Raw genomic sequence first — 219,561 nt, forward strand, 5'->3', positions numbered from 1 at the left:
TTTGTACGAAGGCAGTTACTCGTCAAATGATGAAGCAGCGTAGCGGTCGTATTATTAATATCGCTTCAATTGTTGGAGTTAGTGGAAATGCGGGTCAAGCTAACTACGTGGCTGCGAAAGCCGGAGTCATCGGCTTAACGAAAACAGCTGCAAAAGAGCTTGCTTCAAGAGGAATTACTGTAAATGCTGTTGCTCCAGGGTTTATCAGTACTGATATGACGGATAAACTAACAGAAGAGGTAAAAGAAGCAATGCTTGGACAAATTCCACTTGCTCGCTTTGGCGAACCAGGCGATATTGCTAAAGTAGTAACTTTCCTTGCTTCTGATGACAGTCGTTATATGACGGGGCAAACTCTTCATGTAGATGGCGGAATGGTGATGTAATCTCTGAAATTTTTAAGAGAGTTCAGTGATACCGTTTATCATTCCTTAACGGGTAGTAAACTCCCCCTTAGGATTCAAAGTTTATTAAGAAGAGTGGTAGGGGGATCAACTACCCGTAAAGGCGATTTAGTTTCAACTAACCATCAGTGTGGGTGAAGAACCCCCACTGATGGAAGTTTCACTTTATTATTAAAACAAAATACTCTATAATTGCTTGAGGGGAGGTGAAAGCAATGGCAGATGTATTAGAACGTGTAACGAAAATCATCGTTGATCGTTTAGGTGTTGAAGAATCTCAAGTAAAATTAGAAGCTTCTTTCAAAGAAGATCTTGGCGCTGATTCCTTAGACGTAGTAGAACTAGTTATGGAATTAGAAGATGAATTTGATATGGAAATTTCTGACGATGATGCTGAGAAAATTGCCACAGTTGGTGACGCTGTGAATTACATAAAAAGCACACTTTAATCGTTAGATGTCTTTTTAAAGCTCCGTTTTTACAACGGGGCTTTATTCTGTAATTTTTGTACACATTTTAACTTGGGCTGTCGTACTGACATTCCAAGTTTCTTTGCGTAAAGAGTTCTTTTTTTTGTAAGATAGTTAAGTGAGACGTTTGGAATTAATTATCGTGTTTCATTCCAAAGTTAAATTTCTTGGGGTGGACATGTTGAATATATTATCAAGGTGGAGACTAGTATGCGCAAAAATGGAAATGATCGAGAAATAAAACTTAGTCGCGCAAAAGAAAACCAATTTAAGGACTTTCAAAAACGGATTGGTTTTGATTATATGAATATCAATTTATTAAAGCAAGCCTTCACACATTCATCCTATGTGAATGAGCATCGTAAAAAGCCTTATGAAGATAATGAAAGGCTAGAATTTTTGGGGGATGCCGTTTTAGAACTGACAGTATCACAATTCCTTTACAAGAAATATCCAATGATGAGCGAGGGTGAACTGACAAAGCTTCGTGCAGCTGTTGTATGTGAACCTTCACTTGTTTATTTTGCCAATGAGCTGCAGTTTGGACAGTTAGTCCTCCTTGGCAAAGGCGAAGAAATGACCGGTGGCAGAGAAAGACCGGCATTATTGGCCGATGTATTTGAAGCTTTCATTGGTGCCCTTTATTTAGATAAAGGTATCGATAGCGTGATTCAGTTTTTAGAAAAGGTTGTTTTCCCAAAAATAGACTCTGGTGCTTTTTCTCATGTGATGGATTTTAAAAGCCAATTGCAGGAATTGGTCCAACGTGATGGCGTTGGTTCGCTTGAGTATAAAATACTTCAAGAAAAAGGTCCGGCTCATAATCGTGAATTTTGTTCCCGTGTTTCATTAAATGGGAAGGAATTAGGAACTGGAACAGGAAGATCGAAAAAGGAAGCTGAGCAGCATGCTGCCCAAATGGCGCTTGAACAGCTTAAAGCATTTATCCAAAAAGAACAGAAACTAGAACAGTAGACACATTAGGGGCATTTGACAAATTGGAGGTAGCAGCATGTTTTTGAAGCGTTTAGATGTCGTTGGTTTTAAATCATTTGCCGAACGAATCTCCGTCGATTTTGTTCCAGGTGTCACTGCTGTCGTTGGTCCTAACGGTAGTGGAAAGAGCAATGTTACCGACGCGATTCGCTGGGTATTAGGAGAACAATCGGCTAAATCTCTCCGTGGTACAAAAATGGAGGATATCATATTTGCCGGCAGTGATACGAGGCGAGCGTTAAATTTTGCGGAAGTAACCTTGACGCTCGATAATGAGGATCAATTCCTACCTGTAGACTACAATGAAGTGAGTGTAACGAGACGTGTTTATCGCTCAGGTGACAGCGAATTTTTGATTAACAAACAAGCTTGTCGACTGAAGGATATTATTGATTTGTTTATGGATTCAGGATTAGGTCGTGAAGCTTTCTCGATTATCAGTCAGGGAAAGGTTGAGGAAATCCTCAACAGTAAAGCCGAGGATCGCCGAACCATTTTTGAAGAGGCAGCGGGTGTCTTAAAATATAAAAATCGAAAGAAAAAAGCGGAGTACAAGCTTGCAGAAACCCAGGAAAACCTAAATCGGGTCAGCGATATTCTTCATGAGCTAGAAGCGCAGGTAGAACCGTTAAAAATCCAGGCCTCACTGGCAAAGGATTATTTGGAAAATAAACGGGATCTAGAGCATTTTGAAGTCGCTTTAACGGTTTATGAAATTGAAGATTTTCATGCGAAATGGGAAAAGCTTTCCAATGATTTGGAGAAGCATCAGGAGGATGAACTTAAGCTTTCCAATCAGCTGCAAATTAAAGAGGCAAAAATAGAAGAAAAGCGTGATAAGATTTTCGCCATCGATGAATCTATCAATGATTTGCAGGCTGTTTTGCTCAAGGTTACAGAGGAGCTAGAGAAGCTTGAGGGGCGCAAGGAAGTTTTGAAGGAACGGAAGAAAAATGCATCACAAAATAAGCAGTTGCTTGAAAAGACAGTTGCTGAGCTAAATGCGAAGGTTGAGGAGCTCGCAAGCGATAAAGAGCTGCAAACTGAGAATGTAGATAAGCTTAAGGCTGCTGCAAGTGCCTTAACAAAGGATTTAAATGAAAAGCTTAGTCAGCTTGAGGCTTTTAGTGAAAATATTGAACAGACGATTGAATCATTAAAAAGTGATTATATTGAATTGCTAAATGACCAGGCAAGTAGCAAAAATGAGCTTCGCAATATTGAGCAGCAACTAGAGCAGCAAAATTTTAGAAATAGTCGATTAGATGAAAATAATGAGACGTTTCTGCAGCAACGCGAGGAAATCAAACAAAACAAAGAAGGAGCTTTAGCCAAACTCTCAGAGGCAAGTAAAAAGCTTGAGGGACAGGTTCAGCTCTATTATCAGGAGCAGCGGAAGCTTGAAACATTAAAAAATCAATACGAAAAGCAGGAAAAGCTACTATATCAAGCCTATCAATATTTGCAGCAATCGAAATCACGGAAGGAAATGCTCGAAGAAATGGAAGAGGATTTCTCGGGGTTCTTCCAAGGCGTAAAGGAAGTACTTAAGGCCCGTAATGGAGCTTTGCAGGGGATTGAAGGGGCAGTAGCAGAATTGATTACTGTGCCGAAGCAATTTGAGACTGCAATGGAAATAGCGCTAGGTGCTGCTATGCAGCATATTGTTGTTGACACAGAACAAAATGCCCGCAGTGCAATTGCGTTCTTAAAGAAGCACTCCTATGGTCGAGCTACCTTTTTACCATTATCCGTGATAAAAGCGAAAAGCCTGGCGGCCTATCAAATCGATGCCATTAAGCAACATCCATCTTTTATTGGCGTGGCTTCATCATTAATTAGTGTTGATGCTAAATATCAGGAAATCATCCAAAACCTGTTGGGCAATGTAGTCATTACAAAGGATTTACAAGGAGCGAACGAATTAGCAAAGCTGCTTCAATATCGCTGTCGTCTGGTGACCCTTGACGGAGATGTTGTCAATCCAGGAGGCTCAATGACAGGTGGAGCAATCAAGCAGAAAAACAATTCGTTGTTGAGTCGTAAAAGTGAGCTTGAAGAGCTAAAGGTAAAAATCGCTGAAATGGACCAGAAAACATCTCAGCTCGAACAGCAAGTTAAGCAGCTAAAGGCCGATAATCAAGCTCAGGAAGTAGAATTGGAGCAACTTCGTAAACAAGGTGAAGAGCTTCGGATTCATGAACAAGCCTTAAAGGGTGATTTGCGAGAAATTGAACTGGCCGAAAAAAATGTTAATGAACGATTGGCACTATATGATATGGAGCGAAACCAATCTGACCAAGACAAGAATGCCCTCAATGCCCGAAAGACAGAGCTAACTGAGAAGCTTGACGAGCTAAATGATGCGATCCAAGCGTTAGATCAACAGATTAAGCAGCTGTCACAGCAAAAAAGTGATGAGTCAACTTCAAAGGATGCGCTTCTGTCAGAAATTAATGATTTGAAAGTCGAACTGGCCTCCCAAAAGGAACAGCTAACCTTTGCGAATGAAACCCTTAATCGAACTTCGCTGGAATTAACAGAAAATCAAGAGAAGTTAATGACGATTCAAGACGATTTACAGCTTCTATCTTCTGAGATGACAAATAACTCTTCAGGTGAGGAACAGCTTGAGATAGCGGCGAAGAAAATGTTCGACGATAAAACTGAAACGATTAAATTTATTGCCGCAAGACGCGACGAGCGAGTGAAGCTGCAGTTAGAGCTTGAAGATGAGGAGCTTGAGGTAAAAGAGCTAAAACGGCAGCATAAAGGCTTAGTCGAGGTGTTAAAGGATGAAGAAGTAAAGCTGAACCGCTTTGATGTTGAGCTGGAAACGCGCCTTTCACACTTGCGTGAGGAGTACATGCTCACATTTGACGCTGCTAAGGCTGATTATCCGTTGACCATGTCCATTGAAGAGGCTCGGAAAAAAGTGAAGCTAATTAAAAAGTCTATCGAAGAATTGGGAACAGTAAATCTAGGTGCAATCGATGAATACGAGCGTGTCTCAGAGCGTTATGAATTTTTATTAGAACAAAAAACGGATTTGCAGAATGCTAAGGATACCCTATATCAAGTAATCAGTGAGATGGATGATGAAATGAAAAAGCGGTTTGAGCAAACGTTTACGGGAATCCGCTCACACTTTGAACCAACCTTCAAAGCTCTATTTGGAGGCGGGAGGGCTGACTTGCGCTTAACCGATCCGAATGATTTATTAAACACAGGGGTTGAAATTGTTGCCCAGCCTCCAGGAAAGAAGCTACAAAACCTTGGCCTACTTTCCGGTGGAGAACGCGCCTTAACGGCGATTGCCCTACTGTTCTCTATTTTAAAAGTACGACCAGTGCCGTTCTGTGTGCTAGATGAGGTGGAAGCAGCACTTGATGAAGCGAATGTTAGCCGCTTTAGTGCTTACTTAAAACGATATAGCAGTGAAACGCAATTTATTGTTATTACCCACCGTAAAGGAACGATGGAAGAAGCAGATGTACTATATGGAATTACGATGCAAGAATCAGGAGTATCAAAACTGGTGTCTGTAAGATTAGAAGAAACACAGGATTTAGTTCAATCATAACGATTCATTTGGCGAGGAAGTGAAAACATGAGTTTTTTTAAAAAGTTAAAAGAGAAAATTTCTAAGCAAACGGATACAGTCACTGAAAAATTTAAACAAGGCTTAACGAAAACCCGTGATAATTTTTCCGGAAAGGTCAATGATCTTGTTGCCCGCTATCGAAAAGTCGATGAGGATTTCTTCGAAGAGCTCGAAGAAATTCTTATCGGTGCTGATGTTGGCTTTGATACCGTCATGGAGTTAATCGATGAATTGAAAATGGAAGTAAAGCGGAAAAACATTCAAGACCCACAAGAGGTTCAGGCTGTCATTTCCGAGAAATTAGTAGATATCTATCAAGGTGGAACAACAGAGGCTACTTCTGAATTAAACATTCAGGAGTCAGGCTTAACCGTCATTCTGTTCGTAGGTGTAAATGGTGTAGGTAAAACGACGACAATTGGGAAGCTTGGTCATAAATTTAAGTCAGAAGGCAAGACCGTCTTAATGGCTGCCGGAGATACTTTCCGTGCTGGTGCGATTGAGCAGCTTGAAGTATGGGGAGAGCGTGTAGGTGTCGAGGTAATTAAGCAAGGTGCAGGTTCTGACCCAGCTGCAGTTATGTACGACGCGATTCAGGCTGCCAAAGCTCGTAAAGCTGACATTCTACTTTGTGACACAGCTGGCCGACTTCAAAATAAAGTCAATCTCATGAAAGAGCTAGAAAAGGTTAAACGTGTAATTGAACGAGAAATCCCGGGTGCTCCTCATGAAGTGTTGTTAGTACTGGATGCGACAACAGGTCAAAATGCGATGATACAGGCTAAGACATTTAAAGAAGCAACCGATGTAAGTGGAATCGTGCTGACTAAGCTTGATGGTACGGCAAAAGGTGGAATCGTTTTGGCGATCCGAAATGAGCTAAACATTCCGGTTAAATTTGTTGGACTCGGTGAAAAAATGGATGACCTTCAGAAATTTGATGCAGAACAATATGTTTATGGATTATTCGCCAATCAGGTTGAAGAGGAAGAATAGACAAGATTTTCTATGTAAATAAATTAATGAGGCTGGGACATAAGTTTTTCAGCTAAACAAAATACCGAACTATTAGGAAATTCTAACTTAGAATTTCCTAATAGTTCGATTTTTTAATTCCTTTTTCTATAGAGCTACCCTGAAATAAATGTGGATTGGATCACACATTAAGTGCAGTTTTTTTGCTTGAGGGTTTGTTAACCCGAATGTTGATTTCCTTGTGTTTGAAAATAAGTGGAAGAATTACGCTTATTTTGGAAAAGACGCATATTTCCATTATAATAACGGGAGTTTTTTCGCTTATTTCATAAAAATCAGTTGATTTTGTCTTTTGGGGAGTAGTTAAGCGGAAAATCTACTCTTATTTCAGCTCATTTAGCCCCCCTTACATACAATAAGAGGAAATTCTACTCTTATTTAGATTCTCATACCTACATGAAAATCAACACTGAACTTTAATATAGTCCCTCATAAAAATCATTCGGTTTTAATAGCGAATGATTTAGTTCTGTCCCAGTTTCTTTTTTTTTGTTAATTTTTAGTAATCAAAGGAAAATTTTCATGATAAAATAATGAAGGATATTTTTAGTGTCTAGCGCAAGCGCCTAGCGACTAGTGGACTTCACCCTTCCTCCCTGCGATAAGTCAACATCGATTTGCTACTCACGTGCTCATCGTGTTTCCTTTATCTCGGTCGGAAGGGCTTCAGTCCTGTCGTGCGCTGAGTAAGGCGCTTGCGCTTTTCTTTCAGAGGGGAGGATTTGTATGAATAAGACTAATAAAATTATTGCCGGAATCTCATCAACTGCATTAGTAATTGGACTAGCAGGCTGTGGAGACAGTGATTTACCGCCGGAGCCAGATGATTACGATTGCGACGAATGGGAATGGGATTACGATGATGGTGTTTGGGAATGTGACGATGAATATTCTGGTTACTACGGACACTACTACTATGGCGGAAGCTACTATAGTTCCAAATCATCATTGTATAACAATAAAGCTTATGCCAAATACAAGAAAAGTAGTTCTTTCAAAGGTGGAAAAGCTAGTAAAGGTTTTGGCAGCGGTTCAAAAAGCTTTGGAGGATAAACTTCAGGAAAAGAGGATTGAAAATGGACTTATATATAAATTTTGGATTGTACTTACTAGTCTCACTAGGATTATTGTTGGTCGGAGTATTTCTTTTTGAAATTTCAACAACAAAGGTTAGAGAATTTCAACTTATTGCCCAGAAGAATGTAACAGCAGCCCTTTCGCTAGGTGGAAAAGTGGTTGGATTAGCAATCGTGCTTGGTTCTGCTGCAGAAAACTCATTGGACCTGCTTGATATGGCGGTTTGGGGCGCAGTTGGGATTATTGCCCAAATCATCTGCTTTATTTTAGCCGAAGTGTTAACGATTCGTTTTAGCATTGAAAATGCGATAAAAGAAGATAACCGCGCTGTCGGTGTCATGCTTTTCTCCCTTTCGCTAGCTGTAGGTTGGGTTGTAGCAAAGTGCTTAACATACTAAGAATACCGTTCGGAGGTGAATGCGGTGCGTAAGCTTACCTATTTTATTGATCGAGGTAACGAAGAATATGAACCATTTTATGAATATCAGGTCCCTCAGGTAGGCGTCGATGAAATTTACGCCCGCCAATTGTGCACCTATTTCATTTTGAAAGGGATTCAATATCAATTGATGTCTAACGAAATGCAAGGCAATGAAGAAATCCTTGTGCTTGAAGAAATGGGGCCAAATCATCAGTTACCAGATGAACAAAGCTATCGCGGTAAAGGTATGAATGTAGAGTTCCGTAGTTCACTGCCTGAAGAAAATTATCGATTGCTTCATGTCCGCCCATGTGATTCACATTTTGAAGTGATTCGCTTTTTATTAAAGGATGTCGTCGATATTCCATTTGTTGGTCAGATGTATACAACTTCAACGGAAATTGACGAAGATCGCGGTGTTTACGTCGTGTATGTGAAAGAAATTGAGGCCGAATAGAAGGAGTACTCACATGTTCCAATCTACCTATCACCAAAATCGAAAGCATTTTTACGAAAAAATGGAGAATTTTTGGCCTGATCTTTATGGGGAAGAATATGCGTTGTATGATGTGTATCGAGCGAATCATGAGTTTGTTGACCAAGTCCGCTTAGCAACGTTGCGAATTGGCAGGATTTATTTTAAAATAGCAAAATTACTGCGCAATGTTGAGGATGATATTTTAGTGGAGATGGGTTTCCCGCGTGAAACTCTCTCCTTTATTCGTTTAGCACCGCTCACGTCTGAAAGTGTGATTTCGAGGCTGGACCTTGTTTACACAGGTGGTTCCATCAAATGCATAGAAATCAATGCTGATACACCGACCTTTATTAAGGAAGTGTTCTCTGTAAATGGAATGCTGTGTAAGGAATTTGGTTTAGGCAATCCGAATACTGGAATGGAAATGTTGCTCGCTAAAGAAGTGCAAGCAAGTATTTCAGCTCATCTCGACACTAGTAAACCCTGTCATATTGTCTTTACTGCCCATGATGACCATGTGGAGGATTTTAATACAACGCGCTACCTTCAACAAATCTGTCATTTACCTTCTCGCTTTGTCCCGCTCCATCATCTTCAGATTATAAGAGGATCGGGCCTATACGATGATATGGGTAATAAAATCGATCTGTTATACCGTCAAACTTTCCCGATTGAAAATTTAATACAGGATCAAGATGATGAGGGAAATCCAATTGGTCTATGGCTATTGGAGTTAGTTCAGATGAACAAATTGAAAATGATTAATCCACCTTCCGCCTTTTTATTGCAAAATAAAGCAGTTCAAGCTGTCATTTGGGGGCTGCATCAAGAACGTAATTCTTTTTTTTCTGAAATAGAGCACGAATGGATTGAAGAGCATTTTCTTCCGACATATCTTGAACCTGATTACTTTCTTAGTAACGCTCAATCTTTCGTGAAAAAACCATCCTTTGGCCGCGAAGGTGATACTGTTGAAATTTATGATGGTAGCGGTCATTTACTTCTAGCTGATTCTCAAACAACATATACTGGCTTCACCCCAATCTATCAACGCTATATCGAGCTACCAACTACTCAGTTTTGTTCTGAAAAAGGTCAGCAAACTGGACATTGGATTATTGGTAGTTTTTTAATTAACGGACATCCTAGTGGAATGGGCTTAAGAATTGGGAATCGAATTACGGACAATCTATCTTATTTTTTACCGATTGGAATGAAGTAAAACTCGAGTAACGGAGGGTTACTATGTGGATTTTACATAAAATTTTTTCCAAGCTTAGTAAGGTTGCTTTAAAAAAGTTATTAGGCATTACATTTTTAATGATATTGGGCTGCAGTTTCATCATTAAATTGTTTGAACCTGAAACATTCCCGAGTTATTTTGATGCACTCTGGTGGACAATGACAACGATTGTAACAGTAGGCTATGGCGATTTTTATCCAACGAGTTTTTGGGGACGCTTATTTACGATGCTATTGATGTATACATTAGGAATTGGCGCAATGGGTTTAATAATTGGGAAGATTTTTGAAAGCTTTAGTTTGTATCGTAAACTCAAGGAGGAAGGGAAATTGAAATATTCCGGGTCCGATCATTACATTTTAATAGGCTCTTCTAAAGAGAAAATGACAAATGTACTTGAAGAAATCATCTGTACTGAAACCAAATCTGACATTGTCATAATCGATAATGCTAATAAATGCCCTATTGACCATGAACGTGTTCATTTTATCAGTGGCGACCCTGCCTCAGAAGAAGTGCTGCTAAAAGCAAATATTCTCGAGTCGAAATCTGTCTCGATTTTTACAGATGAACGGATTGAATTATCCGAATTCGCTGACGGAAAAACATTGCTAATTGCCTCAAGAGTGGAATCAATTTCAAAGCATTATAACAAGAATATTTATACAATTGTTGAAATTATGAAGGAGCACCATATTTCATTATTTGAATATGCAAAGGTCGATGAATTTGTATTATCCAAGGAATCCGTGTCAAAATTGATGGCCCAGGCTGCTATCTATCCAGGTTCCAGTCGTTTGTTTAAAAAGTTACTCAGTAATGCAGATGAAGAGAATTTATATGAAATCAATAAAAAGCCCCATTGGAAAACGTATAAAGAGGCGGCAATGGAGCTTTTTGAATTGGGAGCAACGTTAATATCAGATGGTAGCAATCTCGATATTGCCAGACGATCAAATGAACGAATTGCTGAAGGGGCAAAAATGTTTGTGATATGTAATAAAGAGACGTACGATAAAATAAAAGATTGCTAGTTTGTCACATGAAAAATCAGGCGTATCTTGACATCATACGCCTTTTTTGTGTAAACTACGTTGTAAAGGCTTTTCACTTAACAAGGGGGATCGGCGATGCTTGAAAAAACAACACGCATGAATTACCTGTATGATTTTTATCAATCGTTGTTAACACCAAAGCAGCGCAGCTATATGTCCCTATATTATTTAGATGATTTTTCCCTTGGAGAAATTGCTGAAGAGTATGACGTAAGCCGGCAGGCAGTGTATGATAATATTAAGCGAACAGAAGCAATGCTAGAGGAATATGAGGAGAAGCTATCATTATTCAATAAATTCCAAGAGCGTAAGACACTTCTAGCTCATATTAAAGAACTGCTGGCAACAGACACTCCGTCTAAACAGGAGTTGCTTTCAGCAATTGCCGAAATCGAAAAACTAGATTAGGGGGCGGCAAAGAAAATGGCATTTGAAGGATTAGCCGACCGACTGCAAAATACGATTCAAAAGATTCGTGGTAAAGGAAAAGTTTCCGAAGCTGATGTTAAGGAAATGATGCGCGAAGTCCGTCTTGCTCTCCTAGAAGCAGACGTTAACTTTAAAGTAGTAAAGGATTTTGTCAAAAAAGTTAGTGAGCGTGCACAAGGCCAGGAAGTACTGAAAAGCCTAACACCAGGTCAACAGGTCATTAAAGTCGTTAAAGAAGAATTAACCGAGCTAATGGGTGGAGAGCAAAGTAAAATTGCTGTATCAAACCGTCCACCAACCGTTATTTTAATGGTTGGTTTGCAAGGTGCAGGTAAAACGACAACCACTGGAAAACTTGCAAATTTATTGCGCAAAAAATACAATCGAAAACCGATGCTTGTCGCAGCAGATATTTATCGACCAGCAGCGATTAAACAGCTAGAAACGCTTGGGAAACAGCTAAACATGCCAGTGTTTTCTCTGGGAGACCAGGTTAGTCCTGTCGAAATCGCCAAGCAAGGGATTGCGAAAGCAAAGGAAGAGCATCATGATTATGTGCTCATCGATACAGCAGGTCGACTACATATTGATGAAAACCTGATGGATGAATTGAAGCAAATTAAAGAGCTTTCCAAACCGGATGAAATTTTCCTTGTCGTTGATGCGATGACTGGTCAGGATGCCGTTAATGTGGCTCAAAGCTTTAATGAAACACTTGGTCTAACTGGTGTAGTATTAACCAAACTTGATGGTGATACCCGTGGTGGTGCAGCCCTTTCAATCCGTTCGGTTACCAATACGCCAATTAAATTTGTCGGTCTTGGTGAAAAAATGGATGCCCTAGAGCCATTCCATCCTGAACGTATGGCATCAAGAATTCTTGGTATGGGTGACGTGCTGACGCTGATTGAAAAAGCGCAATCTAGCGTTGATGAAGAAAAAGCTAAAGAGCTTGAGCAAAAAATGCGCACAGCCTCTTTTACTTTAGATGATTTCCTTGATCAGCTTGGACAAGTCCGAAATCTAGGACCGCTTGAGGACATTTTAAAAATGTTGCCTGGCGCCAATAAGATTAAAGGCTTAAACAATGTTCAAATTGATGAAAAGCAAATTTCTCATGTCGAAGCGATTATCCAGTCAATGACTAAGGCAGAAAAAATCAATCCTGAAATCATTAATGCAAATCGCAAAAAACGGATTGCTAAAGGTAGCGGAACATCGGTTCCTGATGTAAATCGCCTCTTAAAGCAATTTGAAGACATGAAAAAAATGATGAAACAAATGACAAACATGCAACAAAAAGGGAAGAAAAAAGGCGGCTTCAAGCTACCATTTAACCCTTTCGGCTAATCTGTTTAGCCAATTTTTAGGTGTTAAGAAAAAACACTTTACAAACTTTTTATTCATTGGTAATATATTATCTTGTGTGATACTATTCGGAGGTGCTTATTTAAAATGGCAGTAAAAATTCGTTTAAAACGTATGGGAGCTAAAAAATCTCCTTTCTATCGTATTGTAGTAGCAGATTCTCGTTCACCACGTGATGGACGTTACATTGAAGTAGTTGGAACTTACAACCCAGTTGCAAATCCAGCGATCGTTGATATCAATGAAGAATTAGCTCTTAAATGGTTACAAACAGGTGCAAAACCTTCTGATACAGTTCGTAACCTTTTCTCTAACCAAGGCATTATGGAAAAATTCCATAATGTGAAAAACAGCAAGTAATTCGAGATTCTTATGAAACAACTAATTGAAACGATCGTTAAGCCCCTTGTTGATTTTCCGGACGACGTCAACGTTGACGTCATTGAAGAGGATCAGCGCGTAACCTATAAGCTTTCAGTTAACAAAACCGATATGGGAAAGGTAATTGGAAAGCAGGGGCGCGTTGCGAAGGCAATTAGAACCGTAGTTTATGCAGCAGGATCATCACAACAGAAAAAGATTTTTTTAGAAATCTCAGAATAAGGAGGGGCATTCCCTCCTTTTTTCGTATGGAAAAAAAGAAAAGCGGAAGCGGCTTGGTCAGGGGCGACAGGCACAAGACGAATCACGCAAGAGACGTTAGTCTCTGGAGGGATTTGGCTTGTGACCCCGAGCCCCTAGGCGCTGCAGCTAGACAAGAAAAGCGGAAGCGGCTTGGTCAGGGGCGACAGGCACAAGACGAATCACGCAAGAGACGTTAGTCTCTGGAGGGATTTGGCTTGTGACCCCGAGCCCCAAGGCGCTGCAGCTAGACAAGAAAAACTGGAGGCGAGGTATTGCAATGAAACTGCTGCAAACGGTTATTGTCAAACAGGTTTTAACAGAAAAAAGCAAAACAGAGTTATTCGAAAAATACCAATCCAAAAAACTGCAGTACCAAAAAGAATGCGACCAGCTCCGTTTTGAAATGAAAAAACTAGAAAAAACAAAAAAATTTCAGCCTACCAGCTTAATCACTCATTTTGACAAAGAAATCCAAGCCCGCCAAGAAAAAATCAAGTTGGCTGATTTTCAACTACAACAATTACATAACCTACCATTAGGAAGCGAACTAAAGGAACGAGAGGTACAAGCTCTTGTTGACATAAATGTCGGAGACAGGTGGGATGACCATCTTGCTGGTTCGACGATTATCGTAAAAGATGGCATTGTCACGGAAATAAGAGAGAGGTGAACAGAAAAGTGGAGAAATGGTTTAATGTAGGTAAAATCGTAAACACTCACGGTATCAAAGGCGAAGTCCGAATTATTTCAAAAACAGATTTTGCGGATGAGCGATATAAACCAGGGAATACACTGTTTTTATTTTTAGAAGGATCAAAAGAACCCCTAGAATTGCTTGTAAAAACACATCGTACTCATAAAAACTTTGATTTATTGACCTTCGATGGCTTTGAAAATGTCAATGAGGTTGAAAAATTTAAGAACGGAGTATTGAAGGTTCCCGAAAGTCAGCTAGGTGCGTTAGATGAAGGGGAATTTTATTTTCATGAAATCGTCGGCTGCGCAGTATTCACGGTAGATGGCGAAGAAATTGGTAAAATTACAGAAATATTAACACCTGGTGCAAATGATGTTTGGGTGATAAAACCAAAAAATGGCGGCCGGGATATATTAATTCCATATATTGAACAAATCGTAAAAAAGGTTGACGTAAAGGAGAAAATCATCTTAATCCAACCGATGGAAGGACTCCTGTCATGATGAAAATTGATGTTCTCACGCTTTTTCCAGAAATGTTCACAGGCGTGTTCTCACAATCGATATTAAAGAAAGCGGCTGATGCTGGGGCTGTGACCTATAATCCAATTAATTTTCGCCAGTTTTCCGATAATAAGCATCAAACCGTTGATGATTATCCATATGGTGGCGGTGCGGGTATGGTTTTAAAGCCCCAGCCGATTTTCGATGCAGTGAAAGAACTAACCAAGGCTGACCAGCAACAGGTTAAGCCACGGGTTATTTTGCTTTGTCCGCAAGGGAAACGCTTTGATCAACAAAAGGCAGAAGAGCTTGCAAAAGAAGAGCATTTGATTTTCATTTGCGGTCATTATGAGGGCTATGATGAAAGGATCCGGGAGCATTTGATCACAGATGAAATCTCGATAGGTGATTACGTGCTTACCGGTGGTGAACTTGGCGCAATGGTGATTATTGATAGTGTTGTCAGACTCCTTCCTGGTGTGCTAGGAAACGAAGAGTCGCATCAGCAGGATTCATTCAGTACCGGTTACTTGGAGCACCCTCATTACACGAGACCGGCAGATTTCCGCGGAATGAAGGTGCCTGATGTATTAGTTTCTGGAAATCATCGACTGATTGAAGAATGGCGCAGAAAGGAATCGTTGCGTCGAACCTATTTGCGTCGCCCTGATTTACTTGAAAAAGTAGAATTAACAGTGGAACAGCAAAAATGGCTGGATGAGTTTAAAAAACAACAGGAATAACTATTGCGATTGGGTACTATTTATGATAAGATATTTTTTGTGACTTGGACTGTAAAGTCTATTGTCTTGATAACGATGTTCCGCTGCATCATTTAGAAGGAGTGCAAGAGCATCTGTGGGAGGAGTTGAATACGATGCAAGCATTAATCAATGAAATTACTAAAGAACAACTTCGTTCTGATCTTCCTGCGTTCCGTCCTGGTGATACTGTACGTGTACACGTTAAAGTTATCGAGGGAACTCGTGAGCGTATTCAGATCTTTGAAGGTGTTGTAATTAAGCGTCGTGGTGGTGGAATCAGCGAAACTTTTACAGTTCGTAAGATTTCTTACGGTGTAGGCGTTGAGCGTACATTCCCTGTACACACACCTAAAATTGCGAAGCTTGAAGTTCTACGTCGCGGTAAAGTACGCCGTGCGAAACTTTACTACCTACGTGCACTACGTGGTAAAAAAGCTCGTATCAAAGAAATTCGATAATAGCAAGAATCGGGGGCTTGGGATATTCAAGCCCCTATTTTTGTAATAAAATTCTTAACCCTAGGAAAAATTTTCTTAAAAATATTAATCCATTTGTGTTAATTATTACTAACTTATGTAAAATAATGATGTACAGACATTCTTTAGTTGGAGATTGGTGGGGAAACAATGACTAGGAAGAAAAACGAACTTTGGGAATGGACAAAAGCATTAGTAATCGCAGTGATATTAGCAGCAATTATCCGTACATTTTTATTTGCACCTATAGTAGTTGATGGATTATCGATGATGCCAACGCTACATAATCAAGACCGGATGATCGTCAATAAATTTAGTTATAAAATTGGTGAACCTGATCGATTTGATATAATCGTATTCCACGCTCCTGAAGGCAAGGATTACATCAAGCGTGTAATCGGTCTACCTGGTGATGAAATTGAATATAGGGATGATACACTATACGTGAATGGTAAATCGTACGAAGAACCGTATCTTGCTGAGTACAAAAAGGCAGTAATCGATGGACCTCTTACAGAACCTTTCACTTTGCAAGAAAAAATCGGTAAAACAAAAGTGCCAGAAGGCGAGTTATTCGTAATGGGTGACAATCGCCGTTACAGTAAGGATTCACGTCATATCGGTACCATTCCAATGAAAAAGGTGCTTGGTAAAACAAACATCCTTTATTGGCCGATTAAGGATATGCAAATTGTAAAATAATAATGAAGCAAATGCCATCTTGCATAATGGTATTAATCGAAAACTAGAACTATTTTATCAAAAGGGGTGACAGATATGACGATTCAATGGTTCCCCGGACATATGGCGAAAGCACGCCGTGAAGTAACGGAAAAGCTAAAATTAGTTGATATAATCTTTGAGCTCGTTGATGCGCGGATTCCCTTTTCATCACGAAATCCAATGATTGACGAGATCATTCAGCATAAACCAAGATTAGTATTACTGAATAAAGCGGATATGGCAGACAAGGACGTCACTAATCAATGGATTCAGTATTTTAAGGCTCAGGGTGTTTCTGCCTTAGCGATAAACTCACAGGCAGGAGTAGGGATGAAGGAGATTGTGGCCGAAGCCAAAAAGATTCTCAGTGAGAAATTTGACCGCATGAAAGCAAAAGGGATTAGACCTCGTGCAATACGTGCCATGATTGTTGGTATTCCTAATGCGGGTAAATCAACGCTGATTAATCGCTTGGCAAAAAAGAACATCGCCAAAACCGGTAATACACCTGGTGTTACGAAGGCGCAGCAGTGGATTAAGGTCGGTAAAGAGCTTGAACTCCTTGACACTCCAGGAATTCTTTGGCCGAAATTCGATGATCAGGATGTTGGCTTAAAGCTAGCGGTTACTGGCGCAATTAAAGATACTCTATTAAATATGCATGACCTTGCCAATTACGCATTGCGTTATATGGAAAAAGAATACCCAGAGCGCCTCAAAGAACGTTTTAAACTCGAGGTGGTACCGGAAGAAACAATTGAACTTTTCGATGTGGTAGGTCGAAATCGTGGCTGTCTTGCGGGCCGTGGTGAAGTTGACTACGATAAAGTGGCCGAGCTGGTCATTCGTGAGCTTCGAACCGAAAAGCTAGGAAAGCTATCATTTGAAAAACCGAGCGACCTTAATAGCCCTTCGGAAGAGGCAGATCAAAACAGTGAATTAGAACCAAAACTCGATTAAAGTCGAGAATTGGTTCTTTTTTTTGAGCTGAAAGTTTGGTGGATTTGAGCTGCTGAAAATGTGTCGAATTGTGTCGAAAATCGGATAAATGGCCAAATTCGTCGGATAAACTTCAAAAAACGTCGGATAAACAGCAAGATTCGTCGGATAAACACCCCAAAACGGTGGATAAACACCAAAATTCGTCGGATAAAATTTTTCATTCCTGAAGAATGTCCCAACTAAGCTGATAGATTCTTGTCTTTTTTGGGCCAGTGCTAGGCAAATTCAAGGAAATCAGTTTTTTATAGGAAAGATCCATTGATGGGAATTGTAAAAACTCACAAAACTGTTGATTGGTAATCGAGGGGCCATACAACAAGTAATAATCACGCAGAGCTTTCAAATGAGCCCGGTCGGATTCGCAGCCACATTTTGGGCAAATCCATTTACCCCTTTTATAAATGCAACCTAGATGTTGACAGGTTGGAAAATGAACACCGGGTTTAATTTCTGACCGAGAAATATTGTGGATTTTTTCAATATCGTAAGTTGGATCAATATGCTTCTCCAAAAATAGCTCGATAAGTCGTTGGCACTGTTCAGAGGTAAACACAATAGGAGCATTGGCATATTGATTCGTCATTCCTTCAATGCGCCCGATGACACTTCGTCCGCGGCAGACACGAAATTGAGTAGCGGGATCATCAACTGACTGAATCAGGCAGTTTTTATTAGTTAAAACCACTAAGTATTCAATCGGAACCAAAGGAATCTGATGTGTCAAAAGCCATTGCTGCATATCGCGAGCATGAAGTTTACCTTGAAGAAGTGGGTTTTCATATGTAGTTTCATCATTTTGAATTAATTGATCGAACTGGTGGTCAAAGTTTAATTTCCCTGCAATGTTTTTGGAATCTACTAAAAGGATATATTTAAATGTTAACAGGACGGAATCAAGTTGAAAGAAAGTGTGACCATTATGTAGGCGGAGATCGTTAAGGATATTGTAGTAATGTTGAGGGAGTTGCTCCAGGTAATAATCAAGTTTTCGCTCTCCAGCATAACCTGCTTCATGCCTACTAATGCTGTCTAGAATGAATGGGATTTTGGGGTGATTTGGATGAATTCTACCTAGTATCGCTTCATTGAAGAGGAGAATTCGAGGTTTCGTTCTTTCTTTATGTATCATATCAGGCCTCCTTTTTCCTAATTTAACAAATTCAATAAAAACTAATATATCCCTTCTTTTTTTAGTATAATGAAATTTGAATTTTGATTTTTAAGGGTGTGACATGTGGTTTGGGGAAATTAACAATCAGTCAAATTGAAAAGCGATTAAAAAATATACAAGAAAATGAACTGAACGATTTTATAAAAATACTAAAAGAGGATGACCGCAAAGGGGTTCAACAACTTTTAGCAAGGTGGCAAAAACAACAGGATCATGCAAAAATGCTTCAGCAAAAGTTCCAAGAGATGAGCCAGTATGAACAGAAACTCCGGAAACAAGGATTTCAAAACATTGCTGGAATAGATGAAGTTGGACGAGGACCACTGGCTGGTCCAGTCGTGGCTGCAGCAGTCATTTTACCAGAAAATATTTATTTGCCAGGATTGGACGACTCTAAAAAGCTATCTGAGCAAAAACGTGAAGAATTATATGAGCAAATCATCACTGGAGCGGTTGCCTATCAAGTTGGGATTATTTCTGCTGAGGAAATTGACCAAATCAATATTTATGAAGCAACGAAAAAAGCGATGTTAACAAGTATTGCTGGGCTCTCAACGAAGCCAGATTACTTGCTAATCGATGCGATGAAATTAACGACCCCCTATCCATATGAAGCAATTATTAAGGGTGATGCTAAGAGTATTTCGATTGCCGCAGCTTCCATCGTTGCCAAGGTCACTCGAGATAGAATGATGAAGGAGCTTCATGAACAATACCCAGACTACGGATTTGCGAGTAATATGGGCTATGGCACAAAGGAACACATGGATGCGTTACAGGTAGTTGGAATCACTCCATATCACCGCAAAAGCTTTGCGCCGATTAAGGACTACATAAGCTAATTGTTCCCATTTTTTTAATAGAGTGAATGTTGCTGGAACGATAGAATCGCAATCGAACCCGCACATGGCGATTATGAGTTGAGTGGTAACCATACAGGAGCAATGGTTCCCATTGGAGCGGAAAATCGAGTTGAGTGGTAACCATACAAGAGCAATGGTTACCACTGGAGCAAATTTTTTAGGTGCACGGTAACCATACAAGAGCAATGGTTACCACTGGAGCAAATTTTTGAGGTGCACGGTAACCATACAAGAGCAATTGTTACCATGAGAGCAAATTTTTGAGGTGCGCGGTAACCATACAAGAGCAATGGTTACCATTAGAGCAAATTTTCGAGGTGCACGGTAACCATACAAGAGCAATGGTTACCATTAGAGCAAATTTTCGAGGTGCACGGTAACCATACAAGAGCTATAGTTACCGATGGAACAAAATATCGAGGTGCAAGGTAACCATACAAGAGCAATGGTTACCATTGGAGTAAATTTTCGCGTTAAACGGTAACAATACCAAATAGTATCGAATGCTCTAGAAACATCCCTAAGCAACAAAGCCACTATTAATAATTCCCACAGATTGTTATTGAAAATGTAGCAATGCCTCGTCTAAAATACTATTTTTAGAAGATAGAGTCAGGCCTCATTTATGTGGAAATTTCCTATTAACATATTTTTTCAATATTTAAAATATTAATATTATTAAAAATTTCAGAAAATTATAACAAATTTATGAACTTTTATGTTATATTGTTAGACATGGGAACACTATTTTAGATAAAATGGTTTCACGCAGTCTATTTTTTAAGAGTTTGATAGGAGGATGGGAAATGAATATCCATGAGTATCAAGGGAAAGAAATCCTCAGACAATACGGGGTATCCGTACCGAATGGGAAAGTGGCTTTTTCAGTTGAAGAAGCAGTAGAAGCAGCAAAAACATTAGAGACAAAAGTTTGTGTCGTAAAAGCACAAATCCATGCTGGCGGCCGCGGTAAAGCAGGTGGCGTTAAGGTAGCAAAGAACCTAGATGAAGTTCGTACATATGCAAACGAAATACTAGGCAAAACTTTAGTCACACACCAAACTGGACCAGAAGGAAAAGAAGTAAAACGTTTACTTATTGAAGAAGGCTGCGACATTAAGAAAGAATACTATGTAGGTTTAGTATTAGACCGTGCGACTTCACACGTAGTATTAATGGCATCAGAAGAAGGCGGAACAGAAATTGAAGAGGTTGCAGAAAAAACTCCTGAGAAAATCTTTAAGGAAGAAATTGATCCAATTGTCGGCTTAACAGCTTTCCAAGCGCGCCGCATTGCGTTCAACATTAATATTCCTAACCAACTCGTAAATCAAGCAGTGAAATTTATGCTTGGCTTGTACACAGCCTTTATAGAAAAGGATTGCTCTATTGCGGAAATCAATCCTTTAGTTGTGACAGGTGATGGCAAAGTAATGGCTTTGGATGCCAAATTAAACTTTGATGCAAACGCTTTATTCCGTCAAAAAGACGTATTAGAATATCGTGATCTTGATGAAGAAGATCCAAAAGAAATTGAAGCTTCTAAATATGACCTTAGCTATGTTTCCTTAGACGGAAATATCGGTTGTATGGTGAATGGAGCAGGTCTTGCGATGTCAACGATGGACATCATCAAATATTATGGCGGCGAACCCGCAAACTTCCTTGATGTTGGGGGCGGCGCAACTGCTGAGAAAGTAACAGAAGCGTTTAAAATCATCCTTTCTGATCCGAACGTTAAAGGTATTTTTGTTAATATCTTTGGTGGAATTATGAAATGTGATGTTATTGCTACAGGTGTCATTGAAGCGGCGAAACAGGTTGGACTTGAAGTACCGCTTGTTGTTCGCTTGGAAGGAACAAATGTTGACCTTGGCAAGAAAATCCTGAGTGAGTCAGGATTAAATATCATCGCAGCGGAATCGATGGCTGATGGAGCCCAAAAAATCGTTTCCTTAGTATCGAATTAGGATTAGGATTAGGAAGGGAGAATTCACGTGAGCGTATATATCAATAAAGATACAAAAGTCATTGTGCAAGGTATTACAGGTTCAACTGCATTATTCCATACGAAACAAATGCTTGAGTATGGTACAAAAATCGTTGGTGGAACAACACCTGGTAAAGGTGGTACAGAAGTAGAAGGAGTTCCTGTATTTAATACAGTGAAAGAAGCCGTTGAGGCGACTGGTGCAACCGCTTCCGTAATTTACGTTCCGGCACCATTTGCTGCGGATGCTATTTTAGAAGCTGTTGAAGCAGAGCTTGACCTTGCTATTTGTATTACTGAACACATTCCTGTATTGGATATGGTAAAAGTAAAACGCTATATGGAAGGCAAGAAAACTCGCCTAGTCGGTCCAAACTGTCCGGGTGTTATTACTCCAGATGAGTGTAAAATCGGTATCATGCCGGGCTATATCCACAAAAAAGGTCATGTAGGTGTAGTTTCACGCTCTGGTACACTAACATATGAAGCTGTACACCAATTAACTCAAGCTGGAATTGGTCAATCAACAGCGGTTGGAATTGGTGGAGACCCTGTAAACGGGACAAACTTCATCGATGTATTAAGCGCTTTCAATGAAGATTCTGAAACTTATGCGGTCATCATGATTGGTGAAATTGGCGGTACTGCTGAAGAAGAGGCTGCTGAGTGGATTAAAGCAAACATGACTAAGCCTGTTGTAGGATTCATTGGTGGACGTACAGCTCCTCCAGGTAAACGAATGGGACATGCTGGTGCGATTATTTCAGGCGGTAAAGGTACGGCTGATGAAAAAATTCGCGTCATGAATGAATGCGGAATTAAAGTAGCAGACACGCCATCTGTAATGGGTGAAACTTTAATTGAAGTGTTAAAAGAAAAGGATTTATACGAAAAGTGTCGAACTCATTAAAAGAGAGTTAGAGCTTTTAATGGTTTTGTAAGCAATTTGAACTTACAAGCTTCTATTAATAACAGTTGAGAGGATGACTTATTTGGCGAAGATTTCTTCTTCCCTAAGTAAGTCTCCTCTTATCCTCGTGTTAAAAATCCTCTACTCCTATCTTTTTTATTCCAGGTCACAATTATATTTTTGAATATTTTGTGAACATTTTCACTTGGAGGTCATGTTATGGATATGGATTTATTTAAACGAAAGCTCCTTTTGCTTCATCATTGGAAGGGAGTCGGCTGGAATACTCTATTCCACATATTACAATCAGACCCAACCTTATCAAATGTAAACGATTTCACCACCGCTGAATTAAAACAACATTATCATCTCCCAACCCGCTCTATACCCTACAGCAATCTTCAAATTAATCGCACTCTCTCGTTTATTGACAGCTATGAACAGAATAACATCTTTCCAATTACTATTTTTGACGAAGAATATCCTAAACTCCTTAAGGAAACCTACCAGCCGCCCTGGGTAATATATGCGAAAGGAAAAATAGATTTATTACATCATCCTAAAAAATTGGCGGTTGTCGGTTCGAGGCAAGCCACGGACTATGGAAGGATGGCAATCCAACTACTATTTCCTGATTTGATTCTGTCCGGCTTTGCGATTGTGAGTGGACTTGCCAAAGGAATTGACACGATTAGTCATAAAACGGCAATACACTGTGGAGGAAAAACGATCGCTGTTATTGCCGGTGGCTTCCATCATTTATATCCTAAGGAAAATCAAAAATTGGCTGAAACGATGATGAACAGTCATTTGATAATATCTGAGTACCCACCAGACACAAGACCAGAACGATGGCATTTTCCGTTAAGAAACCGGATTATTAGCGGAATCACTTGTGGAACATTAATTGTCGAAGCGGAAAAGAAGAGTGGCTCATTAATTACGGCAAATTATGCTCTCAACGAAGGTCGAGAGGTTTTCGCAATACCTGGTAGTATCTTAAATCCTGGATCCAATGGGACAAATGAATTGATTCAACAGGGTGCGAAGCTTGTCAAAACTGCTGTCGATATCACGGAGGAACTGTCGTTTTGATTTAATGGAATGATTTATTTTGAGTGATTGTATAATTCAAAAAAGTGACTTTTTTAAATTATTTTTATAAAAAAGGTTGAAATTATTGCCAATCTGTTATACATTTTGCAACAGATATTCCTCGTGTGTATCATTAATTTTTTTTCGTTCTTTACGTGAAAACGTTTTCTTTAATTAATTATACATTGACAAATTGATTTTATTTGTTCAATAATAGTGATTAATTTATTTAACCTATATCTCGAAATAAAGATTTACGAATAATCCCTCTAAGGAGGACTACTGGATGTCAGATTATCTTGTAATCGTTGAGTCACCAGCAAAGGCGAAAACGATTGAGCGGTATCTTGGAAAAAAATATAAAGTAAAAGCATCTATGGGCCATGTGCGTGATTTACCGAAGAGCCAAATGGGTGTAACGATAGACGAAAACTATAACTATGATTTAAAATACATTACCATCCGTGGAAAAGGACCGGTTTTGAAGGAATTAAAGACAGCAGCAAAAAAAGCTAAAAAAATCTATCTCGCAGCCGACCCCGACAGAGAAGGGGAAGCGATTGCTTGGCATTTAGCACATACGTTAAATGTTGATGTGAATTCTGAATGTCGCGTGGTTTTTAATGAAATCACCAAGGATGCCATTACAGAGTCCTTTAAGCACCCGCGTCCAATCAACATGGATTTGGTAGATGCTCAACAAGCGAGACGTGTTTTAGATCGACTTGTTGGTTATAACATCAGCCCATTACTTTGGAAAAAGGTCAAAAAAGGTTTAAGTGCTGGGCGGGTACAATCGGTCTCAGTAAAGTTAATTATTGATCGGGAAAAGGAAATCAAGGATTTTGTTCCTGAAGAATACTGGACCATTTCAGCTGAATTGTTAAAGGGTAAAGAAACTTTTGTTGCATCATTTTATGGCATTGAAAACGAAAAGGTTGATTTAAAAACCGAAGATGATGTTAAAGCTGTGCTCGCAAGACTAAAGGGCAATTCTTTCATCGTTGATTCTGTGACGAATAAGGAGCGAAGACGTAATCCTGCCTTGCCATTTACGACCTCTTCACTTCAACAGGAAGCGGCCAGAAAGTTAAATTTCCGTGCTAAGAAGACAATGATGCTAGCTCAACAGCTCTATGAAGGTATTGATCTTGGTGCTGAAGGTACCGTCGGTCTAATTACATATATGAGAACCGATTCAACTAGGGTTTCAGAAGTCGCTCAAACGGAAGCGATCGATTATATTAAAACAGCCTTTGGTGATGAGTATTTACAGGCAGAAAAGCGTAAGGAAAAGAAACAAACAAATGCACAAGATGCCCACGAAGCGATTCGCCCGACTAGTACATTACGTGAACCAAGTAGTCTGAAAGAGTTTTTATCCAGAGATCAACTTCGGTTATACAAATTAATTTGGGAACGTTTCTTAGCAAGTCAAATGGCATCGGCTGTTATGGACACGATGAGCGTTGATTTGAAGAATGGTGATGTGATTTTCAGAGCAACAGGCTCGAAAATTAAATTCCCAGGATTCATGAAGGTGTATGTTGAAGGAACAGATGATCAGACTGAAGAACGTGAAAAAATGCTGCCTGATCTAAACCCTAAAGATAAAGTATTAAAAAAGGAATTAGAACCAAAACAGCATTTTACGCAACCACCGCCGCGTTATACCGAAGCAAGATTAGTTAAAACACTTGAGGAATTAGGGATAGGACGACCATCAACCTATGCTCCAACCCTTGATACGATTCAGAAACGCGGCTATGTGGCGTTAGATAACAAGCGTTTTGTTCCGACCGAATTAGGAGAAATTGTAACGGAACTAATCAGTGAGTTTTTCCCTGATATTTTAAACGCTGAATTTACCGCGTCTATGGAACAAAACCTCGATAATATCGAAGAAGGAAAAGTAGATTGGGTTAAAATTATCGATGCATTTTATCGCAATTTCGAAAAGGATTTAGCAAAAGCTGAAGTGGAAATGCAGAAGGTTGAAATTAAAGATGAGCCTGCTGGCGAAGATTGTGAGCTTTGCAATAGCCCGATGGTATTTAAGATGGGACGTTACGGTAAGTTTATGGCATGTAGTAATTTTCCAGATTGTCGTAACACAAAGCCGATTGTTAAGGATATCGGGGTGAAATGTCCAACCTGTAAGGAAGGCAACATCATTGAACGAAAAAGTAAAAAACGCCGCATCTTCTATGGCTGTGATCAATACCCTGGATGCGAGTTTCTATCTTGGGATAAACCTTTACCACGAAATTGTCCAAAATGTGATAGTATTCTAGTGGAAAAGAAATTAAAAAAAGGTGTTCAAGTTCAGTGTACGAAATGTGATTACAAGGAAGAGCAACAAAAGTAAGGGTGAGCATCGTGCTCACTCTTTTTTATGGAAAAATCATTTTATTATTGCTTTTTTCTTAAATATTAAAGTTTTCATTAAAATTTCGTATGAAGAGATGTAAAATGGATAGGATTGTGGGTAAAGTAGTATTGGTTGAAATACCCTCACCTAAATACAAAAATAAGGGGAATAATATAATGGAAGTAATTGTTAATGTAATTGGTGCTGGATTAGCAGGTAGTGAAGCAGCATGGCAAATTGCCCAGCGTGGGATTAAAGTTCGTCTATATGAAATGCGACCAGTAAAACAAACACCGGCACACCACACGGATAAATTTGCAGAGCTTGTTTGCAGTAATTCATTACGTGCGAATACTTTGACTAATGCAGTCGGTGTATTAAAGGAAGAAATGCGGATATTGGATTCTGTTATTATTGGTTCTGCTGATGCATGTGCTGTTCCAGCTGGTGGAGCTTTAGCGGTAGACCGTCATGAATTTGCTTCTCGCGTAACAAACTTAGTAAAAGAACATCCGAATGTAACCGTAATTAACGAGGAAGTGACGGAAATTCCTGAGGGACCTACCGTGATAGCTACAGGACCATTAACTAGTGAGGCTTTATCACAAAAGCTTAAGGAATTGACAGGAGAAGAATATTTTTATTTTTATGATGCAGCTGCGCCTATTATTGATAAAGAGAGCATAAATATGGATAAGGTGTACTTGAAATCTCGATACGATAAGGGTGAAGCGGCCTATTTAAATTGCCCTATGAATGAGGAAGAATTCAATCGTTTTTACGAGGCATTAATTTCAGCTGAAACGGTTCCATTAAAGGAATTTGAAAAAGAAATCTTTTTTGAAGGCTGCATGCCGATTGAGGTAATGGCAAGTCGAGGCAAGAAAACGATGCTATTTGGACCAATGAAGCCGGTTGGATTAGAGGATCCTCGTACTGGGAAACGCCCTTTTGCTGTTGTGCAATTACGTCAAGACGACTCTGCAGGTACGCTTTATAATATCGTTGGTTTCCAAACACATTTAAAATGGGGTCCGCAAAAAGAGGTTATTCAACTGATTCCGGGACTTGAACAAGCAGAAATCGTCCGATATGGAGTGATGCATCGCAACACATTTATGAATTCTCCTAAAGTGCTTAAGGCGACCTATCAATTAAAAGCTAGAAATGATCTTTTCTTTGCTGGACAGATGACTGGAGTGGAAGGTTATGTTGAATCAGCGGCAAGTGGATTGATTGCTGGTTTGAACGCAGCGAGATTAGTTCAGGGGAAAGAGCCAGTTGAATTTCCGGCAGTTACGGCAATTGGAAGTATGGCGCATTATATTACAACAGCGAATCCAAAAAGATTCCAACCAATGAATGCGAACTTTGGTTTGCTACCGGAATTACCTGTGAAAATTAGAGGTAAAAAAGAAAGATATGAACAACTTGCGAACAGAGCCTTAGAAACAATTCAGAACTTTGTGAAAAGTTTGTAAAGTTTCTTGTAAACCCCTTTATATTATGATAATATTTAGAAGCCTTTGTGAGGTGACTAAAATGGCTGTAAATGTGAACGTTTCTTTAAAGTTATTTATTGAATATTTACAAATTGAAAAGAATTGTTCAGAATATACAATTGAACATTACCAACATGATATTAGAGATTTTGCTATGTTCATGGATGAGCAAGCGATAATCGGCTTGGAAAATGTAAAGTATTCTGATATCAGACTGTATTTAACAAAGCTATATGAAAAAAAGCTTGCGAGAAAAACAGTTGCTAGAAGAATATCATGCCTCCGAAGCTTTTATAAGTTTATGCTTAGAGAAGAGCTTGTTGATGATAATCCGTTTTCGCTAGTGTCGATTCCAAAAATAGAAAAGCATTTACCATCTTTTTTTTATGCCTCAGAACTGGACGAACTTTTTAAAGGGTGCGACATTTCGACTCCACTTGGACAAAGAAATAAAGCGCTATTAGAACTTTTGTATGCAACTGGAATCCGTGTAAGTGAATTATGTAAAATTACCTTAAACGATTTGGATATGTTTGTATCGACTGTTCTTGTCAATGGGAAAGGGAAAAAACAAAGATATGTTCCGTTTGGAAGCTTTGCATATGATGCATTAGAGTTATACATACAACATGGTCGACATAAACTCCTTACTAATACGAAAGAAGATCATGGTATTTTATTTGTGAATTTTCGTGGAGGACCACTAACACCACGGGGAGTTCGTAAAATATTGAATTCCATTATGGATAATTCAGCCTTAAACGGTAAAATTCATCCGCATATGCTCCGTCATACCTTTGCCACGCATCTATTAAATAATGGTGCAGACATGCGTACTGTCCAAGAACTTCTTGGCCATTCACAGTTGTCATCGACTCAGATATACACACATGTTACAAAGGAATTTCTAAAAGATACGTATATGTCTCATCATCCTAGGGCTTAAACAGGAAGAAAGGGGTTTAGTACATGTCTCAATTGCATGCAACGACGATATTTGCTGTTCACCATAATGGGAAATGTGCGATGGCTGGTGACGGTCAAGTTACATTTGGTAATGCCGTTGTGATGAAACACACAGCAAGAAAAGTTAGAAAATTGTTTAATGGAAAAGTAATTGCTGGTTTTGCTGGTTCAGTCGCAGATGCTTTTACATTGTTTGAAATGTTTGAAGGAAAGCTAGAAGAATATAATGGCAATCTTCAACGAGCTGCAGTAGAGCTTGCGAAACAATGGCGAAGTGATAAAGTTCTAAGGCGTCTTGAAGCCATGCTGATTGTCATGAATCAACAAGACCTGCTTTTAATATCAGGTACTGGTGAAGTGATTGAACCTGACGATGGAATTTTAGCAATTGGTTCAGGTGGAAATTATGCACTTGCTGCAGGACGCGCCTTGAAAAAATACTCTGGAGAGCATCTAGACGCTCGAGATATTGCCCGTTCAGCATTAGAAATTGCTTCGGAAATTTGTGTTTATACAAATGGCAATATTATTGTTGAAGAGCTTTAAACGAAAGGAGACTTAATTGTATGGGAAAGATGACTACGTTAACCCCTCGTCAAATCGTTGAAAGGCTCGATCAATATATTGTCGGCCAAAAAGACGCAAAAAAAGCAGTAGCTGTTGCGCTTCGGAATCGATATCGCAGAAATCTGTTAGCTGAAGAGCTTCGTGAGGAAATTGTACCGAAGAACATTTTAATGATTGGACCAACAGGGGTAGGTAAAACAGAAATTGCCCGCCGAATGGCTAAAATAGTTGGAGCTCCATTTATCAAAGTGGAGGCAACAAAGTTTACCGAGGTAGGTTATGTTGGACGTGACGTAGAATCGATGGTCCGTGATTTGGTTGAGACTTCGGTTCGTCTAGTCAAAGAGGAAAAAATGCTGAAGGTCAAAGACCGTGCTGAGGAAAATGCAAACCGCCGCTTAGTCGATTTGCTAGTACCGACAAAGAAAAAAACAAATAATTACAAAAATCCTCTCGAGATGCTTTTTGGAGGTAACACTACACAAAACGATCAAACAGACCAAGAGACTCAGGAAGAAGCATCCAATTACGAAAAGCGTAAAGTGGTCCAGGAGAAACTTGTAGCTGGAGCGTTAGAAAATGAAGTCGTTACGGTAGAGGTCGAGGAGCAGCAACCATCTATGTTTGATATGTTGCAAGGCTCCGGAATGGAACAAATGGGTATGAACATGCAAGATGCTTTGAGCAGCTTTATGCCAAAACGCCGTAAAAAACGGAAGCTGACTGTAAGCGAAGCAAGAAAAGTTCTGACCAATGAAGAAGCGCAAAAATTAATCGATATGGATGAAGTAACGAGTGATGCTGTAAGAAGAGCTGAGCAATCAGGAATCATCTTTATCGATGAAATTGATAAAATTGCGAGTAAGAATTCGGGTGGTTCATCTGCTGACGTTTCACGAGAAGGTGTTCAAAGAGACATCCTTCCAGTTGTAGAAGGGTCAACGGTTGTTACAAAATACGGCTCGGTAAAGACTGACTACATTCTGTTTATTGCTGCCGGAGCTTTCCATATGGCTAAGCCGTCTGATTTAATTCCGGAATTACAAGGTCGCTTCCCAATTCGTGTTGAATTAACGAAACTGACAGTTGATGACTTTGTGAAAATATTAATCGAGCCTGATAATGCTTTGATTAAACAGTATCAAGCATTATTGGAAACTGAAGGTATACAAATTGAATTTTCTGACGATGCTATTCGTAAGATTGCAGAAGTGGCATTTGAGGTAAATCAAGATACTGATAATATTGGTGCAAGACGATTGCATACCATTCTTGAAAAGCTTCTTGAGGATTTGTCCTTCGAGGCACCGGAAGTTACTTTGGAAAAAATAACGATAACACCTCAATATGTAGAAGAGAAACTTGGAGCCATTTCGAGAGATAAAGACTTAAGTCAATTTATCCTCTAATCATAGGTAATGAGATTTGGGTGAATAACCAATAGGTTTTTTAATAGAGAAAAAAACACAATAAAATATGATGTTTTGTTTGAAGCACATAGGAGGAAGAATTAATGGATTTATTAACTAAAACTAGAACGATCAACGCAATGCTGCAAAGAGCGGCAGGGAAACCTGTTAACTTCAAAGAAATGGCCGAAACTCTACGTAATGTAATTGAGGCAAATGTTTTCGTTGTTAGTCGCCGTGGTAAATTATTAGGATTTGCAATTAAGCAATCTATTGAAAATGAGCGCATGAAAAAAATGCTAGAAGATCGACAATTTCCTGAAGAGTATACTAAGAACCTTTTCAATGTACAAGAAACATCTTCAAATATAGATATCGAAAGCCAATACTCCGCTTTTCCATATGAAAATAAAGCGCTTTTCACTACTGGATTAACAACTATTGTTCCAATCATCGGTGGTGGAGAACGTTTAGGAACATTGATTCTATCTCGCATGGAAGATAAATTCGAAGATGATGATTTAATTTTAGCTGAGTACGGTGCAACAGTAGTAGGAATGGAAATTCTTCGCGAAAAATCTGAAGAGATTGAAGAAGAAGCACGTAGTAAGGCTGTTGTACAAATGGCCATCAGTTCACTTTCTTATAGCGAATTAGAAGCTATTGAACATATCTTCGAAGAGCTAAACGGTAATGAGGGCTTATTAGTTGCATCAAAAATCGCTGACCGCGTAGGTATCACTCGCTCGGTTATCGTAAATGCACTTCGTAAACTTGAAAGTGCTGGTGTAATTGAATCACGTTCATTAGGAATGAAAGGAACTTATATCAAAGTTCTAAATGACAAATTCCTTGTTGAACTAGATAAATTAAAATCAAACTAATACACAACCACCCAGGTAGCGAACACGTTACCTGGGTTTCTTTATCAAAAACATCAGGATTTTTTCTGGTTTAGAGTCAGGAATTGCTTGATTGTCTAAATGGTTTGTGCTATATTAGTTCATGGTGTTAATACACACGCTAATGGATTTAACTGGTAGGTGCTTAAAAATTAAGTTTCCAGTTAAAGATGATCTTAGCGGAGGAAAACAAAAACCTTTAGGAGGAAACAAAAACATGTCAGTAATTTCTATGAAACAATTACTTGAAGCTGGTGTACACTTCGGACACCAAACACGCCGTTGGAACCCAAAAATGAAGAAATATATCTTCACTGAGCGTAACGGCATCTATATCATCGACCTTCAAAAAACAGTTAAAAAGGTTGAAGAAGCTTACAACTTCGTTAAGGAGTTAGCTGGTAACGGCGGTAAAATCCTTTTCGTTGGTACTAAGAAACAAGCTCAAGATTCTGTTAAAGAAGAAGCAGCTCGTTCTGGTATGTACTTCGTTAACCAACGTTGGTTAGGTGGTACTTTAACTAACTTCGAAACAATCCAAAAGCGTATTGCTCGCTTAAAAGATATCGAAAGAATGTCTGAAGATGGAACATTTGATGTTCTTCCTAAAAAAGAAGTAGTTCAATTAAAGAAAGAACAAGAGCGTTTAGAAAAGTTCCTAGGCGGAATCAAGGATATGAAGAGTCTTCCAGATGCTTTATTTATCATTGACCCTCGTAAAGAACGTATTGCTGTAGCTGAAGCACATAAATTGAACATTCCTATCGTAGGTATTGTTGATACAAACTGCGATCCAGATGAAATCGATTATGTAATCCCAGCTAACGATGATGCAATCCGCGCTGTTAAACTTTTAACTGGTAAAATGGCAGATGCTATCCTTGAAGCTAAACAAGGTGAAGAAGTTACAGCTTAATTGATTTTAGGACGCTAAGCTTGACAGGAAAAGGTGATAAGAGGGAGCACCCTTTATCACCTTTTTTTAAAGAAAATCGTCATGTCTTGCTTAAACGTTTAGGTTTACTAAATTTTGTAAAAAATAATACATAGTTATAATAAGGAGGAATTTCATTATGGCAATTACCGCTCAAATGGTAAAAGAACTTCGCGAAAAAACTGGTGCCGGCATGATGGATTGTAAAAAGGCCCTTACTGAAACTAATGGTGATATGGAAAAAGCAATTGATTTCTTACGTGAAAAAGGGATCGCAAAAGCTGCTAAGAAATCTGATCGTATTGCTGCAGAAGGTATCACTTCTATTTTAGTTGGTGGCAACGATGCTGTCATTTTAGAAGTAAACTCTGAAACTGATTTCGTTGCTAAAAACGAAGGTTTCCAAACTCTTGTTAAAGAATTAGCTGAGCACTTACTAAAAAATAAACCAGCTACAGTTGAAGAAGCTGAAGCACAAAAAATGGAAAACGGTGCAACTGTTGCTGAGCACATCAATGCTGCAATCGCTAAAATCGGTGAGAAATTAAGCCTTCGCCGTTTTGCAGTTGTGACTAAAACTGATAACGATGCTTTCGGTGCATACTTACACATGGGTGGCCGTATCAGCGTATTAACAGTTCTTGAAGGTACTACTGATGCAGATGCTGCTAAGGATATTTCTATGCATATCGCTGCGTTAAATCCTAAGTATGTTTCTCGTGATGAAGTATCTGCTGAAGAAGTAGAACGTGAGCGCCAAGTATTAACTCAACAAGCTCTTAACGAAGGCAAACCAGCTAACATCGTTGAGAAAATGGTTGAAGGACGTCTTGGTAAATATTTCGAAGATGTTTGTGTACTTGATCAAACTTTCGTAAAAAATCCAGATCAAAAAGTTCGTCAATTTGTTCAATCAAAAGGTGCAACTGTTCGTGAATTCACTCGTTTCGAAGTAGGCGAAGGTTTAGAAAAACGTGAAGACAACTTCGCTGAAGAAGTAATGAATCAAGTTAAAAAATAATGATTAGCGAATTTACTAAGGAATTCTCCTAAGTAAATGAACATACGCTTTTAAAGATTGTTATAGGGGACACTTGGTGTTCCCTATTTTTAAGAAAACAAATTATTGCATTAGACCAAGTCAATAGAACGGTCTTGGTTTTTAAGAGAAAGCATACAATTGGAGGTTCTTAAGTTCTTATGAGCAGCCCTAAATATAAACGCGTCGTATTAAAATTAAGTGGTGAAGCATTAGCAGGTGAAGTTGGTTTTGGGATCAACCCTGCTGTGATTAAGTCAATTGCAAATCAAGTTAAAGAGATTGCAGAATTAGGTGTTGAAGTAGCAGTCGTCGTTGGTGGCGGTAACATTTGGCGCGGTAAAATCGGCAGTGAGATGGGGATGGACAGAGCAACAGCAGATTATATGGGAATGCTTGCAACAGTGATGAATTCGCTCGCACTCCAAGACAGCTTAGAACAAGGTGGAATTGAAACTCGCGTTCAAACTTCTATCGAAATGCGTCAGGTTGCTGAGCCATACATTCGTCGCCGCGCAATCCGTCATTTAGAGAAAAAGCGCGTTGTGATTTTTGCAGCTGGTACAGGAAATCCTTATTTCTCTACAGATACAACAGCAGCTTTACGTGCAGCTGAAATTGAAGCGGACGTAATCTTAATGGCGAAAAATAACGTTGACGGAGTATATTCCGCAGATCCACGTATTGATAAAAATGCCAAGAAATATGATACTCTTTCATATCTAGATGTAATTAAAGAAGGTCTGGCAGTAATGGATTCAACTGCTTCTTCACTTTGTATGGATAACGATATTCCGTTAATTGTCTTCTCCATCATGGAGAGCGGAAATATTAAACGAGTTGTTATGGGTGAAACTATCGGAACTATTGTAAGGGGGAAATAATCATGCCAAAACAAGTTCTTGCAACTGCAAAAGAAAAAATGACAAAAGCAATCTCCGCTTATACGCGTGAGCTTGCAAGTATTCGTGCCGGCAGAGCAAATGCAGCACTACTTGATCGTCTGTCAATTGATTATTATGGTGCGCCAACTCCTGTAAATCAGCTTGCTGGTATTTCTGTTCCTGAAGCACGTCTATTAGTGATTCAGCCCTATGATAAGTCAGTGCTTGGTGAAATTGAGAAAGCGATTTTAAAATCGGATCTTGGTTTAACTCCAACGAATGATGGTAGTATTATTCGCTTAACCATTCCTCAATTAACTGAGGAGCGCCGTAAGGAATTAGTTAAGCTTATTAAGAAGGATTCTGAAGAAGCCAAAGTTGCGGTTCGTAATATTCGTCGTGATGCAAATGATGATTTGAAGAAACTTGAAAAGAATGGTGAAATTACTGAAGATGAACTTCGTGGTTATGGCGAAGATATTCAAAAATTAACGGATGATCATATAAGTAAAATTGATCAAATCACAAAAGATAAAGAGAAAGAAGTAATGGAAGTTTAATTGAAAAATTTTCATTAACCCTCTTGTTATAGGGGGTTTTTTTTAATAGTTAAGGATTCAGGATTCTTGTTTAAACCGTTGCCAAAGGGTGAATATCGACTCTTTTTTGCAACTTAAATTCTGAAAGTTGGTCCATTTACATAATCTTTTTATAGAGATATCTTATTCCTTTTTTGGTATGATAAGAGCATGTGAATAATATGGTAAATAACTTCGACATAGACTATTTTCTGGAAAATGGTGTTTGAATATGTTCGAAGAAGAAGATTATCTTATTTTTAAGAGGAGCTAACTTATGTTAAATAAAATAAAGCTGTGGAAGAATCAGCAACAGTCTTCCAGTCTCCACGAGCGGATGCTACAAATTGAGGAGCAGCCGGTTCCTTCACATGTTGCTATTATTATGGATGGTAATGGAAGATGGGCCAAAAAACGGGCATTACCACGTGTCGCGGGGCATCATGAAGGAATGAAAGTGGTTCGGAAAATCACTCGGCTAGCAAGTAAAATGGGGATTAACACGCTGACATTATACGCTTTTTCTACAGAAAATTGGAAACGTCCTAAAACTGAGGTGGATTACTTATTAAAACTGCCTGAGGAGTTTTTAGGTACCTTTTTACCAGAATTGATTGAAGAAAATGTACGTGTAACGATGATGGGCTATAAGGAAAATTTGCCGAGCTATACGATTAATGCCATTGAAAAAGCCATTCAAGATACGAAAGATAATACGGGATTAGTATTAAATTTCGCATTAAATTATGGTTCTAGAGCAGAAATCGTGGATGCGGTTAAGCGTGTCTTAAACGATTGCCAGAAAGGTATACTAGAGAGTGATGAAGTGAATGAAGATTTATTCTCTTCGTATTTAATGACTTCGGATTTAACTGATCCAGATTTATTAATTCGCACAAGTGGAGAGATTCGACTAAGTAATTTCATGCTTTGGCAACTTGCCTATTCGGAATTTTGGTTTACAGAAGTACTTTGGCCGGATTTTTCTGAACAGCATTTTATTGAGGCAATTGAAGCATATCAAAATCGTCAAAGAAGATTTGGAGGAGTGTAGCTTCACTCCGAACATGAAAAGGTGTTGAAAAACTAAATGAAGCAACGAATCATTACAGCAGTGATTGCAGCAGCGGTTTTTTTACCGATTGTCATTTATGGTGGAACTCCGTTTATTTTACTAACATATTTACTAGCAACTGTTGCACTATACGAATTATTAAAAATGCGAAAGCTTAGCATCACTACGATACCTGGAATTATTTCAGTTATCTTGCTATGGATTTTTCTGCTACCTGACGAGTTCAATAGTACACTGGCAGACTTAGATTATTCAAAAATTGAATTAGCATTGTTTGCCGTTTTGTTGTTTATGACCTATACTGTCATCACTAAAAATCGATTTACATTTGATGATGTTGCATTTGCGATATTAGCCACATTATATATTGGGATTGGTTTTTATTATTTTATTGAAACTCGTGATGCACAATCAGGCTTAACGTATATCTTTTATGCCCTGTTTATTATTTGGGCAACTGATTCTGGCGCATATTTTATTGGAAGAGCGTTTGGTAAGAAGAAGCTCTGGCCGGAAATTAGTCCGAAAAAGACGGTGGAAGGCTTCTTTGGTGGAATTGCCTCCGCATTAGTTGTTGCACTTCTTTTTGTTATTTTTACCGATATTAGTTCTAGTACTGCAGTTTGGAAACTATTCCTCATTACAACAGTACTGTCTGTATCAGGCCAAATTGGCGATTTAGTTGAATCAGCGATTAAACGTCATTATCAAATTAAAGATTCCGGTCATATTTTACCAGGACATGGTGGGATTTTAGACCGTTTCGATAGCTTATTATTTGTTCTGCCATTTATGCATTTTCTCCATTTGTTGTAACTACAAGGATTGTTTATAGGAGTGGAACTTTGTGAAATATATTAGCTTATTAGGCGCAACAGGTTCGATTGGAATGCAAACTCTCGATGTAATAAAAGAACACTCAAACGAATTTACGTTGGTCGCATTTTCAGTTGGAAGGAATATTGATTCTGCTCGTGAAATCATTAACCAATTTAGCCCACAGCTAGTGTCGGTTCAAGAAAAGCCAGACTACGAAATGTTAAAACTGGAATTTCCTCATGTTGCTTTTACATACGGAAATGATGGTTTAACAGAGGTTGCGGTATTTGAAAAGGCAGATATTTTAGTTAATGCTGTTATTGGCAGTGTTGGACTACTACCAACGCTTCAAGCGATTGAGGCGAAAAAGACAATTGCCATTGCCAATAAAGAAACACTTGTGACAGCGGGACATTTAGTTATGGATGCGGTCAAAAAGCACGGGGTAGCCCTTTTGCCTGTTGACAGTGAGCACTCAGCTATCTACCAAGCATTACAAGGTGAGCAAACGAAAAATATCGAACGCTTAATTTTAACAGCATCTGGTGGAAGCTTCCGTGATCGCACGAGAGAAGAATTGGAGCATGTAACCCTAAAAGAAGCTTTAGCACATCCTAACTGGGCGATGGGGGCAAAAATAACGATTGATTCTGCGTCTATGATGAATAAGGGCTTGGAAGTAATTGAAGCCCATTGGTTATTCTCTATTGGCTACGAGCAAATCGATGTGTTACTTCATAAAGAAAGTATCATCCATTCAATGGTTGAATTTCATGACTCAAGTATCATAGCCCAATTGGGAACACCTGATATGCGGGTACCAATCCAATATGCATTAACGTATCCTGATCGTTTACCACTTGGTGGGGCTAAAAGACTTAATTTAGCAGAGATTGGGAAGCTCCATTTTAAGGAAATGGATTTGGAACGGTTTCGTTGTTTGAAATTTGCCTATGAGGCAGGTAAAATTGGCGGTACGATGCCAACCGTTTTAAATGCGGCGAATGAAGTTGCTGTTGCTGCATTTATTGAAGGACAAATTACGTTTTTACAAATTGAGGATTTAATCGAAAAGGCATTATCCGCACATCAAAGCATTAGCAATCCAAGCCTGGCCACAATCCAGGAGGTTGACAAAGAAACAAGACAGTTTGTACAAACGCTAGTATAAAAAGTATTAAACGTATGATAGACAAGCATTGTTAATCATGGGCTTGGCGCAATCAATAGATTGTTTTCCCTGGTCTCTTATCCAAAAAAAAAGGTGGTTGTAAAGTTTGAGCACAGTTATAGCCTTTATTGTTATTTTCGGCGCCCTCGTATTCTTTCATGAATTAGGTCATCTCATCTTTGCGAAACGAGCCGGAATTCTTTGTCGAGAATTTGCAATTGGCTTTGGTCCTAAAATTTTTTCCCACAAAAAGAATGAAACCGTCTATACGATTCGTCTCCTACCGATAGGTGGATTTGTAAGGATGGCTGGGGAAGATCCGGAAATGATCGAAATCAAGCCAGGACATAGAATAGGCCTAATGCTAGATGACCAATCAGGACAAGTCACAAAAATCATATTAAATAACAAGGATAAATACCCAAACGCTCGTGTGATGGAAGTTGAGAGTGCAGATATCGAATACGCTTTGGTCCTAAAAGGATATGTTGATGGAGAGGATGAGCAGCTTCAATCATTTTCGATTGCCCGAGATGCGGTAATGGTTGAGGATGGAATTGAAACGCAAATTGCTCCATATGACCGTCAGTTTGCTTCTAAAAAATTAGGACAAAGAACGATGGCGATTTTTGCCGGTCCAATGATGAATTTTGTGTTAGCTTTTTTCATTTTTCTAGTCATTGCCTTTTTACAGGGAGTTCCTTCTTCTGAGCCTATCCTTGGTAAGGTTACTCCAGATGGCACAGCTGTTAAAGCAGGCCTGAAGGAAGGCGATATCGTTCACACGATAGATGGAGATGAGATTACGAGCTGGAATGATGTCGTCGAAACGATTAGAAAAAATCCAAATAAAGAATTAGAATTTACGATTGAGCGTGATGGAAAAACTCAGGATGTTTCGGTAGTTCCGGAAGAGAAAGAGATTGAGGGAGAAACGATTGGATTAATTGGTGTATATAGTCCCGTTGAAAAATCACCATTAAAAGCGGTTGCTTATGGATTTGAAGAAACTTATTTTTGGACAAAAGAGATATTCTTCATGCTAGGAAAGCTAGTATCTGGTGATTTTACAATTGATGCATTATCAGGACCAGTCGGAATATATAAATCAACCGATACTGTTGCAAAATCTGGAATTTATTATTTAATGAAATGGGCCGGTATTTTAAGTATCAATCTGGGCATTATGAATCTTTTACCAATCCCAGCACTTGATGGAGGAAGGCTGATGTTTTTTGCTGTTGAATTTTTACGGGGCAAACCAGTCGATCGCCAAAAAGAAGGAATGGTTCACTTTATTGGATTCGCCTTACTGATGTTATTAATGCTCGTCGTAACGTGGAATGATATCCAAAGATTTTTCTTATAAATGATAGTTAAGGAGCAATTAAAGATGAAACAAAGTATGACGCTTATTCCTACTTTGCGCGAAGTACCAGCAGATGCTGAAATAAAAAGTCACCAATTATTATTGCGTGCTGGTTTCATGCGCCAAAATGCCAGCGGAATTTATAGCTATCTTCCATTGGCGAAAAAGGTATTACAAAAGGTTGAAACAATTGTTCGCGAAGAAATGGATGCTGCAGGGGCCGTTGAATTGTTAATGCCTGCCTTACAGCAAGCTGAATTATGGCAAGAGTCTGGTCGTTGGTACACATACGGTCCAGAGTTAATGCGAATGAAGGACCGTCATGATCGAGAATTTGCACTTGGGGCAACTCATGAAGAAGTCATTACAAGCCTTGTGCGTGATGAAGTGAAATCGTATAAACGATTACCACTCACTTTATATCAAATTCAAACGAAGTTCCGTGATGAAAAGAGACCTCGCTTTGGGCTCTTGCGCGGTCGTGAATTTATCATGAAGGATGCTTATTCCTTCCACGCTTCTCAAGACAGTCTGGATGAAGTGTATGATGCTTTATTTAAAGCGTACTCAAATATATTCTCGCGTTGTGGGTTAAATTTCCGTGCTGTTATTGCCGATTCAGGTGCAATGGGCGGAAAGGATACACATGAATTTATGGTATTGTCAGATGTTGGTGAAGATACGATTGCTTATTCCGATACTTCTGATTATGCTGCAAATATTGAAATGGCACCGGTTATTACAACTTATGAAAAATCATCAGAGGCTCTTGATGGTCTTGAAAAGGTTAGAACTGAAAATCAGCGTACGATTGAAGAAGTGGCATCATTTTTAAATGTGAAGCCTGAACAGTGCATTAAATCGTTAATGTTTAAAATTGATGATAAATATGTATTAGTACTAGCACGCGGTGACCACGAAATCAATGACATTAAACTTAAGAATCTTTTTGAAGCTGGTTCAGTTGAATTGGCGGATGCAGAGGAAACAGCAAAAATTCTTGGCTGCCCTGTCGGTTCGCTGGGACCAATCGGTGTAGATAATGTAGAAATCGTAGCTGACCATGCTGTTGAAGCCGTTGTTAACGGTGTTTGTGGTGCAAACGAAGAGCACTACCACTACATGAATGTGAATGCTGATCGCGATTTTAACGTATCACAATATGCTGACCTTCGCTTCATCCAAGTAGGTGACCCATCACCAGACGGTGAAGGTTCAATCCTTTTTGCAGAAGGAATTGAAGTTGGTCATGTCTTTAAGCTTGGTACACGTTACAGTGAAGCAATGAATGCGACCTATCTTGATGAAAACGGAAAATCACAGCCAATGATTATGGGCTGTTATGGAATCGGTGTTTCTCGGACGATGGCAGCTGTTGCTGAGCAATTTAATGATGAAAAAGGTTTAGTATGGCCAGTAAGTGTCGCACCTTTTGATGTTCACCTTATTCCTGTTAACGTCAAGGATGCCGAGCAAAACGGTTTAGCACAAGAATTATATACGTTATTAAAACAAAATCGCTTCGATGTTTTACTCGATGACCGTGCAGAACGTCCTGGTGTGAAATTTGCAGATTCCGATCTAATTGGTTTACCAATTCGTGTGACAGTTGGTAAAAAAGCAAACGAAGGAATCGTTGAAGTAAAAATTCGCAAAACGGGTGAAATGCTAGAAATTTCGAAGGATGAAATAGTAGAGCGCTTAACTCAATTGTTACAATCACTATAATTTGAGAAAACTCGTCAATTTTATTGGCGAGTTTTTTAAATGCTTTAATGTAAAAATATCCTACGTTTTTCCGTTAAGCTGATATGATATAATAGCTTTTGTTCTATGTTAATGAATTAGTGAAAAAAGAATAATAGATAAATTTTAAACATGAGAGGAGTGAAAGTGATTGATTGATTCAAGTGGGAAAAAAGAACGTTTCCAACTTTTGCTTCAGCAGCTCGAGATGACCGAGGATGCAATTGTTCGGTATTTTGAAAATGCCCAGCTGCAAAAGGTTGTTGTTGAACGTGACACAGGTAAATATCATTTCCATTTTTTATTAGAAAAAATATTACCGGCGACGATTTATCAACTATTGGCTGCGAGATTACAAAGTACTTTTTCGTATATTGCAAAGACATCAACATTCTCTTTGCAAGTATTAGACACACAATACCAACCTGAAATTGCTCAGGAATATTGGAAGTTGTGTGTTCAAGAAATCGACGGTATGTCTCCCCCGATTCAAAAGCTTCTGCATGAGCAAATGCCGAATGTCACCGGAAATAAGCTGACGATTAAAGTTCATAATGAGCCACAAGGACTTAGTATTAAGAATAAATATTCAAGTCTTATTTCTACCATCTATCAATCCTTTGGTTTCCCCCAGCTAATGCTCGATACTGAGGTATCAAATGATGCATCCAAAGTGGAACAGTTCATGAAGCAAAAAGAAAAGGAAGACCAAGAAAAAGCATTGCTCGCACTTGTAGAAATGCAGAAAAAGGATAATGACAAGGATAAAGGTGGAGATACAGATCATAGCGGACCGCTTGTGGTAGGTCTAACAATTAAACCTGATGCTGACTTCCGCAGGATTGAAGAAATTAACGAAGAAGAGCGCAGGATTGCGATTGAAGGATACGTATTTGCTGCAGAAACGAAGGAGTTACGCAGTGGAAGAACGCTGCTAACCTTTAAAATCACAGATTATTCTAGCTCGATAATGGTCAAAATGTTCTCCCGCGATAAGGAGGACGCTGCCCTGTTTGAACGTGTAAAAAAGGGAATGTGGTTAAAGGTACGAGGCAGTGTTCAAAATGATACATTTGTGCGTGACCTAGTCATGATTGGTAATGACCTAAATGAAATCAAGCCTGTTGAGCGAAAAGATACTTCTCCTGAGGATGAAAAACGGGTGGAGCTCCATCTTCATTCACCTATGAGTCAAATGGATGCCGTTACATCAGTAAGTGCGCTAGTTGCTCAGGCAAAAAAGTGGGGGCATAAGGCAATTGCTATAACAGACCATGCTGTTGCCCAATCGTTCCCGGAGGCATTCGGAGCTGGGAAGAAAAACGATGTCAAAATCTTGTATGGAGTTGAAGCGAATTTAGTCGATGATGGTGTACCGATTGCTTATAATCCGGCACATCGCCTGCTTGCTGAGGATACTTACGTTGTATTTGACGTAGAAACAACGGGACTTTCAGCGGTATATAATACAATTATTGAATTAGCAGCCGTGAAAATTCGGGGTGGAGAAATTGTTGATCGGTTCGAATCGTTCGCAAATCCACATCACCCGCTATCTGCTACGACAATTAATCTTACTGGAATTACCGATGATTTGGTCCAAAATGCCCCAGAGGTAGGAGAGGTCATTCGTGATTTCCATGCATGGACTGAGGATGCAGTTCTAGTTGCACACAATGCATCGTTTGACATGGGCTTTTTAAATGTTGGTTATAAAAAGATAGGATACGATAAAGCAACCAACCCTGTCATTGATACATTGGAGTTAGGACGATTCCTATATCCTGAGTTGAAAAACCATCGCTTAAACACGCTTGCGAAAAAGTTCGATATTGAACTGACTCAACATCACAGAGCAATTTATGATGCTGAAGCAACTGGATATTTGCTCATAAAAATGTTAAAGGATGCCGCTGAAAAGGGTATCGAGTATCATGATCAGTTTAACGACAATATGGGGAAAGGGAATGCCTATCAGCGTGCCCGACCTTATCATTGTATTTTACTAGCCCAGACAGAGCTTGGTTTGAAAAATTTATTTAAGCTTATTTCTATCGCTCATATTGAATACTTTTATCGAGTACCGCGAATCCCAAGATCTGTCCTACAAAAATATCGCGAAGGTATTTTAGTAGGGTCCGCTTGTGACAAAGGTGAGGTATTCGAAGGAATGATGCAAAAATCGCCTGACGAAGTGGAAGGAGTAGCAGCATTTTACGATTATTTAGAGGTAATGCCAAAACCTGTATACGCTCCATTAATAGAAATGGAATTGGTTCAGGATGAGAAAGCTCTTGAGCAAATTATCGGAAATATCGTTGCTTTAGGCGATAAGTTAGATATTCCTGTTGTTGCGACTGGAAATGTCCATTATCTAAATGAGAATGATAAAATTTACCGAAAAATCTTAATCAACTCTCAAGGTGGCGCCAATCCGTTAAATCGTCATGAGCTACCAGACGTTCATTTTAGAACGACTAACGAGATGCTTGATGCTTTTTCCTTCCTTGGAAAAGAGAAAGCAAAAGAAATCGTCGTAACGAATACCAATAAAATCGCCGATATGATTGACGTGATTAAGCCGATTAAAGATGACTTATATACACCGAAAATTGAAGGCGCCGATGAAGAAATGCGGGAAATGAGCTATGCGATGGCTCGCAAAATCTATGGTGATGAGCTTCCTGAAATTGTCGAAGCACGCTTAGAGAAAGAATTGAAAAGTATTATCGGACATGGATTTGCGGTTATTTATTTGATTTCCCATAAGCTTGTAAAGAAATCATTAGACGATGGTTATCTTGTTGGCTCGCGGGGATCTGTTGGTTCCTCCTTTGTCGCGACAATGACCGAAATTACCGAGGTAAACCCATTGCCGCCGCATTACGTTTGCCCATCATGTAAGCATTCTGAGTTTTTTAATGATGGTTCGGTTGGTTCTGGTTATGACCTACCAGATAAAGACTGCCCTAATTGTGGAGCAAAATATCGCAAGGATGGACAGGATATCCCGTTTGAAACCTTCCTAGGCTTCAAAGGAGACAAGGTACCCGATATTGATTTGAGTGTGACACGTTCTTAACTGAAAAGGTTAAGCACTAGTATTTGCTAGGAGAACTGCTATTTCGAAGTGTGGAATGATGGAGTAACGTCCAGAAACGCACTCACTGAAGCTACGGCAAGCGATGGAGATATTGCAAACATTAACATCGTTTGAAGCCCGTTAAAGTAGGCTGAAGTTCACCCTAACAGTACGGCTGAGGAAAGGGAGGTACAACCTTCTGTGAATGATAGGTCTGGTGTCTATAAAATTCCTATGGTTAGAATCAGTAGAATCACTGGGACGAACCCTCGACTGACTTTTCGTGAATGTCACGTAGCAGAAATGTTACGGGGTCCGTATTAGGACTTCTGAGTGTGGATGAGTAAGCGTTTGGTTATGAAAATCCATATTGTGTTACAGGCACAATCAAGCTCAGCGGAATTTAGGGGGAACCTAAGGGAATATGTACAGATAGAAATAGTGGAACGTGTGAAGCTCTCGACATAAGAGGATGTTGCAGTCTGAAGACGATGGTATGTGGAAAGGCAATTTGCTATAACACATTTTATGAGAGTGGCAGTAGTGCCGTAGTACCGATGAAGAAATGCCGCTGATGACTGAATACCCAATAGGTCGGAGGATAAAACATTTCAGAGGGAAGGGCACAAGTCGTTAACGTTGAAATCAAACCTACAATAAGTCAGATTCGTGTATGACTAAAGAGAACGAAAACTTCGTAAAGGAGTGATTAGTTGGCTGACTTAATGATTCAAAAGCTAAGAAATAACGAATATTTCGGCTTACAACCAATTTTCGATAATCTTTACGAACAGAGCAATAGTAGTCGCTATTTTACAGACATTTATAAGCTGATTATTTCCGAAGAAAATATTTTATTAGCCTTTCGAAACCTGAAAAGCAATACAGGCAGTAAAACGAAAGGTACAAACGGACATACGATTAAGCATTTAAATAAACTGGATGCCAATAAATTAGTTAGATTAACAAGGAAAAGACTTGAGAACTACTCACCACATACGGTTAGGAGATTATTCATTCCGAAGCCCAATGGCAAGATGAGACCACTTGGGATTCCAACGATTGAAGATAGATTAATACAACAAATGTTCTTACAAGTGCTTGAACCGATTGTGGAAGCGAGGTTTCATCCTCAAAGCTATGGATTCAGACCTAAAAGAAGCACACACGATGCATTAGCAAGATGCTATCACATGGTCAATCATAGTCATCAGCATTTCGTGGTTGATGTAGATATCAAGAGTTTTTTCGACAATGTGAATCACAAAAAACTAATAAGGCAGCTATGGACGATTGGAATAAGGGACAAGAGTGTTTTATCTATTATTAAAAAGATGCTTAAAGCTGAAATTACAGGTGAAGGCATTCCGAAAAAAGGGACTCCACAAGGCGGCATTTTATCTCCACTACTTGCCAATGTAGTGCTGAACGAATTAGATTGGTGGGTTTCTAATCAGTGGGAAACAAAGCCGACTAGAGTACCTTATAAGCTGAAACGAAATAAAACGGATGCACTAAAAAAGACAAGGCTAAAGCCAATGTATCTGGTTAGATACGCAGATGATTTTAAAATATTCACAAACTCCTATGATAACGCTAGGAAGATTAAAATAGCGGTGGAAAAATGGCTCAAAGAAAGATTAGGGCTTGAAATAAGTGAAGAAAAAAGTAAAATCACTAATTTGCGAAAAAACGGTACAGATTTTTTAGGTATTCGATTTAGAGCCGTTCAAAAAGGAAATGCCAAAACAGGTTACATTGTAAATTCAAAAATGGACCCGAAATCAAAACAAAAAGTTCAAGAGGTCATAAGGCATCAGTTAGTAAAACTTCGAAAATGTCCTACCCCAGAAAAAGTGATGAATTTCAATGCGAACATTCTTGGGTTGCATAACTATTACAAGATTGCGACAAGGATATCTCAAGACTTTAATGAGATAAGACACCAAGTTCATCCGAATATTAAATCGTTGATATTTAGAAATATATTCGTGAAAACGAAAGAAACAAACAATGTCATTGATAAATTTTATGGGGACTACAATTATCCAAGATTTAAAAGCAATGGATTGCTGGTATATCCTATCGAAGCGATTCGTCATGATATACGAGGACAGAGAAAACCTGATATTACGATTTACAACGAGAATGACAGGTCCTCAATTCATAAAGATTTAAAACAAATGTCTGTTCGTGAAATTGAAATGTTTCGTAAGGGAATATTTAAAGCGAAAAGTGTATTGTATGAAAACAACCGCTTAAGCAAGTATGTGGCTCAAAAAGGATGTTGCGGTATAACAGGTGAACGTTTGACACCGCATAATGCAGTCTGCCACCATATTAAGCCGACAGGACAAGGCGGAAGTGATGAGTATGACAACTTGCTTATTATTAACAAGAAATATCATATGCTCATTCACGGTAAAGACCCGATTGCGAATAAAGATTACGTAAAACTGTTAGCTAAATTGGAAAAGAAAGCAATAACAAAGCTAAACAGGCTAAGAACGGAAGTAGGAAATCCAAAGCTTAGCCTATAACCTTCAACAAAGTTAACGATGGAACGCCGTGTGAGTGTGAAAGCCTCATGCACGGTGTGGAGTGGGGGAAAAGCTCGAGATAGCATCAAAGGCTTACCTATCACTATACTTTTCCGGGGAGTACCAGCCGCGGGCTCACAATTATACAAAGGTTCTGTTTGGTGAAGAGTATGTATACCGTGCTGGTACGATTGGTACGGTCGCAGATAAAACGGCCTTTGGTTATGTGAAAGCTTATCAGCAGGATAATAATCTGCAAATTCGCGGTGCTGAAATTGAACGACTAGCTTCAGGCTGCACAGGTGTTAAACGAACGACAGGACAACACCCTGGCGGTATCATCGTAATTCCGGATTATATGGATGTTTATGATTTCACACCAATTCAATTCCCGGCCGATGATCGAAATTCCGAATGGAAAACAACCCATTTTGACTTCCATTCCATCCATGATAACGTGCTTAAGCTAGATATACTCGGGCACGATGATCCGACCGTCATTAGGATGCTTCAGGACTTGAGTGGCATCGATCCAAAGACGATACCGACTGACGATCCAGTCGTGATGAAAATCTTTAGCGGTACAGAATCCCTTGGTGTAACGGAAGATCAAATCATGTGTAAAACTGGAACACTAGGAATTCCTGAATTCGGAACGCGCTTTGTAAGGCAAATGCTCGAGGACACAAAGCCAACTACTTTTTCTGAATTAGTTCAAATTTCGGGATTGTCGCATGGTACGGACGTTTGGCTTGGCAATGCCCAGGAATTGATCCATCAAAAAATATGTAATCTGAGCGAAGTTATTGGTTGTCGTGATGACATCATGGTTTATTTAATCTATCAAGGCTTAGAACCATCCTTCGCGTTTAAAATTATGGAATCGGTTCGTAAAGGTAAAGGCCTTTCTGATGAAATGGAAGAAGAAATGCGGAAAAATGAAGTGCCGGAATGGTACATCGATTCCTGCAAAAAAATCAAGTATATGTTCCCTAAGGCCCATGCCTCTGCCTATGTATTAATGGCCGTCAGAATTGCCTATTTTAAAGTTCATCATCCGCTGTTATACTACGCAGCATATTTTACCGTTCGTGCTGAAGATTTTGATTTGGACGCAATGGTTCGTGGGTCACAATCAATCAAAGCCAAAATAGAAGAAATTAATAATAAAGGTTTAGAAGCTTCAACTAAAGAAAAGAACTTACTAACAGTAATGGAACTAGCACTTGAAATGTGTGAACGCGGATTCTCATTTGCTAAGGTTGACCTTTATCGTTCAAGCGCCAACGAATTTATCATTGATGGTAATAAGTTAATTCCACCATTTAATGCGATTCCAGGTCTTGGAACGAACGTGGCCTTCAATATTGTAAAAGCACGGGCAGATGGTGAATTTCTGTCCAAGGAAGACCTGCAACAAAGAGGTAAAGTATCAAAAACATTGATTGAATTCCTCGACAACCACGGTTGCTTAGAGGACTTACCTGACCAAAATCAGCTGTCGCTGTTTTAGAAATACAATGAAGATGCAATACATTTATTTAATCTGAATGTTTGGTTTGCAAAAAGCACCCTCTAACTTTGGGGTGCTTTTGTTTTTTATAAAAATAAAGACTGAAAAAAGTGCTGAATTTCTCGTTTATGCCTAGAATATGTCATCAATGATTGGAATTGAGTATTTATAAGGAGGGTAGCTCCGAAACCAAGCAATCAATGAGTGCGATTGAGTATTTAATTTCGAGAGTAGTGCGGAAACCAAGCAATCAATGAGTGCGATTGAGTACTTAATTTCGAGAGTAGTGCGGAAACCAAGCAATCAATGAGTGCGATTGAGTATTTAATTTCGAGAGTAGTACGAAAACCAAGCAATCAATGAGTGCGATTGAGTATTTAATTTCGAGCGTAGTGAGAAAACCAAAGCATCAATAAGTGCTATTGAGTACTTAATTTTGAGCGTAGTGCGGATACCAAAGCATCAATGAGTGCGATTGAGTACTTAATTTCGAGCGTAGTACGAAAACCAAGCAATCAATCAGAGCTATTGAGTACTTAATTACAAGTGAGGCACCAAAACCAAATCCTCAACAATGATTGCTCCTTTGGGAATTTGTCTCGCTCTTCGCGACTCAACAAACCCTGTTACAGATGTAATTATTAGCAATAATCAGCTCAAATACCTTGACAAATATGGATTTAGCAATCTTTCCATTTGCATAAAAAAATTGGTTATGGTATAGTTTTAGTGGAAATACTTTAGATATACTCTCGCAAACAAGAGTGGGGCAACCTACTCTTTTCTTGTGTCTATATGTTTATTGATGGAAATTTATAGTTATTTAGGATTTTAATTCAAGTCCTTTTAGCACTTTTTTTCAAAGGAGGGATCATATATTTTATGAGCAAAGTGGCTGAAGTTGTGGAAGCAATGGTTACCCCCATCTTAGCTGAAATCGGTTTAGAATTGGTTGATATTGAATACGTAAAAGAAGGAAGGGACTATTTCCTCCGCGTATTTATTGATAAAGAAAATGGTGTCGATATCGAGGAATGTGGGATTGTCAGTGAAAAATTAAGCGAAAAGCTCGATGAAGTTGATCCGATTCCACATAATTATTTTTTAGAGGTTTCTTCACCAGGAGCAGAAAGACCGCTTAAAAAAGATAAGGATTTTTCAAAGGCAATTGGCAAAAATGTGTTTATCAAAACCTATGAACCAATCAACGGTGAAAAAGCTTTCGAAGGGCAATTAACTCATTTTGATGGTGAAACGGTAATCGTAGAAGTTAAGATTAAAACTAGAAAGAAAAGTATTGAGATACCTTATGCAAAGATCGCAAATGCCCGTCTAGCTGTAACATTCTCCTAAGATGTCTAGCTCCGGCGGCTAGCCCCTCGAGGTCATAAGTCAATCCGTCAAGAAGGTAAAAGACAACCTTCTTGACGGCTCGTCTTATGCTTGTCGGGGCTGAGCGAGCCGCCTCCGCTTTTCTAAGAGAAAAAGGGTGCGAACGACCATTTAATTTATAATAGGGTAAAAATTTTAACCGGAAATCAGAGATATTTTTATTAGTTTAAAGGGGGATACGCTCAAATGAGCAGTGAATTGTTAGATGCTCTAACCTTGCTTGAAAAGGAGAAAGGCATTTCTCGGGATGTTTTGATTGATGCGATTGAAGCAGCCCTAGTATCCGCTTATCGCCGGAACTTTAATCAAGCACAAAACGTTCGGATTGATTTAAATCTTGAAACAGGCTCTATGCGGGTTTTTGCTCGTAAAGAAGTTGTTGAAGAAGTATTTGATCCACGCTTGGAAATTTCGATTGAGGAAGCACAACGGATTAATCCAAACTATCGCGAAGAAGACGTAGTTGAAATGGAAGTAACCCCGAAGGACTTTGGCCGAATTGCTGCCCAAACAGCGAAGCAAGTAGTAACACAACGCGTTCGTGAAGCAGAACGTGGAATTATTTATTCCGAGTTTATTGACCGTGAAGAAGACATTATGACAGGAATCGTTCAACGTCAAGATGCAAAGTTTATTTATGTTAGTCTTGGGAAAATCGAGGCGATTTTACCAGCCAATGAACAAATGCCAAATGAACGCTATAAGCCGCATGATCGCATTAAAGTATTCATTACAAAGGTTGAAAAGACAACAAAAGGTCCGCAAATTTTCGTGTCACGTACACATCCTGGTTTATTAAAGCGTCTATTTGAGATTGAAGTGCCAGAAATCTATGACGGAACAGTGGAAATTAAATCGGTTGCTCGTGAAGCAGGAGATCGCTCGAAAATCTCAGTTCATTCTGATAATACAGAGGTTGACCCAGTCGGTTCATGTGTTGGACCAAAGGGAACACGAGTTCAAGCTATTGTGAATGAGCTTAAGGGCGAAAAAATTGATATCGTAAAATGGTCCAATGATCCGGTTGTGTTTGTAGCAAATGCATTAAGCCCATCTAAAGTGCTTGACGTTATAGTTAATGAAGCAGACAAAGCAACTACAGTGGTCGTTCCAGATTATCAGCTTTCATTAGCGATTGGAAAAAGAGGCCAAAATGCTCGACTAGCTGCAAAATTAACCGGCTGGAAAATCGATATTAAATCCGAGACAGAAGCAAGAGAAAAAGGAATTTATCCGCGTGAAGAGGCGCTATTAACGTATACGCCAGACGACGATGATTCCGATTTTGATTTTGCGGATGATCTAGATTAATAAAGAGGTGAATGATCGTGAACAAACCGAAAAAAGTTCCGATGCGAAAATGCATTGCGACTGGTGAAATGAAACCAAAAAAAGAACTCGTTCGCATCGTTCGCTCAAAGGAAGGCGAAGTTTCAATTGACCCTACTGGCAAAAAATCAGGTCGGGGAGCTTATCTTTCAAAAGAAAAAGAAGCTGTATTATTAGCCAAGAAAAAAAATACTTTAGCCAATCATTTACAAGTTTCCATAGATGATTCTTTATATGATGAGTTACTAGATATGATCGAGAAGGAGAAACGACTTTCCTAATGAACTCAAATATGTGGATGTCATTACTTGGCTTAGCAAATCGAGCCCGGAAAATTACTTCAGGAGAAGAAATGTCCGTCAAAGAAATTCGTAGTGGTAAAGCAAAACTTGTCTTGTTATCTGCGGATTCGTCCGCGAATACAACTAAAAAAATCACTGATAAATGTAAATCCTATCACGTTCCTTTGAAATTGGTAGAAGATCGTTATTTACTGGGGAAAGCTATAGGAAAAGAGGCCCGCGTCGTGGTAACTGTATTAGACGAAGGATTTGCTAAAAAACTGCTTACATTGCTCGATTAATTTTAGCGGGGGTGAAAGAATGAGTAAAATACGCGTATACGAATATGCAAAAAAGCATAATGTTTCCAGCAAGGACATTATCGCAAAACTAAAAGAAATGAATATAGAGGTAACAAACCATATGGCCACAATTGAGGACGAAACCGTAAAAAAACTAGAGGGAATTTATAATTCCAACAAAGACACCAAACCAGCACAAAAAAGCTCGAAACCGCAAAGTTCACAGCAAGTGGGGAACAAACCATCTTCAAAACCACAAGGGAATAAACCACAGCCACAAGTAGTTTCTAAATCGAAGGCAAGTGCATTTGAAGATGATGATAAAAATGTGGCTCCTTCAAAAGTAGTCAAGGTCCAAAGTGGTCCACCAAAACGCGATAACAAGCCACAAGGCTTTCAAGCAAAAAATAAAAACAATAATCGAGGCAGATCAAACCAAAATAGAGGTAAGCAACAAACGCATCAAGCTTACCAGCAGCCTCCAAGAAAAGAACGTGAACTGCCAGCAAAGATTACTTTTACAGAATCTTTAACAGTAGCAGAGCTTGCTAAAAAGCTACACCGTGAACCATCTGAAATTATTAAAAAGCTATTTATGCTTGGTGTTATGGCTACCATCAATGTAGAACTTGATAAAGATTCCATTGAGCTAATTTGTACTGATTACGGGGTAGAAGTTGAAGAAGAAATTAAAATTGACACAACTGACCTCGAAGTCTATTTCACAGAGGACGAAACCGAGAACCTAGTTGAACGTCCATCAGTAGTAACCATCATGGGTCACGTAGACCATGGTAAAACAACACTTCTTGATTCGATTCGTCATACAAAGGTAACCGAAGGCGAAGCAGGTGGAATCACTCAGCATATCGGGGCCTATCAAGTTGTGGAAAATGGGAAGAAAATTACTTTCCTTGATACGCCTGGACATGCTGCCTTCACAACGATGCGTGCGCGTGGTGCGAAAATTACCGATATCACAATCCTTGTTGTTGCAGCTGATGATGGCGTAATGCCACAAACAGTTGAAGCGATTAATCACGCCAAAGCAGCAGAGGTACCAATCATTGTTGCTGTTAATAAAATGGATAAACCAGCTGCAAATCCTGACCGCGTTATGCAGGAATTAACTGAACACGGCTTAGTCCCAGAAGCATGGGGTGGAGATACGATTTTTGTTCAGTTATCTGCTAAAACTGGTGACGGGATCGACAACTTGCTTGAAATGATTCTACTAGTAAGTGAAGTGGAAGAATGGAAAGCAAACCCAAATCGTCTAGCAATTGGTACAGTAATCGAGGCACAGCTTGATAAAGGCCGTGGCTCAGTTGCGACATTATTAGTTCAAAACGGTACGTTAAAAATCGGAGATCCGATTGTAGTCGGAAACACATTTGGACGTGTACGTGCAATGGTGAATGATAAGGGCCGCCGCGTTAAAGAAGCTGGACCATCAACACCTGTTGAAATTACTGGTTTAAATGATGTTCCTCAAGCTGGTGATCGATTTGTTGTCTTCGAGGATGAAAAAACTGCCCGTCAAGTTGGGGAAGCTCGTGCATCATTAGCGTTGCAAGCTTCACGTGGTGAAAAGACTCGCGTTAGCCTTGACAATTTATTTGAACAAATGAAACAAGGTGAAATGAAAGATCTTAACGTAATCATTAAAGCTGACGTTCAAGGTTCAGCTGAAGCTCTTGCTGCATCATTAATGAAAATTGATGTAGAAGGCGTTAATATTAAAATCATCCACCAAGCTGTTGGTGCAATTAATGAATCGGATATTACATTAGCAGCTGCATCAAATGCGATTGTAATCGGCTTTAACGTTCGACCTGATGTTAACGCAAAGCGTGCAGCAGACGAAGAAAAAGTTGATGTTCGCTTACATCGCATCATTTATAAAGTAATTGAAGAAATTGAAGCAGCAATGAAGGGAATGCTTGATCCAGAATATCAAGAAAAAGTCATCGGACAAGCGACTGTACGTCAAACCTTTAAAGTATCAAAAATTGGTACAATTGCTGGTTCATATATAACTGATGGAAAAATCACTCGTGACAGCGGTGTTCGTGTTATCAGAAATGGCGTCGTTGTGTTCGAAGGTGAAATTGATGCTTTAAAACGCTTCAAAGATGATGTTAAAGAGGTAAGCGCCGGCTACGAATGTGGTATTACCATTAAAAACTATAACGATTTAAAAGAAGAAGACGTTATCGAAGCATACATTATGGAAGAAGTGGAACGTTAATGATAGTTGGCTTGGCCAATTGTGAATGTTTGATTTATGATGCTCATTCATTAAAGGATAAACGAGCTGTACTTCTTCGAATTCTTACAAGATTAAAACAAAAATACAATGTATCAGTTGCAGAGGTTGATTTTCAAGATGTATGGCAACGAACGAAAATTTCGATTGCTGTCGTCGCCTCTGCAAGGGTTGCAGCAGAAAGAGAACTGCAACATGCATTGAAGTTAATTGATTCGTTCCCAGAAATTGAACGGACAATAACGGATATAGAGTGGCTTTAATAACGGGGTGAAAAACATGAGCCTTAGAGCAAATCGTGTTGGAGAGCAAATGAAAAAGGAGCTTGGCGATATCATCGGTCGTAAAATCAAGGATCCACGAATTGGTTTTGTTACCGTAACAGATGTCGAGGTTTCTGGAGATCTTCAACAGGCAAAGGTATTTATTTCTGTTCTCGGAGATGAAACACAACGAGAAAATACGCTAAAAGGACTGGCGAAGGCAAAGGGATTTATCCGGACTGAAATCGGTCAACGTATTCGTTTGCGTAAAACTCCTGAGATTATTTTTGAATTTGATGAATCGATTGATTATGGTAATCGGATCGAAACATTATTACATGAAATCCATGAGGAAGAAAAACAAAAGACAACCGATGGTGAATAATTGTTTTTCTTCCTAGCAATTAGTAAGGGCTGACTTTGTTTAAGTCAGCCTTTTTTTGAGTGTCTAGCTCAAATGCCTAGTGACAAGGAGGTATGATGAATGGAAGGAATTTTACCGCTATATAAACCAAGAGGGTTAACGTCGCATGATTGTATTTTTAAGCTACGAAAGATTCTTCGGATGAAACGGATTGGTCATACGGGAACACTTGATCCAGAAGTAGATGGTGTACTACCAATTTGTCTTGGACGGGCTACAAAAGTAGCAGAGTATATCACGGATGCTGGGAAAACCTATGAGGGTGAAGTAACGATTGGTTTTTCAACGACCACAGAAGACGCAACGGGTGAAATAGTAACCGAAAAAAAGGTTGATCGCAATTTTAACCGTCAGGAAATTTTGGACGTTCTTAGTTCGTTAACTGGCGATATCATTCAAACTCCACCGATGTACTCAGCGGTTAAAGTTAATGGTAAAAGATTATATGAATATGCCCGTAAAGGAATTGAAGTGGAACGGCCATCTCGAAAGGTGTCAATCTATTCACTTGATTTACTCGATGATCGTCAGGAGTTTGTTGGAGATACAGTATCATTTCGCTTCCGTGTTGCATGTGGCAAAGGAACCTATGTCAGAACATTAGCTGTTATGATTGGTGAACGTTTAGGATTTCCAGCCCATATGTCCAAGCTTACGAGAACTCAATCTGCTTCTTTTTCACTTGAAGACTGCTACACCTTAACTCAGATTGAGGAAATGGCTAAAGAGGGGACCTTCACTGATATGTTGAGACCTTTGGAGGCAGGGATTTCTTATTTGCCGAAACTGGCTATAAATGATAAATTAGCAGAGAAAGTAAAAAATGGAGCTATTTTGCCGATCCCAGCAAATATGGAGGAAGTAACTGGTCCGATTGTTATTGAAACGGAGCAGGGAAGAGCATTGGCAATCTATAAACAACATCCGCTTAAAGTTGGAATGATGAAGCCAGAGAAGGTTCTTCGAAACGATGCTGAGATTTAGGAAAGTTGTAGAAAAGGTGAGTAATTCGTGAAGGTAATTAAGATTAATCATCCTCATCAGTATAATAAAACAAGTTTTCCAAAAATGGCCATGGCACTTGGTTATTTTGATGGGGTTCATTTAGGACATCAAAGTGTTATTAATGAAGCAAAGGCAATTGCTAATAATAAGGGATGGAAAAGTGCTGTTATGACCTTTGACCCACATCCATCCGTCGTGCTTGGAAAAAGTGATCAAAGAGTATCCTATTTAACACCGCTTGATGATAAGATACAATTAATTGAACAGCTTGGAATTGATTACTTGTTTATTGTTCATTTTACCCCAGAGTTTGCGAATCTTTTGCCACAGGAATTTATTGATCAATATATAATTGCCTTAAATGTTGGTCATGTTATTGCCGGGTTCGACTATGCATATGGTCGTATGGGTAAAGGGAATATGGAAACGATTCCGTTCCATTCGCGTGGTCAATTTGAGTCAAGTGTTGTTCCTAAATTTGCACTGGGCGATGAAAAAGTCAGCACAACACTTATTCGTGCAGAGCTTCAATCTGGTAGTGTAGATAGGCTTCCGGCATTACTAGGTCGCTTCTTTTCGACAACAGGTATTGTAGAACACGGAGAAAAAAGGGGAAGAACGATTGGGTTTCCAACTGCAAATATAGATGTTAGTGAAGACTATCTGCTTCCACCAACAGGCGTATATGCAGTGCGAATCAAGATTGGACAAGAGTGGTTTGATGGTGTGTGTAATCGTGGCTTTAAGCCAACCTTTCATCAAAAACTACAAAAGCAAACAATCGAAGTTCACATCTTTGATTTTGCGAGAGATATTTATGAGCAAATTGTTACAGTGGAATGGCATCTTCGCCTTCGAAATGAACAAAAATTCTCCGGTTTTGAGGAGCTCGTGACACAAATAGAAAAAGATAAGCAAAATGCCCTGTCATATTTTATGCACAATTCTATTTAAGACCTTGCTTTTTGTCAAAAAAAGATGTATTCTAATATTCGTATGACGAACCTTTGCTTGGCAATACGACTCACCGACGTTTGCTCAGTAATAGGGGATAATTAACTAGGAGGTGAACAGGATGGCAATCACACAAGAGCGCAAAAACGAACTTATCAATGAGTTCAAAACGCATGAATCTGATACTGGTTCTCCAGAGGTTCAAATCGCTGTCCTTACAGAATCGATTAACAATCTGAACGGTCATTTGCGTACGCACAAGAAAGACCACCACTCACGTCGCGGTCTTTTAAAAATGGTAGGTAAGCGTCGTAACCTACTAACATACCTACGTAACAAAGACGTTCAACGTTACCGTGTGTTAATCAACAAACTTGGTTTACGTCGATAGTCAGCAGAAGCGGGATTTTTTCCCGCTTTTTTGTTATGTAAGAACTATTTTTACATTTTTGGAAAATGTTATGAATTATACATATTTTTACGACTATTTTAAGGAACAATGATAATGGTCATAATAGTAGAAAGGCATAAGAGCTAAACTGAAGCTAATGAGTAGCTTTTTGATCTAGCTCTTAGTTGCATTTATAAACTCCATGCTCCGGGGCTAATACCTCGGTTCACATAAGCGAATTTGATATTCACCTTTGAAAAAGCAAAGGTTAATGATAAAAGAAAAGGATAGGTCCTTATCACCATTGGATTGGTGATATTGGTAGAGAGGGGTTAAAAAAGTATGGGTCAAGAAAAACATGTGTTTTCGATAAATTGGGCTGGCCGGACATTATCAGTTGAAATCGGACAACTAGCAAAACAGGCAAATGGTGCCGCATTAGTGCGTTATGGTGATACGGTGGTAATGAGTACAGCAACGGCATCTAAAGAGCCAAAACCATTGGATTTCTTTCCGCTGACAGTTAATTATGAAGAGAGATTGTATGCGGTTGGTAAAATTCCTGGTGGCTTCATTAAACGGGAAGGTCGTCCGAGTGAAAAGGCGATTTTAGCGAGCCGTTTAATTGACCGTCCAATTCGTCCGTTATTTGCAGATGGATTCCGTAATGAAGTTCAAGTCGTTAGCATTGTCATGAGCGTTGATCAGGATTGTTCCTCAGAAATGGCAGCTATGTTTGGATCTTCATTAGCATTAAGCGTTTCAGATATTCCGTTTGAAGGCCCGATTGCTGGTGTAGTTGTTGGTCGTGTTGATGGGAAATTCGTGATTAACCCAACTGTCGAAGAATCTGAAAAAAGTGATATGCACTTATCCGTAGCAGGTACTAAATATGCTATTAACATGGTTGAAGCAGGCGCTAAGGAAGTTCCTGAGCAAGTCATGCTTGAAGCAATTATGTTCGGCCATGAAGAAATTAAAAAATTAATCTCTTTCCAAGAGGAAATCGTTGCTCAAATCGGTAAAGAAAAAACAGAAATCACATTATTTGAAGTGGATAAAGAGCTTGAGACGGAAATTCGTGATGTATGTGAGCAAGAAATGATTGCTGCGATTCAAGTTCAAGAAAAGCATGCTCGCGAAGCTGCGATTAAAGCTGTAAAGGAAAAAGTCCTTGCAAAGTACGAAGAAGCCGAAGCAGAAGCTGATGTGCTGAAGCAAGTTAAGCAAATCCTTGATAAAATTGTTAAAGGTGAAGTACGCCGTTTAATTACTGTAGAAAAGGTTCGTCCAGACGGCCGTAAACCAGATGAGATTCGTCCGCTTTCATCTGAAGTAGGCTTATTACCACGTACACATGGGTCAGGTCTGTTTACCCGTGGACAAACACAAGCGTTAAGTATTTGTACACTTGGTGCTTTAGGTGATGTTCAAATCCTAGATGGACTTGGGATTGAAGAAGAAAAACGCTTTATGCATCACTACAATTTCCCTAATTTCAGCGTTGGGGAAACTGGTCCAATGCGCGGACCTGGTCGTCGTGAAATTGGTCACGGTGCTTTAGGTGAACGTGCGCTTGAACCAATTATTCCAGATGAAAAAGATTTCCCATATACTGTTCGTCTAGTATCAGAGGTGCTTGAATCAAATGGTTCAACATCACAAGCAAGTATTTGTGCTAGCACTTTGGCAATGATGGATGCTGGTGTTCCGATTAAAGCACCAGTTGCCGGAATCGCAATGGGACTTGTTAAATCAGGAGAACATTATACGATTTTAACTGATATCCAAGGTATGGAAGACCACTTAGGTGATATGGACTTTAAAGTAGCTGGAACAGCTAAAGGTGTTACGGCACTTCAAATGGATATTAAAATCGATGGACTTTCTCGTGAAATTTTAGAAGAGGCGCTTCAACAAGCCCAAATTGGTCGGATGCACATTTTAGAATCGATGCTTAGTACAATTGATCAGCCTAAGCAAGAGCTTTCAAAATATGCACCAAAAATCTTGACTATGCATATTAACCCAGACAAAATCCGAGATGTTATTGGACCAAGCGGAAAACAAATCAATAAGATTATTGAAGAAACTGGCGTAAAAATTGATATCGAGCAAGATGGTACAATCTTCATCTCGTCTACAAATGAAGAAATGAACCAAAAAGCGAAGAAGATTATCGAGGATATTGTGCGCGAGGTTGAAGTTGGTCAAATGTATCTAGGTAAAGTTAAACGAATTGAAAAATTTGGTTGCTTCGTTGAAATTTTTGCAGGTAAAGATGGCCTTGTTCACATTTCCGAACTTGCTGAAGAGCGCGTAGGAAAAGTAGAGGACGTCGTTTCAATTGGAGATGAGCTTCTTGTAAAAGTAACTGAAATTGACAAGCAAGGTCGTGTAAACCTATCTCGCAAGGCAGTTCTAAAAGAGCAACGCGAACAACGCGAACAAGCACAACAATAACTAAAAGCGGTAGCGGCTTGCCCAGGAGCGATATGCATAAGACGAATCACGCAAGAGACGTTAGTCTCTTACGTGAATTGGATTATGCCCCCGAGCTCCTAGCTGCTGGAGCTAGATATAAGTGTTATACAGTGAAAAGTCAGGGGGCTCCCTGACTTTTTCAAGTTGTATAAGTAAATACCTTTGTTCTACCTTGTCCAGCCCCCTCATATTTTAATGATGAAGGGGGCATGACAATGAGAAAAATGAATGTATTAATGATCGTTATTATCACGACATTATGTATTGTATACAATCCGATAGCGGATCAATATGTCGCCTTACTGAAAGGTGAGACAGTTCACGTTGATAAACATAGTAATCCACTATATGAGGAAATAATAAAGAAGAGTAAGCTTTATGAGGTTAAGGCAATCGATGCCAAAATTGATTCGGTTTGGAAAGCAACCCCAGGTTATAATGGGCGTGAAGTGGACATCGAAGCATCTTTTCAAAAAATGAAGAAACAAGGTAAATTTACTGAAGATATGCTAATCTTTAAACAAACTAAACCAAAGGTCCACCTCGATGATTTGCAAGCATCACCGATTTATCGGGGGAATCCAGAAAAACCTATGGTTGCTTTTATCATAAATGTTGCATGGGGAAATGAGTATTTGCCTGATATGTTAGCAACCTTAAAAAAGCATAATATAAAAACGAGCTTTTTTCTTGAAGGGCGCTGGGCAAAGGAAAATCCAGATTTAACAAAAATGATATATGAGGCAGGCCACGAAATTGGCAATCATTCCTATACTCATCCCGATATGAAAAATTTATCAGCGGCTGAAATAAAAAATCAATTGCAAAAAACAAATGATGTGATAGAAGCAACAACTGGCCAAGTACCGAGATGGTTTGGTCCTCCGAGTGGAAGCTACCGTGACGAAGTAGTAAAAATCGCTGACGTGCTAGGACTTGGGACAATCATTTGGAGCGTTGATACGATCGATTGGCAAAGACCAGCCCCGGAGACTATCATCCAACGCGTTGAAACTAAGGTTCACCCTGGGGCACTCATTCTCATGCACCCAACAGCTCCGACTGCCAAGGCACTCGACCGCCTTATTACCATCATGGATCGCAAGAATTTACGAATAGGAACGGTGTCGGAAACGCTAAGTGAAGAGCGAATCCAATCAAATTAACTAGAAAAATACATCATTTTGGAAAAAAAAATCATAATAAGTTATACTTATTAATTAGTTGGATCGGTTTTTATTTTTCTAACATCAACAATCCGCATCCGCTTTTCGACGACTGGGAGGAGTTTCTTTGATTACAAAATATACTTGTCAAAATGGAATAAGAGTGGTACTAGAAAATATTCCAACTGTACGATCTGTTGCGATTGGCATATGGATTGGCACAGGATCCAGAAATGAAACCCCCGAATTAAACGGGATCTCACATTTTTTAGAGCATATGTTTTTCAAAGGGACAAAAACAAGATCAGCTAGAGAAATAGCTGAGTCATTTGATAGCATCGGCGGTCAAGTAAATGCGTTTACTTCCAAAGAGTATACCTGCTATTATGCGAAGGTGTTGGATACCCATGCACCATTTGCTTTGGAAGTATTGGCAGATATGTTTTTCAATTCGACGTTTGATGAAGAGGAATTACTGAAAGAGAAAAATGTTGTTTACGAAGAAATTAAAATGTATGAGGATACACCGGATGATATCGTTCATGATTTGCTCAGTAAAGCTGTATATCAAAATCATCCGCTTGGCTATCCAATTCTAGGTACAGAGGATACTTTGCAAACTTTTTCTGGTGAAACATTAAAGCAATACATGAGGGATGCCTACACACCTGAAAATGTTGTCATTTCAATTGCTGGTAACATCTCTGATACCTTCATTAAAGAGGTTGAGTCTTACTTTGGTTCCTACGAAGGCCAAAGAGCTGTTCAGTCTGATGTAAAACCGGATTTTAACGTCAACCAAATTACACGTAAAAAGGAAACCGAACAAGCACATCTTTGCATTGGTTTCAATGGTTTACAAGTAGGGCATGACGATATTTATGAACTAATTGTTTTAAATAATATTTTAGGTGGCAGCATGAGCAGCCGTTTGTTCCAGGAAGTTCGCGAGCAGCGTGGTTTAGCTTATTCTGTATTTTCCTACCATTCCGCCTATCAGGATAGTGGGATTGTGACCATTTACGGTGGTACAGGAGCAAAACAGTTAGATGTATTATTTGAAACGATTCAAGAAACTTTAACGAAACTAAAAGAAACCGGTATTACCGAAAAAGAACTTAATAATAGTAAGGAACAGTTAAAGGGGAGCTTAATGCTTAGCCTTGAAAGCACGAATAGCCGTATGAGCCGCAACGGTAAAAATGAGCTATTGTTAAGCAGACACCGTTCCCTTGACGAAATCATCGAGCAAATCGATAAGGTCGAGAAAAACGCCGTAAATCAAATGGCTAACTCCATTTTTAACGACCAGTATTCCTTAGCATTAGTAAGTCCAGATGGGGAATTACCGAAAATCAAATAACTAGTTTTGATAAATGACGTGCCCAGTTTTTATGAGGGCGCGTCATTTTTTGATTTTGGCAAATAGCGTCTACCGTGCCCGATAAGCAGGAAAATCTCGATGATGGTAATCACCATAGGGCGTCAATAATGCCCGATAAGCCTGAAAAAACTTAATGGCGGTAACCATAGAGAGTCTATGGTGCCCAAGAAGCATGAAAAAAACCGATGACGGTAACCATAGAGAGTCTATGATGCCCGATAAGCCAGAAAAAACTCGATGACGGTAACCATAGGGCGTCAATGATGCCCGATAAGCCAGAAAAAACTCGATGACGGTAACCATAGAGCGTCAATGATGCCCGATAAGCCTGAAAAAACTTAATGGCGGTAACCATAGAGAGTCTATGGTGCCCAAGAAGCATGAAAAAAACCGATGACGGTAACCATAGAGAGTCTATGATGCCCGATAAGCCAGAAAAAACTCGATGACGGTAACCATAGGGCGTCAATGATGCCCGATAAGCCAGAAAAAACTCGATGACGGTAACCATAGAGCGTCAATGATGCCCGATAAGCCAGAAAAAACTCGATGACGGTAACCATAGGGCGTCAATGATGCCCGATAAGCCAGAAAAAACTCGATGACGGTAACCATAGGGCGTCAATAGTGCCCGATAAGCACGAAAAAAACCGATGATGGTAACGATAGCTCGTCTACCGTGCTTGATAGGTGCCAAAAAAACCAATGACGGTAACGATAGCTCGTCTACCGTGCCCATAATCCCGAAAAAACCTGATAGCGGTAACGATAGCTGGTCTATCGTGCCCGAGAGGCGCAAGAAAACCCGCTGAGAGTAACGATAGCTCGCCAATCATTCCCACCCATAAGGCTTTGAAAAACCCACCAAAGGTAACTATATGTAGGTCCTTCGAGATCATAGAGAGTTTTTCTAGTCTAAAACCCCACCTTGTTCGATACATATATAAAGAGGACATTGAAACGGAGGCAAAGACCATGAAGCTCAGTGATTTAAGCGGAAAAGAAATCGTTGATGTAAAAAGGGCTGAACGCTTGGGTGTTTTAGGCCAAACAGACCTAGAGATTAATGAGCAAACGGGGCAAATCGAAGCGCTGTTAATTCCAACCCTAAAATGGTTTGGCCTGAGGAAACAAGGTAACGAAGTTCGCGTCCCGTGGCGGCATATTAAAAAAATCGGCAATGATATGATCATCATTGATATTCCTGAAGAAGAAATTGAATAGTAAAAGGAACGGAAGACAGGGCGATCACGAGGCCTTGTCTTCTTTTTTTGACGATTAAAGGCGGTGAATAAAGGGGAATTTAGCTCGTCCACGCCCATTTACATAAAAGCACATGCTATTTATCCATGTCTTTCAATTAGGAACTCACCGATTCACCTTATCTTTCATAAAATACTGAAGTTAAACCAATTCCTGTTTGGATTTTTAGAAAAAGAAGGTGATTATTCTCATGCTGACAGGGTTGCAAATCGCAGTCATTGGCGGCGATGCAAGACAGCTCGAGATCATCAGGAAACTGACGGAAATGGATGCAAAGCTCTCGTTAATTGGTTTCGAACAGCTAGACCATGCCTTTACAGGAGCGATTAAAGAAAAAATCGATGATCTGGATTTCTCCACAATGGATGCAATCATTTTGCCTGTTCCAGGGACAACACAGGATGGACAAATAGAAACTATATTTTCAAATGAAAAGGTTGTGTTGACTGAAGAGATGCTTTCGGTGACCCCGGAGCATTGTACGATTTATTCCGGTATCAGCAATGGTTATTTGAATGGAATCGTCAAAGCAGCCGATCGCCGCTTAGTTCAATTGTTTGAACGGGATGATGTCGCAATCTACAATTCGATTCCAACCGTGGAAGGTACGATCATGCTTGCGATTCAACACACTGATTTTACGATTCACGGCTCAAATATTGCTGTATTGGGTTTAGGTAGAGTCGGAATGAGCGTTGCGAGAACATTTCATGCACTCGGAGCAAAAGTTAGTGTAGGAGCAAGAAAAAGTGAACATATTGCTCGAATCACAGAAATGGGCCTAACTCCATTTTTATTAAAGGATATTCAACAATATGTTAAAGATACAGATATTTGCATCAATACCATTCCTTATCAAATTGTCACTGCCTCTGTTATTTCAAAAATGCCGGCTCATACGTTGATTCTAGATTTAGCTTCAAAGCCTGGTGGGACAGATTTTCGCTATGCCGAAAAAAGAGGGATTAAAGCAATTCTAGCGCCAGGCTTACCTGGTATTGTTGCCCCGAAAACGGCTGGGCAAATCCTTGCAGGTGTTCTGATTCAACTGCTGATGGATGATCTTATGGAACGGAAGGGGAAAGAAAAATGAGTTTGAAAGGTAAGCGAATTGGTTTTGGGATTACTGGCTCCCATTGCACATATGAGGAAATTTATCCTGAAATAGAAAAACTGGTGAAAGCAGGTGCAGAAGTGATGCCTGTTGTCACGTTTACCGTTAAGAGTACAGACACACGTTTCGGTAAGGGTGAGGATTGGATTGCAAAAATTGAAGCTGTAACGGGGAACAAAGTCATTGATTCTATCGTTAAAGCAGAACCACTGGGACCTAGAACTCCGCTTGATTGCATGGTTATTGCTCCTTTAACAGGGAATTCAATGAGTAAATTCGCCAATGCCATGACGGATAGTCCAGTATTAATGGCTGCTAAAGCTACACTCAGAAATGGTAAGCCAGTTGTATTAGGTATTTCAACAAATGACGCTTTAGGTTTAAATGGAGTCAATTTGATGAGATTGATGACAACTAAAAATATTTATTTTATCCCATTTGGTCAAGATGACCCGGTAAAAAAACCAAATTCTATGGTGGCGAGAATGTCACTAACAGATCAAGCGATTTTAGCGGCAATGGAAGGTAGACAGCTCCAACCCGTTTTAGTTGAAAAATACCGTGACTAAACAGAATCTTCGTGCTTTTTCTAGTAATCATTCAAAAAGATGATACCTTAATGAACTCATTATGTTAAAATAAATGATAATATATTTGATGACGGCATCCCTTTAAAGAGTTAAAGGCGCCGTCTCACTATTAAACATATTTAATGCTAATGCTAGAAAAATCATACTTATTGACACGGGAAGGGGACTCTATCCATGAGCCAAACTAAAGGTTATAATGTCGCAGTTGTTGGTGCAACTGGGGCAGTTGGACAACAAATGATTAAAACTCTTGTAGACAGAAATTTTCCAATCGCAAATTTAACTCTACTTTCTTCAGCACGTTCTGCTGGGAAAACTGTTACTGTAAATGGTCAAGACATTACGGTTCAAGAAGCGAAGCCTGAGAGCTTTGAAGGTATCGACATTGCTTTATTCAGTGCAGGTGGTAGCGTTTCATTAGAATTAGCGCCAGAAGCTGCAAAACGTGGTGCTATTTGTGTGGATAATACAAGTGCATTCCGTATGGATCCAAACGTACCGCTAGTTGTACCTGAAGTAAATGAAGCCGATCTTCACAAGCATAACGGGATTATTGCGAATCCTAACTGCTCCACTATCCAAATGGTTGTTGCATTAGAGCCAGTTAGACAAAAATACGGCCTTAACAAAGTAATCGTTTCAACTTATCAGGCAGTATCAGGATCTGGTGCAGTTGCGATTGAAGAGTTAAATGATCAAACAAAAGCAATCATCAATGGCGAAGAATTTGAACCACAGGTTCTTCCAGTAAAATCTGACAAAAAACATTATCAAATTGCTTTCAATGCGATTCCGCAAATTGATAAGTTCCAAGACAACGGTTTTACTTATGAAGAAATGAAAATGATCAATGAAACTAAAAAAATCATGCACTTGCCAGAGCTTTCTGTAGCAGCAACATGCGTGCGTATTCCAGTTGCAGTTGGTCACTCTGAATCCGTTTATTTTGAAATTGGAGAGACAGGCGTAAAAGCATCAGACATCAAGGCGTTATTAGAAAACGCACCAGGTGTAGTGCTTCAAGATGATCCAAGTGCGCAAGTATATCCAATGCCTGCGGATTGCGTTGGTAAAAATGATGTATTCGTAGGTCGTATTCGCAACGATTTAGACGAAGAAAAAGGCTTCCATATGTGGGTCGTATCCGATAACCTTCTTAAAGGTGCAGCTTGGAACTCAGTTCAAATTGCTGAAAGCTTAATTAAATTAGGATTAGTGGCGGAAAAATAATCATTTTGTTAAACCAAACCAGCTGCACTGTCGTTTAAAAGTCGCGATAAATTCGATCGACTAAACTATCCGTGCATGTCGGTTTGGTCTAACTATTACAACTAGAAGGTGTTACGATGAAAATGATTGTACAAAAATTTGGCGGTACATCCGTACGAGACGAGAATGGCCGACAAAATGCAAAACGTCATATTGAAGCAGCACTAAAGGATGGCTATAAAGTCGTGGTAGTGGTATCAGCAATGGGACGCCTCGGCGATCCATACGCAACTGATACGCTTCTTTCTTTAATCGGAGGAAGTGAAAACAAAATTTCCAAACGGGAGCTAGACTTATTACTATCCTGCGGTGAAATGATTTCAAGTGTAGTGTTTACCAATATGCTTTTGGAAAATGGAATCAAAGCTGTTTCTCTTACTGGCGCACAAGCTGGATTCATCACAAACAACGAACATAATAATGCAAAAATCATTGAAATGAAATGTGACCGCCTCTTAAGAGAGCTTGAGGATGCAGAGGTAGTTGTTGTTGCAGGCTTCCAAGGGGCTGCTAAAAACGGTGATATTACGACAATTGGTCGTGGTGGCAGTGATACATCTGCTGCCGCTCTTGGTGCTGCGATTAAAGCTGAGGTAATCGATATTTTTACGGATGTTAATGGGATTATGACGGCAGACCCGCGTATAGCCAAAAATGCTCGGCCATTATCCGTTGTAACATATACGGAGGTGTGCAATATGGCGTATCAGGGTGCGAAGGTCATTCATCCACGTGCAGTAGAAATTGCGATGCAGGCGAAGGTTCCAATTCGGATTCGCTCAACTTACAGCGATAGCCCAGGTACACTTGTGACTACCGCAAATCGAGACAACCATGGTAGCGATTTACGAGAGCGACCGGTAACGGGGATTGCGCATGTGACGAATGTGACGCAAATCAAAGTCTTTGCTAAAAAGGACCAGTACAATCTTCAAGCTGAAGTTTTTAAGGCGATGGCCAATGAAAATATCAGTGTTGATTTTATCAATATTTCTCCAAACGGAGTGGTCTACACGGTTACAGACGAAATGGCGGACCGTGCCGTTTCTGTGTTAAAGGCGATGGGGCATGAGCCAACAGTTGAAAAAAACTGTGCGAAGGTTTCCGTGGTAGGTGCAGGGATGGCAGGCGTACCAGGGATTACCGCGAAAATCGTGACCGCGCTTTCTGAACAGGAAATAAGAATTTTGCAATCGGCAGACAGTCACACTACCATTTGGGTACTTGTGAAGCAAACTGACTTAGAGAAAGCCGTGAATGCATTGCATGATGCATTTGGTTTAGAAAATGAAGTTACAGAACATGAATAATTGTTATTTTTACGAGAGAAGGGGCAAAGCTCCGAAATAGATTGTTAAAGAGGAGTGGCAAGATGACTATTTTCGGTCGGGTTTCCACCGCAATGGTAACCCCATTTGATAAAAACGGGCATATTGACTTTACAAAAACGACGCAGCTAGTGAATTACTTAATTGAGAACGGAACTGATTCATTGGTTGTCGCTGGTACAACTGGGGAATCACCAACTCTTTCAAAGGAAGAGAAGGTAGCATTGTTTCAGCATGTTGTTCAGGTTGTTAACAAAAGAGTACCAGTAATAGCTGGAACAGGAAGCTATAATACACATGAATCAGTTGAGTTAACTAAAAAGGCAGAGCAAGTTGGTGTGGATGCGATCATGCTTGTTGGCCCATATTATAATAAGCCAAATCAAGAGGGCTTGTACCAACATTTTAAAACGATTGCTGAAAGTACGAACCTCCCTGTAATGGTATACAATATTCCTGGCCGCTCAGTTGTTAATATTTTACCCGAGACGATCATCCGCTTATCTGCCATTCCAAACATTGTTGCAGTAAAAGAAGCCAGTGGAGATTTAAATGCCATGACGAAAATTATTGCTGAAACAGCTGACGACTTTCACCTTTACAGTGGCGATGACGGCTTGACGATACCAGTCTTGTCCATTGGCGGAGCTGGTGTCATTTCAGTTGCATCCCATGTCATTGGCAAAGAGATGCAAGAGATGGTCCAAGCGTTTTTAAACGGTGAGCGTGAAAAAGCTGCCAAGCTGCATCAGCAATTATTGCCGGTTATGGTAGGATTGTTTAAGGCGCCAAACCCTGTCCCTGTGAAAACAGCGTTGCAATTAAAGGGGCTTGATGTTGGGTCTGTCCGCTTACCACTTGTTCCATTAACCGAACAAGAACGTCTAGCGGTAGCGAATTTATTGTCATAATTTTATCTCAAGCAAAGAGGCTGTCACCGTGCAGCCTCTTTTTTGTGTCGTAAACTAAATTGAAATCCTTTCCAAATGCCGAGTAATAAAGGTTGTAAAGGCTTTCTTCCTTCAAGTATAATAACGGTAATATATTATGGTCGGGCGATAGACTTTAGGAGGAAACAGACTTGAATAAAAGCAAAAATGAATTGATTAAGCTCATTGCTCTAGGGGGAGTAGGAGAAATCGGTAAAAATATGTATGTAGTCGAGATTGATGAGGATATTTTTATCGTTGATGCGGGGTTAATGTTCCCTGAGGATGAAATGCTTGGAATCGATATCGTAATACCGGAGATAAGCTATCTGATATCGAATAAAGAGCGAATTAAAGCTTGCTTTTTAACACATGGTCATGAAGATCATATTGGGGCTTTAGCCTATTTGTTGAATAGTATTTCTGTTCCTGTGTTTGGAACGAAGCTTACATTAGCTTTAGCGCAAGCAAAGTTAACTGAGCAAGAATATCGAGGTTCAATCGATTTCAATGAAATTACTTCTGAAACTGTTTTGAAGTTTGAGACGACTGAAGTTTCGTTTTTTAGGACAAATCATAGTATTCCTGACTCTGTTGGGATTTGCTTTCAGACCTCACAAGGGGCAATAGTCCATACTGGTGATTTTAAATTTGACCAAGCAGCTACTCAACTTTACAAGCCAGAGATTGGCAAAATGGCGAACATCGGTGAAAATGGCGTTCTTTGTCTTCTATCTGATAGCATGGGTGCAGAAAAGCCGGGCTATACTCCAACCGAGGCAAAGGTTGTTCGGGAAATGAATGATGCTTTTTATGCAGCACATGGAAGAATTATTGCGGCATGCTTTGCATCTGATTTGAATCGGATTCAACATTTATTTGATGCGGCGCATCTGACTAACCGCAAGGTAGCGGTTGTCGGTAAGAGCCTTAAGCGAGTTTTTGATATTGCCCTTAATCTTGGTTACATTCAAGTACCAGATGATATTATCATTCCGCTTGCCGAGGTAAAGAAGTATTCCGATGAAGAGATTATGGTCCTTACAACTGGAAGCCAGGGAGAACCGCTTGAGGTGCTTCAAAAAATGGCCAAGCAGGCCCATAAGCATGTAAATATCCAACAAGGTGACACCGTTTTATTTGCTGCATCTCCATTACGTGGTAGTGAATTATTGTTGTCCAAAACAATAGATATGTTGTATCGAGCAGGTGCAAACGTGATTTCTGGACGTGAAATTGTCCAGGTATCTAGCCATGGTAGCCAAGAGGAATTAAAGCTGATGATCAATTTAATGCAACCGAAGTTTTTCATTCCTATTCATGGTGAATATAAAATGCTTCATGCGCACACTAAGGTGGCAAAAGCGTGCGGAATTCCTGAGGAAAATATTTATATTCCAGAAAAAGGCGAAGTAATTGAGATAAAAAATGGTAAGTTACAGCCTGGTGCTAAAGTACCAGCTGGAAATGTTTTAATAGACGGGATTGGTGTTGGCGATGTTGGCAATATTGTTTTACGCGATCGTCGACTGCTTTCACAGGATGGAATACTCATTGTCGTTGTAACATTAAATAAAGGCGATAAAACGATTGCGGCAGGTCCTGAAATCATTTCAAGAGGCTTTGTCTATGTGCGTGAGTCGGAAAAGCTGATGGAAGAATCGACTGCTAGAGTTCGCGATGTTGTTGAGAAAACGATTTCTAAGGATTCCTTCGATTGGACGACATTAAAGCAAGAAATGCGTGATACGTTAAACCAATATTTATTTGAAAAAACGAAAAGAAGACCAATGATTCTGCCAATTATTATGGAAATCTAAACTTGAAGTGCCTGATTGCAAACGTCAATTGGGCACTTTTTTAATGCTGACAGAGAGAAAGTGCTAGAAGCGGGCAACTATAGCTATTTTTCATACTCTCAGAATGAAAAAATCTTCCGAGTTTATACTAACAGTATCACTGTGTGAAGGGAGACTTTTGGATATGAATCATTTCTTTAATCAATCAGACGATGTTAAGGACGAGCAAGACCAACCAAATGAAGAAAAGACATCAGGTCTTTTAGAAAAAATACAGCAGCTAGGTCAAACGAATGTACCACAGCTTTCACAAGATTCTACAATTCATTGCTTAACTATTGTCGGGCAAATTGAAGGACATTTGCAGCTGCCACCCCAAAATAAAACAACTAAATACGAGCATTTAATTCCTCAAATTGTCGCGATTGAACAAAATCCAAAAATTGAAGGACTGCTTGTCATTCTCAATACCGTGGGCGGTGACGTTGAAGCAGGTCTAGCTATATCGGAAATGCTAGCTTCCTTATCAAAGCCAACTGTTTCAATCGTATTAGGTGGAGGACATTCAATAGGTGTGCCAATTGCCGTATCATGCGATTATTCCTATATTGCAGAGACGGCGACGATGACCATTCATCCTATCCGCTTAACAGGATTGGTGATAGGTGTCCCAGCGACCTTTGAATATCTGGATAAAATGCAGGAACGAGTGGTGAATTTTGTTAAAAAACATTCGAAAATTACCGAAGAGAAGTTTAAAGATTTAATGTTTGCAAAGGGTAATTTGACAAGAGATATCGGCACCAATGTTATCGGCATTGACGCGGTGGAGTACGGATTAATCGATGAAGTCGGTGGGATTGGTCAGGCGATGAAGAAGCTAAATGAACTGATCGATTTGAAAAAGAAAGAGGATGAGGGGTTACTACAATGATTCTTTATACGATGATGCCTCATGAATTAGTGTTTCCGGAACAAGCACAAACCGAACCTGGTCAGATGCTTGTTACATATGAAGGGATTCCGGTAATGGTCGAAAAAACCGCAGAGCAGGATTTGCGAGTTGTTCGCATACTCAGCACAGATCCTCAACACTATTTAAATGATAAAATTACTCCTGGTGCAAAAATTTCTTTTTAATCCTTATTGCAAACACCAGTTTGGTTATAAAATATGGTATAATAAGGGTCAAATAAGCAGCCAAGACAAGGCTGCTTTCTTTCTTCCGATTTTAGAAATGGAAAAAATGAACATCAAGGTGATGAAATGGCCAAGACGAAACGGCGAACGAAGAAAAAAGTTGAAATAAAGAAAACGATGAAATATGAGCTTGTTGGATTAATCATTATTGCACTTTCGTTAATCACAATGGCAAAGCTGGGGAAAGCTGGAGCGGCATTTATTCTATTTTTCCGTTTTTTTATGGGGGAATGGTATATTTTAAGCGTCCTCGGATTGTTGGCCTTCAGTGTCTACATGATGATTAAACGGGATTTGCCCGATTTGCTAAATCTTAAACTAATCGGTGCTTATTTGATTACAGCTGCTATCCTTTTGTTCGACCACATTAATTTTATTGAGATATTGTCCAATAGCGGTCAATTTAAAAATCCAAGCGTTATTATGAAGACATTTGATATTTGGTGGAATGGGGAAGTTCAAAATCAGACTAGTACTCGTGAATTAGGCGGAGGAATGATTGGGGCAATTTTATTTGCATTATTTAATTTCCTCTTTGCAGAAGCTGGCTCAAAAATTGTTGCTTTTGTACTCATTTTAATTGGGGTTACTTTAATTACCGGAAAATCACTAAGTGCAGCACTTGAGAAAATGTTTATTAAGCTTGGACATTTTAGCGCTGGGCAATGGAATGCATTTGTACATGACATAAAAGAGTGGGGCGAAAACCGGAAGCAAAAGCTGGAAGAGAAAAAACAAAAGCCTGCTGAAACTCGAACGTCTAGGTCAAGAAAGAAAAGTAAAGCGAAGGAAGAAGATGAAATCACTGTCCCAATCGCCGATGGAGCTGAGCTTAGTGAAGAAATCATTCCAACTCCGGAGCCGATTATTTCGAGCTTTGCTGAACGTGCCTACCCTGTTAACGAAATGGAACAAGTGGTAAAGCCTACACCAACAACCAAAGCACCGCTTGAAAAGGATGATCATAGCCAGCAAGAAGAAGTTGTACCTAACATCACCTTTGTTGAAGTAGAGAATGAATCCTATGAATTGCCACCTCTTGATTTATTAAACTTTCCGCGCCATACAGACCAAAGTGGCGAATATGAATTAATCCATGCCAATGCAGCGAAGCTTGAGAGGACGTTTCATAGTTTCGGTGTGAAAGCTCGTGTGACTCAGGTTCATTTAGGACCAGCTGTTACTAAGTATGAAGTTCATCCTGATGTAGGGGTGAAAGTGAGTAAAATTGTGAGCCTTAGTGATGACCTAGCGTTAGCACTAGCTGCAAAAGATATCAGGATTGAAGCTCCAATTCCAGGTAAATCAGCGATTGGAATAGAAGTACCTAATTCAGAAATTGCCATTGTCTCCTTAAGAGAGGTACTGGAATCGAAACAAAATAATCGCCCAGACTCGAAGCTGTTGATCGGACTTGGTCGTGATATTACCGGCGAAGCAAAACTAGCCGAACTAAATAAAATGCCGCATTTACTAGTTGCTGGTTCAACCGGTAGCGGTAAAAGTGTTTGTATCAATGGGATTATTACAAGCATTTTAATGCGCGCTAAACCGCATGAAGTCAAAATGATGATGATTGACCCTAAGATGGTTGAACTAAATGTATACAACGGTATCCCCCATTTACTTGCACCTGTTGTTACGGATGCTAAAAAAGCATCACAGGCATTGAAAAAGGTCGTTAGCGAAATGGAACGTCGCTATGAATTATTTTCTCATACTGGAACGAGAAATATTGAAGGCTATAACGAGCACGTAAAAAGACACAATGCAGAGGAAGAAGCAAAACAGCCATTGCTACCTTATATTGTCGTCATTGTCGATGAATTAGCAGACTTAATGATGGTCGCATCTTCTGATGTAGAGGATTCGATAACCCGATTGGCGCAAATGGCTCGTGCTGCGGGAATTCATTTGATTATTGCGACACAGCGACCATCAGTTGATGTTATTACCGGGGTAATAAAAGCCAATATTCCATCACGGATTGCCTTTGCGGTTTCATCAGCGACAGACTCGCGAACCATTCTCGATATGGGCGGTGCTGAAAAGTTACTAGGGCGAGGAGATATGCTATTTTTACCAGTAGGCTCATCTAAGCCGGTACGGGTTCAAGGAGCATTTCTTTCTGACCAAGAGGTGGAGGATGTGGTTGATTTTGTTATTACACAGCAAAAGGCGCAGTATCAGGAAGAAATGATTCCTGACGACACTCCTTCAAACTTTTCAAAGGTAGAAGATGATTTATACGATGAGGCTGTAGAGCTAATTATCGATATGCAGACCGCATCGGTGTCGATGCTGCAACGACGATTTAGAATTGGTTATACGAGAGCAGCTCGTTTAATTGATGAAATGGAGCTTCGTGGTGTTGTCGGTCCTTACGAGGGTAGTAAACCGCGCGCAGTCTTAATTGGAAAAAATAAAGAAGATGTAGATAAAGAAGCATGATGAAAGAGGCTTGTCTAAACTAAGACAGGCCTCTTTTTTTCGTATATTAAATTCAAGACACTTGAGCAATACTAAGCATTGCATGGTAAAAATAATCAATAAATATTTTTTATATTAATATATCGAGATAACTTGAAAATGATTTTGTCAAGTGATTCAATCCAATTAAAAGTTGGTATATTGCTTTTTTTTCTAAAATGAAAATCATTGTTTATTTATAGTAGAAAAGTATGTTATATTATTTTCGATTAGTAGGAATGTAATACATCAGAGGTCTGATGTCTGAATGAAGAATTGTCGGAGGAAACAGCATGTCAATTAAATCTGATAGTCGACACTTGTATTTACAGGTTATCGATCGGCTTAAGCAGGATATCGAAAAAGGTATCTATCGAGAGAAAGAAAAACTACCTTCTGAATTCGAGCTTGCGAAAAAGCTTGGTGTGAGCAGGGCAACACTTCGTGAAGCGTTACGTATTCTTGAAGAAGAAAGCGTTATCATTCGGCGTCATGGCGTTGGTACTTTCGTTAGCGCAAAACCGTTGTTCACGTCAGGAATCGAACAGCTCAAGAGTGTCACCAGTATGATTGAGGATGCAGGAATGACTCCTGGAACCATATTCTTGCACTCGCAGACGTTTGATCCTACTGAAGCTGATTTGCGTCGATTCTCTTGCTCTCTGGATGAAAAGATTGTGGTTAGTGAGCGAGTAAGGACCGCTAATGAACAACCGGTTGTATATTGTATCGATAAGATACCGGAAAAAATACTTCCTGAATCCTATACAACTGGTCAGGAATCTATCTTTTCAGTTTTAGAAGCTGTTTCAAATCGGAGGATCACCTATGCGGTTGCTCAAATTGAACCGCTCGGGTATCATGAAAAAATTTCGCCGATTTTGAAATGTGACCCTGAAACTGCATTGCTAGTATTAACACAAATGCATTATGACGAATCAGACGAGCCAATCCTATTTTCTGTCAATTATTTCAAGGCGGATAAGTTTGAATTTAACGTCCTAAGAAAACGAATTTAATCCGTTAACTTGACACAAACTAGTGCTAGTACGCTTAAACATTCTTACTAAATCAAACAATTTAGGGGGTACAAGCCTTGAAAAAGCGAAAGTTTAGTATTGTTTTGTCTTTGCTCTTAGTTATTAGCATGATTCTAGCTGCTTGCGGCGGTGGTGACGAAGGTGGAGACGATAAAGACGACAAGGGCGGTAAAAAATCCGACCTTAAAGTAGGTATGGTAACTGATGCAGGAACAATCGATGATAAATCGTTTAATCAAGGTACATGGGAAGGTATTAAGCAAGCACAAGACGAGCTTGGTGTTGAAGCAAAATATTTAAAGCCAGCTGGTACTACAGAAGCTGAATACTTAAAAGAAATGGGTAACTTGTATGATGCAGGTTATAAATTTATCGTAACTCCTGGATTTAAATTTGAAACTGCTGTATATCAAGCACAGGACAAGTATAAAGATGCTAAATTTGTCATTATCGATGGTAACCCGCACAAAGGTGACTTTAAGCCAGTCGTAAACGATAATACTGTAGCAGTTTTCTTTGCGGAGCATGAATCAGGTTTCTTAGCCGGTGTTGCAACAGCACTTCAATTAAAAGAGGGCGAAGCAGGATTTATCGGTGGTATGGAAATTCCAGCTGTGCAAAAGTTTAACTGGGGCTTCCAACAAGGTTTAAAATATGCAAATGAAAATTTAGGCACAAATATTACTATCAAAGCAGATAACGTAGTTTACCAAGGGTCATTTGATAACGCAGCAGCTGGTGGACAAATTGCAGCTCAAATGTATGACCGTGGGGTAGATGTTATTTTCGCAGCAGCTGGCGGAGTAGGCGTTGGTGCAATCAATGAAGCAAAACAACGTGTTAAAGCTGGTGAAAAGGTTTGGATGGTCGGAGTTGACGTTGACCAATATGACGATGGTAAATACGAAGGTGATAAATCAGTTGTATTAACATCAGCAATCAAGAAGATTGACAAAGTAGCTTTCGACATGGTTCAAGCTGAGTTAGACGGAAAATTCCCTGGTGGCGAAACCTTAACATTTGATGCAACAAATGATGGTATTGGCTTACCTGAGAAAAATCCTAACTTAAGTGATGATACTGTTAAAACAGTTGAGGATATTTTCCAAAAGGTTAAAGCTGGTGAAATCAAGGTTGCTGGGGAACAAGGCGACCTGTTGAAGTAAGTTAGAAAACAAAAGAGACGGGTTCGCACCGTCTCTTTTGAAATTATGATGATATTGGAAAAGAATAGCATTCGAAAAGCATCGAGTAATGGAACTTATCGGTGTCAGGATAGGGGATTCCTGTTGTTAATCTAGATAAAAAGGTGAGTGCTACCATGGAATATGTTGTAGAAATGCTGAATATTCGGAAGGAATTTCCGGGTATTGTTGCAAATGATAATATTACCTTGACGCTCCGAAAAGGGGAAATTCATGCCCTATTAGGTGAAAATGGTGCAGGTAAATCAACGTTAATGGGTGTATTGTTCGGAATGTATCAGCCTGAAAAGGGCCAGGTGAAAATCAGAGGGAAAGAAGTTAAAATCGCTAATCCAAACGTAGCGAATCGCTTAGGGATTGGAATGGTGCATCAGCATTTTAAGCTTGTTGATAACTTTACTGTAACTGAAAATATTATTTTAGGCAGTGAGCCCCTAAAAGGTATCACGTTAGATATTGATAAAGCAGCTAAGAGAATTGCAGAGCTTTCAAAACATTATGGTCTAAACGTAGACCCTCATGCGAAAATTGAAGATATTTCTGTTGGTATGCAACAACGGGTTGAAATTATGAAAATGCTTTATCGTGAAGCGGAAGTATTGATTTTTGATGAACCAACTGCGGTGTTAACACCTAGCGAGATTGAAGAATTAATGAAAATTATGCGTAACCTTATTAAAGAAGGTAAATCGATTATTATTATTACTCATAAATTAAAGGAAATTAAAGCGGTAGCTGACCGTTGTACGGTCATTAGACGAGGTAAAGGTATTGGAACCGTGAATGTTGCGGAATCGAGTGAAGCGAGCCTTGCAGAAATGATGGTAGGGCGCCATGTTTCATTCAAAGTGGATAAGAAAGAAAGTACACCTGGTGAAGTCGTACTTAAAATAGATTCTGTTTCTGCCAAAAATAATCGTAAAGTAATGGGCCTTAAAAATTTCTCCTTAGAAGTCAAAGCAGGAGAAATTGTAGGAATTGCTGGAGTAGAGGGGAATGGTCAATCAGAATTAGTAGAAACCATTACCGGGCTTCGTAAGATGGAATCAGGAAAAATTTTCTTAAAAGGTGATGATATTTCCAATATTCCAATTTATCAAAGAATCGAAAAGGGGATTGGGCACATCCCTGAAGATCGTCAAAAACGCGGATTAGTATTAGACTATACGCTCGAATCGAATATGGTGCTTGAGGTATATAAAAAACCACCATTTGCGAAATATGGTTTATTAAATGGTGCAGCGATTCGAAACTATGCAAAGAAAATTCTTGATAACTTTGATGTGCGTTCTGGTGAGGGGGCAGCTTCGATTGCTCGAACCCTGTCAGGAGGAAATCAACAAAAGGCCATTATCGGTCGGGAAATTGAGTTAAATCCTAAGCTCCTAATCGCTGTCCAACCAACCCGAGGTTTAGACGTTGGATCTATAGAGTATATTCATAAAAGATTAATTGAGCATCGGGATAAAGGAAATGCAGTTTTGCTTGTTTCCCTAGAACTCGATGAAGTGCTGCAGCTATCCGATCGCATTGCGATTGTAAACAATGGGGAACTTATTGGAGTCGTTAATGCAAAAGAAACCAATGAAAATGAAGTAGGTTTAATGATGGCTGGCGTTAGTAAGGAGAGTAGCGTATGAGAAATTTCATCGTATCATTAATTGCCATTATATTAGGTCTTTTAGCTGGCGGTATTCTAATGCTATTTATCGGAAGCAATCCGATTGAAGGCTATACGTATTTGTTCCAAGGGGCATTAAAAAACGTACCCCGTATTGGTGACACATTAGCAACTGCGACGCCGTTAGTGTTTACAGGATTGTCAGTCGCATTTGCCTTTCGAACAGGTCTATTTAATATCGGTGCATCAGGTCAAATGCTCATCGGAGGACTTTGTGCATCGGCGATTGGCTTAACTTTTGACTTTTCAAGACCCATTTTATTAACTGTAATGATTCTTGCTGGATTTTTAGGTGGTGCTCTATTTGCATTTATTCCTGGCTTATTAAAGGCAAGATTCAATGTTCACGAGGTTGTTTCGACAATCATGATGAACTGGATTGCATATTGGACAGTTTATTATGTTGTTCCAAGTTATTTCAAAGGAGAATTCCTAGAAACAGAATCACGTAAATTACCTGATGAAGCTACATTGAGAACACCATTCTTAACTGATTTGTTCCAAGGATCTTATATTAACATGGGGATCTTTTTGGCAGTCATTGCGGTCATTATTATTGCTTTTATCATTAATAAAACAACTTTAGGATTTGAGTTAAAGGCAGTTGGATTTAACCGCCACGCCGCAGAGTATGCGGGTATGCATGTGAATCGGAATATTATACTATCGATGCTCATCTCAGGAGGACTGGCTGGTCTTGCTGGAGTGGCGTTATATACAGGGAACGCATCGACTATTCAAATTGGAATCCTGCCGACTGCTGGCTATGATGGAATTGCCGTATCATTATTAGGGGCAAACTCTCCAGTAGGCGTATTTTTTGCCGCGATTCTGTTTGGAGTTTTATATTCAGGAACTGGTTTTATGAACGCCATGACGGAAATACCGCCTGAGCTTGCGAATACTATTATCGCGATTATCATTTATTTTGCGGCAACAAGTATTCTGATTGAACGAGTGATTAAAAGATTTTGGAAAACTCGTTCCAGTAAAGAAGTCGTTGTCCCTGATGTAAAGAAGGGAGAATCATAAAATGTGGACAATCATTGAACAAATTTTCCCATATGCGATAGTATTTACAATTCCACTACTCATTACTGCTTTAGGTGGTTTGTTTAGTGAACGAAGTGGGGTTGTTAATATTGGTTTAGAAGGCTTAATGGTCATCGGTGCATTTTCAGGTGCGTTAGCCATTTATTATATGCAACAAACATGGCCTAATGAAACCTGGGTACTTTGGGTGGGCTTACTGGCTGCGACAGCTGCAGGGATATTGTTTTCTTTGCTACATGCATTTGCCAGTATTAACTTAAGTGCAAATCAAATCATTAGTGGTACAGCGATCAACTTAATCGCTTCAGCCTTAACGGTCTTTTTAGCAAGAAATATTACTGGTAGTGGTAACATTCGTTTAACGAGCGGATTTTCGCCAATGGATATCCCACTACTTTCAAAAATACCGATTATCGGAGATTTGTTTTTTACAAAAACCTATCCGACAACCTGGTTCATTTTGGTTGTTCTAGTCGTAAGTACGTTTATCTTGTATAAAACGAAATATGGTTTGCGTTTGCGTTCTTGCGGTGAATTCCCACAAGCGGCAGAAGCAGCTGGCGTAAACGTCCGGGCAATTCGTTATAGTGGTGTCATCATTTCCGGAGCATTTTCTGGCTTAGGTGGAGCATTAATTATTGTTACGTATGCTGGTGAATTCACTGGAACGGTTTCTGGTCTAGGTTTCTTGGCATTAGCGGCATTAATTTTCGGGCAATGGCGTCCTTATGGTGTGCTTGGGGCAACCTTCTTCTTTGGCTTTGCAAGTACAATTGCCAACGTATCACAAGTAATCCCGGAGTTTGCTGTTATCCCACCGATTATTCTTAAGACATTCCCGTATGTGGTAACCCTGTTAGCTTTAGTTGTTTTCTCAAAATCGACACAAGCACCAAAAGCGGCTGGCGAGCCATTTGATTCTGGTAAAAGATAATGAAATAAACCCCTGGCTTAGTTTTAAGCTAGGGGTTTTTGCGTAATACTTGTAAAAAAAAGGCACTGAAAGGTATAGTAGAAATTAACTACTATTGATTCTCGCGAAAATGCTTGAATTATTCCTAATTGGGAAAAATAACACAACATGCAGTTACATAAGATAAGACATATGCATTCCGTCAGGAGGATGAAAATGACTGTAATCAGTGAAGCCATTACAGAAATGAAGGGCTATAACCTTCATATTGTAAAAACAGAAAAATACAAAACAAACACCTTTATTTGGAAAATGAAAGCCCCATTAAATAAAGATGAAGTTACGTTAAGAGCGTTATTACCCTACGTCCTGCAAAGCAACTCAAAAAAATTCCCAACGACAACCGCATTACGTTCCTTCTTGGATGATTTATACGGCGCTTCCCTCTATGTCGATTTATCCAAGAAAGGTGAATATCATATTATAAGCTTCTCTCTAGAGGTGGCAAATGAAAAATTCTTAACGGACCCAACCCCTTTATTAAGAAAAGCGATAGAATTTTTCTCTGAAATTTTGACTAAACCAAATGCATCAGAATCCGCATTTGACGCCACCACGGTCGAAAGCGAGAAAAGGACATTAAAGCAACGGATTCAATCTGTTTATGATGATAAAATGCGCTATTCCAATTTCCGTTTAGTGGAAGAAATGTGTAAGGATGAGCCTTATGCGCTTCATGTTCATGGACAAATGGAGCAGGTGGATAAGATCACGTCTGAAAGCCTATTTCAGTACTTTAAACAAGCATTTGCAGAGGATGAATTGGACTTTTATGTAATCGGTGACGTGGATGAAGCAGAAGTTCAAGCAGTAGCTAATGAACTCTTGCAGTTTACGCCGCGCACACGTATGCAGCAAGAAGTGACCGATACAAAAAAAGTAATCGAGGCAAAAGAAGTAAAAGAGGTGCAGGACGTCAAGCAAGGAAAGCTAAATATCGGCTTTCGCACCCATGTGCAATATGGTGACGCCGATTACTTCGCGCTTCAGTTGTTCAATGGTATTTATGGTGGTTTTTCACACTCTAAGCTATTTATTAATGTCCGCGAAAAAGCAAGCTTAGCTTATTATTGCGCAAGTAGGCTTGAGAGCCATAAAGGGCTGATGATGGTCATGTCCGGTATTGATAATAAAAATTTCGAACAAGCTGTCACCATCATTAAGGAACAAATGCAAGCGATGAAAAATGGAGATTTCAGTGATTCGGAGCTTGAACAGACGAAAGCCGTGATTAAAAATCAATTGTTGGAAACGGTTGATACCTCAAGAGGAATGGTCGAAATTCTTTATCATAATGTAGTTGCAGGTACAAACATAAGCCTGGATGATTGGCTTGAAAAAATGGAACAAACTTCTCGTGAGGAAATTGTTAAGGTTGCTGAAAAAATTGAACTAGATACCATCTACTTTCTTACAGGAACGGAGGCGGGCGAATGATGGAGAAAATTACTTTTGACCAGCTCCAAGAAGAATTATTTTATCAAAAATTGGATAACGGTTTAGATGTTTATATTTTGCCGAAAAAAGGATTTAATAAGACGTTCGCAACTTTTACAACGAAGTATGGATCCATTGACAATCATTTTGTTCCGCTTGATAAATCTGATTATGTAAAGGTTCCAGATGGTATCGCCCATTTTCTTGAGCATAAGCTTTTTGAGAAAGAAGATGGTGATGTGTTCCAACAATTTAGTCGCCAAGGCGCATCCGCAAATGCGTTTACTTCCTTTACAAGAACTGCTTATTTATTTTCAAGTACATCCGATGTTGAAAAGAACTTAGAAACGTTAATTGATTTCGTGCAAGATCCCTATTTTTCTGAGCAGACAGTTGAGAAGGAAAAAGGAATCATTGGACAGGAAATCACGATGTATGATGATAATCCAGATTGGCGCCTTTATTTTGGATTAATTGAAAATATGTACCAAAATCATCCTGTTAAAATTGATATAGCTGGGACGATTGCTTCGATTACTGATATAACGAAGGATATGCTATATGAATGCTACCATACCTTCTATCATCCGAGTAATATGCTGCTATTTGTAGTCGGTCAAGTGAATCCTGATGAAATCATGAAGCAGATTGTCGATAACCAAGCGAAAAAGGAATATAAAGATCAACCTGAAATAAAGCGGCAGTTTGCCAAGGAGCCTCAAAGTGTGGCTGAAGCAAGCAAGATTTTACAAATGAATGTGCAAACTTCGAAGTGTCTAGTTGGTTTAAAGGCTTTAAACACTGAATTACAAGGAGAGAAAATGCTTAAAGCAGAATTAACAGTGAATGTATTGCTCGATTTGTTATTCGGAAAAAGCAGTGAAAACTATCATAAGCTCTATAGTGCCGGTTTAATTGATGATACTTTCTCATTCGATTATACGCTTGAAAAGGGCTTTGGCTTTGCGATGGCTGGAGGCGATACCAATGATCCGGATAAGCTTGCTGCAACGCTAAAACAGATGTTTTTTGAAGTGAAGGATAGTCATACTTTTAGCGAAGAAGCATTAAGTCGTTCGAAAAAGAAAAAAATTGGTGCGTTTTTACGAGCAGTCAACTCTCCTGAATATATCGCTAATCAATTCACCCGTTATGCTTTTAATGAGATGGACTTGTTCGCGGTTGTTCCTACCTTGGAGAAGATTACGCTTGAGGATGTGAAGCAGGCAGCGGCTGAATTAGTCGCCGAGGAGCGCTTCACAGTGTGCAAAGTAATCCCTAAATAAAATGGATGAAAAGCGTCGCTAGTCGACGCTTTTTCCAATCCGAACATAGTTGTTGGAGGAGAAATATAATGAAAAAATTTGTATTGATTACCGGAGCTAGCGGTGGTATTGGTCAGGCAATTGCCTTGAAGTTAGCAAATGAGGGATTTTCCTTGTATTTGCATTATCATACTAATGAAAAAGCAATTGAAAAGCTGTTGTTTCAATTGGAGCCCTTTGGTGGAGAATATATTCCAATTAAAGCCAATTTGGCAGAATCAAATGGAATCGACCATGTTGCAGCTAGTGTTTTTTCAATTGATGGAATTGTGCACAATAGTGGAACGAGCCATTATGGGCTGTTAGTTGACTTGGCTGAAGACGATTTAAATCATTTAATAAATTTGCATTTAAAAGCCCCATTGCTGTTAACAAAGATACTATTACCTAAAATGCTTAATAAAAGAAGTGGAAGTATCATTGTGATTTCCTCGATATGGGGACAAACAGGGTCTGCGTGTGAAGTGGCTTATTCAACCGTTAAAGGTGGTCAAATTTCCTTTGTAAAAGCATTAAGTAAAGAGGTTGCTTTAAACGGTATACGTGTGAACGGGATTGCACCTGGGGCCATTGCGACAGAAATGCTGAGCGATTTTTCAGAAGAAGACCTCAATATGCTCCGAGCTGATATTCCAATTGGAAGCTTAGGTGCACCTGATCATATCGCAGATGGTGTTTCCTTTCTTTTGTCTGAGCAATCGGCATACATAACTGGTCAAATCCTCGCAATTAATGGCGGGTGGTATATGTAATATTTTTCAAAATGAAAAAATATTAATCGTGAATATAATGTCTCCTCTTTAAGCAAAATAATATCGTACTACTTATAAAGGAGGACTAACGATGTCTGTTTTAGATAACTGGTCACAATGGAAGGATTTCTTAGGAGATCGACTTCATCAGGCGCAAAATACTGGAATGAACAAAGAGGTTGTCAATGACCTTGCATACCAAATTGGTGACTACTTAGCTAACCAAGTAGAGCCAAAAAATGATCAGGAAAAGATTCTTGCTGATCTATGGTCTGTTGCTTCAGAAGAGGAGCAGCATGCTATTGCTAATATTATGGTGAAACTTGTGTCAAACGACGGAACACGATGATTGCGCTAAAAAAGAGAGGATTTCCTCTCTTTTTTTATTGTTCAAAATTGTGCTACGATTAGAGTTTAGTTAAATATTGTTTGTTAATTGGTTTTCCCTTTCATCTTCACAGAAAATCATATATTATAGTACCTAGATGATGAAGAGGAAGAATATCTCTCGACTGGATATGGGGGTTAAGTAATGGAAAAAAAAGAATGGTATTTGGAATATGAAATACAAAAAAACCGTCCGGGTCTATTAGGTGATATCTCCTCATTATTAGGTATGTTAAAAATAAATATTGTAACGATAAATGGAATTGATTCAGGACGCCGCGGCTTACTTATTAAAGCTGATGAACATGAAAGAATAAAACGTTTAGAGTCAATTTTGAAAACAATGGATACAATAAAGGTAATCAAGCTTCGTGAACCAAAGCTTATGGATCGATTAGCCGTCCGACATGGGCGCTACATACAAAGAGATGCGGATGATAAAAAAACCTTTCGTTTTATCCGTGATGAACTTGGTGTTTTAGTTGATTTTATGGCAGAATTAATGAAGCAGGAAGGTCATAAAGTAATCGGGATTCGAGGGATGCCCAGAGTCGGAAAAACCGAATCGATTGTTGCCGCTAGTGTTTGTGCAAGTAAAAGATGGCTGTTTGTTTCCTCAACGTTATTGAAGCAAACAATACGAAATCAGTTAATCGAAGATGAATATAGTGAGAACAATGTGTACATAATTGATGGAATTGTTTCTACTCGTCGGGCGAATGAACGGCATTGGCAATTAATACGTGAAATTATGCGCATGCCAACTGTGAAGGTGATTGAACACCCAGACGTTTTTATCCAAAATACGGAATATACGATGGATGATTTTGACTACATAATTGAACTGAGAAATGATCCGAACGAAGAGATTAACTATGAATTGGTTGATAGTAGTCTTGGAGGTTCTGATATTGTCGGTTTTGATTTTTAATATTGGTGGTGTTTTTCAGTGAATGAACTAGGAAATAAACTGAAGCAGGCTCGTGAAGCAAAGGGACTAAGCTTGGATGATCTTCAAACTCTAACAAAAATTCAAAAGCGTTATTTACAGGGAATCGAGGAAGGTAATTATTCAATGATGCCTGGCAAGTTTTATGTGCGGGCGTTCATTAAACAATATTCTGAGGCAGTAGGAATTGACCACGAAGAATTATTTGAGAGCTTTAAAGCTGACATTCCTCCCGCTCATGATGAGGAAATTAATGAAACGATTTCCCGTGTTCAAACAAAAAAGGCGATTCCTGCAGGTAGTTCAAAAATGCTAGACCTACTTCCTAAAATCCTAATTGGTGTGTTTATCATCGGTGCTATTGCGCTTTTCTATATGTTTGCTCAGAAAAGTGCAGGTGATGAAGACAAGCAAGAAATGGCAAATGGTAACCAAGCAGTGACAATCGACGAAGAGTCTGAAGAATTAAAGAAAAATGAAGAAGCAAAAGAAACAGCTGCTAACGATGAAAAGAAAGCAAATGAAGATAAAAAGACTAAAGAAAAATCACAAAAAGATAAAGAAAAAGAGGAAGATAAAAAGCAAGAAGAAGTTGCAACTCAAGCTTTAGCAGTCGTTTCAGCCCAAGGTAGTGAAACAACCTATGAACTGAAAAATACGGACAAGTTTGAATTAATGGTGGCGACAACTGGAGAAACCTGGATTAATATTTTAAATGGCAAAGGCACATCTTTCTTCCAAGGGATGTTAAAAAAGGGAGCAACAGAAAGCCAGACCGTTGATTTCTCAAAGGAAACCGAAGCAATCATAGTGGTTGGACGTTCATCCGATACCGAAATTTATGTGAATGGACAAAAACTTGAATACGCTGTTCCGCCGACTGAGGAAGTGCGACAAGATATTACGATTCGCTATGTGTTAACGAGCCAATAGTCATCACTAGATGACTATTTTCGTTTTATATTTGGGGAGCGTCAACTTGTGGGGGTTACACCCCCCTGGTCAAGCCGCTTTCGCTTTTATTTATCCAGCTACAGGCGCCATCGGCTCGAGGTCATAAGCCAATCCGTCCAAAAGGTCAAAGAGCAACCTTTCGGCCGGCTTGTCTTATGCTTGTGCGCCTTCCGCTTTTATATTTATCCAGCTACAGCGGCTAGGGGCTCGGGGTCACAAGTCAATCCGTCACGAAGGTCAAAGAACGACCTTCATGCCGGCTCGCCTTGTGCCTGTCGCCCCTGGTCAAGCCGCTTTCGCTTTTATTTATCCAGCTACAGCGGCTAGGGGCTCGGGGTCACAAGTCAATCCGTCACGAAGGTCAAAGAACGACCTTCATGCCGGCTCGCCTTGTGCCTGTCGCCCCTGGTCAAGCCGCTTTCGCTTTTATTTATCCAGCTACAGCGGCTAGGGGCTCGGGGTCACAAGTCAATCCGTCACGAAGGTCAAAGAACGACCTTCATGCCGGCTCGCCTTGTGCCTGTCGCCCCTGGTCAAGCCGCTTCCGCTTTTATATTTTGGAGGGAATAAAATGAATTTACCTAATAAGATTACAGTATCACGAATTATGCTTATTCCATTATTTTTAGTTATTATGTTGGTTGATTTTTCATGGGGTGAGATGAGCTTCCTAGGAGCAGATATGCCAGTCACCCATTTTGTAGGCGCACTTATTTTTATCATTGCATCAACAACTGACTGGATTGACGGTCATCTAGCAAGAAAGCATAATTTAGTTACGAACATGGGCAAGTTTTTAGATCCGCTTGCTGACAAATTGCTTGTATCAGCTGCATTAATTGTATTGGTTGAGCTAGGTTTTGCACCGTCTTGGATTGTCATTGTGATTATCAGCCGTGAATTTGCCGTAACAGGACTACGCTTAATCCTCGCAGGAACAGGGGAAGTTGTCGCTGCTAATATGCTGGGGAAAATCAAAACTTGGGCCCAAATCGTGGCTATCTCTGCATTGCTCTTACATAATACGATTTTTGAATTGATTAATCTTCCATTTGATATGATTGCGCTTTGGGTGGCCTTGATCTTTACAATTTGGTCTGGCTGGGATTATTTTTATAAAAATCGTGAAGTACTCGTTAATTCAAAATAACTCAATACGTGAAGGAGGCAGGCTATGAATGCGGAAATCATTGCGGTTGGGACAGAGCTTTTGCTCGGTCAAATCGTCAATAGTAATGCACAGTTTATATCAAAGGAGCTTGCCGATTTAGGAATCAATGTGTATTATCACACCGTGGTCGGTGATAATGTAGGGAGATTGACTTCAGCTTTGGAAATTGCTGACTCTCGCTCAAACCTCATTATTATCACGGGGGGCTTAGGACCAACAAAGGATGATTTAACCAAAGAAACGATCGCAGCTCACTTAGGTAAAAAATTAGTCTATGATTCTGAGGCCTTAAAATCAATAGAGTACTATTTTGAAAAGACCAATCGTCCTATGACGGAAAATAATCGGAAACAGGCCATGGTGCTTGAAGGCTCGCAGGTGCTTCCTAATGACCATGGTATGGCACCGGGAATGGCTGTAACTGCAGATAAACGAATTTATATGCTTTTACCAGGACCTCCAAGTGAAATGCAGCCGATGATGGCGCATTACGGTTATGATTTTCTTTTATCCAAAATGACCGATCGTGAAAATATTGTTTCACGTGTTCTACGTTTTTTCGGAATCGGCGAAGCTGCTTTGGAAACAGAAATTGATGATTTAATTGAACAGCAAACCAATCCGACTATTGCTCCGCTTGCAGCTGACGGGGAAGTCACGTTGCGATTAACCGCGAAGAACGGATCGATTTCTGAGGCTGAGAAGTTACTTGATATAACAGAAGCGCAAATTCGTGCGAGAGTTGGGCAATTTATATATGGATATGATGAAACTTCACTACTTGAAGAAGCAATGAAGCTATTAAAGCAGCAGAATATCACGATTGCTGTAGCTGAATCCTTAACAGGTGGAATGTTTCAGCAGCAAATCACCTCTGTATCAGGTGCAAGCAAGGTGTTAAAGGGTGGAGTTGTTTGTTACACGAATGAAGTGAAATCCAATGTGCTAAATGTTTCCAAGGAAATAATTGAGGTTGATGGGGTTGTTAGTGAAGTGTGTGCCCGCGAACTCGCCCGCAATGTTGCTACCTTAATGGGAGCGAAAATCGGAATCAGCTTTACCGGCGTGGCCGGACCAGACGAGCAGGAGGGCAAACCAGTTGGCACCGTCTTTATTGGACTCCATCAAGAAGGTAAGCCTACTTTGGTTAAGCAATTGTTGCTAGGTGGTAATAGAGATTCGATTCGTAACCGCACCGTTAAATACGGCTTCTACTTATTAATAAAGAGATTATCTGAGACGCAGAGTGCCGAATAGGTGCTCTGTTTTTTTCTGTGCAGTGACCGCGGAGTGCTGGCCTGGGAGATGAGATTTATCGTGCCCGAGGTTTGAGATTTTTTCGGTCAGCGGTAACGATAGAGGGCTTATCGTGCCCGGAGGATGAGATTTTTACATCGTGCTGTAACGATACAAGTCCCCGAAGGATTTATATGAAACTGCTTTAATGAGTTTAAGTGGATTACTGGGGATAAGGGGGATTTATGGAATATCACGTTGAGTCACTAAATTTTCGTTTTTATAGTAAAATTGCATTTTAGCCTTGTTTTACCCCCTCATACTCGGAGTTTCCCTAGGGGAAAAAGTGATTTTTTGTTTAAAATTTGGCTTGATAAAAAGCGAATAAATGTTCGATGTTTTTGTGGACAAACATAAAAAAAGCAGTTATATTATAAATAGGTTTTGAGATGAGACAAGGAAGGGAAAGAGGTGAAACGTACGTCTTAGGGAAAGATTATCACTAGGAAAGTATAGTACAGCACATACATGCTTAACTAATTTTTACATAGTGATACAACTAATGAAACGTACAGAGTAAGCAGCTTTTTCTTCCTTGTAATGATAAAGGAGGAACAATATTGGCTAATGATCGTAAAGCTGCCTTAGAAATGGCGCTAAAGCAAATAGAAAAACAATTTGGTAAAGGCTCTATCATGAAGCTTGGAGAGCAAACCGACCGCAAGATTTCCACTATCTCAAGTGGTTCACTTGCCCTTGACGTAGCACTTGGAGTAGGTGGGTATCCTCGGGGTAGAATAATTGAAATATATGGTCCGGAAAGCTCTGGTAAAACAACTGTAGCCCTTCACGCAATCGCTGAAGTACAAGCTACTGGCGGACAAGCGGCGTTTATTGATGCTGAGCATGGTGCGATTTGTTGCTAAGTTAAATTCAATGGAAACATTGAGCTAAAGCTTAGCCGGACGATAATGACCACTGAGGTTTATACCCTCACCTCAAACCTGTGGTTCCAGTCCGAACTGTATGGCTAATTTGGCAGGTGAAATACCTGCTTAGGATGAATGCGAGCATTCCTACCCTAATACCCCGACATGCTTTGATAAATCCGTGTTTATCATGGTGTGAAGCTCGGAGAGGACGGCGAAACTTGACCTGAGATGGTACAGGAGTAGTCGGGGGGCTAGAAAATTCCTATGCGTAGAGGGTCCTCTGGACTAGAACGAACCAACGGAAGTACGGCTCGAAAGGCGTGGAGATACCAAAATGAAGGTACTCACATCCGAATGGATGACCAGTAGTGGATTTTGTATTCGTGTTTGCAAAATCTGTGTTTAACCAGTAAAGGTTATTCGGGAATTTAAACCTCTCGCAGTGGTTGAATTCTTTGCTGGCGGGTTAGAGTTGGACGCTAAGGGAATATGTAAAGCTAAGTCATACGGAACAAATGAAGCCGAGAAGTGGATGTTAAGGTTGCGGAACCAATGACACTAATCAGTAGGAAATGACTGATGAATCTCGGTGGCAGCAGCCCGTAGTAGGTATGAAGCACTGATAATAAGGTGTGGACCGAAGGGGCATAGTTAGTAGTTATGTTACAAGAGTAGATTTGCGACTAAACTGACAAGGAAGCCGTTAAGGAATCGAATCGATTTCAATGAGCACAACTGACTAAAACCTGCAATCCTTCAAAGCGTTTCGTGTAGTAATACACGATTGAAGGGGGTACAAGAACTTGTCAAGACCAAAAACAGAAGCCGAATACAAATCCCTGCAAGATAAATTTTATAACCAAACAAAAGAATGTTTGGAAAGAAACAAACGCCCTAGTTTTAAAGGGCTTCTCGAAATCGTTAAAAGCGATGCAGTGATAATGACAGCAATACACAAGCTAAAAGCAAATAAAGGTAGTAAAACACCTGGAAGCGATGGAATTGTCATGGAGGATATTTTGGTCAAAGATTATCGTGAGGTAGTCGAAGGGGTCAAAAAGAAACTGGATAATTACAAAGCATTGCCTGTAAGAAGAAAACATATTCCGAAGACAGGTAAGAAAGGTGAATTCAGACCACTTGGTATTCCGGCTATCATAGACAGGGTTATACAAGAACTGATTAGAGGCGTAATAGAGCCTATAATTGAAGCCCAGTTTTATGACCACTCTTACGGGTTTAGACCCATGAGAGAAGCAGGACAGGCGGTTGAATACCTTAACCATATTATGAGACGGACAGGGTACACATGGTGTATCGAAGGTGATATAAGCAAATTCTTTGATGAAGTTAATCACCGTATTCTTCTGAAAACCTTATGGTCTATGGGAATAAGGGATAAGCGGATCTTGATGATTATAAAAGAAATGCTTAAAGCCGGAATAATGAATGAATGTAGTAGGAATGAACTTGGAACACCACAAGGAGGAATTATTTCTCCATTGTTAGCTAATGTATATTTACATCGTATGGATATGTGGATAACAAAAGAGTGGTATAACAAGAGGACTAGGAAAAGCTTTGTAAGCCAATCGTCTAAAATTTCTACGTTAAAACATCATTCGACACTGAAGCCAGCGTATTTAGTACGCTATGCCGATGATTGGGTTATTGTATGTCGAAGTAAAACGGACGCTGAAAAGTGGAAATACCGGATAGGAGAATATCTGGGAAATACATTAAAACTTCGGCTTTCGGAAGAAAAGACATTAATAACCGATGCAAGAAAGAAACCTCTAAAGTTCTTAGGATTTAAGATTAAAATGCTCAGTAATCGCGGAAAAGCAACACATGGGATTTTGCCGAAAGTAACGCCGGATGAAGAACGAATTGACCTGAAAGTAAAAGAATTACGTAAAGCGATCAGGAGATTAAAATACGCCAAAAACAAAGAGTTCTTAATTAGTGATATAAATCTTATCAATTCCCAAATTAGAGGAATAATTAATTACTACTCAGCGGCTGATGGTGTAAATGAAGTTCTTCGGAAGTACAGAGAAACACTGAAATATGCTTCTTATAAGGCATTAAAGAAGTATGGTGCAAAATGGACTCCGGCAAACAAAACAGACAATTTAAGGGAAGTTCACGAAGAAAGAACCGAACAAATTGCGGCAATTGAATATGTAGTGCCTAAACGAATACCTAAAAAGCATATAACCGAAAAGGATAAAATAGTTGTTGGTATCACTTCCATAGCTTTTGCAATATGGCAAATGGTTCCGAAGAAGAAATTAACAGAAACGCCATACACAACAGATGGAAGAGAACATTACGCAAAAAGGTCAAAGAAGAAAGCGGCTTTATATAGGGCTGACTCTATCTTCAATGACATCCAATCGGTTTTAATCGCCTATGACACAAAAAGCCAAATATATAATTTTGAATACCTAATGAACAGAGGATATACTTTCAATCGGGATAGGGGAAAATGCAGGTGCTGCGGTGATTTCGTCACTGGAGAAACGGTGAATATTCACCATGTAAAACCATATTTACCACTGAACGAGATTAATAAGGTTGCGAATTTGGCAACAGTGTGTAAACCGTGTCATTATCGAATCCATAACGTAAAAGAATTAACAGGGATACCGCCTATGGTGGTTAAAAGGATTGAAAGTTTTAGGAAGAAATTAGTCGAGCAAATCGCATAACTATTGATGGAACGCCGTATGCGGGGAAACTCGCACGTACGGTGTGAGGCGGGGGAAAACAGCTCCTAACGGGGAAGCCGAGGATGTCTGTTACCTATCGCTATCTCTTGATCCAGTTTATGCCCAAAACTTGGGTGTAAACATTGATGAACTATTGCTTTCTCAACCAGATACTGGTGAACAAGCACTTGAAATCGCAGAAGCACTTGTTCGCAGTGGAGCTGTTGACATTCTTGTCATTGACTCAGTAGCTGCACTAGTACCAAAGGCGGAAATCGAAGGTGAAATGGGTGACTCACACGTTGGTTTACAAGCACGCTTAATGTCACAAGCACTTCGTAAACTATCAGGTGCGATCAACAAATCCAAAACAATCGCTATCTTTATTAACCAAATTCGTGAAAAAGTTGGAATAATGTTTGGAAATCAACTTGTAGTTGCTTAATCTGAAAATCACCATGGTTTTATCTTTATAGGAACAAACTTATAAGGAGAAGCTGTAATAAACAAGATTAAGAAATTTACTCTGGGTTTCCCTTGCTAGTGATAGCAAGTTAAAAAACCTTGTGAACCCTATTGCCTAGGGGTGTGGCTATAATAGCTGCTAACGGTGAAGCCCTCCATCTTAATGGGTAATACCGTGCCAAGCCTTATATGAAATAAGGAAGGTATAGAGACTACCGAAAAGTGCTAAAAAAGCAAACTAAGTAGGGTACGGCAGAGGATAGGCTACTGCTGGAAGTGCAAGGCTCTCTGTTACAGAGATGAAGAGATAGTCCGCGCTATAGAAATGGAAAATCTATAGAATTTGCCAGAGACAACACCAGGGGGACGTGCCCTTAAGTTCTACTCAACTGTACGACTTGAAGTTCGCCGTGCCGAACAATTAAAACAAGGTAACGATATTGTCGGAAATAAAACAAAAATTAAGGTTGTTAAAAATAAAGTAGCACCTCCATTCCGTGTAGCGGAAGTTGATATTATGTACGGTGAAGGTATTTCAATTGAAGGTGAAATCGTCGATATGGGATCAGACCTTGATATCGTTCAAAAAAGCGGTTCTTGGTACTCATACAATGATGAGCGTGTAGGACAAGGTCGTGAAAATGCCAAGCTTTATTTAAAGGAAAATAAAGAAACACGCAAGGAAATTCTTCAGAAAATCCGTGACCACTACAATCTTGATGGTGATAAGGTTGTTACCGAAGAACCAGATGATCAAGAAGAATTTGAATTACTAGACTAACATAATGAAATAGAGCAGCAAAGCTTTGTTCAATTGCTTTGCTGCTTTTTAATATTAAATAAAGTTACCAAAGTTGTAATATATTTCATTATTATGAAATAAGGACGTGTTTCATTTTGTAAATATGTTCGCTAGTTTCAGGAAAAATGGACTGCATATGTGTTGGTTTGTTCGAACTTTTCCTGAAGGAAATGAAAAATCACAAAAAATATTTCCAAAAAATGCAATATATACTCCACAATTTGGCAAACATAGTAATCATAGGGGTCAAACCCTTGACAATGAAAATCCACAGCTTTACAATTGAAAATGTATATTTTACATTTTTATGAGTATGTGAAAGCTTAAAAGCCCTCGTGCTGTATATTGACCTTAGAAACCAGTGTACATGCCGACAAGTTAAGAAATGCATTACAAGATCATAGCAAGAGGAGGTGGAACGATGGAACCAATTGCGATCATCTCCATTTTGCTTGGCCTATTCGTCGGTGCGGTTGTTGGCTATTTTATTCGTAAGTCCATTGCTGAAGCAAAGATTGCTGGTGCAACTAATGCTGCAGAGCAGATTTTAGAAGATGCAAAGCGCGAAGCTGAAGCGTTAAAGAAGGAAGCACTGTTAGAAGCAAAGGATGAAATTCACAAGCTTCGTACAGAAGCTGAACGTGAGGTTCGAGAACGAAGAAATGAACTGCAAAAACAAGAAAACCGGTTGCTGCAAAAAGAGGAGAATCTAGATCGAAAGGACGAATCGTTAGACAAACGTGAAGCCCAATTAGAGAAGAAAGAGGATGCTCTTAACCAAAGACAACAGCATATTGAAGAGATGGAAAGCAAAGTGGACGAGATGGTACGTATGCAACAGGCTGAATTAGAACGAATCTCGGGCTTATCTCGTGAAGAGGCTAAGAACATCATTTTAGACCGTATGGAACAGGAATTAGCACATGATACTGCTGTTATGATTAAGGAAAGTGAGTATCGCGCAAAAGAAGAATCTGATAAGAAGGCAAAAGAAATTCTGTCACTTGCGATTCAACGTTGTGCTGCTGACCATGTAGCAGAAACGACTGTATCAGTTGTTAACCTTCCAAATGATGAAATGAAAGGCCGAATCATTGGGCGCGAAGGACGTAATATCCGTACTCTTGAAACGTTAACAGGAATCGACTTGATTATTGATGACACTCCAGAAGCTGTTATTTTGTCAGGATTTGACCCTATTCGAAGAGAAACGGCTCGTTTAGCACTTGATAAGCTTGTTCAAGACGGACGTATCCATCCTGCACGTATTGAAGAAATGGTGGATAAAGCTCGCCGTGAGGTAGACGAGCATATCCGCGAAATAGGTGAACATACTACGTTTGAAGTAGGAGTTCATGGGCTCCATCCGGATCTAATTAAAATTCTTGGACGATTAAAGTTTCGGACAAGTTATGGCCAAAACGTGTTAAAGCATTCAATCGAAGTCGCTCAGCTTTCAGGATTACTTGCTGCTGAGTTAGGTGAAGATGAAACATTAGCGCGTCGTGCCGGATTACTACACGATATTGGTAAAGCGATTGACCATGAAGTGGAAGGAAGCCACGTTGAAATTGGGGTAGAACTTGCTACGAAGTACAAGGAACACCCAGTCGTTATTAACAGTATTGCTTCTCACCATGGTGATACCGAGCCAACATCAACCATTGCGGTACTTGTTGCTGCTGCGGATGCATTATCTGCTGCAAGACCAGGTGCGCGTAGTGAAACTCTTGAAAACTATATTCGTCGACTCGAAAAGCTTGAAGAGATTTCTGAGTCGTTTGATGGCGTTGAAAAGTCATTTGCTATTCAGGCAGGTCGTGAAATTCGGATTATTGCTAAACCGGAACAAATCGACGACTTGGAAGCACATCGACTTGCGCGAGATATTCGAAAGAGAATTGAAGAAGAGCTTGATTACCCTGGTCATATAAAAGTGACCGTTATCCGGGAAACAAGAGCTGTAGAATATGCAAAATAAAGCGGTGCTTCTGCGCCGCTTTTTTTAATGGATTAATTTTAGTAAACTCCAGAAAAAAAGTCTCAATAAATGCTATTGAATACTTAATTTCAAAGCTTCACCACAAAATAAGGCCCCAATGAGTGCTATTGAGTACTTAATTTCAATGCTTCACCAGAAAATAAGACACCAATGAGTGCTATTGGGTATTTAATTTCAAAGCGGCACTACAAAACAAGGCATCAATAAGTCCTGTTGAGTATTCGATTTCAATGCTTCACGAGAAAACAAGATATCAATGAGTGCTATTGAGTACTTATTTTCAATGCTTCACCACAAAATAAGACACCAATGAGTGCTATTGAGTACATAATTTCAACGCGGCACCAGAAAACAAGGCATTGGCATAGATAATGTGTAGCAACTATTCGAGCTTTGGTGTGTTATCGCTTTTGCTTCAATCTATGCTAAAATGAAAAACAGAAAACGGTATGTAGAAAGGATATAATCATGAGAATTTTGTTTGTTGGAGATGTTGTTGGTTCACCTGGACGTGACATGGTGAAGGAGTATGTTCCAAAGTTAAAGGAAAAATATCGTCCGACCATAACCGTAATTAATGGTGAAAACGCTGCAGGAGGGCGCGGAATTACGGAGGCCATCTACCGCAGTTTCCTCGAAGTGGGCGCACAAGCCGTTACGCTTGGCAACCACTCTTGGGATAATCGAGATATATTTGAATTCATTGATAAGGCTAAGTACTTAGTACGCCCTGCTAATTTTCCTGAGGAAGTTCCAGGCAAGGGGATTACCTATTTAAAAATCAATCAAGAAGAAGTGGCAATCATCAATTTACAAGGCCGAACCTTTATGCCAGCAATTGATTGTCCGTTTAAAAAGGCAGACGAGCTCGTTGAAGAGGCACGAAAAAGAACTCCGTTCATTTTTGTTGATTTTCATGCCGAGGCAACGAGTGAAAAGCAAGCAATTGGTTGGTATTTGGATGGAAGAATTTCAGCTATCGTAGGAACCCATACACACGTCCAGACAGCCGATGAAAGGATTTTACCTGGTGGAACTGCTTACATCAGTGATGTCGGCATGACAGGCCCGTATGACGGTATTCTTGGTGTCGAAAGAGATGCCGTGTTAAAAAGATTTTTAACAGCACTGCCGAGCAGATTTGAGGTCCCTAAGGAAGGTCGAACTCAACTGAGTGCCGTTCTAATTGATATAGATAAAAAAACCGGAAATGCAAAGAAAATCGAACGTATATTAATCAACGACGATCACCCATTTTTCTCCTAAGACATAATTAGGAGAATATAATTCTTGCATCAAAATTGTTTGAAGCAGTACATCAATCTCGAAGATTTACAGCTTGATTTTTTTCGTCCAAGCTGGAATAACTCCCCTAAATTGCGAATATAGTAGCAATGGAATGATTTACACCTGATTTGTTCAAGCAATTGAACATGCGGGATCGGGAATTAAACGAGGGGGAGCCAGGAATGGAGATATTAAAAGTTTCAGCAAAATCTAATCCTAATTCTGTAGCTGGTGCGCTTGCGGGTGTTCTACGAGAAAGAGGCGCTGCAGAAATTCAAGCTATCGGCGCGGGTGCATTGAATCAAGCCGTAAAGGCAGTTGCGATCGCAAGAGGTTTTGTTGCACCAAGTGGAGTCGATTTAATTTGTATCCCGGCATTTACTGATATTAAAATTGACAACGAAGAACGAACTGCGATAAAGCTTATTGTCGAACCCAGATGAAGGAATCTTCGGAAAAAATTGAAAGTCGATAAACTTTAGTTGTTTTTTTTAAAAAAATATTTACGAAAAGACAGAAGTATATACAAAAAACCTGTTTGTTGCAAGTAGGCAAACAGGTTCTTTTTTTTGCATAAAATGACACAGAAGCATGAAATGTTTGACTGAAACAGAATAAAACTATTTTAAAATATCCTGATTCATACAATTTATACAAGCCATTAATGGAATATTACAACTGTAAATAGAGTGAAAACCCTTATTTATAAGGGTTTTTTTAAGGAGTATAATATGAATATTTATTCATTAGGCACAGACCATATATAGTATTTTCCAACAAATAAAAAAATATTCACATTTTCGTCAAAATTTCGGCTTTTAGGGTTGCATTTTTTTACAGTAAGGTCTAGAATTGTAATCGTTTAGTACCACACTTTAATATTTTTTTAAGAAATTTTATCTATATATTAAGGTTAATTTCTAGTGAATTGTTTAGGAAGGTGCTACACTTAGAATGTTAATATTGTTAATATTCTACATATTTTCTTAACGTATCCAAAGGGGTGTAAGAAATGATTAATCAGCTTTCATGGAAAGTTGGCGGGCAGCAAGGGGAAGGCATAGAAAGTACAGGAGAAATATTCTCTATAGCCTTAAATCGTTTGGGCTACTATTTGTATGGTTATCGTCACTTTTCATCTCGTATTAAAGGCGGTCATACAAACAATAAAATCCGCGTAAGTACGAAAGAAGTTCGTTCCATCTCAGATGATCTTGACATTTTGGTGGCTTTTGACCAAGAAACGATTGATCTAAACTATAAAGAACTCCACGACAACGGAGTTATTATGGCAGACTCAAAGTTTAATCCACAACAACCGGAAGACACTAATGCTTCATTGTATGCGGTTCCATTTACTGAAATCGCAACTGAACTTGGTACATCTTTAATGAAGAACATGGTCGCTATTGGAGCTACCAGTGCAGTACTTGACCTTGACATTCAAGTGTTTGAAGAAGTAGTTGGCGAAATCTTCGGCAAAAAAGGTCAACAAGTTGTAGATAAAAACATGGAAGCAATTCGTACTGGTTTTGAATATATGAAAGAAAAGCTTGGTAGCGTTGAAACCATGCAACTTGAAAAAGCAGACGGCCAAAAACGTCTATTCATGATTGGTAACGATGCAATCGCTATGGGAGCACTTGCTGGTGGATGCCGTTTCATGGCAGCATACCCAATCACTCCTGCATCTGAAATCATGGAGTACTTAATTAAAAAATTACCAGCAATCGGTGGAGCAGTTATCCAAACAGAAGACGAAATCGCAGCTGTAACAATGGCAATCGGTGGTAACTACGGTGGAGTTCGTACATTAACTGCATCTTCAGGACCTGGACTTTCATTAAAAATGGAAGCTATCGGACTAGCTGGTATTACTGAAACACCAATCGTTATCGTTGATACACAACGTGGAGGTCCATCGACAGGTCTTCCAACTAAACAAGAACAATCAGACTTAATGGCAATGATCTATGGTACACATGGTGAGATTCCTAAAATTGTAATGGCACCAAGTACTGTTGAAGAAGCATTCTATGATACTGCTGAAGCATTTAACTTAGCAGAAGAATATCAATGTCCGGTTATTGTTCTATCAGACTTGCAATTATCATTAGGTAAACAAACTGTAGAACCACTACAATTAAATAAAGTAGAAATTCGTCGTGGTAAACTAGTACAAGACGAGCTTCCAGAAGTAAACGGTTACTTCAAGCGCTATGAAGTGACTGAAGATGGAGTTTCTCCACGTGTAATTCCAGGAATGAAAAACGGTATCCACCACGTAACTGGTGTTGAACATGCGGAAACAGGTAAACCTTCTGAATCTTCTGCAAACCGTATTGCACAAATGGATAAGCGTTTTAGAAAAATCGAAAACATCAACTTTAATACACCTGTTTACAAAAATGCTCCACATGAGGAAGCTGATTTGTTAATCGTTGGTTTCAATTCAACTAGAGGTGCCATTGAAGAAGCAATTGAGCGTTTAGAAAAAGATGGATTGAAAGTGAACCATGCTCATGTTCGCTTAATCTACCCATTCCCAGTTGATGAAATGCAGCCTCTAATCGATTCTGCAAAGAAAATTGCAGTAATTGAAAACAATGCGACAGGCCAACTAGCAAACATTATGAAAATGAATATCGCTGGTGCACATAAATTAGTTAAAATACTAAAATATGACGGAAATCCGTTCTTGCCGCATGAAGTTTATTCAAAATGCAAGGAGTTGTTCTAAATGGCCACATTTAAAGACTTTCGAAATGATGTGAAACCAAACTGGTGTCCTGGATGTGGAGATTTCTCGGTACAAGCTGCAATGCAACGTGCAGCAGCAAACGTTGGTTTAGAACCAGAAAACTTAGCAGTAATCTCAGGTATCGGCTGTTCTGGTCGTATCTCAGGTTACATTAACTCATATGGCTTCCACAGCATTCACGGTCGTGCACTACCAATTGCACAAGGTGTGAAAATGGCTAACCGTGACTTAACAGTTCTTGCTGCTGGTGGAGACGGAGATGGATTCGCAATTGGTACAGGTCATACTGTTCATGCGATTCGTCGTAACATTAACATCACTTATATCGTAATGGATAACCATATTTACGGTTTAACAAAAGGTCAAACTTCACCTCGCTCTGATGCAGGTTTCAAAACTAAATCAACTCCACTAGGATCTGTTGAACAACCACTTTCAACAATGGAGATGGCATTAACAGTTGGTGCGACTTTCGTAGCACAAAGTTTCTCAACCGACTTAAAAGAACTTACTGCGTTAATTGAAGCTGGAATCAAGCATGAAGGTTTCTCATTAATCAACGTATTCAGCCCTTGTGTAACTTATAATAAAGTAAACACATATGACTGGTTCAAAGAGAATTTAACAAAATTGAGCGAAGTTGAAGGATATGATCCATCAAACCGCCAAATGGCTATGCAAACGTTAATGGAAAAAGATGGTCTAGTAACTGGATTAATCTACCAAAATAAAGATAGAAAATCTTATCAGGATTTAATCAAAGGTTACTCAGAAAAACCATTAACAGAAGCTAATCTTAAAATAGATCAAGATTACTTCGACAAGCTAGTTGAAGAATTCGTATAATTTTGAGTCACAACCCCGTCAGGTTCGCCTGGCGGGGTTTTTTGCATGTTTTAAAAAAATAGGGAAAAGCTAGAATCGTTCAAAATCTGTCAATAATAATGATTGTTTTTGAATGTTGATGAAAGAAATTGATTGATTTTTGCAATCGGTTACAGTAAGATATCATTAAAGAGGTGAGAAAATGTTAACTCCCGAACGTCACCAACTGATTTTAAAAATATTAAAAGAGAAAAATACGATCAAAATTCAAGAGTTAGTAGAGTTAACGAATAGCTCAGAATCAACGATTCGTCGCGATTTGACGCAATTGGAGGAAGAGAAATATTTAAAAAGGATCCATGGTGGTGCTCAAAGATTGCAGGGAAAACTGCAGGAAATGAGCATGACTGAAAAATCATCCAAAAACCTTCAAACAAAAAAATTAATCGCACAATATGCAGCCAACCTAGTCGAAGAAGGGGACTGTATTTATCTAGATGCTGGTTCAACAACTATCGAAATGATTTCCTATCTACCGAAAAATATTGTCGTAGTAACAAATGGCTTAATGCATGTCGGACAACTTATGGAAAAAGATATAGAGCTTTTCCTGATTGGCGGACAAGCGAAAAAGAAAACTGGCGCATTAATAGGCCGTGGCGCTTTGCTAAGCCTTGAACAATATCGCTTTGACAAATGCTTTCTCGGGGTAAATGGCATACATTCGCAGTACGGATACACCACTCCTGATCAAGAAGAGGCGATGGTGAAGCAAAAAGCTCTCGAGCTAAGTCGGGAGGCATTTGTTGTCGCAGATGACTCAAAATTCTCTGAAATTGCATTCGCAAAAATTGCCGACCTCAAGCAGGCAATGATTATTACAAACTATTTAGACCAAGAAATAAGTGAATTATACCATAGCAAAACTACGATTAAGGTTGTGACATCATGATTTACACCGTAACATTAAACCCTTCAGTTGATTATATAGTTCAATTAGAAAGCCTCAAGCCCGGAGGACTCAATCGATCCAACCATGAGGATAAGTTTCCTGGAGGAAAGGGAATAAATGTTTCACGAGTATTAAAAAGGATGGGTATTGCAAGTCAGACCCTTGGTTTTATTGGTGGATTCACCGGGCGTTATATTGAAGAATACCTCAATCGTGAAGCAATTCAGACTGATTTTGTCAAAGTAAATGAAGATACAAGGATAAATATCAAGCTAAAAGCAGAATCTGAGACCGAAATAAATGCGAAGGGTCCAAAAATATCCCATGCTGATCTTCAGGCTCTCATGGATAAAATCAAGCAGTTAACTGCGCAAGACATGCTTGTATTGGCCGGCAGCATACCATCATCAATGCCGAAATCCACATATGAGGAATTGGTTAGACTTTGCGTCAATAATGGTACGAGCTTTGTTGTAGATGCAGAAGGGGAGCTATTGACAAACGTACTTCCCTTTAGACCGTTCCTTATTAAACCAAATCATCATGAACTTGGTGAAATCTTTCATACAAAAATAGCGACTTGTGAAGAAGCCATATATTATGGAAAAAAACTAATTGAACAGGGCGCTGAAAACGTCATTGTCTCTCTAGCTGGAGACGGAGCTGTTTTTATTAATAAGGAAGTATCATTAATAGCGAATGTCCCAAATGGTAAAGTAAAAAGCTCTGTCGGAGCTGGAGATTCAATGGTTGCAGGTTTTTTAGCAAAATTCCAGGAATCAGGGGATGTGCAAAAGGCGTTTCAATATAGTGTGGCTTCAGGGAGTGCGACGGCATTTTCAATTGGTCTTTGCAGCCTTGAAGAAGTAGAACAGTTACTTGAAAACATAAAGATACAACGACATGAGGAGAGAGCTCTATGAAAATCACACAATTATTAACAGAAGAGACCGTCACCCTATCAATCTCGGGGAGTAGTAAAGCCAATGCTATTGATACTCTTGTTGAAGTTCTCGACAAGGCTGGGAAATTATCTGATAAAAATGCATACAAAGCTGCCATCATTGCCCGCGAAGAACAAAGCACAACAGGTATCGGGGAGGGAATAGCGATCCCCCATGCAAAAACAACTGCGGTAAAACAAGCAGCGATTGCATTCGGTAGGTCAGAGCAAGGTGTAGACTATCAATCTCTTGACGGCCAGCCTGCCTTTTTATTTTTTATGATTGCAGCGCCTGAAGGAGCAAATAATACACACTTAGAAGCTCTATCACGACTTTCATCGATATTAATGAATGAAGAAGCACGTGAGGAACTTCGCCGTGCATCAAGTGCAAGAGAAGTGATTGCGATTATTGATAGCTTCGACAATGAAGCGGAACCGGAAGAACAAAGTATGGCAGACAAGAAACAGTTTATCGTTGCCGTAACAGCATGCCCGACAGGTATTGCCCATACTTATATGGCTGCTGATTCCCTCAAAGCTAAAGCTAGGGAACTAGGGATTGATATTAAAGTAGAAACAAATGGGTCTGGCGGTGCCAAGAATATATTAACAGCAGATGATATAGAAAGAGCAACAGCAGTCATTGTAGCTGCCGATAAAATGGTAGAAATGGCCCGTTTCAAAGGCAAACACGTAATTGAAACCGCTGTAGCCGATGGAATCCGAAAGCCTGAGGAACTGATTACTCGTGCAGTCAATCAAGACGCACAGATTTACAATCCCAAAGCTAGTGAGACTTCAGAAAAATCAATGGATGTGCAAAAAGGACGAAGCATTGGCGCAACCATCTACAAACATTTAATGAATGGTGTTTCCAATATGCTTCCATTTGTTGTCGGTGGTGGAATTCTTATTGCAATCTCATTTATGTTTGGCTATAATTCCGCAAACCCAGACGATCCATCTTATAATGTCATTGCTGAAGCACTAATGACCATTGGTGGTGGCAACGGAGCCTTTGGCTTTATCGTTCCAGTTTTAGCTGGTTTTATTGCATTAAGTATAGCTGATCGACCAGGATTTGCTCCAGGTATGGTTGGAGGGATTTTGGCAGCTGCCGGTGGTGCAGGTTTCCTAGGTGGTATTATCGCAGGTTTCTTAGCGGGTTATGTAGTTGTCGGATTGAAAAAGTTATTAGGTAGCTTACCTGCTTCATTAGAAGGAATTAAAACGATTCTATTATATCCATTGTTAGGTATTGCATTGACAGGCTTTATGATGGTTTTTGGTATAAATAAACCAGTTGCTTTATTAAATGATGCAATAACAGATTGGTTATCTGGAATCGGTACAGGAAATGCAGTCGTTCTTGGGGCTATTCTTGGCTTAATGATGGCGTTTGATATGGGTGGCCCTGTTAATAAAGCAGCCTATGTGTTTGGAACTGGCTTATTAGCTAATGGGGTTTATGAACCAATGGCGGCTATTATGGCAGCCGGAATGGTTCCACCTCTAGCCATCGCTTTAGCAACTACATTGTTTAAAAATAAATTTACTAAGCAAGAGAAAGATGCCGGTAAAGCTAATTATATAATGGGCTTATCATTTATAACTGAAGGTGCCATTCCATTTGCAGCAGGCGATCCGATTCGAGTGATTCCTGCGATTATGGCAGGGGCTGCAGTGACAGGTGCAATGTCAATGATGTTCAATGTTGGTATACGAGCACCGCATGGTGGCATGTTCGTTGTGCCATTAGTTGAGGGTAACTGGTTGATGTATTTAGTGGCGATTATCGCAGGGACTCTAGTAAGTGCGCTATTAATCGGATTTTTGAAGAAACCAGTTACAGAATAAGAATTATCGAACGGCAGCGACTAATTAGTCGTTGCCGTTTTTTTGCGGGTTGGGGTCGACAAAGGAAGATAGATGCGTCGTTATTTGTCGAAAATCGGATAAATGATGATTTTCGTCGGATAAACAGTCCGAAACGTCGGATAAACAGTCCGAAACGTCGGATAAACAGTCCGAAACGTCGGATAAACAGTCCGAAACGTCGGATAAACAGTCCGAAACGTCGGATAAACAGTCCGAAACGTCGGATAAACAACTCAAAACGTCGGATAAACGACCAAAAAGCGCGGATAAATGTTCTCTCGCAATCTAACACCTTACAAGTTGGTTTCTTCATCAGCCCACACTGCACTCTAAAACATTCCACATCGTTACGGAAAGGTTTTTTATTGTTTTCAGGCATTTTTGCCTATATACTATTATAATGTGTATGTGTTTTGTCACTTATGGTATTAATGGAAAGTAAGTGATTTTTTTATTTTTACAAAAGGTCGTAAATGCTCGAAAAATCTGGCAGATATGACCCCGAGTTACACTTTACTGTAATATGGAAGGAGCAATACAATTCAATGAATGAAAAGCAACGTTTAGAAGGTCAACAAGTGGAGGCTGCTAATTCTTCGGACAAAAAATCCGCAAAGGATTACAGCCAATACTTTGAGACTGTGTACGCAGCACCATCATTAAAAGAAGCCAAATCGCGCGGAAAAGAAGAAGTTAAGTATCATAAAGATTTCTCGATTCCTGAAGAATTCAGGGGCATGGGTGATGGTAGAAAGTTCTATATTCGTACTTACGGCTGCCAAATGAATGAACATGATACAGAGGTTATGGCGGGTATTTTCTTAAGCCTTGGCTATGAGCCTACTGATTCAGTCGAAGATGCGAATGTGATTCTATTAAATACTTGTGCGATCCGTGAAAACGCAGAGAATAAGGTGTTTGGAGAAATTGGTCATCTTAAACCATTAAAGTTGGAAAAACCTGACCTTTTACTTGGTGTGTGTGGCTGTATGTCGCAAGAAGAATCAGTTGTAAACAAGATTCTTTCTAAGCATCAGCATGTTGATATGATTTTTGGAACTCACAACATCCACCGTTTACCGCATATTCTTCAAGAAGCATATATGGCAAAAGAAATGGTTGTTGAAGTTTGGTCGAAGGAAGGCGATGTAATCGAAAACCTTCCGAAGGTACGTCGCGGTAATATTAAAGGGTGGGTTAACATCATGTACGGCTGTGATAAGTTCTGTACGTATTGCATCGTGCCATTTACACGCGGTAAAGAAAGAAGCCGTCGCCCTGATGATATTATCCAAGAAGTGCGTAACTTGGCAGCGCAAGGCTATCAGGAAATTACATTATTAGGTCAAAACGTAAACGCATATGGAAAAGACTTTGCGGACATGAAGTATGGTTTAGGTGACTTAATGGAGGAAATCCGTCATATCGGTATTCCGCGCATCCGTTTTACAACAAGCCATCCACGTGATTTCGACGATCACTTAATTGAAGTATTAGCGAAAAAAGGTAATCTGATGGAGCATATTCATCTTCCGGTTCAATCAGGTTCAACTGATGTGTTGAAAATTATGGCGCGAAAATATAACCGTGAGCAATATCTTGAGCTTGTTCGTAAAATTAAAGCAGCGATTCCTGATGTCGCATTAACAACTGATATTATTGTCGGCTATCCGAATGAAACGGATGAGCAATTTGAAGAAACATTATCACTTTATCGCGAAGTTGGCTACGAGGCAGCCTATACGTTTATTTACTCGCCTCGTGAAGGAACACCTGCTGCAAAAATGGTGGACAACGTGCCAATGAAAGTGAAAAAAGAACGGTTACAACGTCTCAACAACTTAGTTAATGAGCTTTCTGCTGAGGCGCTTAAAAAATATGAGGGACAAATTGTTGAAGTCCTAGTTGAAGGGGAAAGCAAGAATAACCCTGATGTACTAGCTGGTTATACTCGTAAAAGTAAACTGGTTAACTTCATCGGTCCAAAAACAGCAATTGGAAAAATTGTGAAAGTTAAGATTACCGATGCGAAAACATGGTCATTAAACGGAGAAATCGTAGAAGAAATAGAACGAGTAGAGGTGTAGGAGAATGGCGAAATATACTAAAGATGATATCGTAGCACGTGCAAAAGAACTTGCTCAAATGGTTGCTGAAACAGACGAAGTGGAATTTTTCAAAAAAGCAGAAGCTAAAATTCATGAAAATGAAAAGATTGCTCAAACAATCAAAACGATTAAAGGCTTACAAAAACAAGCTGTGAATCTTCATCATTATGGTAAAGAAAATGCTTTACAAAATGTTGAGGATAAAATTGCAAAATTAGAAGCAGAACTTGACGAGATTCCGATTGTAAAAGAGTTTAAGCAATCTCAAATCGAAGTGAATGAAATTCTTCAAATTATTGCTTCAACAATCTCAAACACAGTAACTGACGAAATCATTAATTCTACTGGTGGAGATTTACTTGAAGGTAAAACCGGTGCAGCCGTTGCAAGCAGCAGCTGTCACCACCATGATCATGACCACGACCATGAATAAAAAATGATACTTTTAACAAAAGGAGTTCAGAATGTCACTATTCTGGCTCCTTTATTTTTTAGAGAAACATAATCAGGACAGCCCATTTTTCGGAACCACTCTTCGGAAAATTCATACTATGAACTATGCCTAAACATTTACCGCAACGGTTAAAATTGTCGCACACTAGTCTAATATCTCGCATAGGATGAATTGAAAATGAATGAGGAGGTTCGCTCGCAATGGGAGAATACAGAGAGATTATTACAAAAGCGGTTGTGGCGAAGGGACGTAAATATACACAGTCAAAACACACCATATGCCCCGATCACGATCCGTCCAGCATTCTCGGCTGTTGGATCATTAACCATAAATACGAGGCGAAAAAGGTCGGCAAAACTGTAGAAATCAAGGGAACTTATGACATTAACGTTTGGTATTCTTATTGTGATAATACAAAAACAGAAGTCGTTACTGAATGTGTCAGATATGAGGATGTCGTAAAGCTTAAGCATCGCGACCCTGGTAGTTTTGACGACCAAGAAGTTATCGCCCGCGTGCTTCAACAACCAAATTGCTGCGAAGCAGTCATTTCCCAAAGTGGAAATAAAATCATCGTCCACGTTGAAAGAGAATTTCTTGTTGAAGTGATTGGTGAAACAAAGGTTTGTGTAGCCGTCAATCCAGGAAAATGCGTCAGCAAAGACGATGATTGGGGAACGGATTTAGACGACGAGTTCAAAGATATTAATCCTGATTTCCTAAAAGAAAAAAAGGATAAATAAACCAGAACTAGGAAGGTCCCACTTCCTAGTTTTTCTTTTTATATGTATGCTTACTTATGAATTGTTTTTAATCGCTGAAAAGGAAATAATCACTGATACTGATTTTAATCGCCGATTTATGGATTTAATCGCCAAAATTGCATAATAATCGCCGATTTTTGAATTTAATCGCCAAAATTGCGAAATAATCGCCGATTTATGAATTTAATCGCCAAAATTGCATAATAAACGCCGATTTGTGGATTTAATCGCCAAAATCACGATTTAATCGCCTTTTACCCATATCCACCTAAATTTGGTTCCATTCAAAACAGGTAAAGGTTTCATATCTTCAAGCTCCAACCGTTATGGTATAATTAGATGTCGAAAAAGAACAGAAGATAAGAGAATGTTGGAGGAAAATATGGCAGCATATACGCCGATGATACAACAATATTTACAGGTAAAGGCAGACTACAAAGATGCCTTTTTATTTTTTCGCCTTGGTGATTTTTACGAAATGTTTTTTGACGATGCCATCAAAGCATCGCAAGAATTGGAAATTACGCTGACTAGCAGGGATGGTGGCTCCACGGAAAGAATTCCGATGTGTGGCGTCCCACATCACTCAGCAGCCCAATATATCGAGCAGTTAATTGAGAAAGGCTATAAGGTGGCGATCTGCGAGCAGGTTGAGGATCCCCGCCAAGCAAAAGGGGTTGTTAAGCGAGAGGTCGTCCAATTAATCACACCGGGTACGGTAATGGAAGGGCGCGGTTTGAATGAAAAAGAAAACAATTACCTCGCTTCCATTTCGATTTTTGCAGATGGAACTTACGGTTTTGCTTATAATGATTTATCGACAGGGGAAAACCGAGTCGCATTATTAACGGGTGCCTTTGATGAAGTATTAAATGAATTATCGATTTCTGGTGCTAAGGAGGTTGTGGCCGCTTCAGATTTTCCAGACGAGCTTCAGCGCAAAATTCGTGAGCGCTCAGTCGTGACGCTTTCAATTGAAGATGATACAACTGAAGCCGAGGGTAATCAACATTTATTGAAGAATTTGGATCAGCCTAACATGATTCAAACAGTGACGCGTCTGTTAAATTACTTATATCGAACGCAAAAGCGGAGCTTAGACCACTTGCAACCTGTAGTTCCATACGAAATCCAGCAATTTATGAAAATAGATTATTATTCGAAACGAAACTTAGAGTTAACGGAAACGATTCGCTCGAAAGGGAAGAAGGGCTCGCTCTTATGGCTATTGGATGAAACAAAAACGGCAATGGGTGGCCGTCTCTTAAAACAATGGGTTGATCGACCGCTCATCAGTCGCGAAGGCATTGAACGTCGCCATTCCCTTGTCGAGACATTTTTGACTCATTATTTTGAACGGCAGGACCTGCGCGAAAAATTAACCGAGGTTTACGATCTCGAACGACTTTCTGGGCGCGTTGCTTTTGGTAACGTAAATGCCCGTGATTTAGTCCAACTGAAGCGCTCGTTGTGGCAAATTCCTGCGATTAAACAATTAATGGCAAGCCTTCCAAATGAATCTGCAGTTACGCTAGCAGAGCAGCTTGATCCATGTGAAGAGGTTACGGATTTATTGGAAAGAGCGTTAGTTGAAAATCCGCCGTTATCCCTTAAAGAGGGGAACATCATTCAGGATGGCTACAACGAGGAGCTTGATACGTATCGGGATGCGAGCCGAAATGGGAAGTCATGGATTGCCCAGCTAGAGCGTGAGGAACGCGAAAAAACGGGCATTAAATCGCTAAAAGTCGGTTATAACCGTGTGTTTGGTTATTATATTGAAATCACCCGTGCTAATCTGCATTTGCTCACAAATGACCAATATGAACGGAAACAGACGTTATCGAATGCTGAGCGTTTTATCACTCCGGAGTTAAAGGAGAAGGAAGCATTAATTTTAAAAGCAGAGGAAAAAATCGTTGAGCTCGAATACGAGCTGTTCACAGAAATTCGTGAAAGAATTAAAGAATATATTCCTAATCTGCAAGGCTTAGCGAAGCGAATCAGTGAGCTCGATGTGCTGCAGTGCTTCGCGACTGTGAGTGAAGAGCGTCATTATGTAAAACCACAGTTTTCTGAGGAAAGAAGAATTCACCTAGTAGACGGGCGTCATCCTGTCGTGGAAAAAGTGATGAATGCGCAGGAATACGTTCCAAATGATTGTCATATGGACAATGAACGTGAAATCCTGTTAATCACTGGACCGAATATGTCTGGTAAAAGTACGTACATGCGTCAGGTCGCGCTAACAGCAATTTTAGCGCAAATTGGCTGCTATGTCCCAGCGGCGGAAGCTGTTCTGCCGATATTTGACCAAGTCTTCACACGAATTGGCGCGGCCGATGATTTAATTTCCGGTCAAAGTACGTTTATGGTCGAGATGCTTGAAGCGAAAAATGCGATTACGAACGCGACAGCATCTAGCTTGATTTTATTCGATGAAATCGGCAGAGGGACCTCAACTTATGATGGAATGGCGCTAGCACAAGCGATGATTGAGTATATTCATGACCGAATCGGGGCGAAAACGTTATTTTCAACCCATTATCACGAATTAACGATATTAGATGAAAGCTTACCGCGCTTGAAAAACGTCCACGTTAGCGCAATTGAGCAAAATGGTAAAGTCGTCTTCCTTCATAAAATTAAAGAAGGCGCTGCAGACAAAAGCTACGGTATTCATGTAGCTCAACTTGCTGAATTGCCGCAAGAGGTCATTACGAGGGCAAATGAAATTCTTCTAACATTGGAAGATAAAGAGGTTGAGCCAAAACAGCATATTCCTACGCGAAAAGCGGTTGGAGAATTAAGTGACCAGACAAAGCCAGAGCTAGAACAATTGCCAAAATCAGAGCCAAAACCGAATCCGGAGCCTTCAATCATTGAAGACGCTCAGCTTTCATTTTTTGCAGAATTAGAGCATCCGAAAAAGAAAGACAAAGACCTTGATTCTAAAGAACGTAAAGTTATAGATCAATTAAAGGAATTAAACCTGTTGGACATGACACCGCTCCAAGCAATGAACACATTGTACGAGCTGCATAAGAAGGTGAAGAGTTAAAAATTAGGTCTATGTTGATTCTGCGTTTGAATGATGAAAATAAGTGGAAAAATTCCCGTTAATTTGGCTAACACCCATATTTTCTTAGAAATAAGGGGACTTTTTCCGTCTATTTAAGAAAAATCATTGTATTTTGGCAGATTTTGAGCAGATAAGCGGAAATTCTCCGCTTATCTCGGCTTCAGAAGCACCTGATGTATACATTAAGCGGAAATTCTCCGCTTAATAAGGGGTGGACCTCCTTACCGTGAATCATAAGGACTATTTTATCAATAGAAACAAAAAGCTTGGAGGTGAGAGCTCGTGGGGAAAATCATTCTGCTGGATGACGCTCTATCGAATAAAATTGCTGCTGGTGAGGTAGTCGAGCGACCAGCATCTGTCGTAAAGGAATTAGTCGAAAACTCAATCGATGCAGGCAGCACCATTATCGAAATTGACGTTGAAGAGGCTGGACTCGCTAAAATCAGAATCATCGACAATGGAGCGGGAATTGACGAGGAGGATGTATTGCTTGCCTTTGAGCGTCATGCTACCAGTAAAATCAAGGATGAAATGGATTTATTCCGAATTCAAACGCTCGGTTTTCGCGGAGAGGCCTTACCGAGTATCGCTTCCGTGTCCAGATTAGAAATCAAAACTTCAACTGGAAATAGCGCTGGGACTCACGTGGTCATTGAGGGGAACCAGGTCATTCAAAATGATAAGGCTCCAAGCCGTAAAGGAACAGATATTACCGTGACTGATTTATTTTTCAATACGCCTGCACGGTTGAAATATATGAAGACGATTCATACTGAGCTCGGCAATATTACGGATTTAGTGAACCGACTAGCGCTTGCACATCCTGAAGTTTCGTTCCGACTTGTACACAACGGCAGACAGTTGCTTCATACGAACGGAAACGGTGATGTCCGCCAAGTGCTCGCGGCAATTTATGGCATGAATATTGTTAAAAAAATGGTGCCTGTTTCAGGGTCTTCATTAGACTTTACAGTAAATGGTTATATTTCTTTGCCAGAAATCACAAGGGCATCGCGTAACTACATTTCGACGATGATTAATGGACGGTTTATTAAAAACTATTCATTGGTTAAAGCAATTCAAGAAGGCTATCATACGTTACTACCAATCGGTCGCTTTCCGATTGTCCTGTTAAATATTGTGATGGATCCGATTTTAGTCGATGTGAATGTACATCCTTCCAAGCTAGAAGTGCGTTTGAGTAAAGAGCAGGAATTAAACCAATTAGTAAGCTCAATCATCAAGGATGCTTTTAAATCAAAGGAATTGATTCCGTCGGGTTATGTTCCTCCAAAAGTCGAACGACCAAAATCGGAACAAACTTTCATGGAGCTCGACCATTTGCAAGCGCCGCCGGCTCGGAACAATAATATAGAAGAAACTGAATTACATGATAGACATTCCGAAACTCGAAAACCATTAATTCACGAGGAAAAGCAAGTCTTTGTGGACCATCATCGATTCGTTCCGGATTATGAACGAGAACACGTGCCCACAGTTGTTTCTAATGATGAGCCGTTTCAAGTCACAGAGACAATAGTCGATGATGAACCAGAGCAACAAGAGTTTACAGCAGTCGAAGAAAATGAAACTGCACATGTATCTGAGGCAAAATCAAATACTAATCAATACATGAATACCGGTCTCGAATCTGATGCATCAAGAGTGCCTCCGCTTTATCCAATTGGGCAAATGCATGGCACCTATATTATTGCGCAAAATGATAAAGGGCTATATTTAATCGACCAGCATGCAGCTCAGGAACGGATTAAGTATGAATATTTTAAGGAAAAAGTAGGACAGGTTGAAAGTGAACTACAGGAATTACTTGTGCCGATTACAATTGAATATTCAACAGATGATGCGATAAAAATTAATGAAAATATCCTTGAGCTTGAAAAGGTTGGCGTGTTTTTAGAGGAATTCGGAATCAACAGCTACATTATCCGCTCTCACCCCGTTTGGTTTCCAAAGGGAGAGGAAAAGGAAATCATTGAATCTATGATTGAGCAGCTATTGATGATGAAAAAGGTGGATATTAAAAAGCTGCGTGAGGAAGCAGCGATTATGATGAGCTGTAAAGCGTCCATCAAGGCGAACCGCCACTTGCGAAATGACGAAATCCAAGCGCTGCTTGATAAGCTTCGGACGACAACTGATCCATTTACATGTCCTCATGGACGCCCGATTATTATTCATTTATCAACCTATGAACTTGAAAAAATGTTTAAACGGGTTATGTAATCATGTTAGATGATGAAACAGAAAAAACATTTTATCGTCTAATAATATAGAAGGTTATTCTCGTCATATGAAGAATGACTAAGTATAGGGAAGTAATCTGAAGCGAGGTGATGGAATTGATTGCTGTCGTACTCCTTAGTACTTTTTTACCAGCTATTATTCTTATTTTTGTCGTAGTGTATGCTGTAAAAAACAAAGAGCAAGGAGGAGAAAACGTGATTCGGAATCTTTATACTTATCTCGTATTATTCGCAACGTTAATGATGGTCATTGGTGGAGGCATTTCAATCTTTATGGCAACAGCTGATTTAGTAAGTCCTACAGGTTATTACCAGAGCTTTTCAGATTATAAGCAAATGAGATTATCAGGAAAAGAGCCTGGTCTTGAAGAGGCGACTAAGCTGACAGAAAAGGAATTGCGAAGCGAATATAATCAAATGGTCGATGATGAAAAAGCACGTACCCAAGATCGTGCAATCAATCAAATTATTAAAAGCTCAGGCTTCATCATTATTCCACTTCCGGTTTTTCTATACTTTAATCGCTTAAGAAAACGCATAAAAGAAGAATAGTATAATAGAGAAAGGCTGCAGAGGGGTTTTAATCCTCGCAGCCTTTTAATTTGCTAATTTCTGGTTTTAGGGTGGTAGTTGTGTGTTGATTTTTCGGAAAAATAAGGAGGATGGTAGAACGTCTGAAAAGTTTATCCACGGAATTTGGATGTTTATCCGCGCTTTTGAGCGATTTGTCCGACGAATTATGATGTTTATCCGCGCTTTTCGCTGGTTTATCCGACGAAAATGGCCATTTATCCGATTTTCGACACTATTCTACATCTCAAACGAACAACACATCCTGTCACAAAGCCCAAACCGCGAACTAGCGTTAACAGACTATCACCCACCAAACCACACTACACCTTTTAATTTGCCTCTTTCCCGGCTGAATGTAGTAAATTAATATAAGCAAGTGCTTTTCCCGCTCCAAGCGCAACCGATTCAAACGGAGATGGTGCCATATGGACCGGCACAGAGATTTTTGACCAAAGCCATTGATCGATTCCTTTAAGTAGCGATACCCCACCAGTTAAAATGATACCACGGTCCACGATATCACCACTCAATTCTGCGGGACAGTCCTCAAGCGTTGCCCGAATCGATTCCAAAATTGCCAATAGTGATTCCTTTAGAGTTTCGTGTATCCCCATTGAAGATAATGTGACCGTTTTCGGTAGCCCGGTGACTAAATCGCGTCCGCGAACTTCAAGAAACATTTCTTCGTGGTCGACGAGAGCAGTGCCAATTTCAATTTTTATTTTTTCAGCTGTACGTTCGCCGATTAACAGGTTGTACTTCTTGCGAACATATTGAATAATGTCGGCATCCATTTGATCGCCGGCAATTGGAATTGAATGAGATGCGACCACACCTCCAAAGGAAATGATTCCGACCTCTGTTGTTCCTCCGCCAATATCGACGATTACGTTAGCAATCGGTTCATCGACAGATAGACCAGCGCCAATTGCCGCAGCTACTGGCTCTTCGATTAGCTGAACTCGTTTTGCGCCAGCATTACGAACAGCATCCTGTATTGCACGGCGGTCGACGCTGGTGGAGCCGGTTGGTGTGCAGACTATTACATTCGGCTTTCGTATTGAAAAGCCGCCAATCTTCCCTATTTTTCTAAAAATATGTTTAAGCATTTCGGTTGTAATGTCAAAGTCGGCAATCACTCCGTCCTTTAACGGGCGGATGGCCTCAATATTTTCCGGAGTTTTACCGACCATTTCCTTAGCATCAAGACCAACAGCGACAACCTTTCTTGTATGTCGGTCAACTGCGACCACGGTTGGTTCGTTGAAAATAATGCCTTTATTTTTATTAGATACTAGGATATTTGCCGTTCCTAAATCAATACCAATCTCTGAAGTTGTTATCATTTTGTATTCCCCTTTTTTCATATTCATCTACCTGTATATACTTCACGTTGGAAAAAGGGGTATGTGGGGGTTGATAAACAGTTGTTATCGGATTGTTACCTATTCGTAAACTTGATAAGATATAGTAATATAATACGATGGTGATGGTGGTAAACTGTTGTATAAGCAAGATTTGAATTGGTGATAATGTTTAGGTGTTCATACAAGAGCTGTAATTATGTTAAGATAGGGGGGAAACCGCGCAGTAGTTTTCGTATGTAAGCTGCAGCGTGGGTTGAAATGTGTAATTAGCTAAAGGCAGTGTGAATGTATTGATAAAAAAACAAAAAATAGTCGTTATTATCGGACCAACTGCTGTTGGAAAAACCAAGCTTAGCATCGAGCTAGCCAAACGTTATCGGGGCGAAATCATTAGTGGAGATTCGATGCAGATTTATCGAGGAATGGATATCGGAACTGCTAAAATCAAACAAGACGAAATGGAGGGAGTTCCCCACCATTTAATCGATATCAAAAACCCAGATCAGGATTTTTCGGCGGCAGAATTCCAAGAGCTCCTTCGAAAAAAAATCAATGAAATTTCAGCGCGAAATAGGCTTCCAATTATTGTTGGGGGGACTGGTCTTTATATTCAATCAGCGATTTATGATTATCATTTTTCAGAGGCTCCATCAGATCCAGAATTCCGAAGCAGCTTAGAGCAGCGGGCTGAAACCGAGGGCAATCAAGCGTTACATGATGAATTAATGAAAGTTGATCCCGCTAGTGCCAGTGAGATCCATCCGAATAATGTGCGCAGGGTAATCCGCGCTCTTGAAATTCATCATTGCACCGGTAAGACAAAGGTAGAAACACATGCAAATCAATCACCAGAGCTTATTTATGACACTGCGCTAATTGGTTTAACGATGGATCGCGACCAATTATATGAGCGGATAAACTATCGAGTTGACTTGATGCTTGAGGAGGGCTTGCTTGACGAGGTGAAAACCCTTCATCAACAAGGACTTCGGGAATGTCAATCGATTCAAGCGATCGGCTATAAGGAGCTTTATCTATATTTAGATGGGCAAATCAGTTTGTCTGAAGGTATTGAATTGCTGAAGCAAAATTCACGTCGTTATGCGAAAAGGCAATTAACTTGGTTTCGTAATAAAATGCAGGTAAAATGGTATGACATGGGTGAAGAAGTTTCGTTTGAAAAAAAAATCAACGAAATTTCAGCCTATATTGAAGGAAAGCTACAAATAAAATCGAATACATAATATTAGAGATAATAGAGGAGGATTAGTTATGAAAACATCCATTAATATTCAAGACCAATATTTAAACCAACTCCGTAAGGACGGAACAAATGTTACCGTATTTTTGTTGAACGGATTCCAGCTAAGAGGCCAAATTAAGGGCTTTGATAATTTTACGGTCTTGTTTGAATCTGAAGGAAAACAACAATTAGTTTACAAACACGCAATTTCTACTTTTGCCCCTCAACGTAATGTACAATTGGATTTAGAAGGCGACAAATAATCCTTCTTAAATAGATGTTAAAAACGATTCACCTTATTGGTGAGTCGTTTTTTTTATTTTAATGTCCAAATTACATAATGAACCTATGCTTTCATGAATACATTTATAAGAAGAGTACTGTTTCATAAGTGAGGTGAAAGCTTTGGACGAACCAATGCGCATGAAAAATAACGGGCAGATTAGCATTGTCCTAAATTCGCAAAAGCGAAATGAGCTAACGAAACCCCTCCAGGAATCACCCAAAGTTGTTCCAAAAAGCATTCCTCCTGAGCATACAGCCTTAAAGGAAATTGAGGAAGAGCTTGGAGCACTCGTCGGTATGGAAGAAATGAAGCGAATGATAAAAGAAATCTATGCCTGGATATATGTGAATAAAAAACGGGAAATCATTGGCTTACGTGCAGAAAAACAAGCCCTGCACATGATGTTTAAAGGGAATCCCGGTACAGGGAAAACAACCGTAGCACGCCTCATTGGCAAGCTGTTTTTGAAAATGAATGTATTATCAAAGGGGCATTTAATTGAAGCAGAGCGTGCCGATTTAGTTGGTGAATATATCGGTCATACTGCGCAAAAGACGAGGGACCTTATTAAAAAATCAATTGGTGGCATTTTGTTTATCGATGAAGCCTATTCGCTTGGTCGTGGCGGTGAAAAGGATTTCGGAAAGGAAGCCATCGACACTCTTGTTAAACATATGGAGGATAAGCAGCACGAGTTCATCCTTATCTTAGCCGGATATTCAAGGGAAATGGATTATTTCTTAAGCTTAAATCCCGGTTTGCACTCACGGTTCCCACTTGTCATTGATTTTCCAGATTACTCGATTGATCAATTAATGGAGATTACTGGTTTGATGCTCAAAGATCGAGAATATGTCTTAAGTCATGAAGCGGAGAAAAAACTACGCAATCATTTGGTTTTTGTAAAGTCAACACTAAGTCCAACCGGCTTTTCAAATGGACGCTATGTTCGGAATATCATTGAAAAATCAATCCGCTCCCAATCGATGCGCTTACTTATGCAAAATACCTATGACCGCCACGAACTCCTAACCATCAGGAGCAATGATTTAGTGCTAGAGGAAGAGTAGACGTAAAAAAGAAGCTGACCACAACAGGTCAGCTTCTTTACATTTACTTAGTAACTCTCACGCTCTGTAGTTTTTCTTGGGTAGCCATGCTGCGAATCGGCAGCTTCCAATCATACGTATAGGAAAGTATCCGTAACACAGTAATAATGACAAATAATATATATAGTTCTAGACTTGATTTGGCAATTCCAAGTCCGATAACAGCTCCAGCTATAATGGCCCACAGACCATATATTTCTTCTTTTAATACGAGCGGTTTCCGTTTGGCGAGCAGGTCACGAATGATACCACCGCCTGCGCCGGTTAAAATGGCTGCCACAATGACCGCGCTAATTGGATGGTCCATTTTTTCGGCGTAAAGGGCGCCTTGAATCGCAAACGCGGACAGACCAAGCGCGTCAAAAAAGTTGCCCCAACGCTGCCAATGCTTTAGCAATTTATGTGGAAACATAAAAATAATCGTGATCGATAAAATGGCAGCGAAAAAATATATACCTTGATCCCAAAGAGCAGACACTGGGACGCCAATTAATAGATTCCGAATCGCTCCTCCACCGAATGCGGTAACGATGCCTAGAATGTAAACTCCTAATATATCATATTCCTCTTCCATCGCGACAAACGCACCGCTGGCAGCAAAGGCGATTGCGCCAATCATGCTTAAAACTTCCCAAGTCATTCATGCCCACTCCCAGTATATTTAAAATATTGAAAAAGTTACAATTTAGTGAATTTTTATGATTTCAATAATAAAATTTTAACACGTAAAATCGGAATTTCAACTGTTTTCTTGGTGAAAAATGTTGAATAATAGAACATTAGGGAAACTATGATAATTTTGTTATGATAGGGAGAGAAACAAACTGAAAAGAAAGAAGGATTGCGATTGGAAAGACAGAGTGAATTAGAGAGTGTCATTTTAGTCGGTTGTCAAACTCCAGAAATGGATGAGTTCCATTTCCAATATTCAATGGATGAGCTATCTTCACTAACCGATACTGCAAAAGGTGAAGTAATCATCACATTAAGTCAAAAACGGGACCGGGTCCATCCCGCTACATACATAGGAAAAGGTAAGCTTGAAGAGTTAAAAGCATTAGAGGAAGAGCTAGAGCCAGATATCATTATTTTTAATGATGAATTATCACCGAGCCAAATTAGGAATCTTGCTCGTCAATTCAATGCTCGTGTGATTGACAGAACCCAGTTAATTCTTGATATATTTGCTCAGCGTGCCCGTTCGAAGGAAGGAAAGCTGCAGGTTGAACTTGCGCAGCTTCAATATATGCTGCCACGCCTTATCGGTCAAGGTACGGCCATGTCAAGATTAGGTGCTGGGATTGGAACGCGTGGACCAGGGGAAACAAAGCTCGAATCTGATCGTCGTCATATTCGCAAACGAATTGATGACATCAAAACACAGCTAACTGTCATTGTTGGGCACCGCGAGCGCTATCGTGAGCGCCGTAAGAAAAATAATGCGTATCAAATTGCAATCGTTGGTTATACCAATGCTGGGAAATCAACCTTATTTAATCGATTGACAGAAGCGGAAACGCTCGAAGAAAATCAGCTGTTTGCAACGCTTGATCCAACGACGCGGAAGTTGATATTGCCTAGCGGTTATACGGCGCTTATTACGGATACTGTTGGATTTTTACAGGATTTACCGACAACGTTGATCGCAGCGTTTCGATCAACACTAGAGGAGGTCAATGAAGCGGATTTGCTCCTTCATGTTGTTGATAGCTCAAATCCTGATTATTTCCAACATGAAACTACGGTGCAGAAGCTGTTAGAGGAGCTCGAGAATCAGCACCTGCCTCAATTAACCGTATATAATAAGAAGGATTTAATGCATCCAGAATTTGTCCCGAGCGCCAAAACGGATACGATTATCATGACTGCCTTTGACGAGGGTGATCGACAAAGGCTAAAGCAAAAGATAGAAGAAATGATCATTGATATGATGGAAGCATATCATGTCCTCATTCCATCAACAGAAGGAAAGCTCCTTTCCCAATTGAAAAATGAAACGATATTGCGGGAGCTTGTGTTTGAAGAGGAACAGCAAATGTATACTTGCAAAGGGTTTGCCTATGCAAATCAAACAATTGCAGGACAATTAAAAAAATATTCAGTTTAAGATAGGGGATAAACATGTATCAACAGTTAGTTCATGGGGAAGCACTACAAATGTTAGTGAATCAAGTCGAAACAAAGATTTCGTCGATTCACAAACAAATTGACGAAAGGATTGAAACCAATCAATTTCGTGTATTAGCAAGTTATCAAAACAACAGGGTTAGTGACTTTCATTTTATCCCTTCCACCGGATATGGGTATGATGATATTGGCCGTGATACACTGGAAAAGATTTATGCCGAGGTGTTTGGTGGTGAGGTTGGACTAGTCCGTCCGCAAATTATCTCCGGAACACACGCGATTTCGATTGCTTTATTTGGCATTTTGCGACCAGGTGATGAACTGCTATACATTACAGGCAAACCTTACGATACCCTTGAGGAAATCGTAGGAATTCGCGGAAATGGCGTTGGTTCGCTAAAAGAGTTTAGAATTTCCTACAAAAGCGTTGCCCTCGCTGATACTGGGGCAATCGATTATGATGCAGTTGCTTCGGCAATCGGTCCCAATACAAAAATGATCGGTATTCAGCGCTCAAAGGGATATGCGACAAGACCTTCGTTTATGATTGAAGAAATCAAGGAAATGATTCAGTTTGTAAAAGAAATCAAACAGGACGTTGTCGTCTTTGTTGACAATTGCTATGGGGAATTTGTGGAAGATTTAGAGCCATGTCACGTTGGTGCAGATTTAATGGCAGGCTCACTAATTAAAAATCCCGGTGGAGGATTGGCTAAAACGGGCGGTTACATAGTAGGAAAGAAGGAATATGTTGATGCGTGTTCCTATCGAATGACCTCACCTGGAATTGGTGCTGAAGCAGGTGCTTCATTATATAGCCTCCAGGAAATGTATCAAGGCTTTTTCTTAGCTCCGCACGTTGTTGGACAAGCACTTAAAGGGGCAGTATTTACAGCGGCAATGCTTGAGGCGCTCGGCATGAATACACATCCAAAGTGGAACGCGACAAGAACTGATTTAATTCAATCAGTTCAGTTTGATGACCGCGATAAAATGGTAGCCTTTTGTCAGGCAATCCAATATGCATCACCGATAAATTCGCACGTCACGCCATATCCGAGCTATATGCCAGGTTATGATGACGATGTCATTATGGCAGCTGGAACCTTCATTCAAGGTGCAAGCATTGAATTAACTGCCGATGGTCCAATAAGACCACCTTATGTGGCATATGTTCAAGGCGGTCTAACCTATTCTCATGTAAAGATTGCTATATGCACTGCGTTAAATCACTTGCTTGAAAAGGGTTATATTAAAATATCATAATCAAGCGTCAAAAGTTGTAAGATTATTTAAATAATACTAGCTTTTCCTTATTTTTAGTGTAAAATCATAATCGGTAATGAGTAATTTTTAACGTTAATAAATTTTTTCTACAAAACATGTTAAAAAATCTAACATAAGATTGACAGAAAACCTTACATGAAATATAATGAGAACAAGAAATAGGATAAATCAAGGAGGAGAAATCGATTGAGCGGTAGTCAAATAAGACGAACAATGCCGTTATTTCCCATTGGTACGGTTATGCAACTCACGGATTTATCTGCCAGACAAATCCGTTACTATGAGGAGCATGAACTGATTTCTCCGGCAAGGTCTGATGGGAAAAGAAGAATGTTTTCACTCAATGATATCGATAAGCTTTTGGAAATAAAAGATTTAATCGATCAAGGGGTAAACCTAGCAGGCATAAAACAAATATTTGCAAAGAACAAAGACGAAGCCGAAGAAACACAAGAAGTAACGCAAGAAACTGAAAAGGCAAGACGAGAATTGACAGATACGGAGATTCGAAAACTTCTCCGTGACGAATTACTACAAGCAGGTCGATTCAATCGTGGTGGTCCGCAACGACAAAATCACATGTCTCGCTTTTTTAAATAATAATTAACGTAAAATTAAGGGAGGAATTACGAAATGCCAAAGAATTACACTAAAGAAGATATTTTTAGAATGGCGAAAGAAGAGAATGTGAAATTCATCCGTCTGCAATTTACGGATATCCTTGGAACAATCAAAAACGTAGAAATTCCTGTTAGCCAGCTTGAAAAAGCATTAGATAATAAAATGATGTTTGATGGTTCTTCAATCGAAGGTTTCGTGCGGATCGAAGAGTCTGATATGTACCTATATCCAGACCTAAGCACTTGGGTGATTTTCCCTTGGACAGCTGAAAAAGGTAAAGTTGCACGTCTTATCTGTGACATCTACAATTCAGATTTAACACCATTTGAGGGTGATCCTCGTAACAATTTAAAACGTGTTCTAAACGAAATGAAAGAATTAGGCTTCACAAACTTTAACCTAGGGCCTGAGCCAGAATTCTTCTTATTTAAATTAGATCAACAAGGTGAACCAACACTTGAATTAAATGATAACGGTGGATACTTTGACCTTGCTCCAACTGACCTTGGTGAAAACTGCCGTCGTGATATCGTGCTTGAACTTGAAGAAATGGGCTTCGAAATTGAAGCATCTCACCATGAGGTTGCGCCAGGGCAACACGAAATCGATTTCAAATATGCAGATGCATTAACAGCATGTGACCAAATTCAAACATTCAAGCTTGTTGTAAAAACAATTGCTCGTAAGCATGGGCTACATGCGACATTCATGCCAAAACCATTGTTCGGTGTAAACGGTTCTGGTATGCACTGTAACCTTTCATTATTTAAAGATGGTCAAAACGCATTTTATGATACAAGCAAAAACTTAGAATTAAGTGATGATGCACTTCACTTCATCGCAGGTATCATTAAGCATGCTCATAGCTTTACAGCTGTAACAAACCCAACTGTTAACTCATATAAGCGTTTAGTTCCTGGTTACGAAGCACCTTGTTATGTTGCTTGGTCAGCTCGCAACCGTTCACCATTAATTCGTATCCCAGCATCACGCGGATTAAGTACTCGTGTTGAAGTTCGTAGCGTTGACCCAGCTGCTAACCCATATCTAGCAATGGCTGTATTATTAAAAGCTGGCTTAGACGGAATTAAGAACAAAATTACTCCTCCAGCTCCAGTTGACCGTAACATCTACGTGATGACTAAAGAAGAGCGTATCGAGGCGGGAATCGATGATCTACCAGCAACATTAGCAATGGCTTTAGAAAACCTTCAAGCTGATGAAGTTATCACAGCTGGATTAGGTTCGCACATTCTTGAGCACTTTGTTGAAGCGAAAGAGATTGAATGGGATATGTTCCGTACGACCGTTCACCAATGGGAAAGAGACCAGTATATGAAAATGTTCTAATCTTAGGACTGTTTTATTTGAAACCGAACTTGGCGTAGTGCTGGGTTCGGTTTTTTTGTATGTTTGAGTTAGACGGGCGCTAAGCGAGTGGCGAGAATGATTGAAAATGTGACAGAGATGTGACAACGGCTAATAGAAGTGTAGATTCGACTAATAGAACCACGAAAACGGCAAATAGAAGTGCAGATTCGGCTAATAGAACCACAAAAACGGCTAATAGAACCACGAATTCCGCTAATAGCCGAGACACTGGAAAACGTCTAATTGAATATTTGTAAAATAAAAAAGGATCCAAAACCCACTTGGATTTTGAATCCTATCATTAATCAATCTATGAAATTACTAGAACCGAACTTTAATGAATGTGGCGATAAACCCCAATTACCTTACCTAAAATGGAGACATTTTGAAGAATAATTGGCTCTAACGCTGAATTTTCTGGCTGTAAGCGAATATAGTCTTTTTCTTTAAAGAAGCGTTTTACGGTTGCTTCATCTTCCTCGGTCATGGCGACAACAATTTCACCATTTTGAGCTGTTTTTTGCTGCTTCACGATGACGTAGTCTCCGTCCAAAATCCCTGCTTCAATCATACTATCTCCCATTACTTCGAGCATAAATACCTGTTCATCTCCAGCAGCTAAGCGCTCAGGAAGCGGGAAAAATTCTTCAACATTCTCGATTGCTGTAATCGGAACCCCTGCAGTAACCTTACCTACAACCGGAACATTAATCACTTTGTTTTTAGGGATGTTGCTCTCTTCGTCAATATCCAGTATTTCAATCGCGCGAGGTTTTGTTGGGTCGCGGCGAATAAGTCCTTTGCTTTCTAATCTTGCTAAATGCCCATGTACTGTAGAGCTAGATGCCAAACCAACCGCTTCGCCAATTTCGCGTACGGAAGGGGGATAGCCTTTTTTTCTAACTTCTTCTTTTATGTAGTCTAATATATTCTGTTGCCGCTTTGATAACTTTGTCATTCTTCCCACCTCATATGGTTTTCTAATTAATCTCATTATAGCACAATAAATTGGAAAAATACAAACATAAGTTCGAATATTAGTTGACACAAACGGACGTTCGTAATATACTCATTTTAGAACATATATTCGTAATTGTAGGGGTGCTAATCATGAAGTTAATTTGGGAACGTTATTCATATGTTATTTTACTTATTGCTGTAAGTTATATTGCGATTTTTGCTGTTATACATAAGCTCGATCATACAGATGGATTTATTAATGTAACCGTTCAAGAAGGAGAGTCACTTTGGGAAATTGCTGAGAGATATTCTGAAAGTAATAATATGTCTTCGCAAGAATTTGTTCATTGGGTTAAACAAGAAAATGGAATCGATGAAGGTATGATTAATCCGGGTGATCAATTAATGATTCCAGTACAGGAAGGACTTACTTCAACAGACGTAACAGTTCTCGCTGGAGAGTAATAACAAGGGGATTTCAAAATGAACCGTAACAATGCAATTATATATTGTCGTGTCAGTACGACAAAGGAAACACAGGAAACTTCACTAGCGAGGCAAGAGGAGGAATTGATTCAGCTTGCTAATCAACATGATTTTAATATATTGACGATAATTAAAGAACAGGCAAGTGGTTATGACTTGGAAAGGGAAGGGGTGTTGCGCCTCCTGTCTTTGATTAAAGAAGGGCATGTTCACGCTATTTTAATTCAAGATGAGACTCGATTAGGAAGAGGAAATACGAAAATTGTGTTGCTGCATTGCATTATGAAGGAAGGGGTAAAGCTTTACTCTGTCGATCAAAATGGCGAATTACAAATTTCCGAATCCGACTCGATGGTTCTAAAGATAGTCGGTATGGTTGAGGAGTATCAACGAAAATTACATAATATTAAAATAAAAAGGGGCATCAATCGAGCTATAAAAAGTGGCTATGATCCCCAAAAGAATTTGAAAAATCAAGGCTTGAATTCAGGTAGAAAACAAAAGGAAATTCCGATAGAAGAAATTATAAAACTAAGGCAAAATCAGTTAACCTTTGCTGAAATAGCCGCAACGTTAAGAGGGTTTGGTTTTGATGTCTCAAAGGCAACAGTGCATCGGAGATATCAGGAATATATGGAAACTCCCCAAAATCAAGCCCAACGGCTTGTCAAAAACAATGACATTTAGTAATATGGCATTTAGTTGACTGTTTTATAAAGGAGTAAAAATTAAATGCAACTAAATGAGTTAATTGCAAGAATTAATGAATTAGCGAAGAAAGCAAAGACGACTGGATTGACAATGGAAGAAGCAAAAGAGCAATCAAAGCTTCGGGCAAAATACCTTGAATCTTTCCGTTCGCAAGTACTCAATACGATTAAGAGTGTTAAAATCGTAGATCCTGAGGGTAATGATGTTACACCAGCTAAATTAAAAGATTTAAAATCAAAAAAAGGCCTTCATTAAAAAGAAATAGGGGAATGCCTTTACCGTTCATTCCCCTTTCTATCCTTTTCAAAACTTCCATTCAAGAACTCCACAAACAATTTAAGTTAATTCCGTATTCTTTGTTTCTTTTCCTAAAAATAAGACTGATAATGCACCAACAACAATAGCTATAGTGAAGATGGTGAACATGGTAGGGATTGCTACTTCTCTGGCTACCAAATAACCAACTAGAAGTGGACCAAATATACCGCCAATACGTCCGAACGAAGCTGCCATACCTGCTCCGGTTCCGCGGATTACTGCTGGATATTGTTCTGGTGTGTATGCATACAAGGCGCCCCATGCCCCTAAATTAAAGAAGGACAAAAGAATCCCAGCGGTAATTAATAGCCCCAATGAATCTGCAAATCCGAAGAAATAGGCACTTAAAGCCGTACCGATTAGATAGGTAACCAAGACGAATTTTCGCCCTAACCGTTCAATAAACCATGCTGCTGTAAAGTATCCTGGTAATTGCGCAAGAGTCATAATCAGAACGTATTGAAAGCTTTTAATTAAGCTAAAACCTTTCATAACCATGACGCTTGGAAGCCACATAAACATTCCGTAGTAGGAAAAGACGACACAGAACCACAAAATCCATAGCATTGTTGTTTGGGTCGTATGAGGCTTGGCCCAAACTGCCACTATATTTTCTAAAGCACTAACCTTTACATTGTGTTTTTGAGCTAAAAATTGTGGTGAATCTGGTAGCTTGACTCTTAAATAAAGTGCATAAAATGCAGGCAATGCGCTAATAAGCAAGGCGGTTTCCCAACCGTATTTTGGGATGATAAAAAACGAAATTAATGCTGAAATCAACCAACCTCCAGCCCAAAAGCTTTCTAGGAGAACGACTACTTGACCACGTTTTTCTGCTGGGACAATTTCGGACACTAATGTTGAAGCTACAGGCAGTTCTCCACCTAGTCCCATTCCAATTAAAAATCTTAAAATCATGAACATTGTCAGCGTTGTCGAGAAGGCGGATAAGCCGCTGCCAACAGAAAAAAGCAATAAGGTGATAATAAAAACGTTTTTTCGACCGATGCGGTCTGCCATTAATCCGAAAGCAAATGCGCCAACAGCCATACCGATAGAATTGATACTGCCTATCCATCCCATTTGTTCCGTTGTTAATCCCCAGTCCTTTTGTAAAGCAGCGATAATGAAGGAAAGCATTCCGACATCCATTGCGTCAAATAACCATCCTAATCCTGCTATGCCCAAAAGCCTTTTTTGAGTTACCGATTTTGTAGTGTTCATTCATATCTCTCCAATCAAGGGCGGAATTCATTATAGAATTATTTTAACCAAATCTTGTACTTTACAAATTATTTGAGCATTTTTAGTCATACTAACAGAGAAATCGTCATTTTTTTTAAAAAAAGCAATGCTATTGGTTGTGTTAAAAAGCTTAGAACTATAATATAAAAAGTGTGTAATCTTATGTTAATTATGGAAAGGATGAAACAAATGTTTGAAAAAATCGATTCCTTATCGATAAATTCCATTCGCACATTGTCGATTGATGCGATAGAAAAAGCAAATTCCGGGCATCCGGGAATGCCAATGGGTGCTGCACCTATGGCGTATACTTTGTGGACTCGTTATATGAACCACAATCCTAAAAATCCAAATTGGATTAACCGTGATCGTTTTGTGCTAGCTGCTGGACACGGATCAGCTCTATTATATAGCTTGCTCCACTTATCTGGATATGATTTATCGATGGATGATTTGAAGAACTTCCGTCAATGGGGCAGTAAAACACCTGGTCACCCTGAATTTGGTCATACTGCTGGAGTTGATGCAACTTCAGGTCCACTTGGACAAGGTATTGCAATGGCAGTTGGGATGGCTATGGCTGAAAGACATTTAGCTGCACAATATAATAAAGATAACTTTAATATTGTTGACCACTATACATATTCAATCTGTGGCGATGGCGATTTGATGGAGGGGGTTTCTTCAGAAGCAGCTTCACTTGCTGCCCACCTTCAATTAGGTCGTTTAGTTGTTCTTTATGATTCAAATGACATTTCACTAGATGGCGATTTACACAAGTCTTTCTCTGAAAGTGTTGAAGGTCGCTTTAAAGCATACGGATGGCAATATATCCGTGTTGAAGATGGAAATGACCTTAATGCAATCGCAAAGGCAATTGAAGAAGCGAAGCAAGATGTAACCCATCCAGCTATCATTGAAGTAAAAACAGTTATCGGCTACGGTTCACCTAACAAATCTGGTAAGTCCGATGTACACGGATCACCGCTTGGCGCCGATGAGTTGAAACTAACTAAAGAGGCATATCAGTGGACATTCGAAGAGGACTTCCATGTTCCGGAGGATGTATATGCTCATTTCAACCAACAAGTTGTTGAAAATGGTGCTAATAAAGAAAAAGAGTGGAACGACCTGTTTGCACAATATAAAGAGGCGTACCCTGAACTAGCTCAACAATTTGAACTTGGAGCAAAAGGAGACCTTCCTGAAGGTTGGTCAAAAGATGTTCCTGTTTATCAAGAAGGTAAAAGTGTAGCAAGCCGCGCTTCTTCTGGTGAGGTACTTAATGCAATCGCGAAAAATGTACCATATTTCATCGGTGGATCGGCTGACCTTGCTGGATCTAATAAAACGACAATCAAAGGAGCGGGCGATTACTCTCGCGATTCATACGATGGCCGCAATATTTGGTTCGGCGTGCGTGAATTTGCGATGGGTGCTGCTTTAAATGGTATGGCTCTTCATGGTGGCTTAAAGGCGTTTGGAGGAACATTCTTCGTATTCTCCGATTACGTGAAGCCTGCTATTCGTCTTTCTGCTTTAATGGGTCTTCCAGTGACTTATGTGTTTACTCATGACAGTATCGCTGTAGGTGAAGACGGTCCAACCCATGAACCAATTGAGCAATTGGCTGGTTTGCGCGCTATGCCTAACTTGTCAGTGATTCGTCCAGCTGACGGAAATGAAACAGCGGCTGCTTGGAAGCTTGCGCTTGAATCAAAATCCGTTCCAACAGCACTTGTATTAACTCGTCAAAACCTTCCAACAATCAAGGGTACAGATGCAGCTGCATATGAAGGTGTTTCTAAAGGTGCTTACGTTGTATCGCCTGCAACAAAAGAAACTGCCGATGCTCTCCTGATTGCTGCTGGTTCTGAAGTAGGTCTAGCAGTTGAAGCACAGAAGGCTCTTGCGCAAGATGGTATTGATGTTGCTGTTGTCAGCATGCCTTCATGGGATCGTTTCGAAAAACAAACTAAAGAATATAAAGACTCTGTCATTCCGAAAAACGTAAAGAAACGTTTAGGAATTGAAATGGGATCTTCATTAGGTTGGCACAAGTACACTGGTGATGAAGGCGATGTATTGGCGATTGACCAATTTGGCGCATCTGCACCTGGTGAAAAAGTAATGGCTGAATACGGCTTCACCGTAGAAAACGTTGTAGCACGCCTAAAAGCTATTTTATAAAAATAAAAAAGATACTTTAGGAGGAACGAATCAGTGATTCGTTCCTTTTTTATGTCAAATAACTTATTAAAAGTTCTTCACAGGACAATGTTGGAAACGCATAGGGGTTTTCCCCTATGTGCTCATTTTGTCACAATCATGCAACAAATTTAACAAATTTGTGAATATTTTTATAATATAATATAGGAAGAGTTAGAATATTTTTCTAATAGGAGGGGAGCAATGTGGATGTATTACTCTTGAGTCGGTTGCAGTTTGCCATTACAGTTTTTTACCACTTCTTGTTTGTGCCGATGACAATCGGAACAGTTATTTTAGTGGCTGTAATGGAAACAAAGTATGCTCGCTCGGGAAATGTGCTTTACCGCAACATGGCAGACTTCTGGGGAAAGCTATTTTCAATTAACTTTGTCCTCGGTGTTATTACGGGTATTACAATGGAGTTTCAGTTTGGGACGAACTGGTCAGAGTATTCAAGGTATGTAGGTGATATCTTTGGATCACCATTGGCAATTGAGGCACTATTAGCATTCTTTTTAGAGTCAACTTTTATGGGAATTTGGCTTTTTGGTAAAAACAAATTCTCACCAAAGATGCGCGCATTTGCCATCTGGATGGTTGCTTTAGGTACAAATATTTCTGCACTTTGGATTATTACTGCTAATGGATTTATGCAAAACCCAGTTGGATACACCTTAGCCAATGGAAGAGTAGAGCTAGAAAGCTTTAGTGCACTAGTAACAAATCCATATGCCTGGCGAATGTTTTTCCACACTGTAATTGGATGTTACATAGTTGGCTCATTCTTCGTGATGGCTGTATCTGCTTATCATTTATTACGCAAAAATAACGTGGAATTTTTCAAAAAATCATTTAAATACGCCCTCGTGATGGCTTTGTTCGCAAGCACAGCCACCCCATTCTTAGGTCATCAATCCGGCGTGTTCGCAACCGAGATTCAACCAGCAAAAGGTGCTGCAATGGAAGCGGTTTGGGAAACACAAACAGGAATGCCTTTTCACATCATCCAAATCCCTGATCAAGAAAACAGAACAAATTCAATTGAATGGTTAAGTATACCAAAGCTAGGAAGCTTCTTCTATACGAACGATTTTGATGGAACAGTCACTGGACTCAATGATATTCCAGCAGATGAACAGCCACCGGTAAATCTAGTTTATTATAGCTTCCGGGCAATGGTGGTCCTTGGTATGGCATTTCTTGTCATAGCGTGGTATGGATTTTATCTCTATTGGAAGAATCGTCTAGTAAATTCACCTAAATATTTAAAATTAGTACTTTATTCAGTGCTGCTACCGTATCTTACCATTAACTTAGGTTGGATGGTTGCCGAAGTTGGACGTCAGCCGTGGTCTGTATATGGTTTGATGAAAACTGCTGATGCGGTCTCACCAATTGCTACCGGACAAATTTGGTTTTCACTGGTGAGCCTTGTTGCCTTCTATACTGTACTATTAATAGCAGACGTATATTTGCTTGTAAAATACGCGAAAAAAGGACCGGAATCCTTAATGGTTGTCAAAGGAGGTACAGAAAGCCATGTCTCATGATACGTTGGCCGTAATTTGGTTTGGGTTATGGGGACTCATTTGGACGGTCTACATCTTTTTGGACGGTTATGATTTAGGGACTGGCATGCTATTTCCGTTTGTTGCAAAAAATCGCCCTGAACGAAATCAGCTTCAGGAAGCAATCGGGCCATTCTGGGGTGGTAATGAAGTATGGTTATTAACAGCCGGAGGAGCAACGTTTGCGGCGTTTCCGGGTGCCTATGCGGACATGTTCTCTTTCCTTTATGAGGCGATGTTTTTAATCCTATTCTCCTTATTCATCCGGGCAGTTGGTCTTGAGTTTATGCATAAGCATGATTCGCCAAAATGGGTTAGTACCTGGAAATGGGCGTTTGCGGTAGCGAGTTTCTTGATTGCACTTCTGTTCGGAGTAGCATTTGCGAATCTATATCGTGGTCTATTAATTGGCGAAGCTGGCTACGAGGGAAATCTAATAAGCTTGTTAAATCCATATGGTATTCTTGGAGGCTTGTTGTTTGTTGCGATGTTCCTCTTATCTGGCTCACTTTGGATTCAATTGAAGACCAACGGAGCTGCAGCTGATCGTTGTAAAAAATTAGCCAAACCTTTCTCAATGATAGCGGCAGGATTGTTAGCGATTTTCTTTGTAGCGACAATGAACTGGACACCACTACCAGATAATTTTAATGAAGTACCTTTCCTTTGGATTGTACCAAGCTTATCACTACTGGCCATCTTTTTGACAGTATTCTTCGTTTATACAAATAAAACTGGACTTGCTTTTACAGGAGTTTGTTTAGCGATTATTACTCAAATGGCAACCGGGTTCGTCGGTATGTTCCCGAATATGCTTGCTTCGAAAATTGATGATGCATACAGTGTAACTTTGTATGATGCTGCGGGTAGTGCCTTGAATTTAGAGGTCATGTTCACAGTAGCATTAATTTTCGTACCGATTGTCATTGCCTACCAGGTTTGGAGCTATTACTTATTTAGAGAGAAAATTACGAAGGAAAAAGCTAAAGGGTATTAGGATTAGAGAGAGATAGAGTGATTAAGAGAACAGTATCTATTAAAAATGACTAACAAATTTTGTTAGTCATTTTTTTGATGTTAGCGATTAATTATGATGGGGAAGGGAAGGTGATGATTGATTGATGCCTGCTGGATGTTTTTCAGCGGACATCAAAGCCGCTATTTCCTCAAAATTTAGTAGTTTTGCTTTGTTATCGGACAGGAGATTCGTTATTACCATGAATAATGGGCTTTATTCACTGATTTTTAGTTAATAAGGTATCATATGTCCGCTTAAATTTATCAAACTAGTAAATATATTAAAATAAGGTCATTTGTGTCCGTATAATAACAAAAGACCATCCTAAGTGCCCGCGTTTTATGAGAAAAGTCCAGGATCGAATCAAGCGGTCCTGGTTTTTTGCGTCCGGAACCACCTTTTTACTATAAAGACAGTGTTTATCATAAGTACAAAACGATTTCAACTACCTATATCACGTTTTTGACAATAGACACAAACTGTTCAAAAGTATGACACGAGTTAGACACAAGTGACTATTATCACAGAATATTTTTGTACTATAATAATTGTCATAGAGAGATATATTAATATAACAGGGAGGAAATAACGATGGAAGAAGTATTACTGTTAAGCAGATTGCAATTTGCGATTACAGTGTTTTATCATTTTCTATTTGTACCGTTAACAATTGGACTTGTCATTCTAGTAGCAATCATGGAGACAAATTACGCGAGGACATTGAATCCACTATATCGAAACATGGCTGATTTCTGGGGTAAGCTTTTTTCGATAAATTTTGTACTTGGAGTTATTACCGGAATTACGATGGAGTTTCAATTTGGTACGAACTGGTCTGAGTATTCACGTTACGTCGGAGACATTTTCGGATCTCCACTCGCGATTGAAGCATTACTTGCATTTTTCCTTGAATCAACATTTATGGGAATCTGGTTATTTGGAAGAAATAAATTTTCACCAAAAATGCGCGCCTTCTCAATTTGGATGGTTGCATTAGGAACGAATATTTCAGCATTATGGATTATCACCGCAAATGGATTTATGCAAAACCCGGTCGGCTATAAATTAACCGATGGACGAGTGGAATTACAAAGCTTTAGTGCTCTAGTAACTAATCCATATGCGTGGAACATGTTTTTCCACACAGTCATCTCTTGCTATATCGTTGGTTCATTTTTCGTCATGGCAGTGAGTGCTTATCATTTATTAAGAAAGAACAAAGTGGACTTTTTCAAAAAATCATTCAAATACGGACTTATAATGGCTGTGTTCGCAGCTACCGCAACACCGTTCTTAGGACATCAATCAGGCGTTTATGCAACTAGCGTTCAACCGGCGAAGGGAGCAGCGATGGAAGCTGTTTGGGAAACACAAACAGAATTACCATTTAGCATTATCCAAATCCCAGACCCAGAAAACAAGAAAAACTTTGAAGCATTAACCATTCCTGGCTTAGGCAGCTTCTTCTATACAAATAGCTTTGATGGAAAAGTAACCGGACTTAACGATATTCCGGAGGATGAACAGCCGAATGTTCCTTTAGTATACTATAGCTTCCGCGCCATGGTCGCACTTGGAGTATTTTTCATGGCATTAACATGGTATGGAGTGTACGTTTATCGCAAAAACCGTTTACTTGAGTCTAAAAAATACTTAAAGCTTGTTCTTTATTCAGTGTTATTACCGTATTTAGCGATTAACCTTGGCTGGATGGTGGCAGAAGTTGGCCGTCAACCGTGGGTTGTGTATGGATTAATGAAAACAACCGACGCTGTTTCACCAATTTCCTTAGGTCAAATTGGCTTCTCACTCGTGAGTCTAGTGGTATTCTATACGGTATTATTAATTGCTGATGTTTACTTAATTATTAAATATGCGAAACAAGGACCTGAAGTAGCGAAAGAAGCAAAAGGAGGGGAAGTAAGCTATGTCTCATGATGTGCTAGCAATTACGTGGTTTGGACTTTGGGGATTGATCTGGACCGTTTATATTTTCTTAGATGGATACACTCTTGGTACAGGTATGCTATTTCCATTCGTAACGAAAAACCGTCAAGAACGCAATCAATTACAGGAAGCAATTGGCCCGTTTTGGGGCGGAAACGAAGTTTGGTTGTTAACTGCAGGTGGCGCAACATTTGCGGCATTCCCTGGTGCATACGCCGATATGTTCTCCTTCCTTTATGAAGCGATGTTCTTAATTCTTTTCGCATTATTCATTCGGGCAACAGGACTTGAGTTTATGCATAAGGTTGATTCAGCTCGTTGGCAAAATTCGTGGAAATGGGCATTTGCAATTGCTAGTTTCTTGATTGCGCTCCTATTCGGAGTAGCGTTTGCAAACCTGTACCGCGGTTTGTTAATCGGGGCTAACGGTTATGAAGGAAATCTATTAAGCTTGCTAAATCCATATGGATTATTGGGTGGAATCTTATTTGTATCCATGTTCCTACTTTCTGGTTCGCTTTGGATCCAGCTAAAAACAACTGGGGCAGTAGCACAGCGTGTCAAAAAGTTAGCTCGAACTTTTTCAATGCTTGCGGCTGGAGTACTTGCCATCTTCTTTGTGGCTACAATGAATTGGACGCCGATTGCTGGTAATTTTAATGAAGTACCAGTGCTATGGATTATTCCAAGTTTATCATTAATTTCGATTTTACTTTCTGTCATGTTTGTTTTTAAAGATAAAATTGGTGCTGCCTTTACAACGGTTTGCTTGGCAATTATTTTGCAAATGGCAACTGGATTTGTCGGTATGTTCCCGAATATGCTAACTTCAATTATCGGCGATGAATTCAGCGTAACGCTTTATTCAGCAGCGGGAAGCGCCTTAAACTTAAAGGTCATGTTCACGGTAGCGGTCATTTTCGTTCCAATCATCATCGCCTACCAAGTTTGGAGCTACTTCTTATTCAAAGATAAAATCACAAAAGAAAGTGCAAAAGGATACTAACAAAAAGAGAGCCGTTAAGGCTCTCTTTTTCTCTCAATGACCGAAACAATGTTATTCGACAAAAGTAGTGATAGTTTTTGACGCTTTAAGACAAACCTCCCATTGACTTTTTTTTATAATGAAAGAAAAGGTCGCAGGTTAGGGGGAGTACCATTGAGATCCTATCAGCTATATTTAATAGAAGATGAGTTTGCCTCCCATTACTTTGGAAAAGAACGGTTGTTTTTTGAATTATTCCTTGAAAAAGAACAATCGCAAGGCGAGCTTAAACAAATCATTGAAAAGCAAATCCAATTTATCACTAAGCCACTTCCAACCTTCAACCTGCATAAGGTAATTACACAAAAATTAGGGAAAAATAAGGATTTTCGCTATGAAAACGGGGTATATTATATTCAAAGAAAAGGCGTAAAAAGTTCTGCTAGACTGAAGATTACCAATCGAGTCGCCTATTTAGAGTCGAACGGAAGCTATGATACGGAAACCATCTTTTTTGAAGCATTAAGGCAATGTGAAACGTCCTTTTTAGCGATGGATTTTGAGCATCAACGCTACGGCTGGCTTAATCCAATCAAGGAAAGAAAATTTGTCTAAAATGCACAAAATTTGATGCAGATATTGTATAATTACCTTTGGTCTAGTACACTGTATGATAGACAACACGAAGGAGGAAGTTTTTATATGTGGGTTAACATTCTAGTCGGCATACTAGCGTTAGCTGCTGGTGTAGCTCTAGGATTTTTCATTGCTCGGAAATATATGATGGACTACTTAAAGAAAAATCCGCCAATTAACGAACAAATGCTAAAAATGATGATGATGCAAATGGGTATGAAACCATCGCAAAAGAAAATCAATCAAATGATGAACGCCATGAATAAACAGGGTCAAGGAAATAAATAAGGTAGACAAGCACTCTCATTAATGAAGGGTGCTTTTTTCTTTCTCGAAAAATCATTCCCCAAACGCCGTATCACTGTCTAATTTTTATAAAATTTGGTAAACTGTTTTATCAATATAATTTTCCAACACCACAAAGGAAGGAGGGCCAAACTTGAAGATTTTTCTTGATTTAATGTGGTTTTTTAAAGAAGAGAAAAAAGCCTATCTATCAGGAATTTTCGTCCTGCTAATTGTTGCGTTGCTGATCTTAATTCCACCACGAGCGATTGGTATTATTGTTGACCATATCCACGACGGAACGCTAACGCTTGGCATTCTGACGTTTTGGGTCTGCATGCTACTCCTTTCCGGGCTCACGATGTATGGCCTTCGCTATTATTGGCGGATTAAAATTTTCGGTTCTGCTGTTAAGCTGGCAAGACTACTTCGGGACCGCCTTTATGAGCATTTTACGAAAATGTCTCCGGCCTTCTATCAAAAGTGGCGCGTCGGCGATCTAATGGCCCATGCCACCAACGACCTCCAAGCAATCCAGCAGACCGCTGGAATGGGTGTGTTAACGATGGTTGACGCACTGATTACCGGTAGTATTGTCATCATCACGATGGTGGCGACGATTAGCTGGAAATTGACACTCATCTGTATGATTCCCATGCCTCTCATGGCAATCCTAACAAGCTGGTACGGTACACACTTACATAAACGGTTTCACAAGGCACAAGAAACCTTTTCAACTTTAAATGATAAAACACAAGAAAGCATAACTGGCATTAAAGTAATCAAAACCTTCGGACAGGAACAGGAGGACATTGCTGATTTTAAAAATAAATCAGAGGACGTTGTCGAAAAAAATATTGCCGTTGCCCGAATCGATGCTTTATATGATCCAACCATCTCCATCGTCATTGGCATATCCTATTTTCTCGCGATTGCGTTTGGGGCAAGGATGGTGTTAAACGGGGAACTGACGATCGGCGAATTAATTTCGTTTACAACCTATTTAGGTTTATTGATTTGGCCGATGCTAGCATTTGGCTGGCTGTTTAATATCGTAGAACGGGGTCGCGCCTCGTATGACCGTGTTATGACTCTACTAAATGAAAAAATCGAGATTGTTGACCTAGCCGCAGCGGTAGATGAAGTACCGAGCGGGGACATCCAATACGGAATTCATAGCTTCACTTATCCTAATGAAACAAAGCCAGTGCTCCAAGATATTTCATTCACTTTAAAGCAGGGACAAACATTAGGGATTGTGGGCAAGACTGGCGCTGGAAAAACCACGTTGTTAAAGCTTTTGCTCCGAGAGTTTGAAGGACCAGATTTGAAGATTTTGTTTGGTGGAAAACCTCTTTCTTTTTATAAAATCAAGCAGCTAAGACGCGCGATTGGTTATGTGCCGCAGGACCATTTTTTATTTTCAGCAACAGTAGGTGAAAACATCGCCTTCGGTCAGCATGATGCTGCAAAGGAAGACATCATCAAGGCCGCCACAATTGCAAATATCGCAGAGGACATTGAACGATTTTCTGAAAAATATGAAACAGTTGTCGGTGAACGTGGTGTTTCGCTTTCAGGTGGACAAAAGCAGCGAATATCCATCGCTCGGGCGCTGCTTCTCAATCCTGAAGTGTTGATCCTCGATGATTCGCTATCTGCAGTCGATGCGAAAACGGAAGAGGGGATTCTCACCGCATTAAAACGCAATCGTTCCGGAAAAACAACAATCATCACCTCGCACCGATTAAGCGCAATCGCCCATGCCGATTTGATTATTGTATTAGAGCAGGGACGCATGGTCGAACAAGGGAACCACCAGAAATTAATGGAACAAAATGGCTGGTACAAGGAAATGTATCTCCGCCAGCAACTCGAAGACCAAGTGGAACACGGAGGTTAATTATGGACAAAACCACCGTCTTAACCGGAAAACAGCAGCGGAAGGTATTATTCCGGCTGTTAACTTATACGAAGCCGCATCGGAAATTGATTATCACAGCATTTAGCCTATTGCTACTGACAACAATTGGTGATGTCCTCGGACCGATTATCGTAAAAATCTTTATAGATGACTATTTAACACCGCGAAATCTCAGTTTTCAGCCGCTATTTACATTAGGGGCAGCTTATCTCGCCATTCAGATTGGCAATGTGATTGTTTCCTATTTTCAATACTTCAAATTTCAGGAAATAGCGATGTACATTATTCATCAGCTCCGACTCGATGTATATACAAAGGTCCAGCAGCTGGGTCTTCGTTATTTTGACAAAACACCAGCAGGGAGCATTGTATCTAGAGTCACCAATGATACTGAAGCAATCAAGGATATGTTTATAAACGTACTGGTTACCTTTATCCAGAGCGGGTTTATGATGCTTGGAATATTTATAGCGATGTTCAGCTTGAATGTGAAATTAGCGTTCTTTTGCTTATTCATTCTTCCAATCATTTTCTGGCTGATTCGTTCGTACCGGAAATATAGCTCTATTTTTTATCAAGATATGCGGGAACGCTTAAGTCAACTCAATGCGAAGCTCAGCGAATCTCTACAAGGAATGGCTATGATTCAAATGTTTCGCCAGGAAAAGCGGTTGCGGCAGGAATTTGCGGAGACGAATCACCAGCATTTCTTGGCTGGCATGAAAAATATTAAAGTGGACGGACTCTTACTTAGACCTGCAGTCGATTTGATTTATATCATCGCCCTCATGATTGTCTTAAGCTTCTTCGGAATTAGTTCGTTTAATAGTCCGATAGAAGTCGGCGTTCTGTATGCCTACGTAAATTATTTGGATCGCTTTTTTGAACCAGTCAATAATATGATGATGCGCCTGTCCATGTACCAGCAGGCGATTGTCGCGGCATCACGTGTGTTTGGGCTGTTGGATGAAAATGATGTGGCGCCGTCCCAAAAGGGTGAAGCAGCCAAGATTACCGAGGGTGAAATTGAGTTCCGCAACGTCAGTTTTTCCTATGATGGTAAGCAAGATGTACTCAAGGATATTTCTTTTAAAACAAAGCCAGGGGAAACCGTCGCACTAGTCGGGCATACCGGAAGCGGGAAAAGCTCGATAATTAATCTGCTTATGCGCTTTTATGAGTTTGAACGCGGAGATATTCTTATTGATGGTAGGTCGATAAAGGATTATTCAAAACAGGAATTACGGAGGAAAATGGGGCTTGTCCTCCAAGACCCGTTTCTGTTCTATGGGACGGTGAACGATAATATTCGACTTCATGATCAAGCGATGACTGATGAACAAATCAGCTCGGCCGCCCAATTTGTCCAGGCTCATACGTTTATTGAAAAGCTAGAAAAAGGATATCAGCATCAAGTTGTTGAAAGAGGGGCAACGTTCTCTAGTGGTCAGCGCCAGCTCATCGCCTTTGCCAGAACGATTGCGACAAACCCGAAAATCCTCGTTCTCGACGAGGCAACTGCCAATATCGATACCGAGACAGAAGAAGCCATCCAATCGGCACTGAAAAAAATGAGCGAGGGAAGAACAACGATTGCGATTGCCCACCGACTCTCAACTATTCAAGAGGCTAATGAAATTCTGGTGCTTTATCAGGGGCGTATCGTCGAAAGAGGGAATCACCAAGAGCTATTAGCGAAACAAGGGCTCTACTATAAAATGTACCTACTGCAAAATGGAAGCGTTGATTTAGTCGAAAGGGAAGTCCAATGAGTGTGGAGGACAAACAAAAAAGCAGATTGGAAAAGTTTGTGCTCCAATCTGCTTTTAATGTGTCTGGATTTTTTTTATATAAATGTTATTGTATTTATTAAGTAATTCGTCTAGTTCTTGGCTATGGCGTATTGCTGCCGATGAACTGAGTCCTTTTTTTGAAACAACAGAAATCAATTCTGCCCGTTTCTGTTCAATGAGGGTAAGCAGGTCATGTTTTAACAAGGTATTGGTCCTTTCACATTTTATTTGTAAAAATCGTTAACGTTTTTTGAAATAAAATGAAAAATTGTAAAGTAAATGACATTTGTGCACATTACTTTCACTATTATAGCCGAGTTTGATTGTAAATTCAAAGACAAAACAGTAAAAAAATTCATATTCTATATATTTCGAAAAATTGTCACAATGTCTACTTATCATTATTACTGTATTTATGTAAAATACGGTACAGGGCATAAATTGTTCACAGCTTCTTCAGTATCATTAAGAAAAAAGTTTTGTTAGAATGAGACAAGGACAAAAGTAAAAAAGGGATGTGTAATGAATGGATGAAATTAATATCTTCTTAGCACTCGGTGCGGGATTTTTAAGCTTCATTTCACCATGTTGTTTACCATTATATCCGGCCTTTCTGTCGTATATAACTGGGATGAGTGTAGGAGAATTAAAGAGTGAAAATGGTATGCTGCAAAAGCGCAGCTTGCTACATACATTATTCTTCCTTGTCGGCTTTTCAGCTATCTTTATCGCTCTGGGCTTTGCCACATCATTGGTTGGTCAATTCTTCAGAGAATACAATGATCTAATCCGACAAGTCGGCGCCATTTTTATTATTCTTTTCGGACTTGTAATTGTTGGTGTATTCAAGCCTGAATTTTTAATGAAGGAAAGACGCTTTGAAATTAAAAACCGCCCATCAGGGTATTTGGGCTCCGTGTTAATCGGGATGGCATTCGCAGCTGGATGGACTCCTTGTACAGGTCCAATTCTTGGAGTGGTTATTTCACTAGCAAGTACAAATCCAAGCTCTGGAATGCTATATATGATCGCCTATTTACTCGGCTTCGCCATTCCATTCTTCGCTCTATCATTCTTTATCGGTAGAATGCAATGGATTCGTAAGAACAATGTGAAAATTATGAAAATCGGTGGCTGGATTATGATTGTCATGGGTATCGTGTTATTCTTTGACTGGATGACAAAAATCATTATCTTTATCCAGCAGTTTACTGGTGGCTTTACTGGATTTTAATAAGTAGTTTATAGTATGCTACACTAGTATCGGCACAAAATGAGTGGTTAAATCTTTCCTGGTTTTAATCGTGGGAGGGTAATGGATGGCGAGAATTTTAATCATTGATGATGCACAATTTATGAGATCGATGCTAACGAATATTTTAGTAAAAGCAAATCATGAAATCGTTGGTGAAGGTGAAACCGGTAAAGAAGCAGTCCAGCTCTTTTTTGAAAAGAAACCAGATTTAACGATCATGGATATTACGATGCCGGAAATGAGCGGGGTTGAAGCAACGAAGGCCATCAAGCGTGATTTTCCAGATGCTAATATTATCATGTGCTCAGCGATGGGACAGCAAAAAATGGTTCTCGAAGCAATCGAAGCCGGCGCTAAAGACTTTATCATCAAGCCATTTAATGAAAGTAGAGTATTGGAGACCATCAAACGGTTTCTATAAGATGAACAAGCCATTTAAGGATTCCTTAAATGGCTTGTTTTGACTACAATTTTGCTGAAATGTTGAAATAAGGTGCGAATGATTTTGTCCATTTCAAGGATAATATGAGTTTCCATTTTTCTTTTTTGTAGTTTTGTATATAATGTTAGTGTAAAACTTAAAAGATAAGGATGAAAAATATGAATTGGGTCGTTCTTTCTTCAATCGGTGCCGTCTTCATGGGGACTTTCGTCATGATTATGAGAATCCGGTCCGCAAAAAAACCAGCAAGTGCCAAGAAAATTATTCTACCACCTTTGTTTATGAGCACTGGTGCACTGATGTTTTTATTCCCAATGTTTCGCGTGACGCCATTAGAAGTAATTGAGGCTGCCTCAGTCGGCATGCTCTTCTCGATTTTGTTAATTAAAACGTCTAAGTTTGAAATACGTGATCAAGATATTTACCTAAAACCGTCCAAGGCATTCGTTTTTATTTTAATAGGATTACTGGTTCTCCGAATCATCATGAAATCGCTCATGAGCGCATCATTCGATGTCGGCGAGCTCGGCGGTATGTTCTGGATCCTAGCATTCGGAATGATCGTCCCATGGCGCGTTGCCATGTACATGAACTTCCGCAAGCTGCAATTGCAACTGCAAGGGCAGACGACTAACGTAACGACGGTATAAGAAATAGGGGACAGACCGAATTTTGTTGAATTCCCTAAAATAAAGCAAGTGGAGGAAAGATATCGTTTCTTTTTTCTCCACTTGCTTTTGCTTATTTGAATAAGTAGGGTCTTCATGAGTTCATTTGTGTTGAATTGTGGTCGGGGATTGAACTCATGGGGCGTTTATGAGTTCATTTGTGAGGATTTGAAGCCGGGTTTTGAACTCATGAGGTGTTCATGAGTTCATTTGTGTTGATTTGTGGTCAGGTATTGAACTCATGAGGCGTTCATGAGTTCATTTTAGGTGATTTAGAGCCGAGAATTGAACTCATGAGGCGTTTATGAGTTCATTTGTGAGGATTTGAAGCCGGGTTTTGAACTCATGAGGTGTTCATGAGTTCATTTGTGTTGATTTGTGGTCAGGTATTGAACTCATGAGGCGTTCATGAGTTCATTTTAGGTGATTTAGAGCCGAGTATTGAACTCATGAGGTGTTTATGAGTTCATTTTAGGTGATTTAGAGCCGAGTATTGAACTCATGAGGTGTTTATGAGTTCATTTTAGGTGATTTAGAGCCGAGTATTGAACTCATGAGGTGTTTATGAGTTCATTTTAGGTGATTTAGAGCCGAGTATTGAACTCATGAGGTGTTTATGAGTTCATTTTAGGTGATTTAGAGCCGAGTATTGAACTCATGAGGTGTTTATGAGTTCATTTTAGGTGATTTAGAGCCGGGTATTGAACTCATGAGGTGTTTATGAGTTCATTTTAGGTGATTTAGAGCCGAGTATTGAACTCATGAGGTGTTTATGAGTTCATTTTAGGTGATTTAGAGCCGAGTATTGAACTCATGAGGCGTTTATGAGTTCATTTGTGATGATTTGGAGCCGGGTATTGAACTCATGAGGTCTTCATATGATTACTTCAGTAAGCAAAATAAAAAAATGAACCTATGAGATATTCATAAGTTCATTTCTAAGAATCCAGTCTAGAAAAATTGTTCATATGGAGTGAGGTCGATGTGACGCTCGTCCATTTTTTTACGCAAAAATTTATGATCGCGCTTTGGTGTCGCTAAAATATAGCCGCGGATAATTAAATCCTGGGTAATTACTGTGGCGTTCTCAGCTAAGGCAAGCTCACCAATTTTTCCAGCAATCTTTTGCTTAGCAACATCACGGAATAATTCAGGAACCGGGCTCACAAGATCATTTAGGAACTCTTTCTGCTCGTCACCCCAAAGCTCGAGCGTTTCATTAATATAAAATAGTTCCCAATCCATATCGGACTTGCCATCTTGCTTTGGTAATTTCTTGAAAAACTTACGAAACATAAAGTAGCCGCCAATTGTCATCAAAACAACCATGACAGCGCACCAAAAGGCGATAAACCACATAAACCAATCTTGAAGCATATCTTTCACCTACAAAACCATTTTTTTCGGGCAGCATTGCTTGACCAACGAGAAAAATTGATATTTACGAATTTCACAAAGCAAAGCGTATCTTTGATAAAATCAAAAATGCAAAATATTCTGCCCTTACTTAGTTTCATTATAGTCTGATTTATGAATAACTGACAAGTAAATGGCAACCTCGACACGATTCGTCATTTTTCGTATTTTCCACTTGTAAATGTGGTGATATGTTAGTATAATAAAACTTGTCACTTCTAATAATCATGGGGCTGGATGGGGTACTGGTGTCCTCCGCGGTCTTCAAAACCGTCTGTGACCTGCGTGCCAGGTCAGGTGAGTTCGATTCTCACGCGGTCCCGCCAAATGTTGATACTATTACATATTTAACCGTACTGAGTGTATTTTGCTCGTACGGTTTTTTGATGTTTTTCTGTACCGAGATATGTTGAGAAAACCTAAATTCTAACCTGAATTTCTTGACAAGTTTTTGAATATGGAAAAAAATATAATGAAACAGAAGAATTGGAGTAGGATGCTTCTATATTTCGATGGAAAATTTAAAAAAAGGATTGATACTATGACCAGCAACAAAGAACAGATTGCAGGAAAGAAAGCACAATTAATGCAATTGGCTACTGATTTTAGTAAAGAATATTTAACCGAAGAATATGATGTTCTTATCGAAAAATTGATAAGCAAAATGGCTAGAAAAAGAGACGTCCCTTTTATGTCGGGTAAAATTGAAATCTGGGCAGCGGCAGTTATTCATGCGTTGGGTACTATTAATTTTTTGTTTGATAAAGATAGTGAACCCTATGTGTCAGTTCATGACATTTGTGATTTCTTTGGAACAAAACAAAGTACGACAACTCAAAGGTCAAAACAGATTAAAGACATGTTTAAACTTTCATATTTTAATAGCGATTTTTCCACCGAGTCAAATAATCAGAGTAACCCCATGAATAATTTCATTGAGGTCAATGGTTTTCTTGTTCCGCAGGATTTTTTCAAAAAAAAATAAAAGGGGAATAAAGCATAGAAAAGAGGAGTTGGTCTGCCGTCCATGTTTGCGGTGTTTATTGTTAGGAAACGACCAAACTCCTCTTGCCGTTGGGCATTTGCGATGATTTAGGTTCACAAGAAGGATATCCTCTTTGTTTAGTCCTTAACTTTCAATGTCAACGGCACTCCTTTTTTTACAGTTGCCGTAATGATTTGAATATCTTCCGGTGGTTCTAGATGAGTAACGCCTTCCATATTATCGAGGAAAAGAGGGTATTTGTAACTTGTAAATGTGTTAATTAAGGAAACAATTTCAAGAACACAACGTATTTTTTCACTATTAGAAAGGACCCTATATGTTCTGTTCTTATAGCAAATTTGAAAATCCGGCCGTAATTCACCGTTCTTTAGCACTTTAAATAGCTCAATACTAGTATGTGTAAGGTGTTGATTAATTTGATTTTGGTAATCGTTTGCAGCCACTCCTTGTCGATGCTTCATTCTTTTTAATTCATCTGACAAGGCTTTTTTCTTTATCGTCAAGTCATGTAACTTATTCTCAACATTTATTAACTCCGTAGAATGCTGCGATACTTGATTAATATTTTGCTGGTAGGAAATCATCATTTGTAGCGTCTGTAGTCGCTGCTCTTTTTGGGCTTTTCTTTTTAATAAGTTGGCATAATTTTCTTGGGCATTTCCGATACCAGTTTCAACCTTATCTATTTCTTTTTTTAAATCATAATATCTTGTTTTCTTCAAATTTGTTATCGTCTCAAATTGCTCACTTGAAATCGGTTGAAAGCAAGTTGGGCATCTTTCACCACTTAATCGGACATCGCTTTCTAGTTCCGCCATTTGTTCTATGAAAGACTTCAATTGTGACTTTAATTCGATCCCATTTTCAATTTGTTCCTGTGTCTCATTTGTAATCTTTTCCAATTCAGTTTGTATGGTTTTGATCTCTGCATTAACATGTTCTATTGGTAAAATTGGATCAGGGTTATTGACCATGGCAATTGCTTGTTTTTTCAAAACGACCTTTTGGCCTTCATAAAAGGTTATGTTCGAATGAATTTGTTTTTGCTCCCTGATAATCCGTGCTTTTTCTTTTTCCAACTCATCATAATCATTCCGCTCGGAAAACATATGATCAATCAGAAACGCTCTTGAAGAACTTTTATCTTCATCTGGAAAGAAATCCGGGAAAAAGCAATAAACAAACGCCTTATAGTCACCGACCAATCTTTCTATTTCCTTTTCTTTAACCGGTTTATTGTTTAAAAAAACAGAAGTAGTACCTTTTTGTGCAGTCATCGTTCGTTTGATAGTGTAATCTTGATTATGTATTTGGATAATCATCTCCACATACATCGTTGTTGCGCCTTCTTGTAGGTAATCCTTAATATACATTTTATATCCGTGCCTAGACACACCAAATAAACCGAAAACAATCGCATCCCCAATCGAAGATTTTCCGGTAAAATTGTCCCCAAAAAAATGATTGGTTTTGCCGAATTGATAGCTGCTGTATGTATGACTCTTAAAATTTGAAAGTACCAGTGTTTTAATGAACATGGGATCATCCCTATTTTTTAAGAATAATAAAAAGTATCGCCAGAATACCCTTAGTATTACACATTTTCTGAATGTTGGATATGGCGGATTTTAGTACGATCAGAAGTCTAAACTCAATACTGCAAAAATTTATTATTATTCTCCTTTTTACATCCACAAGACCCGTGGTAACCACTACTATCATGGGCTAATCTTTTACATTCTCCTTATACTTACTAATAATTTCCTCATGAATTTCCGACAGCTCTTTTTTTCCTTCAATATAGTCCTCGAAAAATAGTAAGTCTTCTTCAGGTGGTTCCGGTGAATCTAATGAAGCAATGGAGAATGCATCCCTCACGAATTTTTTTCTTTGTTCTTTGGTTGTATTTTTGATGCTAAATTTATCCATAGTATTTGTTCCTCTTATCCAATATTCAATATCAAATTGTCCTTGCATATATTTTATTAAAATATTAACTTTAGTAGAAATTATTTTTCATATTAAACAAAATGTCATTATTTAATTGCTAAAATTGGTGCGTTTTTGGACAATTTCAATTTTTATCGTCTTGTTTTATTAGTATTTTAGTATGATTAAATGACTCGAAAAATCTCCTTTTATAATACGGGGCGAAATGGTTGAATAACAGTATTTATTTTACCTGGATATAGTTGTTTGCCTTGCTACGATAGCAGTTCCAAAGTGCTTTTCACGAGGGTAACCTCTAATGTAACCGGTATGAATTCGGGCTCAGCCCAAGATTATATTACTAATTTTCTATCAATGATGGACGGAAAAGAGTATCAAAGAGTTATGAGTAATTACGCTACTACATATTGGAATATAAGAAAGGATTTTGGAGAAAGAGCGTTTCAAAAAGCATTAGAGGAAAAAAAACAGCCCCAGTGTTTCCATCAATCAAGATTAGGCGAACAGTTACTGTAGCTGATCGCCATAATTATTCTTAGATTTAAAAAGGTTCAATATTGAAACTTATCTGAGTGAGTGTACGTACTACTTTATATACTTTTGGAGGTGGAAGAATGAGGGAACAAGAGTTTATTGATGTAAAAATGAATGAAAGCGATTCGCTGGCAAACATTTTAGAAGAACTTGTTAATAAAAGAAGAAAAGAAACTGGATCCTACAATATTTTTGTTCAAGATGTTATACCTGTTGGACAAAATCGTTTCACTATTATCTTACGAACTGTTGTAGAAAGTTTCTAGCAACGAAAAGGGGATTTTATAATGGAAAACTCGAGCAAAAAATGTATTAAGTGTGGTAGTACGGAATTTACAGAGGCTACAGATTATATGCCTGTAAAACTTAGCAAGATGTCACTTAGTGGTTCAAATAAAATATACACCTTTTGTTTAGATTGCGGGGAAGTGGATTCTATTCGTATTGAAAACACAACTATTTTTAAAAAGTGAATTATTAATTGTAGGGTTAAGATAATAGATTATATTGATAAATGGTGTAAGTTAATCATTATCGGGTGCTATCCCTAGCAAGGATAAGAGTCCTTTTTCGTTTTGGGTCCATTTAAAGAGGAAGGCTTATGAAAGTAGGTTAGCGCATAATAGAAAAAACGTGATAATCAATGGAGAAAATGAAGCTATTTGTTAATAGAAACAAATAGCTTCATTAGTTGTAAGTTTAGTTTAATAGTGCTTTTAGGGCTTTCTTTTTCCAATAGAATTGATGATAAGTAGATTGAGCTAGGAAATTGACTATGAATGCAATTGGATAGGCGAGCCATATTCCATTTATTCCAAGTGCTGTAAAATGTGACAAGGAGTATGCTACCGGAACTTCAATCAGCAAAATACTTGTGGTCGTAAAAATTGTTGGCCATAATACTGTACCTGTTGCTCTCATCGTTGCTGAAATTGCCTGAGTATGACCCAAAATAACATAACTCCAAAATGAGAACATCATAAGACTTTTAGCGATATGAATTGTTTCAGTGTTGTCTAAAAAGATACTTAAAATAGGGGTTGGTATTAGGTAAAGAATGAGAATAAGAATACCGCCCAGTAGATAATTCAGTGTAATAGCTATTTTCGTTATATGTTTAATGTTCGTAATGTTCCCGGACCCTACGGCTTGTGCAACAAAAACTGAAATGGCAATTGAAATGCTCATCGCTGGAATTTGAACGTAGCTTGCAATTTGATTCACGATTCCGTATGCAGCAGTTGCATTGGATCCATAATCATTTACAAAAGTTATGACTGCGATTTCTGACAAAGCTATTGAAACCATACTTATGCTAGTGGGAATGGCTAATTTCAGTAAGGTTTTCAAAACAGAGCCTTTCAAGTGATGGTGCTTCAAAATAACAGAGTCTAATTTGAGTATATGATTTGTTCTGTGCAAGTACCCTAACAGAAGTACAAATGTAATGAAATTGGATAATACAGCTGCATATGCAGCACCATTTAATCCGAATTCCGGTAAACCCAACCAACCAAAAATAAGAATGGGTAGCATGGCAATATTTAAGATAATACTAATCAGTAAAAAATAAAAAGGTGTCTTTGAATCCCCAACACCTCTCATAAAGGTTGTATAGCACATATACAAGAAGGTAATGGGTAATGTAACAAATAAAATACGTGCATATTCTGCACTTTCATTTAGAATATTCCGAGGCGTCCCCATCCACTTTAGAATATCTTCTGTAAAGAGTCCACCGATTAAGGCGACAGCAATGGAAACAATCATCGTAAATGCTAAAGTAACTCCTACTACTTCCTTCATTTTTTTGATGTTTCCGCTACCGTATGTTTGCCCGACTAGAATGGAGGATCCAGACCCGATTCCGATGACAAAGGATAGTAAGAAAAAGAATAGAGGGAAGAAGGCTGAAATAGCTGCTAAAGAATCTACTCCAAGTGTTCGCCCAACGAAAATAATTCCAAATACTTGACCTAATGATTGCAATACACTCGCAAATATGACAGGTATTAGAAATGTAATCATTGGTTTTGCTAAGGCAATCGTTTCATTTAAAGGTTTATTCATTTCATATTGCTCCTAATAGGTTTCATTTCAAAAGAAACCCCCACTATTTAAATCAATATTATGGAAAAAGTGAGGGAAAGGTCATCGAGTATAACATTTAAGTCATAACTCGTGTATATTTAAATAAATTAAATTATTATAAAAGCTGATAATATAATCCAAATTGAGTATCATACCATAACAGTTTGCTGTGTTTGCGTTTCGGGATACGTGTTTGAAAGCCCCATTCTGGATACTGTTTAATAATCAAAATTTGATCACCAGTAGCAACAGCAATAAATGATATATAATGATCTTTTGACATAGGATGGTCGCTTGAAATAAACCATTCATGATCAATTTCTGTAATTGATAGTTTTTCTTCGTTCGTTGCTTTCTTCGCTTCTAATCGTTCTAACTTTCTCCCACAGCAAGATATAGTTATATCTCCAGTTGCTAATACAATATTATTACATGATGGACAGACAAAATAATTTGACTTTTTCATATTTCCTCCAATAAATTCATTCGACGATAATTCACCATCTAAAATATTTTCTATATTTACCCCTAATAGGGTAGATAAACTTGGTAATAGCGTGACATCCGGGCAGCCGCATCCACGTTCCCATTTTGAAATGGTTCGATCAGAAATGTTCATTTGATCAGCTAATTGTTTCTGTGTTAGTCCTTTTTCTTTGCGTAAATGATAAATTAACTCTCCAACCTTACTATTATCCATCATTGTCTCCTCCTGATTGATCTTTTTCATCTTAGAGGTTTATATGATTGTTATCAACAAACGCTCCGTAGAGTTAAACATAGGTATAGTTTACCTATTTTCATTTGATCATGTTTAATCTGATATAAAAGTAAAATCAAAGTAATAAAAGGCCCTTTTGTATTAGTCAGTCTACCTTCATGTGTTTTAATTATCTATGTGCATGATACAATGAAAAATAAATAAAGTGATAGCTGGATTAGGGAGAGCGGCGACACCTGATTTTGTCAGTGATGGTAATATTGAAAGGAGTATCTAATGGTAGTTGATAAAAATAAGGATCACCAACCTGCTCAACTTATTCAATATATACAGACGGAACTGACATTCGAATGCCTAGATGCTGTGAAAAGCTTGATGGATGACGTTGTTCTTCTAATGAATAATACGAGGGAATGGTATCTATTGGGGTATACACCAGAAGAGCTATCAGCCCATGAGAAGAAGTCAGTGCGGCCTGTGCCTGATAAAATAGGAGTGATTATTAATCTCCAGACGGGTCAAAAAATTGGCAGAAATGATCTTTGTCGCTGTGGTAGCGGAAAGAAATTCAAGAAATGTTGTGGTGGGTGACGAGTCCTCGAGTCCATCAGATACAACAAATAATTTATTAAAAAGGATATTTCTGTGAAATTAACCGTTGCCACAGAAATATCCTTTTACTATTTTTCTGGAACGTAGGGCCTGTCCCTATCAGAAAAAATCTCCAGTTTCTAGAAATTAACTTAACAAGGAGATTTTTTGTTTGAAAATCAGGGTGCTTTTTCAATAGTCTCGAACTGTCCCCTTGTTTTACTTTGGAGGGTTTACAAATTTTTCATTTAATTTTACTCCGATTCCTTCAGTGTAAACCATTTTCCCTCCATAGTAGCCAACAGACAACGTAGTTACAGTACTCAGCAACATTAAAATACAATATACGATTAACATAGTCTTTATGGGTTCCTTCTTTTTTAACAGCATCATTGTTCGAATTGCTACCACAAAAAATGTAATGAGTGTTGCAAGTAGGGCCATGTTTTCGTGTGATGAAAAAAAGTTTGAATTTCCTTCAGCGTCTTCTGCGGGACCTGTCCCAATGGCAATCCACATTGTAAAAAAACCAAGAAGCCACAGCCAATAACCTTGTTTTGGAGTGAATTTTCTCTTGATCAAAATCCAAAACAAATCATAGAAGGTAGCAATACTAATAATTGCAATTGGAAAATGCGCTACAAAAGAATGGCTGTGAGCTTGCAACTCTTGGATCATCTAATTACCTCCTTGTCAGTCAAATAAATTTCGGTTCTAGGTCTTGGTTCATATTGGAAACGGACGGATTGCCTCTTATAAAATTCATTAATAGTTTAGACTTAAGTAGAGAATATTATTTCTGTTTAATTTTAATGGTGTTGGGGTACCGGAGTCGCATTATAATTTTCTCACTATAAATAGGTGGTTGTATATTTAGCTGTTAAATGAATAAATAATAAAGATATTAAAGTGGAGCATAGGACAGATAGTTAGAATTATGTTCATTACTAACCTAGAGATATTATCTCAATATAATTTTTTGTTGACATTATACCCATACGGGTATAAGATGTATTTTGTAATTAAAAAACACATTGAACACTAGGTTCGATGAGGAGGTATATTAATGAGTGAAAAGGTAGCAATTATCGCAAGCAATGGTGGATTATTTGATGCATATAAAGTATTTAATATTGCAACAGCAGCAGCTTCAATGGACCAAGAGGTTGCCATTTTCTTTACGTTTGAAGGGTTAAACTTAATTCATAAAGAAGCAAATAAACAATTGCCTATGCCGGCAGGTAAAGAGCATTTTGCAGAGGGATTTGCAAAGGCAAATGTACCTTGCATCCCTGATATGCTCGCAATGGCACAAGAATTAGGAGTTAAATTAATTGGCTGTCAAATGACTATGGATGTTATGGGACTTGAAAAAGAAGTATTTGTCGATGAAATTGAAGTTGGTGGATCTGTTACATTCTTGCAATTTGCAAAAGATGCTGATGTTACGCTGACTTTTTAAAGTAAAATATAATGATGCTTGCAAGTTGGTTTCAGCATTGCCTGTTTCACTTGCAAGCGTTTGAACCTAAACTAATTTTTTTTTGCACGAAAATATACCTGTCTGGGTATTATGTAAAGTGATCATTCGTAAAAATAATAAACGAATAAATATTAGGAGGATTCTTCCATGATTCAGAAAGTAATCATCGTAGGTGGAGTTGCCGGTGGAGCAACAGCAGCAGCTAAGTTAAGAAGAATTAGTGAAGACGTGGAAATTATTCTTGTTGAACGTGGGGAATATATTTCATTTGCGAACTGTGGTTTACCTTATTATATAGGAGAAACAATTACCGATCGAAGCAAGTTATTAGTACAAACTGTAGAGGGAATGTCTAATCGTTTTAATATGGATATTCGAAATTTAAGTGAAGTAGTGAGCATTGATCCTGATCATCATACTGTAACGATTAAAAATTTACGAAATGGTGAAGAGTATAAAGAAACCTATGACAAATTATTATTATCACCTGGGGCAAGTCCGATTGTGCCACCAATTCCTGGTCTAAAGGAAAATGAAACATTATTTACATTAAGAAATATTCCTGATACGGATAAAATAAAAAACTATGTGGATCAACAACATCCGAAGAAAGCTGTTGTTGTTGGTGGTGGATTTATCGGTATTGAAATGGCTGAGAACCTAGTTGATCGAGGGATTGAAGTAACAATTGTTGAAATGGCTAACCAAATAATGGCACCTATCGATTTTGAAATGGCAAGTATTTTACACAGTCATTTAAAAGAAAAAGGTGTTCGGTTAATTTTAGAAAATGGAGTTCAGTCTTTTGCGGAAAATGGCAAGAAAATTATCCTATCTGATGGAACAGAAGTAGAAACAGATATGACGATTCTTTCTATTGGTGTAAGACCTGAAAATGAATTAGCGAAAAATGCCGGGCTAGAGCTCGGAGCACGTGGTCATATTATTGTAAACGAATATCTGCAAACCTCAGATGAGGACATATATGCTGTGGGGGATGCCATTGAAGTAGTGGATTATATTAATGGCAGCAAAACAGCGATTCCTCTTGCAGGACCGGCTAATAGACAAGGTCGAATTGCAGCGAAGAATATTATGGGACAAAAAGAGGAATATCAAGGAACTCTTGGTACATCTGTTGCGAAAGTATTCAATTTAACGGTAGCTTCAACTGGAAATAATGAAAAAACATTAAAACGAATCGGAACACCATATGAGGTTCTTCATATTCATCCAAGTTCTCATGCTGGGTATTATCCTGGGGCTGCTCAAATATCTTTAAAACTTATTTTTGACAAATCAACTGGTAAAATATATGGCGCACAAGCTGTTGGGGCAGATGGAGTCGAAAAACGGATTGACGTTATTGCAACAGCGATCAAAGGTGGATTAACAGTAGAAGATTTAACCAATCTTGAATTATCCTATGCACCTCCATATTCTTCTGCAAAAGATCCAGTGAACATGGCAGGGTATGTTGCGACAAATTTAATGGAAGGTGAGTTAGAACATATTCAATGGCATGAAGTTGATCAAATTGTTGAAGATGGTGGACTGTTAATTGATGTCCGTGAACCAGTGGAGCGTGAATTTGGTTATATTAAGGGCTCTATCAATATTCCATTAAACGATCTTAGAAATAGATTAAATGAAGTGCCAAAGGATAAAACGGTTTATGTAAGTTGTCAAGTTGGTTTGAGAGGATATTTAGCAAGCCAAATTTTGAAAAATAACGGATATCGTGTAAAAAACGTCGATGGTGGGTGGAAAACCTATTCTTCAGTCTTTGGCAGCAATATTCATGTTGATGTTGAGACAACAACGAATGATTTAGGTGAAACCATTATTAGAGACGAAAATGATATAAAAGTGGATGAAGTTTTAGATGTAACCGGATTATCATGTCCAATGCCTATTGTGAAATTAAAAAAAGGCATAGAATCAATTGAAAGTAATCAAATATTAGAACTTCACGCTACTGATAGGGGAACGTTAAGTGATTTACCTGCATGGTCAAACAATGCTGGACACACGATTCTAAAAACAGATCAAGACGGTCCGGTTATTAAATTCTGGATAAAAAAGAAATAAAGCAGATGCTAAACGTAAGAAGCTAATAGAAAGTAAATAATAGTTATCATTAAGAAGGTGCAGTGAATGAAATAGATTCCTGTACCTTTTAATGATGATTTTTTCCATTACGAAAGCGATGGAGGTTTAAAGTGACATTTTTAATTTTAACTACGATAATTGTACTCTTTGTATTATATAATAGATACTTTCCAGTTTATGGGGTCCGTTATATTAATGTGGAAGCCCTTGACTTATATAACATGAATGTAATAGACGTAAGAGATTTTGATGAATCGTACAGGAACGCAGTTGTTGGAGCGATAAATATCCCAATCGCCTACTTAAACAGAAATATTAAGGAAATACCTAAAGAAGACTTATTTGTAGTCGCGTCAAATTCACTTGAAAAAAATGTTGGGATACGATTGTTAAGAAAAAAGGGTTTTCGGGTCATTGGATTTTCAATTCACAATAAGCAAGAATTATTATTAAATACTAAAGTTCTAGGTGCAAATAGTGGCTTAGGGGAACAAATGGATGAAAACCGAGTATCTGTATGCAACAAGATATAATGGTGTTTATACAAAACTAACAAATGAAAAGGTGGCACGATAGCAATATAGCCTGTCAACTAGCCTTAAAAGGCAGGAGACAGGCTATTACTATTCACCTCTAATAAAATATTATTTACTGCTGTTTCTCTTTTATTTTTTTATACCATATTATGTGTCTATGCTTTACATAATCTTCCTCAACATATCCAGTAATCATCCCCGGTAGTAGTTTCCGATTTGCTTTCACGATAAAAGCTGCAAGATGAGCTATGATTAGAAAAATAAGAACAAAGGTAGCGATGTTATGAATGGTAGTTGAAATATATACAATTGAGTGTGGTATGGAAATAAAGGATACATTTTTTCCAATTTTAATAAATCCAGTGATGACAAGTGCTAGTATGGTTACCCCTATTGCTAGATATGCAAGTCTCTGTTCTGCAAGATATTTTTCACTAGGTGGTTCCTCACCCTTAGTTATCATTGCTTTTATGATTTTCCAAGATTCCTTTACATCTCCACGTTTGGGAATTGCATCATACTCTTTCATGAAAAAGTGAATAAACATGTGATAAAAAACAATAAAAATCAGTAGAATAGCACCAATATAATGCATTGCTAGTGTTATGGAATAATCTCCTAGCCATTCAGCTCCTGGTAGTTTGACAATATTGTAGCGCTTATACATGGGCATTTGACCTAGCCCGCTAATAATAAGGGAAAAAATAGATAGAACGATTCCCCAATGAACAAGACGATTTGATAGATTTTGTCTATAAATTTTCCTCGGTTTATTCTTCATCATGTCCTTTATTTCCTTTCAGTTTATTATATGCGGTAAATCCTGCGGCTGCGATACCGGCAATGGGTGCAATCACTGCGCTAAGTGCCATTCCACTAAGACTGTCTAGTTTATTATCCATTTCCACTTCCATGTGGGGAAGACCAGGTTTCAGATCATTTGTTTCTTGCTTCTTTCTTTTGATAGCGTTGTCAATTGATTCAAAAGGAACCTTTGATACATAAAACGTTGATGTTCCACCATTCTCTTTATCACCATAAACAAATCCAGATACTTCCTTTGCACGGGAGTATGCTAAATCCTTCATTTCTTGTTTCGTTCCGAATGAAATTGCCCCCTTAGGACAAGCCGTTACACAAGCGGGTTCTTTACCTTCTTTTAGAAGATCGGCGCATAAATCACATTTATACATAACCCCTCCACCTAAGTATTCAGGAGCGAGTTTCATGTATAAACCAACTCCAGCTTGTCTTTGTGGTATATCCCAAGGACAAACATCGCGACATTTTGCCCTCCCATGCATTGCTCATCATTGATAACGACAGCCCCATTTTCATCTTTCTTAATAGCACTAAAAGGACAAACTCCACCGCAAGTAGGGTTATCACAATGCATACATCTCCTAGGAACAAATACATTTTCAGTTGTACCATTGTACTGAACTTCTACTTTGTCCACGAATGTCCAATTGTATGGAGTTAATCGGTTTGTCAAATCTTGCTTGTCTGACCAGTCTTCATATGTTTTCTGTGGCCAATACGGTTTTATTTTTTCATGATCTACCTTTGGAAATTTATCTTGGTTTTTTGTTCGACATGCTAATACACATTCAGGGGTGTCCTTTGCAGAACAGCCATCACAAAGGGTAAGATCAATCACAGTCCCTTTTTCTGATGACTGATCCGATTGTGCAAATGCTTTGTCTGCTCCTGACAAAACAACAGTCCCTAATAATACAGCACCACTAGAATTTTTTATAAAATCACGTCTTGATACTTGATTACTCATGTTAGCCTCCAATTATACCTTATAGGGTATTTGTTAATAAGTAATATACTACATAGGGTATAATAGATAATCAATAGATTCTGAAAAAATGATATCGAAATAATAATTTGTTGTGACAAATCTGACAAAATTAAGATGGACATTTAATAAAACTAACTCCGCTGACTTGTTTTAGAGCTAACACACCTTTTTAAAAAAATACATCTTTACTAAATACCCCTAAGGGTATAAAATAAAGCTATAGGTAGTATGACGGCTACCTTTAGAGCAGAACAAAGTTTAATTGGAATCCTGAATAAAAATGATGAAAATACAAAATTTAGGAGGAAATAATATGTCTAAAGAACCAAACAAAATGGATGATTGCGCGACTACTGGTTCTTGAGGAATTACGAGACCAAACGTTTCTGGCGATGGAAAACAGGTTAAACAACCGATTCCGATATGACCTGGTACGTTTGTATGGCTCCTGGTAGGAGCAATTTACTTGATATACAAAGCTTTCAGCTAATTCTTACTTTTGATCACGCACAGAGGCTATAAATAAACCTATTAGGATACATCCCTTGGGTTGAAAATATAAGCGGGGTATAGCGTGATCCACATATATGGAGGGTATTATATGTCCGAAGGAAAAATTTACGATGTTATCATTATTGGCGCTGGTCCTGCAGGAATGACAGTAGCGGTATATACTTCACGTGCAAATTTGTCTACATTAATGATCGAACGTGGGATTCCCGGTGGTCAAATGGCTAACACTGAAGAAGTAGAAAATTATCCTGGTTATGAAAGTATTCTAGGTCCAGATTTATCTTCAAAAATGTTTGAACATGCCAAAAAATTTGGTGCAGAATATGCTTATGGAGATATAAAAGAAATCATTGATAATGGCGATACCAAAACGGTCGTTGCCGGAACTAAACAATATAAAGCTTATTCTGTTATCATTGCAACTGGTGCTGAATATAAGAAACTTGGTGTGCTAGGCGAAAAAGAGCTTGGCGGGCGTGGTGTATCTTATTGTGCAGTATGTGACGGTGCGTTTTTTAAAGGAAAAGAATTAGTCGTTGTGGGTGGTGGTGATTCAGCTGTTGAGGAAGGTGTTTATTTAACCAGATTTGCCAAAAAAGTAACCATCATTCATCGACGTGACCAGCTTCGTGCGCAAAAAATTCTTCAAGAGCGTGCTTTTGCTAATGAAAAAGTTCATTTTATCTGGAATCACACCGTTAAAGAAATTAATGAGAAAGATGGCAAGGTCGGTAGTCTTACTCTAGTTTCAACAGTAGACGGAACTGAACAGGAGTTTAAAGCTGACGGTGTGTTCATTTATGTTGGAATGCTTCCATTGTCAATGCCTTTTGAAAACCTTGGTATTACCAATGAAAATGGCTACATTGAAACAAATGATCAAATGGAAACTAGAATACCAGGAATATTTGCTGCTGGTGATATCCGTGAGAAAACATTGCGGCAAATTGTAACAGCCACCGGAGATGGCAGCATTGCTGCTCAAGCTGCACAACATTATATTGAGGAATTAAAGGAAAAAATAAAGATTAAACAATAACAGAATAAAAATAATAAAAAGGTGAGAATATCTCCAAACTTTAGCACTCTTTTCAAGAGATGTGCCTGAGCCAATTAGGTAATAGGTAACACTTAATCTAGTAGATTTTTTTAATAAAATTATTAATGAAAGTACAATCGCGAATGATGGGTTCTTTTCTTTATGCTCTGTGACTAATCATTGTTATTTTTCAGTGGGACAAGAGATTTAATAGTCGGAGAATTTCCGCTTAATGTATAAAGTGTAGGATATGAAGCCGATAAAAGCGGAGAAATTCCGCTTAAAAATAAAAGGGTCTTGTCCATACTTTTGGCAGTTGGCAAGACCCGTTCTATTATCACAAATTCCACACTTAGCTTAAATCATCATTAGGGACTGTGAATTTAGTTTGGTTCACAACTTCTCCGGTCCATGCATCCATACCGCGCTTAAAATTTGACTCTATTTTTTGAAACAAGGAAAATTGTCTTACTATAATCAATTTGTAACTAATAAATTTAATATAAAATCTAGTGACTAATATTGTGAGGTTGTAATGTGAATCAATGGAATAAGCGTTTCCAAACAGAGAATTATGTTTATGGAAAGGAACCTAATGTTTTTTTGGCGGAAATTCAGAAAAAACTTCAATTGTCAGGTGATGCTTTAGTGATTGCAGAGGGAGAAGGGCGTAATGGGGTTTTTCTAGCCGAGCATGGAGCAAATGTGACCACATGGGATTATGCAGAATCCGGGTTAGTAAAAACAAATAAACTTGCTAAAGAGCGTGGAGTAGCGGTACAAACTGAACTCGTTGATTTAAACCATGCAAAATGGTCTACAGATAAATGGGACCAAATTGTATGTATCTTTGGTCATTTTCCGGAGGAATTACGGAGAAAAACACTTTTAGGTGTAAAAGAGGCAGTTAAACCAGGAGGTTATTACATAACGGAAGTATATTCACAACAGCAGATTCCTTATAATAGTGGTGGACCAAAAGATATAAATTTGTTATATCAACCTGAAGAATTTTTGCATACCTTTAGAGATTGGCGAATCCTCCACTTTTTTACGGGAGAAGTTGTTCGGCATGAAGGCGAACTTCATAATGGTTTGTGTCACGTGATTCAGTTTGTAGGTCAAAAAACAAATACGGATTAATAGAGTGATTTAAATGGTTTTGAGGGTTGAAAGTATAGCTCGAAGAAAAGACGTACTTCGGGCCCTTCTTATTTGGATAAGCTAGTCGATGATCTAGCAAAGGAAAAAGTGATGAAGAAGATTATAAAAAAATAATTATGATGACCAACTAACAGGGAGGAAGTTTTGTGCAGTTTATAAAAAAGATTGATATGATCCAAATACCTATTTCAGATATAAAAGCTTCGATTGAATGGTATACCAAAATACTTGGATTCAAGCCAACTTGGGAGAATGACCATGAAGCCATTTTTAGATTCCCTGATGGTGCTTCTCCAGCACTATTTCTTGTTCAAACGGATAAATTAACACCCCTATCCTTTCAAAACACAACAACTAGTTTAGAAAATAACATTATTGATTTTTATATACCTGACCTAGTCGGATTTCATCAGTTTTTATTAGAAAATGATGTTTTTGTATCAAGACAAACAATAAAGCCAAAAGACGGATTTGGTTTTAAAGACCCTGATGGTAATTATTTTGGCGCATTCAACTTTGATTGAGACAAGGTGAATGATTCGTGAGGTTTTTGTAAGTAAGTTTGCAACTAAAAAAGGCCCTACCAAATGGAAGGGCATAATGCCAAATAGAGGCGAATAATAACCAATTAAAAGTATACCTAAAAAATATTAACAATCTGTTAAATCTGAAATGAGATTTATCTAAAAGTTCGATAATCACACTGTAAATGTTTGCCAGATTGGTTTGCCAGGCCATTATTTTTGAATAGGCACTCCTACTTAGTTTCATTTCAATTAGATAATAAAATTAGTGTGCCGGAAAATATCACTCGGAACCATCAAAAGGAATTTGGTAGATATTTTGTTTGACATTACATTCTAATTACCTCGGTTTTAGTCTAGATTCTGGAATTATCCTATCAGTGATATAATGGATTCGAAAGTGTCGGAATATTAAATGAATAATTGTCGGTGGACTTCTAGAGATACCTAAATCTTCTTTTTTCTATTGTGGTTTTCTGAAATACACAGCCTTCTAAAAAAGGCCAAAGGGAGATGAACTACATGTCTCGATTGCTGAAAAATCATTTGAATTATGTTGATGGGTGTGATTTGCGATGGAAGGGTCTCTGGAAGTCAGGTGGAGTGGCTGCTCTTACCATGTTGGTCTTAATGATCATTCAAATTATTGTTTTTATTGTTTGGCCACCTCCCGACACAGTCGAAGGCTATTTTACACTATTTCACAACAACTGGCTTCTCGGCTTAGTGAGCCTTGACCTCCTTTATATAGTGGATAGCATTCTCTTAATCATCATTTATCTTGCTCTATACACAGTTTTAAAACGGTACGGTGAATCTGCTATGCTAATTGGTGTCGTCTTTGGTGTCACTGGAATTGCCACCTATTTTGCTTCGAATACAGCCTTTGAGATGCTTTCTCTCAGCAGTCAATATTCTGAAGCTATAACTGAAGCGCAAAGGATAATGTTCCTAACCTCTGGTCAAGTAATGCTTTAAACATACAAGGGCACTGCTTTTGATATCTATTACGTTCTCAACACGATTGTTCTGTTTTTAATCTCCCCTGTCATGCTTCGTAGCAAAATTTTTAGTAAAACAACCGCCTATTTGGGAATCTTGGCAGGTATTTTGATGATTATCCCATCTACAGCAGGAACACTGGGTTTATATTTTTCGCTGGTATCTTTAGTACCTTGGTCAATTTGGTTGGTTTTGGTTGCTAGGAGGCTCTTTCAGTTGGGCTCAGCCATATCGAAAATAGAGGGAGATCAAATTGGAGGCATACAAAGATGAAGGCGATGATCATTTACGATTCATTTTATGGTAATACAGAAAAAATAGCTGAGGCAATTGGACATGCTGGTTCGCAAGACGAAATCGAAATAGTGCATGTACGTCATATGAAACTAGAACAATTAAAGGGATTGAAACTATTAATCCTCGGATCTCCCACCCAAGGGGGCAGACCTACACAGGTTATGCAGGAATTTCTGGACAGAGTACCTGAATCTATTGTTAATGGCATCCAAGTAGCAACATTTGATACAAGATTCACAACGAAACTGGTAGCAATCTTTGGCTATGCGTCCGAAAAAATTGCTGCCACCATGGAAGGAAAAGGCTATAAACTAATCGCGCCCCCTGAAGCGTTTTTTATTAAAGGAAAAAAAGGCCCGCTAAAAGATGGCGAACTCGAACGAGCTACAAGCTGGGGCAATAAAGTAATGAACGCCTATCGACTTCATAATGACACAAAATAGAAAAATTTTATCATATTTTTCCAAACCACTAAACTTTATCTCATGCAGGTTCATCCTCTTAATTTTAAAAAGCATAATAAATGAAATTACCGCTAAAAATATGATTGGTGTTAATACACCAACTAACTTCGATGCGGAGGGATTTAATTTTGAATATTCGTGAAGGCATGATCCCAACATTATTGGGTACCGCAGTTTCTGCTACTGGTTACGCGTTGAAACAAAAACGCGGTTCCAATAAAATGATTGCAAACACAGTATTCGGTTTTGGTTTAGCCCACATAGTACTAGGAGCAATCGACCTAGTTGAACATCGTCGTTAGTAACTAGGGGAGCATTTATCATGCTCTCCTTTTAAATTTTATTCAAATATCCTGCATTGTTAATTTAAGTACAATTCTTCATAATATCTTCCAAAGCTCATAGTGAAAATCACTTCCACAATATATGCCTAAAATAAAAAATAATCGCCGATCCTTTGTTAAAGGGTACCCTTTTATTGAAAATTGAAGTATTCAATTACTTGTCGGTCACTGTAATACCTCGAAATGAGGTTCTCTGCATTCTGGATAAAACTCCATTTAAGTAAAAAGTTTCGTCCTTAATTAAGTAATTAGCTGAAGTAAAATAAGGGGAGTTTTTCCGCTTAAATGCAGAATGGCACTCATGTTTGGGGTAAATAAGGGGAATTTTTCCCGTTATGCAAAGAATAATCCTTCATTTTCACGTTTTTTAATTCAATAAGCGGAATTTCTCCCTCTATTCAAGCTATTTTTAATGCAATATAAAAATTAAGTGGAATTTTTCCCTCTATTCAGCAGATCGGGCCATTAACAACCTAAAATCCCCCAAGCTATACTCATGATTCCGCACAGACCTGCTCAGATGTCCGCAAACAGTGGCTTAAAACTGCGCATAGTTGGCTCACTCATTCTGCACTACTCAACAATCAAGGAATCTTTATAAAAACTGGGTTATAATGAAGAAAAGCCATTGTAATGAATGGTCATCGGCATGATTATAGGGTGAAAAATATAGAAGAGTAATAGAGTTATTATTGGAGCAATGACCGCTATCCTTTCAGTGATTGTTACATACTATTTTGGACCTATAGCTTAAATGGAGCATATCAAGTATTTCCATTTGTAGAGGGGGATTAAGATGAGTAAAAAAGTTATTATTAAGAATGGCGAACAAAAGGAAATCATTAAGAAGGGTATTTCTTTCGGTTCATGTTTGGCAATAGTAATCTCGTATACTGCATGGAAATCCATCCCATGGGCGATTTTTCATGGATTGTTGGGCTGGCTTTATGTCATTTACTATTGGGTTAAGTATTTGTAGTAAAGATGCGGCATGATTTTTTTTCGATGATACATTCGCTGGAATTCAATAAAAGAGCCACCTTTTAACGAGGTGGTTCTTTTATATATAGCTCCCAATTTGGATTAGTTTGTTCTATTTTTCTACTACGGCAAAATATTCATTTTCCAGCAAATTAAATACCGCTCCTTCAAGCAAATTGATTACTTCTCTGACTGTAAAATTTTTGCTTTGAATTCTTGATAAAGTTGATTAACATTTTTTGAAGAATAATAGAGAGGGTGTTTCCAAATTAACATCTGATGACTTATTAAGTTAAATTCGTAAATGATTTTATAGTTAATTGTGATTTATGTCATTTCTTTTTTGGAAATTCATATTTTCTACATAAGTTTTTTGTATTCTTTTTTTAGCAAAAAACGTCGAGGTGATAAATATGAAAATTACAAAATTAATAATTGGTATTGTCTCAATTATTACTGCATTAACCCTATCTGCTTGTTCTGGAAATAACGAGCATGAAGATCAAAATGAGGAAACAATGCAAGACCATAGTTCGATGATGGATCATTCGGGAAATGGCGATGTACCAGACACTTTAAAAGCTGCAGAAAATTCAACCTATAAGGTAGGAGACAAAGTTATCATTAAAGAAGGGCATATGGATGGAATGAAAGGTGCTGAGGCAACCATAGTTGGTGCCTATGATACAATTGTATATACAATTTCTTATAATCCAACAAATGGCGGAAAAAGAGTTGAAAATCATAAATGGGTGATTCATGAAGAACTTCTTGATGCAGGAACGGAACCTTTCCGACCTGGAGCTGAAGTACAGATAAATGCCGATCACATGAAAGGGATGGAAGGTGTAACAGCGGTAATAGATTCAGCTGAAGAAACTACGGTATATATGATCGATTTCACCCTAACTACTAATGGGGACAAGGTGACGAACCATAAATGGGTGACAGGCAGCGAGCTTAAAGCAAAATAATAAATATTCCATTGGTGCATTAATCCTAAAAAGGGTTAATGCACTATTTTTTTATTCGGAGAATGCGATTAATCTCACTTCCTTAACTATTAGTGGCTTAATAGCAATTGTGTTTTTTATTTTACAATATTGATATAATTATCGGCTCTTTCTTCATATGTTCTTTATATTTTTGTAATAGAGTAAAAACTAATGGGATTAACAAAATTTTGTGACATTAATAATAGGGTAGATTTAAAAATATTAATAAAATAAATATATTGCTAAAAAGAAAAAAGGAGAATGGATTGGGGGCATTTCTCGTTATTAAAAGTAGAGTTGAAGGGGAGTTTTACATGAGAATAAATGATAAAACTAAGACAAAGTTACAAAAACACTCTAGAACCTTATTTTTCCTGTTAGCATTGATTCTTTTGCTTGGAATCGCCACTCAAATTGTTTTAGCATGCTTAGCTGTTTTTGTTGATGGTGGACTTTGGCAGATACATAGAACAATCATGAATGTAATTGAGTTTATTCCAGCTATTATGTTTATTTTGGGGATTGTTGGTGGGATTACTAAATTGCATCATGCATTGAGCTTTTTGTTATTCTTTATGATCCAATTCCAATACTATAATAAATATGGTTGGCAGGGTGCTATACATGCATCTCTTGCCATCTTCTTATTTATGATTTCCTTATATGTAGCCTGGAGTTCATATCGATTTGTTGTAAGCAAAAAGAAAGAAAATAATGATATTATGCAGCAGCTACAAAGCACTAGTACAGGAAAGATTCAAAAACACTTTCAAACCTTATTTATACTGTTAGCATGGCTGCTTTTAATTGGTCTCTTTATCCAAATTTCTTTAGCAGGTTTGGCTATATTTTTTGATGGTGGACTTTGGAAATACCACAAAGACTTAGTATACATTATGGAGTTTGTTCCAGTCGTAATGTTTGTTGTCGGTAATCTTGGTCAAATTCATAAATTGTATCGAGCATTGACCTTTTTGTTATTCTTTATTTTCAACTTCCAATATTATACTACATTCAGTTGGATTGGTATTTTTCACGCAGTATTCACACTCCTCATATTTATGATGACTTTGTTTATTGCTTGGGGTTCGTACCGGAGTGTTGCAAACAGCAAGAAAGAAAATAGTGACAATAAGCAGCAGTTCCAAAAAACCGGTACAGGAATATAAGGTAAGGACTGTTGTAGTTCAAGTCAATTAACGTTAACTGTAAGCTCGAATTCAAACTACGCATATTAACGAGCAGCATCTCCTTGTACGATACTTGTATCCATTAAGGAGGTGCTTTCTTATGCCACAATATTTACTCCTTAAGCGGAATTCCTCCGCCTATTAAACTAATCGGTTGCAATATTTGAGTGACTAAATAATCTTTCTCAAGTTATCATTTATTTGTGTTGTAATTCGCATTATTATTTTTCAACTATGGCAAAATAATTATTTTCATTATCAGCAAAATTAAATACCTTTCCTTCAGGCATATTGATGACTTCACCGACTGTAATATTTTTAGCTTTGAATTCTTGATAAAGCTGATCAACATTCTTTGTGAAGAACATTAATGAAGGTGTTTCTAAATTGACACCCGGCGAAAATTTCGCAACCATTTCCTTATTATGCAAGACGATACTTGTTTGAGCATCCTTTGATGGAGCAATTTCATACCATTTCATGCCTTGCCCGTTATCAGTTTCACCTATAAGTGTAAACCCTAGTTTATCCCTCCAAAATTTCAACGATTCTTCCTGATTATTTACATAAAGCATGATCTGACCCACGATATTAATCAATGTGCAACACTCCATGACATGAGATTTTTCATTTTACAGTGTAGACAAATATAGGATTTATATTCAACTTAATAGAATACGTTTCTAAACAAGTTCGTTAGTGTGATAAATTCCATAACTGTAAATAGATTACTAGTGATGAGGATCTATAGGTATCATAAAATTATGTGGGGTGGTCTATTTTTTTGTAACCACTACTTTTAAAAAAAAAAGAACTGTATAACGGAACGGAATGCTAGGTTCTAGCGGAAATTCAAGATTAGTGAATTTTTATATAAATAACATAAACAGTGTAAAACCAAAACCGTCGGAGGGAAAAAGGTTGGCGATACTGGAAAAAGAAGTTGAGATAGTTTTAGCAGGTAGAACAATGAAGTATTTTGAAAACTTGGGGTATTCCATTCCTAGACGTATAGATAATCGTGGGCGTACAAGAACCCCAAAAGGAACAAAAATATGGGTTAAGGTCGAGCATTTGCAAAAAGGGTCAGATGTAAAACTAACTAAAATTTGTGATGATTGTGGGATACAAATCCCTAACCAAAAATACGATAACATCCAAAGGAAACGAAATTTAGATGGGAAAGATCGCTGTCAAAAATGTGGAGCGGTAGCAGGCGGAATATATAGAAAAGAAAATCCTGCATATGAAAAATCACTAGAATATTTTGCTTTAAATAATAATATGGAATATTTATTGTTAGAGTTTAGTCATCATAATTCGAAACCCCCACAAGATATTTCGTATGGAAGTGCTGATGATTATTTATGGATATGTCCTGAGTATAAACACGAATATGATATGAGCGTTGCCTTAAGAACATCAATGGGGTGTAATTGTCCTTATTGTGCAGGACAAAGATTGTTAGTAGGATTTAATGATTTATGGACCACACATCCTCATATAGCTAAATTGTTAAAAAACAAACAACAGGGTTATGAACTTATTGCAGGAACGCATAAAAAAGAAGATTTTCAATGCGAACATTGTGGTTTTGAAAAAAATGTAGTAGTTAAAAGAGTCACTCTATCTGGATTTTCATGTCCACGATGTTCGGATGGGATTAGTTATCCGGAAAAGTTTGTTTTTAATTTATTAGAACAATTAGGGATTGATTTTAAATATCAACAAATATTCGAATGGTCGAAAAACATTCTACATGATAATTCTAAGTTAAGTGGAAATAAGCAATATGATTTTTATATTCCATTACTCAACTGCATTATTGAAACACATGGTAAACAACATTCTAATGAAAAGGGTTTTAGTGCTTTTGGCGGCAGAACTGGCGAAGAAGAAGTAGAGAACGATATCCTAAAAGAAAAACTTGCAAAAGAAAATCACATTGGAAATTACATTTCATTAGATTGTGGAGAGTCAACAATTAAATATATCAAAAAAAGTATCGAATCAAGTACTCTGAAAACCTTGATAAAGTTAGAAAATATTAATTGGGAAAAATGTCATGAAGCAGCTTGTCATAGTTTAGTGAAAACAGTTTGTGATTTATGGAATGAAGGAAAAAAAACAACTGAAATTATTGGGGCTACAAGATTAGATAGAAGTACGATAATTAAATATCTAAAACAAGGAAAAATTCTAAGTTGGTGTGATTACGATTCAAAAGAAGAGTTAAGATTAAGTAATATTGCTAAAGCTAAAATCAGTGCTAAAAAGCGTTCAAGAAAAGTTGTACAGTTAACTTTAGATGGAGAGTTTATCAAGGATTGGGACAGTATAATTGAAGCACAAAAGTCATTAAATATCCATAGCATATCAGCGGTATGTAAAGGTAAACGGAAATCAACCTGTGGCTTCAAATGGATGTACAAAGAAGAATACGAAGGATTGTTAGAATGAAAGAATATAAAATGACGGGCACTAACCAAAATTTGGATAGTGCCCGTCACATATTTTAACTCAACATTTTCCACCTGAATTGTTAGGATCCGCCCGTAACACAATTCAGATGGAGTTTGCTTGGCAAATAGGTTTAAAAGGTCAGTACAAGAATAAGGTTCTATGTACTGACTTTTTTTCATTTTTAATATTAAGGATAGAAAATGATTTAAAAACAGACAGTTACTTAGACGCGTTCTTTTCCCTATATAACTTTTGTGGAAAATAGTAGAATGATATTATTGAGAGATAATTCACAAGGCGGGTAAGCGTATGAATTTAGTATATAACTTGGGCATAAATATCTATTCAATAATACTTTTGATTATTATCTACTTTCATTCTTTAAGTCATGATGAAAAAGAATCCCTGCAGTATAAGCTTTTTATGAGGATGTTACAAATTACGATACTAATGCTAGCGGCGGATATATTCAGTCGGTTTGATGGGAATTCATATTTAATGTATTCAGTCATAAATCGGTTTGGGAATTTTTTAGTTTTCCTGCTGAATGCAATCTTACCGTCATTATGGTTACTATATGTTCATTTCCAAGTGTTTCAGGATGAGGGGAAAACGAGGCGGTTGTATTATCCTTTAATAGCTATTAATGGTGCAAATGCGGTAATGGTAATATTATCGCAATTTTTTGGCTGGTTTTACTATATTGACTCAAATAATATTTACCACCGTGGTCCTCTCTTCTTGCTTTCTGCTTCTATTACTATTGTGCTGCTTCTCATCGCCTTTGTTATCATAATCGTTAATCATAAAAAAATTGAAAAGAAACATTTTTTCTCGCTTGTGTTTTTTGCGGTTCCACCATTTGTGAGTATCTTTTTGCAAATTGCATTTTATGGAATATCACTAATGTTAAACAGTGTTGTGATTTCCCTATTGATTGTATTTTTAAATATACAGAATCGCAGCCTCCACATTGATTATCTTACAGAAGCAAATAACCGCAAAAATCTAGAAATATACTTAAAGGAAAAAATCAGAAAGTGTACCGAGGATAAGACTTTTTCAGCAATTATGATAGATTTGAATGATTTTAAATCAATAAACGATACTTTCGGTCATGATTTAGGAGACAGTGCATTGAAGATGTCTGTGAAACTTCTCAAAAGCTGTCTAAGATCAAATGATTTTATCGCTCGCTATGGCGGGGATGAATTTTGTATTGTTCTAGATATATCAAACAGGGATGAATTAGAAGAGATTGTTTGCAGAATTAATAGCTCTATTGAAAAATATAATGAATCTAGTGCCCAGCCTTATAAGCTTGGCTTCAGTATGGGCTACACGGTCTATGATTACCATTCCCACATGAAAGCAGAGGAATTTCAAAAACAAATCGATAAACTGATGTATGAGAACAAGCAGGTCTATAAACAAAACAAGCTACAATAGGGTGCCAGGCACCGCCCGAAAAATCTTGTTTCACAAAAATCTGTGAAACAAGAAAAATCGGGTGGTGCCAGGCACCTTTTGAATTTTTTGTGAATTGTGATTTAGATTGTAGTTATTATTTTCACTACAAATTATAATAACGATGTTACTTCAATTTTTCTGCGATACTCTTCGTACTTCAGCATTCAATCATTTTTTCATCTTATTTTTCATCCATTTATTTAGAAATCCTTTATGTTATAATCTAGAGCCTAAATCTATTTTTATTGGAGAGCTATTTAGTTATTGCTACTTGTTGCCATTGATATTTTATCCAAGAACCTCATCTGGTGATGGTATTTATTTGCTACCAACGCTACTGCTCCTCATCATGCTGAACTCGCCATAAGATACTACTACCCAAGGAAGTACCATAATTTTGAAATATAGCAAAATGTAATTTACATCCTTCAGAATGGAGGTAAAAAAATGCCAAAACGAAATAATATTTGTTCAATCCAGCATTCCTTCTATTAAATCTGAATTCTCCCCTTTCATTTCTATTATTCTCAAACCTGCTATCAAGACATCTCATCAAAACCTCTCTTAATAACTAAAAAAAAGTCATTTAATCACTTGGAAAAGGGGACTGTTTCCTGTTCGACCAAAATTTTTTATAAAGGAGCCGTTTTATGAATCCAGTAATGAGTAAGATTGTTAGAGGTCTCAGTGTTTGTTATTCTGAAGTTTTTCCAAATCCAGATACTGATTATTTCGAATTAGAGTACAACGGAAAGTTATTTTTGATTGCTGACTCATATTGTATGAATCCTGATTGTACGTGCCAGGAGGCAGTATTGAATTTTGTTCAAATCATACCAAAAAGAGGGAGGAAAGCCGAAAGTTTTATGATAAGGTATAAACTTAACGGAAGGGGATATAAAATCCATGATCAGGGAAATTTCAATAGACATGAATTACGGTCTATAGTAAGGCAGTTTACCTCTGACGGAATGATCCTCGAACCATTAAATGAACGATTCAATGAGATGAAGGAAAAAGCAAAAGAGATTTTTAGTTAACAAGCTATCGTGACTTACCGTTGTTTGGCCGACAGACAGAGTTGGCAGCGGTCAATGCTATTCATCATCAACTAAGAGCAATAAAATACATACGTACTTCTTATTACTCCCCTGAAAGGAATATCCTCAAATGAAAAAAGAATACTTAGATTTGAAATTGGATTTTATGTTTAAACAACTTTTTGGACAACCTAGCCGAAAGCATATTACGATAGCTTTTCTAAATGCTATTTTAGGGAGGAAGGGGACCGATCGTATTATTGACCTAACCTTCGAAAATACAGAAAAAGTAAAAGATCGCACCGATGGTAAAACAGTAAGATTCGATGTCACTGTATTCACGACACTAGGAGAAAGGATTAATGTCGAAGTCCAAATCAAGGACCAGCAAGATATGCCAGAACGGACACTTTATTACTGGTCACGAATGTTTTCCTCTTCCCTAAATTCAGGCGATTCATACAAGCTACTACCACCCACCATTTTCATCACGATAGTTAACTACCCTTTATTCCCATCGGAAACTGACCGCTTTCATACGAAATTCCATATCATGGAAGATGAAGAAGGATTTCTTTGGTCTGACCGACTTGAATTCCATTTGATTGACCTGAGCAGTTTCATGGTACAATGGAAAAAATATAGGCGGAAATTAAAAGAACAGAATGAACACGAATTGCCATGGTTGATGATGTTATCAGCGGCTGATGCAAAACGGAAAATTCAATACAGTGACATTTTGGCAGAACTGGAGGAATGGGCGATGAATATCGAAGAAGTTCGTGAAGCCTTGATTGAATGGGAAAATTTAAGCGCGGACAAGAAGAACCGTGACGAATACGAAGCGAGACTGAAGGAACTGCGTGATCAATTGAGCAATCTCCAGGGCTATCATCGTAAGGGGAAAGAAGAAGGGATTAAAGAAGGTATTAAGTTAGGAGTTGAAAAAGGAAAAATAGAAGGAATAAAAGAAGGAAAAAAAGAGGGAATAAAAGAAGGAATAATGGAAGGCAGCAGAATCATTGTAAGAAATTTGCTGAAAAAAGGATTAACAACGGCGGAAATTGCTGAGTTAACAGGATTAACTGAAGATGAAATTCGCGAACTTTAAATGATTCCTCTTGAGTTGAAGCAAGGGGTCGGTTTGTATATTTGCCTGAATATTATCAATCATAGACTCTTGCAATAATAAGTTTTTAACTTTTCAGTGCTCAATCCAGTTACATTGAAAAACGATAAAAGGTCATGACAGGGAATTTGGTTCTTAGTCATGACCATTTTTTTGCCGTTTTTCATTTGTGAATTGTAAAATATTAGGTTAATAGTGGGACAATAGCGCTGTTTTGCTTTGATCTGACCGACTCGAATTCCATTTGATTGACCTTAGCAGTTTCATGGTACAATGGAAAAAATATAGACGGAAATTGAAAGAACTAAATGAAATCGAATTGCCATGGCTAATGATGTTATCAGCGGCTGATGCAAAACGGAAAATTCAATACAGTGACATTTTGGCAGAACTGGAGGAATGGGCGATGAATATCGAAGAAGTTCGTGAAGCCTTGATTGAATGGGAAAATTTAAGCGCGGACAAGAAAAACCGTGCTGAATACGAAGTGAGATTAAGAGAACTGCGTGATCAATTAAGCAATCTCCAGGGCTATCATCGTAAGGGGAAAGAAGAAGCAAAAAAACAANCAGCGGCTGATGCAAAACGGAAAATTCAATACAGTGACATTTTGGCAGAACTGGAGGAATGGGCGATGAATATCGAAGAAGTTCGTGAAGCCTTGATTGAATGGGAAAATTTAAGCGCGGACAAGAAAAACCGTGCTGAATACGAAGTGAGATTAAGAGAACTGCGTGATCAATTAAGCAATCTCCAGGGCTATCATCGTAAGGGGAAAGAAGAAGCAAAAAAACAAATTGCATTTGAAATGCTAAAAGAGGGATTATCGGTTGAGCTCATTGCCAAAATTACTAAACTAAGCAGTTTTGAGATTGAGGAATTAAAGAAAAACCTATAGTTAAAGAAAATGTTCTCATCTTTCAATATCACTGAAATGGAATCCTCCAACTGAATCATTTTCTTCATGTCTAAGTAGTACAGATTAAGCAATTAAGCCGGAAATCCAAAATAGTTAAATTTTGGAAGAACTGGAGGAATGGGCGATGAATATCGAAGAAGTTCGCGAAGCCTTGATTGAATGGGAAAATTTAAGTGCAGATAAGAAAAACCGTGCTGAATACGAAGTGAGATTAAGAGAACTGCGTGATCAATTAAGCAATCTCCAGGGATATTATCGAAAGGGGATAAAAGAAGGAAGAAAAATCGTTGCAAAGAATTTGCTGAAAAAAGGATTATCACTGACGGAAATTGCTAAGTTAACAGGATTAACTGAAGATGAAATTCGCGAACTTTAAACGAATCCACTTGGAAGAACTTAGGGGTGATTATTATTGAGTATCGAAGCAAGTGTGGTAAAGATTTCTTCAAAACAGCGTCTCCTAAGATTGCAGGAGCTGTTAGAAAAATAGACATATGAGGAGCATGAACTATTTTCAAAGAGAGGTCAAATTCTATGAAAGTGAAACTTGAAGATATAATAGAAGGAATTGAGATGCAGTCAGAGGAAAACCGCGCATACCTTAATCTAAAAACAGGGGGAGTCGTTTATGTCTCTCTTGATGAATTATCGATGGCTGAAGAAGAAGAGGATTTTGAAACTTTACCAGAGTGGCAACAAAATGAACTGAAGTTAGCCATTGACATTGTTGAAAATTTTGAGGATTATGTGTCACTCCGAGCTTGTATTGAAATTAATGAGTATCGAATGATGGAAAATTTTTGTTTTAGTCTAAAGGATAATAATAAAAGTGAAATATTACTCCATTCCATTAAAGGAAAAGGAGCATTTCGGCGCTTTAAAGACAATGCAATTCGTTTAGGAATAGTAAGCAAATGGTATGACTACCGAAATAATTGCTATAAGGAAATTGCAAGGGAATTCTGTGAAAGTAACAATATTAATTATATAGATTGATTCAGCATTTAACATCGTTAACAATCATTTGCACAACAGACAATTATGAGAGAGTCTCCTTGTGGGTTGAACAACCGGCCGATATCTTCCTCATAGGCAATCCCAGCATCAACAATTGCTTTGTGTCTTCTGATGCTGTCAACGATGGTACTATTGAAAGGAGTATCTAATGGTAGTAAACAATAATAAGAGTCATAAGGAAAAAATCTCTGGAATAGGTTCATTAAAGGAAGGTTTATCTTCTTTAAAAGTTGCAGAGCTACAAGATATTCGGAAAAAGCTGCGGATCAAAAATATTAGTTCCTTAAAGAAGGCTGAGTTAATTGAATATTTGGCAGAGGGAATCCCTTTGTTTTTTAGTAATCTGATTAGACAGTTCGATGAGCGACAATTATCTATAATCAAAAGAATCCTTGCTAATAATGGAGTCATAAGTTCTAAGAATATAGAAATAGAGGAGATGGAATACTTCCAAAAAACTGGTTTTATGTTCACTGATTTTCGGAGTGACAATCCTGTCATCATGATTCCAATAGAATTATTACCAACTATACAGGAGATTGTTCAGGACGAAACGATACTTACAGATGTTAAGCGGAATACTGAATGGATAAAGATAACCCGAGGATTACTCTATTATTATGGAACAGTGCCTCAAAATGAGTTAGTGAGTTTAGTAGAACAATATACGCCGATTCATCCAGATTATCTTTCATTCTTTGATGTGATTTTTAATGCAATGGAATGTTACCAAGAATTTTACATTGATAAGTATGGCTATTCTTATTGGGAGGTGCTAGATCCATTAGCTATTTTAGAGGAGCAAGCATCAAGAAAGAATATTGGCTATTATCCATTCACGAAGAAACAACTTCTTGAAGCTGGTGATATGAATTTTGTGGAGCGTCCAAAGGGTTATACGCAGCTTTTATCGCTTTTTACACAGAAATATCGAATGCCAAAACAAGAAGCGATATTGCTTATTGAGGACCTTATTATTCATGTGAAAATGGGACATCAACCTGCTCAATTGATTCAATATATTCAGATTGAACTGACAATAGAAAGCTTAGAAGATATGAAAAACTTGATGGATGCCGTAGTTCTTCTTATGAATAATACGAGAGAATGGTATTTAAAAGGCTATACATCAGTAGAGTTATCGGTCCGTGAACAGAAGACAATACAGCAAGTACATGATAAAACAGGAGAGGTCATTAGTTTCCAGACTGGTAAAAAGATTGGCAGAAACGATCTTTGTCCTTGCGGGAGCGGCCAGAAATTTAAGAAATGTTGTGGAGGGTGATCAGTCCTTCATGAATAAGAATTAAGGATATTTATGCATAATTTTACCATTTCAACATAAATATCCTTTTACTATTTTTACTAGGGATATGGGACTGTCCCTGTGGTTCTTTTTGAAAAAATATTGCCGTATTGGCATAAGAGGAAATATCACAATTAAATATTACAAATAGTATCTGATTTTTAAACTTGCTCCTTTACCTTTTGGAGGAGCCGAAATAATTTCATCTCTGGAATTCATTAAAGAATACATTATAGTACAACAAGTTGCCATTCTGTGGTTTCTTGATGGATAGCCCCCAACATTTTTATGAATATCTGCTGAAACTAACTCAATAAAACTTTTACCCTCATCACGTGCAATAGCTATTAATCTTTCAATTTCTTTCGAAAAATCTTCAGCGGTTGGTGTTGTATTCATTGTTTCACCCCATCACTTACTTAAGTTCTCAATATCTTTTAGTACCCAAGAAATAGTTTCTTCAACTGTTTGATTAAATTTTATCAAAAATTTCGAATAGAAAATGTAAGTATTTTTCCATAAATGTGAAAAGGGTTTGGATAATTTTGGTGTAAAATATTGTAAAGAAGATGGGAAATTTGATAATTAATGATAATCGCATAGGTGGTGGTCTTACAATGACAATTGCGGAACTTCATGGAAAGCTTTCTCCTTATGAGCAAGTGGAGGATTTACTTACTTCAGATGTATTTTCGACCTTTATGTGGTGATTTTGTTATTAATGTATTATGAATGGAAAAATCACAACGAAAAATCAAAGGAGAAAAGAAAGTGAACGAATTACAAGTATTTAATGAATTACATAAATTTATCAATGGATTAGGTCCGATGGAATTTACCCTCGCTCAAAAAAGTCTAACGTTAGGCTATAAACCTATCAAATTTGGTGGCAAAAGACCAAAGTTTGCGACATTATATGGAGATAAAAGCTACAGCTGTTTAATTCTTCATGTTGACCCTGGCAACCAAGAATCTATTAAAGGAAAAATGATACAAGAGGAAGTTCAACAACTCTTATGTTTTGATATCAAAGAACTACGAAGCTTTAAACTAAAAAAACATGAAGTCTATATTCCATTTGAAGTAATTGATTCTAAGGAAAAGTTGGAACTGGTAAAGAAAGTGGTCAGAGCTCAGCATGAGATTTTTAAGTAGTTGACATGACTTGATCGGGACCAAATATAAGAATCTATTATTAATAGGGATTCGGCTAGAGTGGGACATGGGGAAAGGTTTGGTCCTCTATTTTGTGAATTAGTATTTTTTGCAGAAATATCCATTTGGGACAAGGGACCTGTCCCTGTGGATCAATATTAGGGGTGATCATATTTGAGTATTGAACCAAGCGTGGTGAAACTTTCATCAAAGCAGCGTCTCCTAAGATTGCAGGAGTTGTTAACCAAATATACCGATGAGGCTAATGAACTTACTCTAGAGGGAATTCTGGATCAATTTTATCAGGAATACAAAGTGAGTCCAGGTAAAAAGGCCATCCGTGATGACTTAATGGAGTTGGAGAAATCGTTGTTGTTTGACGTTACGGTGAATCAAGCAAAAGAGGGCGTGGAGAAGTATTATAGTCATCAAGGTCGATTATTCGAAATACACGAACTGCGTTTACTAATCGATGCAGTTTCTTCTGCCAAATTCATTTCTAATGAAGAAACAGAAAACCTGGTTAATAAAATAAAACAGCTGACCAGCGTGAAACAAGCAAAACAGCTGGAAAACGCGATCATCCTCCCTGAAAATTCTAAAAGCGAAAACCAGCAAATCAAATATTCGATTCATCAGCTGCATACTGCCATCCTGAATTCTCGCATCATCCAATTTCAGTACGGCAGTTATGATATCGATAAGCAATTTGTGTTAAGAAAAAATGGTGACTACTATTCTGTAAAACCGTATGCACTAGTTTGGCATAATGATTATTATTACTTGATTGGCGAATACATACCAAAGGAAGAAATCCGTCACTATCGGATTGATCGAATGCAAAATGTCACGTCAATTGAAGAATCGTTTCTCCCCAATCCCGAGTTTAATTCGGCAAAATACACTGAAAAACTATTCCACATGTTTTCCGGTGAAGAACATCTCGTTGAAGTTGAATTTGATTCAAGTCTGATAAATGTAGTGATTGATAGATTTGGTCGGGGCGTTAACATCCGCAAAGTCGGCGAAAATTCATTTCGAATCTCTACTCAAGCCATCATAAGCGATGGTTTAGTAGGATGGCTGATGACATGGGGCAGCGATGCCAAAGTGTTAACTCCACCGATACTTGTTGAAAGAATGAAAGAGGAAGCAGAAAAATTATATAAAAGATATCAAAAGTAAATCTTTGTCCTTCGTCATTTGGCGAAGTTTTTTTTCTGTTGAAGGACCCCTTCCTGAAAAGAGGAAAGGAGATTTAGAAAAACATGGTAATATAAAACCGTGGATTAATACTGAATGAAAAATTAATAAGAGGCTATTGGTAAAATTGTAAAGGTTGAATTTATAGCATATGCTTGTAGTTTTTAATCTTCAAATTATTGTTGTACTATATCAACAAAGGGAGTGATAGGATGTTGGGAAAATTTTTCACTAGAAAACAACTTGATCTAGATGCAACCCAAGAAGAACAACAAGAATTACACTTTGATGAATCAGAAGTAGAATCAAAAAAGGCAGAAGCTGAAAATATGAATGAAGAAGATATTCATAAACATGAAGAATACTACACGAATGAAGGATTATGGGAGAAGATTAAAAAGTACTCTAAGAAGGCTGGATCAAACGTTGTATATGTGGTCTTAATTTTATATTTTACATTACAGAAGCCAGAAGTACCTTTGAGAGTCAAGGCTACTATTGCAGGTGCATTGGGTTACTTTATCCTTCCATTAGATTTACTTCCAGATGTTGCATTAGGTGCAGGTTATGTAGATGATTTTAGTATCTTAATGGCAGCATTGTTTCAGGTTGTTATGTATATTGATGATGATGTTAAAAATCAAGCAAAAGAAAAGCTTCAAGATTTGTTTGGTAAAGAGATAGATACAGCTGGAATAGATGAGAAATTAAAATAAACCACTAGAATGAATGAGGAAACGGAAAAATTATAAAAAAATATCAACGGTAATTCATTGTCCTTCGTCATTTGGCGAAGGTTTTTTTGTGGTAACGTAACCCTTCCTGAAAAGAGGAAAGGGTATTTGGAAATACACTGTAAAATGGAACTCAGATTGATACTGAATGAAAAAATTGATAGGGGGTTCTTTTAAGTGAAAAAATTATTACTATTGAACTTAGTTCTAGGATTAGTTTTATTGACAGCTTGTTCTTCAGCAAATGAAGCAAATACTGAAAAAAAGAGTGATGAGGGTAAAAAAGCAGAAAAAAATGAATCAATCGAAGTAGATAAAGGTCTCCTAAATGTCGAGTTTACCATGCCTGCTTCCATGTTTGAGGAAGAAAATATTGACAGCACGATTGCAGAGGCGGAAGCCAAAGGAATAAAGGTTACGAAGAACAATGATGGTTCGGTCACATATAAAATGTCTAAATCCAAGCACAAAGAAATGATGAAGGAACTTGAGAAGGAATTAACGAAAAGCTTAGATGAATTGAAAAATGATGAGGAACTGGTTTCGATTCAAGACATCACACACAATAAATCTTTTTCCGAGTTTACATTAATCGTCGATAAAGCTGCCTATGAAAATAGCTTTGACGGTTTTGCTGTCCTAGGTCTTGGATTTTCAGGGATGTATTATCAGCTTTTTAAAGGAATAGACGCGGATGATTTTAAAGTAACTATTTTCGTAAAAGATGGAGCAACTGGTGAAGTATTTGGTGAAGTTGTGTACCCAGATGCACTAGAAGATTTAGAGGAATAATCACCGCTATTGGTTGTTTGCTAGGTTATGAAACCTTATAAGGAGATGACGATTACTATGAAAAAATTAATTCCGTTTATCTTAGTTCTTTCGATGTTCCTTTTTACAGGGTGTTCAAATGAGTACGCTGGAACTTCTGAGGATAAAACAAACACAAGCGAATCTACCAACAAAGAATCAAAATCACAAAAAGAAGAAGCAAAATTAGAAATGGTTGATCAAACGGGTGGAGCCTGGGTCGACTCAATCGGTACGGTTTGGGTTCACTCTGCAGCAGTTTATAAAAACACAGGCAGTGTACCAATCGATATCGGCGAAACCCAAATGAATTACAAAGGACAAGACGGAACAGTCCTAGGCACCAGCACGATGATATTTTCTATCCCATCAATTGTCAAACCAGGCGAAACTGCCTTTATTGGAGAAAGCACAATTTTAGACGGTCAAACGGACCCGGCAAATTACAAAGAAACAACGTATAATTTCGGCTTTGATAAAACAGATGAAGATCCAACCATCCTTGAAACCTCAGTCGTCCAAGGGATAAAAGGCGATTCATTTTTGCCTTACAAAGTTACGGGAATGGTGAAAAATATTACCAAAGATAAACAAGATGATATTCGCCTTGCAGCAGGTCTCTTTGATGAAAGTGGTAAACTACTTGGGGTATTAACCGGATCTGTTGATGTAGGTCTTAACCCCGGTTCTGAGGCTGGGTTTGAATTATCTTATCCAGAAATACCAAAAGAGGCTGTTGATAAAATTGCAAAGGTAGAAGTTAAGGCTTATGGGTTTAGGTTTTAATAGTTTTTGTTGAGCTATTACCGGGGAAATGTGAGTATGATCTTGCGTTTCCCTGGTCTTTTCCATGATATTTAAAAACACGAGTAAATGCCGAACTTCGTAAATTATTGATGGAATATTTCTAAATGTTGTTAAATTTCAATATGTATTGCAATTATATTGCTTTAACATTTTATACGCCCCTCTGAAAGTTATTCAAATTGTTTTAACAGGATTTCTTTAAAGGGAAAAACTTAATTCTCTGCCCTTATTCTAGGTTTATTTCCCTATTGGGGAGCCAAGCAGTTTGGTATTAATAAAAAACTGATTCCAATTGTTCAATAATTGGTTGATTTTTACAAAAACTTTAGAAGTATAATTATTGGTAATTATATGGTTTTTGAATGGATGGCTTGAATTGCTCATTTATCGGCTAAAAAATGTATAGTTCAGATGTTATGATTTAGATAATACGTCATTCCGTGAATAAACTTTGTCAGGAGAGAAAGTAATGGTCAAAGCAGAATTGAGCTATAACCCATATTTGCTTGAAACTAAAGTTAAATTTAATGGGCAAGAACCAAAAATAAATAGTCTTGTTGAGAAATACCAAGAAGGGAAATTGCATGAATGGATTACAGAAATTCCTACTGTTTTTTATAATGAGATGAATGGTTACGATTTTGATCTAGATTTTTCTGGGACAAAAGCAGATCTTGAGGAATTAGAACAAGCATTTTTAGATTCAGGGGTTAGCACCAAGTCCGAAACAAAAGCTAGCGGCGAAACAGCCCCTGCTGATGTGAGAATTTTCTTTAAGAATGAATTAGAAGATTCACGAACAAAAAGCAAAGAGATTGATGATTTATTAACTTGGCTGGACGCAACGCCAAATCGAAAATTTGATAATACTAGTTTCAGAGATAAGAATTCTGAATTATTCGAAGAACCATTTTCATATTTGTTAATTCAAGCATCAAATATAGATACTTCTGTATTTGATGGCTTAGAGCTTACTTTAGAAAATGCAAATACTGTTAATGAGTTACCTAAGGATTTAACCAACACACCGATTCTTTTTAATATTGATGAAAACAACAGAGCAGAATTTCTAAATTTCTTAGAGATTGTTCAATCAAGACACGACGTTAATGAAAAACAAATATTTTTCTTTATCCATCCTGATTTGAATAAGACGCAAATCGAACGAATAATTCAAGATAAAGGAATAGTGCGCCCTCAAATTGTTACTGCTTTGAATGATAAAATGGTAAGCGATTTCTTAGATGTTTATCCAATTGCAGACTATGTAGCGGAGTCAATAAGGGTCTTTAGGAAAGAATTTGATTCACTTTCAAAAATTCTTGAAGTGGAAAATGCTGAGTCAAGAATTCAAAACGCCGATGTTCACAAACAAATTGATTCATTGGAAAAATCAATACAAAAATTAAAGGAAGTCAATGAAAGATTCATCCAAAGAGATAATTTGGAAATTCCATCAACGTTAACTGCGGCAAAAATTACACTTTACGATAAGATTCAAAACTGGCGAAAAAAGAAAAATAAATATAATAATGACGAAGAAGCTAAAAAAGCTGCAAGAGAATACACAGCGGATTTATCTAGCTATTTTCAAACCTTTATCACTGAAGTGAATGCTAAATTCATATCTGAAACGGATGAAATTTTTAGATCGTTTTATGCGTTATATAATTTTGCAGATGCATACGATGGTTACAAATCATCGGTAAAAAATGTATTTGATTTCTCTAGGTATTATATTAATGATTTAACTAAGGAATTCTTATCATTTAGAGAAGAACGAATGGTAGAACCACCAGAAGATTTGATTGATTTGGCAAAGAGATGGTTTGAAAAAAAACAAGTTGAACCAAGACCGTTAGTGCCTGAAATTACTTATTCGATTAGTAAGTGGCGTGATAAAGCTTGTGAAATTACTATACCGATTGCAGAAGAAATGATAGATGCAGTTTCAGATGCATTGAAAATATTCTATGACGATGTTGCTAGAGAGTATCATGAACACCTTGAAAGATTGATTACTAAGAAGACATCACAAAAAGATGAGATTTCTGATCGACTCTCTGATGAAGAACGTAAATTACAGAAAGATAATGATTGGTTGGCGAAATTTGACGATCAATTGAAAATAATTGAGAGAGGATAAGTTCATGATAAATAATGAATTAATGCAAACACAAGGTGGAGAACTAGTTTATCAAAATTTATCTCCAGCAGAGCAGCTAGATGTCAAGCTAGACATCATTGATGAAACGATTCGTCGGAGAGAACTTTCTCGTTTGACGGAGATGGAGATTGCCCCATTTGAGAATTTGAGATTGCCACCGCTTGAAGAAGATTTCATTAATAATGTTCGTCTATATAAAATCACAGAGATGGTTTATCAAAAAGGTGAACCAGTAACCGATAAATTTACGACAGTTTTTAATACGCTTCAAACCTATAGATCATCAGTGTTCGTGGTGATTGACTCTAATGGTAAGCAAACGGATTTTTATCTAGGAGTTCGGTCTAATGGCGATAATCGTTCGACAGTAACATTAGGAGATACCTTGAAAAATACATTTGTAGGGCATTTTCCTGGTGTGAAAATCGAAAATGAAGATCGTTCTAAAATTGCTGCATTATCATCTAGAATAGCTAAGCAACATAATGTAGCTTCAGTTAGTGTCGTCGGTAACAATAAAAATGATAAGGAACAAGGAAATGAACAGTTTGTTCAAGGGTTAGAAAAACTTGCTCTAGCGATGCACGCTCGTAAATTTACAGGGATAATTGTTGCTCAGAATTCATCTTCTGATGAAATTCAAAGGGTAAGAAAAAGCTATCAAAGACTTTATACGGAATTATCTCCATTACAAAAAGTACAGTTAAATGACAGTATTTCAAATTCTGAGTCAAAGAGCAAATCATTCTCTGAGATGAATGGTAAACAAAAGGCGGCAATGATTGCTGGATCGGCTTCAGGAGTCATTGGTGCAGTAGTCGGCGGTATTGCCATGGGTGGTAACCCAGTAGGAATGATGCTTGGTGGTCAAATTGGTGGAACATTAGGTGGACTTTTCCAATCACTTGCACCAAATGCTCAAATTAATGAATCATTTTCAAGTTCGGTTACAAAAACGGTAGAGAACAAAGCAATCACGGATATGCTACAACTTATCGATAGTCAGCTTAAAAGAACAAATGAGTTTGATAGTTATGGGATGTGGAATGTTGCGGGGTATTTTATTTCCGATGATATGTCGGCTGCCGAGATTGCTGCAAGCAACTATCGCTCGTTAATGAACGGTGAAAACTCTGGTCGTGAAGTGTCTGCTATCAACTCTTGGCGCAGTAACTTCAATAACTTTGGGGACTTGACTCAATACTTGTCACGATTTGTTCATCCACAGTTTGTATATGGTGGAAATGTGTTCACCAATGCGTCAACAGCTGTTAGTGGTAAAGAACTTGGACTTCACTTGGGCCTGCCTCGAAATACAGTGCCCGGTATGCCTGTAATTGAACATGCTGAATTTGGTAAAGAAGTTAATTCGTATCAATTGTTCCCGAAGAAGTCTAGTGATAATCCAAAGGAACGCATCACGTTAGGTAAAGTGTTTGATCTAGGCCAAATCACTGACAAAACAGTTGAACTTGATAATAAGAGTTTGAATATGCATACCTTAATTACTGGATCAACTGGATCCGGTAAGAGTAACACTGTTTATCAATTGCTCAATGAATTACATCAAGACGAAATTCCATTCCTAGTTGTTGAACCAGCGAAAGGGGAATATAAGGATGTATTTGGAAATTGGGATGATGTAAATGTTTACTCAACAAATCCAAATATCGCACCTTTGATTAACTTAAACCCATTCAAGTTTCCAGAATCCATTCACGTACTTGAACACGTAGATGGTTTAGTTGAAATATTCGGTGTATGTTGGCCAATGTATGATGCAATGCCAGCGTTTTTCAAAGATGCAATTTTGAACTCATATGAAGATGTTGGTTGGGATTTGGGCTCTTCAACTTTTGAAGGTGATGAAGTCGAATACCCTGACTTTGAAATTCTTGCGGAACAACTTGAAAAATTAATTGATGAGACTGACTATTCTGCGGAGGTCAAAGGAAACTACACAGGTGCCTTAACTACTCGAGTAAAGTCTCTTACAATTGGATTGAACAAATTCATCTTTACAAATGAACAAACCCCATACGAAAAACTTTTTGATGAGAATTGTATCTTAGATATTAGCCGTGTTAAATCTAGTGAAACTAAAGCGCTCATCATGGGGCTAATGGTATATATATTAAATGAATATAGGGTTGATCGGAAGTCAGAAAATAATGTTGGGCTTAAACACGTTACTGTACTTGAAGAAGCACATAATCTTTTGAAGAACACATCAGCCAGTGGAGAATCTGATTTAATTGGTAAGTCAGTTGAAATGTTGACTAACACAATTGCAGAGATTCGTACTTATGGTGAAGGATTTATCATTGTTGACCAATCACCTTCATCAGTAGACATCGCTGCAATTAAAAATACGAATACCAAGCTTGTTTTGCGTACACCTGAAGCAAACGACCGTGAAGCAGTAGGACGCTCTATGGGATTAACGCCTGATCAAGTTAATGAAATTGCTAAATTACCCAGTGGGGTGGCTGTCGTTTATCAAAATGACTGGATCAGTCCGGTTCTGACGATGGTTGATAAAGCTAATGTCAAAGAGAGTCCATATATTAATAAGAATCCAACTGTAATCAAGCCGATTCGTGAATCTCGAACGGAAATAATGAAAGCAATCATGGAACCGTGGTTGCCACATGACCAAATCAAACATGAAGAATTAATTAGTGCATTAAATAGTTTAGAAGTTTCTCGTATTAATAGAAAACTGTTAAGTATTATGATTGCAACATATACGAACCATCAAGGTCATATTATCTGGGATGAAACCTCAATCCCAACGCTGCAAAATCTGTTATTCGACATTCTTGCATTGTCAAAAACGGCATTTGATGGCTTTGTTGAGTCAGGCAATCCAGATACATTGAGAGCATTCGTTCATAAGAAAACTACAGGACTTATTAAGGAACAAATTGATGAAATTTGTTGTGTGTTAACGATGGAGGGAGCGAATGATGGAAATTGATTTGGTCAAAACTCTAGACGCTGTTGGCGATGGAGTTAAAAATGGTGGAGAAGTAGCACATAAATCTATGGAAAATTTCCATAAGAATTATATGTCTAAAATTGCTCCTAAGGATGGAAAGTTCGGAGATTCAACGAAGTTTGTGGCGGAAATGGTTCCTGGTGTTTCTGAATACAATGCAGTCCGTGAAGGAGATTGGAAAGCTTTTGCTATAGCGGGTGGTATTGATGTTGCAATGATAGGCGTAACTGTTGCGACTGGTGGCTTAGCAACTGGCGCAGCTGTTGGGGTGAAGGTAGGAACAGAAGTTGGAAAAACTGCGGTGAAAACAGTTATGAGAGAAGGAACAGAGGCGGTTGCTAAAAAGGCAATTAAGGAAGGAAATGAAGCAGTTTTAGAAAAAACAGCTCATGAAGGTGTCGAAGCGATAGCTAAAAAGACGTTTAAAGAAGGCACTAAAGAAGTAGCTGAAAAAACGGAAACTGTTACACTTGAGTCAAAGGAAGTAGTTCTTAAAGAAGGGAGTAGATTTAAGCCTTTAGTTGAGGCTTTAAAAGATGCTAGCCCAGAAGAAGTTAAGATTTATAAAGAAGCAAATTTAAAAGAGGAAACCGTCAAGGGTCGGGAAGCATTAATCCGAACAGACATTGATAATGTAGCGAAAGATAAATTTGAGAGAACCAATTTAGAACGTATGGAACAAGGACTTGCTCCATTAGTAGACGACCATCCCATTGAATTACATCATATAGGACAGGAAATGGATTCTCCTTTAGCGGAATTAAAATGGAAAGAACATCGTGGTGAAGATAATTACTTAGTGTTACACGATAGTTCTAAGGAAAGTGAAATCAATCGTCCCCTGTTTAACTTAGAAAAAGAAGCGCATTGGAAGGCGCGTGCTGAACAAATTAAGAAGCTGGAGGTATATGATGAATTTAAAAACAATATTTGAAAACAAGAATGTCCTTTCAACAGGTGGTGTAGATATCCAAGCGGTGGACCAGGCTGAAATGGAATTGGAATTTAAAATGCCTTCTGATTATAAGGAATTATTATTGCTGTATGGCGCACTTGCAGTAGGCACTCATGAAATTGCTGCATTAGGTGTTGATGGTTACTTAAATGTTGTGGAATTAACAAAGCAAGAGCGTGCATTGGCTAATAATCAATTAGATAAATATATTGTTATCGAAAATTTAGCTACAGAAGGGTTGTTAATTGTTCTTGATGAAGAAGGGCAAGTGTACCAATATCAGAAAAATGCTATTGAAAAAATCAATTCTGATTTTAAGACTTATTTAATAGAAGAGGTTCTTTAAAATGAGAAAATCGAGTATGATCACGATAAACTCGAATCGGGTGGTGCCTGGTACCCTTTTTAGTAAAGAGTTTCTATTGGAGGCAGTGGAATTAGCAAAGAGTATTGAAGATGAGCAAACACAACTTCAAGTTATGGCAGGTATTTTGACTGCTACAGATAAATTCATTGATGAAGAATACGCCAAAAAGATAAGGGCGTGGTTAAAGATGACTAAGGTTGGTCGTATTTTCGAAGAGGAAAAAGAAGAAGCTTTTAAAGAAGCTGTTGCACGAACAGAAAGAGAAAAAACGATTGAATTTGCTAAGTCGTTGTTAGATCTATTGTCTCCCGAAGTTATTGCAAAAAAGACGGGATTAGCCGTTGAAGAAGAAATAGAAAAATTGAAAAATTGTTGATAGTTTTATGATTAATCTACATTGGAAAAAGAATCTTATAACAATGTTTCATTAAAACAAGCATCGATACTTATTGATGCTTGTTTTAATGGTATTCTTAGACATGAATTGAGACGAGGGCGAGGATTTGTAGAGACGCTCAAAAGAGTCCACATTTCTGTAAAAGAAGTGGAAGGAAAGTGAGATCCAGGTAAAGAGGGACATGACTGTCCCTGTGACTTTTATATCTTTCCTTTTTCACTTTATCCGGTTTGCCCTTCGAAATTTTCTTTGGTATGTTTGTTAATTCCTTTGTATTCAGTGTTTCTCCAGGGGTCAGAATAATGGAGATACTCTTTCAATTGAGGGAATTGTTTCACTTGGTCTATATAATGTTTAAGTCTTGAATCAAATTCCCAACTTAAATAACGTTCGGCTTCCGCAAGATATTTTCTCGTAATTTCGAGTTCTTTTTCAGCCTCAATTTCTCTTTGTCGTAATGCTTTCTCATCCCCTTTTATTTTTTCTATCAATTCTTTGATTCTGTCCTCTTTGAGTTTAAGTTTACTCTCTCGCTCTTCGAGTTCCATAAACTTTTCAAAAAGTTGTTTTTCTTTTTCATCTAGTGCTATTCCTCTTTCAAGAACCTGTGCTTTTCCTTTTTCTATAAGGTTTTCAAATTTAGGATACAGTTTTAAACTTGTATCGATTCTTTCGTTCAGCTCTGAAATTTTATCGATGTGTTTAAAAAGGATTTCCTCACGAGAAGAATCCACTTCATCTACAAGTTGCTTTGTTAATTCTCCAAATATTATGTTGAAATCAATTTTGTCTTGTTCTCTCTCGTTCTTAATAAGTAAATCTAACGATTCAACAATATTCGAAGGGAAATTCATTTTTTTAATTTGATCCACTTCATTTTCATCTAAATGAAATATTTCTCTTTCTCCATCAATTTTCTTATCATTAAAATGTTCGTGAAACATACTTTCAATTTTATTACAGTCTTCTGTATAGATAACTTGTATTACCTCAAAATCAAATTTCTGTCGATGTTCCGCAAGTCGCTTTTCAATGCGCTTTGTCTTACCTATTTTAATACCAGTACCATTCCGCAATTCAAGAAAATATACAAAACCTGCTGTTTCAATTCTGGTGAATTTACTGATACTCATACCCAAAAATTCCTTCCTTCTATTCTAGAATAGGAATATTTTATCTAAATTTTACATTTTTATCCCTATACCAAAAGGCAAAAGTGAGCCAATAATATTTCGTATTAACCAGGGCATTAAAAAGCAAATTGACTATTCGGCAACAAAGGAGGATACCTTTCGTTTACACGTTCACTAGTAACCTTGCTTCAACTGAAATTTGTTAATACTTTGCCCAAAAATAGGAAAGGTTTTGGATGAAATTGTTGTAATATTTTAATTAAGGAAATTTGTGTAAAATGGAAAATTATTAGCGTTTGAAATTTTTAATAAGACAATATATTTCTTGCTAAGGATTTGTTAACTTTAAATATATCAAAGGGGATGAATATTTTGGAGTTTAAAGAATATTTAAGGCGGAAGCATTTGTTAAACAAGAAAGAGATGAAATTAATGGAGATTTCTGTTGAACAATATTTTAACAGACTTGAAAATATGCGTCGTGCTGGAATCTATAATGAAGAAAAACAAATTGACGACGTATTGGAGCGGAAAATCCAAGAACGGTACAAGGATTGGGAAACATATGTAAGGACGATAAAGTATTATCTTTCTTCTAAAAAATATTAATAGAAAAGTACATGGGGGTTATCGAATGAGTGAGAGAACAGAAACTAGAGATTCTCATAAAACATACACACTTTTTGGTGCTGATAAGAAATTTTATCAAAGTGAAACTCCAGGTACTTATGGAGGTCATAAAAAAACCAAAGTATACGGACGAATGGATTGTCCAGCAGCTCTCCGGGCCATTGCTAAGGGTGGATATGTTAAAGAAAGAGTATTCTTTGCGGATGAGCAAACTGCGATTAAAGCGGGATACGGACCTTGTGCAGCATGTCTGCCTGAGAAATATAAAATCTGGAAAGCAAAGCAAGCCGGTCATCCAAAAAACTGATATTAATAAGCAGCTAGAATGATGGATAACAAAACTCTACTGAAAGCAGGAGACCAATGTTAAATCTTACATACTATCAATCTATTTTTAATGAAGACAACACAAAAATTCGGTGCAGGAAAGTCCTTGATGAAATTTCTCCGGTAGTAAAGCCATTATTTCAACGGTTTGTAGATAAAATTGGGGTTGCAATCGGAGATGGATACCTAATCAGAAACTATGATGTAACCCTGACTGCAACGTACAATGATGCTCGCAATCCTACATATGCCGAAAAGAAAAAGAACTCCGATATTGGCCGGAAATATTTTGTGGCCCTTAACCGGAAAGTTGAACAAAAGGAATACAACTTATTAACTCTTGAGTTTGATGGCTTGAACAGTACAATAAGCATTTATTCCGAATTAAATTTTACTCCATATTGGGCTTGGGTGAGAAATGATAAAATAGACAGCGTGTTAGATGCAATCCCGTCTGATTATTCACTTTCTACTGGATGGCAGGAAAAAACCTTTTTTAAAAAAGAAGAATTCGTACCATTTGTGAAAGGCTGTATCAAGCCAAGGAAGCGGCCTTGGTTCCAAGTCGGAACAAGCCTGCCATTGGAAGGGCAGGTAGATGAGGAAGTCTTAATTAATGAGCTTGTTGAGGCTTGGGAAAAATTAGGTCCATTCCGTACTTATTATAATGAAGAAATCGATACTTCAAAAAGAGCTTTTGACGCGTTAATGCTCTTAGCCCCGATAAGAAATATTAAAGAAACAATCCTTTTAGGGCGTCAATATTCCCTTGAAATTTCTGCCATCGAGGATTATAAATCGAGCGGAAAAAGCCAGTCCTTCCATCTTTATGACGGGGACCAAATGATCACGAAGGGATTTATTTATTACCTTGAGCACCATGATAAAAATTCACCGTTTCAAACGATTATCGTTCAGCTAGAGGGGCACAATCATATTTTTACCAGTGCCAGAGAGATATTGGGGACAGGCGAAAAAGAATGGTGGATTACGAAGGTATTTGCCACCCATAATTTAGATAACCAGGAAGTTATGAAAAAAGCCATGCAGCTATTGAGTGAACATGGTTTCCCTGTAAAAGGCACTGAATATTGCGTCGGTACCTTTAATAATGAAACACAAACCTTTTCAGAAGGGGCAGATGCAGTAAAGAAAAACTTTATCGATGCCGCATTATTGTTTGCCCATGCGAGTCAAAAACTCGAATTACCCTCAGAGGAATCAGGCCATGTTATCGACCCAATTGACCCTGTTGATACCATAGATGCATTGGAGCCGAATTTTCATTTCCAAGAAATCTATAACATGATAAAAAATAGCAATTTTACTTTTTCAAAAGAGATCATCCGTGACTTGCATCTCAATCTTACGGCTCTTGATGATAAACATTTTGTTCTGTTAAGCGGGATTTCCGGAACGGGCAAAACGCAGCTTTGTCGGTTATACACCAACGCTGTTTATGGTCTCGAATATGAGAGTGAAAATCCGTATTTTACTATTATTCCAGTGCGGCCAGATTGGACGGATGCCACGTCTTTGTTCGGCTATTATAGTTCTTTTGAAAAACGATATGTGAAAACAGAATTCCTGAATGTTATTTTAAATGCTTTAAAAGAGCGGGAAAAGCCTCATTTTATTTTACTTGATGAAATGAATTTGGCTCGTGTTGAGTACTACTTAAGCGATTATTTAAGTGCCGTCGAGTCACGAAAGGAGATTCCGCTGCATCAGGATGATCACATTACCGGTATCCCAAAGAAGCTTTTGATCCCTCCTAATGTCTATATTTTGGGAACGATTAATGTCGATGAAACAACGCATTCCATCTCAGACAAAGTCCTTGACCGCGCTTTTGTCATGACCTTATCAGATGTCGATTTTGATTCTTATTGGGAACGGGTTAACCAGGATTTGAAAGCAGCACTGACAAAAGAATTCAAACTCCTGAAGGAATTACACGAAACATTATCCGGCTACGAGCTACACTTCGGTTATCGCACGATGGAAGAAATGCTGCAAAAATTGTACGCCAATCACCAGCTCCTAGAGGAGGACATGATGGAACCAATGGAAGCCTTGGATCGTGTCATTTCTGAAAAGGTACTGACAAAGGTTCGCGGCGATGAGCGGATTTCAGACATGCTGGAAAAAATAGAGCAGTGGTTAAAGGCCAACTTAGAAACGACTTCTATTTCACTAAAGCATGTGAAACGAATGCAAGAGGAGCTGAAATACTATGGAGCCACACAATTCTGGAGATAGCACCCTTGAATTATGGGATAGTACTCAAGGCTGGATTCCATTTATTGAAGCATACCTAACGGAAGCAACTGAATATAAGCTTCGCTTTATCGGAAATAGCGTTGACGTCGTAATCCAAGGTGTTCCTTTGCCTTTTTACCAACAACAAAATGGTTTCTATGCAGTTATGATTACGCCATTTCAAAGTGGAACATTAAACGTATCAATCAATGGAGAAAGCTTTGAAAATTATATATATCCTGATAATCGCAAGTTAACAGAAGTACAGTTTAATCTGATGCTGGAGGAAATTCTTGAGGAGGCTAATAGTTGTTTCCAATTAAGCGGCCTTGAGACAAAGGTTACCGCATCCGGAAGAAGCCGCGATATCAATTGGACACAGTGGAGTTATATCGATCGCTCCTTTCATCATTTAAGGCAAATCTTTTCAAAAATTGAAAAGCAGCCCATTCGCCGCTTAGAAAGGTTGCCAGTAATCATGAAAAGAGAGAAAGTTCAACGTTCCGTCGAGGTAACTTTACGTTGGCTTGACCAGAAAGGCCACGGTGTAGAAATTCCAAATAACGTCCAAAATGTCAAAACCTTTGAAACGAGGAATGTTTATGAGAATCAAGTATTAAAGCAGCAGTTGCTCGATTTGGACGGTCTTCTCCGAAGGTATGAAACGCTGGAACATGAGGATATTGCTCGTAAGTCTGGAAAATACAAAGCAATTGTGCAAAGATGGCTGAACAGTCCATTTATAAAAGAGATTACAGAAAATAGTGGGCCCTATACAATCACGCAAAAATTTCGGAAGCATCCTGTTTATCGATTGTGGTATATATGGTTTGATCGCCTTTACAAGCACAATCGGGAAGGAATCGGGTTCGATTATTCTATTTCCTTAAAGGACACATTTCAATTGTATGAAATGTGGTGCTACATGAAAATTGTCAAGATTTTAAGGGAATCTGGCTTTGTTCGCGATACGGGCGGTTTATTTAAAATCACAAAGGATGGAATTTTTCTCAATCTAGCTGAAAATAAACAAAGTGAAATCAAATTACACGGCAATTTGTCGCTTTATTTCAACTGACGTATCAATACAATTCAAAGATATTTCATACTTTCACTCAAAAAATGATTCCCGATATTGTGTTAGAAGGAGAGGAAAGAATCATTGTCTTTGATCCAAAATACCGAGTGCAAGAGGGGATAAGATATTTTAGTGAAGATTTTCATGAGAAGTACAGGATGGGGGTAATCCAGATGGTTCCAGGGGATGATGATTTGGAAAATAGGTTGAAGATTGAAGGCTTAATAAAGTTAGCTCAATAAATGTTTTACCCGAGTCTGTCCGGCTTGTTATATACACTTTTGGGAACATTTTAGCTTTCTGTGTGAAATATGAGAACGATTTGAGACAGTGGTTCTACCAATAATTTGTTGAGTCTGAGTCGTAATTTATGCACATTGTAAAATTTAATACATTAAAGGTCACTACGATTATTTAGTTATGTACTGACCATTGTAACTTGGCAATTTTGACTTCTGACAACCACTATTTAGATGGAGTACATTTTTTGTCTGTAATCATTTCACCCAGAATCGATCCCACCCTGCCAACCATTTATCCCACAATAAAAGGTAACTAAAATCAAGGTTGTCTTAAGGATTTTGAGAATATGATTATCTGGAATCTTGTTATATAATATTGAATAGAAACTTATTTGCAAGTCTTTTTAGCATAGTAAAAACCCCTTTTGGATAATGGTTACACAACAACTCTATTATACCCGTAATGGGTTTTTTTCTTTTGTTTAGGTTAATTCACATTTTTTAGGATGCGTTTTTCAGTGGTTCGGCTGTCCGCACGATTTTCTATTACCTTTGAGTGTAGAAGAGGTAAATATTTAATCATTAGTATATCAATAAGCTTTACGTCATGATTAAAACCTAATATAATCTTTTTGTGGAAAGTTGGGAGGGGTAAGATGCACAAAAATAACTCTTTAGGTGGTAGACCACCTGGTAGAAGAAAAACAGCAAAAATTGAAATACTGATAGAACCTGAGATAAAATTTGAGTTCATGAATTTGATGAGAAAAGAAGGGAAAATGGCATCAATTGAGATTGGTACATGGATTAAAGGGTACATTAAGGAAATGAATAAATCAGATGAAAAATGAGTTCAATTTACTAGTATGAGGTGACATAGTGGATAAAAATAAATGGTTTCCAAATAATAAACAATTAAGAGAAGCAACTCTTATTGCTCTAGAAGAACTAGGTGGTACTGCAAAGACACAAGAAATTAATGCTAAGGTTATAGAATTACTAAAAATTCCGGAGGATGTTGTTAAATTACCACATCCAGATGGGATAGGTACTTTGCTAAATTACAGACTTAGATGGGCAAGGACGGACTTAAAGGGAAGGATTGAAAATACACAGCGTGGAATTTGGAGTTTAGTAGATATAAAAAAAAGTGATTCAATTTAGTTAATTCTTGGAGGTCAGCAAAATTAGTAATGAATGTTGAATGAAAAAACCGCTAATTAAAGTGTATGATTTGCTAGTTAATTACCCTGCCAGGACAAATACATAAATTATACAAAAAGTGGAGATACAAATCCGATTTTGACTGGAAGTCAGGTTTCAGACATTTATATTAAAAATATACTAAATGACTTATATCGAATATTCGAAAAATGGATTAATTTGAATGAAGAATTTAATAGTTACATTATCCGAAAAGAGTATTGATTTTCTTGTTACATGCAGTTCAAATCTAAAAAAAATAACTTTGAATTTGGTACAAAAAGCGAAAGGGCCTGAGGTTAATGGGATTAGTCGGGTTATTTTGGGTGGGAGGGAGAGTGAAACGGTTCACCCTTCCTCTTTGTACAAGAAATAATTACAGAAGTTTAATTAGTATTGGTTTGGTGATTTAACTAGTATTCACCTGCATTATTGTGTTAGGGGAAAATCAAATTAATAAAATTATCCAGTCCTTCCTAATTAATGGGCTTTTTTGTTAATGAATTTCATAAGAGAATTAAAATAGACTTAGGAAGTAAGTTGAAAAACAGTGATCATTTGGTCATAAATTTACAAGATTGAACTTGAGTCGGAATAACAATGTAAGGGTCAAGAAACTACCGCGGTTGGTATGATAGCATTCTAGTATAAAAAGAAGTATGCATTTCACTTAAGTGTGATTTTGATATCGAAATCGTTTCGACACTATAACAATTTCTTCATAATAGCTATATCTTCAAATAAAATGCCACGAAATACATTATCAACTTTACCTATTATTATTTTACTTATCCAATTTTTTCTGTTAATCTAATAGACTAGTAAAAATAGAAAAGGTGTATATTCTAAGAAAATTGTAGAATCTTGATATTGTTCGAAGTTTCGAATATAATAAATTAAGTGTATTTATCATTAGATAAGAGGGTTAATAATGGAATATATAACTGCGAAAGAGGCTGCTGAAAAGTGGGGAATATCACAACGAAGAGTACAAATTTTGTGTGAACAAGGACGAATTGATGGGGCAGTTAGGTTAGGATGGGTTTGGGCTGTCCCAAAGAATGTAGAAAAACCTATTGATATGAGGAAAAAAGTATAATTCCTAATTGAGTAATATTAAACAATAGAAAGGTAATTTTATATGCCACATTTAGTACAAAAAGAACAAGATTACAGAATACCAAGACAATCGTTAGAATTGATTTTTAAAGATCAATTAGATGCGTTTGAAAGTGAATTTGAAAAAGATACGAATGGGAATATTCTGATACCATTTGAACACAAGGGATATACATGTAATAATGACACGGATAAAATTAAGGATAGTAAAATACAGGCAATCAGTTTCTTCTCGGGTGCAGGTGGACTTGACATTGGTACACAGCTAGCAGGAGTGAAAGTACTATCTAGTTTGGACTTTTTCCAGGATAGTGTAAACACATTGAAAGCAAATAGGTATTTTGAACATACACAGCATTCTTATAATGATATCGCTAATGTCAGCGGAACAGATTATACTCATATGATTAAAGAGAATAATCCAGAAAAACTAATTCTCGTTGGCGGGCCACCTTGTCAACCATTCTCAAAAGCGGGATACTGGGTAACAAATGAAAAGAGAAAAGCCAATGAAGATCCTAGAAATATGATTGGGCAGTATTTTAGATTGATATCTGAAATAAAGCCGGATGGATTTATACTAGAAAACGTGGAAAGTATATTGCACCCTTCCAATCGGTCTGCTGTTGAGAGTATTGAAGAAACCACACAAGCGTTAGGCTATAATTATATTTTACTCAATGTCAACTCTGCAGACTTCGGAATTCCACAAAAGCGGAAAAGAGTATTCTTTTTAGCTACTAAAAAAGATATCAATGGAGAAATGAGAAAGACTCACGGTTCGGAAAAAGAAAGGTTACAAAATCCAAATTTATTACCATACGAAAGAGTAGTGGATTGGATAGGTAAATATGACAATGAGATGTACCATGATCCTACAACAATCGCAGAAGGGAAATACTTTAATAATTTAATGACAGTGCCACCAGGGAAGAATTATATTGCCCTTAGTGAAAGAGCTGGCCATCCAAATCCACAGTTTGTGGCTGGAAAAAGGTATTGGAGTTTTCTTCTGAAGTTACATCCTAACTTACCATCCTGGACGATTATTTCTAAACCAGGTCACTGGGAAGGACCATTTCATTGGAACAATCGAAGATTAACTATACGGGAAGCAGCAGCGATTCAAACGTTTCCTGAGGACTATATTTTTACAGGTTCTCATAGATCGCAAAGATTACAAATCGGGAATGCTGTTCCACCATTGTTAGGAAAACAAGTAATAGAGCATTTGTGTAGGTGGTTATAAATGGACTCTTTAAAGGTCGTAAGTCTTTTCTCAGGTGGTGGAGGATTAGATATTGGATTTAAAAAGAATGGATTCAAAACCGTTTTTGCAACTGATTTTTGGGATGTTGCATGTAAAACATTGGCTACCAATAATGTCTCCAAAAATGTTCTTTGTGCTGATGTAAGAGAGATCGATTTTAATTGGATTAAACTTAGGGAACATAAAATTGACGTTGTCATTGGTGGACCACCTTGTCCTCCATATAGTCAGACACGGCATTATCTTACACACAAAAAGAATGGATTTGAAGATGAAAACTCTGGTTTTGCAGTTCCTGAGTATTTCAGAGCTGTAAAAGAATTAGATCCAAAGGTATTTGTTTTCGAGAATGTGGATGGTTTTATGTTTAAAACGCACCAGGAAGCGTTGGAATTTGTAAAAGAAGAATCAAAAGAATTAGGATATAAAATATCCTTCAGGGTCGTAAATTCTGCAAATTATGGTGTTCCGCAAACCAGAAAAAGATTTATCTGTGTTGGAGTAAAAGAGGAATTACCAGATTTTGATTTTCCTGAAGAAACGCATGCGGAAAAGCAAGAAGGGAACAAATTACCCTGGGTAACATGCGGAGATGTTATGGCTGAATTTGATAACATCACAGAAGAAGAAATGAACCAAAGGCCAGGAGCAAAGCATTATGATTTGTTAAAAGATATTCCACCTGGAGATAATTATTTATTCTATACAGAAAAAAGAGGACATCCCGATCCTGTTTTTAAATGGAAATCAAGATATTGGACATTCTTGCTTAAATTATCTCCTAATCGACCATCTTGGACGATTCAGGCAAGTTTTTCGAATAACCAAGGTCCATTTCATTGGAAAAATAGATTTTTAAGAATTGAAGAATTAAAAAGGCTGCAAACTTTTCCTGATGATTATCATCTTGAAGGTGATTTTAAAGATCAATGGAGACAATTGGGTAATGCTGTTCCTCCATTATTAAGTTCAGTAATTGCAAAAAGTATTAAGGAAGCATATTTCAGTAAAAACATGCATAAATCTCTACAAAATCAAGATTAAAATAATATCTGGTATATACAAAGTCGATTAGGGTGATGACCTAGTCGACTTTGTTTTATATATATCTACTATGATTGACTTTTTTAGGGAAATTTATGTAATAATATTGAATGTAGGGAGGCTAAATCATGACAAATGAAAGATGGGAAGTAGATTATGATGGTTCCTTAGTTTGGAAACCATCAGTTAGTTCACAAAGAAATAGAGGAAAAGCGAGAATTGAATTAATTAAACAAATATTTGAGCGAGATGGATGGCAATGCGAAATAGAAGGTGATATTAGCAAATTTATTCCCACCCGATTAACCAATCCGCACACAACCGAATGTCTAGAATATAATGTGGCTTTAGTGAATGTGGTAAATGACGCCCGCCCAAATAGTAATAATCCAGACTCTGGTAGTTCTTATGAAAAACGTATTCAGGGCCAAGATTTAAAAGATATTGATTGCCCTAATAAGTTAATATTTGGGCTCTATGTCATAGAGAGTGATGAAGATATCAATCAATCCATTATTGTGGCTTGGCCAGAGGAGATTTTAACGAGTGGTTCTAATCGTGCCTACCGTGTCAATACAAAGAAAGACATTCAACCAGCTCGTTTATTTGGTCTATATTCAGACCAAAGTTCAGCTTATAACTCAGTTACATTCAAGCCTCAAAATATTTATTTATACTTGAAAAATAGGGACATTCTTCACAGGTTTCATGAAGAGGACGAGACTAGAGATGAGGACACACCGTATACATATGAACCAATTGAACGTCCTCATAACCGAATCCTTTTTGGAGCTCCCGGAACGGGGAAAAGTTATAAAATCAATGAAGATAAAGACAGATATTTTATGGAAAATCAATTTGAACGAGTAACCTTTCACCCTAATTATTCGTATGCGCAGTTTGTAGGTACCTATAAACCAATACCGAAGCGGAGAATAGAAAATGGAAATATGATTGAATATATTTCCTACGAGTTTGTCCCAGGTCCTTTTTTAAGGTTGTGGGTCAGAGCATTTAAAAGCAAACAAATAAATGAAGATAAAAATTATTTATTAATTATTGAAGAAATCAATAGAGCTAATGTCGCGACTGTATTTGGCGATGTTTTCCAGTTGCTTGATCGCAATCATCAAGGAATAAGCGAATATTCGATTCATACATCAGAGGATATGAGAAAATACCTAGTGAATGAATGCGAATTGGTAGAAGAGGATGTACTTGAAATAAGATTACCCGATAACTTTTATATATGGGCTACGATGAATAGCGCTGATCAGGGAGTACAACCGATGGATGCTGCTTTTAAGAGAAGATGGAATTTTGAGTATATCGATATCAACGCAGGCAGTGAGAAGATTAAAGGAAAAATAATAAATCTGAAACCTTTTGGTGAAATTGAGTGGAATACATTAAGAAATAAAATCAATGATCGATTGTCTGATTCCGATTTAAATATTAATGAAGACAAGCTGATTGGTCCATTTTTTCTCAGTGATCAAGAGCTCACTTCACCAAAAATTGATGACATATTTAAAAGCAAGTTACTGATGTATTTGTATGAAGATGTTCTTAAACATAGAAAAGGAAAGTTCTTTTTGCCTTTATATAATACTTTCTCAAAATTATTAGCGGCCTATGACACTGGCATTAATATATTTGATTTTTCTGTTAATAACATCAGCTATGTGGAACAGAACGAAGATAATCAATTATCTTTGCAATTAGCTGAGACATTAGAGTAACAGGGTGATGAACATTGAGACAGATTTTTTTAAAAGAACTTCAACCATACACAATTCCTGAATTGAAAGAAAAACTAAGGGAAGTCCCTGACTTTGAAAGTGCTCTCAAAGAATTACAAGATCGAAAAATTCTAAAGAAACGAGAGGATAAGCGATTTAGTTTTGAATTTGTTGGTGTACTTATCATTAAAGGTCTAGTGGTTTTTTGCCTACCAAAATTCATTGAAATATCTGATGAACAAGCGGTTATTAAACAATTGCTAATCCTTTTTAGAGAATATAGTAAACGGGAAAATCTAGATCAAGATGATATTGAAAGTCTTGGAAATGTGGAAAATAACACTAACTATAATATCTTATCATTAATTATTTATTTGATATCGGATTATATTGAAAACGGATTATATTCCAATGAAAAATCGATTCATATCCTTATGGGAGAAAATGAAATAAATTGGCAAAAAACAATCGATGAATTCCAACCTATTTTCAATGGTGTAACCCCTTTTTACTTAGAATATTATACAAACGCCACTCTTCAAGATGAAGAAAATTATTTTCGATTATTACATCAGTTTGTCCTAAATGAATGTACTGTGATATTAAATAGAACAGGTTTACAGGAATATTTAGGTTTTGAACCTGTTCATTTCGAAGTAAATGACGATGTATTCGGAACCCCACAAGATATATTATCGAGAATTCAGAACGAACTGAATCTTCAGTTCGTGAATCGGAAGCAGATGGTTCTCAAGGCGTTGCACTCATTTATATCTAGAGAACAGATGGAACAGGAATGCTTGCTAATTAGCTTTTATGGAACAAGGAAGTTTGAGATTGTTTGGGAAAAAACTTGTTCTTATATCCTAAATAACGAATATCCAGAACTCAAAAAGCATATAGATAAACCGAATTGGATCACCACAACAGGAATAACACATCAAGCTAACACTTTAATCCCGGATATTATCTCCATTTACCGTTCGGAAAGAAATTATTTCATTATTTCCGATGCTAAATACTATTTCATCATGTTAACAGATAGGGAATTAAGGTTCCAACCCGGAGTGGAAGATATTACCAAGCAGTACTTGTATCAATTAGCGTTTACAAAGTATATCCAACAAAATCAAATGCATGAGATCCGAAATGTATTATTATTCCCAAGTGAGCATAATGAAGTTCAGCAAATTGGTAAGGTGAATATTGGATTTTTACAAGCTCTTCAATTAGAAGATATCCTTTTGATAAAATTACCGGCACAAAAAATCTTTGATTTGTATATTAGAAATCGTAGATTAAACTTAAAATGGTTCATTAACAACTTTTTAAAGAATGTTCCCCTTGAACAGGATTCTTTACCTTCAAATGCTTCTGTAGAAATGTAGTTGAAAATTTCGTTGAGCAACGGTAATACCGTTGCTTTATTTTATGTTCGCTATCTTTGTAATTCGGACATACTCTTTTCACTACAAACTTTGACCAAAGTATGAAAAAATGTTGCTACTTTGCCCTAAAATGGAAAATTGTTTGAGAAAAATTGTTGTAAAATGTTAATAAAGGAAAATTAATACCAAATACAATAAAACATGTCTGGAATTTATATTCGAAATGCGCTTTTTTAAATTATTCATCTTAGAAACAAACCTCAAGCATTAACCACCACCATGTTAAACACCATTTTGTTAAAAAGATTCATTCTCTAGCGATTCCCCAACTCAACCTAGTGGCGGGAACCATAACCCTAAAGCGTCATTTTTTTTAATAGATTTCAAAATATCTAACTAGGGAGGGGTTTTTTTGTCATCTTTTTCATTCATCCATGCAGCAGATATCCATTTGGATAGTCCCTTAAAGGGGCTTGAGCAATATGAAGGAGCACCGGTAGAGAAAATACGAAATGCCACACGAGATGCGTTTAATAATCTAGTAGAAACAGCGATCGAGAGGCGTGTTTCGTTCGTGATTATTGCTGGTGATTTATATGATGGTGACTGGAAGGACTACAATACTGGTTTATTTTTCACAAGACAAATGATTAGATTACAGAAAGAAAATATTAAAGTATTTCTTATTCGTGGAAATCATGATGCTGCTAGTATCATTTCAAGAGAACTTAAACTACCAAACAATGTATACGAATTTTCTACAAAGAGGGCTGAAACGGTAGTAATAGACGAATTGGGTGTTGCCATTCATGGACAAGGCTTTGCATCTAAAGCAGTTGAAGAAAACCTTGCTAAGAAATATCCAAGTAGGATTGAAGGTCACCTGAACATTGGAATCCTTCATACAAGTGCAACAGGACACGAGGGCCATGAAAATTATGCACCATGTTCGATTGAGGATATGAAAGAAAAAGGTTACGACTATTGGGCATTAGGGCACATACATATAAGGGAGTTCCTATCTGAAAAGGATCCAGTTATCCTTTTTGCGGGTAATATTCAAGGTAGACATATAAAAGAAACTGGCGAAAAAGGATGTTCGTTAGTTGAAGTGAGTAACGGAGAGATAAATTCAGTTACACATTTACCACTTGATGTTCTTAGATGGGAATTATGTAAAATCGATGCGAGTGCAATGAATAGTGTCGAAGATTTATTTGAAGTTGCACGGGAGCAACTTCTAGAAAAATATCAACATACAGATGGGCGCTTTTTAGCAGTCAGAATTGTTATTGAGGGTGCATCAAAGATTCATCAAGAATTGTTGGTAAATAAAGAGCAGTATATAAATAATTTACGATCATTATCGTTAGAGTTTGATGAGTTATGGATTGAAAAAATAAAGATAAAAACTACTCGTTTAATAAATATTGAGGAATTAAAAGCACAACATACACCAGTTTCAATCATTCTGGATTATATTCAGCGTGTAGCTCATGATGAAGACATTTTAGAAGAAATTCTGCAGGAGTTTAAAGACATCCATCAAGCACTTCCGTATGAGCTGCGGAATGGGGAAGATGGATTTGATTTTACCAATACGGACGTGATAAAAAGGCGTATTGATAACCTGGAAGATCTAATTCTTTATTATTTTACAGAATCTGGGGTGGAAGCATAATGCGATTTGATTATTTAAATTTAAAAGCTTTCGGTCATTTTACTGAATATCATTTGTCGTTTGATTCAACGAAAAACTTTCACCTTTTGTATGGTCCAAACGAAGCAGGTAAAAGTACAACATTGCGCTCTATAAATGATTTTCTTTATGGTTTCCCCCAGAGAACAACTGATGGATTTCTCCACAATAATTCAAAGTTGCGAATTGAAGGTCAATTGCGTGATTCGAAAGGGGAAACGCTTGCCTTTATTCGAAGAAAAGGAAGAAAGGATACAGTTCTCGATTTAGATGGTAATCCTATGAATGAAAATGTTGTGGAACAATTTATACATGGCATGCCAAATTCTCAATTCTCGAATATGTTTGCACTAGATCATGTTATTTTGCGGGAAGGCGGCGAAAGTATACTGCAAAGCGGTGGTAGTGTAGGGGAAAGTATTTTTTCAGCAGCAACAGGGATTAATATTTTACGAAAAGTAATGGATAATCTTTCTAAGGAAACTAGTAATTTATATAAAAAATCGGGATCAAATCCTAAATTGAATAAGCTATTACAACACGAAAAAGAGCTCCAAAAGAAAATGAAAGAAGCTCAGTTAAAAATACATGATTGGAAGGAATTGGAGAAACGCTATCAGCAAGGAAAAAAAGAAATTGATGAACTTATCGATAAAATTAAGAATCTTCGTCACAACCAAAATATGCTAAAGAGAATTAGATTAATGTTGCCCAGGATTTCTAAACGAAAAGACCTAAACGAAAAAATCGAGGCCCTGGGTGAAATTCCCAATTTGCCTGATAATATAGTAGAGATTCGTAGAAATGTCGAAAATCAATGTAACGAAGCTCGAAAGGTAATACGTAGAATAGAAGGAGAAATAGAGGCTATTAATAAACAATTGGGTTCCATATCCATTCCAGAAAAGGTTTTGTCGCAAGCTACTATCATTGATAGCCTTTATCGTGATGTGAAATCCTATCAAAATAATATTCACATAATCCCAGAACTGGAAGGAACAAAAGTTCAGATAAAAAATCAAGTCATCTCAATTATGAAAGAAATTGATTCGGTTCATGCCGACCTAGAGAATATTGATTTATTCCGTTTATCAGCTGAGAAAAAAGAGACTATCAAGGAATTAATTAAACAAAAACCTTTGTTAGATTCTGAGCTTAGGAATTTGGAAAATGAAAATAAAAAGTTAGACAAAGATCTTGAAAAGAAAACTGAAGAGTTTGCCAACATACCAGAGCTTCCGGTAATCGAGGGATTAGAGGCTGCAATTGATAAAGTTAAGCGAGCTGGAGCTATTGAAGAGAATATCGGAGAACTTAAGAAAGATTGTAGTCAAAAAGAAAGAGAAATAAAAGACGAAATCAGTGATTTAGCTCTCTGGAAGGGGACGTATGAGGAATTTTTGCAGTTTTCTGTCCCTATTTTAACTGAAACGGTTAAGAAATTCGTAAAAGAGCAGAATGATCTTGAAAATGAACTCGATCAAACAAAGAAAAATATAAAGGAACAGAAGAATAGCATTGAACTTTACGATGAGAGTATTCGGAAATTGGATTCTTTATTGGAGATTCCTTCGCAAGAACAATTATTAGGCACTCGTTCAAAGCGGAATGATGGCTGGAACATTATTCGAACAAAACTACAAACGGGTGAGTGGGATGATGAGTTACTTCCAGCTTATACAAATGGGCAAAATATTGAAGTAGTTTATGAGGAACAGGTTCGTCAAGCTGATCAACTTGCTGATACGATGAGACTTGAAGCTGAAAAAGTGGGGGAGAAAAACAAGCTTCTATCTGATATTGAACAATGTAAGAAAAAAATTTCCGGGTTTTCTAAGGAAGAAGTTCGAATTCAAAGAGAATTGCTTTCTTTGCAAACCAAGTGGGAGGAACTTTGGCAACCTCTACAGATTAGCCCGTTATCACCTGGAGAAATGAAAGAATGGCTTGATAGATACCAATCAATTCATGCGTTGATTAATGAATATGAGACTAGCAAAGAAGATTTGCTGGGAATGGAAGAAAAAAGCAATAATCTAAAGGGTGAGTTACTCACTGTATTAAATGTTAATAGCGGTGATTTGAAGGATAAGTCCTTGGAAGATCTGTTAACTTTTGCAGATAATAAATTAAAGTCAACACGAGAGCTAATTAATAAAGAAAATGGGTTGAAAACAAAAATTACTGAATTAAATACTGAAATTAGTGATAATAAGCATGAAATTCAGGAACAAGAGCGGAAACTTGAACGTTGGACTGCATCCTGGAATAAAGCAATCCAAAATACGAGCATTTCCACCGAAACCCCTATCACGGTTGCCGAAAAATTGATTCAACAGTATGAAGATTGTACAAAGGCTTATGAAGAATTAATTAAGATTGAAAAGGATAAAGACGCAGTTCAAAATCAGATTTCCATATTCAATGAAAGGGTAGAGAAACTTTTTGAAACAGTAGGATTACCTTTGAATGATATTAATCACGATATCGCTGTTAACCAACTTTATAGCGTATGGCAGCAGGCTAGAAATGACAAAGTTACTCATGCAAATCTTACTAATCAAATGGCCAGCCAACAGACCTACTTAAAAGAGTCTAAGGAGGAATTTGCAGAGGCAGACAGCGTTTTGAACGATTTATTTAAATTAGCAAATTGCAAAGACATAGATGATCTGAAAGTCATTGAGGATAAATTTGTAATGATGAAGAACTTTGACCAGGAATGTAAAAACATCGAAGAGGATATGCTCACACTTGGCGAAGGTAAATCAATCCAAGGACTAATAGATGAAGCTATGAACTATGATTCCGATAAAATTGTTATTGAGCTTGATGAGATTGACCATGACATAAAAACGCATGATGATACACGGTCCGAACTTGAACAGGCTTATGGAGTAATAAAAAAAGAATATGAGGATATTGTGCAAGGGAATAATACGGCCTCTGTGCAAGTAGAACAAGAGAGAAATAGTATTCATGAGCAAATAGCTTCGGTAACTGATGAATATATCCAATTGAAGTTAGCGTCCATTTTGTTGCAAAGAGGAATTGAAGATTATCGGAATAAGAACCAAAATCCAATTATCAAACGAGCAGGAGAAATTTTCAAGAAATTAACATTGCAATCTTTTACTGATTTAACCGTAGATTACGATGATAAGGACCAACAAATTTTAATGGGAGTACGTAAAGATGGTGAAAAGGTAATGATTGATGGTATGAGTGATGGGACCAAAGATCAGCTTTATCTATCACTTCGTATTGCTAGTATTGAAAAATACGTGGCTGAAAATGAACCGATTCCATTTATTGTCGATGATATTTTAATACATTTCGATGATAAACGTTCGAAGGAAACACTTAAGATTTTAAAAGAGTTATCGATGCATACTCAAATTATTTTCTTCACTCACCATTCTAGTTTACTTGAACTTATGGAGGAAGTTTCGAAGAAAGAGGAATTTCAGGTTATCGAAATTAATAACCAGGAACCTGTACCTCTTTTATCCCATTAAACTGGTACCAATTGATTCTTAGAAGAAAGCCGTACTTTACAACAAGAGTCTACTAAAATATGGTTAGGCTCTTGTTTTTTCGTGAAACATAATTCCCTTGAAAATTTATAATCCAATTCATGAAAATAAAGTTGATCAAAAAGGGTGATCCATATTGGCGAACGAACAATTGCAAAAAAAATTTGATAGGCTTTTCTCTGAGTATCTTCAAAGTAATAATCCTGAGATATTACATCAGGTTTATGAAATTTCAGATAAACTTATTTTGGATGAAAAAACAGATCACCATTTGAGGCATGTTGCCCTGGAAAGGCTAGAAAAACTTGAACAAGAGGTGGAACTTACCCCACTCCTAAAATACAGAAAAGCTGTAACTCTTTTTCTTTTAAAAAAGAAAAAACAAGCTTTAGACTTATTTCAAGAACTCATAAAAAATGAAAATGATGAAGTCTATATAAAAGATCGCTGCAGAGGGTATTTACTCAAATATTTTGATGATGTCATTAAAGTGAATGAAGCTTCGAATTACCTCCGTGATTTAAGGAAATCTAATGATACGATAGCTTCACATATGCGAGAGGAAATTGAAATATTAGGAGACTATGAGCCCGATGGAGATGTTGAAGATGATGAGCATTTGGAAGAAAAAATTAATGTTTTCACATCTAATGACCGTTTTGAACAAACTTTAAAAAAACGAATAAGCGAAATCAAGTTTCGGAGTGTTAACCCCTCGGAAAGTTATGATTTATTTCTAGATTTAGTGCAGCAAAAATATTTTCTTTTTGGTAAGGAAATTTCTTTATCTCCAAAAGAAGTGAACATACTTTTTGCAATGGCAATGCAGGGACCAAATTGTGAAATTCAAGATCTATATCCGGTTATTTATAGGGAAAGATACGAATATAATAAACAACAAAAGGACAAGTTTCAAAAATTCACAAGCCGTTTTCGTAAAAATAAACTTGCTCCAACAGGATTTACATTTAATGGAACGACATTGCCGGGTAATTATACGTATTGCCTTATTTATAATTCTCAATATGAAAATACTTTATATGATTATTTAGACTAGGGTAACCTGGTCTTTTTTTTGTCAGTGAATGTCAGTGGCCATTATTATACTTGTCTTAAATCAAAGAAATGGAGTGATGAAAGTGGACAAAAAGAATTATGTTTTTACATACGGAACTTTGAGAGACGATGAAAGAAATCATTATTTGTTAAAGGATGCAATTTTAGTGGCTAGACAAGCATGGACCACGGGTGAACTATATGATACAGGGTTAGGTTCCCCTGCAATGAAGCAATCATCACGTGGAAGGGTTTATGGAGACTTATATCTTGTGTCAGATGAGGAGTTGCAAAAGCTGGATAAATTAGAAGGCTTTCATCCGGGTGGTAAACAAAATTTATTCGAGCGTATGCAACAATTTGTATCTCATGATTCAGGTGAAAAACTGGCATATGTATATGTTATTTCTGAGAAAAAGGAATCGATGTTAAAAACAAAAATTAAACAAGGTGATTGGAAGTTATATAAATTTGAAAAAGAGTAACAACCATTTTTATATTTTGCATATGGTAGCTGTATGGATTTAAAGGATATTGCAAGAACAGTAGATGCAGAGTTGGTAGGACCTGCTACTTTATATGATTATAGATTAGGTTTTACACGTTTTTCAACTAATAGAAATGGGGGAGTAGCAGATATTGTTCCGGAAATTGGAGAGAAAATGGAAGGAATAGTGTTTAAAGTTGGCTCTTTCAAAGAATTAGACACACGGGAGGGGGCACCTAAAGCCTACAAGCGTTGTAAAGTTAAGGTCCAACTGAATGGAAATGTGAAATTACTCGAAGTAATCACTTATACGGTTGTTAATAAATCAAATATTGAAATTAAACCAGACAAAGATTATTTAAATCTAATTCTTGAGGGTGCAAAGCAGCTTTCAAAGGAATATCAGGAAAACCTTAATGTGAAATTCAGGGAAATTATCAAACAATAATCTCGTATTATATGAAATCAATTTTATTAAATTATTTGAAGGAAGTGTTGATTATGAATATAACAACAATGACAGCACCTTGGGTAAGGCATGATCCTATATCAGATATATTTGGTCCCAGTATTGAACTAGAGACGTTAGATGGATTCTTTATTATTTTTGCGAATGAAATAAAAAATGCAGAAATACAAAAATCGAATAGATTTCTAAAGTTAGTGTTTAAAGATGGGAATATCACTAGGTTCACAAAAATTTCAGAATTTGATTTCAATGAAATATTGTGTTGGTTATCAGTTAATAAGGTTAAATTTCTAGAAAATGAATAGACCAGGTTCTTCGTAAAAACTTATGGAAGTAGGCTACTTTAAGTTTAATATGTTCTATTAGATTTGTGTGAAAATATTTTCCATATGTAGTAGGAAAAAGAAAAAAATATATTTCTTATTAATATTTTTCGAAATCTTTATATCAGTAAGATTATTACTTAGGAGGTTTTATCCGTGATAGTAAATGCAATTAATGATTATTTTGTAAAGTATTCACCATGTCTTCATATAAATCATGATGAGCCGACGGGGGCAACCATGCATGCAATGAGCGATGTGAATTCGGTAATAATATCTGTTTGGGAGAATCAATTTAGGGAGAATGATGGAGAACTTCATTTTTTGATGAACACTCCTATTGAGATTGGGGTATATGAAAAAAATGGTCATGTTATGCCAATAATGAAAATCGGTCCAGAAAGTGACCCATATTTATATTATTTACCTTTAAATCCCATCGATCCTGATTGTCAAGGAACGATGGATTTATGGATAGAGAGCCGACATATAGTTGTATGCTTTATAGAGGGCGGAAAGGAACTAAGTTTTCAAGGAATTCGCGTTCTAGGCATTCCTGATGAACTTCGGGACTTTTTAGTAAATAAATGGATAGACGCTATTGAGCAAGGAGCATGTTATGGTTTGAAATATTTGAATTTTGTAAATGGATTTAAGGGAAAAGATATTTTAGAAGTGTGGAAAGAGGCTAAAAGATTTGAAGAATTAGAAGAATAAAGGCTGTTATTATAGTATTGATTGTAATGATAATTAATCCCGCTAGGATAATGTAAAAAAAGTAAAGACGAATAGCATTTACAAATTATTTATCAAATTAACGCGTTGAAGCAACTGTACTTAATGCGTTATAATTAATTTAAAGCGCGAGTCAATCCTCGAAATTACAAGGATTGATTTCGTCTGAGTATATGCATGAAGGATGATGAACTCATGAGCAAATTCACACACGTGAAATGTAAGAATGATGTGATAGAGGAAGGAGTTCTCATTTTTAAAAAAGGGGAATTTTATAAAATAGTTGGATTCGACTATAAGTCATTAGTGTATTATATCCAACCGGAATTTTATGAAGACAATCTACTACCAGATGAGTTTATAATATCTCCGTTAGATAGTAATTTTGAATTCTTGGCATTGGAGTAAAAAAAGTACAGTATGGATGAAATTTAACTGGAGCTGATTGTAAATGTTCGAAATTATTTTAATGCTAAAAAATGATTGGATTGATTTATCAGGCGTTTCTGATGTGGAGTTATTTAAAGCATTATCTGAATGGTCGAATGGAAAAGATGAGCTCATAAAAATAAAAGATTTTTCTTTTCGCTCCGAAGAAATCGTAAATATTACTATCAGCAAATGAAGCTTCAAAAAGGTTTGTGCGTTAATAAGAGAGTCACCCTCATTGTAGAGAATGCGGATGAATAAATAAAATTTTGTAGTTTAGTAATTTTTTTAGTTAGAATAAAAATATGGCGGGGTTCTGTGTTAAAAAGTCTTATTCAAGAAAATCGTGAGCGGATTTTGATGCCCACGGGTGGATATGGTATTACAAAGTTAAGAATTTTTGGTTCAGTCGCTAAACAAGACAATAGTCCAACTAGTGACCTTGATTTAATTGTGACTTTTGAAGAAGGAAGAAGTTTATTTGATTTGATAGGGTTTAAGCAAGAATTAGAGGACCTCCTTCATGTTGGTGTGGATGTAGTAACGGAAAATTCAATTCATTGGAGTTTAAGAGATGAAATTTTAAAAGGGGCAATAACACTTTAAATATGGTGTATGGAACACGAAAAGAAAAATACATAAAAGTATTTTCTTAATAGAAATGGAATACAAATTGTCTTCTATATTTATTGGAAGGAAGTGTGTATGAATGGATTTATGGTCCAAGGTTCTGAATAGGATTAACGATTCAATATCTAAGCCAAGCTTTCAAACATGGTTTGTAGATACGATCGCTGAAAAATGTGATGATGTCGTTATCGTAAAAGCAAAAAACGAATTTGCGGTTGACTGGTTAAGAGAACGATATTTATCGTTAATTTCTGAAACGGTACGTGAAGTTGCTGGAAAGACTTATAAGATTGATTTTGCTTCAGAAGATAAAGAGGAAATAGTAAAGGTCTTCATGAAAAAGATATCACGTGGAATTCTGAACGCCTTGGTGACGATATTTCAGAAAAAATTACGAAAATATATAAAATTTTAGAAGCCCAAGATCAAAGAATAAGTAGGTTAGAAACATTGCTTTTAGTAAATAAAAGTGATACCACAAAGCTCGAACAGGTTTCTTTAGGAAATTCAAACAAGACTGAAAACTTACATGACATCCTACCTCTACAGGTTGAATATTATAAGATGGACGATGTTTTAAATGAAGTGAATGTGGAGAAAACTTCAGGTGAAATATTGGAGCAAATATTATCTGAGATAAAATTCTTAAGAAATCAAATGATTGATATTAGAGGTTCCTTTGAAAATGAAATGGGTAAATTTGAACGTAGGCTTTTAAGCATAATGGATGAAACTAAAAGTAATTATTAGATGCAATTGTGTTGTCTTCGACCTGTAATTCAGGGAGGCAAAACCATGGATCGAACCAGTAAAGTCTCATTCATTCTTTCGAACATGAAGGGACTACCGCAATTAGAAACAGAAATAAAAGAAATTGCAGAATTACTTAAAAAAGGGAGAATTACTTTAAGACAGCTTTCAGAAACACCAGAAGATATAAGGCAAGTGATTGTTGATGCATTTGAGATTTATCAAGATCTTTATGGTCAGAGACCAAAAGAAAAAGACAGTGCTTTAAATAATTGGCAAAAAGCAGAATTAGAAGGCAAGATTTATTGGATTGATAAGGATAAGCGTCATCTTTATTATGACTCAAGTTAATCCATGATTCAGATATACTTCAGTGATTTCAAAGAAACTCAACCATTATCGTCAAGCGAGATATTTTTAAGGATTGTACTTGTCAGAATACAAACAAAACCCATAGAATGAGATTCTGAAAGTGATAAAAGATGTGGATCATGATAGCTTATTACATGCTTTTGAGTGCTGGAACCAAAACTTTTATGACAGCGGTCAGCTTAAGAGTCAGCTGAAGCTATTTTCTTTGACCGAAAATAAGCTTATTAAGACTCCAATTTTTAACAGCCTACTAGGAAATCCTAAGTATAAGAAATATATTGAAGATATTGTTCATTACGGAATTTTTAGATACGAGAAAGAATTTCGGAATGAGTTTTATGGAGTTCCACACTTCAAGCTATATGAGCAATTTAAGATGGCTGATGCAGCATTACTGTCTAATTTTAGAAAAAGCCATAGTTCCTATAGGGGTTCAGGTTTGCTCACGAATGGCAAAGATTATTTCCTTTATATTGACTTGCACAAAGAGGTCGATGTTGAGAAGAGACTGAATTATCAGGATGAAATAGTAGACACACGTCATTTCCAATGGCAAACACCACATACAACAGCCCAACATACGAATACCGGGCAAAACATCATCTACAATAAGAATAGGGGAATTAATCTCCATTTATTTGTAAGAAAGTATAAACAAATAGATGGAAAAAATGAACCGTTCATTTATATAGGTAAAGGTAATGCGATTCGTTTTGAAGGGAATAACCCGATAACCGTACAACTTGAGTTAGAAAATGAATTACCGGTGAAACTCTTTACTGAGTTCACTAAAAAAGTATGGTCTTCTCCGCGGAGAAGACTATTTTTCATGAACTAATAATTCAACTGCAGGTACATCAGCTGGAGCCCAAACTAGAGAGAGCAGATTTTCTCTTTTAAGCCAAATTAAATTGGAGTGCTCTGTTGGTGTTGGCGTTCCACCGGTGATGCTACATTTAATCGCAATCAAGTTAATGATAAAGGTTTAATACTCATGAGTGTTATCATTATGTAATTCCTTCGTTTCAATCTCGCAATGCAACTCTTCCTGAATTTCTCTTTTTAAAGCAGTGAAGATATCTTCGTTTGGCTCTACTTTCCCACCAGGAAACTCCCACATATTTGGTATTGCCATTTGCGGAGATCTTAAGGCACAAAGGATTTCGTTTTGATCATTTTCGATAATGGCTGCGACTACTTTTACTGTTTTCTTCAAGCTTATCACCTACTGTTAGTTACTAGTTTTAATCATAACATGGATTGTTGAGAAGGATATATTTTTGTTCAAGTCATGTGCCTAAAATTGGCCACTCTCTTAATCAGTGGAAAGGGGAAGCCTTATTAATTTATTTTAAAAATTTCATTTACAATGGGTAGGTTCGTTGTGGGAATTTTGGAATATAAATACTTTTTCTGATTAAAATTATAGTTGTTTACATAAAACGGAATTTATACCCTAATTTAATTGTGAGGAGATTATGTTATGAAAGTGATGGCTGGTAATGGGTTGCATTGTCATCTGGAAAGGTTATGTCATTTAGATGTACCCTTGAAATGAATTTTCCATTTTCATCATACAGGCCCTCAATATACATCATAGGTTGTTGAACAATCAAATGATTTAGAATCAGGAGGCCATTACTGTCTTTTTATTTAAAAAATTAATTGACTATCTATTATTTATACTGCACTGATTCTCACGCTCAACTAAATGGCAAAGAGTCAAAAAGGGCATTTTTATCTATAGTTGTGTGGTAATAGTCCAAATGTCATATACAGTCGTAAATGACGTTACCTTATAATAAAATAATGGGATATTTTACAAGTTGGGGGAGATCATTTGCTGAATCTCTACTCAACAATGATGCGCAAACGTTATTTTAATTAAAAGGAAATGTGAGTAATGTCAGATCTAAAAGTTTTTGAATCTCAAACCTTGAGTTTGGCCATGAAACAACGTGCCGATGAGTATAGAACACTTAAAGATCAGTTGGAACAATTAAAGCAGGCTTTTGTGGAAATTGTTCAGTTGGATGATTTTAAGGGGAAAACCGCTACAGCGATAAAGGCATTTTATCAAGCTCAAATCGATGTTGTCGAAGCCTGGGAGCGACCTGAGTTACCTTCTACTAATAGAAGTCATAAAGGTGAAGACTTGACTGACAATTATTTTGGAGATTAAGATTGTAATGAGGTATTAGGAGAGGTATTATGAGTATTTCAAGTGAAAATAAAATAATTGCAAAGTCAGCTTTACAAGCTTTTGGGGGTAAACCACAAGTTTCGAAATACTGGGATGAAAGTAATGTTTGTAATATTGATTTGCTTTCAACCGCTGATAGACCTTATGAAGGTATTACATCATACTCAACAATTGGACTCTCCGACCATTCAATTGAATATACTGTTGATGGAACTCCTTTACGAATAGAAATTGTTGGAGCTAGTGCATCAGAGTTTAAACATTTTCCTAATGTGTTGGCAACCTGTGCTTTCTGTATTATAAATTCAAACTTTTTAGTATCTCATGGTAGAGTTTTTCGAGATATGATAAAGATGTATTATCCTAATAGTGAAATGAAACATGTTCTATTTGTATCACCATTTTTGTGGGAAGATTTAAAGACGCTTGATTTTCCACACAAGAAGGTAGCTTGGTTACTCGCTGTTCCAATTTCTGAGAATGAGTATATATTTGCCCAAGAAAAAGGAACAGATTCATTAGAGGAATTATTTGAAGAGAATGAGATAGATATATTTGATTTGGAACGAAAATCTATATTGTGATTTTCTGTATGTTAACCTTGAATGGCTAAATGCCTTTCAAGGTTTTTTACTTTAATTTTTATTAAATCAGCTTATATTTAAGTGAGACAATAAGAAAATGATTTGTTTGAGAATCGAGAGCTCATGATGGTAGTACTAACAAGGAGTCTTATTTTTACACTGGGCTAGGAAGAAAAGTGTGAGAATTTGGCGAGATGACAATTTAATATCACATACATATTTCTTCAGCTTCCGTTGTATCAGTACCTTCATAATATCTGACCGCAATAATCGGCTTGTGTTCATCACTACTACATAATCAATTTGGACAATTAAAGCGAAAAAATAGATGAACTAAGAAAACCCAGTAGACTAATAAAACCGTTCTACTGGGTTTTCAATTTTTTGATTTAATATTTAATTTTTAGAACTATCACCAAATTGTCATATTTTAATAAAAAACCACCATGTCCTTTTTCACCATTCAAACCTATATAGAGGGTGGAAAATATCTTGTGAAAAGGGGCAATGATGAAGATGGCGAAGTTTAGAATGGTACGTACGGATTTTTGGAATAATCCAATTGTTTCGGAAGAGATGAGTCCGGAGGATAAGTATTTTTACCTTTATTTACAGACGAATCCTCAAACAACTCAAATTGGTATTTATAAAATTACGAAGAAACAAATGGCGTTTGATACGGGCTATTCGATTGAGACGATTCAGGCGTTAATGGAGCGGTTCATACAGCATCACAAGTTGATTCGTTATAATCCTGATACAAGGGAGATTGCATTAAATAACTGGGCAAAATCTAACTTGAACAAAGGCGGGAAGCCGATTATGGATTGTATCCATTCCGAATTAAAAGAGGTCGAGGATGATTCTCTCATTCGATATATTTCACAATCCATTCCAAATCAAGATATCCGCAACCTGTTTGACTCCTTTTGCAAACAAGAACAGACTTTGGTAAATCATGAAGTCCCATATCTAGGCGAAAATGATACACAATCAACAATTGATTTCTTGGTGTCAGACGGTGCGTTCACGACTCGTCAGACGATACGTGGGCAAAAAGAAGAAAAAGAAATAACCAAAGAAAAACAACAAGAAAAAGAATTAACAATCTATCCTGATTTTAAAAGGGAGCCCGTGGTCGAAAACTCTTTAATGGATCAACAAAAAGCAGAGGCTGTTAGAGCCATCATTAAGTTCTGGGACGAAAATGGCTTTGGTTTAACAAATGTACATGCTAAGCAGCAGTTACTAGCTTGGCTCGATGATTCTCGTTTCTTACATCCAAAGGAAGTCATCCTAAAAGCGATGAATATTGCCTGTGCCAACAACAAGCGGACCCTGAACTATGTAAGTGCGATTCTTAAAAACTGGGAAAATGAATCGTTACTGAGTGTAAAAGAAATAGATTTTCATGAGAGTCAAAAAGGAGCACAAAAACCGAAAAATTTTAACCAATGTATGCAGTTAGGTAGAGTTGTCCCAGGGGAGTTTGTCCTTGATTTATCGGCAGGTGAAGAATGATGAGTGTGTCTGAGAAAGCTTTTTTGGGCAGCTTAATGAAGGCCGATTATTTACTTAAAGACACGGTCATTCAACCTGAACAACTTGAAAGTTCGCTGCATAAAGACATCATGCGAACAATGGTGGAGTTAAACGAAAAGGGGAAAAATATTGATTTAATCTCACTAACAACAGTACCTAATCTTGAGTCTTTAGGTGGAATGAGCTATTTGTCTGAATTACTAGCTCACGCCGATATAGAGAAATTTGACAATATTGAGAGCCTCATTCTTGATCAGTGGAAAGAGCGGGAAAAAAGAAATATTTTAACCCTAGCAACAATGAATGATTGGGAGATTGATAGGGTGATTTCAGAATTGGATAAAATTTCGCAAGTGAAGATGGAAGATCACACCACTATCCAACAAGCACTGACAAATATTTATGAGGCGCCATGGGAAGAGCAACGAACAGAGAAAAATCCTTCAGCAGGTATTAACAAACTCGATCAAATGACAGGAGGCTTTCAGAAGGGCGAAGTAACCGTACTTGCGGCAAGACCATCGATGGGGAAAACGGATATGATGCTCCATTTTGCGAAAATGGCGGGTTGGGATGGGTATATGCCGATTATTTTTTCTTTGGAAATGCCAGAACGTCTCATCACCAAACGGTTAGTTGCATCGACAGGTGGCTATAACCGAGCAAAAATGCGGAATCCGAACAAGATGTTGACTGAAACGCAAAAAAATAGCTGGTCAAGCGTCATTGGCCTCGTTAGTGAAACGAATATACATATTTTTGATGGAGCAGGGCAAACGATTGCTGAAATGAGAGCGAAAACCCGAAAGTTACTGCATGAAAACCCAGACAAGAAACCGATTCTATTTATCGACTATCTAACATTAATACGCGCGAGTCAATCTTACGGAGGGAATTCTCATTTACAAGTAACGGAAATTTCAAAAGCACTAAAGACAATGGCGAAGGATTTTGATTGCCCTGTCATTTGTCTGGCTCAGCTAAATCGGTCTGTGGAATCACGTGCCAATAAACGGCCAATGATGTCAGATATTCGTGAATCGGGCAGCGTAGAACAAGATGCCGATGTCATTTTGTTCTTGTATCGTGAATCCTATTATGAAAAAGATACCGATAATCATCACTTAGAAATCATCGTCTCGAAAAATCGTAATGGTCCAATTGGGACGATTTTTACACAATACAATCAACACACAGGAAGCATTGAAAATCTAAATAACTGAATGAGATTCCATTTTATTCCATCGTTTTTGTGAAAATCAATCATTGAGGTGAGGTGTGCACTTTTGGTTGTAAGAGATCTTTACTTCGATTCAATCCTTTATGAAGAATCCACATTGGCTCATTGTATTTACCACTTGCTTATCGAGAAAAAAATAACACTAGAAGATGACATATCAAAATTTAATATGCAAGAAGCAGATAAACAAAAAGTGGCTGAATTGACGAACAAAAATGTATTAGGTGTTTTTCGAAAAGCAGGCATTTTCTCACTAAAAATGGATCAACAGAATTTTGTCTTTATCTTTGCAAAAAGTGATTCTGAAGCAAGCCAATTCTATACTGAAATGTTTGGCAAAGCGCCTCTTAACTGCCACGAATATTCACTAGACTTCCAATTAACAAGGGGGCGGGAGCTCATTTCATTTCGCGATATGAGAAAAGAATTCGAGAAGTTTCCAGCAATAGCCGGGTACTTCAAAAAAAAATAGGTGCCTGTCACCGCCCGAAAAATCTTGTTTCACAAAAATCTGTGAAACAAGAAAAATCGGGTGGTGACAGGTACTCTTGGTTCAATTTACATTTTCCAACAACGTTTACAATGTTATAGGTCAAATTACTCATTTTTTCGCATTGCTCTTTCTCTTATAATTTAATAGATGGAAATTAATAGGTAATTCGGATTCTGATTAACTAAGAAATGACACACCAATATTAGCAACTCTAGTATTTTGCTCTAAGGAATTTTAGGCAATCAGATTCAGAGATGATGTTGCAAAGATACCTAGAAAAATATCCAAGGGGGTTATGATGGATGTAAAATACAACCCAAAAGACTGGGAAAAGATGCGTGAAGGAATTGGAGATTTAATCGGCCTAGGACGTTGGGGCAAAGGGATGATTGATCCCCTTAAGGACTTAAGTGATAATTTAGAGGATATTGAACAGTTAATCGCGAAATATGATAGCGATGGCGTGATATCGTTTCACCACACCAGTCAAAAATCGAAATACCAGGCATTATATGAGGACTTTCAAGTCTTGCATCGGTTTACTGGAAAAGTAGGCGATATCGTTGACCGGACAATTGATGAAAGATTTTTTAAGGATATCGATGCGTTTGTAGAGGAGATGCGTGATCTATCGATCTCCAACTACACGACAAAAAATCGGCTCGGCATTAGTGAAACGGTTCATATTACGGCTGGTACATACAATTCGTTAGAAATAGAAAAACCCGAAATAAGCCTGGACGATATTTTTAGTGGTGATAATTTCTACGGAAAACAAATGAAATTGGAATACGAAGCTTGGAAAGAGCTAAACCCCAATCAAGATTATTCTCAAAAGGAATACCAACAGGCCATTGTCAATACACGAGCTTTCGAATACGAATCGATTCGTGACACGCAGGAAAATAAAGAATTCTGGTTTCAGATTGGTGCCTTAGTGGTAATTATTGGGGCAACGCTAATCTGCCCACCGGCTGGAATGGCGTTGGGAGCTGTATACGGTACTTATGAATTAAGTTCAGCTGTCTCTGGAAAAGATTTAGTCTCAGGTCGGGAACTCGGGACATCTGAACGATGGGTGCGAGGATTGTTGGCTCCGCTAGATATTGTCCCAGGCGTCAGCGGCTTAACGAAATTCAGCAGCACCGTTCGCCTCACAGGTGTTAGTGATAATATGGGGAAGCTAGGCTTAAGTTCCGGTGTGAAAGGTGGCGTCCAACAGGGAGCTACTTCTGGTATTAGTAACTTAGTAGAAACCGCATCCAGGTTTGGAACAGACCGCCTGCGACGAGCAGAAGCAGCCTTCCAAAACGGCGCCAATATCGTGAAAAATAAGGTCATAAAAGATACAATAGAGGTAGCACAAGTAGCGGATAAGGGGGTTGCCGGGTTAAGAAAATACCTCCATGTTCCCCGGGAAGAACCTGTATTAGCTGGGGCAGGTTCTATAGGGAAAACCCGCGAAGTAATCGAAAATACACATACAATAGAGAATGGTGTTAGGGTTGTACTGAACGTTAGTGATGAGGTTAAGATTGGTAGTGGGGGAAATAAGGGTGCGGGTAATGGTAACCCATTAAAATTAGAAGATTTCACTAAAGAAATATTGGAAACTAAACCGATGAACTCACCAATACCTAAAAAGTGGCTTGATAAGGGCGGGGAAATTTCTATTGATAGTGACGGAACTTGGACTTATACTAACAAGTCTGGAGTATCTGTAAGATATCCAGATGGTTACCCAGATTTTACACCGTTTATGCATCCAAATGTAGAGCCTGTTAAAATTGAGGTACAATCACCTAAGAATAATCCGAAAGACTTTGAAAATGCCAATTTAGAGGCTAAACTTACTAAAGATACTGATCCACCAATTTTCGATAGTAGGAAACCGCCTGAAGGATATTCATGGCATCATCATCAAGATGGTGAAACAATGATGCTTGTTGATGAAGATATTCATAGAGAGTTTAGACATATTGGTGGACAATCTAAAGTTAATGGGAAAGTAAGTAAAGAATAAGGAGTGGAAATATGACAAATATGAATAGCAAAAATCCAAAGATATCTTTAGATGATATAAAAGAATTTGAACATGAGTATGATATTACGTTACCTAAAGAATATGTTGATTTTTTACTTGAATACAATGGGGGATACCCTCAAGAATCTACTTTTAAAATCTCTGATAGTGAAGGAGAAAGTTTAGTTAATAAGTTTTATGGGATTGGGGATATGAAGAGTAATTTAGCAAAAGTTTTTGAGATTTTAGAAGGAGAAATACCAGAAGATTTTGTCTCAATTGCTAATGATCCAGGAGGCAATGAGATTTTATTAGGGATTAGTGGAGAGTATCAAGGTAAGGTCTACTTTTGGATACATGATATAGAACCAGAGGATGAAATGGGGAATATGTTTATTCTTGCAGATAGCTTTTCTGAGTTTTTTATTAATTTATATTAATTAGAACGCTCATAATAATACTATAAAGTTTATGAGCTTAGGCGAGATGACATTTTACATGGCGATGAATATAAACACATGGCCGATATACAAAAGGTGCCATAATGTTTTTATAACGTTACGAAATTTATAAATTTAAAGCTAACATAGAAATTTAGAAAACATATGTACTTAAAGCACTTGATTGTCTACTGTAGGCAACAAGTGCTTTTTATTATTAGATTTCAACATAGGATATGGTAAGGCTGCTAATTTATAAGGAAAATAGAAGAAAATGATAAGTATTACCTTGATTTATTGTAAGCCCGAATTCAAACTACGCATATAAACAAGCAGCATCTTGCAATCTGGCAATCAAAAAGATTCTCTTGAAGAAACCCGTCCTTTTCTCCAACGAGCCAAAATCAAAATACCAGGCATTATATGAGGACTTTCAAGTCTTGCATCGGTTTACTGGAAAAGTAGGCGATATCGTTGATCGGACAATCGATGAAAGATTATATACGGATATGGACGGATTTGTGGATACAATGCACAATTTATCGCCCTCCAACTACACGACAAAAAACCGGCTCGGCATCAGTGAAACAGTTCATATAACAGCCGGTGCATACAATTCGGTAGAAATAGAAAAACCAGAAATAAGCTTAGACGATATCTTCAGTGGTGACAATTTCTACGGAAAACAGATGAAATTGGAATATGAGGCTTGGAAAGAGCTAAACCCCAATCAAGATTTTTCTCAAAAGGAATACCAACAGGCTATTGTTAACACGCGGGCTTTCGAATACGAATCGATTCGTGACACGCAGGAAAATAAAGAATTCTGGTTTCAGATTGGTGCCTTAGTGGTAATTATTGGGGCGACGCTAATCTGCCCTCCGGCTGGAATGGCGTTGGGAGTTGTATACGGTGCTTATGAATTGAGTTCAGCATTATATGAGGACTTTCAAGTCTTGCATCGGTTTACTGGAAAAGTAGGCGATATCGTTGACCGGACAATCGATGAAAGATTTTATAAGTATATCGATGCGTTTGTGGAGGAGATGCGTGATCTATCGATCTCCAACTACACGACAAAAAACCGGCTCGGCATCAGTGAAAAATTTCATATTACGGCTGGTGCATACAATTCGGTAGAAATTGAAAAACCAGAAATAAGCCTAGACGACATCTTCAGTGGTGACAATTTCTACGGGAAACAAATGAAATTGGAATACGAGAATTGGAAAGAGCTCAATTCCAATCAAGATTTTTCACAAAAGGAATACCAACAGGCCATTGTCAATACACGAGCTTTCGAATACGAATCGATTCGTGACACGCAGGAAAATAAAGAATTCTGGTTTCAGATTGGTGCCTTAGTGGTAATTATTGGGGCAACGCTAATCTGCCCACCGGCTGGAATGGCGTTGGGAGCTGTATACGGTACTTATGAATTAAGTTCAGCTGTCTCTGGAAAAGATTTAGTCTCAGGTCGGGAACTCGGCACATCTGAACGATGGGTGCGAGGATTGTTGGCGCCGCTCGATATTGTCCCAGGCGTCAGCGGCTTAACGAAATTCAGCAGCACCATTCGTCTCACAGGTGTTAGTGATAATATGGAGAAGCTAGGCTTAAGTTCCGGTGTGAAGGGTGGGATCCAACCGGGAGCTACTTCTCGTATTAGTAACTTAGTAGAAACCGCATCCAGGTTTGGAACAGACCGCCTGCGACGAGCAGAGGCAGCGTTCCAAAACGGCGCCAATATCGTGAAAAATAAGGTTATAAAAGATACAATAGAAGTAGCACAAGTAGCGGATAAAGTGGCTACTGGAGCGAAAAACCTTAACCCACTTCGAATAAAACTCGTGGAAGATACAATGGGCAATAAAATATTAGCCCATGATTCAGCCGTCAATACACATAGTATTGAAAATGGTTTAAGAGATTATGTAAGTAGGATTGAAGGGGTTAAGAGTAGTAGTGGCGGAAATAAGGGTACTCACATAGATATTTACCCTTCTGAAATTGATGAAGTAATAAACAACGATTATGATATAAACGGAAATTTAATAAATAGGTCCATTGTTCCAAAAGGTTATGAAAGTGTGGAAGACTTTTTGAAAGTGGTAGATGATACAACAATTAAGGAATATGGTTATGATAGTATAGAAGAATTTAAAGAAGTAGTGGGGCACTTGGATGATTATTTAAATGCTTCACCACAGCATAATATAGTTAATAAGGGATTAGCAGGGGGGAAACACGTGAAAGGCGTAGATTATGATTTATTAGGTTTTCCAATATTTAAAGGGAAAAATTTACTTTTTACGTTAAAAATGGATAAAAAATATTATGTTATGAAAGATACAATTCAGTTTAAAGAGTGTACAAGGATATTAAAAGAGGCAATTGAATATGGCGAATTGGCAAGTGATCTTTTTACTCCCCAACAGCTTGATCAGATTGAGAAGGGGAGAGCTAGAATAAAGGGGTTTACTTGGCACCATCATCAAGTTCCTGGAAAGATGCAATTAGTATTAGAAGACATTCATGGTTCAGTAAGCCACCTTGGTGGAAATAAATTATGGGGGAAGGGTATTAGATGAGAAAAGATTTAGAGTGGGAATACGCTGATTCAGAAGTATCAGAGGCAAAGATAAAAGAATTTGGATTACAATTAGGCTTCCAGTTACCTCAAGATTATATTGATTGTGTAAAAGTAAATGGAGGTGCAAGCGTATTACCAGAGGAATTTAGAGTGGGCAATGAAGAGCGTTGTTTTGGTAGTTTATTTAGTTTCGATGAGGAAAGTTGCGAGTACATTGTTAAAAAGTATGAAACATACAAACCATTTCTTCCGCAAAAGTTATTCCCTATTGCAAATGATCCTGCAGGGAATTTAATCTGTTTAGATTATAAGAATACTGAAAGACCAGTTGTGATTTTTTGGGAACATGAAAATGCTTGGGAAAAGGAAATGTTAATACGAGAAGAGGGGTTATCAGAGGAGCAGGCTGAAGAACGTGCAAGAGAAAATGTATTTTATGTTGCAGAATCCTTTACGGCATTTTTAGATAAGTTGCATGACTAAGGATTTATGTAAAAAAGTTTAAATT

General features: G+C 38.0%; 197 protein-coding genes, 1 tRNA gene and 7 pseudogenes (1 of these 205 running past the window's edge). 185 read left to right on the plus strand and 20 right to left on the minus strand.

The features are described from left to right. The 20 genes from fabG to ylqF form a co-directional block, all read left to right on the plus strand. Positions 1-386: the 3' portion of a 3-oxoacyl-[acyl-carrier-protein] reductase gene (fabG, locus tag FXW34_RS01160; protein ID WP_147532065.1), read on the plus strand. The gene continues 358 nt to the left of window position 1, outside the view; 386 of the gene's 744 nt are visible here — the last part of the coding sequence; the start codon falls outside the window, past its left edge; the stop codon is at positions 384-386. A gap of 233 nt (positions 387-619) precedes the next feature. Next, positions 620-853 carry an acyl carrier protein gene (gene acpP / locus FXW34_RS01165; protein ID WP_147532067.1) on the plus strand — a complete coding sequence of 78 codons (234 nt, stop codon included), beginning with the start codon at positions 620-622 and terminating at the stop codon, positions 851-853. 231 nt (positions 854-1,084) lie between these two features. Beyond that, positions 1,085-1,849 carry a ribonuclease III gene (gene rnc, locus FXW34_RS01170; protein ID WP_147532069.1) on the plus strand — a complete coding sequence of 255 codons (765 nt, stop codon included), beginning with the start codon at positions 1,085-1,087 and terminating at the stop codon, positions 1,847-1,849. A gap of 37 nt (positions 1,850-1,886) precedes the next feature. Further along, a complete protein-coding gene (smc, locus tag FXW34_RS01175; protein ID WP_147532071.1) occupies positions 1,887-5,453 on the plus strand; it encodes a chromosome segregation protein SMC in 3,567 nt (1,188 codons plus the stop codon). A 27-nt stretch (positions 5,454-5,480) separates the two neighbouring features. Next, a complete protein-coding gene (gene ftsY / locus FXW34_RS01180) occupies positions 5,481-6,470 on the plus strand; it encodes a signal recognition particle-docking protein FtsY (protein WP_147532073.1) in 990 nt (329 codons plus the stop codon). A 765-nt stretch (positions 6,471-7,235) separates the two neighbouring features. After that, positions 7,236-7,562, plus strand: coding sequence for an aminotransferase yhxA (locus tag FXW34_RS01185; protein WP_147532075.1), 327 nt, complete (start codon positions 7,236-7,238; stop codon positions 7,560-7,562). Positions 7,563-7,585: 23 nt separating this feature from the next. Continuing rightward, positions 7,586-7,984, plus strand: a complete 399-nt coding sequence (locus FXW34_RS01190; protein WP_147532077.1) for a DUF350 domain-containing protein — start codon at positions 7,586-7,588, stop codon at positions 7,982-7,984. A gap of 24 nt (positions 7,985-8,008) precedes the next feature. After that, the gene (locus FXW34_RS01195) at positions 8,009-8,464 is read left to right on the plus strand and encodes an RNA helicase (RefSeq protein WP_147532079.1); all 456 of its coding nucleotides are present in this window, start codon (positions 8,009-8,011) and stop codon (positions 8,462-8,464) included. Positions 8,465-8,477: 13 nt separating this feature from the next. After that, positions 8,478-9,707 carry a glutathionylspermidine synthase family protein gene (locus FXW34_RS01200; protein ID WP_147532082.1) on the plus strand — a complete coding sequence of 410 codons (1,230 nt, stop codon included), beginning with the start codon at positions 8,478-8,480 and terminating at the stop codon, positions 9,705-9,707. A gap of 23 nt (positions 9,708-9,730) precedes the next feature. Further along, positions 9,731-10,762, plus strand: a complete 1,032-nt coding sequence (locus tag FXW34_RS01205; RefSeq protein ID WP_147532084.1) for an ion channel — start codon at positions 9,731-9,733, stop codon at positions 10,760-10,762. A 96-nt stretch (positions 10,763-10,858) separates the two neighbouring features. Then, complete coding sequence (locus FXW34_RS01210; RefSeq protein ID WP_147532086.1) at positions 10,859-11,191, plus strand: putative DNA-binding protein; 333 nt, start codon at positions 10,859-10,861, stop codon at positions 11,189-11,191. A 15-nt stretch (positions 11,192-11,206) separates the two neighbouring features. After that, positions 11,207-12,562 (plus strand): signal recognition particle protein, encoded by a 1,356-nt coding sequence (ffh, locus tag FXW34_RS01215; RefSeq protein ID WP_147532088.1) that lies wholly within the window; start codon positions 11,207-11,209, stop codon positions 12,560-12,562. Positions 12,563-12,667: 105 nt separating this feature from the next. Further along, positions 12,668-12,940, plus strand: coding sequence for a 30S ribosomal protein S16 (gene rpsP, locus FXW34_RS01220; RefSeq protein ID WP_147532090.1), 273 nt, complete (start codon positions 12,668-12,670; stop codon positions 12,938-12,940). 12 nt (positions 12,941-12,952) lie between these two features. After that, on the plus strand, positions 12,953-13,183 hold the full coding sequence (locus FXW34_RS01225; protein ID WP_147532092.1) for a KH domain-containing protein: 231 nt from the start codon (positions 12,953-12,955) through the stop codon (positions 13,181-13,183). Between the two features lie 298 nt (positions 13,184-13,481). Continuing rightward, a complete protein-coding gene (locus FXW34_RS01230) occupies positions 13,482-13,874 on the plus strand; it encodes a YlqD family protein (RefSeq protein ID WP_147532094.1) in 393 nt (130 codons plus the stop codon). A gap of 8 nt (positions 13,875-13,882) precedes the next feature. Further along, the gene (rimM, locus tag FXW34_RS01235) at positions 13,883-14,404 is read left to right on the plus strand and encodes a ribosome maturation factor RimM (protein WP_147532096.1); all 522 of its coding nucleotides are present in this window, start codon (positions 13,883-13,885) and stop codon (positions 14,402-14,404) included. Then, positions 14,404-15,147 carry a tRNA (guanosine(37)-N1)-methyltransferase TrmD gene (gene trmD, locus FXW34_RS01240; protein WP_147532331.1) on the plus strand — a complete coding sequence of 248 codons (744 nt, stop codon included), beginning with the start codon at positions 14,404-14,406 and terminating at the stop codon, positions 15,145-15,147. The genes rimM and trmD overlap by 1 nt, the downstream gene beginning before the upstream one ends. 134 nt (positions 15,148-15,281) lie before the next feature. Then, positions 15,282-15,626: a 50S ribosomal protein L19 gene (gene rplS, locus FXW34_RS01245; protein WP_147532332.1), complete on the plus strand. Its 345-nt coding sequence runs from the start codon at positions 15,282-15,284 to the stop codon at positions 15,624-15,626. Positions 15,627-15,794: 168 nt separating this feature from the next. Next, positions 15,795-16,346: a signal peptidase I gene (gene lepB / locus FXW34_RS01250; RefSeq protein WP_147532098.1), complete on the plus strand. Its 552-nt coding sequence runs from the start codon at positions 15,795-15,797 to the stop codon at positions 16,344-16,346. A gap of 75 nt (positions 16,347-16,421) precedes the next feature. Next, positions 16,422-17,327 (plus strand): ribosome biogenesis GTPase YlqF, encoded by a 906-nt coding sequence (gene ylqF, locus FXW34_RS01255; RefSeq protein WP_147532100.1) that lies wholly within the window; start codon positions 16,422-16,424, stop codon positions 17,325-17,327. A gap of 199 nt (positions 17,328-17,526) precedes the next feature. On the opposite strand, the gene FXW34_RS01260 is transcribed toward ylqF, so the two are convergent. Continuing rightward, complete coding sequence (locus FXW34_RS01260) at positions 17,527-18,498, minus strand: nuclease-related domain-containing protein (protein ID WP_147532103.1); 972 nt, start codon at positions 18,496-18,498, stop codon at positions 17,527-17,529. Between the two features lie 110 nt (positions 18,499-18,608). Here FXW34_RS01260 and FXW34_RS01265 point away from each other — a divergent pair, with 110 nt between their 5' ends. From FXW34_RS01265 to FXW34_RS01645, 76 genes and pseudogenes are all read left to right on the plus strand, one after another. Further along, the gene (locus tag FXW34_RS01265; protein WP_147532105.1) at positions 18,609-19,382 is read left to right on the plus strand and encodes a ribonuclease HII; all 774 of its coding nucleotides are present in this window, start codon (positions 18,609-18,611) and stop codon (positions 19,380-19,382) included. An 827-nt stretch (positions 19,383-20,209) separates the two neighbouring features. Then, positions 20,210-21,373, plus strand: a complete 1,164-nt coding sequence (gene sucC, locus FXW34_RS01270; RefSeq protein ID WP_147532107.1) for an ADP-forming succinate--CoA ligase subunit beta — start codon at positions 20,210-20,212, stop codon at positions 21,371-21,373. A 27-nt stretch (positions 21,374-21,400) separates the two neighbouring features. Next, complete coding sequence (gene sucD, locus FXW34_RS01275) at positions 21,401-22,303, plus strand: succinate--CoA ligase subunit alpha (RefSeq protein WP_147532109.1); 903 nt, start codon at positions 21,401-21,403, stop codon at positions 22,301-22,303. A 225-nt stretch (positions 22,304-22,528) separates the two neighbouring features. After that, the gene (gene dprA, locus FXW34_RS01280; protein WP_147532333.1) at positions 22,529-23,398 is read left to right on the plus strand and encodes a DNA-processing protein DprA; all 870 of its coding nucleotides are present in this window, start codon (positions 22,529-22,531) and stop codon (positions 23,396-23,398) included. A 286-nt stretch (positions 23,399-23,684) separates the two neighbouring features. Further along, positions 23,685-25,766 (plus strand): type I DNA topoisomerase, encoded by a 2,082-nt coding sequence (gene topA, locus FXW34_RS01285; RefSeq protein ID WP_147532111.1) that lies wholly within the window; start codon positions 23,685-23,687, stop codon positions 25,764-25,766. A gap of 179 nt (positions 25,767-25,945) precedes the next feature. Then, complete coding sequence (gene trmFO, locus FXW34_RS01290; protein ID WP_425457383.1) at positions 25,946-27,250, plus strand: FADH(2)-oxidizing methylenetetrahydrofolate--tRNA-(uracil(54)-C(5))-methyltransferase TrmFO; 1,305 nt, start codon at positions 25,946-25,948, stop codon at positions 27,248-27,250. A 61-nt stretch (positions 27,251-27,311) separates the two neighbouring features. Next, positions 27,312-28,217 carry a tyrosine recombinase XerC gene (xerC, locus tag FXW34_RS01295; protein WP_147532113.1) on the plus strand — a complete coding sequence of 302 codons (906 nt, stop codon included), beginning with the start codon at positions 27,312-27,314 and terminating at the stop codon, positions 28,215-28,217. 23 nt (positions 28,218-28,240) lie between these two features. Next, complete coding sequence (gene hslV / locus FXW34_RS01300) at positions 28,241-28,783, plus strand: ATP-dependent protease subunit HslV (protein ID WP_147532115.1); 543 nt, start codon at positions 28,241-28,243, stop codon at positions 28,781-28,783. Positions 28,784-28,803: 20 nt separating this feature from the next. Further along, on the plus strand, positions 28,804-30,213 hold the full coding sequence (gene hslU, locus FXW34_RS01305) for an ATP-dependent protease ATPase subunit HslU (protein ID WP_147532118.1): 1,410 nt from the start codon (positions 28,804-28,806) through the stop codon (positions 30,211-30,213). Between the two features lie 104 nt (positions 30,214-30,317). Beyond that, positions 30,318-31,097, plus strand: coding sequence for a GTP-sensing pleiotropic transcriptional regulator CodY (codY, locus tag FXW34_RS01310; RefSeq protein WP_147532120.1), 780 nt, complete (start codon positions 30,318-30,320; stop codon positions 31,095-31,097). A 235-nt stretch (positions 31,098-31,332) separates the two neighbouring features. Beyond that, positions 31,333-32,031, plus strand: coding sequence for a 30S ribosomal protein S2 (gene rpsB, locus FXW34_RS01315; protein ID WP_147532122.1), 699 nt, complete (start codon positions 31,333-31,335; stop codon positions 32,029-32,031). 157 nt (positions 32,032-32,188) lie between these two features. Further along, a complete protein-coding gene (gene tsf / locus FXW34_RS01320; RefSeq protein ID WP_147532124.1) occupies positions 32,189-33,070 on the plus strand; it encodes a translation elongation factor Ts in 882 nt (293 codons plus the stop codon). Positions 33,071-33,249: 179 nt separating this feature from the next. Further along, positions 33,250-33,972 (plus strand): UMP kinase, encoded by a 723-nt coding sequence (gene pyrH, locus FXW34_RS01325; protein ID WP_147532126.1) that lies wholly within the window; start codon positions 33,250-33,252, stop codon positions 33,970-33,972. Between the two features lie 2 nt (positions 33,973-33,974). After that, entirely contained in the window at positions 33,975-34,532 is a 558-nt protein-coding gene (gene frr, locus FXW34_RS01330; protein WP_147532128.1) for a ribosome recycling factor, read from the plus strand. 295 nt (positions 34,533-34,827) lie between these two features. After that, the gene (locus FXW34_RS01335; protein ID WP_147532130.1) at positions 34,828-35,604 is read left to right on the plus strand and encodes an undecaprenyl pyrophosphate synthase; all 777 of its coding nucleotides are present in this window, start codon (positions 34,828-34,830) and stop codon (positions 35,602-35,604) included. A 36-nt stretch (positions 35,605-35,640) separates the two neighbouring features. Next, on the plus strand, positions 35,641-36,441 hold the full coding sequence (locus FXW34_RS01340) for a phosphatidate cytidylyltransferase (protein ID WP_147532132.1): 801 nt from the start codon (positions 35,641-35,643) through the stop codon (positions 36,439-36,441). A 31-nt stretch (positions 36,442-36,472) separates the two neighbouring features. Next, positions 36,473-37,615: a 1-deoxy-D-xylulose-5-phosphate reductoisomerase gene (gene dxr, locus FXW34_RS01345; RefSeq protein ID WP_147532134.1), complete on the plus strand. Its 1,143-nt coding sequence runs from the start codon at positions 36,473-36,475 to the stop codon at positions 37,613-37,615. A 106-nt stretch (positions 37,616-37,721) separates the two neighbouring features. Then, entirely contained in the window at positions 37,722-38,984 is a 1,263-nt protein-coding gene (gene rseP, locus FXW34_RS01350; RefSeq protein ID WP_147532136.1) for an RIP metalloprotease RseP, read from the plus strand. 24 nt (positions 38,985-39,008) lie between these two features. Next, entirely contained in the window at positions 39,009-40,712 is a 1,704-nt protein-coding gene (locus FXW34_RS01355) for a proline--tRNA ligase (protein WP_147532139.1), read from the plus strand. 226 nt (positions 40,713-40,938) lie between these two features. Further along, positions 40,939-43,797: pseudogene (locus FXW34_RS01360) on the plus strand (PolC-type DNA polymerase III); the annotation flags it as partial. A gap of 728 nt (positions 43,798-44,525) precedes the next feature. Next, positions 44,526-46,352, plus strand: a complete 1,827-nt coding sequence (gene ltrA, locus FXW34_RS01370) for a group II intron reverse transcriptase/maturase (RefSeq protein ID WP_147532143.1) — start codon at positions 44,526-44,528, stop codon at positions 46,350-46,352. Positions 46,353-46,449: 97 nt separating this feature from the next. After that, positions 46,450-47,865, plus strand: a pseudogene (locus tag FXW34_RS01375) (PolC-type DNA polymerase III); the annotation flags it as partial. A gap of 882 nt (positions 47,866-48,747) precedes the next feature. After that, positions 48,748-49,218 carry a ribosome maturation factor RimP gene (gene rimP / locus FXW34_RS01380; RefSeq protein WP_147532145.1) on the plus strand — a complete coding sequence of 157 codons (471 nt, stop codon included), beginning with the start codon at positions 48,748-48,750 and terminating at the stop codon, positions 49,216-49,218. A 225-nt stretch (positions 49,219-49,443) separates the two neighbouring features. Then, the gene (gene nusA / locus FXW34_RS01385; protein ID WP_147532147.1) at positions 49,444-50,568 is read left to right on the plus strand and encodes a transcription termination factor NusA; all 1,125 of its coding nucleotides are present in this window, start codon (positions 49,444-49,446) and stop codon (positions 50,566-50,568) included. Positions 50,569-50,585: 17 nt separating this feature from the next. Continuing rightward, positions 50,586-50,867 (plus strand): RNase P modulator RnpM, encoded by a 282-nt coding sequence (rnpM, locus tag FXW34_RS01390; protein ID WP_147532149.1) that lies wholly within the window; start codon positions 50,586-50,588, stop codon positions 50,865-50,867. Further along, on the plus strand, positions 50,867-51,169 hold the full coding sequence (locus tag FXW34_RS01395) for a YlxQ family RNA-binding protein (protein WP_147532151.1): 303 nt from the start codon (positions 50,867-50,869) through the stop codon (positions 51,167-51,169). Before rnpM ends, FXW34_RS01395 begins: the two co-directional genes overlap by 1 nt. A 19-nt stretch (positions 51,170-51,188) precedes the next feature. Further along, positions 51,189-53,420, plus strand: a complete 2,232-nt coding sequence (gene infB, locus FXW34_RS01400) for a translation initiation factor IF-2 (RefSeq protein ID WP_147532153.1) — start codon at positions 51,189-51,191, stop codon at positions 53,418-53,420. Next, positions 53,420-53,701: a DUF503 domain-containing protein gene (locus tag FXW34_RS01405; protein ID WP_147532155.1), complete on the plus strand. Its 282-nt coding sequence runs from the start codon at positions 53,420-53,422 to the stop codon at positions 53,699-53,701. Before infB ends, FXW34_RS01405 begins: the two co-directional genes overlap by 1 nt. Positions 53,702-53,717: 16 nt before the next feature. Then, positions 53,718-54,086 (plus strand): 30S ribosome-binding factor RbfA, encoded by a 369-nt coding sequence (gene rbfA / locus FXW34_RS01410; protein WP_147532157.1) that lies wholly within the window; start codon positions 53,718-53,720, stop codon positions 54,084-54,086. Between the two features lie 99 nt (positions 54,087-54,185). Continuing rightward, a complete protein-coding gene (truB, locus tag FXW34_RS01415; protein WP_147532159.1) occupies positions 54,186-55,109 on the plus strand; it encodes a tRNA pseudouridine(55) synthase TruB in 924 nt (307 codons plus the stop codon). 27 nt (positions 55,110-55,136) lie between these two features. After that, entirely contained in the window at positions 55,137-56,084 is a 948-nt protein-coding gene (ribF, locus tag FXW34_RS01420; protein WP_147532161.1) for a bifunctional riboflavin kinase/FAD synthetase, read from the plus strand. 121 nt (positions 56,085-56,205) lie between these two features. After that, positions 56,206-56,475 (plus strand): 30S ribosomal protein S15, encoded by a 270-nt coding sequence (gene rpsO, locus FXW34_RS01425; protein WP_147532163.1) that lies wholly within the window; start codon positions 56,206-56,208, stop codon positions 56,473-56,475. Positions 56,476-56,817: 342 nt separating this feature from the next. Continuing rightward, on the plus strand, positions 56,818-58,938 hold the full coding sequence (pnp, locus tag FXW34_RS01430; protein ID WP_147532165.1) for a polyribonucleotide nucleotidyltransferase: 2,121 nt from the start codon (positions 56,818-56,820) through the stop codon (positions 58,936-58,938). Between the two features lie 236 nt (positions 58,939-59,174). Next, positions 59,175-60,125, plus strand: a complete 951-nt coding sequence (locus FXW34_RS01435; protein ID WP_147532167.1) for a polysaccharide deacetylase family protein — start codon at positions 59,175-59,177, stop codon at positions 60,123-60,125. Positions 60,126-60,252: 127 nt separating this feature from the next. Further along, a complete protein-coding gene (locus FXW34_RS01440) occupies positions 60,253-61,488 on the plus strand; it encodes a M16 family metallopeptidase (protein ID WP_147532169.1) in 1,236 nt (411 codons plus the stop codon). A 996-nt stretch (positions 61,489-62,484) separates the two neighbouring features. Further along, entirely contained in the window at positions 62,485-62,733 is a 249-nt protein-coding gene (locus FXW34_RS01445) for a YlmC/YmxH family sporulation protein (protein ID WP_147532171.1), read from the plus strand. 229 nt (positions 62,734-62,962) lie between these two features. Further along, the gene (dpaA, locus tag FXW34_RS01450) at positions 62,963-63,865 is read left to right on the plus strand and encodes a dipicolinic acid synthetase subunit A (protein WP_147532173.1); all 903 of its coding nucleotides are present in this window, start codon (positions 62,963-62,965) and stop codon (positions 63,863-63,865) included. Then, on the plus strand, positions 63,862-64,455 hold the full coding sequence (gene dpaB / locus FXW34_RS01455; RefSeq protein ID WP_147532176.1) for a dipicolinate synthase subunit B: 594 nt from the start codon (positions 63,862-63,864) through the stop codon (positions 64,453-64,455). Before dpaA ends, dpaB begins: the two co-directional genes overlap by 4 nt. Before the next feature lie 195 nt (positions 64,456-64,650). Further along, positions 64,651-65,706, plus strand: coding sequence for an aspartate-semialdehyde dehydrogenase (gene asd, locus FXW34_RS01460; RefSeq protein ID WP_147532178.1), 1,056 nt, complete (start codon positions 64,651-64,653; stop codon positions 65,704-65,706). Positions 65,707-65,822: 116 nt separating this feature from the next. Further along, a complete protein-coding gene (gene dapG / locus FXW34_RS01465; RefSeq protein ID WP_147532180.1) occupies positions 65,823-67,055 on the plus strand; it encodes an aspartate kinase in 1,233 nt (410 codons plus the stop codon). 62 nt (positions 67,056-67,117) lie between these two features. Beyond that, the gene (gene dapA / locus FXW34_RS01470; RefSeq protein ID WP_147532182.1) at positions 67,118-67,984 is read left to right on the plus strand and encodes a 4-hydroxy-tetrahydrodipicolinate synthase; all 867 of its coding nucleotides are present in this window, start codon (positions 67,118-67,120) and stop codon (positions 67,982-67,984) included. A 170-nt stretch (positions 67,985-68,154) separates the two neighbouring features. Continuing rightward, positions 68,155-69,822 (plus strand): ribonuclease J, encoded by a 1,668-nt coding sequence (locus FXW34_RS01475; protein WP_147532184.1) that lies wholly within the window; start codon positions 68,155-68,157, stop codon positions 69,820-69,822. Positions 69,823-69,985: 163 nt separating this feature from the next. Further along, complete coding sequence (locus FXW34_RS01480; RefSeq protein ID WP_147532186.1) at positions 69,986-70,735, plus strand: ClpP family protease; 750 nt, start codon at positions 69,986-69,988, stop codon at positions 70,733-70,735. Continuing rightward, positions 70,732-70,941 carry a YlzJ-like family protein gene (locus FXW34_RS01485; protein ID WP_147532188.1) on the plus strand — a complete coding sequence of 70 codons (210 nt, stop codon included), beginning with the start codon at positions 70,732-70,734 and terminating at the stop codon, positions 70,939-70,941. Before FXW34_RS01480 ends, FXW34_RS01485 begins: the two co-directional genes overlap by 4 nt. A 126-nt stretch (positions 70,942-71,067) precedes the next feature. Then, positions 71,068-73,452 (plus strand): FtsK/SpoIIIE family DNA translocase, encoded by a 2,385-nt coding sequence (locus tag FXW34_RS01490; RefSeq protein ID WP_147532190.1) that lies wholly within the window; start codon positions 71,068-71,070, stop codon positions 73,450-73,452. A 311-nt stretch (positions 73,453-73,763) separates the two neighbouring features. Beyond that, positions 73,764-74,489, plus strand: a complete 726-nt coding sequence (locus FXW34_RS01495) for a GntR family transcriptional regulator (protein ID WP_147532192.1) — start codon at positions 73,764-73,766, stop codon at positions 74,487-74,489. Positions 74,490-74,566: 77 nt separating this feature from the next. Further along, positions 74,567-75,676, plus strand: coding sequence for a BMP family lipoprotein (locus tag FXW34_RS01500; protein ID WP_147532194.1), 1,110 nt, complete (start codon positions 74,567-74,569; stop codon positions 75,674-75,676). Between the two features lie 155 nt (positions 75,677-75,831). Beyond that, positions 75,832-77,355, plus strand: coding sequence for an ABC transporter ATP-binding protein (locus FXW34_RS01505; RefSeq protein ID WP_147532196.1), 1,524 nt, complete (start codon positions 75,832-75,834; stop codon positions 77,353-77,355). After that, complete coding sequence (locus tag FXW34_RS01510; RefSeq protein ID WP_147532198.1) at positions 77,352-78,428, plus strand: ABC transporter permease; 1,077 nt, start codon at positions 77,352-77,354, stop codon at positions 78,426-78,428. The genes FXW34_RS01505 and FXW34_RS01510 overlap by 4 nt, the downstream gene beginning before the upstream one ends. Before the next feature lies 1 nt (position 78,429). Further along, the gene (locus tag FXW34_RS01515; protein WP_147532199.1) at positions 78,430-79,383 is read left to right on the plus strand and encodes an ABC transporter permease; all 954 of its coding nucleotides are present in this window, start codon (positions 78,430-78,432) and stop codon (positions 79,381-79,383) included. Positions 79,384-79,578: 195 nt separating this feature from the next. Beyond that, positions 79,579-80,859 carry an EF-P 5-aminopentanol modification-associated protein YfmF gene (yfmF, locus tag FXW34_RS01520; protein WP_147532201.1) on the plus strand — a complete coding sequence of 427 codons (1,281 nt, stop codon included), beginning with the start codon at positions 79,579-79,581 and terminating at the stop codon, positions 80,857-80,859. Then, positions 80,859-82,145: an EF-P 5-aminopentanol modification-associated protein YfmH gene (yfmH, locus tag FXW34_RS01525; protein WP_147532335.1), complete on the plus strand. Its 1,287-nt coding sequence runs from the start codon at positions 80,859-80,861 to the stop codon at positions 82,143-82,145. The genes yfmF and yfmH overlap by 1 nt, the downstream gene beginning before the upstream one ends. 68 nt (positions 82,146-82,213) lie before the next feature. Continuing rightward, on the plus strand, positions 82,214-82,936 hold the full coding sequence (gene ymfI, locus FXW34_RS01530; RefSeq protein ID WP_147532203.1) for an elongation factor P 5-aminopentanone reductase: 723 nt from the start codon (positions 82,214-82,216) through the stop codon (positions 82,934-82,936). A 91-nt stretch (positions 82,937-83,027) separates the two neighbouring features. Further along, complete coding sequence (locus FXW34_RS01535) at positions 83,028-83,285, plus strand: DUF3243 domain-containing protein (RefSeq protein WP_147532205.1); 258 nt, start codon at positions 83,028-83,030, stop codon at positions 83,283-83,285. 183 nt (positions 83,286-83,468) lie between these two features. Continuing rightward, a complete protein-coding gene (locus FXW34_RS01540) occupies positions 83,469-84,254 on the plus strand; it encodes a YmfK family protein (protein ID WP_147532207.1) in 786 nt (261 codons plus the stop codon). A gap of 18 nt (positions 84,255-84,272) precedes the next feature. Then, the gene (locus FXW34_RS01545; RefSeq protein WP_147532209.1) at positions 84,273-85,205 is read left to right on the plus strand and encodes a helix-turn-helix domain-containing protein; all 933 of its coding nucleotides are present in this window, start codon (positions 84,273-84,275) and stop codon (positions 85,203-85,205) included. Between the two features lie 592 nt (positions 85,206-85,797). Beyond that, complete coding sequence (gene pgsA / locus FXW34_RS01550; RefSeq protein ID WP_147532211.1) at positions 85,798-86,376, plus strand: CDP-diacylglycerol--glycerol-3-phosphate 3-phosphatidyltransferase; 579 nt, start codon at positions 85,798-85,800, stop codon at positions 86,374-86,376. Positions 86,377-86,400: 24 nt separating this feature from the next. Next, entirely contained in the window at positions 86,401-87,654 is a 1,254-nt protein-coding gene (locus FXW34_RS01555; RefSeq protein ID WP_147532212.1) for a competence/damage-inducible protein A, read from the plus strand. Positions 87,655-88,283: 629 nt separating this feature from the next. Beyond that, positions 88,284-88,541, plus strand: a pseudogene (locus tag FXW34_RS01560) (recombinase RecA); the annotation flags it as partial. An 827-nt stretch (positions 88,542-89,368) separates the two neighbouring features. Then, positions 89,369-91,279, plus strand: a complete 1,911-nt coding sequence (gene ltrA / locus FXW34_RS01565; protein WP_246140797.1) for a group II intron reverse transcriptase/maturase — start codon at positions 89,369-89,371, stop codon at positions 91,277-91,279. A gap of 103 nt (positions 91,280-91,382) precedes the next feature. Beyond that, positions 91,383-91,706: pseudogene (locus FXW34_RS01570) on the plus strand (recombinase RecA); the annotation flags it as partial. Between the two features lie 384 nt (positions 91,707-92,090). Then, a pseudogene (locus tag FXW34_RS01575) lies at positions 92,091-92,525 on the plus strand (recombinase RecA family protein); the annotation flags it as partial. A 442-nt stretch (positions 92,526-92,967) separates the two neighbouring features. After that, positions 92,968-94,527 (plus strand): ribonuclease Y, encoded by a 1,560-nt coding sequence (gene rny / locus FXW34_RS01580; protein WP_147532213.1) that lies wholly within the window; start codon positions 92,968-92,970, stop codon positions 94,525-94,527. A 489-nt stretch (positions 94,528-95,016) separates the two neighbouring features. Then, positions 95,017-95,814 carry a TIGR00282 family metallophosphoesterase gene (locus FXW34_RS01585; protein WP_147532214.1) on the plus strand — a complete coding sequence of 266 codons (798 nt, stop codon included), beginning with the start codon at positions 95,017-95,019 and terminating at the stop codon, positions 95,812-95,814. A 203-nt stretch (positions 95,815-96,017) separates the two neighbouring features. Continuing rightward, a complete protein-coding gene (gene spoVS, locus FXW34_RS01590; protein WP_147532215.1) occupies positions 96,018-96,278 on the plus strand; it encodes a stage V sporulation protein SpoVS in 261 nt (86 codons plus the stop codon). A 569-nt stretch (positions 96,279-96,847) separates the two neighbouring features. Beyond that, a complete protein-coding gene (locus tag FXW34_RS01595) occupies positions 96,848-98,575 on the plus strand; it encodes a 2-oxoacid:acceptor oxidoreductase subunit alpha (RefSeq protein WP_147532216.1) in 1,728 nt (575 codons plus the stop codon). Next, entirely contained in the window at positions 98,576-99,442 is an 867-nt protein-coding gene (locus FXW34_RS01600; protein ID WP_147532217.1) for a 2-oxoacid:ferredoxin oxidoreductase subunit beta, read from the plus strand. It abuts the gene before it with no gap. Positions 99,443-99,623: 181 nt separating this feature from the next. Then, a complete protein-coding gene (locus FXW34_RS01605; RefSeq protein ID WP_147532218.1) occupies positions 99,624-100,373 on the plus strand; it encodes a DeoR/GlpR family DNA-binding transcription regulator in 750 nt (249 codons plus the stop codon). Further along, positions 100,370-101,296 (plus strand): 1-phosphofructokinase, encoded by a 927-nt coding sequence (gene pfkB / locus FXW34_RS01610; RefSeq protein WP_147532219.1) that lies wholly within the window; start codon positions 100,370-100,372, stop codon positions 101,294-101,296. Before FXW34_RS01605 ends, pfkB begins: the two co-directional genes overlap by 4 nt. Beyond that, complete coding sequence (locus FXW34_RS01615; RefSeq protein ID WP_147532220.1) at positions 101,293-103,176, plus strand: PTS fructose transporter subunit IIABC; 1,884 nt, start codon at positions 101,293-101,295, stop codon at positions 103,174-103,176. Before pfkB ends, FXW34_RS01615 begins: the two co-directional genes overlap by 4 nt. A 566-nt stretch (positions 103,177-103,742) precedes the next feature. After that, on the plus strand, positions 103,743-105,284 hold the full coding sequence (gene miaB, locus FXW34_RS01620) for a tRNA (N6-isopentenyl adenosine(37)-C2)-methylthiotransferase MiaB (RefSeq protein ID WP_147532221.1): 1,542 nt from the start codon (positions 103,743-103,745) through the stop codon (positions 105,282-105,284). Between the two features lie 4 nt (positions 105,285-105,288). Further along, positions 105,289-105,738, plus strand: a complete 450-nt coding sequence (locus FXW34_RS01625) for a YlbF/YmcA family competence regulator (RefSeq protein WP_147532222.1) — start codon at positions 105,289-105,291, stop codon at positions 105,736-105,738. A 221-nt stretch (positions 105,739-105,959) separates the two neighbouring features. Beyond that, entirely contained in the window at positions 105,960-106,502 is a 543-nt protein-coding gene (locus FXW34_RS01630) for an outer spore coat protein CotE (protein WP_147532223.1), read from the plus strand. A gap of 403 nt (positions 106,503-106,905) precedes the next feature. After that, on the plus strand, positions 106,906-109,584 hold the full coding sequence (gene mutS / locus FXW34_RS01635) for a DNA mismatch repair protein MutS (protein WP_147532224.1): 2,679 nt from the start codon (positions 106,906-106,908) through the stop codon (positions 109,582-109,584). A 303-nt stretch (positions 109,585-109,887) separates the two neighbouring features. After that, positions 109,888-111,852: a DNA mismatch repair endonuclease MutL gene (gene mutL / locus FXW34_RS01640; RefSeq protein WP_147532225.1), complete on the plus strand. Its 1,965-nt coding sequence runs from the start codon at positions 109,888-109,890 to the stop codon at positions 111,850-111,852. 215 nt (positions 111,853-112,067) lie between these two features. Next, positions 112,068-112,424 (plus strand): hypothetical protein, encoded by a 357-nt coding sequence (locus FXW34_RS01645; RefSeq protein ID WP_246140798.1) that lies wholly within the window; start codon positions 112,068-112,070, stop codon positions 112,422-112,424. A gap of 350 nt (positions 112,425-112,774) precedes the next feature. Here FXW34_RS01645 and mreBH read toward each other — a convergent pair whose 3' ends face one another. Continuing rightward, a complete protein-coding gene (mreBH, locus tag FXW34_RS01650; RefSeq protein ID WP_147532227.1) occupies positions 112,775-113,791 on the minus strand; it encodes a rod-share determining protein MreBH in 1,017 nt (338 codons plus the stop codon). Positions 113,792-114,102: 311 nt separating this feature from the next. On the opposite strand from mreBH, the gene miaA reads away from it, so the two are divergent. The 3 genes from miaA to spoVK all read left to right on the plus strand — a co-directional run bounded on the left by miaA (position 114,103) and on the right by spoVK (position 116,411). Continuing rightward, positions 114,103-115,056, plus strand: a complete 954-nt coding sequence (gene miaA / locus FXW34_RS01655; protein ID WP_147532228.1) for a tRNA (adenosine(37)-N6)-dimethylallyltransferase MiaA — start codon at positions 114,103-114,105, stop codon at positions 115,054-115,056. Between the two features lie 28 nt (positions 115,057-115,084). After that, the gene (gene hfq / locus FXW34_RS01660; RefSeq protein WP_147532229.1) at positions 115,085-115,318 is read left to right on the plus strand and encodes an RNA chaperone Hfq; all 234 of its coding nucleotides are present in this window, start codon (positions 115,085-115,087) and stop codon (positions 115,316-115,318) included. A 142-nt stretch (positions 115,319-115,460) separates the two neighbouring features. Further along, entirely contained in the window at positions 115,461-116,411 is a 951-nt protein-coding gene (gene spoVK / locus FXW34_RS01665) for a stage V sporulation protein K (RefSeq protein ID WP_147532230.1), read from the plus strand. 43 nt (positions 116,412-116,454) lie between these two features. Here spoVK and FXW34_RS01670 read toward each other — a convergent pair whose 3' ends face one another. Continuing rightward, positions 116,455-117,090 carry a trimeric intracellular cation channel family protein gene (locus FXW34_RS01670; protein ID WP_147532231.1) on the minus strand — a complete coding sequence of 212 codons (636 nt, stop codon included), beginning with the start codon at positions 117,088-117,090 and terminating at the stop codon, positions 116,455-116,457. 207 nt (positions 117,091-117,297) lie between these two features. Between FXW34_RS01670 and hflX the strand changes: the two genes are divergently transcribed. The 4 genes from hflX to glnA all read left to right on the plus strand — a co-directional run bounded on the left by hflX (position 117,298) and on the right by glnA (position 121,835). Further along, on the plus strand, positions 117,298-118,557 hold the full coding sequence (gene hflX, locus FXW34_RS01675; RefSeq protein ID WP_147532232.1) for a GTPase HflX: 1,260 nt from the start codon (positions 117,298-117,300) through the stop codon (positions 118,555-118,557). A 14-nt stretch (positions 118,558-118,571) separates the two neighbouring features. Then, entirely contained in the window at positions 118,572-119,843 is a 1,272-nt protein-coding gene (locus FXW34_RS01680; protein ID WP_147532233.1) for a methionine gamma-lyase family protein, read from the plus strand. Between the two features lie 234 nt (positions 119,844-120,077). Next, a complete protein-coding gene (locus tag FXW34_RS01685; RefSeq protein ID WP_187118806.1) occupies positions 120,078-120,464 on the plus strand; it encodes a MerR family transcriptional regulator in 387 nt (128 codons plus the stop codon). Positions 120,465-120,497: 33 nt separating this feature from the next. Further along, the gene (glnA, locus tag FXW34_RS01690; RefSeq protein WP_147532235.1) at positions 120,498-121,835 is read left to right on the plus strand and encodes a type I glutamate--ammonia ligase; all 1,338 of its coding nucleotides are present in this window, start codon (positions 120,498-120,500) and stop codon (positions 121,833-121,835) included. Positions 121,836-121,914: 79 nt separating this feature from the next. Here the strand turns inward: glnA and FXW34_RS22770 are convergent, their stop codons facing one another. Beyond that, positions 121,915-122,085 (minus strand): hypothetical protein, encoded by a 171-nt coding sequence (locus tag FXW34_RS22770; RefSeq protein WP_187118793.1) that lies wholly within the window; start codon positions 122,083-122,085, stop codon positions 121,915-121,917. 105 nt (positions 122,086-122,190) lie between these two features. Continuing rightward, positions 122,191-122,814 carry a transcriptional repressor LexA gene (lexA, locus tag FXW34_RS01695; protein WP_147532236.1) on the minus strand — a complete coding sequence of 208 codons (624 nt, stop codon included), beginning with the start codon at positions 122,812-122,814 and terminating at the stop codon, positions 122,191-122,193. A gap of 152 nt (positions 122,815-122,966) precedes the next feature. Between lexA and yneA the strand changes: the two genes are divergently transcribed. The 3 genes from yneA to FXW34_RS01710 are packed head-to-tail and all read left to right on the plus strand — an operon-like array spanning position 122,967 to position 124,268. Next, on the plus strand, positions 122,967-123,281 hold the full coding sequence (gene yneA, locus FXW34_RS01700; protein ID WP_147532237.1) for a cell division suppressor protein YneA: 315 nt from the start codon (positions 122,967-122,969) through the stop codon (positions 123,279-123,281). Positions 123,282-123,299: 18 nt separating this feature from the next. Beyond that, positions 123,300-123,989, plus strand: a complete 690-nt coding sequence (locus FXW34_RS01705) for a YneB family resolvase-like protein (protein WP_147532238.1) — start codon at positions 123,300-123,302, stop codon at positions 123,987-123,989. A gap of 45 nt (positions 123,990-124,034) precedes the next feature. Next, a complete protein-coding gene (locus FXW34_RS01710) occupies positions 124,035-124,268 on the plus strand; it encodes a DUF896 domain-containing protein (protein ID WP_147532239.1) in 234 nt (77 codons plus the stop codon). An 81-nt stretch (positions 124,269-124,349) separates the two neighbouring features. On the opposite strand, the gene FXW34_RS01715 is transcribed toward FXW34_RS01710, so the two are convergent. Then, a complete protein-coding gene (locus FXW34_RS01715) occupies positions 124,350-125,555 on the minus strand; it encodes an MFS transporter (protein ID WP_147532240.1) in 1,206 nt (401 codons plus the stop codon). Positions 125,556-125,765: 210 nt separating this feature from the next. Between FXW34_RS01715 and tkt the strand changes: the two genes are divergently transcribed. The 9 genes from tkt to FXW34_RS01760 all read left to right on the plus strand — a co-directional run bounded on the left by tkt (position 125,766) and on the right by FXW34_RS01760 (position 137,922). Beyond that, positions 125,766-127,766: a transketolase gene (gene tkt, locus FXW34_RS01720; RefSeq protein WP_147532241.1), complete on the plus strand. Its 2,001-nt coding sequence runs from the start codon at positions 125,766-125,768 to the stop codon at positions 127,764-127,766. 224 nt (positions 127,767-127,990) lie between these two features. After that, positions 127,991-129,337, plus strand: a complete 1,347-nt coding sequence (locus FXW34_RS01725) for a cytochrome ubiquinol oxidase subunit I (protein WP_147532242.1) — start codon at positions 127,991-127,993, stop codon at positions 129,335-129,337. Further along, positions 129,327-130,352: a cytochrome d ubiquinol oxidase subunit II gene (gene cydB, locus FXW34_RS01730; RefSeq protein ID WP_147532243.1), complete on the plus strand. Its 1,026-nt coding sequence runs from the start codon at positions 129,327-129,329 to the stop codon at positions 130,350-130,352. The genes FXW34_RS01725 and cydB (FXW34_RS01730) overlap by 11 nt, the downstream gene beginning before the upstream one ends. 612 nt (positions 130,353-130,964) lie before the next feature. Next, positions 130,965-132,311: a cytochrome ubiquinol oxidase subunit I gene (locus FXW34_RS01735; RefSeq protein ID WP_147532244.1), complete on the plus strand. Its 1,347-nt coding sequence runs from the start codon at positions 130,965-130,967 to the stop codon at positions 132,309-132,311. Continuing rightward, on the plus strand, positions 132,301-133,326 hold the full coding sequence (gene cydB / locus FXW34_RS01740; RefSeq protein WP_147532245.1) for a cytochrome d ubiquinol oxidase subunit II: 1,026 nt from the start codon (positions 132,301-132,303) through the stop codon (positions 133,324-133,326). The genes FXW34_RS01735 and cydB (FXW34_RS01740) overlap by 11 nt, the downstream gene beginning before the upstream one ends. 153 nt (positions 133,327-133,479) lie before the next feature. Then, positions 133,480-133,920 (plus strand): sporulation inhibitor of replication protein SirA, encoded by a 441-nt coding sequence (sirA, locus tag FXW34_RS01745; RefSeq protein ID WP_147532246.1) that lies wholly within the window; start codon positions 133,480-133,482, stop codon positions 133,918-133,920. A gap of 87 nt (positions 133,921-134,007) precedes the next feature. Continuing rightward, on the plus strand, positions 134,008-134,229 hold the full coding sequence (locus FXW34_RS01750) for a YneF family protein (protein ID WP_147532247.1): 222 nt from the start codon (positions 134,008-134,010) through the stop codon (positions 134,227-134,229). A gap of 151 nt (positions 134,230-134,380) precedes the next feature. Continuing rightward, on the plus strand, positions 134,381-136,129 hold the full coding sequence (locus tag FXW34_RS01755; RefSeq protein ID WP_147532248.1) for an ABC transporter transmembrane domain-containing protein: 1,749 nt from the start codon (positions 134,381-134,383) through the stop codon (positions 136,127-136,129). Between the two features lie 2 nt (positions 136,130-136,131). After that, on the plus strand, positions 136,132-137,922 hold the full coding sequence (locus FXW34_RS01760; protein WP_147532249.1) for an ABC transporter ATP-binding protein: 1,791 nt from the start codon (positions 136,132-136,134) through the stop codon (positions 137,920-137,922). Positions 137,923-137,976: 54 nt separating this feature from the next. On the opposite strand, the gene FXW34_RS01765 is transcribed toward FXW34_RS01760, so the two are convergent. Further along, entirely contained in the window at positions 137,977-138,147 is a 171-nt protein-coding gene (locus FXW34_RS01765; protein ID WP_147532250.1) for an aspartyl-phosphate phosphatase Spo0E family protein, read from the minus strand. A 322-nt stretch (positions 138,148-138,469) separates the two neighbouring features. Between FXW34_RS01765 and FXW34_RS01770 the strand changes: the two genes are divergently transcribed. The 3 genes from FXW34_RS01770 to FXW34_RS01780 all read left to right on the plus strand — a co-directional run bounded on the left by FXW34_RS01770 (position 138,470) and on the right by FXW34_RS01780 (position 140,290). Further along, a complete protein-coding gene (locus tag FXW34_RS01770; protein ID WP_147532251.1) occupies positions 138,470-139,177 on the plus strand; it encodes a cytochrome c biogenesis CcdA family protein in 708 nt (235 codons plus the stop codon). 85 nt (positions 139,178-139,262) lie between these two features. Next, on the plus strand, positions 139,263-139,619 hold the full coding sequence (locus FXW34_RS01775; protein ID WP_147532252.1) for a response regulator: 357 nt from the start codon (positions 139,263-139,265) through the stop codon (positions 139,617-139,619). A gap of 179 nt (positions 139,620-139,798) precedes the next feature. Next, positions 139,799-140,290 (plus strand): CcdC family protein, encoded by a 492-nt coding sequence (locus tag FXW34_RS01780; RefSeq protein ID WP_147532253.1) that lies wholly within the window; start codon positions 139,799-139,801, stop codon positions 140,288-140,290. A 969-nt stretch (positions 140,291-141,259) separates the two neighbouring features. Here FXW34_RS01780 and FXW34_RS01785 read toward each other — a convergent pair. Next, positions 141,260-141,685 carry a DUF2621 domain-containing protein gene (locus tag FXW34_RS01785; protein WP_147532254.1) on the minus strand — a complete coding sequence of 142 codons (426 nt, stop codon included), beginning with the start codon at positions 141,683-141,685 and terminating at the stop codon, positions 141,260-141,262. Positions 141,686-141,953: 268 nt separating this feature from the next. Here FXW34_RS01785 and FXW34_RS01790 point away from each other — a divergent pair. Continuing rightward, positions 141,954-142,050: transfer RNA gene (locus FXW34_RS01790), tRNA-Sec, on the plus strand. Between the two features lie 146 nt (positions 142,051-142,196). After that, complete coding sequence (locus FXW34_RS01795) at positions 142,197-142,709, plus strand: DUF6398 domain-containing protein (protein ID WP_246140801.1); 513 nt, start codon at positions 142,197-142,199, stop codon at positions 142,707-142,709. A gap of 137 nt (positions 142,710-142,846) precedes the next feature. Here the strand turns inward: FXW34_RS01795 and FXW34_RS01800 are convergent, their stop codons facing one another. Beyond that, positions 142,847-144,268 carry an AAA family ATPase gene (locus FXW34_RS01800; protein WP_147532255.1) on the minus strand — a complete coding sequence of 474 codons (1,422 nt, stop codon included), beginning with the start codon at positions 144,266-144,268 and terminating at the stop codon, positions 142,847-142,849. Between the two features lie 187 nt (positions 144,269-144,455). Beyond that, positions 144,456-144,659, minus strand: a complete 204-nt coding sequence (locus tag FXW34_RS01805) for a hypothetical protein (RefSeq protein WP_147532256.1) — start codon at positions 144,657-144,659, stop codon at positions 144,456-144,458. A gap of 635 nt (positions 144,660-145,294) precedes the next feature. Between FXW34_RS01805 and FXW34_RS01810 the strand changes: the two genes are divergently transcribed. After that, entirely contained in the window at positions 145,295-145,480 is a 186-nt protein-coding gene (locus FXW34_RS01810; RefSeq protein WP_147532257.1) for a hypothetical protein, read from the plus strand. A 433-nt stretch (positions 145,481-145,913) separates the two neighbouring features. Here FXW34_RS01810 and FXW34_RS01820 read toward each other — a convergent pair whose 3' ends face one another. Further along, positions 145,914-147,284 (minus strand): MATE family efflux transporter, encoded by a 1,371-nt coding sequence (locus tag FXW34_RS01820; RefSeq protein WP_147532259.1) that lies wholly within the window; start codon positions 147,282-147,284, stop codon positions 145,914-145,916. 136 nt (positions 147,285-147,420) lie between these two features. Continuing rightward, complete coding sequence (locus FXW34_RS01825) at positions 147,421-148,005, minus strand: helix-turn-helix domain-containing protein (RefSeq protein WP_147532260.1); 585 nt, start codon at positions 148,003-148,005, stop codon at positions 147,421-147,423. Positions 148,006-148,302: 297 nt separating this feature from the next. On the opposite strand from FXW34_RS01825, the gene FXW34_RS01830 reads away from it, so the two are divergent. Further along, entirely contained in the window at positions 148,303-148,617 is a 315-nt protein-coding gene (locus tag FXW34_RS01830; RefSeq protein ID WP_147532261.1) for an SEC-C metal-binding domain-containing protein, read from the plus strand. A gap of 219 nt (positions 148,618-148,836) precedes the next feature. On the opposite strand, the gene FXW34_RS01835 is transcribed toward FXW34_RS01830, so the two are convergent. After that, complete coding sequence (locus FXW34_RS01835; RefSeq protein WP_147532262.1) at positions 148,837-149,295, minus strand: DUF2231 domain-containing protein; 459 nt, start codon at positions 149,293-149,295, stop codon at positions 148,837-148,839. 388 nt (positions 149,296-149,683) lie between these two features. Between FXW34_RS01835 and FXW34_RS01840 the strand changes: the two genes are divergently transcribed. The 3 genes from FXW34_RS01840 to FXW34_RS01850 all read left to right on the plus strand — a co-directional run bounded on the left by FXW34_RS01840 (position 149,684) and on the right by FXW34_RS01850 (position 152,745). Further along, complete coding sequence (locus tag FXW34_RS01840; protein WP_147532263.1) at positions 149,684-150,079, plus strand: DsrE/DsrF/DrsH-like family protein; 396 nt, start codon at positions 149,684-149,686, stop codon at positions 150,077-150,079. A 168-nt stretch (positions 150,080-150,247) separates the two neighbouring features. Next, entirely contained in the window at positions 150,248-152,191 is a 1,944-nt protein-coding gene (locus FXW34_RS01845; RefSeq protein ID WP_147532264.1) for a CoA-disulfide reductase, read from the plus strand. Between the two features lie 131 nt (positions 152,192-152,322). Beyond that, positions 152,323-152,745, plus strand: coding sequence for a rhodanese-like domain-containing protein (locus tag FXW34_RS01850; RefSeq protein WP_187118794.1), 423 nt, complete (start codon positions 152,323-152,325; stop codon positions 152,743-152,745). A 115-nt stretch (positions 152,746-152,860) separates the two neighbouring features. Here FXW34_RS01850 and FXW34_RS01855 read toward each other — a convergent pair whose 3' ends face one another. Genes FXW34_RS01855 through FXW34_RS23535 form a run of 3 tightly spaced genes read right to left on the minus strand, consistent with a single transcriptional unit; the run spans position 152,861 to position 154,537 of the window. Further along, positions 152,861-153,532, minus strand: coding sequence for a formate dehydrogenase subunit gamma (locus FXW34_RS01855; RefSeq protein WP_147532265.1), 672 nt, complete (start codon positions 153,530-153,532; stop codon positions 152,861-152,863). Then, the gene (locus FXW34_RS23530) at positions 153,519-154,052 is read right to left on the minus strand and encodes a 4Fe-4S dicluster domain-containing protein (RefSeq protein ID WP_187118795.1); all 534 of its coding nucleotides are present in this window, start codon (positions 154,050-154,052) and stop codon (positions 153,519-153,521) included. The genes FXW34_RS01855 and FXW34_RS23530 overlap by 14 nt, the downstream gene beginning before the upstream one ends. After that, on the minus strand, positions 153,974-154,537 hold the full coding sequence (locus FXW34_RS23535; RefSeq protein WP_187118796.1) for a 4Fe-4S dicluster domain-containing protein: 564 nt from the start codon (positions 154,535-154,537) through the stop codon (positions 153,974-153,976). Before FXW34_RS23535 ends, FXW34_RS23530 begins: the two co-directional genes overlap by 79 nt. Before the next feature lie 622 nt (positions 154,538-155,159). Between FXW34_RS23535 and trxB the strand changes: the two genes are divergently transcribed. The 9 genes from trxB (at position 155,160) to FXW34_RS01905 (ending at position 163,050) form a co-directional block, all read left to right on the plus strand. Then, on the plus strand, positions 155,160-156,110 hold the full coding sequence (gene trxB, locus FXW34_RS01865; RefSeq protein ID WP_147532266.1) for a thioredoxin-disulfide reductase: 951 nt from the start codon (positions 155,160-155,162) through the stop codon (positions 156,108-156,110). Between the two features lie 537 nt (positions 156,111-156,647). Further along, positions 156,648-157,253: an SAM-dependent methyltransferase gene (locus tag FXW34_RS01870; protein ID WP_147532267.1), complete on the plus strand. Its 606-nt coding sequence runs from the start codon at positions 156,648-156,650 to the stop codon at positions 157,251-157,253. A 167-nt stretch (positions 157,254-157,420) separates the two neighbouring features. After that, positions 157,421-157,798, plus strand: coding sequence for a VOC family protein (locus tag FXW34_RS01875; RefSeq protein ID WP_147532268.1), 378 nt, complete (start codon positions 157,421-157,423; stop codon positions 157,796-157,798). 522 nt (positions 157,799-158,320) lie between these two features. Further along, entirely contained in the window at positions 158,321-158,776 is a 456-nt protein-coding gene (locus tag FXW34_RS01880) for a hypothetical protein (protein WP_147532269.1), read from the plus strand. Between the two features lie 293 nt (positions 158,777-159,069). Further along, on the plus strand, positions 159,070-159,540 hold the full coding sequence (locus tag FXW34_RS01885) for a flavodoxin family protein (RefSeq protein ID WP_147532270.1): 471 nt from the start codon (positions 159,070-159,072) through the stop codon (positions 159,538-159,540). A gap of 149 nt (positions 159,541-159,689) precedes the next feature. Beyond that, positions 159,690-159,863, plus strand: coding sequence for an asparagine synthase (locus FXW34_RS01890; protein ID WP_147532271.1), 174 nt, complete (start codon positions 159,690-159,692; stop codon positions 159,861-159,863). 838 nt (positions 159,864-160,701) lie between these two features. Further along, positions 160,702-160,884 carry a hypothetical protein gene (locus FXW34_RS01895; RefSeq protein ID WP_147532272.1) on the plus strand — a complete coding sequence of 61 codons (183 nt, stop codon included), beginning with the start codon at positions 160,702-160,704 and terminating at the stop codon, positions 160,882-160,884. A gap of 415 nt (positions 160,885-161,299) precedes the next feature. Further along, positions 161,300-161,860 (plus strand): YdhK family protein, encoded by a 561-nt coding sequence (locus FXW34_RS01900; protein ID WP_147532273.1) that lies wholly within the window; start codon positions 161,300-161,302, stop codon positions 161,858-161,860. A 335-nt stretch (positions 161,861-162,195) separates the two neighbouring features. Beyond that, complete coding sequence (locus FXW34_RS01905; RefSeq protein ID WP_147532274.1) at positions 162,196-163,050, plus strand: DUF6220 domain-containing protein; 855 nt, start codon at positions 162,196-162,198, stop codon at positions 163,048-163,050. Positions 163,051-163,292: 242 nt separating this feature from the next. Here FXW34_RS01905 and FXW34_RS01910 read toward each other — a convergent pair whose 3' ends face one another. Beyond that, positions 163,293-163,670, minus strand: coding sequence for a VOC family protein (locus tag FXW34_RS01910; RefSeq protein ID WP_147532275.1), 378 nt, complete (start codon positions 163,668-163,670; stop codon positions 163,293-163,295). Positions 163,671-163,992: 322 nt separating this feature from the next. Here FXW34_RS01910 and FXW34_RS01915 point away from each other — a divergent pair, with 322 nt between their 5' ends. The 7 genes from FXW34_RS01915 to FXW34_RS01950 all read left to right on the plus strand — a co-directional run bounded on the left by FXW34_RS01915 (position 163,993) and on the right by FXW34_RS01950 (position 172,394). After that, on the plus strand, positions 163,993-165,531 hold the full coding sequence (locus tag FXW34_RS01915) for a zinc-ribbon domain-containing protein (protein ID WP_187118797.1): 1,539 nt from the start codon (positions 163,993-163,995) through the stop codon (positions 165,529-165,531). Positions 165,532-165,843: 312 nt separating this feature from the next. Beyond that, positions 165,844-166,983 (plus strand): GGDEF domain-containing protein, encoded by a 1,140-nt coding sequence (locus FXW34_RS01920; protein WP_147532277.1) that lies wholly within the window; start codon positions 165,844-165,846, stop codon positions 166,981-166,983. A gap of 671 nt (positions 166,984-167,654) precedes the next feature. Beyond that, positions 167,655-168,044 carry a hypothetical protein gene (locus FXW34_RS01925; protein WP_147532278.1) on the plus strand — a complete coding sequence of 130 codons (390 nt, stop codon included), beginning with the start codon at positions 167,655-167,657 and terminating at the stop codon, positions 168,042-168,044. A 130-nt stretch (positions 168,045-168,174) separates the two neighbouring features. Then, the gene (locus tag FXW34_RS01930; RefSeq protein WP_147532279.1) at positions 168,175-169,155 is read left to right on the plus strand and encodes an Rpn family recombination-promoting nuclease/putative transposase; all 981 of its coding nucleotides are present in this window, start codon (positions 168,175-168,177) and stop codon (positions 169,153-169,155) included. A 1,061-nt stretch (positions 169,156-170,216) separates the two neighbouring features. Continuing rightward, complete coding sequence (locus tag FXW34_RS01940; RefSeq protein ID WP_147532280.1) at positions 170,217-170,468, plus strand: hypothetical protein; 252 nt, start codon at positions 170,217-170,219, stop codon at positions 170,466-170,468. Between the two features lie 158 nt (positions 170,469-170,626). Then, a complete protein-coding gene (locus tag FXW34_RS01945) occupies positions 170,627-171,088 on the plus strand; it encodes a UPF0158 family protein (RefSeq protein ID WP_147532281.1) in 462 nt (153 codons plus the stop codon). A gap of 169 nt (positions 171,089-171,257) precedes the next feature. Continuing rightward, a complete protein-coding gene (locus FXW34_RS01950; RefSeq protein ID WP_147532282.1) occupies positions 171,258-172,394 on the plus strand; it encodes an SEC-C metal-binding domain-containing protein in 1,137 nt (378 codons plus the stop codon). Positions 172,395-172,556: 162 nt separating this feature from the next. Here the strand turns inward: FXW34_RS01950 and FXW34_RS01955 are convergent, their stop codons facing one another. Then, complete coding sequence (locus FXW34_RS01955) at positions 172,557-172,814, minus strand: HNH endonuclease (protein WP_147532283.1); 258 nt, start codon at positions 172,812-172,814, stop codon at positions 172,557-172,559. Between the two features lie 372 nt (positions 172,815-173,186). On the opposite strand from FXW34_RS01955, the gene FXW34_RS01960 reads away from it, so the two are divergent. From FXW34_RS01960 to FXW34_RS02005, 10 genes are all read left to right on the plus strand, one after another. After that, entirely contained in the window at positions 173,187-173,570 is a 384-nt protein-coding gene (locus FXW34_RS01960) for a hypothetical protein (protein ID WP_246140803.1), read from the plus strand. Positions 173,571-173,744: 174 nt separating this feature from the next. Next, positions 173,745-174,755, plus strand: coding sequence for a helix-turn-helix transcriptional regulator (locus FXW34_RS01965; protein ID WP_246140805.1), 1,011 nt, complete (start codon positions 173,745-173,747; stop codon positions 174,753-174,755). 347 nt (positions 174,756-175,102) lie between these two features. Next, on the plus strand, positions 175,103-175,489 hold the full coding sequence (locus FXW34_RS01970; RefSeq protein WP_246140820.1) for a YkvA family protein: 387 nt from the start codon (positions 175,103-175,105) through the stop codon (positions 175,487-175,489). A gap of 195 nt (positions 175,490-175,684) precedes the next feature. Next, positions 175,685-176,299: a hypothetical protein gene (locus tag FXW34_RS01975; RefSeq protein ID WP_147532286.1), complete on the plus strand. Its 615-nt coding sequence runs from the start codon at positions 175,685-175,687 to the stop codon at positions 176,297-176,299. A gap of 57 nt (positions 176,300-176,356) precedes the next feature. Continuing rightward, positions 176,357-177,103 carry an FxLYD domain-containing protein gene (locus FXW34_RS01980; protein ID WP_147532287.1) on the plus strand — a complete coding sequence of 249 codons (747 nt, stop codon included), beginning with the start codon at positions 176,357-176,359 and terminating at the stop codon, positions 177,101-177,103. Between the two features lie 490 nt (positions 177,104-177,593). Then, entirely contained in the window at positions 177,594-179,270 is a 1,677-nt protein-coding gene (locus tag FXW34_RS01985) for a hypothetical protein (protein ID WP_147532288.1), read from the plus strand. Positions 179,271-179,274: 4 nt separating this feature from the next. Further along, positions 179,275-182,271 (plus strand): ATP-binding protein, encoded by a 2,997-nt coding sequence (locus FXW34_RS01990; RefSeq protein WP_222705300.1) that lies wholly within the window; start codon positions 179,275-179,277, stop codon positions 182,269-182,271. Then, entirely contained in the window at positions 182,258-183,226 is a 969-nt protein-coding gene (locus tag FXW34_RS23245; protein ID WP_246140806.1) for an HNH/ENDO VII family nuclease, read from the plus strand. The genes FXW34_RS01990 and FXW34_RS23245 overlap by 14 nt, the downstream gene beginning before the upstream one ends. Beyond that, positions 183,204-183,593: an SMI1/KNR4 family protein gene (locus FXW34_RS02000; protein ID WP_187118799.1), complete on the plus strand. Its 390-nt coding sequence runs from the start codon at positions 183,204-183,206 to the stop codon at positions 183,591-183,593. Before FXW34_RS23245 ends, FXW34_RS02000 begins: the two co-directional genes overlap by 23 nt. Before the next feature lies 1 nt (position 183,594). Further along, positions 183,595-183,990 carry a hypothetical protein gene (locus FXW34_RS02005; RefSeq protein ID WP_147532290.1) on the plus strand — a complete coding sequence of 132 codons (396 nt, stop codon included), beginning with the start codon at positions 183,595-183,597 and terminating at the stop codon, positions 183,988-183,990. Positions 183,991-184,232: 242 nt separating this feature from the next. On the opposite strand, the gene FXW34_RS02010 is transcribed toward FXW34_RS02005, so the two are convergent. After that, positions 184,233-185,144, minus strand: coding sequence for a GIY-YIG nuclease family protein (locus FXW34_RS02010; RefSeq protein WP_246140822.1), 912 nt, complete (start codon positions 185,142-185,144; stop codon positions 184,233-184,235). Positions 185,145-185,516: 372 nt separating this feature from the next. On the opposite strand from FXW34_RS02010, the gene FXW34_RS02015 reads away from it, so the two are divergent. The 25 genes and pseudogenes from FXW34_RS02015 (at position 185,517) to FXW34_RS02130 (ending at position 208,773) form a co-directional block, all read left to right on the plus strand. Then, a complete protein-coding gene (locus tag FXW34_RS02015; protein WP_147532292.1) occupies positions 185,517-185,753 on the plus strand; it encodes a hypothetical protein in 237 nt (78 codons plus the stop codon). Positions 185,754-185,778: 25 nt separating this feature from the next. Further along, complete coding sequence (locus FXW34_RS02020; RefSeq protein WP_147532293.1) at positions 185,779-186,081, plus strand: Ada metal-binding domain-containing protein; 303 nt, start codon at positions 185,779-185,781, stop codon at positions 186,079-186,081. Between the two features lie 56 nt (positions 186,082-186,137). After that, positions 186,138-188,363, plus strand: coding sequence for an McrB family protein (locus FXW34_RS02025; RefSeq protein WP_147532294.1), 2,226 nt, complete (start codon positions 186,138-186,140; stop codon positions 188,361-188,363). Beyond that, positions 188,338-189,441 carry a DUF2357 domain-containing protein gene (locus tag FXW34_RS02030; RefSeq protein WP_147532295.1) on the plus strand — a complete coding sequence of 368 codons (1,104 nt, stop codon included), beginning with the start codon at positions 188,338-188,340 and terminating at the stop codon, positions 189,439-189,441. Before FXW34_RS02025 ends, FXW34_RS02030 begins: the two co-directional genes overlap by 26 nt. 898 nt (positions 189,442-190,339) lie before the next feature. Then, on the plus strand, positions 190,340-190,534 hold the full coding sequence (locus tag FXW34_RS02035; protein WP_147532296.1) for an antitoxin: 195 nt from the start codon (positions 190,340-190,342) through the stop codon (positions 190,532-190,534). A gap of 28 nt (positions 190,535-190,562) precedes the next feature. Continuing rightward, on the plus strand, positions 190,563-190,847 hold the full coding sequence (locus tag FXW34_RS02040; RefSeq protein WP_187118800.1) for a winged helix-turn-helix domain-containing protein: 285 nt from the start codon (positions 190,563-190,565) through the stop codon (positions 190,845-190,847). Positions 190,848-191,817: 970 nt separating this feature from the next. Beyond that, positions 191,818-191,985 carry a MerR family transcriptional regulator gene (locus FXW34_RS02045; RefSeq protein ID WP_147532298.1) on the plus strand — a complete coding sequence of 56 codons (168 nt, stop codon included), beginning with the start codon at positions 191,818-191,820 and terminating at the stop codon, positions 191,983-191,985. Between the two features lie 42 nt (positions 191,986-192,027). Continuing rightward, positions 192,028-193,254, plus strand: coding sequence for a DNA cytosine methyltransferase (locus FXW34_RS02050; RefSeq protein ID WP_147532299.1), 1,227 nt, complete (start codon positions 192,028-192,030; stop codon positions 193,252-193,254). Continuing rightward, positions 193,255-194,319: a DNA cytosine methyltransferase gene (locus FXW34_RS02055; RefSeq protein ID WP_147532300.1), complete on the plus strand. Its 1,065-nt coding sequence runs from the start codon at positions 193,255-193,257 to the stop codon at positions 194,317-194,319. It abuts the gene before it with no gap. Between the two features lie 128 nt (positions 194,320-194,447). Next, entirely contained in the window at positions 194,448-196,061 is a 1,614-nt protein-coding gene (locus tag FXW34_RS02060; protein ID WP_147532301.1) for an AAA family ATPase, read from the plus strand. Positions 196,062-196,075: 14 nt separating this feature from the next. Then, a complete protein-coding gene (locus FXW34_RS02065) occupies positions 196,076-197,449 on the plus strand; it encodes an LlaJI family restriction endonuclease (RefSeq protein ID WP_147532302.1) in 1,374 nt (457 codons plus the stop codon). A 412-nt stretch (positions 197,450-197,861) separates the two neighbouring features. Then, positions 197,862-199,130 carry a metallophosphoesterase family protein gene (locus tag FXW34_RS02070; protein WP_147532303.1) on the plus strand — a complete coding sequence of 423 codons (1,269 nt, stop codon included), beginning with the start codon at positions 197,862-197,864 and terminating at the stop codon, positions 199,128-199,130. Then, positions 199,130-202,666, plus strand: coding sequence for a YhaN family protein (locus FXW34_RS02075; RefSeq protein ID WP_147532304.1), 3,537 nt, complete (start codon positions 199,130-199,132; stop codon positions 202,664-202,666). Before FXW34_RS02070 ends, FXW34_RS02075 begins: the two co-directional genes overlap by 1 nt. A gap of 154 nt (positions 202,667-202,820) precedes the next feature. Continuing rightward, positions 202,821-203,741: a hypothetical protein gene (locus FXW34_RS02080; RefSeq protein ID WP_147532305.1), complete on the plus strand. Its 921-nt coding sequence runs from the start codon at positions 202,821-202,823 to the stop codon at positions 203,739-203,741. Positions 203,742-203,823: 82 nt separating this feature from the next. Then, positions 203,824-204,225 (plus strand): gamma-glutamylcyclotransferase family protein, encoded by a 402-nt coding sequence (locus FXW34_RS02085; protein WP_187118801.1) that lies wholly within the window; start codon positions 203,824-203,826, stop codon positions 204,223-204,225. 24 nt (positions 204,226-204,249) lie between these two features. After that, a pseudogene (locus tag FXW34_RS02090) lies at positions 204,250-204,675 on the plus strand (gamma-glutamylcyclotransferase family protein); the annotation flags it as partial. 53 nt (positions 204,676-204,728) lie between these two features. Then, complete coding sequence (locus FXW34_RS02095; protein ID WP_147532308.1) at positions 204,729-205,001, plus strand: hypothetical protein; 273 nt, start codon at positions 204,729-204,731, stop codon at positions 204,999-205,001. A 174-nt stretch (positions 205,002-205,175) separates the two neighbouring features. Beyond that, entirely contained in the window at positions 205,176-205,736 is a 561-nt protein-coding gene (locus FXW34_RS02100; RefSeq protein ID WP_147532309.1) for a hypothetical protein, read from the plus strand. 213 nt (positions 205,737-205,949) lie between these two features. After that, positions 205,950-206,162 (plus strand): hypothetical protein, encoded by a 213-nt coding sequence (locus tag FXW34_RS02105; protein ID WP_147532310.1) that lies wholly within the window; start codon positions 205,950-205,952, stop codon positions 206,160-206,162. 43 nt (positions 206,163-206,205) lie between these two features. After that, positions 206,206-206,379: a hypothetical protein gene (locus FXW34_RS22790; protein ID WP_187118802.1), complete on the plus strand. Its 174-nt coding sequence runs from the start codon at positions 206,206-206,208 to the stop codon at positions 206,377-206,379. A gap of 122 nt (positions 206,380-206,501) precedes the next feature. After that, positions 206,502-206,789, plus strand: a complete 288-nt coding sequence (locus FXW34_RS02110; RefSeq protein ID WP_222705301.1) for a nucleotidyltransferase family protein — start codon at positions 206,502-206,504, stop codon at positions 206,787-206,789. 103 nt (positions 206,790-206,892) lie between these two features. Further along, entirely contained in the window at positions 206,893-207,228 is a 336-nt protein-coding gene (locus FXW34_RS02115; RefSeq protein WP_147532311.1) for a DnaA N-terminal domain-containing protein, read from the plus strand. A 35-nt stretch (positions 207,229-207,263) separates the two neighbouring features. Beyond that, positions 207,264-207,563 (plus strand): hypothetical protein, encoded by a 300-nt coding sequence (locus tag FXW34_RS02120; protein WP_147532312.1) that lies wholly within the window; start codon positions 207,264-207,266, stop codon positions 207,561-207,563. 45 nt (positions 207,564-207,608) lie between these two features. Then, a complete protein-coding gene (locus FXW34_RS02125) occupies positions 207,609-207,914 on the plus strand; it encodes a hypothetical protein (protein WP_147532313.1) in 306 nt (101 codons plus the stop codon). 121 nt (positions 207,915-208,035) lie between these two features. After that, positions 208,036-208,773, plus strand: a complete 738-nt coding sequence (locus FXW34_RS02130) for a DUF3427 domain-containing protein (protein ID WP_246140808.1) — start codon at positions 208,036-208,038, stop codon at positions 208,771-208,773. Here the strand turns inward: FXW34_RS02130 and FXW34_RS02135 are convergent. Further along, positions 208,756-209,151, minus strand: a pseudogene (locus FXW34_RS02135) ((deoxy)nucleoside triphosphate pyrophosphohydrolase). The gene FXW34_RS02130 and the pseudogene FXW34_RS02135 sit on opposite strands and share 18 nt — an antisense overlap. A gap of 687 nt (positions 209,152-209,838) precedes the next feature. On the opposite strand from FXW34_RS02135, the gene FXW34_RS02140 reads away from it, so the two are divergent. From FXW34_RS02140 to FXW34_RS02185, 9 genes are all read left to right on the plus strand, one after another. After that, positions 209,839-210,117: a T7SS effector LXG polymorphic toxin gene (locus FXW34_RS02140; RefSeq protein ID WP_147532315.1), complete on the plus strand. Its 279-nt coding sequence runs from the start codon at positions 209,839-209,841 to the stop codon at positions 210,115-210,117. Between the two features lie 29 nt (positions 210,118-210,146). After that, on the plus strand, positions 210,147-210,722 hold the full coding sequence (locus tag FXW34_RS02145) for a suppressor of fused domain protein (protein WP_147532316.1): 576 nt from the start codon (positions 210,147-210,149) through the stop codon (positions 210,720-210,722). Positions 210,723-211,238: 516 nt separating this feature from the next. Then, positions 211,239-212,243 carry a DnaD domain protein gene (locus tag FXW34_RS02155; RefSeq protein ID WP_246140810.1) on the plus strand — a complete coding sequence of 335 codons (1,005 nt, stop codon included), beginning with the start codon at positions 211,239-211,241 and terminating at the stop codon, positions 212,241-212,243. Next, on the plus strand, positions 212,243-213,487 hold the full coding sequence (locus FXW34_RS02160) for a replicative DNA helicase (RefSeq protein WP_147532317.1): 1,245 nt from the start codon (positions 212,243-212,245) through the stop codon (positions 213,485-213,487). Before FXW34_RS02155 ends, FXW34_RS02160 begins: the two co-directional genes overlap by 1 nt. A gap of 63 nt (positions 213,488-213,550) precedes the next feature. Then, entirely contained in the window at positions 213,551-213,976 is a 426-nt protein-coding gene (locus FXW34_RS02165) for a hypothetical protein (protein ID WP_147532318.1), read from the plus strand. A gap of 319 nt (positions 213,977-214,295) precedes the next feature. Beyond that, a complete protein-coding gene (locus FXW34_RS23255) occupies positions 214,296-216,020 on the plus strand; it encodes an HNH endonuclease (protein ID WP_246140811.1) in 1,725 nt (574 codons plus the stop codon). Between the two features lie 11 nt (positions 216,021-216,031). After that, positions 216,032-216,460 (plus strand): SMI1/KNR4 family protein, encoded by a 429-nt coding sequence (locus FXW34_RS02175; RefSeq protein WP_147532319.1) that lies wholly within the window; start codon positions 216,032-216,034, stop codon positions 216,458-216,460. A gap of 440 nt (positions 216,461-216,900) precedes the next feature. After that, positions 216,901-219,051, plus strand: coding sequence for an HNH endonuclease (locus FXW34_RS23260; RefSeq protein WP_246140813.1), 2,151 nt, complete (start codon positions 216,901-216,903; stop codon positions 219,049-219,051). Then, the gene (locus FXW34_RS02185) at positions 219,048-219,536 is read left to right on the plus strand and encodes an SMI1/KNR4 family protein (protein ID WP_147532320.1); all 489 of its coding nucleotides are present in this window, start codon (positions 219,048-219,050) and stop codon (positions 219,534-219,536) included. Before FXW34_RS23260 ends, FXW34_RS02185 begins: the two co-directional genes overlap by 4 nt. Positions 219,537-219,561 lie beyond the last annotated feature (25 nt).

The sequence above is a fragment of the Bacillus marasmi genome (genome assembly GCF_902168435.1).
GTDB lineage: Bacteria > Bacillota > Bacilli > Bacillales > Cytobacillaceae > Bacillus_BU > Bacillus_BU marasmi.

Excerpts from the sequence above, each read along its gene's own strand:
- glnA (WP_147532235.1), top strand. The coding sequence starts at position 120,498 with ATGCCAAAGAATTACACTAAAGAAGATATTTTTAGAATGGCGAAAGAA.
- FXW34_RS01260 (WP_147532103.1), bottom strand. The coding sequence starts at position 18,498 with ATGATACATAAAGAAAGAACGAAACCTCGAATTCTCCTCTTCAATGAA.
- dapG (WP_147532180.1), top strand. The coding sequence starts at position 65,823 with ATGAAAATGATTGTACAAAAATTTGGCGGTACATCCGTACGAGACGAG.
- topA (WP_147532111.1), top strand. The coding sequence starts at position 23,685 with ATGTCAGATTATCTTGTAATCGTTGAGTCACCAGCAAAGGCGAAAACG.
- FXW34_RS02060 (WP_147532301.1), top strand. The coding sequence starts at position 194,448 with ATGACAAATGAAAGATGGGAAGTAGATTATGATGGTTCCTTAGTTTGG.
- FXW34_RS01930 (WP_147532279.1), top strand. The coding sequence starts at position 168,175 with ATGAAAAAAGAATACTTAGATTTGAAATTGGATTTTATGTTTAAACAA.
- FXW34_RS01540 (WP_147532207.1), top strand. The coding sequence starts at position 83,469 with ATGGAAAAAAAAGAATGGTATTTGGAATATGAAATACAAAAAAACCGT.
- FXW34_RS02185 (WP_147532320.1), top strand. The coding sequence starts at position 219,048 with ATGAGAAAAGATTTAGAGTGGGAATACGCTGATTCAGAAGTATCAGAG.
- rpsP (WP_147532090.1), top strand. The coding sequence starts at position 12,668 with ATGGCAGTAAAAATTCGTTTAAAACGTATGGGAGCTAAAAAATCTCCT.
- rplS (WP_147532332.1), top strand. The coding sequence starts at position 15,282 with ATGCAAGCATTAATCAATGAAATTACTAAAGAACAACTTCGTTCTGAT.
- FXW34_RS01830 (WP_147532261.1), top strand. The coding sequence starts at position 148,303 with ATGGTAGTTGATAAAAATAAGGATCACCAACCTGCTCAACTTATTCAA.
- FXW34_RS01780 (WP_147532253.1), top strand. The coding sequence starts at position 139,799 with ATGAATTGGGTCGTTCTTTCTTCAATCGGTGCCGTCTTCATGGGGACT.
- FXW34_RS01585 (WP_147532214.1), top strand. The coding sequence starts at position 95,017 with ATGAGAATTTTGTTTGTTGGAGATGTTGTTGGTTCACCTGGACGTGAC.
- pnp (WP_147532165.1), top strand. The coding sequence starts at position 56,818 with ATGGGTCAAGAAAAACATGTGTTTTCGATAAATTGGGCTGGCCGGACA.
- yfmH (WP_147532335.1), top strand. The coding sequence starts at position 80,859 with ATGGAGAAAATTACTTTTGACCAGCTCCAAGAAGAATTATTTTATCAA.
- dapA (WP_147532182.1), top strand. The coding sequence starts at position 67,118 with ATGACTATTTTCGGTCGGGTTTCCACCGCAATGGTAACCCCATTTGAT.
- tsf (WP_147532124.1), top strand. The coding sequence starts at position 32,189 with ATGGCAATTACCGCTCAAATGGTAAAAGAACTTCGCGAAAAAACTGGT.
- FXW34_RS01885 (WP_147532270.1), top strand. The coding sequence starts at position 159,070 with ATGAAGGCGATGATCATTTACGATTCATTTTATGGTAATACAGAAAAA.
- FXW34_RS01205 (WP_147532084.1), top strand. The coding sequence starts at position 9,731 with ATGTGGATTTTACATAAAATTTTTTCCAAGCTTAGTAAGGTTGCTTTA.
- FXW34_RS01895 (WP_147532272.1), top strand. The coding sequence starts at position 160,702 with ATGAGTAAAAAAGTTATTATTAAGAATGGCGAACAAAAGGAAATCATT.
- truB (WP_147532159.1), top strand. The coding sequence starts at position 54,186 with ATGGAAGGAATTTTACCGCTATATAAACCAAGAGGGTTAACGTCGCAT.
- mreBH (WP_147532227.1), bottom strand. The coding sequence starts at position 113,791 with ATGATAACAACTTCAGAGATTGGTATTGATTTAGGAACGGCAAATATC.
- FXW34_RS01980 (WP_147532287.1), top strand. The coding sequence starts at position 176,357 with ATGAAAAAATTAATTCCGTTTATCTTAGTTCTTTCGATGTTCCTTTTT.
- dprA (WP_147532333.1), top strand. The coding sequence starts at position 22,529 with ATGGATTTATTTAAACGAAAGCTCCTTTTGCTTCATCATTGGAAGGGA.
- FXW34_RS01855 (WP_147532265.1), bottom strand. The coding sequence starts at position 153,532 with ATGATGAAGAATAAACCGAGGAAAATTTATAGACAAAATCTATCAAAT.
- mutS (WP_147532224.1), top strand. The coding sequence starts at position 106,906 with ATGGCAGCATATACGCCGATGATACAACAATATTTACAGGTAAAGGCA.
- FXW34_RS02030 (WP_147532295.1), top strand. The coding sequence starts at position 188,338 with ATGGAGCCACACAATTCTGGAGATAGCACCCTTGAATTATGGGATAGT.
- FXW34_RS01405 (WP_147532155.1), top strand. The coding sequence starts at position 53,420 with ATGATAGTTGGCTTGGCCAATTGTGAATGTTTGATTTATGATGCTCAT.
- nusA (WP_147532147.1), top strand. The coding sequence starts at position 49,444 with ATGAGCAGTGAATTGTTAGATGCTCTAACCTTGCTTGAAAAGGAGAAA.
- cydB (WP_147532245.1), top strand. The coding sequence starts at position 132,301 with ATGTCTCATGATGTGCTAGCAATTACGTGGTTTGGACTTTGGGGATTG.
- lexA (WP_147532236.1), bottom strand. The coding sequence starts at position 122,814 with ATGACAAAGTTATCAAAGCGGCAACAGAATATATTAGACTACATAAAA.
- pyrH (WP_147532126.1), top strand. The coding sequence starts at position 33,250 with ATGAGCAGCCCTAAATATAAACGCGTCGTATTAAAATTAAGTGGTGAA.
- FXW34_RS01735 (WP_147532244.1), top strand. The coding sequence starts at position 130,965 with ATGGAAGAAGTATTACTGTTAAGCAGATTGCAATTTGCGATTACAGTG.
- FXW34_RS01485 (WP_147532188.1), top strand. The coding sequence starts at position 70,732 with ATGATTCTTTATACGATGATGCCTCATGAATTAGTGTTTCCGGAACAA.
- pfkB (WP_147532219.1), top strand. The coding sequence starts at position 100,370 with ATGATTTACACCGTAACATTAAACCCTTCAGTTGATTATATAGTTCAA.
- FXW34_RS01925 (WP_147532278.1), top strand. The coding sequence starts at position 167,655 with ATGAATCCAGTAATGAGTAAGATTGTTAGAGGTCTCAGTGTTTGTTAT.
- FXW34_RS01185 (WP_147532075.1), top strand. The coding sequence starts at position 7,236 with ATGAATAAGACTAATAAAATTATTGCCGGAATCTCATCAACTGCATTA.
- FXW34_RS02005 (WP_147532290.1), top strand. The coding sequence starts at position 183,595 with ATGAGAAAATCGAGTATGATCACGATAAACTCGAATCGGGTGGTGCCT.
- FXW34_RS01845 (WP_147532264.1), top strand. The coding sequence starts at position 150,248 with ATGATTCAGAAAGTAATCATCGTAGGTGGAGTTGCCGGTGGAGCAACA.
- codY (WP_147532120.1), top strand. The coding sequence starts at position 30,318 with ATGGATTTATTAACTAAAACTAGAACGATCAACGCAATGCTGCAAAGA.
- yfmF (WP_147532201.1), top strand. The coding sequence starts at position 79,579 with ATGACTGTAATCAGTGAAGCCATTACAGAAATGAAGGGCTATAACCTT.
- FXW34_RS01775 (WP_147532252.1), top strand. The coding sequence starts at position 139,263 with ATGGCGAGAATTTTAATCATTGATGATGCACAATTTATGAGATCGATG.
- FXW34_RS23535 (WP_187118796.1), bottom strand. The coding sequence starts at position 154,537 with ATGAGTAATCAAGTATCAAGACGTGATTTTATAAAAAATTCTAGTGGT.
- FXW34_RS01920 (WP_147532277.1), top strand. The coding sequence starts at position 165,844 with ATGAATTTAGTATATAACTTGGGCATAAATATCTATTCAATAATACTT.
- FXW34_RS01785 (WP_147532254.1), bottom strand. The coding sequence starts at position 141,685 with ATGCTTCAAGATTGGTTTATGTGGTTTATCGCCTTTTGGTGCGCTGTC.
- FXW34_RS01985 (WP_147532288.1), top strand. The coding sequence starts at position 177,594 with ATGGTCAAAGCAGAATTGAGCTATAACCCATATTTGCTTGAAACTAAA.
- infB (WP_147532153.1), top strand. The coding sequence starts at position 51,189 with ATGAGTAAAATACGCGTATACGAATATGCAAAAAAGCATAATGTTTCC.
- FXW34_RS01970 (WP_246140820.1), top strand. The coding sequence starts at position 175,103 with ATGAATGAAGAAGATATTCATAAACATGAAGAATACTACACGAATGAA.
- rimP (WP_147532145.1), top strand. The coding sequence starts at position 48,748 with ATGAGCAAAGTGGCTGAAGTTGTGGAAGCAATGGTTACCCCCATCTTA.
- FXW34_RS01805 (WP_147532256.1), bottom strand. The coding sequence starts at position 144,659 with ATGGATAAATTTAGCATCAAAAATACAACCAAAGAACAAAGAAAAAAA.
- FXW34_RS01825 (WP_147532260.1), bottom strand. The coding sequence starts at position 148,005 with ATGGATAATAGTAAGGTTGGAGAGTTAATTTATCATTTACGCAAAGAA.
- FXW34_RS02020 (WP_147532293.1), top strand. The coding sequence starts at position 185,779 with ATGAGTGAGAGAACAGAAACTAGAGATTCTCATAAAACATACACACTT.
- FXW34_RS01710 (WP_147532239.1), top strand. The coding sequence starts at position 124,035 with ATGCAACTAAATGAGTTAATTGCAAGAATTAATGAATTAGCGAAGAAA.
- FXW34_RS01715 (WP_147532240.1), bottom strand. The coding sequence starts at position 125,555 with ATGAACACTACAAAATCGGTAACTCAAAAAAGGCTTTTGGGCATAGCA.
- FXW34_RS02145 (WP_147532316.1), top strand. The coding sequence starts at position 210,147 with ATGAGTATTTCAAGTGAAAATAAAATAATTGCAAAGTCAGCTTTACAA.
- rbfA (WP_147532157.1), top strand. The coding sequence starts at position 53,718 with ATGAGCCTTAGAGCAAATCGTGTTGGAGAGCAAATGAAAAAGGAGCTT.
- FXW34_RS01905 (WP_147532274.1), top strand. The coding sequence starts at position 162,196 with ATGAGAATAAATGATAAAACTAAGACAAAGTTACAAAAACACTCTAGA.
- FXW34_RS01840 (WP_147532263.1), top strand. The coding sequence starts at position 149,684 with ATGAGTGAAAAGGTAGCAATTATCGCAAGCAATGGTGGATTATTTGAT.
- FXW34_RS01495 (WP_147532192.1), top strand. The coding sequence starts at position 73,764 with ATGTCAATTAAATCTGATAGTCGACACTTGTATTTACAGGTTATCGAT.
- FXW34_RS01505 (WP_147532196.1), top strand. The coding sequence starts at position 75,832 with ATGGAATATGTTGTAGAAATGCTGAATATTCGGAAGGAATTTCCGGGT.
- FXW34_RS01480 (WP_147532186.1), top strand. The coding sequence starts at position 69,986 with ATGAATCATTTCTTTAATCAATCAGACGATGTTAAGGACGAGCAAGAC.
- FXW34_RS01535 (WP_147532205.1), top strand. The coding sequence starts at position 83,028 with ATGTCTGTTTTAGATAACTGGTCACAATGGAAGGATTTCTTAGGAGAT.
- FXW34_RS23255 (WP_246140811.1), top strand. The coding sequence starts at position 214,296 with ATGGATGTAAAATACAACCCAAAAGACTGGGAAAAGATGCGTGAAGGA.
- rpsB (WP_147532122.1), top strand. The coding sequence starts at position 31,333 with ATGTCAGTAATTTCTATGAAACAATTACTTGAAGCTGGTGTACACTTC.
- FXW34_RS01820 (WP_147532259.1), bottom strand. The coding sequence starts at position 147,284 with ATGAATAAACCTTTAAATGAAACGATTGCCTTAGCAAAACCAATGATT.
- FXW34_RS01680 (WP_147532233.1), top strand. The coding sequence starts at position 118,572 with ATGTATCAACAGTTAGTTCATGGGGAAGCACTACAAATGTTAGTGAAT.
- FXW34_RS01335 (WP_147532130.1), top strand. The coding sequence starts at position 34,828 with ATGTTAAATAAAATAAAGCTGTGGAAGAATCAGCAACAGTCTTCCAGT.
- FXW34_RS01630 (WP_147532223.1), top strand. The coding sequence starts at position 105,960 with ATGGGAGAATACAGAGAGATTATTACAAAAGCGGTTGTGGCGAAGGGA.
- FXW34_RS01555 (WP_147532212.1), top strand. The coding sequence starts at position 86,401 with ATGAATGCGGAAATCATTGCGGTTGGGACAGAGCTTTTGCTCGGTCAA.
- pgsA (WP_147532211.1), top strand. The coding sequence starts at position 85,798 with ATGAATTTACCTAATAAGATTACAGTATCACGAATTATGCTTATTCCA.
- FXW34_RS01770 (WP_147532251.1), top strand. The coding sequence starts at position 138,470 with ATGGATGAAATTAATATCTTCTTAGCACTCGGTGCGGGATTTTTAAGC.
- FXW34_RS02175 (WP_147532319.1), top strand. The coding sequence starts at position 216,032 with ATGACAAATATGAATAGCAAAAATCCAAAGATATCTTTAGATGATATA.
- FXW34_RS01200 (WP_147532082.1), top strand. The coding sequence starts at position 8,478 with ATGTTCCAATCTACCTATCACCAAAATCGAAAGCATTTTTACGAAAAA.
- FXW34_RS23530 (WP_187118795.1), bottom strand. The coding sequence starts at position 154,052 with ATGCATGGGAGGGCAAAATGTCGCGATGTTTGTCCTTGGGATATACCA.
- miaB (WP_147532221.1), top strand. The coding sequence starts at position 103,743 with ATGAATGAAAAGCAACGTTTAGAAGGTCAACAAGTGGAGGCTGCTAAT.
- ftsY (WP_147532073.1), top strand. The coding sequence starts at position 5,481 with ATGAGTTTTTTTAAAAAGTTAAAAGAGAAAATTTCTAAGCAAACGGAT.
- FXW34_RS01435 (WP_147532167.1), top strand. The coding sequence starts at position 59,175 with ATGAGAAAAATGAATGTATTAATGATCGTTATTATCACGACATTATGT.
- trmD (WP_147532331.1), top strand. The coding sequence starts at position 14,404 with ATGAAAATTGATGTTCTCACGCTTTTTCCAGAAATGTTCACAGGCGTG.
- FXW34_RS02025 (WP_147532294.1), top strand. The coding sequence starts at position 186,138 with ATGTTAAATCTTACATACTATCAATCTATTTTTAATGAAGACAACACA.
- cydB (WP_147532243.1), top strand. The coding sequence starts at position 129,327 with ATGTCTCATGATACGTTGGCCGTAATTTGGTTTGGGTTATGGGGACTC.
- FXW34_RS02160 (WP_147532317.1), top strand. The coding sequence starts at position 212,243 with ATGAGTGTGTCTGAGAAAGCTTTTTTGGGCAGCTTAATGAAGGCCGAT.
- FXW34_RS01835 (WP_147532262.1), bottom strand. The coding sequence starts at position 149,295 with ATGATCCAAGAGTTGCAAGCTCACAGCCATTCTTTTGTAGCGCATTTT.
- FXW34_RS01950 (WP_147532282.1), top strand. The coding sequence starts at position 171,258 with ATGGTAGTAAACAATAATAAGAGTCATAAGGAAAAAATCTCTGGAATA.
- hfq (WP_147532229.1), top strand. The coding sequence starts at position 115,085 with ATGAAAACATCCATTAATATTCAAGACCAATATTTAAACCAACTCCGT.
- FXW34_RS02140 (WP_147532315.1), top strand. The coding sequence starts at position 209,839 with ATGTCAGATCTAAAAGTTTTTGAATCTCAAACCTTGAGTTTGGCCATG.
- FXW34_RS01750 (WP_147532247.1), top strand. The coding sequence starts at position 134,008 with ATGTGGGTTAACATTCTAGTCGGCATACTAGCGTTAGCTGCTGGTGTA.
- FXW34_RS01945 (WP_147532281.1), top strand. The coding sequence starts at position 170,627 with ATGAAAGTGAAACTTGAAGATATAATAGAAGGAATTGAGATGCAGTCA.
- sucC (WP_147532107.1), top strand. The coding sequence starts at position 20,210 with ATGAATATCCATGAGTATCAAGGGAAAGAAATCCTCAGACAATACGGG.
- FXW34_RS01880 (WP_147532269.1), top strand. The coding sequence starts at position 158,321 with ATGTCTCGATTGCTGAAAAATCATTTGAATTATGTTGATGGGTGTGAT.
- FXW34_RS01230 (WP_147532094.1), top strand. The coding sequence starts at position 13,482 with ATGAAACTGCTGCAAACGGTTATTGTCAAACAGGTTTTAACAGAAAAA.
- xerC (WP_147532113.1), top strand. The coding sequence starts at position 27,312 with ATGGCTGTAAATGTGAACGTTTCTTTAAAGTTATTTATTGAATATTTA.
- FXW34_RS02155 (WP_246140810.1), top strand. The coding sequence starts at position 211,239 with ATGGCGAAGTTTAGAATGGTACGTACGGATTTTTGGAATAATCCAATT.
- ymfI (WP_147532203.1), top strand. The coding sequence starts at position 82,214 with ATGAAAAAATTTGTATTGATTACCGGAGCTAGCGGTGGTATTGGTCAG.
- FXW34_RS02055 (WP_147532300.1), top strand. The coding sequence starts at position 193,255 with ATGGACTCTTTAAAGGTCGTAAGTCTTTTCTCAGGTGGTGGAGGATTA.
- frr (WP_147532128.1), top strand. The coding sequence starts at position 33,975 with ATGCCAAAACAAGTTCTTGCAACTGCAAAAGAAAAAATGACAAAAGCA.
- trmFO (WP_425457383.1), top strand. The coding sequence starts at position 25,946 with ATGGAAGTAATTGTTAATGTAATTGGTGCTGGATTAGCAGGTAGTGAA.
- FXW34_RS01605 (WP_147532218.1), top strand. The coding sequence starts at position 99,624 with ATGTTAACTCCCGAACGTCACCAACTGATTTTAAAAATATTAAAAGAG.
- FXW34_RS01990 (WP_222705300.1), top strand. The coding sequence starts at position 179,275 with ATGATAAATAATGAATTAATGCAAACACAAGGTGGAGAACTAGTTTAT.
- FXW34_RS01615 (WP_147532220.1), top strand. The coding sequence starts at position 101,293 with ATGAAAATCACACAATTATTAACAGAAGAGACCGTCACCCTATCAATC.
- FXW34_RS01395 (WP_147532151.1), top strand. The coding sequence starts at position 50,867 with ATGAACTCAAATATGTGGATGTCATTACTTGGCTTAGCAAATCGAGCC.
- FXW34_RS01955 (WP_147532283.1), bottom strand. The coding sequence starts at position 172,814 with ATGAATACAACACCAACCGCTGAAGATTTTTCGAAAGAAATTGAAAGA.
- FXW34_RS01340 (WP_147532132.1), top strand. The coding sequence starts at position 35,641 with ATGAAGCAACGAATCATTACAGCAGTGATTGCAGCAGCGGTTTTTTTA.
- FXW34_RS01625 (WP_147532222.1), top strand. The coding sequence starts at position 105,289 with ATGGCGAAATATACTAAAGATGATATCGTAGCACGTGCAAAAGAACTT.
- FXW34_RS02050 (WP_147532299.1), top strand. The coding sequence starts at position 192,028 with ATGCCACATTTAGTACAAAAAGAACAAGATTACAGAATACCAAGACAA.
- FXW34_RS01210 (WP_147532086.1), top strand. The coding sequence starts at position 10,859 with ATGCTTGAAAAAACAACACGCATGAATTACCTGTATGATTTTTATCAA.
- spoVS (WP_147532215.1), top strand. The coding sequence starts at position 96,018 with ATGGAGATATTAAAAGTTTCAGCAAAATCTAATCCTAATTCTGTAGCT.
- tkt (WP_147532241.1), top strand. The coding sequence starts at position 125,766 with ATGTTTGAAAAAATCGATTCCTTATCGATAAATTCCATTCGCACATTG.
- FXW34_RS02095 (WP_147532308.1), top strand. The coding sequence starts at position 204,729 with ATGAATATAACAACAATGACAGCACCTTGGGTAAGGCATGATCCTATA.
- FXW34_RS01795 (WP_246140801.1), top strand. The coding sequence starts at position 142,197 with ATGAAACAGAAGAATTGGAGTAGGATGCTTCTATATTTCGATGGAAAA.
- FXW34_RS01670 (WP_147532231.1), bottom strand. The coding sequence starts at position 117,090 with ATGACTTGGGAAGTTTTAAGCATGATTGGCGCAATCGCCTTTGCTGCC.
- FXW34_RS01705 (WP_147532238.1), top strand. The coding sequence starts at position 123,300 with ATGAACCGTAACAATGCAATTATATATTGTCGTGTCAGTACGACAAAG.
- FXW34_RS01225 (WP_147532092.1), top strand. The coding sequence starts at position 12,953 with ATGAAACAACTAATTGAAACGATCGTTAAGCCCCTTGTTGATTTTCCG.
- dpaB (WP_147532176.1), top strand. The coding sequence starts at position 63,862 with ATGAGTTTGAAAGGTAAGCGAATTGGTTTTGGGATTACTGGCTCCCAT.
- FXW34_RS22790 (WP_187118802.1), top strand. The coding sequence starts at position 206,206 with ATGTTCGAAATTATTTTAATGCTAAAAAATGATTGGATTGATTTATCA.
- FXW34_RS01685 (WP_187118806.1), top strand. The coding sequence starts at position 120,078 with ATGCCGTTATTTCCCATTGGTACGGTTATGCAACTCACGGATTTATCT.
- FXW34_RS01510 (WP_147532198.1), top strand. The coding sequence starts at position 77,352 with ATGAGAAATTTCATCGTATCATTAATTGCCATTATATTAGGTCTTTTA.
- FXW34_RS01760 (WP_147532249.1), top strand. The coding sequence starts at position 136,132 with ATGGACAAAACCACCGTCTTAACCGGAAAACAGCAGCGGAAGGTATTA.
- FXW34_RS01445 (WP_147532171.1), top strand. The coding sequence starts at position 62,485 with ATGAAGCTCAGTGATTTAAGCGGAAAAGAAATCGTTGATGTAAAAAGG.
- FXW34_RS02035 (WP_147532296.1), top strand. The coding sequence starts at position 190,340 with ATGCACAAAAATAACTCTTTAGGTGGTAGACCACCTGGTAGAAGAAAA.
- rpsO (WP_147532163.1), top strand. The coding sequence starts at position 56,206 with ATGGCAATCACACAAGAGCGCAAAAACGAACTTATCAATGAGTTCAAA.
- trxB (WP_147532266.1), top strand. The coding sequence starts at position 155,160 with ATGTCCGAAGGAAAAATTTACGATGTTATCATTATTGGCGCTGGTCCT.
- FXW34_RS01600 (WP_147532217.1), top strand. The coding sequence starts at position 98,576 with ATGGCCACATTTAAAGACTTTCGAAATGATGTGAAACCAAACTGGTGT.
- FXW34_RS02010 (WP_246140822.1), bottom strand. The coding sequence starts at position 185,144 with ATGAGTATCAGTAAATTCACCAGAATTGAAACAGCAGGTTTTGTATAT.
- FXW34_RS02115 (WP_147532311.1), top strand. The coding sequence starts at position 206,893 with ATGGATTTATGGTCCAAGGTTCTGAATAGGATTAACGATTCAATATCT.
- smc (WP_147532071.1), top strand. The coding sequence starts at position 1,887 with ATGTTTTTGAAGCGTTTAGATGTCGTTGGTTTTAAATCATTTGCCGAA.
- FXW34_RS01595 (WP_147532216.1), top strand. The coding sequence starts at position 96,848 with ATGATTAATCAGCTTTCATGGAAAGTTGGCGGGCAGCAAGGGGAAGGC.
- FXW34_RS01190 (WP_147532077.1), top strand. The coding sequence starts at position 7,586 with ATGGACTTATATATAAATTTTGGATTGTACTTACTAGTCTCACTAGGA.
- ffh (WP_147532088.1), top strand. The coding sequence starts at position 11,207 with ATGGCATTTGAAGGATTAGCCGACCGACTGCAAAATACGATTCAAAAG.
- rnc (WP_147532069.1), top strand. The coding sequence starts at position 1,085 with ATGCGCAAAAATGGAAATGATCGAGAAATAAAACTTAGTCGCGCAAAA.
- FXW34_RS01800 (WP_147532255.1), bottom strand. The coding sequence starts at position 144,268 with ATGTTCATTAAAACACTGGTACTTTCAAATTTTAAGAGTCATACATAC.
- hslU (WP_147532118.1), top strand. The coding sequence starts at position 28,804 with ATGGGAAAGATGACTACGTTAACCCCTCGTCAAATCGTTGAAAGGCTC.
- asd (WP_147532178.1), top strand. The coding sequence starts at position 64,651 with ATGAGCCAAACTAAAGGTTATAATGTCGCAGTTGTTGGTGCAACTGGG.
- lepB (WP_147532098.1), top strand. The coding sequence starts at position 15,795 with ATGACTAGGAAGAAAAACGAACTTTGGGAATGGACAAAAGCATTAGTA.
- hslV (WP_147532115.1), top strand. The coding sequence starts at position 28,241 with ATGTCTCAATTGCATGCAACGACGATATTTGCTGTTCACCATAATGGG.
- FXW34_RS01515 (WP_147532199.1), top strand. The coding sequence starts at position 78,430 with ATGTGGACAATCATTGAACAAATTTTCCCATATGCGATAGTATTTACA.
- FXW34_RS01810 (WP_147532257.1), top strand. The coding sequence starts at position 145,295 with ATGAGGGAACAAGAGTTTATTGATGTAAAAATGAATGAAAGCGATTCG.
- dpaA (WP_147532173.1), top strand. The coding sequence starts at position 62,963 with ATGCTGACAGGGTTGCAAATCGCAGTCATTGGCGGCGATGCAAGACAG.
- FXW34_RS01940 (WP_147532280.1), top strand. The coding sequence starts at position 170,217 with ATGAATATCGAAGAAGTTCGCGAAGCCTTGATTGAATGGGAAAATTTA.
- FXW34_RS02125 (WP_147532313.1), top strand. The coding sequence starts at position 207,609 with ATGGATCGAACCAGTAAAGTCTCATTCATTCTTTCGAACATGAAGGGA.
- FXW34_RS02000 (WP_187118799.1), top strand. The coding sequence starts at position 183,204 with ATGAATTTAAAAACAATATTTGAAAACAAGAATGTCCTTTCAACAGGT.
- FXW34_RS02105 (WP_147532310.1), top strand. The coding sequence starts at position 205,950 with ATGAGCAAATTCACACACGTGAAATGTAAGAATGATGTGATAGAGGAA.
- yneA (WP_147532237.1), top strand. The coding sequence starts at position 122,967 with ATGAAGTTAATTTGGGAACGTTATTCATATGTTATTTTACTTATTGCT.
- ylqF (WP_147532100.1), top strand. The coding sequence starts at position 16,422 with ATGACGATTCAATGGTTCCCCGGACATATGGCGAAAGCACGCCGTGAA.
- FXW34_RS02045 (WP_147532298.1), top strand. The coding sequence starts at position 191,818 with ATGGAATATATAACTGCGAAAGAGGCTGCTGAAAAGTGGGGAATATCA.
- FXW34_RS01490 (WP_147532190.1), top strand. The coding sequence starts at position 71,068 with ATGGCCAAGACGAAACGGCGAACGAAGAAAAAAGTTGAAATAAAGAAA.
- FXW34_RS01900 (WP_147532273.1), top strand. The coding sequence starts at position 161,300 with ATGAAAATTACAAAATTAATAATTGGTATTGTCTCAATTATTACTGCA.
- FXW34_RS23245 (WP_246140806.1), top strand. The coding sequence starts at position 182,258 with ATGATGGAAATTGATTTGGTCAAAACTCTAGACGCTGTTGGCGATGGA.
- FXW34_RS02075 (WP_147532304.1), top strand. The coding sequence starts at position 199,130 with ATGCGATTTGATTATTTAAATTTAAAAGCTTTCGGTCATTTTACTGAA.
- acpP (WP_147532067.1), top strand. The coding sequence starts at position 620 with ATGGCAGATGTATTAGAACGTGTAACGAAAATCATCGTTGATCGTTTA.
- FXW34_RS01355 (WP_147532139.1), top strand. The coding sequence starts at position 39,009 with ATGAAACAAAGTATGACGCTTATTCCTACTTTGCGCGAAGTACCAGCA.
- rny (WP_147532213.1), top strand. The coding sequence starts at position 92,968 with ATGGAACCAATTGCGATCATCTCCATTTTGCTTGGCCTATTCGTCGGT.